Source organism: Terrabacter sp. P2_E3, assembly GCF_056403915.1.
Window position 1 is genome coordinate 113,951 of the sequence record NZ_JBFUEN010000004.1, and the last position, 230,686, is coordinate 344,636.

The window sequence follows — 230,686 nt, forward strand, 5'->3', positions numbered from 1 at the left end:
CGGGTCGGGACCCGGACCCACGACCCGGGTCCGCCGGTGACCTCTCCCGCGCCTGCGGTGAGCGCGCCGACGAGCCCGCGCACGGAGTCCCCCGTGCCGGGCTCGACCGCGACGTCGAGGACGAGCCCGGTTGCGCCCCACGTCGTCGAGGTGACGGCGCAGCCCGGGTGGCCGCGCAAGGCGTTCTCGACGCGGGGCCCGTCGGCGCTGCCCACCGTGACGACGAGCCCCTCGCGCCGCGCGTACGCCACCACCGTCGCAGTGTCGACGGCGGCGGACACGGCGTCCCCGTACGCGCGGATCAGACCCCCCGTGCCGAGCAGGGTGCCACCGAACCACCGGGTCACGACGGCGACGACGTCGGTCAGGCCCTGTCCGCGCAGCACGTCGAGCATCGGCGCGCCGGCCGTGCCCGACGGCTCGCCGTCGTCGTTGCTGCGCTGCGTGCCACCGTCGGGCCCCAGGACGAACGCCGTGCAGTGGTGACGCGCGTCCCGCGTGGCCGACCGCACCGACTCGACGAACGCCCGGGCGTCCTCCTCGGACGGCACCGGCGCGACGTCGCAGACGAAGCGCGACCGCTTCACCTCGAGCTCGGCGGAGGCCGGGGACGCGAGGGTGAGGTAGCGACGTGGCGGTCTCAGCGGCATACCTTCTCGGGCGGTGGGCGGGACGCTCCGAGTATGCCGTCGAACCGGGGAGGGCTCCCCATTGCACGGGGCCGCGCCGGCAGGTGAGGATGGGCCCGGTGTGCAGGGGTGAAGGGGAGATCTGTGTTCTCGAAGGGTGCTGACGTCGACGCGCTGCGCGACTCGGCGGGCCGGATGGCGTCGTTCGGCCGTGAGGTCGACGTCGTCCGCGCGCGTGGGCAGCGAGCCGTGTCGACGATGCAGCGGGCCTGGCAGGGGCCGGACCTGCAACACCTCGTCGAGCGGTGGCGGCGGGTCGAGCACGACCTCACGCGCATCAGCACGGAGTTCGACCGGCTGTCGCGACGCCTGCACGACAACGCCGACCTCCAGCACCGCTCGAGCGGCAGCTCCGTCGCCGGAGGGTCGCACCACGGCGTCGGCGGTGGAGGTGGTGCTGTGGCGCCCGCGGGCGGTCACACAGGTGGCCACGGGGAAGGTCACGGGCGTGGTCACGGGGGTCGACCCATGCTGCACGCCGCGTCCGCCGCCGCGTGGTCGCAGGTCTTCGTCGGGTGGGGCCCGGACGGCGGTCGACCGCTCGTCACGCCGGGCGTTCCGCAGCCGCTGCACGGGATGGGCTGGGGTCACTGGTTCGGCAGCCCGTCCGTCGGTGCCGGGTCGGGGCCGGTCGACGCGACGTACGGCCCGGTCCTTCCTGCCGACGTGGCAGCGGCGGCAGCGCACGGTCTCGGCCTGCCGATCCGCTGAGGACGCCCGAGCCGTCGGGACGGCTCAGCACGGTCGGGTCGCGGCTCGCCCGGACCGTGGCCTCGCGCGGACAGCCGTGCCCGGGCTGAGAGACTGGCGCCATGCACCCGTTCGCAGTGGCCCTCGGCGGCGCCGTGGGCACGCTGCTTCGGCTGCTCCTGACGATGGGCGGCAGCGGCGCGGCCGGCTGGGACCCGCGGATCAGCGTCATCAACGTCGTCGGTGCCTTCCTGCTCGGCGTGCTCGTCCGGCTTCCCGTGCGGCCCCGACTGCGCTCGATGCTCGCCTCGGGCGGCCTCGGCTCGCTGACGTCCTTCTCGGCGCTCAGCATCGCCTTCGTCGACGGCACCCCCGGGTATGCCGTCGCGCTCGGCCTGCTGACGAGCATCGTCCTCGGGGTGGCCGCGGCGGCGCTGGGCATGTGGCTGGGTGGTCTGCTCACCGAGGGTGACAGGGAGACCGCGTGAGCGCGGTCGCGTGGTGGGGCTGGGCGCTTGCCGTGGGAGCCGGCTCGATCGGCGCCCTCCTGCGCACGTGGCTCGTGCGGACGCTGACGAAGCGTCCGCTGCCCTTCGGCGTGCTAGCCGCCAACGTCGTGGCGTCGGTGGTCGGTGGAGCCGTCGTGGCCGACCGGGTCGAGCTGGGGCCGACGTGGTCGCTCGTCCTCATCGGTGGCTTCTGCGGCGGCCTGTCGACCCTGTCGACGCTCGCGGCCGACACGGTGGAGCTGTGGCTCGAGAACCGTCGCCGTGACGCCGTCGGCAACATCGCCGTCAACGTTGCACTCGGGCTGTTCGCGGCCTGGGGCGCCTGGGCCCTCGTCAGCTGAGGTAGCGCTCGACGACGACGTCGACGAGCGCCTCGGGCGCGGGTTCGTGGGGCAGCAGGAGCGGCGGGGTGACGACGTCCGCGCCGGACCGGCCGGCGAGGTCGGCGAAGAACCCGGGTGCGAGAAGGTAGGTGGCGACGATCACGCGACGCCCCGGAACGCGTTGCGCTGCAACGACGTCGGCGAGCTTGGGCTCGGCGGCCGACAGGTAGCCGGCTACGACGGTTCGCCCCAGGCGCCGGCCGAGCGCGGCGGCGACGCGCTCGCAGTCGGCGACCGCCGAGGCCTGCGACGACCCGGCCGCACCGAGCACGACGGCGTCGTCGTCCCGCAGCCCGGCCGCCACGAGCCGGTCGCGCAGCAGGTCGGCAAGGCGGTCGTCGGGGCCGAGGGCCGGTGCGACCGTGGTGCCGGGCACTCGCTCGGCGGCCTCGGCGAGGTCGACGTAGACGTGGTAGCCGGCCGACAGGAGCAGTGGCACCAGACGGGCGGGCGCGTCGTCGTGCATGGACGACAGCACGGCGGCAGGGTCCGGGGGCTGCACGTCGACGAACGCCGCACGGACGGTGAGGTCCGGGCGTCGCGCGGCGACCGCCGCGACGAGGCTGCCGATGGCCGACCGGCCGGCGGCGGACGACGTGCCGTGCGCCACCGCCACGAGCACGGGCGCCGGTGCGGGCACGGGGCTGGTCATGGGCTCATTCTGTCAGGTCGGCCTCAGGTCGGGTCGGAGCGTGGGTGTCGTGGGACGCGCGTCGGGACCCGGTCGGGCGACCGCACGGGACGCGTACGCCCGGGTGAGTCCGCCGTTACCGGGGCATCGCGGGACGGAAACGCAGACGAAACACGCACTTCCTACCGTGGGAGCCGACGTGGACCACGAGCTGTGACGGGAGGACGCCGTGCTGATCGAGACCGACCTGACGGGACTACCCGTGCTCGTCGTGGGGCCTCCGGGCCTCACCGCCCCCGTCGTGCGTCGTCACGAGCGGGCAGGTGCCGTGGTCACGGTCGCCGCCTCGCCGGGGGACGTGACGCACGAGGTGTGCACACGTGCGCGGCTCGCGGTGCTCGTCGGGCCCGGAGCCGGGTGGGCCTCGGTCCGTGACGCGCTCGCGGGACGGTGCCCCGTCGTGACCGAGCCGGTCCCGGACGCGCCCCGGGGCCGGGTCGTCCTCGTGGGGGCGGGTCCCGGGGGTCTCGAGCTGCTGACGCTCGCCGGGATCCGCGCCCTCGCGGAGGCCGACGTCGTGCTCACCGACCGGCTCGCCGAGGTCGGTGACATCGCCCGCCTCGCCCCGGGGGCGGAGGTCGTCGACGTGGGCAAGCGGCCGGGACACCACGCGGTGCCCCAGGACGAGATCGAGCGGATCATGGTCGCGCGGGCCCTCGCCGGCCTCACGGTCGTGCGGCTCAAGGGTGGCGACCCCTACGTCTTCGGCCGGGGCGGCGAGGAGGTCGCGGCGGCCGTCGAGGCGGGGCTGCCCGTGACGGTCGTGCCCGGGGTCTCGTCGGCCGTCGGCGTGCCGGGGAGTGCCGGCATACCGGTGACCCACCGCGGTGTCAGCCACGCCTTCACCGTCGTGTCGGGCCACGTGCCGCTCGAGCCCGAGCAGGCGCGCGCGCTCGCGGGACTCGGGGGAACCGTCGTCTTCCTCATGGGGATGCACAACCTCGTCCCGCTGACGACGGCCCTGGCCCGGGCCGGACTCGCCGCAGACACCCCGGCTGCCGTCGTCGAGCGCGGCTTCACCCCCGACCAGCGCAGCATCGTCGGGACCCTCGCCACGCTGCCCGACCTCGTCGCCCGGGCCCGGGCGTCGTCGCCGTCGGTCATCGTCGTCGGCGAGGTCGTGCGCCAGACCGAGGTCTGGGCGCGTCGCGTGGGGGCCCGGGGCGCCGACGGCCTCGCGATGGACGTCGTCGCGTGAGCGAGCCGAGCGTCTCGTCCACGCGAGCAGCCGGGGTAGCGCGGGGCAGCCACCCGCCCACGGCGTGGTCGGCCCAGCTGACGGGACCCGATCCCGACGCCGTGCGCGTGGACCCCACCGGTCCGGTGCTCGACGGCTTCCGGATCGCCGTGACGTCCGACCGGCGGTCGGGAGACCTCATCGACGCCTTCGTGCGCCGCGGCGCCGAGGTGCTGCACGCGCCGGCCGTGCGCATCGCCCCTGTCGAGGAGGACGAGATCCTCATCGGTGACACGCGCGCCGTCATCGACTGCCGCCCCGACGTCGTCATCGTCACGACGGCCTACGGCTTCCGGCGCTGGATCGAGGCGGCCGATGCGGCCGGTCTCGGTGAGGACCTGGCGCGAACCCTCGACCACGCCCGCATCATCGTCCGCGGACCCAAGGCGCGGGGCGCCGTGCGGGCGGCCGGTCACGACGACGACGGCATCGCCGACGACGAGCGGACCGCGTCGACCGTCGGGCTCGCCCTCGAGGGCGGCGTCGTCGGGAGGCGGGTCGCCGTGCAGCTGCACGGCCACGAGGACGTCGAGCAGCTCGAACGGCTGCGGTCGGCCGGGGCGACGGTGCTGACCGTGGCGCCCTACCGCTGGGTGCGGCCGACCGACGAGAGCCGGCTGGGACGTCTCGTCGCGGCCGTTGCGGCCCGTGAGGTCGACGTCGTCACCTTCACGTCGGCGCCGGCCGTCGACGGACTCGTCTCTGCCGCAGCGCAGCTCGGCATGGACGGCGTGCTCGTCGATGCCCTGCGGTGCGGCGTCACGGCCGCTGCGGTGGGACCGGTGACGGCGGCGCCGCTGCTCGACCTCGGGGTCACACCGATCGTGCCCGACCGCTTCCGGATGGGCGCGCTCATCCGCACCGTCGTCGAGCACCTGACGCTCAACGGTGTCGCCGAGGTCCAGACCGCGCTGGGTCCGCTCGTCGTGCACGGGCGGGTCGTGACCTTCGGCGGCGAGACGGTGACCCTGGCCCGCGGGCCGCGGGCGATGCTCGCCGCCCTGATGTCCGAGCCGGGCGCGGTGCTGAGCCGCGAGCGGCTCCTCGACGAGCTGCCCGAGGCCGAGAACGAGCACGCGCTCGACATGGCCGTGAGCCGGCTCCGGTCGGCGCTGCCCGACCGTCACCTCGTGCAGACCGTGGTGCGACGGGGCTACCGGCTCAACGTGTAGCGGCGGCCGCCTCGGCGTCGCCGACGATCGCGGGCGCGTGGTCGGCGATCCAGTCCATGAGCGGCACCATCCGCTCGGCGAGCTCGCCGCCACGGGCGGTGAGGGTGTACTCGACGTGCGGCGGGACGACCGGCCGGGCGTCCCGGTGGACGAGCCCGTCGGCCTCGAGCATGCGCAGGGTCTGGGCGAGCATCTTCTCGCTGACGCCTTCGGCGCGACGGCGCAGCTCGCTCCACCGCAGCGGATCGCCCTCGGCGAGGGCGAGGATGACGAGCGTGCCCCACTTGCTCGTCACGTGGTCCAGCACCACGCGGCTGGGGCAGTCGGAGGCGAAGACGCCGTCGGGGAAGTGCCGACGCAGGGTGGGACTAACCGTCATGTCAGTACCTTACTTCAAAGTGGGTACTAACTTCTGGGAAGCATGCTGTCGTAGCGGTCGTTCTTGAGGGTGTCAGCCCCACCCGAAAGGAACGTCATGACCCTTCTCGTCACCGGTGCCAGCGGTCACCTCGGCCGTCTCGTCGTCGAGTCCCTCCTCGAGCGCGGCACGCCCGCCGCCGACGTCGTCGCCATCGCCCGCAACCCCGAGTCCGTCGCCGACCTGGCTGACCGCGGTGTCGTGGTGCGCCGCGCCGACTACACCGACCCGGCGTCGCTCGACGCTGCGTTCGAAGGTGTCGACCGGCTCCTCCTCGTCTCCGGAAGCGAGGTCGGCCAGCGGATCGCCCAGCACGCCAACGTCATCGATGCGGCGAAGCGGGCCGGGGTGGGCTTCCTCGCCTACACGAGCATCACGCGCGCCGACACGTCCGACCTCGCGTTGGCCGCCGAGCACCGTGCCACGGAGGAGCTGCTCGCGGCGTCCGGCCTGCCGCACGCCCTGCTGCGCAACTCCTGGTACCTCGAGAACTACACCGGCCAGCTGCCGACCGTCCTCGAGCACGGCGCCGTCCTCGGTGCCGCCGGCGACGGGCGCGTCAGCGCCGCGACCCGGGCCGACTATGCCGACGCCGCCGCCGTCGTGCTCGCGGGTGAGGACGGACGGGGTCACGAGGGCGCCGTCTACGAGCTCGGCGGCGACGACGCGTTCACCCTCGGCGAGCTCGCCGAGACGGTGGGTCGCGTCGCCGGACGCGAGGTCGCCTACCGCGACCTGTCCGTCCCCGACTACACCGCGGCCCTCGTCGCGGCCGGCCTACCCGAAGGGTATGCCGGCGTGCTGGCCGACAGCGACCGCGGGATCGCCGAGGGGGCCCTGTTCACCGACAGCGGCGACCTGTCGCGTCTCATCGGCCGCCCGACGACCAGCCTCGAGGGCGCCCTGAGCGCCGCCTTCGTCGCCACCACCCCCACCGCCTGACCCCGCCTGACCCCGCTCACCCCGTTCCACCCGTCGAAAGGCCACACACCGGGCTCCGGTTTGTGGCCTTTCGACGGTGGGGACCCGCAGATCGTGGCCTTTCGACGGTGGGGGACCCGCAGATCGTGGCCTTTCGACGGTTCAGGGGAGGGGGAGGCCGACCCGCACGGTGCCGTGCTGGACGCGGACGGCATACGTCGGCAAGGCCACCTCGGGATCGTCGAGGGCGGCGCCGGTGCGCAGCGAGAAGACCTGCTTGAGCAGCGGTGAGGCCACGGTCGGCTCGCCGCCGCGGTCGCCGGTCAGGCCCCGCGAGAGGACCGCTGCCCGCGCGTACGGGTCGAGGTTGTCGACGGCGTAGATCATCCCGTTGGGCAGCAGGAAGAGGGCCGCCTGGGCGCCGCCGGGGAGGAGCACAGCGACACCCCGGCCGGGCACGAGCGCCGTGACCGGGCAGGCGGACACCCACTGTCTCGCTCCGGGGGACGGCAGGATGCCGGGCCGCACGACGTTGCGACCGGCCGCGGCCGCGACCTCGGCCGGCATTGCCTGGGGTGGGCTGACGAGTGTGGTCATGACGGGTTCCCTTCGGTATCAGGCGTTCTCACGGACGGTGGGCAGCCCGAGCAGCACCGGCACCTTGCGTGGGCCGGACTCGTCGAAGGCGACGGTGGGGTCGGCCTCCTCGGGCGCGTTGACGAACGACACGAAGCGCGAGAGCTTCTCGGGGTCGTCGAGGACGGCCTTCCACTCGTCCTGGTAGCCCTCGACGTGACGGCCCATCGCTGCCTCGAGGTCGTCGGCGATCCCGAGCGAGTCGTCGCACACGACGGCCCTGAGGTGCTCCAGACCGCCCTCGAGCGCGTCGAGCCACGGGGCGGTGCGCTGGAGGCGGTCTGCCGTGCGGACGTAGAACATGAGGAAGCGGTCGATGTAGCGCACGAGCGTCTCGTCGTCGAGGTCGCTCGCGAGCAGCCGCGCGTGGGCCGGCGTCTGGCCGCCGTTGCCGCAGACGTAGAGGTTCCAGCCCTTGTCGGTGGCGATGACGCCGACGTCCTTGCCGCGGGCCTCGGCGCACTCGCGCGCACAGCCCGAGACGCCGAACTTGATCTTGTGCGGCGAGCGGAGACCGCGGTAGCGGTGCTCGAGGTCGACGGCCATCCCGACCGAGTCCTGCACGCCGTAACGGCACCACGAGGAGCCGACACACGACTTCACGGTGCGCAGCGACTTGCCATAGGCCTGCCCTGACTCCATGCCGACGTCGACGAGGCGCTGCCAGATGGCGGGCAGCTGCTCGACGCGGGCGCCGAAGAGGTCGATGCGCTGGCCGCCGGTCACCTTGACGTAGAGCCCGAAGTCCTGGGCCACCTGGCCGATCGTGATGAGCTGCTCGGCCGTGACCTCACCCCCGGGCATCCGCGGGACGACGGAGTAGGTGCCGTTCTTCTGGATGTTGGCGAGGAAGTGGTCGTTGCTGTCCTGGAGCGCCGCCTGCTCGCCGTCGAGCACGTGGTCGCTGCTCGTCGAGGCGAGGATCGAGGCGACGGTGGGCTTGCAGATCTCGCAGCCGGTGCCCGTGCCGTAGCGCGCCAGGAGCCCCGAGAAGGTGCGGATGCCCGTCGAGGCCACGATCTCGAACAGCTCGGCCCGGCTCTGTTCGAAGTGCTCGCACAGCGCCTTGGAGAGCTCGACGCCCGAGTCGACGAGGAGCTTCTTGACGGTGGGCAGGCAACCGCCACAGGTGGTTCCGGCGTTCGTGCAGCCCTTGATGGTCGCGAGGTCGCAGGCGCCCTCGGCGATGGCACCGCAGATCGACCCCTTGGTGACGTTGTTGCACGAGCAGATGACGGCGTCGTCGGGGAGGACGTCCGCGCCGAGCTCGGCGCCGGCGGGCGAGACGAGTGCACCCGGGTCGCCCGGCACCTCGCGGCCGACGTACGCCTTGAGTGTCGTGTACGCCGAGGCGTCGCCGACGAGGATCCCGCCGAGCAGCGTCCGCGCGTCGTCGCTGACGACGACCTTGGCGTAGGTGCCCTTCGTCGCGTCGGTGTGGACGATCTCGAGGGACCCCGGGGTCGTGGCCATCGCGTCGCCGAAGGAGGCGACGTCCACGCCGAGCAGCTTGAGCTTGGTCGACAGGTCGGCGCCGGGGAACGTCGCCTCGCCCCCGAGCAGCCGGTCGGCGACGACCTCGGCCATCGTGTAGCCGGGGGCGACGAGGCCGTAGCACCGACCCTCGACGGCGGCGACCTCGCCCACGGCCCAGACGTTCTCGTCGCTCGTGCGGCAGGCGGCGTCGGTGAGGACGCCGCCCCGCTCCCCGACGTCGAGGCCGGCGGCGCGCGCCACGGCGTCCGACGGGCGCACGCCCGCCGAGAAGACGACGAGGTCGGTGAGCAGCGCCGTGCCGTCGGAGAGCTCGACGGCGAGGCGCCCGTCGTCCTGCGCGGCGATCGAGCTCGTGCCGGCGCCGGTGTGGACCTGCACGCCGAGGTGGCTGATGAGCCCCTCGAGCACCGCGCCGCCACCGTCGTCGACCTGGAGCGGCATGAGGCGGGGAGCGAACTCGACGACGTGCGGCGTGAGGCCGAGCAGGCGCAGGGCGTTGGCCGCCTCGAGGCCGAGCAGGCCACCGCCGACGACGAGGCCGTTCGCCTCGCGCCCCTCCGCCGCGGCCCGCTCGATCGCGGACTCGGCGGCGACGCGGATGCCGTCGAGGTCGTCGAGCGTGCGGTAGACGAAGCAGCCCGTCGAGTCATGGCCCGGGACCGGGGGCACGAAGGGGTGGGAGCCGGTCGCGAGGACGAGCTCGTCGTAGGCGATGACGTCCCCGGTGCTCGTCGTGACGGTGCGAGCCTCGCGGTCGACGTGCTCGGCCCGGGTGCCGAGCCGCAGGTCGACGAGGTCGTCACCGGCATACGTGTTGCCCGCGAGGGCGAGCGACGTGCGGTCCCAGGCTCCGACGTAGGAGGAGAGGCCGACGCGGTCGTATGCCGCCTCCGCCTCCTGCGAGAGGACGGTGACCGTCCACGTGCTCTCCGTGTCGCGCGAGCGCAGGGCCTCGACGAAGCGGTGGCCGACCATGCCGTGGCCGACGACGACGACGGTGCGGGTGGTGGTGCCCGTCGGGTTCTCGGTGGTGGTGGACATCAGGCGGCTCCTTCGGTCAGGGCGGCGGCTGCCGGCGCCGGTTCGGGGGTCGAGGAGGTGGGGGTGGGGGCGGGCTCCGACGAGCGCAGCCACGAGCAGAGGCCGTCGACGGCGCCCTTGCACGAGCCGCAGCCGGTCGTCGCGCGGGTCGCCTCGGCGACCGCACCGACGGTCTCGGCGCCGGCCCGGAAGGCGCCGACGATCGCGGACTTCGTCACGGTGTTGCACCGGCAGATGACGGCCGCGCCGGGCATCTCGGCGAGGTTGACGGCCTCGGTCGCTCCCGACCGGGTGATCGCGCGACCGAGCATGAGCGAGAGACGGTCCCGCGGGACGACCGAGCCGGTGTCGTAGAGCTGGGTCAGGGCGCCCGCCGCGTCACCGACGCCGAGCAGGATGGCGCCGACGAGACGGTCCTGGCGCAGCACGAGCTTGGCGTAGCGGCCCCGGCTCGGGTCGGTGAAGGCGAGCACCTCGTGACCGGGGTCGTGGACGTCGACGTCGACGGTGCCCATGCTCGCGAGGTCCATGTCGGGAGCCTTGAGCCGGGTCAAGACGCTCGTGCCCTCGTACGTGGCGTCGGGGTCGGCGCCGGTGAGCACGTCGGCGAGGACGCGGGCCTGGTCCCAGCCGGGCTGGACGAGTCCGGGCACCTCACCGCGGTGCTGGGCGCACTCCCCGATGGCGTGGACGTGCGGGAACGAGGTGGCCAGGCGGTCGTCGACGACGATCCCGCGGTCGACGTCGAGACCGGTCGCGACGGCGAGGTCGGTGCGGGGCCGGACGCCGGTCGCGACGACGACGAGGTCGGCGGCGAGGCTCGTGCCGTCGTCGAGGACGACGTGGGCGGACACCCCGTCGACCGGTCCGTGTCGCTCGACGACGAGGCGTCCGAGGACGAGGCGGGCGCCGATCCCGCGGACGACGCGGGACAGGACGGCGCCGCCGTCGGCATCGAGCTGGCGGTCCATCGGGAAGTCCTGCGGGTGCACGACGGTGACGTCGACGCCGCGGGCGAGCAGGCCACGGGCCGCCTCGAGCCCAAGCAGACCGCCGCCGAGGACGACTGCGGTGGAGGCGGACTCGGCTGCCTCGACGATGCGGCCACAGTCGTCGACAGTGCGGAAGGCGACGACCCCGTCGGCCAGCGGAGTCGCGGGACCGGGCGAGCCGGCATACAACCCCTCGGTCGGGGGGACGAAGCTCGTGCTGCCGGTCGCGAGGACCAGCTCGTCCCACGTGACGACGCGCTCGGTGCCGTCGGTGTCGAGCGTCGCCCTGCGTGCGTCGGCGTCGACGGCTGCGACCCGGGAGCCGGCGAGGACGTCGATGTGGCGCGCCGCCCACCAACCGTCGGGCTTGAGGCGGGTGTCGCGCGGGCTGATGCCGCCGGCGACGACGGTCGACAGGAGCACCCGGTTGTAGGCCGCGTGCGGCTCCTCGCCGACGACCGTGACGGCGAAGCGCTCGGCGTCGGGGTCACGGTGGCGGATCTCCTCGGCGAGCCGGGCGCCGGCCATGCCGTTGCCGACGACGAGGACGTGCCTGCGGTGGCGGGTCATGCGATGGCCTCCAGGCGGACGGCGCACGCCTTGAACTCGGGCATGCGGCTGGTCGGGTCGAGGGCGGCGTGGGTCAGCGAGTTGGCTCGCGCGTCGCCGGCCCAGTGGAAGGGCAGGAAGACGACGTCGGCGCGCATGTCGTCGTCGACGCGGACGACGGCGCGGGTGCGGCCGCGACGGCTCACGACGTCGGTGAGGTCGCCGTCGCCGAGCCCGGCCGCGTCGGCCGTGTCGGGGTGCACCTGGACGAACATGTCGCCTGCCGCCGCCGACAGCTCGGTGACGAGCCGCGTCTGGGCGCCGGACTGGTAGTGCTGCAGCACCCGCCCCGTCGTCGCGACCAGGGGGTATGCCGCGTCGTCGGCCTCCACGGGCCCCACGTGGTCGACCGCGACGAAGCGGGCGCGGCCGTCGGGTGTCGCGAAGGCGTCGAGGAAGAGCCGCGGCGTGCCCTGCGGTCGCTCGGTGCTGCACGGCCAGTGCAGGCTCTCGCCGGCATCGAGCCGCTCCCACGTCACCGCGGAGTAGTCGGCCGGTCCGCCGGCCGAGGCCCGGCGCAGCTCGTCGAAGACGACCCGAGGGTCGGTGGGGAAGGCTGTGCTGCAACCGATCCGGCGTGCCAGGTCGCTCCAGAGCTCGAGCTCGCTGCGGCACCCCGCGGGGGCGTCCAGCGCCTTGCGGCGGCGCAGGACCCGGCCCTCGAGGTTGGTCAGGGTGCCCTCCTCCTCGGCCCACTGGAGCACGGGGAGCACGACGTCGGCGACGGCGGCCGTCTCGGAGAGGACGAAGTCGGAGACGACGAGCAGGTCGAGGGCGGCGAGGCGCTCGGCCACGACCCGCGCGTCGGGCGCCGAGACGACGGGGTTGCTGCCGTGGACCATGAGGACGCGCGCGCCCCCGTCGGTGCCGAGTGCCGACAGCAGCTCGAAGGCGCTGCGGCCCGGACCCGGCAGGTCCCCGGGGTCGATCCCCCAGACCGCGGCGACGTGGGCCCGGGCGGCCGGGTCGTCGATCTTGCGGTAGCCGGGGAGCTGGTCGGCCTTCTGGCCGTGCTCACGTCCGCCCTGGCCGTTGCCCTGGCCGGTGATCGTGCCGAAACCGGTGCCGGGGTTGCCGGGCAGCCCGAGCGCGAGGGCGAGGGCGATGAAGGCCGTCACCGTGTCGGTGCCGCTCGCGTGCTGCTCGCTGCCGCGGGCCGACAGGACGTAGGCGCCGCGCTCGGTGTCGCGGGCGCGGGCCAGCGCGGCGACGGCCGCCCGCATCGTCGTCACGGCGACACCCGTGACCCGCTCGACACGCTCAGGCAGCCACTGCGCGGCGATCGGCCAGAGGTCGTCGAAGCCCGAGGTGCGCTCGGCGACGAAGCCGCGGTCGGCATACCCCTCGGTGACGGCGAGGTGGAGCATCCCGAGGGCCAGGGCGGCGTCGGTGCCGGGGCGCAGCTGCAGGTGCAGCCCGCCGCCGTCGACGGCCTTGGCCGCGGTCGGTGTCAGGCGCGGGTCGGCGACCATGAGGCCTCCGGCGTCGGCGGCGCGGACGAGGTGCGTCAGGAAGGGAGGCATCGTCTCGGCGGGGTTGGCGCCGAGGAGCAGAACGGCGTGTGCCGAGCCGATGTCGGTGACGGGGAAGGGGAGACCCCGGTCGAGACCGAAGCAGCGGATGCCGGCGGCGGCGGCCGAGCTCATGCACCAGCGGCCGTTGTAGTCGATCTGGCTCGTGCGGAGCGCCACTCGCGCGAACTTGCCCAGCTGGTAGGCCTTCTCGTTGGTCAGACCCCCACCGCCGAAGACTGCCACGGCGTCCCGCCCGTGTGCCGCCTGCGTCCGCACGATGGCATCGGCGACGACCTCGAGGGCCTCGTCCCACGACGCGGGGGCGAGCTCGCCCCCGCGGCGGACCAGGGGAGTGGTGAGCCGCCGGGGTGTCCGGAGGAGCTCGGCACTCGTCCATCCCTTCTGGCACAGGCCACCCCGGTTCGTCGGGAAGCGACGAGGGCTGACCGTGAGGTCGGCCGCCGACGACCCGGTGAGCGTCATCGCGCACTGGAGCCCGCAGTAGGCGCAGTGCGTCGCGACGCCCGCCCGCTCGGAGGGGACGTCCCCACCGAGCGAGCGGGACGGCATTCTCCATGAGGTGGCAGTCATCGGCGGTAGCGCACCTTCGTCAGGGTGGCGGCGCCGACGTAGAAGAGCGTGAAGACGACGAACGCGGCCGTGGCCGAGTGGCCGGCGCCCTGGTAGGACGCGCGCAGCCCGAGGTTGATGAGGACGCCGCCGAGGGCACCGATGGCGCCGGCGATGCCGATGAGGGCGCCGGCCATCGAGCGCGACCAGGCCGTGCGCTCGACCGCGGGACCGGGGATCGAGGCCGACTTCGCCTCGAAGAGGGCCGGGATCATCTTGTAGACGGAGCCGTTGCCGATGCCCGAGAGGACGAAGAGGAGGACGAAGCCGCCGATGAGGCCGGTGAGCTGGAGCCCGGTCGCCGCGCCCGAGGTCACGTCGTCGGAGCGAGCCGCGAGGGTGACGAGGACGCCGGCGAGGGTGAGGCCGACGAACGTCCACAGGGTCACGGCGGAGCCGCCCCGGCGGTCTGCGAGCTTGCCGCCCCAGACCCGGCTGACCGAGCCGAGGAGCGGTCCGATGAAGGCGATCTGCGCGGCGTGCAGGCTCGCGGCCGCGGTCTGGGCCGGGGTCGGGGTGGCGCCGCCGGTCATGCCGGCGAGGAACGTCTGGTTGAGCACCTGGCCGAACGCGAAGCCGAAGCCGATGAACGAGCCGAAGGTGCCGATGTAGAGCAGCGAGATGACCCAGGCGTCGGCGTGCCGCAGCACCTCGAGCATCGCCTTCGGGTTCGCCGTCTGGTGGTCGAGGTTGTCCATGCAGACCGCGGCGCCGATGCTGGCCACGGCGAGCAGCACGAGGTAGACGGCGCAGACGACCTCGGGTCGGCGGTTGCCGAGCGTCGCGATGACGAGGAGCCCGACGAGCTGGATGACCGGCACGCCGATGTTGCCGCCACCAGCGTTGAGCCCGAGGGCCCAGCCCTTCATCCGCTGCGGGTAGAAGGCGTTGATGTTCGTCATCGACGAGGCGAAGTTGCCGCCGCCGAGGCCCGCGAGACCGGCCACGAGCAGGAAGGTCGTCAGGGAGTGGCCGGGGTTGACCATGAGCCACCACGTCAGGGTGGTCGGCACGAGGAGGGCGATGCCGCTGACGATGGCCCAGTTGCGACCGCCGAAGAAGGCCGTCGCCATCGTGTAGGGCACCCGGAGCACAGCGCCGACGAGCGTCGGGACGGCGACGAGGAAGAACTTGTCGGCCGGCGTGAAGCCGTAGACCGCCTGCGGCATGAAGAGGACCATGACCGACCAGATCGACCAGATCGAGAAGCCGATGTGCTCGGTGGCCACCGACCAGATCAGGTTGCGGCGCGCCACGTCCTTGTTGCCGCCCTCCCACGCCGCCGTGTCCTCGGGGTCCCAGTCGCGGATGACCCGCGTCCTGGGGGCGGTGAGCTCACGGAAGCGACCGCGACGGTCGAGCGCAGGAGCGAGAGCGGGTGACGCGGTGCTGGTCTCGGCGGCACTGCCGGTGGTGCTGTCGGTGCTGCTTCCGGTGGTGGTGCTCACGGGGTTCCTCCTGGGCTGCTCGAGCCGAGCGGGACGGTGACGGGGTGAGGCGGTTCTGGGCCGCTGCGAGAGCGTGACGCTCACGCTAGGAAGCCGGTGTTGCCGGTCGCCGGGTCCGCTGTGACACCGTGGTTACAGCTGTCTCACGGACTCCGGGAGGGTCGGTGAGGTCACGCACGGAGCGCTCCCGCGGGGCCCTCACGGACGACCGGGAGCAGCGTGAGGTGGACCGCCGCGTAGGCTCGCGCTCATGACCACGGCTGCTGACCAGGCCTCCCTCAACACCCTGTCCGTGGGCACGGCCGGGCCGCGCATCGCCTTCCTGCACGGGCTCTTCGGCCAGGGCCGCAACTGGAACCAGATCGCCAAGGCGGTGAGCGGCCCGGAGGGCACGGACGCCCGCTGCCTGCTCGTCGACCTCCCGGACCACGGCCGGTCCCCGTGGTCGCAGCAGTTCTCGCTCGACGCGTATGCCGACGCCGTGGCCGCGACGCTCCGCGCGGTCGGCGAGGGGGAGCGGTGGGCCGTCGTCGGCCACTCGCTCGGCGGCAAGGTCGCCATGGTGCTCGCGCTGCGCCACCCCGAGCTGGTCGAGCGACTCGTCGTCGTCGACATCGCGCCCAAGGGCTACGGCTCGCTCGAGCGCTTCGAGGGCTACATCCGCGAGATGCAGGCCCTGCCGCTCGGCGAGCTGACGAGCCGCGGTGACGCGGAGGCCCGCTTCAGCGAGCCCGACCCCGGCGTCAAGGCCTTCCTCCTGCAGAACCTGCGCCGCGACGGCCAGACGTGGCGCTGGCAGGTCAACCTCGACCTCGTCGCCGGCGACGCCGCGCTGGGGGTCGACTCACGCATCGCCGACTGGCCCCATGACGCCGACGAGCTCGCGCCCTACGAGGGCCCGGTGCTGTGGGTCGCCGGCGGCGACTCTCGGTACGTCAAGCGCGAGGACGGCGAGCGCATGCGACGCCACTTCCCGCGCACGCGGCTCTTCACGATCAAGGGCGCCGGTCACTGGGTGCACACCGACGCGCCCGAGATCATCGTCACCGCCCTGCGCCGCTTCGTCGCCGACCCCGCCTGACCGGCATACGCCCGCTCCCGCCCACGTCGCGAACGCCGCGTTCGGTGACGAACTCTCTGTTCTAACAACGCTTTCGCGACCGAACGCCGCGTTCGGTCCAGGGCGCAGGAGGATGCGGCGGGTCAGAGGAGGCGGCGCCCCATGGCCCAGGCCGTCAGCTCGTGGCGTGAGCTGAGCTGGAGCTTGCGCAGCACCGAGCTGACGTGGGTCTCGACGGTCTTGACGGAGATGAAGAGCTCCTTCGCGACCTCCTTGTACTGGTAGCCGCGCGCGATGAGGCGCATCACCTCGCGCTCGCGCGCCGAGAGGCGGTCGAGCTCCTCGTCGATCTCGGCGACCTCACCGGCCGTCGCGCCGAACGCGTCGAGGACGAAGCCGGCGAGGCGCGGGCTGAAGACGGCGTCGCCGTCGGCCACCCGACCGATGGCGGTGAGCAGCTCCTCGGCGCTGATCGTCTTCGTCACGTAGCCCCGGGCACCGGCGCGGATGACCGCGATGACGTCCTCGGCGGCGTCGGAGACGGAGAGCGCGAGGAAGCGGACCGGCACGTCGGCGCCCGACTGGACCCCGGCGCACGCTCGGATGACGTCGGCGCCACCGTGCCCGTCGCCACCGGGCAGGTGCACGTCGAGGAGCACGACGTCGGGCCGCTGCTCCTTGATGACCTGCACGGCCGACTCGACCGCACCGGCCTCGCCGGCGATCTCGAGCGTGAAGGCTCCGGCCCGCGGCGTGGCGGCGAGGGAGGTCAGCTCGGCGCGCACACCGGTGCGGAACATGTGGTGGTCGTCGACGATGACGATGCGGATGGTCCGCGGGTCGGTCATGAAGCCTGCTCCTGGGGGTCGGGGTCCGGCGTGCTGCGGGGGTCGCTGCCGGCAGTGCTGCTGGGGGTGGTGACGGGTGCGGGGGGATCAGCGGGACCGCCGGCGGCGGACGCCTCGGGCTCGTGCGGCTGCCGGACCGGCAGGCGCAGGACGACCTCGGTGCCGTCGGCGCGGCGCCGGATGCGGGCCGTGCCGCCGTGGCGCTCCATGCGGCCGATGATCGACTCGCGCACGCCGGCTCGGTCGTCGGGCACGGTGTCGAGGTCGAAGCCCGCGCCGTGGTCGCGGACGAACGCCTCGACGGCGTCGGGTCCGACCTCGACGTAGGCGCTGACGGGCGGGCTCGCGTGGCGCACGGCGTTCCACGTGGCCTCGCGCACGGCCTTCACGAGGGCATCGAGGTGCTCGTCCATCGGCCGGTCGCCGGTGACGACGAGCTGGACGGGCACGCCGTGGAGGTCCTCGACCTCGCCCATGGCCGCGGTGAGCGCGGCACCGAGCGTGCCGGCCCGGGCGTCCTCGTCGTAGAGGTAGCTGCGCAGCTGCCGCTCCTGGGCCCGGGCGAGACGCGCGACGGTCGCGGCGTCGCCGGACTGGCGCTGGATGAGGGCCAGGGTCTGGAGCACCGAGTCGTGCAGGTGGGCGGCGATGTCGGCACGTTCGGTGGCCCGGATGCGCGCGGCCTGCTCGAGGCGCAGGTTGCTCCAGAGCCGCAGGATCCACGGTGCCGACAGGACGGCGACCCCGACGAGGGCGGCGAGGACGGCACCCGCCACCTGCCACAGCTCGGTGAGGTTGGTGCCGCGCACGAGCAGGCCGACGAGACCGAGGATGGTCAGGCCGAGGCCGACGACGAGCCAGATCCACCGCACCGGGCGGCGCGCGCCGAGGGTGTCGGTGTCGTCGAGCTGCGACCAGAAGAAGATCGCGCCGATGACGATGGCGACGACCGGGAGGATGAGCTCCGCGTGGACGTCGAGACCGGCACCCCCGAGCCAGAGCGCCCCCGCGACGGCCAGAGCGGCCACGCCGAGGAGCGTGATGATGACGGCCTGGTTGCCGCTGCGCAGCCATGTGCGCAGGCCGGCGAGGTCGACGTGGTGCTGTCGGACGCCGGGGGAGCCGGACGTCGTGCCGGCGCTCGCGGGGCCGGCGGCGATCGAGCCGCCCGGCGACAGGGGCGGGGCGGAGGAGACGGCGGGGTCGACGTCGCCGACCTCGCGCATCGTGGCCCAGAGGAAGACGTAGACGACGAGCCCCGCGCCGAAGGGGATGCTCGTCAGGACGAGCGCCACGCGGACGGCGACGACCGGCAGGCCGAGGTGCTCGGCGAGCCCCATCGCGACTCCCGCGATGACCTTGCCCTGCCGTTGGCGCACGAGCGGGGGCCGTGGCGTCGCCCGCCAGGCCGGGCGCACGGGGCCCGTTCCGTTCTCGTATGCCGTCTGCACCGTTCCATCCTGACCCACCCGGCCGGCGAGAGCGACCATCCCGGCCTCCTTTGGGGGTCGCGTCAGGGTGCGCTCAGGGTCGACCCTCATGGTTGGCGGGCGTCCGGCGCGTCACTGTGGTGGCATGACGAAAAGCAATGACGCCCCTCCGCAGGGGCACGGCCTCGACGGTTTCTACACCGCTCTGCGACGCCCGGGGATCGTGCGTCAGGGAGACGGTCGCTGGTTCGCCGGCGTCGCGACGGGCCTGGCCCGTTGGCTCGGCGTCGACCCGCTCGTCGTCCGGGCGGGCTTCATCCTCTTCTCCATCTTCTTCGGGATGGGCGTCGCCCTCTACCTCGTGCTGTGGCTCCTCATGCCCGACGAGCGCGGCGAGATCCACGTCGAGCGCGCCCTCAAGCACGGCGAGGGCAGCTCGATCTTCCTCCTCGTCGTCACGGCCATCTCGGTCCTCGGTGGTGGGCCCTGGTGGGGCGGCGACTCGAGGGGCTTCCGCTTCTTCGGCTTCGTGCTCCTCGTCGTGGGGGCCTGGTGGTTCGCGACCCGAACCGCCACCGGCCGCGAGCTGATGCAGCAGGCGCCGTGGCGCAACCGCGGCACCGGCGGACCGGGTGCAGCGGGTGCCACCACCGTCGACCCCGTGACCGGTGCAGCCGCCGGCCAGCCCGGCACGGGCGCCGGCACCCCGGCAGCCGCGGCCGCGACGGCATACGGCTCGACGGGCAACGCGGCAGCCAACGCCGGTGCGACCCTCGCGACGCCGCGGCCACCCGCACCGACGCCCGTCCGCGAGCGGACCCGCGCGATCGGCTTCGCCGGTGGGCTGCTCGTCCTCGGACTCGCCATCGTCGTCGGTGTCGTGATGTCGTCCGTCGCCCAGGCCGCCGGCTGGCCGGGCAACCACGCGGCCGTCGGGATCGCCTCCGGGCTGGGCGTGCTCGGCCTCGGTATCCTCGTGGCCGGCCTCGCCGGCCGCCGGGCCGGAGGGCTCGCGTTCTTCGCCGTGACCGGCATGATCGCGGCCGCAGCCACGACGGCTGCGCCGATGGGCCTCTCGCAGCCCTGGCAGGCCGGCGACCGCAGCTACACGGTGACCTCGATGACGCCGGCTCCAGCCTTCGAGCTCGGCCTCGGCCAGATGAAGGTCGACCTGCGCGACGCGAACTGGAAGGGCACCACCGGAACGGACACCGTGACGACGACGATGGGCGTCGGCGAGCTCGACCTCGTCGTCCCCGAGGGCGTCAACGTAGTCGTCAACACGAGGGCACGGGCCGGCGAGATCATCGCCACGGGACCCGGCGTGGCCGGCGAGGGCATGCGACGCGTCGGGCCGGACCAGCTCCAGCACGAGGGCACGGGCTGGACCCAGACGGTGACCTTCGGGGACACCACCAAGACCCCCGAGATCGTCGTCGACGCCGAGCTCGGCGTCGGCCAGATCAAGATCACGACGGCGAGCGCGTCATGAGCGCCCGACCCCAGGACCCGACGAACGACCCGACGAACGACCCGACGACGAACCCAGCGGAGAGCAGCGACATGAGCAGCAACGACACCTCGGACCCGACGGCGGAGTTCCGCGACCCGACGGCCGATCCGGTGCCGGCACCGACGCCCGACTCGACGCCCGACCCGACGCCCGACCCGACGCCAGACCCGGCGGAGACGAGGACGATCCCGGCCACGTCGACCCAGGCGCTGCCGTCGGCGACGCCCTTCCGCGTCGAGCCCGCGACGCCGGTCCCCGACGACGCCGTCGCCGAGGGGGCCCGCCTCCCGCACCTGCCGCCGCCGACGACCTCGGCGCCCGATCCCTCGTGGCCGGCACCGACGGTTCCCGCGCCCGCCCCGCAGCCGGCCCCGCGCCCGGCCCTCGTCACGGTCCGCAAGGGCCCGCGTCCCGGGTCGATCATGCTCGGCCTGCTGACGATGCTCGTCGCGGCCTACATCCTCGTCGCCAACCTCACGAACGCCGACCTCAGCTTCCGGATGGTGGGCCCGTCGATGATCGGTGCCTTCGGCGGGATGCTCCTGCTCGTCGGCCTCGCAGGCGTCGTCGCCGGCCGGCTGCGGCGCTGAGCCACGGCCGCCGACGCCAGCGCACGGCACACCTCCTCCCGGGTGGTTGCCGCACGTGGCGTCGGCGGTCGTGACTAGGCTCGGCAGCACGCTCGCCGGTCACGTCCGGCACTCGCAGTGGGGAGAGAACGTGCTCATGAAGTCCGGCATCGCGCTCGAGGGATTCGACCGGTCCGCCCGGCCCCAGGACGACCTGTTCCGGTTCGTCAACGGCACCTGGCTCGACACGACGGAGATCCCGGGCGACCGGGCCCGCTTCGGCACCTTCGACATCCTGCGCGAGGAGTCCACCGCGCGGGTGCGTGATCTCATCGAGGAGGCGGCCGCCGCCGAGGCGGGCGCCCCCGGGTCGCCGAAGCGCCAGGTCGGCGACCTCTACGCCAGCTTCACCGACACCGACCGCATCGAGGAGCTCGGGCTCGCGCCCCTGCAGGTGGTGCTGTCGGAGGTCGCGGCGGTCGACGACGTCGACTCCCTCGGAGCGGCCCTCGGCCGCGTCGCCCGTGACGGTGTCGCCGGCGCCCTGCAGCACTTCGTGTCGCCCGACGAGCGCTCGCCGGAGGACTACGTCGTCTATCTCGAGCAGGCCGGTCTCGGTCTGCCGGACGAGTCCTACTACCGCGAGGACAAGTACGCCGACATCCGCACGGCCTACGTCGCGCACATCGAGCGGCTGCTCGGTCTCGCCGGCATCCCGGACGCCGGAGCGAAGGCCACGAGCATCATGACGCTCGAGACCCTCCTCGCGGCCTCGCACTGGGACACCGTGAGCACCCGCGATGCGATCAAGACCTACAACGCCCACTCGCTGGACGAGGCCAAGGCACTCGCGCCCCAGTTCCCTTGGGACGCCTGGCTGTCCGGCCTCGGTGCGCCTGCGGGCTCGTTCGACAAGGTCGTCGTGCGCCAGCCGAGCTTCGTCACCGGCCTCGGCGCCGCGCTCGAGTCCACCGACGTCGCCGACTGGCGCTCGTGGCTGACGTGGCACGTCCTGTCGGAGTTCGCGTCGGTGCTCCCGCAGTCGTTCGTCGACGAGGACTTCGACTTCTTCGGCCGCACCCTCTCGGGCCAGCCGGAGAACAAGGAGCGGTGGAAGCGCGGCGTCTCCGTCGTCGAGTCGTGTGTCGGCGAGGCCGTCGGCCAGCTCTATGCCGAGCGCTGGTTCCCGCCGGCGGCCAAGGAGCGCATGCAGCAGCTCGTCGCCAACCTCGTCGAGGCCTTCCGCCGGTCCTTCTCCTCGCTCGAGTGGATGGGTCCCGACACCCGTGCGCAGGCCGTCGACAAGCTCGACGCGTTCACGCCCAAGATCGGCTACCCCGACGTGTGGCGCGACTACGCCGCCATCGAGATCGACCCGACCGACCTCGTGGGCAACGTGCGCCGCAGCTCGGCCTTCGAGGTCGACCGCAACCTCGCCAAGATCGGCGGTCCGATCGACCGCACCGAGTGGTTCATGCTGCCGCAGCACGTCAACGCCTACTACATGCCGTCGATGAACGAGATCGTCTTCCCGGCCGCGATCCTCCAGCCGCCCTTCTTCGACCTCGAGGCCGACGACGCCGTCAACTACGGCGGCATCGGCGCCGTCATCGGCCACGAGCTGGGCCACGGCTTCGACGACCAGGGCTCGCGCTACGACGGCACCGGAGCCCTGCGCGACTGGTGGACCGAGGCCGACCGTGAGCGGTTCGACGCGCTGTCCCAGCGGCTCATCGAGCAGTTCAGCGGCTACACCCCGGCGGGGCTGTCCGACGACCACAAGGTCAACGGCGGTCTGACCGTCGGCGAGAACATCGGCGACCTCGGCGGCCTCCAGATCGGCTACGCCGCCTACCGCATCGCGACCGAGGACACCGGCATGCCCGAGCTCGACGGGTTCACCGGCCCCCAGCGCTTCTTCATCGGCTGGGCACAGGTCTGGAAGGGCAAGGCCCGCGAGGCCGAGGCCATCCGGCTGCTCGCCATCGACCCGCACTCCCCGCAGGACGTCCGCGGCAATGCCGTGCGCAACCTCAGCGAGTTCCACGAGGCCTTCGCGGTCAAGCCCGGCGATGCCCTGTGGCTCGACGACGCCGAGAGGGTCCGCATCTTCTGAGCGAGCGCCCTCGGCGGCCGTCCGAGTGGCGCCGTCGCGTGACGACCGACCCCGTGGGCAGCGCCCGCGGGGTCAGTCGTCGAGGGCGAGCTTGAAGCCGACGTGCGAGGCGACGAAGCCGAGCCGTTCGTAGAAGCGGCGGGCGTCGGTGCGGCTCGCGTCGCTCGTCAGCTGCACGAGGGTGCACCCGAGGCGGCGTGACTCCTCGACGGCCCACGTGACGAGCTCGGTCCCGAGACCCGTGCCGCGCTCGTCGCGGGAGACGCGCACGCCCTCGATGACCGAGCGCGTGGCTCCGCGCCGGGAGAGTCCGGGGATGACGGTGAGCTGGAGCGTGCCCACGACCGAGCCATCACGCTCGGCGACGACGAGGTGCTGGCCGGGGTCGGCCACCACCCGGTCGTAGGCCGCGTCGTACGTCTGCGGGTCGCCGAGGTCCTCACGGGCGGCGCCGAGCGGGTCGTCGGCGAGCATGGCCACGATCGCCGGCACGTCGTCGCGGGTCGCCGGCCGGATCTCCAAGCCCATCAGGCGCTCTCGGCGGTGCGCTTGAGCTGCGCGAGGCCCTTCTCGAAGTCGGGTCCGATGAGCTTCTCCATCGACCACACCTTGCTCATGAGGCGCATGACGAGGTTCTGCGGGCCGGTCATCGCCCATTCGACCCGGGTGCCTTCGTCGGCGGGTGCCAGCGTGAAGTCGACGCGGTTGTGCGCCTTCATCGGGGCGGCGAAGAGCAGGTCCACGGCGAGGTGCTGCGGCTCCGACTCGAGGATCTCCATGCGGCCCTCGCCGGCCTTGCTGTTGCCGCGCCAGGCGTAGACGGCGCCGACACCGGACGTCGGGCCGGCGTACGTGCGCTCCATCGCCGGGTCGAGACCCTCCCAGGGCGACCAGGCCTGCCACTCGTGGAAGTCGTTGACGAGAGCGTGGATCCGCTCCGGGGGAGCGGCGATCGTCGTCTCGCGGCTGATGTGGAAGCTCTTGTCGGCCATGGCGGCATCCTGCCATCGCGAGCCACCGGGCGGGCGCACCCCGGGTCCGGCGACCCCTTTGTCCCATGTGTCACATGCGCCCCGATATCACCGATTCGGAATGAGTTCCGGGGGTTTTCCGGACATGTGACGTGTTCCTCAATACCTTGGGCCGAGGGATGGCGTGGCGGACACGGCTCGGGCAGGGAACGGGCACACGACACGCCCCCACATGGGGAGAATCATGGTGCGCAAGTCGATTCGTCGTGCCCTCGGAGCCGGTCTCACCTCGCTCCTCGTCGTCGTGGGAGCGCTGGCCGGCCAGTCGCCTGCGTATGCCGCCGACCCCGACCCCGGGGTCGACCGCGTCGTCGCGCTCCTGGGCGGCAGCGGAGGCACGCGGAACCTCGCCGCCTGGACCTCCGGGCTCGCCGGCATCGGCGCGCTCGGGAAGCCGATTCCCTTCGTGTCGGCGAGCCCCGGTGGCCTCGCCGGCGCCGACGACCTGATCGACAGGGGCGTGTCCCCGGCGCTCGCCGGCACGACGACGTGGGCCGACCTCGCGACGTCGGGCGAGTCGGTCGCCCTGCCGGGAGGTCGCACCGGGACGCTCGACGTCTCCGTCGACGACCTCGCCGACGGCAAGCGCGTGCACGTCAACCTCGTCGTGACCCGCACGGCGACCCAGCAGGCGCTCACCGTCAGCTCCACGAGCCCCAAGGTCGAGCTGTCCTCACCCAAGGGGGTCACGGCCACCGTCGAGGCCACGCTCTCCCTCTGGGTCGTCTGGACCGGACCGACGACCAACCGCGTCTACCTCGCCGGCGACGCGGCTCACGCGCCGCGGCTCGACGTCGACGTGACGGCGCAGCTGTCCGGCGCAGCCAAGGCCGCCGTCGGCATCCTCGGCGTCACGCTGAAGAGCACCGACTTCACCGTCAAGGCGCACGCGTACGCCCGCGTCAACGACCCGAACAACGACGGGGTCCTCGCCTTCGACGCAGCCGGTGCCGGCGACGGCGAGCTCGCTGCGGACGGCTCCCTGGCCGGCCTCGTGTCGGCTGACCTCGACCCCACCGGCTCGGCCTCCGATCCCGGGACCCCGGGGTCGGTCACGGGCACCCTGTCGATCGCCGCGGACACGAGCGGCATCGCGGGCGTCAGCTTCCCGAGCAACGTCGCCGCCGACGTCACGCTGACGTGGGCGAACATCTCGACCGGCACGCCGACCGTCTCGGCGCCGACCCTCGCCACCCTCGTCGGCAAGTTCCAGAACATGAGCCTGCGCGACCTCGCCGACGGCCTCGCCCAGGTCGCGGTCGCCCTGACCGGGATCCAGCAGGCGAAGTTCGACCCCGACGGCGCCGGACCGCTCCCGACGACCGGCAACCTCGACCTGCCCTTCCTGCGCGGCACCGTGTCCGACGCCGTCAAGGCCAACCAGGTCCTCGTCGACTTCCTCAAGGCCAACGTCGTCCAGCAGCCGGACCCCGACCAGCCGTCGCCCGCGGGCTTCGACGCGACAACGGTCGGCAACCCGACCTTCGACTCCCTTCAGGACCTCATCGCCAAGCTCAAGGCGGCGGGCATCGGCCTCGACGACCTCGCATGGGACCCGACGACGAGCAAGCTCGTCTTCCGCATGCAGATGGTCAAGACCGCGCCGAGCACCGGGGTCGCCATGGACGCCGGCAGCGCCCGCACCTCCCGGCCCTCGGCGACGTATGCCGCCACGGGCCTCACGCTCGACGACGGCTCCCAGCCGTGGCAGGCGAACCAGTGGACCGGCATGCGCGTCATGGCCGGCACGTCCGCCGGTGAGATCGCCTCGAACACGAAGAACGCGCTGACGCTCTCGGGGCCCTGGATCGGTGGGCAGCCTTCTGCCGGAACGCCGTTCGTCATCGTCGGTCCCGAGGCCCAGCTCGGCGCCGTGACCTTCGGCGACCGGCTGACCGACCAGCCCGTCGCCGGTGGACCGCGCCGCGGCATCCTGCGGGCGAACTCCGCCCAGACCTTCGCCACCGTCAAGCCGTCGTTCGCGGCGGACCTGACGCTCGTGCTCGACCTGCAGGACGCCCGCACCGGTGCGGCGTGCATCGGTTTCGAGGGCAACACCGAGGCCTGCCCGTTCCTCCAGACGACGGGGGCGTTCAAGACCAACGTCACCTCGCTCCCGCTGGGCGCCGACCGCGTGCTCATCCGCACCGGCAGCCCGCTGCTCACGGCCGACTTCCCGATCGACACCGCGGTCGACTTCACCGCCAACGCCGGCTTCTTCCAGGTGCGCCTCAAGGGGCACCTCGCGGTGTGCAACAGCGCCGCGCCCGCCGACTGCTCGGCACCCGGCACGGGGCACATGCTCTCGATCGGCCTCAAGCAGGCCGGGGACGCCCAGCACGACATCCGCCTGCGCCAGCTCTTCGACCAGCTCGTCACGGCGAGCCCGACCGGGCCGAGCAAGGCCGGTGACCTGCTCGACGTCGACGTCAACGTCCGTGCCACCGCAGACCTCAAGGCTTCGATCCCCGACGCGGACGGCTTCCTGCCTGCCGGCACTGACGTCGGCGTCTCCGCCTCGTGGAACGACCTGACCCAGCTCACCGGGACCGACGGTCCGCAGCTGGACCTCAGCCGGCTGAGCCGGATCTTCGCGCTCGACATCAAGCCGGGCTCGCAGGCCGAGCTCTTCGCGATCGTGCTCAAGACCTTCCAGACCCTCGCCGCCCAGCTCGCCGACGCCCAGCCCGGCGGCGCGTCGGGCGTCTACAGCCGCGAGATCCCCGGCACCGGCACCTCCCTGCGCGACCTCATGCAGCGCGACTCGTCGGGTGTCGGCAGCGACGTCAACTACGGCACGAACACTCTCCAGCACGTGGGCCGTACGTTCGACGCGTCCTTCGTCGGACGCACCGTCGTCGTCGGCACCCAGGTGGCCGTCGTCGCGTCGGTCTCGGGTGACACGGTCACCCTGACCGAGAACTGGACGACCAAGCCGGCCGACGACACGGCATACACCTTCCGCTCGCCGCTCGACGACGCCATCGACATCATGTCGGTGCACCCGCCGCAGAACATGCAGGACCTCGTCGCGTTCCTCGACGAGCGACTCGGCACCGGCGCGCTGCACTTCCGCTACCTCGACGACGGCGGGACACCGAGCGTCGTGCTCGACCTCGACTGGAAGCGCGACTACCAGACGAACGCGCCCCTGCGCCTCGACCTCGGCGGCGACCAGTCGCTCGTCTCGGCGGCCGCAACGGGCCAGGGCTCCGTGCACGTCAAGGGCGGCGTGGACGTCGGCCTCGTCGTGCCGCTCGCGCCCGGTACGGGGCCGGGCGACGCCTCCTCGCTCAAGGTCCTCGCCGACTCGAAGGTCAGCGTCGCGGCCGCGGCCAGCTTCGAGGGCCGCGTCGCGGGCACCATCGGACCGCTGACCGTCTCGGCCGGCGACCCCGGCGGCGATGCCGCCAAGCAGGTGTCCCTCAAGGCCGACGTCAGCCTCGACCTGGCCGACGCGAGCGCCACGGCCGACACCCCGGTGAGCTTCTCGACGTTCCTCTCGGGCCTCGACGTCAGCTTCAACGCCTCGAACACCCCCGTCGACTGCGGCGAGAGCCTCGCGACCCCGCTCATGGTCTGCGGCACCGTCCCGCTCTACGCGACCGTGCCGGGCAGCCCGGCAGCCTCCCTCGGCTCCATCGCGCTGCGGCTCCCGGACTCGACGAACCCCGCCGACCTCGCCACCCTGACGGGCAACCTCCCGGCCCCCGACGCCGCCAAGCAGCGCTTCGAGGTGCCCGACCTGTCCGCGGCGTTCGCGAGCGCCTTCGCCGACTTCACCCAGATCGGGCCGGGCCTCGACGGCTACCTCGAGAAGATCGAGCAGGCCATGCGCCTGGCCACCTTCGACGGCAAGCTGCCGTTCGTCGGCAAGGACCTCCAGCAGGGCGCCGACTCGATCGGCCGGCTCCGGACGGAGATCAAGTCCAAGCTCGGCAACGTGCCGGCCAGCCCGGCCGAGGCCCGCACCTACGTCAACGACAAGCTCGCCGACGCGATCACCGCAGCCGGTCTGGAGAAGACGACGCTCGAGGTCAACTACGAGTGCAAGCTCAAGCTCGAGCCGACCGGCGCACCGACCCTTGCTGCCACGCCGTCCACGACAGGCTCCACCGCGTGGCGCTACGAGATCGTCGCCAGCCAGGGCAGCGGCTCCGGCACCGGCGGCGACACCGTCCCCTCGGGCGCGAGCGCCGCGGCGACGACGTCGTGGACGACCCTCGGCGGCGGCAACTCGATCACGGTGTCGTGGTCGGCGGCCGCGGGTGCCACGAAGTACAAGGTGCTGCGCAGCAAGGACGGCGGCGCCTACGAGCTCGTCAAGGTCGTCGACGCGGCGTCCGGCAGCGCGCAGACCTTCACCGACGACGGCACCGCCACGGCCACGGCATACGCCCCCGTGAGCACGAAGCCCGACCGCACCGACTGCCCGACGACGAGCATCAACGGGATCAGCCTGGCCTTCACCATCAAGGCGGGCACGGTCACCCCCGAGCAGGGCTGCGTCGCGGGCTCCGGCTGTCTCGGTGACGGCAAGAAGCTGCCCCTCGACATCGGCATCCCGGGCCTCGCCCTCAAGGCGGGCGACACCGACGCCATCAGCTACGGCGTCGGCCTCCAGCTGCACCTCAAGGCCGGTGTCAACACGACCAAGGGCTTCGTCATCTACACGCACGACGCCTGGCAGGACGGGGCGGCCGCGCCCGAGTTCGGCCTCGGCGCGCGCTTCGACATGCCTGCGTCGATGAAGGCCCAGCTCGCGTTCCTCGACATCGACGTCACGAAGAACGGCACCGCGCCGCTCTTCGCCGGCGCCTTCCTCGTCGACCTCAAGTCGCGCGACACGACCGAGTCCGACGGCTCGGTCCTGACGGTCGCCGACATCGGGGACGGGGACGCGTCGTCGCTCTTCGGCATCTCGCTCACGGCGAAGGTCAAGGCCGACTGGATCGTCAAGGCGTCGGTCGACTCGGTGCTTCCCGGTGTCCAGGCGAACTTCGTCATGGGCTGGGAGTTCACGAACCAGGACCTCAAGCACCTCGGCGCACCGTCCATCGAGTTCAAGGACGTCGCCATCGACGCCGGTGGCTTCCTGTCCAACCTGCTCGGGCCGGTGCTCAAGAAGGTCAAGTCCGTGACGGGCCCGCTCCAGCCGGTGCTCGACACGCTCTACGCCCCGATCCCCGTCCTGTCCGACCTCAGCCGGATGGCAGGTGGCGGCGACGTCAGCCTCATGACGCTGGCCAAGACCTTCAACACCCTGGCCGGCGGCCCGAAGCTCGACTTCGTCGACAAGATCGCCGCACTCACCACGCTCATCAACAACCTGCCCGACTGCGGCGGTGGGGGGCCGTCGTGCCTCATCCCGATCGGCAGCTTCACCGTGAGCGGTGACAAGGCCCTCGACACCGACGTGTCCCCGACGAGCAGCCTCGCGCCGGGCACCGCGGGTTCGCTCATCAAGACGGCCAGCGCGGCCGGCCCGGACACCGTGAAGTCCGCCCTCAACACCAAGGGCGGCAAGGGCAACGTCTTCGGTGCCGGCGGCGCCGCCGGCAGCGCCAGCAAGTCGGGCTTCACCTTCCCGATCCTCGACAACCCGTCGTCGGTCTTCAGCCTGCTCATGGGCAGCGACGTCTCGCTCGTCGAGTTCGACAGCGGCCCGCTGACTCTCGGCTTCACGTGGCGCCAGTCGTTCGGACCGGTCTACGCCCCGCCGCCCGTCATGGTGACGCTGTCGGGGTCCGCGTCGGTGACCTTGCGCTTCATGGCCGGCCTCGACACCGCCGGCATCAGGTATGCCGTCGAGGCCGCCCAGCAGGGAGCCGCGGTCAACCCCGTCAAGCTCCTCGACGGCCTCTACTTCAAGACGACGGACTCCGAGGGGCGGCCGGTGCCGGTCGTCCAGCTCGACGGCGAGATCGCTGCGGGCGCCGCGGTCACGGCCGTCATCATCACCGTCGGCATCGAGGGTGGGCTGCACCTGACCATCGGCTTCCACTGGAACGACCCGAACAACGACGGGAAGTTCCGGGTCAGCGAGTTCCTCCACGCCGCGGTCAACAACCCGCTCTGCCTCTTCACGACCACGGGCCGGCTCAGCCTCTTCCTGCGCCTCTACGTGACCCTCGGGTTCTCGCCGTTCAGCGTGTCCTTCTCGATCAACCTCGCGGACATCACGCTGCTCGACTTCACGGCCCAACCCAACTGCACCCCACCACCACCCAGACTCGGCGGCACCTCGGACGGCACGCTCGCCGTCTTCGCGGGACGTTTCGGCACCGACGCCCAGCGCGGTGAGCCCTGGGGCAACACGAGCGAGACCGAGGCGGACGTCGTCAAGGTGACGGCCCTGCACTTCGCCCAGACGGCCGCCGACCCGGACGGCGCCGACGCGGGCTTCGACGGCTTCGCGATCCAGATGCTCGGTGAGCGCCGTGAGTACCTCGACCCGACGCTGAAGCGCGTCGTCGTCGACGGCCGCGGCTCGTCGACGCCCCTCGTCGTCAGCTTCGTGGGTGACGGCAAGAAGGACTCCGACCCGTCGTCGGCGGGCGGCGCGGGAGACCTGAGGTCCTTCGACAAGGACGCCATCGTCTTCGGCACCCCCGGCAACGACCAGATCCAGACCGGCACGGGCAGCTCCTGGGTCGACGGCGGCGACGGGGACGACCGCATCGTCACCGCCGACGCCGTGGGCCAGGTGGCCCGCGTCGCCGGCGGGGTCGGCGCCGACGCCATCACGACCGGACAGGGCGACGACTTCGTCACGGGTGACGGCAGCCTGCCCTCGCCCCCGAAGTCCTTCTCGGCGACGCTCAACGGCGTCGACGACGCCAACTGGCCGGGCAAGACGCCCATCACTCTCGGCGACCTCGTCGACGCGGCCCAGCTGAGCGTCGACCCGACGACCCGCGCCCAGGCCACGGGCGGCGCCGACACCATCAGCGTGGGCCTGGGCCGCAACCGTGTCGACGCCGGTCCCGGCGACGACAAGGTGGGCGTCGCGGCCGACCGGCCGGACGGCTCCGGATCCACCATCCGCTCGAAGGGCAACGTCCTCGTCGGCGGCCTCGGCAGCGACGCGGTCACCGGCGGCACCGGACCCGACACGATCTACGCGTCGTCGGAGCAGACCTTCGGCGTCGACGCGGCCGGCCCGGCCGACACGCTCACGACGCCGTCCGGCCAACCGACGGTGCCGAACATCGTCGAGACCGGATCCGGTGACGACGTCGTCTACGGCAGCCGCGAGCAGGACGTCGTCACGAGCCACTCGGCGCCGTCCGAGCACGCGCGCATCCTCGGCGGCGGGGGCGAGGACGCCCTCGTCGGCGGCTACGGCTCCGACGCGATCTACGGCGGACTCGGCGACGACTACGTCGTCGCCGAGCCCAGCCGCGTCGGTGGACTCGGGGCCACCGAGACGATCGAGGGGGTCACCTTCGGGCACACCCGCCTCGTCGAGCACCAGGCCCTGCCGACCGGCACGGCGCCCTCTCCCAAGACGCTCGTCGGTGGCCGCGGCAGCGACCACGTCCTCGGCGGCGACGGGCCGTCCACGATCTTCGGCGACACCCTGCGTGACGCCGCGACCGTGGCAGCCGCCGCGGACGAGACCTGTCGCGCAGGCTCGCCCGTCGCGTCCGACCCGGTGCCGGAAGGCACGTCGGGTGGCAGCGACCCGAGCACCGACGACGGTCCCGACCTCATCACCGGTGGCGCCGGCGTCGACACCATCTCCGCCGGGGGTGCGGCCGACCGGGTCGACGCCCGCGGTGGCGACGACCTCCTCTGCGGCCAGCAGGGTGACGACGTCCTCTTCGGCGGCGACGGCGCCGACCGTGCCTGGGGCGGCACCGGCCAGGACCGCGGCTACGGCGGACAGGGCCTCGACCTGCTCTTCGGCAACGCCGGGGCCGACGTCCTCTACGGCCAGGAGGCCGCGGACGTCATCGAGGGCAACGACGGCGCCGACTGGGCCAGCGGCGGCGACGGCGACGACCTCGTCTACGGCGGCACGCGGGCCGCGGGCCGCACCGACACGGACCCGACCGACGCCGGCGACGTGCTCTCGGGCGACACCGGTCGCGACATCCTCATCGGTGACAACGGCACCGTGGACGACCCGTCGTCGTCTGCAGACGCGCCCGCCGTCCCGTTCGACCTCGCCGGGACCTCTCCCGACGCCGGTCGCGGCGACCAGCTCTTCGGCGGCGCCGGCGACGACACGGCATACGGCGGGCTCGGCGACGACCGCGTCAACGGCGGCGACGACGCGGACCACCTCGAGGGCAACAACGGCTCCGACCTCGTCCACGGTGACCGGGGCGAGGACGAGGTCGTCGGTGGCTCGTTCCAGCAGGCGACCGCCGGCGTCGGGCGACCGGACTCCGGTGACGTGCTCTTCGGCGACGCCGGCCCCGACATCGTCGCCGGTGACAACGCCGTCGTGACCTCCGGGGTCAGCGCGGCCGACTCGACGCCGATCACGCGCATGCGCGGCTTCGCGACCACGCACCGGATCACGCTGCTCGACCTCGGCGTCGGCCCGGTCCTGGCCAACTCGGGGGCGGACCAGGTCTTCGGCGGTGACGACGCGGACGTCGTGCTCGGTCAGCGTGGCACCGACCGCCTCAAGGGCGACGCGGGCGACGACTACGTCGAGGGTGGGCCCGACGTCGACTGGGTCGAGGGCGACCTCGGCGACGACGACCTCGTCGGCGGCAGCTCGACGCCTGCGGGCGGCTCCGGTGACACGACTTCCGGCCAGCCCGACACCGACGACGCCGTCTTCGGCGGTCCTGGCGACGACGTCGTCCTCGGCGACAACGGTCAGGTGCTGCGCCCGGTCGCGGGCCAAGCACCCACCTCGGTGACGGTCCGTCTCGGGAGCACGCCGGGCGCGGCGATGACGTCCCGTGTCATCGAGCCGTACGACCGGTCGGTGGGTTCGGGCTTCCTCACGACGCCGTCCGCGACGCTCTACGGCTTCGACCGCCTTTCCGGCGGCGACGGCGTCGACGTGCTCGAGGGACAGGACGGCCACGACGTCATCACCGGTGACGCCGGCGCCGACCACGTGCAGGGCAACGGGGGAGCCGACGCGCTCTTCGGTGACCTGCCGTTCGGCACGGCGTCGGCGCACGGCACCGCGGCGACGGCACTGAGCGCCGCCTGGCCCGGGTCGGCCAGCCCGGTGGGGCTTCTCCGGGGCCTGAGCACCGATGCGGGTCAGGACGACATCGTCGGCGGCACCCCGACTCCGGGCTTCCGCGACGGCGCCGACGTCATCGAGGGCAACGGCGGCGACGACGTCGTCCTCGGCGACAACGGCTCGCTCCTGCGCACGCTCGTCGGCGCAGCGGGCACTCGCTCCGAGAAGGCGTATGCCGACCGCTACCCGGACGGTCCGCTCCCGGCCGACGCGACCGCGTCGCGCACGCACGACCCGGCGCTGCCCGGGCCGAGCACCCGTTTCTGCTCCACGGCGCAGGCGACGTGCGAGGTGGTCGGGACCTTCGGTGCCGACGTCATCTGGGGTGACGACGGCAACGACGGCATCTGGGGCCAGGACGGCGACGACACCGTGTCCGGTGGCGCCGGCGACGACGACCTCTACGGTGAGCTCGGCAACGACCGCATCACGGGGGACAGCGGTCGCGACGCCATCGTCGGCGACCGCGGCGGCATCGTGAACCAGTACCTCAGCGCCGGCGACAGCCCGGCGGCGTTCACGAGCTCGCTCAACAGCCCGCCCAAGGAGAGCTTCACCGGCTTCGCGCGGACGGCGTACGACCGGCGCGTCGACCTGCTCCACGACGTCGACGGCGACCAGTGGATCGGCTCGTCGAGCGACGCGTCGATGCCGCACAACGGCATGGACGAGGGCGGGCGCGACCTCATCCGGGGCGGCACCGACGACGACACCATCCACGCCGGCTACGGCGACGACGTCGCCAACGGCGACAGCGGCGGTGACGACGTCTTCGGTGACGACGGCGAGGACGTGCTGTGGGGCGGCCAGGGCTGCGACGCGGGGCTCGACGGCAACACGCCTGACTGCCGCACGAACGGCGCCTTCGACCCGTCGTCACGCGGCACGGGTGACCGGTTCGTCGACCACCTCTTCGGCGGGGCCGGCGAGTCCGACCCGACGAAGCAGGACGTCCTCGGGTCCGACCTGCTCGACCTCAGGCCGCGCGGCAGCTACACGCCGGGCACCGGGTGCACGCTCGGTGACTGGCCGCTGACGTCGGGCACGAAGAAGGTCGTCACGACGGTCGACCCGTGCCTGTGGTTCGAGATGACCGGGACCGACGACGCCGACCCCGCGAACAACAACCACCACCAGGGGACCGACTGGATCTACGGCGGCTGGGACCGCGACGTCATGCAGGGCGACGTGACGGCCAACGGCCCGAACGCCGGTGACCGGCTCATCGACTGGAACGGCGCCTACAACCTGTTCTCGCACTGCAACTCGGCCTACGGCGGCTTCAACGACGTGCGTCAGCACTCGCCGGCGATGCAGGACTTCCTGCAGCAGCTGGCGTGGGCGACGAGCGCCGGACGGTCCGCCACCGACGTCACGACGGCGGGGACGTCGGCCTTCCGCGAGCTCGCGCTCGTCCACCCGGGCGAGACGGAGCACGGGGCGGGGGCGGCCTACCCGGGCACGCCTGGCCACTTCGACGAGGCGGCCTGCCAGAACTGAGCCTCGCTCGACCACTCCGAAAAAGGTTGCGGCGCTGCGGGATCCGAGATCCCACAGCGCCGCAGCCGGGTGCGTCGAGAGCCGTCAGGCCGGCGGAGCGATGTCCTGCTGGGCCGGGAGCTGGTCCTGGCGCACGATCCCGACGGGGCACGTCATGCCGTTGGGGCCGTGGTTGCAGTAGCCGCCGGGGTTCTTGTGGAGGTAGCCCTGGTGGTAGTCCTCGGCGAGGTAGAACGGCCCGGCGTCGTCCGCGGAGCGGATCTCCGTCGTGATCTGCCCGTAGCCGTTGTCATCGAGCACCTTCTGGAACGCCTCGCGCGTCGCCTCCGCGGCGAGCCGCTGGCCCTCGGTCGTCCAGTAGATCGCCGAGCGGTAGGCGGTGCCGATGTCGTTGCCCTGGCGGTTGGACGTCGTCGGGTCGTGGTTCTCCCAGAAGGCCTTGAGCAGCAGCTCGGGCGAGGTCCTCTCGGGGTCATAGACGACGCGGACGGTCTCGGCGTGGCCGGTGCGCCCGGTGCACGTCTCCTCGTAGGTCGGGTTGGGCGTGTAGCCACCCATGTAGCCCGCCGCCGTCGAGACGACGCCGTCCTGCTTCCAGAAGATCCGCTCGACCCCCCAGAAGCAGCCCATCGCGACGTAGAGCACCTCGGAGCCGTCGGGCCACGGGCCCTCGAGCGGGGTGCCCAGCACGACATGGGTGGGGTTCACGGCATACGGGCGGTCCGCGCGACCCGGGAGGGCCTCGTCGCGGCTGGGCATCTGGGACTTCCTACCGAATCCGAACACCATGCCAGTGTCACATCCTTCGTGCTGGGAGCGTCTTACGTCCCTGTAACGTCCGCGACCCCCTGCGTATGCCGGGTGGCGCGGTCCCGGACAAATCGCTCGCCGCGCGCGGGGCGGCCCGACAGACTGCCCACATGAGCGACGACCTCGAGATCCGGCCGATCGACCTGCTCGACCGTGCCCAGGAGGCCGCGGCCCGAGACTGGATCGGCGTCCACGCAGCCGTCCAGCGCGAGCTGTTCGGCCCCTCGGGCAGCGCCTGGACCCTGGAGGAGATCCAGGGCTTCCACCGCTCGCCGTCGGGCACGCGGGTCGCCCGCGCGGCGTGGGTGGGGGACCGTCTCGTCGGTGCCTTCGAGGCCCGGATGCCGACGACCGACAACCTCGACCTGGCCCTGTTCTGGATGTCGGTCCTGCCGGACCACCGGCGGCGGGGCATCGGTGAGGCCCTCCTGCGCGAGGGAGAGGCGATCGCCCGCGAGCACGGCCGCGGCACGTTGATGGGCGAGACCGAGTGGGCCGAGGGCGGTGTCGACCTCGCGGAGACGTTCGCCGCCCGGCACGGCTACGCCGTGGGGCAGACGATGCTCCGCAGCGCCATGCCGCTTCCCGCCGACCGCGACGCGCTCTCGGCGCTGGTGGCCGTCACCGACGACTACGCCGTCGAGACCTTCGTCGACACGATGCCCGAGGCGTGGCTCGACGACCGCGCGGTCCTCCAGCAGCGGATGAGCACCGACGCCCCCACGGACGACCTCGCCCTCGAGGAGGAGGCCTGGGACGCCGACCGCCTGCGGGAGACGCACGCCCGCACGCTGGCCTCCGGGCGGCGGATCGTCGAGTCAGCCGCGCGCCACACGCCCTCGGGCCGTCTCGTCGCCTTCACGACGATCGGGGTGTCCGCAGGAACCCCCGACCTCGGCTACCAGCAGGACACCCTCGTGCTCAAGGAGCACCGCGGGCACGGGCTCGGTCTCCGGCTCAAGGCGGCCAACGCGTTGCGGCTCATGGACGAGCTGCCCGACGTGACGGCGGTCCGCACGTGGAACGCCGACTCCAACGAGCACATGCTCGCGGTCAACCGGCAACTCGGCTACGCCGTCGACGGGTACAGCCGGGAGTGGCAGAAGATCACGGGGAGCGGCGAATGACCTTGCAGATCAAGGAGATCGACCTCGCCGTCGACGACCTCACGAGCGAGGCCTGGCTCGAGGTGCACCACGCAGCCAACCGCCACGTGTGGGGCGGCGCCGCCGAGCGCACGTCGATCGCCGAGATCGTCGACGTCGCGGAGCGCCGGCACGAGGTGCGGCGGTCCTTCGTCGTCACCGAGGAGGGCGCGGACGGCCCAGTCGCCGCGGCGCAGACGATCCGTCGGACGCGCGACAACGTCGGCACCGCGGGGCTGTGGCTCTCGGTGCACCCCGACCACCAGCGGCGCGGGATCGGCTCGTCACTCCTCGTCCACTGCGAGCAGGTGCTCCGCGACGACGGGTGCGACCGCATCCACGAGCACAGCGGCGCGCCCGTCGAGAACGGTGACGCCGCAACGGGATTCGCCCACGTGAATGACTACCGGCAGACGCTCCTCGACCTCCGGCAGGACCTGGCCCTGCCGGTGGACGAGGCCGCGCTGACCGCGCTCGACCCCCGACCCGACCCGGCGGCATACGTCATCGAGACGTCGGTCGACGGGCTTCCCGAGGCATGGCTCGAGGACCGAGCGCTGCTCGCACGACGGATGAGCACCGACGCCCCGTCCGGCGACATCGACCTCGACGAGGAGGACTGGGACGCCGAGCGCGTACGGCTGCTGTGGAACACGCCGAGTCCCATCTGGGGCATCGAGTCCGTCGCGCGGCACGTGCCGACCGGACGCCTCGTGGCCTTCACCGACATCGTCGTGCGGCCCGGGCAGCCCGACCTCGCCGTCCAGTCGGACACGCTCGTCCTCCGGGAGCACCGAGGCCGGGCGCTCGGCCTCGCCGTCAAGATCGCGAACCTCCGCGCCCTCCAACGGGAGCGCCCCGACGTCACGACGGTGCGCACGTGGAACGCCGACACGAACACCCACATGGTCGCCATCAACGAGCGGATGGGCTTCGTCGTCACGGGCTGGACGCGGGAGTGGGCCAAGGACCTCTGAGCCCGGGCTCGGTGAACCCACGGCGGCTGCACGGCGTCGTCGTGAGCAGGTACTAGGACCAAAGCCCGATGGTGCCTGCCCGCCCCGAGGACGCACGGTGGACCCACAGCACCCGCTGACCCGCCGCGGACCACCCGGGACGGGCCCCCACCAGGAGGTCACGCATGAGGACTCGCCGAACTCTCACCGCCACGTCCGCCATCGCCCTCGTCGCAGCAGCCCTCGCGTCAGGCGCCGGCACCCTCGCGCCGGCCGCCTCGGCCAAGGGACTCGAGGTGCGCACGTCGGGCACCTGCTCGGCCGGCGCGAGGTGGACGCTCAAGGCCAAGCAGGACGACCGCCGGATCCAGGTCGAGCTCGAGGTCGACAGCAACCGCGTCGGCCAGCGCTGGAGCGCCGCGCTCAGCGACAACACCGTCCCGGTCTGGTCCGGGTCCGCCGTCACGACGGCGCCGAGCGGCTCGTTCACGGTGCGCAGCCTCGTCACGAACCGCGCCGGCTCGGACACGATCCGCGCCTACGCCCGCTACGCGGCGACGGGCCAGGAGTGCCGAGCCACGGTCGTCTACCCGGGCTGACCGCAGCCCTCCGCCCTCGCACCCACCCACGAAAGGTCCACCCCCATGAGACGCCTCACCCTCGCCGCGGCTGCGGTCGCCGCCCTCGTCCCGGCCACCCTCGGCCTCGTCGGCAACAGCTCCTTCGCCCAGAGCGTCCCCGCCCGCGTCCCCGCGTCGGCGCAGCTCCTGCCGGAGTCCGGCGACGACGACCCGACCCCGACGGGTATGCCGTCCGCCACCCCGAGCGCCACCCGGACCACCGAGGTCGGTGACGACCACGGCGGCGACCGTCCCCGCGACTCCCGCGCGGAGGCCGGCGACGACCACCGTGCCGGCGGCGCGTCGGGCTCGTCTGGCTCGAGCTCCTCGGGCTCCGGCTCCTCGGGCTCCGGCTCGTCCGGGTCCTCCGGTTCCGGGTCGTCGCACTCGGGGGGCGACGACTCGGGGTCGGGGCGGTCCGGCTCCGATGACTCCGGCTCGCACGCGTCCGTCTCGCACTCGTCCGGAGGCCACGGCTCGGACGACTCGGGTGGTGACGACCACTGACCAGTCAGCGCACCGACCGCGCAGGCGCCGGGGACACGATCCCGGTGCCTGTGGCGGCGCCGCACCCGGGGGACCCCCAGCCCCCGGACGCGCCGCGAGCCGTCGGCGGGCGTGACCACCGGGACCTCCCCCCTTGGTGGACGCTCGCCGACGGCGTCGCCCCGGCGCGGGTGCGCCCCCTGCCGAGCCGGCGCCGGATGCTCGTGCAGCTCGGGCTCGCCGCCCTCGTCGTCTTCGTCGTCGTCGTGGTCGGGGCCTCGTTCGCGGCGAGCCGGCTCGCCGAGCGCGAAGCCGTCAACGACGCGGCGCACACGACGAACCTGCTGGCCCTGGCCGTCGTCCAGCCCGTGCTGCAGGATGCCCTCCTCACCGGCGACCCGGCGGCGTACGCCGCTCTCGACCAGGTCGTCCGTGCACGTGTGCTGCCCAACGGGATCGTCAGGGTCAAGCTGTGGGCACCGGACGGACGCATCGTCTACGCCGACGAGACGCGGCTCGTGGGTCAGCGCTTCGCGCTGGGCGCCGAGCAGCGCGAGACGCTCGTCGCGCCGCAGACCCGGGCCGAGGTGTCCGACCTCGACCGGTCCGAGAACGAGTTCGAGCGCTACGGCGGCAAGCTCCTCGAGGTGTACCGCCCGGTGTGGACCCCGTCCGGCTCCGAGCTGCTCTTCGAGGTCTACGGCGACTACGGTCCCGTCAGCACGCGCGCCTTCGACCTGTGGCGCGGTCTGGCCGGAGTGCTCGCGAGCAGCCTCCTGCTGCTCCTCGTCCTCATGGCCCCGATCATCTGGCGTCTGCTCGACCGGCTCGGCACCGCGCAGGAGCAGCGTGAGTCCCTGCTGCGGCGCGCGGTCGACGCCTCGGCCCGGGAACGCCGCCGCATCGCGGCCGACCTCCACGACGGTCCGGTCCAGGACCTCGTCGCGAGCTCGTTCGCCGTCAGCGGCGCTGCGGAGTCCGCACGGGCACAGGGCCGCTCGGCACTCTCCTCGACGATCAGCGACGCGGCCTCGACGGTGCGGGCGAGCATCGCCGGCCTGCGTTCCCTGCTCGTCGACATCTACCCCGAGCGGCTCGCGGACGCCGGCCTCGCGACGGCCGTCACCGACCTCGCACGTCCGCTCGCCGGACGCGGCATCGCGGTGTCCGTCGACGTCGACGGGGAGCAGGCTGCGCGGCTCGGCGAGCTGGCCCAGCAGGTGGCGCACCGCGTCACCCGCGAGTGCCTGCGCAACGTCGTGCGCCACGCCGGGGCCACGCATGTCTGGATCCGGCTCTCCGCCGACGGCTCCGACCCGGCGCGCCCGGTCGTGCTCCGGGTCCGGGACGACGGGATCGGCTTCGATCCCACACTGTTGCCCCGTCTCGAGGGACACTTCGGCGTACGCGTCCTCGCCGACCTGGCGACCGACGTCGGGGCGGTCCTGAGGGTCCGGTCCGCGCCGGGACGCGGCACGCAGTGGCTGCTCGCACTCCCGGTGCAGAAGGAGGACGGATGACGACCGTCGTCGTCGTGGACGACCACCGGCTGGTCCGTGCCGGCCTGCGCACCATCATCGACGCCAGCGACGACCTCCGCGTCGTCGGGGAGGCCGCCGACGGGGCGGAGGCCGTCGTGGTCGTCGGCGACCTCGGTCCCGACGTCGTCCTCATGGACCTCTCGATGCCCGGCGTCGACGGCGTCGAGGCGATCCGCCGCCTCCGCGCCGCCGGCACCACGTCTCCCGTCGTCGTCCTCACCTCGTTCGCGGAGGCCGACCGGGTTCGCGCCGCGGTCGAGGCCGGGGCCATCGGCTACCTGCTCAAGGACAGCGAGCCCGGGGACGTCCTCGACGCGGTCCGTGCCGCGGCCGCCGGGCACGCGCCCCTCGACCCGCGCGTGGCTCGCGCGCTGCTCCCGTCGCCCGACCGGCGCTCGGCCGGGCCGGCCCTGAGCGAGCGCGAGCGCGAGGTGCTGAAACACGTCGCACGAGGCCTCGCCAACAAGCAGATCGCCCGCACCCTCGGCATCAGCGAACGCACCGTCAAGGTGCACCTCGGCAACGTCTTCCGCCGGCTCGGCGTCGGTGACCGGACGTCGGCGGCGCTCTGGGCCCGCGACCACGGCGTCGGATGAGGCCCTCGCGGGGAGTGGCTCGATCCCACCGCGGCCGACGGGAACCGGGGGAGTGCGCGCCGCGTCCCTGACCTGCAGCGCACCGGTGGTCGGTGCCGCAGACAGGAGACCCCACATGGTCCGGAACGTCGTCGCCTCGCTCGCCGTCGGGGTCGTCGCCCTCGCCGGGTGCACCTCGTCCCCGGCCGACGCCCCGTCTCCCGGCGCGTCCGTGTCGGTCGCTGCGGATGACCGCGCGCAGGCGCTCTGGGCCGACCGGACGGCATACGTCGGCGACAACTCCAAGGTCATCGCGCTCGTCGGGGACGCCGGCTTCGGGCCCGCCGGCAGCTACACGCTCTCGCTGTGGACGACCCGCCCTCCGTATGCCGTGACGATCGCCGTCACCGACCCGGCCAAGCCGCTCGACGCGACCGACCTCACCGGACCGGCCACGCTGCTGCTCGGCACCGTGACCAACCTCGACGCCGTCCACGTCACCGGCCCGGGCAGCACCTTCTCCCTGACGGCGCGCGAGGCGACCGCGGTCCTCGGGCACGACGTCAAGACGCTGGGCACCGACCGCGCCGCCCTCGCCGACTACGTCCGTTCGCTCGACGACTGAGCACCTCCGCGGCGGTGGGCGACACGCCGGGCGGGAATGCGAACGGCTCGCGCTCGGTTGGCACGCGGTGGACCATGCCGACACCTGATTATGCCCATCCCAAGATGGGCTTATAGGTTGGCGGCCGTCCCGAACCCATCCAACCGATCCACCAGGAAGTGCCCACCATGCGTTCGAGGTTCACCCTCACCGCCCTGCTCGCCACGCTCGTCGCCGTCGTCCTCACCGCCTGCAGCACCGGCTCCGGTGGCGGCTCCGACCTCGAGTCCGTCAAGCAGGCGGGCGTCCTGCGCGTCGCCACGGAGGGCACCTACTCCCCGTTCTCGTTCCACGACCCGAAGACGAACGCCCTGACCGGCTACGACGTCGAGGTCGCGAAGGCCGTCGCCGACAAGCTCGGCGTCAAGGTCGAGTACGTCGAGACGCCGTGGGACGCGATCTTCGCCGGTCTGGCCGCTGACCGCTACGACGTCGTCGTCAACCAGGTCACGAAGAACCCGGAGCGCGCCGGCCTCTACGGCCTGAGCAGCACCTACACGTGGTCCGAGGGCGTCATCGCCACCCGAGCCGACGACGCGACGATCTCCTCGCTCACGAGCCTCGAGGGCAAGAAGTCGGCGCAGAGCCTGACGAGCAACTGGGCCAAGGTCGCCAAGGATGCCGGCGCCCAGGTCGAGTCGGTCGAGGGGTTCACCCAGGCCATCACGCTGCTCAAGCAGTCGCGTGTCGACGCGACCGTCAACGACAGCCTCGCGGTCCTCGACTACCTGAAGTCGACGGGCGACACGACGGTGAAGATCGCGGCGAAGACCGGTGACGTCTCCGAGCAGGTCGTCGCGACGCGCAAGGACTCCGACCTCGTCGCCGCCATCGACAAGGCGTTCGCCGACCTCGAGGCCGACGGCACCCTGACGAAGATCTCGCAGAAGTACTTCTCGGCCGACGTCTCGAAGCAGCCGGCCGGCGCCTCCGGTTCGTGATCGGGTCGTGAACGAACAGACGACCCAGCTGATCCTCGACTCGCTGGGCCCGCTCCTGCGGGCCACGGTGACCACGACGATCCCGCTGACCCTCATCAGCTTCGTCCTCGGGCTGGTCCTCGCCCTCGGCGTCGCCCTCATGCGGCTGTCGTCGGTGCGGGTGGTCTCGTCCCTGGCGCGGATCTACGTCTCGCTGGTCCGTGGCACGCCGCTGCTGCTCCAGCTCTTCATCATCTACTACGGCCTGCCCGCCCTCGGGGTGCGCTTCGACCCCTTCCCGGCCGCGGTCGTCGCCTTCACGCTCAACGTCGGTGGCTATGCGGCCGAGGTGATCCGTTCGGCCATCCTCTCGGTCCCCAAGGGCCAGTGGGAGGCGGCCTCGACGGTCGGGATGGGCTACGTCACGACCCTGCGCCGGGTGGTCCTGCCACAAGCCGTGCGCACGGCCATCCCACCGCTGTCCAACACGCTCATCTCCCTCGTCAAGGACACCTCGCTCGCCTCGACCATCCAGGTCACCGAGCTGCTCCGCGTGGCGCAGGAGGCGGCGGCACCGACCTACGAGTTCTTCGCGCTCTACGGCGTCGCCGCCGTCTACTACTGGGTCGTGTGCCTCGTCCTCTCCTTCGTCCAAGCCCGTCTCGAGGAACGACAGAACAGGTACGTCTCGACATGACCGAGCCCACCACCCCCTTGATGTCGGCGGAATCCGCTGTGCCGCAGCCCGCCCCGCTCGTCTCGGTGTCCGGCCTCGCGAAGTCGTTCGGCGACCACGAGGTGCTCCGGTCGATCGACTTCGAGGTCGCCCCGGGCAGCGTCACCGTCCTCATCGGCCCTTCCGGTTCGGGCAAGACGACGGTGCTGCGCTCGCTCAACGCGCTCGATGTCGCCGACGCGGGCGTCGTCCGCATCGGTGAGGTCGAGGTCGACTTCGCGCAGCGTCCGGTGACCAGGCAGCAGGTGGCGACCCTCCGCGCCCAGAGCGGCATGGTCTTCCAGTCGCACCATCTCTTCCCGCACCTGACGGTGCTCGAGAACGTCACGGCGGGCCCGGTCCTCGCGCAGCGTCGCGACCGATCCGAGGTGGCTGAGGAGGCCCGCGAGCTGCTGCGGCTCGTCGGGCTCGAGGAGAAGTCCGACGCCTACCCCTACCAGCTCTCCGGCGGGCAGCAGCAGCGCGTCGGCATCGCCCGCGCGCTCGCGATCAAGCCCAAGCTGATGCTCTTCGACGAGCCGACGTCGGCCCTCGACCCCGAGCTCGTCGGCGAGGTGCTCGTGGTCATGAAGAACCTTGCGGCACAGGGCTGGACGATGGTCGTGGTCACGCACGAGATCCGCTTCGCCCAGCAGGTCGCGGACCAGGTGCTCTTCATGGACGGTGGTGTCGTCGTCGAGCGCGGCACGCCGGACGAGGTGCTGACCCGACCGCGCACCGAGCGCGCCCGCCAGTTCCTGCACCGCATCCTCGACCCGCTCGACTGAGCGGCGCTGCGGCGCAGCGCAACCCGAGGACGTATGCCGTCCGGCCGGCTCAGGCGATGAGGCCCGCCCGGTCGACGGCGCGCTCCACGACGGTCGCCATCTCGGCGTAGCCGCGGTCGTTGGGGTGGAACTTGTCCGACGCGAGTCGGCCCCGCCACGACCGGGGCCCGTCACGGCGCATGTCGACGAGGACGAGGTGTCCGGCGTCGGCGCGGGCGCGCAGCATGGCGTCGACGGCGCGGGCCTCGCGGTGCGGGTTGGGCAGGTTCGAGACGAGGGCACCCTCGGGCAGCCGGTCGAGCATCGCCGCGAAGCGCTCGACGAGCCCACGACGGTGGCGGCGCACGACGACGTCGTTCGAACCGATGACGACCGTGACCAGCATGGGCGTCTGGCCGTCCGCGGCGAGGGACTCGAGAGCCGGTAGCTGCCGGTCGAGCACGTCCTCGACCCGCGCGCCGTTGACCCCGAGGTTGACGATGCGGTGGTCCCAGCCGCGCACGGCGAGCCGCTCGCTCAGCTGCCCGACCCACCCGCGGTCCGGGGCGCTCGCGCCGATGCCCTGCGTCATCGAGTCGCCGAGGGCGACCCATAAAGGCCCGCCACCCGCGGCGGCCACGCGGTTGTGGGACTCCCACCACCCGGCATACGGCAGCACCTGCTCCTGGACCGAGCGGATGCCGGGGAAGGCCGTCGAGAGCGCCGACAGCACCGGACCACGCGGCCGGTCGCTGCGGTTGCTGTAGTCGAAGTCGGGCGCCACGAGGGCAGCATCGCAGACGTCGGTGTGACCTCCGCCGCAGCGCCGCCGTCGCGGGTGCGCGGCGGAGCCCGACGGGCTTCGGGGGGCCGCGGCTCAGGGCATAGGCTCGTCCTCATGTCTGACGAGCACGGCTTCTCCACACGCGCCATCCACGCCGGCCAGGAGGCCGACGAGCTCACCGGAGCGGTGGTGCCCCCGATCTACCAGGTCTCGACCTACAAGCAGGACGGCATCGGCGGCTTCCGCAACGGCTACGAGTACAGCCGGTCGGCCAACCCGACCCGCACCGCGCTCGAGGAGTGCATCGCCGCGCTCGAGGGCGGCAGTCGCGGCTTCGCCTTCGCGTCCGGCCTCGCCGGCCAGGACACGGTCGCCCGCGCTCTGCTCGTCCCCGGCGACCACGTCGTCGTCCCGAACGACGCCTACGGCGGCACGTACCGCTACTTCAACAAGGTCGCGAAGCCCCAGGGCATCGAGCACTCCATCGCCAACATGGGCGACCTCGAGGCGGTCCGTGCCGCGATCCGTCCCGGGCAGACGAAGATGGTCTGGGTCGAGACCCCGACCAACCCGCTGCTCGGCATCGCCGACATCGAGGCCATCGCCGCGATCGCCCACGAGGCGGGCGCCGTGCTCGTTGTCGACAACACGTTCGCGACGGCCTACCTCCAGAGCCCGCTCGCGCTCGGCGCCGACGTCGTGACGCACTCGACGACGAAGTACTCCGGCGGCCACAGCGACGTCGTCGGGGGTGCCGTCGTGACGGCCAGGAGCATCACGGTGCCCGGCTACGAGGACGCCGAGGAGCGGATCGCCTTCCACCAGAACAGCATCGGCGGCGTCGCCGGGCCGTTTGACTCGTGGCTGACCCTGCGCGGGCTCAAGACCCTCGCCATCCGCATGGAGCGCCACTGCGACAACGCCGAGAAGGTCGTCGAGTTCCTCGAGGGCCACGACGGCGTCTCCCAGGTGCTCTACCCGGGGCTGCCCGGCCACGCCAACCACGACGTCGCCGCGCGCCAGATGAAGCGCTTCGGCGGCATGGTCAGCTTCCGGATGCGTCGCGGTGAGGACGCCGCCGTCAAGGCGTGCGCGGCCGTGAGCCTCTGGACCCTGGGCGAGTCGCTCGGCGGTGTCGAGTCGCTCATCGAGCACCCGGGTCGCATGACGCACGCGAGCGTCGCCGGCACCGAGCTCGAGGTGCCGTCCGACCTCATCCGCCTCTCGGTCGGCATCGAGGACGTCGACGACCTCATCGCCGACCTGCGCGAGGCGCTCGACATCCACGGCTGACCGCTCCGGGCCACGAGACCACCACCGCGCATGACGATCCTCGCCGTCGACTTCGGGTCGACGTTCACCAAGGGTGCCCTCTTCGCCGACGACGGCGCCGTGCTCGGCACGGCGTCGACCCCGACGACCGGAACGCAGGGGAGCGGTGACATCCTCGACGGCTACCGGACGCTGCGCGACGAGCTGGACGTCCCCGCCGACGCGACGGTGCGGGCCTGCTCGAGCGCGGGAGGTGGGCTGCGGCTCGCCGTCGTCGGCTACGAGCGCACCGTCACGGCCCAGGCCGGGCACCGGGTCGGCCTGTCCGCCGGGGCCAAGGTCGTCCACGTCGCGGCCGGGGAGCTGACGACCGCCGACGTCGCAGGCATCCGCGCGGCCCGGCCCGACATGATCCTGCTCGTCGGCGGCACCGACGGCGGCAACAGCAACGTCCTGCTGCACAACGCCGCCCGGCTCGCCAAGGGCGCCATCGGCGGACACGGGGCGCACGCCGTGCCGGTCGTCGTCGCCGGCAACGTCGACGCGCGCGACGAGGCGGCGGCCGTCCTCGCGACGACGGGCCGGCCGACGGTCCTCGCCGAGAACGTCCTCCCGCAGATCGGGGTCATCGCGCCGGAGTCGGCACGCGCCGCGATCCGCGACGCGTTCCTGCGCCACGTCATCGGTGGCAAGGGGCTGTCGCGGGACCCGGCCTTCGCCGCGATGGTCGAGGCCGCGACCCCCGACGTCGTCCTGCGCGGCGTCGAGGTGCTGGCCTCGGTGACCGACGGCGGCGACGTCCTCGTCGTCGACATCGGCGGTGCGACGACCGACGTCTACTCCTGCCTGACCCCCGAGGGCGAGGACGCCGGCCTGCGCAAGGACGTCGTGGCCCCGCTGTGGCACGCCCGCACCGTCGAGGGCGACCTCGGCATGCGGTGGAACGCCGAGCACGTCGTCGAGGCCGCCGTGGCCGAGCACCTGCTCGACACCGTCGCCGACCGCGACGCCCTGACCGCGTATGCCGCCCGCGTCCACGAGCGCCCCGGCTCGCTCCCCGTCGACGACGCCGAGCGCGCCCTCGACCTCGAGCTCGCGCGGCTGGCGGCGCTCGTCGCGGTGCGCCGGCACGCACGCCCGGCCCAGCCGACGGAGTCGCCGCGACCGCTCGCGAACGTCACGGCGCTCGTCGGGTCTGGGGGAGTGCTGCGCCACACCGACGCGGCCGGGCGCGACCACGTGCTCGGCGCGGTCCTCGCCGACCACGCCGGTGGCTGGAAGGTGCCGCGCGCCGCCCGCGCGACGGTCGACACGGCATACCTCCTCTACGCGGCCGGCCTGCTCGCCGACGACCCCGACGAGGGCCACCTCGCCCGAGCCGTAGCCACCCAAACCCTCTAACCGTCGAAAGGCCAACGTTTGCGGGTGCTGACCCGTCGAGGGGCCAACGTTTGCGGGTGCTGACCCGTCGAAAGGCCAACGTTTGCGGGCACCAACCGTTGTCCACACCTCTTTGGCCGCAGGCGCCGTTACGCACAGGTGACCCGACGGGCGTCGCGCGACGTGCCATGGCGCCGGACCGTCTGGGCATGGAAGCCCAAGCACTGCCACCCGACCTGCTCACTCGTCCCTTCAGGACGTCCGAGGCACTCCGACGGGGAGTGACACCCTCTCGACTGCGTGCCGACGACCTGTGGACCCCGACACCGGGCGTCCGCACCGTCGAGATTCCGATGACGCTGCTCGAGCGTACGTATGCGTTCGCCGCCGCGGCGCCCCAGGAGTTCGCCTTCGCGCACGCCACGGCGGCTCGTCTCCTCGGGATCCCGCTGCCGTACGCGCTCGACGAGGATCCGCACATCCACATCGTCACGCGCACCGATGCCAATCGGATCCGGCGCGGCGAGGTGATGGGCCACCGCGGTCTGGAGTCGCGAGGGGTCGTCGAGGTTCACGGTCTTCCGGTCGTCGGTCCTGCGGACACGTGGGCGGACCTCGGGGAGTACGTCGGTGCCGGACTCCCGGTTGGCCTCGATGACCTCATCGTTGCGGGCGATGCGGCAGCAAACCTCCTCGGGGAGGTCGCCCCGCTCAAGCGGGCCGTCGAGGCGCGGGTGCGGCCCCGTGGCAAGGTGACCCTGACGTTCGCCCTGCCACGGGTGCGGCTCGGAGCGTGGTCGCCCATGGAGACCCGTAGCCGTCTGATGGTCACTCGGGCAGGACTTCCGGAGCCTCGTCACAACCGCCCGGTGGTCAGTCACACCGCCGAGTGGCTCGGGTTCGGCGACCTCGTCTGGGAGGAGCAACGTGTTGTGGGGGAGTACATGGGCGTCGAGTTCCACACTCGCTCACGGGACAAGGTCCATGACGGTCTCCGCCGTGACCGGGTCGAGCGAGGCGACTGGGCCGTCGTCGAGATCGTCTCTGCCGACGTGTTCGAGCACGAAGCCCGTGCCGCGAAGCTGCGCGAGATCGCCGGCTGCCTGGGGGTCAACGCTCACGTGCTGGACGTGATTGCCGCCGCGCCGCAGTTCTTCGCGCCTGCTCAGTTCGCTCGGCCTCGCCGTCGACGGTCTTAGCGGTGGGCAACCGCGATCATTGGCCTTTCGACGGTCAGGGACCCGCGAACTCTGGCCTTTCGACGCTTGGGGACCCGCGAACTTTGGCCTTTCGACGGGTGAGTGGGGATGTGCGAGCGGGCCGGCCCCTCCGTGGAGGGGCCGACCCGCTCGGTCAGGCGTCGGTGCGTGCTCAGCCGGTGTAGGGCTTCGCGGCGATGATCTTGACGCCGATGGTCTTGCCGTTGGGGGCGACGTAGCTCGTGCTGTCGCCGACGCTCTTGCCGTTGATGGCGGCGCCCATGGCGGACTTCTCGGAGAAGACCTGGAGGTCGGAGCCGTCGGCGATCTCGCGGTTGCCGAGCAGGAACGTCTCCTCGTCGCCGAAGATCTCGACGGTCACGAGCATGCCGGGCTCGACGACGCCGTCGTCGGGGGGCGTCTCGCCGATCGTCGCGTTCTGGAGCAGCTCGGTCAGCTGGCGGATGCGGGCCTCCATCTTGCCCTGCTCCTCGCGGGCGGCGTGGTAGCCGCCGTTCTCCTTGAGGTCGCCCTCCTCGCGGGCCTCCTCGATCTTGTGCGCGATCTCGATGCGACCTTCGCCCGTCAGCTGGTCGAGCTCCGCCTTGAGGCGGTCGTGGGCCTCCTGGGTCAGGAAGCCAGAGGCAGTCTCGGTCACGGTGTCACTCCTTGGAAGAACAGCGCCCACGCGGTGCTCGCGTGGGCGCCTGCACAAAAAAATGGGCCCGAACCGTGGTGTCGTCGACTCGTGATGCCGGTCGGCGACGGGTCCGGACCCTGGATGAAGCAACAAGGATAACAAAATGAGCGGCAAACGCGCAGTTCACGCGGCATTTTCGCGCCGGGCGACCACCATGGCGTCCCCGCTCAGGAGCAGGACTTGACCTGGCCGGTCACCGCGCGCGACGTCGTGCGGAGCGTCACCGACTCGTTCGTCGTCTCCTCGGCGCTCGCCGGCACCTGCACGGTGCTCGTCCCGACGGGCGCGAAGTCGCGCGACAGCGCCTCGACCGTGCAGGTCAGGGCCGTGCCGCCCGGGCGGTAGACCTGGAAGTCGACGCGCACCTGCTGGTCGCTGACCACCTTGTAGCCGAAGGTCTGCCACGTCGGCTGCCCCAGCGTGGATGACAGGCCGAACCAGATCGCGAGGCCGACACCGGCGAGGATGCCGACCGTGCCGACGACCCACCACTTCAGCTGGCCGGGGGCGGGGCGGGGCAGGGTCGTGCGGGACGGCATACGGAGTCCTGGCGGTTCGAGCCCGCGCATCGTCAGGTGCGAGGGAGTGAGAGGATGGCGGACGGGTCCAGTGTCTCCCATGGCACGGCGCGAGCTGCACGGACCCGGACGCCGAGGGGCACCGGACACCACCAGCCACCCGCGTCCCACCCACGAAACTGACGACGAACAGGGAGCCACGTGGCCGAGGGCATGCGTTTGATGGCGGTGCACGCGCACCCCGACGACGAGTCGAGCAAGGGCGCCGCGACGACGGCCAGGTACGTCGCCGCCGGCACCTCCGTCATGGTCGTGTCGTGCACGGGCGGCGAGCGCGGCGACATCCTCAACGAGAAGCTGAAGGACGACCCGCACATCCTGCGCGACATCGCCCAGGTGCGCCGCGACGAGATGAAGGCCGCGCAGGAGGTGCTCGGCTGCGAGCACACGTGGCTCGGCTTCGTCGACTCCGGTCTGCCGGAGGGCGACCCGCTGCCGCCGCTGCCCGACGGCTGCTTCGGTCTCGAGGACATCGACGTGACCACCGAGGCGCTTGTCCGGGTCATCCGCGCGTGGCGACCGCACGTCATGACGACGTACGACGAGAAGGGTGGCTACCCCCACCCCGACCACATCATGTGCCACACGGTCTCCATGGCGGCCTTCGAGGCGGCGGGCGACCCGGCCCGCTACCCGCACGCCGGCGAGCCGTGGCAGCCGCTCAAGATCTACTACAACGGCGGCTGGTCCAAGGACCGCCTCGAGGCGATCCACGACGCGATGCTCGCCGAGGGACTCGAGAGCCCGTATGCCGAGTGGCTGGCCAACTGGAAGCCGCGTCGTTCCGGACGCCCCACGACGACGATCGCCTGCGGCGAGTTCTTCGAGACCCGTGACCGTGCGCTCATGGCGCACGCGACGCAGGTCGACCCCGACGGCTTCTGGTTCCAGGTGCCGCTCGAGATCCAGACGCGGGTCTGGGGCGTCGAGGAGTTCGAGGCCGCCCTGTCCTACGTCGAGATCGCCGACGGGGAGGACGACCTCTTCGCCGGGCTGGGAACCCCCGCAGAGGCCGACGCGCTCGCGACCCGCACCGACCTCGAGCTCGTCCACGACGGCCGGGTCACCGACGCGCCCGAGCCCGAGGAGGCCGAGCAGGAGTCCGGTCGCGCCCACGGCGACAGCTCCGACACGCACACCGACGAGGACGACGACGCCGACAGCGACAGCGAGAAGGCGGACGCGCGATGAGCGGCGGCGGCAACCTCCCGATCGGGCCCGGCATCTGGGGCTTCATCGCGTTCCTCGTGCTCGCGATCGCGCTGTGGTTCCTCGTGCGCAACATGAACAGCCGGCTGCGTCGGATGGCCTACCGCGACCGGGACCGGGCCGAGCAGTTCGCCGCGGACGCCGACGTCGTCGGCACGAAGGACGAGCCAGCGACGGCCGGCACGCCGGACCCCGACGTGGACGAGTCGGGCGACGACCCTCGCCCGGACGGCGAGGCCCCCCGCCCCTGAGACGCTGCGGGCGGCATACGCCCTCGGACACGACGAACGCCCCGGCACGGTGCCGGGGCGTTCGGACGTTCTGGGCTCAGGTGCTCGCGAGGCCTACCGGCGTCACGTCGCTGCCTGGTAGCCGATGACGGCGAGCGTCACCGCCACGAAGTGGGTGAGGAAGCCGCCGAGGGTGAAGGCGTGGAAGACCTCGTGGAACCCGAACCACCGCGGCCACGGGTTGGGCCGCTTCGTGCCGTAGACGATGCCGCCGGCGGTGTACATGAGGCCGCCGAGGCCGATGAGCGAGCCGATGAGCGGGCCACCCTCGCGCCAGAACGGCACGACGTAGAAGATGGCGGCCCAGCCGAGCGCGAGGTAGAGCGCCGTGTAGAGCCAGCGCGGGGCGCCGACCCAGAAGACCCGGAAGAGGACGCCGGCGATGGCGCCGCCCCAGATGACGAGGAGCAGCAGCCGGGCCTGATCGGCCGGCAGGAGCGTCACGGCGAACGGCGTGTAGGTGCCCGCGATGATGAGGTAGATGTTCGAGTGGTCGAACCGCTTGAGCAGGCCCGACATCTTCGGGCCCCACGTGCCGCGGTGGTAGACGGCCGAGACCCCGAAGAGCAGGGCGGCGCTGATCGTGAAGACGATCGAGGCCGTGCGCACGGACCCGGGTTCGGAGACGAGCACGAGGACCAGGCCGCCGATGAGGGCGACGGGGAACATGGCGAGGTGCAGCCAGCCGCGCAGGCGGGGCTTGACGATCGCGACGAGGTCGGCGACGGGAGTGCCCGACGGGTCCTCGGTGCTGGGGTCAGGGCTGTGGCCAGCGGTGGGCTCGGGGGTGCTGCTCATCGCCCCACTGTAACCTACGCAACCGTAAGTTACGGCAACGTAGGTTCAAGGATTCCTGAGTGCCCCGGGCCCCCGGCCACCTCCACGAGACCCTCACGAGGCCGTCACCAAAGCCTCGCGACGACTCCCGCCCGACCGCCTCGGCACGCCGATGGGCGAGCGGTACGGTGGGACCGCGGCCCGCTCGGGGCTGCCCAGACCGTGACCGGCGATGACACGAGCGAGTCGACGAGGAGGCCCCGTGGGGTGGCGCGATGTGGTCTACGGCGCGTACGAGCGCCGAGTCCTCAAGGACCTCCCCAAGGAGGCGCTCCCGCGGCACGTCGCCGTCATGCTCGACGGCAACCGGCGGTGGGCCAAGGCCCGCGGCGCCGGCACGGCCAGCGGCCACCAGGCCGGGGCCGACAAGATCGAGGAGCTGCTCGAGTGGTGCCGCGAGGCGGGCGTCGAGTACGTCACCCTCTGGCTGCTCTCGACGGACAACCTGAGCCGCGCCGAGGAGGAGCTCGCCCCGCTCCTCAAGATCATCGAGACGGCCGTCGCCGACCTCGCCGAGTCGGGGCACTGGCACCTCAAGATCGTCGGCGCCCTCGAGCTCCTGCCGCCCGAGACGGCCGCGAGCCTCAGCGCGTCGGCCGAGCGCACCCAGGACGTCGACGGGATGATCGTCAACGTCGCCGTCGGCTACGGCGGACGCCGCGAGATCGCCGACGCCGTGCGCGACCTGCTGCTCGCGCGGGCCGCTGACGGCGAGACCATCGAGCAGATCGCCGCGGAGCTCACGGTCGAGGACATCGCCGGGCACCTCTACACCAAGGGCCAGCCCGACCCCGACCTCGTCATCCGCACGTCGGGCGAGCAGCGGCTCGGTGGTTTCCTGCTGTGGCAGAGCGCGACGTCGGAGTTCTACTTCTGCGAGGCCTACTGGCCCGACTTCCGCCACGTCGACTTCCTCCGCGCGCTCAGGGCGTATGCCGGCCGGCACCGTCGCTTCGGCGGCTGACCGACCGCTCGACCGACCGCTCGACCGTCCGCTCGGCCGACCACCGGCGGTCCTGCTGCGACACGCCGCAGCCGTGGGGAGTCCTCCCCATTGTCCGGGTTGGCGCGGTTGCGTAGGTTGCGGGTGGGCCGAGACGCCGGGGCACGCACAGCGGCTCCGAGCCGGCCGGCACGAGCACGACGAACACGGCGACGACGTCAGGGGAGTACGAGAGATGGCGATCTACAGGAAGGGTGCCGACCCGGTGGCCCTGCGGGCGTCGGCCGAGCGCTTCACCGGGCACGCCCGTGAGTGCGACACCCTCAAGGGAGAGGCGAGCCGTGCGGTCCACGCCCTCAAGGGCCAGTGGGGTGGCGCCGACCTCGACCACCTGATGGACCGCTGGCCGCCGGTCGAGGCGCAGCTGACCCAGTTCGGCACCGACCTCGGCAAGCTCGCCGAGGCGCTGCGCCGCAACGCCGGCGCCCAGGACAGCACGAGCGGCCAGGGTGGCTCCGGCTCGGGCGGGGGACCCGGCGGGTCCGGTGGCAGCGGGGGCAGCGGCGGTGACGGTGGCATCCCGGGCTACGACCTGCTCAAGTCGCTGTGGACCCCGATCAAGGGCCTCGGCACGGCTGTCGGCCTGCTCGGCACGGGCATGAAGATCAAGAACTTCCTCTCCAACCTCGGCAGCTGGGACCGCGCGACGGGCCTGTTCGCCAACCTCAAGAACGCGTGGAGCACCGGCCGGCTCGCCGAGTTCGGCGACGCGCTCAACCCGAAGAACTGGAGCACCCTCTCGCGCTTCATGCCGTCGCTCGCCGAGGGCGGAGCGTTGGCCCGCACGCTCGGCACCGTCGGCAAGGCGCTGGGCCCGATCGGTGTGGCCTTCGGTGGCTTCACCGTGGCCAACGACATCTCCGAGGGCAACTACGGCCGTGCCGGCTACGACTCCGTCATGACGGGCCTCGGTGCCGCGGCGCTCATGACGCCGCCCCCCGTCGACGTCGTCTGCGGCATCGCCGCCGGCGGCATGGCGGTCGGCCAGCTCGTCTACGACAACTGGGACACGATCACCGACTTCACCGGTGACGCCGTCGACGCCGTCGGCGACTTCGCCTCCGACACCGGCGACGCGATCGGCGACCTCGCCGACAAGGCGTGGCCGTTCTGACCGGTCCCGAGGGCCCCGGGAGGCGAAACCCCCGGGCACCCGGCATCGTTGACGTGACGACAGGGCCCACGCGCCGACCGCACGACCATCCCGCGAACGACACACAGACCACGACCGAGGAGAACCATGGCTGACCCGATGAAGGGCACCCCGCTCGAGGGTTTCGAGCTCCCCGAGGACGTCTTCGGGCTGGGAGCCGCCGAGCTCGCCTACCTGATGGCCCGCCACGAGACCCCGGCCGGTGAGCGCTCACGCCGCCTGCTCATGCTCGACCCCCGTGCGGCCGACGACGCCGCCCTGCTCGCGGGCGCCTCGAGCCTCGCGTCGCGCGGCTGGCTCACGGTCAGCGACGACGGCACGCCTCAGTCGCGCTCGAACGCCGCCCTCGTCGAGTACGCCGTGGGCGCGGCCACGCGGTGGACGCGCATCGGGCTCGTGGGTGAGAACGTCAGCCAGGCCGACTTCGCGATCCTCGTCGAGTCCGACACCGTGATCGCCCTGATGCAGCCGCGCCAGCTCGCATCGTGGTTCATCCGCCTCGGCGAGCGCGACGGCAACACCGGTGCCCTCGTGACCGGGCTCGTGCGCGAGCGGTTCGCGGCGAACGCCGAGTCCGGCGTCTTCCTCGAGGTGCAGACCCTCGAGGGCAGCACCAACCTCGCGATCCGCCGCTCCGGCACCGACTTCGAGGCGCTCACCGACGTCGCCGGGCCGGGCACCGGCACGGGCGGGGTCGTCGACGCCGAGGGCCTCCAGGCTGCCGTGTCCGCCCTCTACACCGAGAAGGTCGACGCATGAGCGCCCCGACGCCCCGCCAGACCGATCCGACCGGGCAGACCCCGCCGAAGGAGCCGTTCTCCTACGTCAGCCAGCAGCGCGGGCTGCTCACGCTCAAGATCCGTGAGCCCGCGCTGATGTTCGTCTTCTTCCTCGCCTTCACGGTCGTCGGCGTCATCTTCTTCTCCATGGTCAAGAAGGGCGCCGACCAGGGCGCCGAGGGCGCCATGGGCGTCGCCTACCTCATCCTCGCGATCTTCGGCGGCCTCGGCGTCATCGGCATGGCCATCGCCGCCGTGCGCTGGCGCTGGAAGCGTGAGTACGTCCGCGTCATGGGCCGCTCACCCTGGGCCTGACGCCCGGTCGCGCCCACCACGGCGCGAGCACCCGAGCGCGCTCGCCTCGCCGTCGGTCCCGGTCCACCACCGGGGCCGGCGGCGACCGGTGTGTTACGCCCACGTGAACACTCCGGCGACACGACGACACGACGTCACTCAATCCCCGTCGCCGTCGCCTCCGGGTCGTACCGTCGTCCCAACGGCCGACACCCGTCGGGCGTTGCCAGGAGGCCCACCCATGGAGCGATCGCTCAGGACGGAGGGTCGGGCAGTGCGCCACCCTCTGGTGGTCACCGCCCGGCATCTCGGGAGCGATTAGGCGCGCGACGCGCGCCGCGTAGGGAGTGGCACATGGCTCGTACGACCCGTCAGGTCACGTCGGACCCCGCCAGCACGAACACCAAGCCGGCCGCGGCCTCCACACGCGCCACGACTCGCGCCTCCACGCGCACGACGGCCCGCGAACGCGAGCCCGAGCACAAGACGTACGTCCTCGACACGTCGGTGCTCCTGTCCGATCCCCGGGCCATGCTCCGCTTCGCCGAGCACGAGGTCGTGCTGCCGGTCGTCGTGGTGACCGAGCTCGAGGGCAAGCGACACCACCCCGAGCTCGGCTACTTCGCCCGCCAGGCCCTGCGCCTGCTCGACGACCTGCGCGTCAGCGAGGGCCGCCTCGACAAGCCGGTCGCCGTCGGCACCGACGGCGGCACCCTGCGCGTCGAGCTCAACCACACCGACCCGTCCTCGCTGCCGGCGGGCTTCCGCCTCGGCGACAACGACACCCGGATCCTCGCGGTGGCCCGCAACCTCGCCAACGAGGGCGCCGACGTCACCATCGTGTCCAAGGACCTCCCGATGCGCGTCAAGGCCTCGGCCTGCGGTCTCGAGGCGGAGGAGTACCGCCACGAGCAGGGCATCGACTCGGGCTGGACCGGGCTGCAGGAGCTCGAGGTCAGCAGCGAGGAGCTCGACCAGCTCTACGACCGTGGCCGCGTCGAGCACGCCGGCGCCGCCGAGCTGCCGTGCCACACCGGTCTCGTCCTGCTCTCGCCGCGGGGAAGCGGCCTGGGGCGGGTCGGCGCCGACAAGCAGATCCGGCTCGTGCGCGGTGACCGTGACGCGTTCGGCCTGCACGGCCGCAGCGCCGAGCAGCGGATCGCCCTCGACCTGCTCCTCGACCCCGACGTGGGCATCGTCAGCCTCGGCGGCCGGGCCGGCACCGGCAAGTCGGCCCTGGCGCTCTGTGCGGGCCTCGAGTCGGTCATGGAGCGCCGGGCCCAGCGCAAGGTCCTCGTCTTCCGCCCGCTCTTCGCCGTCGGTGGCCAGGAGCTCGGCTACCTGCCCGGCACCGAGCAGGAGAAGATGAACCCGTGGGGCCAGGCGGTCTTCGACACCCTGGGGGCGCTCGTCTCGACGGAGGTCGTCGAGGAGATCATGGACCGCGGCCTGCTCGAGGTCCTGCCGCTGACGCACATCCGCGGACGCTCGCTCCACGACGCGTTCGTCATCGTCGACGAGGCCCAGTCGCTCGAGCGCAACGTGCTCCTCACCGTCCTGTCGCGCATCGGCCAGAACAGCAAGGTCGTGCTCACCCACGACGTGGCCCAGCGGGACAACCTGCGCGTCGGACGGCACGACGGCGTGGCCGCCGTCATCGAGAAGCTCAAGGGGCACCCGCTCTTCGCCCACGTCACGCTGACGCGAAGCGAGCGCAGCCCGATCGCGGCGCTCGTCACCGACATGCTCGAAGGTCTCGAGATGTGACCTGAGTCACAGACCGCACGGCGCTCCCCGAGCACGCGGCTCGGGGACGCTGTGCGCTGGGCCACTCGCCACGACCCTTGGAACACCCCTCGACGGTGAACGCCGACTTGCCCCGCGGGGCGGTCGAATGGCACCGTGTGAGGTTGAAAGATCTCGGAACGGTAACGCTCGCCTCGGGGTGTGAGCGCAACCGGCCGGGTCACCACCACACGTCGGGCGCAGCCGTCGACGGGCCAGCGCCCGCAGACGCACGCGCCGGGCACACCCCTCGACACAGGAAGGCGTGACGTCTGTTCATGGCACGGTATGAAGGCCGGCACCGCAACGCACCGGCTCCCTCGACCGCTCCGCGCCCGAACCCCGCCACACCCTCGGCGCGGTCCGGCCGCGTCCACCCCGAGACGGCTCCGGACGTCCCCCGCAGCCCCCGTTCGGTGAGCCACGGCTCGACCGGTGCGGCAGTCGCGTCAGGTGCTTCAGGCGCCGAGGGTGCGACCCAGGGGGCCCGGCGGGCCTTCGACCCGACGCGTGCCATCCCCGTCACCCCGGCCGCTGACCGCGCCGCCTCCAAGAGCGCTGCAGGCCCCGACGCCCGCCGCTCGTCGGCTCAGCCGCACGGAACGCGCAGCAGCCGACACCACAAGCCCTCGGCGCGCCAGCGTCACGTCGGCCGACCGATCCTCGCCGGAGCGCTCGCCCTCGGTCTCGGCGCCTCCGGGTTCGCCTACGCCAAGGCCACGAACCTCATCGGCGCCGACGCGGCCGCCTTCGTCGTCGGCAGTGGCGTCGTCGCCCAGACCGACGAGCTGGCCCGCGCCTCGACGGTCGACACGACCTACCGCGCCGCCGCCTCCGTCTCGCGCAACGAGCGCCGCACCGCCATCGCGGCCACCGGCCTGCGCACGGCCAAGGAGCTCGAGGCCAAGAAGAAGAAGGAAGCCGCCAAGCAGGCCGTGCTGGCCCGCGAGGAGGCGGCCAAGGCCGAGCGCGCCAAGGAGCGCCAGCGCGCCATCGACAACGCCAAGGACGACCCGCAGGCCGCGGCCCGCGTCCTCATGGCCGACCACGGCTGGACGAGCGACGCGCAGTACAACTGCCTCGTCAACCTCTGGACCGGCGAGAGCGACTGGCGCTGGTTCGCCGAGAACCCCAGCTCCGGCGCGTACGGCATCCCGCAGTCCCTGCCCGCCCGCAAGATGTCGCAGTTCGGTGCCGACTACCGCACCAACCCGCTGACCCAGATCAAGTGGGGCCTCTGGTACATCGAGATGTCCTACGGCAACCCGTGCAACGCCTGGTCCACGTGGCAGGCGCGCTCGCCGCACTGGTACTGACCTGACCGAGGCGTATGCCGTGTGGCCGGCTCCCAGCGGGAGCCCGCCGCACGGCATACGTGCGTCGTGGGCAGGGCGGCCCGAGGCTGCGGCGCAGGCCGTCGGTCAGATCTTGCGGAGCCGCACCCGGCGGACCTCGTGGTTGTCGCCCTTGGACAGCACGAGGCTCGCCCGTGAGCGCGTCGGGAGGATGTTCTCGACGAGGTTCGGGCCGTTGATCTCGCGCCAGATCCGGTTGGCGGTCGCGACGGCCTCGTCGTCGGACAGCACGGCATACCGGTGGAAGTACGAGTCGGGGTCCGAGAACGCCGTCTCGCGCAGGCGCAGGAAGCGTTCGACGTACCACTTGCGCACGTCGTCGACCCACGCGTCGACGTAGACCGAGAAGTCGAAGAAGTCACTGACCGCGAGACCGGTCCCCCGCACGGGGTGCACCTCCGGTGCCTGGAGCACGTTGAGGCCCTCGACGATGAGCACGTCGGGTTGGCGCACGACGATGCGCTCGCCCGGGACGATGTCGTAGGTCAGGTGCGAGTAGACGGGGGCCGTGACCTCGGCCCGGCCGGACTTGATCTCGGCGACGAAGCGGAGCAGGGCACGACGGTCGTAGGACTCGGGGAAGCCCTTGCGCTGCAGGATGCCCCGGCGCTCGAGCTCGGCATTGGGGAAGAGGAAGCCGTCGGTCGTGACGAGCGCGACGCGCGGCGTGTCGGGCCAGCGAGCCAGCATCTCGCGCAGGATGCGGGCCGTCGTCGACTTGCCGACGGCGACCGAGCCCGCGACGCCGATGACGAACGGCGTCTTGGCCGGGCGCTCGCCGAGGAAGTCGCTCGTCACCTGGTGGAGCTGGCGGGTGGCTCCCACGTAGAAGTTGAGCAGGCGCGAGAGCGGGAGGTAGACCTCCTCGACCTCGTTGAGGTCGACGCGGTCACCGAGGCCGCGCAGTCGCGCGAGGTCGGCGTCGTCGAGGTTGAGCGGGTGGTTCTCGCGCAACCGGGACCACGCGGCCCGGTCGAACTCGACGTACGGCGACGGGATCGCGGTCCCGTTGCCGCCGTTCCCGCCGGTACCGTTGGATGGCTCCGACACGAGCGACATTCTTGCGGACGCCACAGCCGGGGGTGGCGTTGGGCCCCCGGACGGTCCCTTAGGCTGGACCCCATGTGCGGAATCGTGGGATACGTCGGGCGGACCGACGACGGAACGGCGCTCGACGTCGTCATGGAGGGTCTGGCGCGTCTGGAGTACCGCGGCTACGACTCGGCCGGCGTGGCGCTCATCGACGGAGACCACGTCGAGACGCGCAAGAAGTCGGGCAAGCTGGCCAACCTCACGGCCGAGCTCGAGGCCGACCCGATGCCGTCGTCGACGACCGGCATCGGCCACACCCGCTGGGCCACGCACGGCGGCCCCACCGACCAGAACGCCCACCCGCACCGCGGTGGCAAGGACGGCAAGCTCGCCCTCATCCACAACGGCATCATCGAGAACTTCCACAGCCTGAAGAAGGGCCTGCTGGCCGACGGCGTCGAGTTCACGAGCGAGACCGACACCGAGGTCGTCGCCCACCTCGTCGCCGCCGCCTACGAGCGTGAGCACGACCTGACCGACGCCATGCGCGCCGTCGTCGCGGAGCTCGAGGGCGCGTTCACGCTCCTCGCGATCCACGCCGACCAGCCCGGTGTCGTCGTCGGCGCCCGCCGCAACAGCCCGCTCGTCGTCGGCCTCGGTGACGACGCGAACTACCTCGGCTCCGACGTCGCGGCCTTCATCGGCCACACGCGCCACGCGCTCGAGCTCGCCCAGGACCAGATCGTCACGATCACGCCCGAGGGTGCCAGCGTCATCAACTTCGACGGTACGCCCGCCGAGGGCAAGGCGTACGAGGTCACGTGGGACGCCGCGGCTGCCGAGAAGGGCGGCTACGCGACGTTCATGGAGAAGGAGATCCACGACCAGCCGCACGCCGTCGCCGACACGCTCCTCGGGCGCACCGACGCCGAGGGCCGGCTCGTCCTCGACGAGATGAGCATCTCCGAGGAGCAGCTCCGCTCCATCGACCGCATCACGATCGTGGCCTGCGGCACCGCCGCGTACGCCGGCATGGTCGCGAAGTACGCCATCGAGCACTGGACGCGCATCCCCGTCGAGGTCGCCCTCGCCCACGAGTTCCGCTACTGCGACCCCATCGTCAACGAGCGCACCCTCGTCGTGTCGATCAGCCAGTCCGGCGAGACGATGGACACCCTCATGGCCGTCAAGCACGCCCGCGAGCTCGGTGCCATCACGGTCTCGGTGTGCAACACGCACGGCTCGACGATCCCGCGCGAGTCCGACGCCGTGCTCTACACGCACGCAGGCCCCGAGATCGCGGTGGCCTCGACCAAGGCGTTCCTCGCCCAGATCACCGCCTGCTACGTCCTCGGTCTCTACCTCGCGCAGCTGCGCGGCGGCTCGTTCGCCGACGACGCGCAGTCGGTCATGAAGGAGCTGAGCGGCGTCCCCGCCAAGATCGAGACCCTGCTCGGCCAGATGGGCCGCGTCAAGGAGATCGCCAAGTTCATGGCCGACACCCGCTCGGTCCTCTTCCTCGGGCGCCACGTCGGCTACCCGATCGCCATGGAGGGCGCGCTCAAGCTCAAGGAGCTCGCCTACATCCACGCCGAGGGCTTCGCGGCCGGCGAGCTGAAGCACGGCCCGATCGCGCTCATCGAGCCCGGCCAGCCCGTCTTCGTCGTCGTGCCGTCGCCGACGAGCGAGCACGGCCTGCACGGCAAGGTCGTCAGCAACATCCAGGAGGTCCGCGCGCGCGGCGCCCGCACCCTCGTCATCGCCGAGGAGGGCGACGACTCCGTCGAGCCCTTCGCCGACGAGGTCATCCGGGTGCCCGCCACGTCGTCGCTGCTCGCGCCGCTGCTCACCGTCGTGCCGCTCCAGGTCTTCGCGCTGTGGCTCTCGACGGCCAAGGGCCTCGACGTCGACCAGCCGCGCAACCTCGCCAAGTCGGTCACGGTCGAGTGACGTGATCGTCGGGGTCGGGATCGACGTCGTCGACATCGCGCGTTTCGAGTCCACCCTCGAGCGCACCCCGGCGCTGCGCGAGCGGCTCTTCACGCTCGAGGAGCGCCACCTCGGCATCGCCTCGCTCGCGGCGCGGTTCGCCGCGAAGGAGGCGCTCGCCAAGTCGCTCGGTGCGCCCGTGGGTCTGCACTGGACCGACGCCCGGGTCGTGACGAACGACGACGGCCGCCCCACGCTCGAGATCGGCGGCACCGTGCTCGCGCGGGCCAACGACCTCGGCGTCGACTCCTTCCACGTGTCCCTGTCGCACGACGCCGGTGTGGCGTCGGCCGTCGTCATCGCGGAGGGCTGATGATCCGCGCGCACTCCGTCGACGCGGTCCGCACCGCCGAGGCCGCCGCCCAGGCGCAGCTCCCCGAGGGTGAGCTCATGTCCCGGGCCGCCCTCGGGCTCGCCGAGGTCGCGGTGGCCCGCCTCGCCGACGTCGAGGGCACGACCGTCGTCGGGCTGATCGGCGCCGGCGACAACGGCGGCGACACGTTGTATGCCGTCGCCCACCTCGCGGAGTCGGGTTTCGCCTGCGCCGTGGTGCTCGTGCCGGCCTCGGGCCGTGCGGGCGTCCACGCGGGAGGCCTCGGGGCCGCCGAGGCAGCCGGTGTCATGGTCCACGTCGCCGCCGACGACCCGGCCGCGGCCGCTGACGTCGTCGCCGAGGCCGACCTCGTGCTCGACGGCATCGTCGGCATCGGTGGTCGCCCCGGCCTCCGGCCCGAGGCCGCGCACCTCGTGGACGCGGTGGACGACGACGCGTGGGTGCTCGCCGTCGACCTCGCCAGCGGGCTCGACCCCACGGGGGAGTCCGGCGAGGACGACGCCGTCTGGGCCGACGAGACCGTCACCTTCGGCACCCCGAAGCCTGTGCACCTGCTCCCAGCGGGAGAGGCCGCGACCGGCCGGCTCACGGTCGTCGACATCGGGATCGACGTCGACGAGGTGCCTGCGGCTGTCGAGCGCCTGACCTGGGACGACGTCGCCGAGCTGTGGCCCGTGCCCGGACGGGGTGACGACAAGTACTCCCGCGGCGTCCTCGGCGTCGTGGCAGGGAGCGAGGCCTACCCCGGCGCAGCCGTGCTGTGCACGACGTCGGCTGCCGAGGCCGGCGTCGGGATGCTCCGCTACGTCGGTACGCCGACCCCGGTGGGTCTCGTGCACCAGGCCGTGCCCGAGGCGGTCATGGGCGACGGTCGGGTCCAGGCCTGGGTCATCGGCCCGGGCCTCGACGTCGAGAGCACCGATCCGGAGGCGCAGGCCCAGGTGGCGGTGGCCCGGGCCGCCCTTGCCTCCGACCTGCCCGTCGTCATCGACGCGGGCGGGCTCGACCTCATCGAGGGCTGGCGCGACGCGCCGACCGTGGTCACACCGCACGCGGGAGAGCTCGGCCGGCTGCTGGCACGGATGGTCCGGCCCGGCGCCGACCCCGGCGAGCTCGAGATCACCGCCGCCGACGTCCAGGCCGAGCCACTGCGCTCCGCCCGCGACCTCGCCGGGCTCATCGGCGGCACCGTGCTGCTCAAGGGAGCCACGACGCTCGTCGTCAGCCACGGCAACCTGCCCGTGCGGTCCCAGGCCGATGCGCCGCCGTGGCTCGCCACGGCCGGGGCCGGTGACGTGCTCTCCGGCGTCATCGGGGCCCTGCTCGCGGCGGGGCTGTCCCCGCTCGACGCCGCCTCGCTCGGCGCGCTCGTCCACGGCGTCACCGCCGACCGGGTCTCCGGCGGCGGCCCGTTGCGGGCCCTCGCGGTGGCCCACGGCATACGACCGACGGTGCGCGACCTGCTGGCCCGGGGACGGTCCGCGCGCGGCTGAGCCGGCCCACGCGCCCTGCACGCGTGGCCCTGCACCCGGACCTCCCACACGAACTGCGAGACTGAACCGATGAGCCAGATCGACGCCTCCGACGCCGAGCGGACCGCGACGCCCACGGCGGCCGCACGCCCCGCCGCGCCGGAGACCCACGGCCTGACGGTGTGGGCCGAGATCGACCTCGGCGCGCTCGAGGCCAACGTGCGCACGCTGCGCGCCCTCGCTCCCGGCTCCCAGTTCATGGCCGTCGTCAAGGCGGACGCCTACGGGCACGGCCTGCTGCCCGTCGCGCGTGCAGCGGTGCGCGGCGGCGCCACCTGGCTCGGCGCGGCCCAGCTCGCCGAGGCGTTCGCGCTGCGCGACGCGGGCCTCACGACGCCTCTGCTGACGTGGCTCACCGTGCCCGGGTCGGACGTCGGCGGCGCCATCCGGCGCGACATCGACCTCTCGGCCTCGGCGCCCTGGGTCCTCGACGAGATCGCGGCCGCCGCGACCGCGCTCGGGCGCGCCGCCCGTGTGCACCTCAAGGTCGACACCGGCCTCGGGCGCGGGGGAGCCTACGGCGGGGACTGGACCACGCTCGTCCAGCACGCTCGTCACCTCGAGGAGGAGGGTGCCGTCTCGGTCGTCGGGGTGTGGACCCACTTCGCCCACGCCGACTCGCCCGAGCACCCCACGGTCCTCGCGCAGCAGGAGCGCTTCTTCGAGGCCGTCACCGAGGCCGAGCAGGCCGGCCTGCGACCCGAGCTGCGCCACCTCGCGAACTCAGCCGCGACGCTCGTGCACCCGTCGGCGCACGCCGACCTCGTGCGCCCCGGCATCGCGATGTACGGCCTGACGCCGGTGCCGCAGGTCGACGACGACTTCGGGCTGCGTCCGGTCATGACCCTCCGCGCGCGCCTCGCCCTCGTCAAGGCGCTCCCCGCGGGACAGGGGATCAGCTACGGCCACGCGTACGTCCCGGACGTCGACACCGTCGTCGGGCTCGTGCCCGCCGGCTACGCCGACGGCGTCCCCCGCAACGCGACCAACGTCGGGCCCCTCCTCGTCGACGGCCGTCGCACCACCATCGCCGGGCGCGTCTGCATGGACCAGTTCGTCGTCGACCTCGGACCGGGGTCCACGGCGCAGGCCGGTGACGTCGTCACGCTCTTCGGTGGCGCGCCGGGCGAGCCGACGGCCCAGGAGTGGGCCGACGCGACCGACACCATCAGCTACGAGATCGTGACGCGGCTCGGGGCCCGCGTGCCGAGGCTCTACGTCGGCGGCTCGGAGGCCGACGCATGAGCCCGCGCCGCAACCCCGTCATCGGCATCGCCGCCGCGACCCTCGGTGTCGCCGCGGGTGTGGCGGCCGGCATCGCCGCCGACCGTGCGGGCAAGCACCGCGCGGCGATGGCCGCTCTCGAGACCCCCGAGCTGCTCGAGATCACCCCCGACGAGGAGCACGTCGTGCTCACCGACGACGGCGTCCCGCTCCACGTCGAGATCGACCTCCCGGCTGCGGCCGCAGCCGACGCGGCCGCCGACGGCACCACCCGCCACGGCCGTCCCGACGAGCTGCCCACCATCGTGCTCACCCACGGCTACTGCCTCAGCCTGCGCTGCTGGGTCTACCAACGCCGGGCCCTCAAGGAGGCCGGCTACCGCGTCGTCAGCTGGGACCAGCGCGGCCATGGCCGCTCAGGACGCGGCGAGAAGGACAGCTACACGATCGACCGGCTCGGTCAGGACCTCCACACCGTCATCAGAGAGCTCGTGCCCGAGGGCGACATCGTCCTCGTCGGCCACTCGATGGGCGGTATGACGATGCTCGCGCTCGGCGAGCATCACCCGCGTCTGGTCGTCGACCGGGTCGTCGGCGCCGCTTTCGTCGCGACGAGCCCGGGGGGCATCATGCTCGCCAACGGCGGGCGCACCGCGACCCTCGGCCGCCTCATGCTCGAGCGCCTCGGACCGGGCGTGCTCGGCCCGCTGAGTCACCGGCCCGAGCTCTTCACCCGGATCCGACGCGTCGGCCGAGACATCGAGCACTTCATGGTCGAGCAGAACTCGTTCGCCTCGCCGGTGCCGCGCTCCGTCGTGCGCTACACGAGCGACATCCTCCTCAGCACGCCCCTCGACGTCGTCAACGACTACCTCCAGACGTTCGACGGCTTCGACAAGCGGCCCGCCCTGCTCGAGTTCCGGCACGCCGTCGTCCTCGTCTTCAACGGGCGCGACGACATCCTCACGCCGCCCTCGCACAGCGAGCTCATCGTCGAGGGCATCCCGGGCGCCGAGCACATCGTCGTCAACGACGCCGGGCACGTCATCATGCTCGAGCACCCCGACCTGCTCAACGCGCACCTCGTCCAGCTCGTCGACCAGTCGGCACGGGCGCGAGCCGAGCAGATCGAGGTCGCCCAGCAGCCTCGGGTGCGTCGCATCGTCACCGACGTCGCCAAGAACCGCCGCCAGCGCCGCCTCGAGAAGGAGGCCGCCGAGCTCGTCCGGTCCGGCCGCGTCAAGCAGGCGCGCACCAAGGGGGCGTGACCACGTGGAGCGCCAGGTGCGCTGGGCCACCACTGACGACACCCAGGACTTCGGTCGACGGCTCGGCGCCCTGCTGCGCGGTGGCGACGTCCTCGTCCTCACCGGCGACCTCGGTGCCGGCAAGACGACGCTGACCCAGGGCATCGCCGAGGGGCTCGGGGTGCGCGGGCCGATCACGTCGCCGACCTTCGTCATCGCGCGGGTGCACCCGTCGCTCGTCGGCGGCCCGCTGCTCGTCCACGTCGACGCCTACCGCCTCGGCAGCGCCCTCGAGCTCGACGACCTCGACCTCGACGCCGACCTCGACGCGAGCGTCACGGTCGTCGAGTGGGGCGCAGGTCTCGCCGAGCAGCTGAGCGACACGCGGCTCGAGCTGACGGTCACCGGTGACGACGTGCGCACGGCGCGGCTGGTGGGAGTGGGCGACCGGTGGGACGACGTCCTCGAGGCCGTGGCGCCGGCGACCCGACCTGACCTGACCTGACCTGACCTGTCCGCGTGAGCCGGGCGGACGGCATGCGCGCGTGCGGGTTCGGGGACCCGGCGGGTGCTCGGATAGCCTGACCGACGTGCTCCTGCTCGCCATCGACACCTCCACGACCGCCATCACCGTCGGCCTGCACGACGGCACCTCGGTCGTCGCGGAGGCCTCGACGCTCGACGCCCGGGCGCACGCCGAGCACCTCGCCCCCAACATCCGCGACGCGCTCGCCTCGGCCGGCGCGGAGCCCGGCGACGTCACCGACGTCGTCGTCGGCATCGGCCCGGGCCCGTTCACCGGCCTGCGCGTCGGGATCGTCACCGGTCGCACCTTCGCCTTCGCGCTCGGCCTTCCCGTGCGCGGCCTGACGAGTCTCGACGCCATCGCGCACGAGGCGTGGCTGGGGGGCCGGCGCGGTGACCTGCTCGTCGCGACCGACGCCCGCCGCAAGGAGGTGTATGCCGCCGCGTACGTCCTCGGGGACGACCGCGCCGACCGGGTGACCGAGCCCGCCGTGTCCCGCGCGGCCGACCTGCCGCCCGAGACCCGCGCCCTGCCGACGGCGGGTCGTGGTCCCACCCTCTACGCCGAGGCGCTCCCGCACGCCGTGGCGCCGCTCGACGTCAGCGGGGGAGCGCTCGCCGACCTCGCGGTGCGCCGACTGGGCGAGACCGCACCGGCCCCCGCCGAGCTGCAGGGGGTCGATCCCGGCCACGGCTTCGACGGGCTCGAGCCGCTCTACCTGCGCCGACCCGACGCGGCACCCGCGCCGCCCTCGACGAAGTCGACCCTCGGATGACCGTGGCGCAGCCGCACACGCACCCCGGCGATGAGGTCGTGCTGCGCGACCTCGAGTGGACCGACCTCGCCCACCTCGCGACGCTCGAGCAGCAGCTCTTCGCCGACGACGCGTGGTCCGAGGCCACGTGGTGGAGCGAGCTCGCCGGCCGCCCCCGTCGCGACTACGTCGTCGCCACGACGCACGACGGCACGATCGCCGGGTATGCCGGCCTCGACGTCGCGGGGGACGTCGCCGACGTCATGACCATCGCCACCAGCCCAGGCCACCAGGGCCGTGGCACGGGGCGGGTCCTGCTCGACGAGCTCGTCCGCCGGGCGACGCTGCGAGGCGTGGACGCGGTGCTGCTCGAGGTGCGCGCCGACAACGACGCGGCGCGGCGCCTCTACGACCGGGCCGGCTTCGAGGTCATCTCGGTGCGCCGCCGCTACTACCAACCAGGCAACGTGGACGCGCTCGTCATGCGCCTCCTCGTCACGAAGGGAGACGCATGAGCGACGAGCCCCTCGTCCTCGGCATCGAGACGTCCTGCGACGAGACCGGTGTCGGCATCGTGCGCGGCCAGACGCTCCTCGTCGACACCGTCGCGAGCAGCGTCGAGGAGCACGCCCGCTTCGGCGGCGTCGTGCCAGAGGTCGCGAGCCGCGCCCACCTCGAGGCCATGGTGCCGACGATCGAGCGCGCGTGTCGTGAGGCGGGCGTCCAGCTGCGTGACCTCGACGCCATCTCGGTGACCTCGGGTCCCGGTCTCGCGGGTGCGCTGCTCGTCGGCGTCGCCTCGGCCAAGGCCCTGGCGCTCGCCCTCGGCAAGCCGATCTACGGCGTCAACCACCTCGCCTCGCACGTCGCCGTCGACATCGTCGAGCACGGGCCGCTGCCCGAGCCGACGATGGCGATGCTCGTCTCCGGCGGGCACTCCTCGCTGCTCCTCGTGCCCGACGTCACCAACGACGTCCGCTCGCTCGGCTCGACGATGGACGACGCCGCCGGTGAGGCCTTCGACAAGGTCGCGCGCGTGCTCGGACTGCCCTTCCCCGGAGGGCCGCACGTGGATCGCGCTGCGCGAGAAGGCAACCGGATCGCCATCGACTTCCCGCGCGGGCTCACCGCCGGGCGCGACATGGAGCGGCACCGCTTCGACTTCTCCTTCTCGGGGCTCAAGACCGCCGTCGCGCGGTGGGTCGAGACGCGACAGCGCGCCGGCGAGGCCGTGCCGGTCGCCGACGTCGCCGCCAGCTTCCAGGAGGCCGTCGTCGACGTCCTCACCCGCAAGGCCCTGCTCGCCTGCACGGAGCACGACGTCGACCACCTGCTCATCGGCGGCGGCGTCGCGGCGAACTCGCGCCTGCGCGCGCTCGCCGAGGAGCGGTGCGCCAAGGCCGGTGTCACCCTTCGCGTCCCGCGCCCCGGACTCTGCACCGACAACGGGGCCATGGTCGCGGCGCTCGGGGCGCAGATGGTGGCGAAGGGGCGCGAGCCCAGCGACCTCGGACTTCCCACCGACTCGTCGATGCCGGTCACTCTCGTCCAGGCGTAGGTGACGTCCCGGCCCGCTTGGCTGGGCGTCGTCGAGCGCGCCGCGACGCTCGCGGCGTGGGGTCGGCGGGCACCCGCTCGCCCGCGCGGCGTGGAGCGAAGCCGGCGTATGCGGGCACGTGGCCTTGCAGGGACACGGTGCCGCCTTCGATGCCGCGCGGACGAACGGCTGCCCACCTCCCGGCCTGTCGTACTGCGCACCCTGCGCGCGCCTCCTGGGCCCGCCCGAGGCCCTCTCGTCCTGGCTGGGTGTGACCGGGCTGCAGCGGATCTGCACCCACCCTTGGTCGTCGGCTCACGCCTGGGAGGGTGGGGTTCGGTAGGAGTGGGGACTGGGTCGGGGCCGCGGTCTGGGTGTTGCTGTCTGGGCCTACGGGCAGCGGGCCAGACCCATCCTGAGCTTGAGGTCGACGACCCTCGTCGCGGCGGTCTGGACCTGCTTGGCGAAGACGGGGCTCGCGTTCATCTTCTTCGTGATGGCGTCGTGCATGGCGGGCACCGTGGCCGGGCGGGCAGTCAGGGTGATGTCACCACCGGCCTCGATGAAGCGGGTGGCGCGCGCGCCGACGGGCACGTCGGCAACGGCCTTTGCGGCGCCGACGTCGTCGGTGATGACGACCCCGTCGTAGGAGAGCCGGTCGCGGAGCAGGTCGGTGACGATCGGCCTCGAGAAGACGGCATTGGTGCCCGGGTCGATGCGGCTGTAGATGGCCGAGCCGACCATGACGAGCTCGACGCCATCCTGGATGCCGGTGCGGAACGGCTCGAGGAAGGGGTCGTCGACGGTCGTCGTGCGGTCGGTGATGCCGCGTGCCGTGACGTCGGTGTTGCCGGTGATGCGGCCGAGGCCGGGGAAGTGCTTGACGGTCGAGGCGATGCCACCCGCGCGCATGCCGGCGATGAAGGCACCGACCATGCGTGCGTTGCGCTCGGGGTCGCTCGAGAACTGACGGTCGTACTGGCCGATCGGCCCGTTGTCGCGCCCGATCGACGTCGGCACCGTGTCGGCGACCGGCGCGAGGTTGACGTTGATGCCCGCGGTCCGCAGCTGGTCGGCCCATCGGGTGGCGTCGGCGGTGAGGGCGCTGGCCGAGCCCTGGTCCTGGACGCGGGCGGACGGCATGCGGCTGAAGCCGTCGCCACGCAGCTGCTGCACGGCCCCGCCCTCCTGGTCGGCGGCGACGAGCAGACCGAGGCCCGCGGTGTCCTCCTTCGAGGCGAGCGCCGCGAGGTGTCGGGTCGTCGCGCGGACGCGTTCGGTGCCGCCGTCCCAGCCGCCGAGCAGGATGACCCCGCCGAGGTGGCGCCGGGCCACGAGGGCGTCGAGGCTCGTGCGGCTCGCCCCGTTGTCGAGGCCGACCATGAGCAGCTGCCCCGCGCGTTCGTCGTCGTCCATGCCGGCGACGATCGCCGGGGCGCACGAGGCGGGCGTCGACGGTGTGGTGGTCGTGGGGGCGGGAGTGGTCGTCGTCGACGGGGTGGCGCTCGTCGGCGGGACCGTCGTGGGCGCGCTCGATGCCGAGGTCGAGGGGACGGTCGTGGTCCCCGTCGCGGTGGGCCCGGCGGCCGGCGGGGCGGAGGAGCAGGCGGTCACGACGGACGTCACGGCAGCCGCGAGGACCGCCCACCGGGCGATGGACGGGCGGCGTCGGCTGTGGCTCGGGCGCATCGTTCGAGCCTATCCTCGGACGCCGGTCGTCCCCAGCGGGGCAGCGGCGGCCACCGACCGGTACGTTGCCGCTGTGACGACCGAACCCACCCCCATCGTGCTCGACGTCGACACCGGAGTCGACGACGCGTGCGCCCTGCTCCTCACGGCCCTGCACCCGGCCCTCGACCTGCGCGCCGTGTCGTGCGTCGGCGGCAACGCCCCCGTCGACGACGTCGTGCGCAACACGCTGCTCGTCCTCGAGACCGCGGGACGCACTGACGTCCCGGTGGGCCGGGGTGCCGAGCGGCCCCTGCTGGAGGCGCCCGTCGACGCCCGCCACGTGCACGGGGACGACGGCATGGGTGACCTGGGCTGGCCGCCCGCCGCCATGAAGGCCGACCCGCGCCACGCCGTCGAGCTGCTGCGCGACGTCTGCCGTGAGGCCGCGGAGCAGGAGCGCCCGGTCACGCTCGTGCCCCTCGCGCCGCTGACGAACATCGCCCTGCTGCTCCGGACCTACCCGGACGTCGTGTCGGGCATCTCCGAGATCGTCTTCATGGGCGGCGCCGCCAACGTCGGCAACGCGACGGCGTCGGCCGAGTTCAACGTCTTCCACGACCCCGAGGCGGCGGCGATCGCACTCGACGCCGCGGCCGACCTCGGCATCCCGGTGACGATGTACGGCCTCGACGTCTTCTACGAGCCCGTCGTGTCGGCCGAGCTGGCCGACGAGCTCGTCTCTGTGGGTGGCCGGGGCCCCGCCGAGCTCGCGGGCAGCCTGATCCGCTTCCAGAACGCCCGCTTCGACCGGCCCGCGTCGACCATCGGTGACGCCGGCGCCGTCTGCGTCGTCATCGACCGGGCCGGGATCCGGACCGAGCCGCTGCCCCTGCGCGTCGAGCTCGCCGGCACGTGGTCACGGGGACGCACCATCGTCGACAGGCGTGACTGGAGCGGCGACATGGCCCACGACCCGCACGGCGAGGCGCCGGTGCGGGTCGACGTGGCTCTCGAGGTCGACGGTCCCCGCTACGCGCGGCTCTGGGCCGACACCCTGCTCGGCCGGGTGGGCGAGCGCTGATGGGCCGCGTCGCGGTCCTCGGCTCGCTCAACGTCGACGTCGTCATCCTCGTCGAGCGGCACCCGGTGCCCGGCGAGACCCTCCTCGGTGAGGCCGGGGGCACGTATGCCGGTGGTAAGGGTGGCAACCAGGCCGCGGCTGCCGCTCGGGCCGGGGCGGCCGTCTCGATGCTCGCCCGGGTCGGCGACGACGGACCCGGCCGGGCCTACCTCGACCGCCTCACCGGTCTCGGCATCGACACCGCAGCGGTGTCGACGAGCGGAAGCGCCCCGACCGGCACGGCCTTCATCACCGTCGACGAGCAGGGCGAGAACTCGATCATCGTCGTGGCCGGCGCCAACGGTGAGCGTGACCGGGCGCTCGTCGAGCAGGCCGGAGGGCTCGGACCCGGCGACGTGCTGCTCTGCTCGCTCGAGGTCGACCTCGCGACGGTGGCCGACGCCGCCCGCGCGGCCCACGCCGCGGGAGCCCGGGTCGTCCTCAACCTCGCGCCGTATGCCACCCTGCCGCCCGACGTCATCGCGCTCGCCGACCCGGTCGTCGTCAACGAGTCGGAGATGCGCGACCTCGCCGACTCCGACCTCGTGCCGGAGTCGCTGCTCGTGACCTTCGGGGCAGCGGGCGCGCGCTGGGGGATGGACGGCGTGGACGGCATACCCGTGGCGAAGCGCGACCTCGGTGACACGGTCGGTGCCGGGGACGCGTTCTGCGGGGCGCTCGCAGCGGCGCTCGCCGGGGGAGCGGACCGTCAGGGCGCCCTCGAGGCGGCCAACGCGGCCGGCGCGGCCGCCGTGCGCTGGGTCGGGGCCCAGCCGGACGCCGCACTCTGACCCCCACCCCACCCCGCAACACACCGAGCAGGTCACGACCCACCAGGATCCGATCCCGGTGGGTCGTGACCTACTCGATGTGTTGCGAACAGGCGTACCTTGTGCGTTACGTAACGCAAGGGTTACCCTTTGGTCGTGAGTGGGACCTGGGACGCGTTGACCGACCCGACCCGGCGGACCATCGTCGAGCACCTCGCCCGTGAGGAGCTGACGGCCGGCGAGGTCGCGGCGCTCTTCGACGCCGCGCGGCCGGGCATCTCGAGGCACCTGCGCGTGCTGCGGGAGGCCGGTGTCGTCGAGGCCGAGGCCGTCGGGCAACGGCGCGTCTACCGGCTCGCGCCGGGCGCCCTCGACGAGGTCGAGCAGTGGTGCCGCGAGGTCCGCTCGTTCTGGGGGCGGCGCCTCGACGCCCTCGACACCGAGATCGCCCGCGGCGCGCGGGCCCGACGACAGGGACAGGGACACCGATGAGCGAGCTGACGCAGGTGCTGGGCCGGATCGAGCGCGACGGCGAGGAGGTGGCGGTCGTCTTCGACCGGCACTACGCGACGTCGCCCGACGACCTCTGGCGGGCGTGCACCGAGCCCGACCGCCTCGCGCGGTGGTTCGCCCCCGTCCAGGGGGAGCTGCGACCCGGTGGCGACTTCACCATCCACTTCGACGACGCCGACACCCCGGTGTGCCGCGTGGTGGTGTGCGAGGCGCCGAGCCGGCTCGTCTGGGAGTGGCCGCTCGGCGACGTGCGGTCGGTCGTCACCGCCGAGGTCATCGCCGACGGGGAGGGCGCCCGCCTGCACCTGCGGCACGAGCGGCTCACCGGCGCCCAGGCAGCGGGGTATGCCGCGGGCTGGGACACCTACGTGCGTCGCCTGGAGTCGGACGTCGCTGATGCTGCGATGGCGGACTGGGACGCCACGTGGAGCGCCCTGCACGCGCTCTACGCCGCCATCGCCTGAAGCCCGTGGCGGCCGTCGCGCTCGGTCGAGGAGCGCCGAGGCGTCTGTTGCCGGGAGCGGCATCGGCGGCGGGCCGCTGACGCTGGAACGCCACGTCGGAGACGGGCGCCCGCCGACGCTGCACGCCGCGAGCGGCGGCGGTCGCTTTGGCAGCCGGGGGCGCCGGTCAGCCGGGGCTGCCGGTCAGGCGGGGGTGACGACGAGGGCGACCTGGCCGCCGCCGACGCGTGTCAGGACGAGCGTCGCCTCGGAGCCGCCCTTGCCGCGGCCGGTCATCTTCAGCTGCCGGCGCAGCAGGTCGGCGTCGAGAGTCACGCCACGCTTCTTGATGGTCACCCGGTCGTGGCCGTGGTCGCGCAGCCAGCGGGCGAGCCGCTTCGTCGACAGGGGCATCGCCTCGACGACCCGGAAGCGCCGCGCCCACGGCAGCTCGCGCGCGACGCCGCTCGAGACGTAACCGACGCCCGTCGCGAGCTCGGCGCCGTCGACGGCCGCCACGAGCGCCCCCGTGAGCCCGGCCCGGATGACGGCCCGGTCCGGCTCGTAGAGCCACTCGCCGATGTCGGTCACCGACCCGAGGCCGGGTCTCTGGCCGCCGTCGACCGCGTCCTGATCCGTGACGACGGACGTCGAGGTCTCGGTGCACACGGCGGCGGTCCGTCCGGCGGTCGAGACGAGCGGTCCCCACCAGACTGCGCACTCGAGCACCTCGCCGTGCCACGACGTCCACTGCGCCTCCGCCCCCGACGGGACCGAGCCGTGCGGGAACGCGGGGGAGAGCTTGGCCCCCGTCGCCGGCACCTGCTCCGCGAAGTCGAGCACCTGTGACCACGACGGCGAGATCGCGTCGAGCGAGAAGACGCGCTTCGTGCGCCCGCTGATGTCGGCCACGCCGGTGACGCGGCGGGCCGGGTCGAGCCACAGCCCGAGGTGCCGTCGCCCCTCGCCCTGCGGGAGGTGTACGTCCTCGGCGAGCCCGTGCGTCACCCGGGCTGACGGCCAGTGGCGCAGGTTGACCGCGGCGATGCGGGCGGTCGTGTCGTCGGCGTCGACGGCGTTGACGGTGAGGTCGAGACCGGCGAACGCCATGGCGTCGGCGCCCAGCCCGCACCCGAGGTCGTAGACGTCGCGGACCCCGGCAGCGGCATACCGGTGGGCGTGTCGCGCGGCGATGGCGAGGCGCGTCGACTGCTCGAGCCCGTCGGAGGTGAAGAGCATGCCGGCGGCGAAGTCGCCGAACTTCTCGGTGCCGCGCGAGCGCAGCCGCGACTGGGTCATGGCGGCCGCGACGAGGTCGGCCGCGAAGCCCGCCTCGCGCAGTCGGCCCTGCAGGTGCAGCGAGCCGTCCTCGTCGTAGGGAGGCAGCGACTGGAGCAGGGCCCAGCCCTCACCTGCGGAGAGGCGATCGACCATGGCGGCATCCATGGCCTCATCCTGCCAGCGCCGGTGGGTGCGCCCGTCCGGGCCGCGGCGCGCCGACGAATCTGGCACTCGACTTGACCGAGTGCTAATGACAAACCTAGATTTCATCCTGTTGGCACTCTCGACCTGAAAGTGCCAGCACCCTCATCGAGGGAGGTCGACCCCCGCGACGGCGGCCAGCCTCGAAGAGCCCACAGTCCGTAGTCAGTTTTCCGACTGTCCCGAAGGGAAGGTCACCACCGTGTCGGTTTCCATCAAGCCGCTCGAAGACCGCATCGTCGTCAAGTCCCTCGAGGCCGAGCAGACCACTGCGTCCGGCCTCGTCATCCCGGACACGGCCAAGGAGAAGCCCCAGGAGGGCGAGGTCCTCGCTGTCGGCCCCGGCCGCTTCAACGACACCGGCACCGAGCGCGTCCCGCTCGACGTCAAGGTCGGCGACAAGGTCATCTACAGCAAGTACGGCGGCACCGAGGTCAAGTACGGCGGCGAGGAGTTCCTGATCCTCTCGGCCCGCGACGTCCTCGCCATCGTCGGCTGACCCAGCCGTATGCCGTGACCGCACCCCGGTGAGCCCCGCTGGGGTCTCCCCGGGGTGCGTCTCGTTTGACCGGGCATGCTCGCAGATGCCCGGATTCCCAAGAACCACAAAGCAACCCGAGCCAAAGGAACACCATGGCCAAGCAGCTGGAGTTCGACGACTCCGCCCGCAAGTCGCTCGAGCGCGGCGTTGACGCGCTCGCCAACGCCGTCAAGGTGACGCTCGGCCCGAAGGGCCGCAACGTCGTCATCGACAAGAAGTGGGGCGCCCCCACGATCACGAACGACGGCGTGACCATCGCCCGCGAGATCGAGCTCGAGGACCCCTACGAGAACCTCGGCGCCCAGCTCGCCAAGGAGGTCGCGACCAAGACCAACGACGTCGCCGGTGACGGCACGACGACCGCGACCGTCCTCGCCCAGGCCATGGTCAAGGAGGGCCTGCGCAACGTCGCCGCCGGCGCCGCCCCGGCCGCCCTCAAGCGCGGCATGGACAAGGCCGTCACCGCGGTCAACGACCGCCTTCTCGAGAACGCCCGCGAGGTCGACGGCAAGGACGAGATCGCCTCCGTGGCGACGCTCTCCGCCCAGGACGCCACCCTCGGTGGTCTCATCGGCGAGGCGTTCGACAAGGTCGGCAAGGACGGCGTCATCACCGTCGAGGAGTCCTCGACGACGGCGACCGAGCTCGAGTTCACCGAGGGCATGCAGTTCGACAAGGGCTACCTCTCGGCGTACTTCGTCACCGACACCGAGCGCATGGAGACCGTCCTCGAGGACGCCTACGTGCTCATCAACCAGGGCAAGATCTCCTCGGTCGCCGAGGTGCTCCCGGTCCTCGAGAAGGTCGTGCAGTCCGGCAAGCCGCTGCTCATCATCGCCGAGGACGTCGACGGCGAGGCCCTCTCGACGCTCGTCGTCAACAAGATCCGCGGCACGTTCAACGTCGCCGCAGTCAAGGCCCCCGGCTTCGGCGACCGCCGCAAGGCCATGCTCCAGGACATCGCCATCCTGACCGGTGGCCAGGTCATCGCGCCCGAGGTCGGGCTCAGCCTCGACCAGGCCGACCTGACCGTCCTCGGCCAGGCCCGTCGCGTCGTCCTCACCAAGGACAACACGACGATCATCGACGGCAACGGCGAGGAGGGCGAGGTCTCCGGCCGCGTCCACCAGATCAAGGCCGAGATCGAGCGCACCGACTCCGACTGGGACCGCGAGAAGCTCCAGGAGCGCCTCGCCAAGCTCGCCGGTGGCGTCTGCGTCATCAAGGTCGGCGCGCACACCGAGGTCGAGCTCAAGGAGAAGAAGCACCGCATCGAGGACGCCATCTCGGCGACCCGCGCGGCCATCGAGGAGGGCATCGTCGCCGGTGGCGGCACCGCCCTCATCCACGCCGCGTCCGCCATCGACGCCCTCGAGCTGACCGGCGACGAGGCCACCGGCGCGTCCATCGTGCGCAAGGCCGTCGCCGAGCCGCTGCGCTGGATCGCCGAGAACGCCGGCCTCCAGGGCTACGTCGTCACCTCCAAGGTGGCCGAGCTGCCCATCGGCCAGGGCCTCAACGCGGCGACGGGCGAGTACGGCGACCTCATCGCCGCCGGCGTCATCGACCCGGTCAAGGTCACCCGTTCCGCGCTGCGCAACGCCGAGTCCATCGCGTCGATGATCCTCACGACCGACACGCTCGTCGTCGACAAGCCCGAGGACGAGGAGCCGGCGGCCGGCGGTCACGGCCACGGTCACGGTCACTGACCGACCGCGCGACACGGCATACGACCGGGGTCCTTGACGGGCCCTGGTCCCACGCCCCGGCACGACAGCGAGGGCCGCTCCCCGACGGGGAGCGGCCCTCGCTGCGTCTCGACCTCCGCGACCCCGTCGTGTCTCGCGGTCCGGTCGAGCGGCTGTGTCGGTCGTCGGCGGCGTGTGCCGGCGACCGTCAGACGGTCAGGAGGCCTCCTGGATGCCGTCGTAGAGGACCTCGCGCTCGGCCTCGGTCAGCCCGCCCCAGACGCCGTACGGCTCGCGGACCTCGAGGGCGTGCGAGCGGCACTGGGCCACGACGGGACAGGCGGCGCACACGGCCTTGGCCTGGGCGTCCCGGTTGCGACGGCGTGGGCCGCGCTCGCCCTCGGGGTGGAAGAAGACCTCGGGGCTGACGCCTCGGCAGGCCCCGTCCAGCTGCCAGTCCCAGAGGTCGGCTACCGGTCCGGGCAGGCGGGTGATCTCGGCCATGAACTCGTCTCTCGGTCGGGCGGGGGTGCCCGCCGTGTCGTACCGGCCCGCTCGGTGCGTGTGGTGGGGTCGCGGGACCGCGGAATCGACGCTAACCGGGCACGCGATCACGGATAAAGAGCGGAATCTTAAGGACTTGTTCAAGAATTGCCATCTGGATGGCATGCTCGTCCAAGGAGTCGGATCCGACCATCCGAACTCGTCCCGAGGGGTCCGTTCGCACTACCATGGCCCCGCTCTGGGCGAGCACCGACGGCGGCGCAGACGAAGACGGCGGCGCAGACGAAGACGGCGGCGCAGACGAAGGCGTCGCCTGCACAGACAACAGTTCGGGGGGACGAGGACTCACATGGGTCTTGGTTGGTCCACGCACACCGGCGTAACACCCGGCGGCGTTGGTGCGATGGAGCGGATGGACGCTCCATCGCTTCGTGAGCTCGCGGCTCTCGCCGCGCGTGACGACAACGCGCGCGACGTGCTGCTGGCGCGCGTCAGGGACATGGCCCTGCGGTACTCCCGCGTCCGCCTCGGCCGCTTCGGCGCCGAGGACACAGCCCAGGACGTCGCTCAGGAGGTGTGCATGGCCGTCGTGACCGCCCTGCCGACCTACCAGGAGCGCGGGCTGCCGTTCGAGGCGTTCGTCTACACCATCACCTCCCGCAAGCTCGCCGACGCCCAGCGTGCCGCGATGCGCGGACCCTCACCCGTGGCCGACGTCCCCGACGGACCTGACGACGGTCCGTCGCCCGAGTACGTCGCCGTCATGCGCGACGACGCCGCGACGGCGATGGCCCTCATGCAGCAGCTGCCCGGCCAGCAGCGCGAGATCCTCACGCTGCGCGTCGCCGTCGGCATGAGTACCGACGAGACCGCGGCCGCGCTCGGCATGTCTGCCGGCGCGATCCGTGTCGCCCAGCACCGGGCTCTGACGAGGCTCCGCGCGATGATCGCCGAGGCCGGAGCGGGTGACGTCGCGTGAACGACCTGTCTCCCATGAGCGACCTCATCGCCGACGACCTGCTGCTCGACCGCCTCGCCGGCCGCGTGGACGCCGGGTCCGAGCCGGTCGCCGCGTTGCTCGGTGCCCTCGCGGCCCACGCCGACACCCCGCTGCCCTCGCGCACCGGGCGCCGACGGGTCGCCAACAAGCACCGCTACCTCGGGGCCTTCGCGGCCCTCGCGGTCGCAGCGTCCGGTGCCGGGGTCGCGGCCGCCGTCACGCTCCCGACCAACGGTCCGAGCCAGGCCGACCGCGCCCGCATCGTCAAGAAGATGGACGAGAGCGCCCGGAGCGACAGCCCCAGCGCGCTGCTGGCGCGCCTCGGCCTCCCGCAGACCTCGGGCACCACCGAGGCCAGGGGACTCGTCCTCGCGCGCGCCGAGGACGGCACGATCGTGCTGCTGCCCGCCGCGGTGGTCGCCGCCCAGGGCCGCGCGGCTGCTGCGGGGACCAACGGCATGCCCGGCGCCGGCGCCGGTGCGGAGGGCGGGCGTCCGGTCGCGAACGGCCTGAACGGCGGGCAGAAGGGCCAGACCGGCAACGGCCAGACGGGAAGCGGTCAGGTCGGAAGCGGTCAGGTCGGCAACCCGCAGGGCGGCACCGCGGCCGGCGGTGGCCAGACCGGCACGCCGCAGGCGACGAACAACGGCAAGAAGCCAGCCGTCGGCACCAAGGGCGGGAAGAAGGCCACCGTGACGCCGACGGCCACGCCGACTCCCACCCCGACGGGCACGTCCGAGGTCGTCCCGCAGGCCACGCTCGCCACGAGCACCCCCACCGCCCCGGCGTCCAAGACGCGCCCGACCGGCCCCGTCCGTCCGCGCCCGACCGGAACCACCGGCGGCTCGAGCGGATCGGGATCGTCCGGCACGTCCGGCAGCACGAGCGACGGCACCAGCGGCACCAGCGGCACCAGCGGCACCAGCGGCACCAGCGGCACCGGCGGCACCGGCGGCACCAGCGGCACCAGCGGCACCAGCGGCACCAGCGGCACCGACGGTCTCACCGACACCCTGTCGGGCACGCTCGACGGCGCCGCCTCGACGACAGCGGGCGTCGTCAGCGCCCTCACGCTGCCCGTCGTGCCCACCCTCTGAGGCACGTTCGGTCGCGCCCTCGGCAGCCCGTAGAATCGGGCAATGAGCCTCGGATCGTCTGACGTGCCCGCTGCTTTCGCCTCGATGGGGCTGACGTACGACGACGTCCTGCTCCTGCCGGGCTACAGCGACCTCGCCCCCAACGACATCGACACGACGACGCGCCTGACGCGCGAGCTGTCGATCCGGTCGCCCCTCATCTCGGCGGCGATGGACACCGTCACCGAGGCCCGGATGGCCATCGCGATGGCCCGCCAGGGCGGTCTCGGCGTCCTGCACCGCAACCTCTCGATCCAGGACCAGGCCTACCAGGTCGACCTCGTCAAGCGGACCCAGACCGGGATGATCTCCAACCCGATCACCATCGGTCCCGACCGCACCCTCGAGGAGCTCGACACGATCTGCGGCGAGTACCGCGTCTCGGGTCTGCCGGTCATCGGCGACGACAAGAAGCTCATCGGCATGGTGACCAACCGCGACCTGCGCTTCACGCCCGTCGCCGAGTGGGCCACGACGCTCGTGAGCGACGTCATGACCCCGATGCCGCTCATCACCGGCCCGGTGGGCATCGGCCGCGACGAGGCGACGGCCCTGCTGCGCCAGCACAAGCGCGAGCGCCTGCCGATCGTCGACTCCGAGGGCCACCTCGCCGGGCTCATCACGGTCAAGGACTTCGTCAAGGGCGAGCAGTTCCCCGACGCGAGCAACGACGCCGACGGCCGCCTCATGGTCGGTGCGGCCATCGGCTACTTCGGCGACGCGTGGGAGCGCGCCACCACGCTCATCGAGGCCGGCGTGGACGTGCTCGTCGCCGACACCGCCCACGGCCACGTGCGCCTGCTCATCGAGATGGTCGCGCGCCTCAAGAGCGACCCCGCGACCCGCCACGTCCAGGTCATCGGCGGCAACGTCGCCACCCGCGAGGGTGCGCAGGCGTTCGTCGACGCCGGCGCCGACGCCGTCAAGGTCGGCGTGGGTCCGGGCTCGATCTGCACGACGCGCATCGTCACCGGGGTGGGTGCCCCGCAGGTCACCGCGGTCCACGCCGCCGCCCAGGCGTGCAAGCCGGCCGGCGTGCCGGTCATCGCCGACGGCGGCCTCCAGTACTCCGGCGACATCGCCAAGGCCATCGTCGCCGGGGCCGACTCGGTCATGGTCGGCTCGCTCCTCGCCGGCTGCGAGGAGAGCCCCGGAGAGCTGATCTTCGTCAACGGCAAGCAGTTCAAGGCCTACCGTGGCATGGGCTCGCTCGGCGCGATGAGCAGCCGGGGCAAGAAGTCCTACTCCAAGGACCGCTACTTCCAGGCCGAGGTCGACTCCGACGACAAGATCGTGCCCGAGGGCATCGAGGGCCGCGTGGCCTACCGTGGTCCGCTCGCGGCCGTCGCCCACCAGATGCTCGGTGGCCTGCGCCAGTCGATGTTCTACGTCGGCGCGCGCACGATCTCCGAGCTGCAGGACAAGGGCCAGTTCGTGCGCATCACGTCGGCCTCGCTCAAGGAGAGCCACCCGCACGACATCCAGGGCATCGTCGAGGCGCCCAACTACTCGATCGGCTGACACCGCGCTCCGGGCCCCCCGGCGCACCACCCGATGACGTATGCCGTCCCGCGGAGCCCGCCGGACGGCATACGTCCGCTCGTGGCCGGGTCGGTAGGATCGGCCGGTGACCGAGATCGAGATTGGCCGAGGCAAGCGCGGACGGCGCGCCTACTCCTTCGACGACATCGCCGTCGTGCCCTCGCGGCGCACGCGCGACCCCGAGGAGGTCTCGGTGTCGTGGCAGATCGACGCCTACCACTTCGACATCCCGGTCATGGCGGCGCCGATGGACTCCGTCGTCTCGCCCGAGAGCGCGACGGTGCTCGGCAAGCTCGGTGCCCTTCCGGTGCTCGACCTCGAGGGCCTGTGGACCCGCTACGAGGACCCGACCGCGCAGCTGCGTGAGATCGCCGAGATCGAGCCGGAGGCCGCCACGGCCCGCATGCAGCAGATCTACGCCGAGCCGATCAAGCCCGAGCTCATCACCGAGCGGCTGCGCCAGCTGCGCGAGGCGGGGGTCACGGTCGCGGGCGCCCTGTCGCCGCAGCGCACGCAGCAGCACTGGAAGACCGTCGTCGATGCCGGCGTCGACCTCTTCGTCATCCGTGGCACGACGGTGTCGGCCGAGCACGTCTCGGGTCGCGCGGAGCCGCTCAACCTCAAGCGCTTCATCTACGAGCTCGACGTGCCCGTCATCGTCGGCGGCGCCGCGTCCTACACGGCGGCCCTGCACCTCATGCGCACGGGCGCGGCCGGTGTCCTCGTCGGCTTCGGCGGTGGCGCGGCGCACACGACTCGCACGGCCCTCGGCATCCACGCCCCGATGGCCTCGGCCGTCGCCGACGTCGCAGCCGCGCGCCGCGACTACCTCGACGAGTCGGGTGGCCGCTACGTCCACGTCATCGCCGACGGCGGCGTCGGCACGTCCGGCGACATCGTCAAGGCCGTCGCCTGCGGCGCCGACGCGGTCATGCTCGGGGCGGCCCTCGCCCGAGCCACCGACGCCCCCGGCGGCGGCTACCACTGGGGCCCGGAGGCCCACCACCAGCAGCTGCCGCGCGGCGAGCGCATCGCGCTCGGCACCCAGGCCTCCCTCGAGGAGATCCTCTTCGGCCCGGGCCGACAGGCCGACGGCGCCACCAACGTCATCGGAGCCCTGAAGCGGGCCATGGCCACGACCGGCTACTCCGACGTCAAGGAGTTCCAGCGCGTCGAGGTCGTCGTCTCGCCCTATCTCGGCAACTGAGCGCCCAGCCGTCCCCTCGGGGGCGGCCACGGCGTCCCGAACGGCCCGCGTTCGGGACAGATAGTATTTGTGCGGCAATCGCCCCGAGCGGGGTGGCGCGGCCGGGATGGCGTCAGGGGACTCCCACCGCGAGACCAGATCCACCGGAGCACGGGAGCCACGCGGCTGCCCCGTGCGGGAAAGGCACCAGACATGACCGAGGCGACTCCCGAGCACGTGACCCTGCCGAGTCCGGGCAGGCCACTCTTCTCGGTGGTCTCGGCCGTCTACAACGTCTCGCGCTACCTCGAGGAGTACATCGCCTCGATCGAGGCGCAGACCTTCGACCTCGCGCGACTCCAACTCGTCCTCGTCGACGACGGCTCGACCGACGACTCGCGGGCCGTCCTCGAGGAGTGGGCCACCCGCGCCCGCTGCGAGGTCGTCGTGCTGCACCAGGAGAACGCCGGGCAGGCCGCAGCCCGCAATGCCGGCCTCGAGCGGGCCACCGGTGAGTGGATCACCTTCATCGACCCCGACGACACCGTCAACGCGGTGTTCTTCGCCTCGATGGCCGCCTTCGCCGCCGCGAACCCCGAGGTCCAGTTCCTCTCGGCCAACGTCGTGCTGCGCAACGAGGGCACGGGCGAGCTCGGCAAGCACCCGCGCTGGAAGATGTACGCCGAGGACCGCCTCGTCGACCTCGACGTCGCGACCTCCTACATCCCGGGTAGCTCGACCACCTCGCTGATGCGCCGCGAGGTCATCGGCGACCTGCGCTTCAACGCCGGGCTGCGCCCGAACTTCGAGGACGGCGACTTCGCCGTGCGCTACCTGCTCGCGGCGCCCAGCCGCCAGACCGGCTTCGTCGGGTCGGCGTGCTACTACTACCGCAAGCGTGCCGACCAGAGCTCGACGTTGCAGACCGGCATCTCCGCGACGGGCCGCTACTCGACCGTCCCCCGCGACGGCTACCTCGAGCTGCTCCGCGAGGCGCGTCGCCGCCACGGCGCCGTCCCGATGTGGGTCCAGCACGTCATCCTCTACGAGCTGTCCTGGTACTTCTCGTCCGAGGACGCCATGGCCAACTCGGCGTCCGCCATCAGTGGTGACCTCGCGGCGACGTTCCGCGAGACCCTCGGCGAGATCGCCGAGCTGCTCGCGCCGGACGTCGTCGACTCCTTCACGATCCGCAAGTTCCAGCCGCACTGGCGCGACATCCTGCTGCACGGCCTCCGCGGCCGGGACTGGCACACCTCGTATGCCGTGACGGACAAGTACGACCGCACCAAGCGCATGGTGCGCGTGCTCTACCGCTACATCGGCGAACCGCCCGAGGAGGCGGTCTACTCGCGCGGTGAGCTCAAGACCCCGCGCTACGCCAAGACGCGCGCCATCGAGTTCTTCGGTGACACGCTCATGTGGGAGCGCGTCCTCTGGGTCGACGCCCGAGGCACCCTCGAGCTGCGTCTCGACGGCTCGCGGGTCGAGCTGCTCGGGGCCTGGAAGGGCGTCCGCACGCGTGCCCTGGGCGCCCGGGCGATCGCCAACCGCTTCCGTCGTCCGGGTCGGCGGCGCCGCGAGGCTCTCGACCGGCTCAAGGTCGACCCGGTGCGCGTGCTCGCCTCCCGCGCCCAGGTGCGCAAGCAGTTCGAGGGCGCCTGGGTGCTCATGGACCGCATCCACGACGCCAACGACTCGGGTGAGATCCTCTTCCGTTGGCTGCGCGACAACCGTGAGGACGTCAACGCGTGGTTCGTCCTCGAGAAGGACACCCCGGACTGGAAGCGGCTCAAGGCCGAGGGCTACGGCTCGCGCCTCGTCGCCCACGGCACGCTGCGGTGGAAGCTGCTCATGATCAACGCCGGGCACCTCATCTCCTCGCACATCGACGCGCCCGTGCAGAAGCCGCCGGCCATCCTCAAGCACATCGACCCGCGCTGGAAGTTCACCTTCCTCCAGCACGGCGTCATCAAGGACGACCTGTCCCGCTGGCTCAACCCGAAGCAGATGGACATCTTCGTCACGTCGACGCCGGGGGAGTACGAGTCGATCGCGGGTGACGGCTCGCCCTACGTCTTCACGGCCAAGGAGGTGGCCCTCACCGGGTTGCCACGCTTCGACCGCCTGCACGCCAAGGCGCAGCGGATCCAGGGCGACGCGTGCGACCTCATCCTCGTCGCACCGACCTGGCGCAACTGGCTCGTTCCGCCCCTCAAGCCGGGCAGCCAGCGTCGCGTCATCGACTCGCACTTCTTCGAGACCGAGTACGCCAAGGCGTGGACGGCCTTCCTGCGCAGCCCCGAGCTGACCGAGCTCGCCGCCCGCACCGGGCGCACCGTGGCGTTCCTGCCGCACCCGAACATCCAGCCGGTCCTGGCCAAGATGGACCTGCCCGACTCGGTCCTGCGCCTGTCCTTCGACGGCGCCGACGTGCAGGAGTACTTCGCGCGATCCGCCGTGCTCGTCACCGACTACTCGTCGATGGCGTTCAACGCCGCCTACATGGACCGCCCCGTCGTCTACTTCCAGTTCGACGCGCAGCGGGTCATGGCCGGCGGGCACGTCGGCCGGGCCGGCTACTTCCAGTACCCCCGTGACGGTTTCGGGCCGGTCGTCGAGGACGTCGAGGCCGCTGTCGCGGCCGTCGTCGACATCGCCGACAACGGGTATGCCGCCCGCCCGGACTTCCAGAGCCGCATCGACGCGACGTTCCCGATGCGTGACGGCCAGTGCTGTGCCCGCGTCACCGCGGCCATCGAGGAGCTCGACCAGACCCGGCAGGGTGAGCCCGGCCGGTCGAAGAAGGACCAGGCCGCGGCCGTGAGCCGCTGACGGCGGGCGGGCTCAGCCGGCGTCACCGGCCGGGCCCGCACCGTCGCCGGACGGCCGGAGCGACAGGTTGCCGTTGCGCGTGCGGTAGGCCTCGATGCCGTCGAGCGACGGCAGCGCGACGGTCGTGGGCACCTCGACGGGGTGCGGCTTGCGGGTCCGCACCGGGAGCCGGCTGCGCAGCGCCCCCACGACGTCGACCCTGACGTCCCAGGCCTTGGCGGGAGCTGCGGCCGCGCCGCGTGACGGCAGCTCGAGGGCCGCGTCGAAGGCGCCGTCAGGGCGCAGCCGTCCGACGGCCGAGGACAGGCGTGCGCTGGTGTCACGATCGACGATCGAGACTGCGAGACGCGCGCGCGCACCGATGCCGTCGTCGCCGTCGACGACCGTGCCGGAGAGGTGCAGGGCGCCCTGCTCGATCCGCACCTCGCGACAGGTCGCCGTCCAGATGCGGCGTCGCCGGGCGTGCTCTGTCGCGACGAGCGCCGTCAGGTCGTGGTCGGCAGACGCCTCGCCCGCGGGTCGGTACGGCCACCACCACCGGTCCGCACGCAGCGCGAGCGGGCGGTCGACGTGCAAGCGGCGGTAGGCGAAGAGGCAGGCGGCCACGGCGCTCTCGGTGCTGCCGTCGACGAGCTCGCGGATGACGAGGCGGTAGGGCTGGTCGAGACCCTCACGCAGCTCGGCGGGCAGCTCGGTGAGGTAGTCCCGCACCGCGGCGAGGAAGGCCGACCGGTAGTCGGCGTCCCGGGCGTCGAGGTCCTTGCCGTAGAGCGACAGGTCGTGGCGGACGAACTTGTCGAGCTTGGCCGACGCGAGGTCCGGCCGCCCGGCGAGCTGGACGTCGATGGCCCGGTTGGCGGCGAGGCGGTCGTGGAAGTTGGCGATCTCGTGGCGTCGCGCGGTGATCGACTCCTCACCCGCGACGTTGTTGACGTACCAGTGGTAGACGACCTCGTCGAGGGTCGCGATCCGTCGCGCCGTCGACCAGAGCGCCACGGTGAAGGGCTGGTCCTCGTAGAGGATGCCCTCCGGGAAGCGGATCGCGTGCTCGTCGAGCAGGGCCCGCCGCATGACCTTCGCGACGGCGATGGTGTCCTGCCACAGGGGTGAGCCGGGCGACAGCGGGTCGACCGGCCCCGTGGTGTAGCCGGTCGCCGGAAGCGGCGTGACACGGTCGGTCCGCTCGTTGTAGCGGGCCACGGCGCCGGCCGCGACGTCGGCGTCCCGGGCGAGCGCGGCCTCGAGGAGCCGGCGCAGCGAGCCCGCGACGTACGTGTCGTCGCTGTCGACGAAGGCCACCCAGTCCCCGCGGGCCTCGTCGAGGCCGAGGTTGCGCGGCGCCCCCGGGGCGCCGTCGTTGACGCCACGGTGCACGACGCGTACGCGATCGTCGTCGGCGGCCAGCCGGTCGGCGACGTCGCCGGTGTCGTCCGTCGAGCCGTCGTCGACGACGAGGACCTCGACGTCGGGTCCCTCGCACGCGGCGAGCGCCGACCCGACGGCCCGCGGGAGCCGTGCGGCGTCGTTGTGGACGTTGCAGATGACGGTCAGCAGGGGAGCGGCGGAGGGCACGCAGGTTCTCTTCCGGTCGAGGAGGGTCGGCCCATCCTATGGGCCCGTCTCTGAGTGGACCCTGTGCTCGCGGGTGCCCCACGAGCCCGACGAATCGGTCTCCGGCAGGTTCGTGCGTTAGTTTGTCTGGGTCATTTCGCGGTGGGCAGGGGCACAGCCCGCACAGGAGTACCAGCAATCCGGAGTGGATCCATTGGCACTGCCCGACAGACCGAGTGCGGCGATCGTCGGCGACGACAAGGACGTCGTCACCAGCCCCCGAGAGATCCCCGCTCAGGTCGCCCAACCGCGCAGGGACATCCAGGCGCTGCGCGCCGTCGCAGTCGCGCTCGTCGTGGTCTACCACTCCTGGCCGCAGCGGCTCACCGGAGGCTACGTCGGGGTCGACGTCTTCCTCGTGATCTCCGGCTTCCTCATCACGCTCCACCTCCTCGAACGTCCGATCCGTAGCGCCAAAGATCTCTTCTCCTTCTGGTCTCGTCGCATCCGACGGCTCATCCCAGCGGCCACCCTCGTGCTCGTGACGACGCTCGCGGCGAGCATCGTCTGGCTTCCCCAGACGGTCCATGAGCGGGTGGCGAAGGAGGTCCTCGCCTCGGCGTTCTACGTCGAGAACTGGTTGCTCGCACTGACCTCGACCGACTATCTCGCGACCGACCAGCTGCAGTCGCCGACCCAGCACTACTGGTCGCTGTCGGTGGAGGAGCAGTTCTACATCGTCTGGCCAGTGCTCATCGCCCTGGCCCTGCTCGTGTGCCGTCGCCGCGGGCTCTCGCTCCGCTTCCCACCGCTGCTGGTCATCGGCGTCGTCAGCCTGGCGTCCCTTGCCTTCTCCGCCTGGTTCACCCGAGAGGACGCGGGTCAGGCCTACTTCGTCACCACGACCCGGGTGTGGGAGCTCGGGGTCGGGGCGGCGGTCGCTGCGGCGGTCCACGCCGGCCTTCGCGCGCGGGGCGCCGTCGTCCGCTCCGTGCTCGTCTGGGGAGGCCTCGCCGCCATTCTGTGGTCCGCCATGGCGTTCACCGTCGAGACCTCCTTTCCGGGCGTCGCGGCACTGGTGCCCACGTTGGGGGCTGCGGCGGTCATCGCGGCAAGGTCCGACGACCTCCGAACCGGTCCACGGCGGCTCTGGTCCGGGCGTCACGTCCAGTGGCTCGGCGACGTCTCGTACTCGGTCTACCTGTGGCACTGGCCCGCCATCGTGATCGCGCCTTTCGTGCTCGACGAGGACGACATGCGGGCGTGGCAAAAGTGCGTCCTGATCGCCGGTGTGCTCTGCCTGTCGGGCCTGTCGAAACGCTGGGTCGAGGAGCCGTTCCGCTTCGCGCCGAAGCTGACTCAGAGCGTCAGGCGCTCCTTCGTGCTGCTCGGGGCCTGCCTCGCGCTCTCGGCCGGCCTCGCGGGCCTCGCCCTGTGGCACGGCCAGCGGGTCATTGACTCTGCCGCGACCGTCGTCGTGGACCCTTCGGCGCGGTGCGTGGGTGCAGACTTCTTCCGCACCGCTGCCTGCGCCACCCGCGACATGCCATTGCTGACCACGCCGGTCGCAGCTGCCAAGGACAAACCCGAGGTCTACTCCGACGGCTGCTGGAACGAACGCCCGTTCACCCGACGAAAGGTGTGCGGCTACGGCCCACGCTCGACCCCCGTGCGGATCGCCCTGTACGGCAACTCGCACGCGGGTGCCTGGTTTCCCCCGCTGCACACCCTGGCCCGCGAACGCGGATGGCGGATCGACACCTACCTCACCTCCGAGTGCTACTCGGTAGACGTGCCCATCTCCTTCAACCCGCCCGAGATCGGGGCGAACTGCCAAGCTTGGAACGACTGGACTCGCCAGCGCATCAACTCGGGGGGCTACGACCTCGTGGTCATGTCGGACCGTACGCTCCAACCGCTGGTCGGTGTGCCCGCGAACCGCAAGACGGCGGTGGCGCAGCAGGCCTACCGACGTGTGCTCGAGGGCTTCGTTCGCCAAGGCCTGCGGGTGCTCGTCATTCGCGACACCCCCGACGCGGGAGGAAATGTGCCGGACTGCGTGGCCCGCTACGCGGACGACCTCACGCGGTGCGGAATCGACGTGGACAAGGGCCTCGAACCCGACCCTTTGACCTCAGCAGCACTCCAGGGCGGGTTTCCCGCAGGAGCGGTGAGCACCCTGGATGCCACCAACCTGCTGTGCCAGACCGGCAGGTGTCCCGCGGTCGTCGGGGGTTTGATCACGTACTTCGATCACGGGCACATGACGACGCAGTACTCCATGACGCTCTACCCCGAGGTGGCCTCAGCGGTGACCAAGGCATTGCGCCCCTGACCCCAGGAGGAACGCCTGAGCGGCGGCCGGCCCGACGTACACGGTGTGCACGCCGTGGCGACTACTTGACGGTGATCGCCAGGGACGCCGGCAGGTCGTAGAAGAGCTTGTAGCGGGTCTCCCACGGCTCGAAGTCGGGGTCGGGGGCATGGACCCACCGCCCGCCGTACGGTAGGTGCCGGAGCACGACGCTCGACGCGCCATCCGCCACGGCCGTCCGAGCGGTCGCCTGTCGCGCCGCCGAGGCTTCGTCGATGCGGTGGTAGATCTCGTAGCGAACGACGAAGGCCGTGACCCCGATGACTGCCGCAGCGGCAACGAGGATGTAGGCCGAGGTTCGAGCGGGGACGCGGCCCAGGCGTCGCAGGCCGACGCGTGCGAGCACAGCGACCGCCACGAGGAGAAGGACGTACGAGGGAACGAAGCACCTGGGCCCGAGCGGCTTCACCACCAGGAGCGGCGCGATGAGGAGGACGAAGCCAATGGTGACGAACAGCAGGAGCCGCCGGTCCTCGTGGTCCTCCACCGTGACCACGGCACACGCCATCGTCACGAGCACGAGCACCAGGCTGGCGATTCCTCCCGACGTAAGAGCGGAGGCGTCGTGTGGCACCCACCACACGACGAGGACAGCGGCCACGAGGGCGACCACGCCGATGGCGCCGAAGAAGAGTCGGGCGGCGGCCCCGCTCGCGTGAGTCGCCCGGCGTGCCGCCACCAGGCCCAGCAGACCCAACAGGACGACGTTGAGTGCGGTGTTGAGAGCGACGCCGTATGTCCCGATGATCGTGTCGAGCGAGATGAGCATCTGCTCCGTTCGGCTCCCGCCCTGCGACCCGATCCTCTGGTAGCCATCCCCGCCTGAGAAGGCGCGACGATACGCGCCGTTCGAGAACATGGCGGCGGCCCCGAGCACCGCGCCCCCGAAGAGGCACCACAGGGACGCCCCGACGCCTCGACGCGTGACGAGCGACCAGAGGACGCACCCGCCCGTGACGGCGACGACGAGGATCGTCACGTGCTCGATGAAGAGCTGGCCGACGAAGGCAAGCAGGAAAAGAGCGACACCCCGCAGGACGGGGTGACTGGGGCGGTCGGAGGTCCGCGTCAGCGCAGACCGGACGGCCACCATGACGCCCAGCATTGAAAGCGTCGCGAGCATGTAGTTGCTGAAACCCGAGGTCCAGACGATGCCCTGGCGCCAGACGTCGACAGGGGTCGCGAGCAGGAGCGCATAGACGAGCACGTATCCGGTGAGCGTCCGGAAACGAGCGAGGTGCAGGACGAGGAAGGCGGCCGCTGCCACCGCCAGGGCCATCGCGACCGCCACCGCGGCACTCGACCTCGTGAGGACGAGGACGGCGAGGTTGCCGGCGTAGCGGCCGTTGTAGTCGGCGAAGAAGGTCGACAGCCGGTCGACGCCGATCTGCGAGCCCCAGGCCCAGTCGTCCCCGCTGTAGGGGAACAGGTCGGCGAGCACGCCGAAGGTCACGACGATGACGGCCAGGACCACGACCTCGAGCCCCCGCGGCAGCCGCTCCGCCGGCCCGCGCCACACGATCGGGTTCACCTGGTCGTTCCGACCACGGCGCCGTCCGCCGACGCGTCGACGTCACTGAACGGGTCGCGGTCACGCATGAGATGGCTTCCTAGCAGGTACGAGAACGGGATGGCGCAGATCCCTGCGATCAGAGGTGCGAGCCGCACGTTGACGTGAAGCAGCTCGACGAGCCCCACGACCCCCACCGAGGTGAAGAGGATGTTCGGGAGGTTGGAGAGTGGGAAGAGCAGGTATCTCTTCCACGTCGGCCTGACGTGGTAGGTGAATCGACAGTTCATGAGGAAGGAGAAACTGATGGAGACGAACCAGCCCACGACGTGGGCGACGAGGTACGGGGCGACCTGGACGATGAGCAGGTAGATGCCGTAGTAGACCCCCGTGTTGAGCACTCCGACCAGGGCGAACCGCATCAGGGGACGGAAGTGCTCGTCGATCATCGCCCTCATGTCGACGTGTGGCCGGTCTCGGCCAGGTCGACGACCTCGGGCTCCTCATCGAGCGACCCGTCGAACGCGTGTGGCGCGATCTGGGGGCTCGCCATGGACCCTTGGCTGTCGTAGGAGAGCAGGAAGATCGGGCGTCGTTTGGTCTCGTTGAAGATCCGGCCGACGTACTCTCCGATGATCCCGAGCGTCAGCAGCTGGACCCCGCCCATGAGAGAGCTGATCGCGATGGTCGTCACGTAACCTGGGGTGTCGACGCCGTTGATGAGGGCCGCCAGGAGAATCCACATCGAGTATGCGACGGTGATGCAGATGACGATGACGCCCATCCAGATGGCGAGTCGGAGCGGCCGGCTGTTGAACGAGAGCACGCCTTCGATCGCGTAGTTGAACAGCGAGCGCATGGTCCACGTCGACGCGTCCCGTGAGCTCGCGACGTCGTCGTACTTGATCTCCATCTGGGAGAAGCCCACCCACGCGAACATGCCCTTGGAGAAGCGGTGCACCTCGCCGAGCTGGAGCAGGGCGTCCACGCAGCGGCGGCTGATGAGGCGGAAGTCCCCGGCGCCGTCGGTCAGGCGGACCTCCATGAGGCCGTTGACCAGGCGGTAGTAGAGGCGGGACACGCTCTTGCGGACGACCTTCTCCTGGCCTCGCGTGCGTCGGGCGACGACTTGGTCCCAGCCCCGACGTCCGTAGTCGAGCATCGCCGGGATGAGCTCCGGCGGATGCTGGAGGTCGGCGTCCATGATGATGACGAACCGTCCGCGCGCCGCCTGCAACCCGGCGTACATAGCCGCTTCCTTGCCGAAGTTGCGGCTCAGGCCCAACGCTCGCACCCGTGGGTCCGAGGTCGCCATCGATCCCGCGAGCAGGCGCGTGTCGTCGCGGCTGCCGTCGTCGACGAGCAGGATCTCCCAGGAGCCGACCCGGTCGGACAACTCGTTGACGAGGGCCGAGTAGAGGGCTTCGAGGGTCGCCTCCTCGTTGTAGCAGGGGACCACGATGGACAGTTCCACGGCGCGGTCCGACGACTCAGTTCTCCCCTCCACGGGAGGCCACTCTACACGCGGCCGACCACGGGCCCGGACACTCGCCGAGCCGTCGCCCGGAACTTACTGTCGGTAGCCTAGGGGTGTTCGGACCGTTAGCCTGACGTCCATGGAGACCGTCCACGACCACGACGTCGTCGTCATCGGGTCCGGCTTCGGCGGGTCCGTGGCCGCGCTGCGTCTCGCCGAGAAGGGCTACGGCGTCCACGTCTACGAGGCGGGCCGCCGCTTCGAGGACGACGACTTCGCCCGGACGAGCTGGGACGTGCGCCGCTACCTCTGGGCACCGCGCCTCGGCCTCTTCGGGGTCCAGCGCATCCACCGGCTGCCCGACTGCCTCGTCCTCGCGGGCGCCGGCGTCGGTGGTGGGTCGCTCAACTACGCCAACACCCTCTACGTGCCGCCGACGCCGTTCTTCCGCGACCGCCAGTGGGGGCACATCACCGACTGGCAGGCCGAGCTCGCGCCGCACTACGCGACGGCCCAGCGCATGCTCGGGGTGACCGTCAACCCGTGCGACGGCCCGGTCGAGCAGCTGATGCGCGACACGGCGACCGACCTCGGTGTCGGCGAGACGTTCCGCAAGACCCCGGTCGGCGTCTTCTTCGGCGAGCCGGGCAAACGCGTCCCCGACCCCTACTTCGGCGGTGAGGGGCCGGCCCGCACCGGGTGCACGGAGTGCGGCAACTGCATGGTCGGGTGCCGCGTCGGTGCCAAGAACACCCTCGTCAAGAACTACCTCGCGCTCGCCGAGCGACGCGGTGTCAGCATCGAGCCGCTGCGCACGGTGACCCGGGTGCGGCCGCTCGACCCGGCTGCGCCGGAGCAGGGGTATGCCGTCACGACCGTCCGCAGCGGCTCGTGGGGTCGGCGTCGGGCGGGGGAGCGCACCGTCACGGCCGGCCAGGTCGTCGTCGCGGCAGGGGCGTGGGGCACGGCCCAGCTGCTCCAGGCCATGAAGGCCGAGCCCGAGGGGCGGGGGCTGCCACGCCTGTCGGACACGCTCGGGGAGCTGACCCGCACGAACTCGGAGGCCCTCGGTGGGGCGATGACGGCGCGGGTGCCCGACGGCGTCGACCTGACGCGAGGCGTGGCGATCACGTCGAGCTTTCACGTCAACGACACGACGCACGTCGAGAACTGCCGCTACGGCAAGGGGTCCAACCTCATGGGAGCGCTCGCCGTCATGCAGGTCGACGGCGGCGGACGCGTCCCCCGCTGGGTGCGTTTCGCCGGCACCGTCGCGCGCCACCCGTGGGTCTTCGCCCGGTCGCTGTCGAGCCGGCGCTGGAGCGAGCGCACCGTCATCGCCCTCGTCATGCAGAGCAGCGACAACTCGATCAAGGTGCGCCGCCGGCGCGGCCTCCTCGGGTGGCACCTGACCTCGACGCAGGGCCACGGCGAACCCAACCCGACCTTCATCCCCGAGGGCAACGAGGCCGTGCGCGCCATGGCGGCGCGGCTCGAGCGCACGACGGGGGAGCGGGCTTGGCCCGGGTCGTCGGTCGGCGAGGTCCTCGACATCCCGATGACGGCGCACTTCCTCGGTGGGGCGGTCATCTCGGACTCTCCGGAGCACGGGGTCGTCGACCCGTACCAGCGGGTGTGGGGCTACCCCGGCCTGCACGTGCTCGACGGATCGGCCGTCTCGGCAAACCTCGGGGTCAACCCGAGCCTGACCATCACGGCGCAGGCCGAGCGGGCCGTGTCGTTGTGGCCCGTGCGTGGCGACGCCGACCGGCGCCCGGCCCAGGGCGAGGCCTACCGACTCGTCGACGCCTGAGCGCGTCCGGGCTGCCGGGCCGCGACCCTGCCGTGTGCGGTCGACGGTGCCCTGACCCCCGCAGGTGCACACACGACCGGACCACCCCAGCGAGTGCCGCTCCTGCTCTTCTCGGCCGTCACCGGGAGCCTGTGGTACCCCTGACCGGTCGGGTCGGGGCGCACCCGATCTGGAGATGAGGGAGGGTGAGGCCGTCACCCCTCAGAGACGGCCCCACCCGACGGTGCGGGCTAGCAACCGGTCGAGAAACAGCCCGGCACCGCGCTGACAACGACGCAGGCCGAGGGGGGTTACGGCATCTGCCATTTATTTGCCGAAGTTGTCGAAACCGCTTCCCGGACGCAGTGACGACGGGGCCATTCGACGTGGTCGTCGAGTGGCCCCGTCGTCACGGGTGCCGCCTGGTGCGGCCTGGTGCCGGCGCGTCCCAGCGGCCGTCAGCGGGCGGGCTGCGGCTCGTCGCGCCACGAGCGCCACAGCGCGGCATACGCCCCGTCGGCCTCGAGCAGCTCGTCGTGCGAGCCGATCTCGCTGATCCGCCCGTCCTCGACGACGCACACGCGGTCGGCGTCGTGCGCGGTCATGAGCCGGTGCGCGATGGCGACCACGGTGCGGCCGTCGACGACCGCGGCGAGCGATCGTTCGAGGTGGCGGGCTGCGCGCGGGTCGAGCAGCGAGGTCGCCTCGTCGAGGACCAGCGTGTGCGGGTCGGCGAGGACGAGCCGTGCGAGGGCGAGCTGCTGCGCCTGCGGTTCGGTGAGCCGGTGGCCACCGGATCCGACGACGGTGTCGAGCCCGTCGGGCAGCTCGAGTGCCCAGCTGCGTGCGTCGACCGCGGCGAGGGCCTCGAGCAGCTGCTCGCGGGAGGCCTCGGGGCGGGCGAGACGCAGGTTGTCCTCGAGCGAGCCGACGAAGACGTGGTGTTCCTGCGTCACGAGCGCGACCTGGCCGCGCAGCTGGGCGAGCTCGAGGTCGACGAGGCGGACGCCGCCGACGTCGACCCGGCCCTGGCGCGGACCGTCGATGCCGGCCATGAGCCGTCCCAGCGTCGACTTGCCTGCTCCGGAGGGACCGACGATGGCGAGGCGCTCGCCGGGCTGGAGGTCGAGCGAGACGCCGCGGAGCACGTCACGGCCTGCGCGGTAGGAGTAGTGGACGTCCTCGACCTCGAGGTGGTCGTCCTCAGGCTCCTCTCCGGTCGCGGCGCGGTCGGCCGGGACGTCGGCGATGCCGATGACGCGGGCGAGCGAGGTCGCACCGACCTGGATCTCGTCGAGCCACGAGATGAGCTCGTCGAGCGGCCCGGCCATCTGCTGGACGTAGAGGGCCACCGCCGTGACGGTGCCGGCCGTCGCGACGTCGCGCGAGATGAGGTAGCCGCCCCAGAGGAGGGTGACGGCGACGGGCGCGAAGAAGGCGAACTCGACGGAGGGGAACCACCGCATCCGCAGCTTCAGCGTGTAGAGCTCGGCGTCGTAGCAGTCGTGCAGGGCGTCATCCATGCGCTGCCGGCGGCGGCTGCGCAGGCCGAGCGCGTCGACGGTGCGGGCGCCGTCGGCCGACTCGGTGACGACACCGTTGAGCACGGCGTACGTCGCGCGCTCGCGCAGGTAGCCGTCGGGCGCGTACCGCAGATAGCGCCGCGTCGAGAGCACGAGGATCGGCACGCCGACGACGATCGCGAGCGCCACCTGCCAGCCGGTGAGGAAGGCGGCGACGACCGTGATCGCCGTCGTGACGGCGCCGACGAAGATCGACGGGATGCCGAAGCGGATGACGTGCGAGAGGGCTTCGACGTCGTTCGTCGTGCGCGAGACGAGGTCGCCGGTGCCGGCGCGCTCGACGGTCGACAGGGGGAGCTCGACGACGCGCCCCATGAACTGCTCGCGCAGCTCGGCGAAGATCGTCTCGCCCATGACGAACGAGGCGCGCCGCGCGAACCACGTGACGACGGTCTGGACGACGACCGCACCGGCGATCCAGAGGGCGAGCCGGTTGACGACCTCGAGCGACCGGCCGTGGCTGATCTCGTCGACGAGCAGGCCGATGACGCGGGGCGCCACGAGGGCCGCGCACGCGGCGACGGCGTGCAGGCCGATGACCGTGAGCAGGCTGCCGCGGTGGCGGCGGAGCAGGCCGCGGGTGTGGTCCTTGACCGAGTCCATGTCGGCCACGGGAAGGGTGCGCGTGGACGGCGCTGGTGTCAGCGACATCAGTCCTCCTCTCCTCGGACGACGGTGCGTCGGTAGTCGGGTTCGTCGGCCATGAGACGACTGTGGGTGCCGGATGCGGCGACCTTGCCCCCGCGCAGGAAGACGACGTGGTCGGCCTGGTCGAGGATGAGCGGGCTGGCCGACATGACAACCGTCGTGCGTCCGGCGCGGGCCGCGGTGAGGCGACCGGCGATGCGGGCCTCGGTGTGGGCGTCGACGGCGCTCGTCGGCTCGACGAGCACGAGGGTGTCGGCCTGGGTGAGGAGGGCGCGGGTCAGGGCGAGCCGCTGGCGCTGGCCGCCGGAGAAGGCCCGGCCGCGCTCCTCGACCTCGTTGTCGAGGCCGCCGGGCAGCGCCTCGAGCACGTCGTCGCCGCTCGCCACCGACAGGGCGTCGAGGATCGAGGCGTCGTCGTGGTCACCCCACGGGTCGAGCTCGTCGCGCAGCGTGCCGGTGAAGAGGCGCGGGTCGGTCTCGGACACGACGACCCGGCGGCGCACCGCGGCCAGCGAGGCGTCGGCGAGGCGCGTGCCGTCGAGCCGAACGTCCGTCTCTCCGACACCGAAGCGGCCGAGTCGGTCGGCGAGGGCCGCGGACTCCTCCGGGCGCGCGGACACGACGACGGTGAACCGGCCGGGCTCGATGGTGACGCCGCTGCGCGGGTCGTAGAGGCGGGCGGGCCCGGTGGGCAGCGGCTGGGCGTCCGGTGTCTCGACGTGGTCGGGCTGCACGCGCAGGATCTTCGTCAGCTTGCGGGCACCGATGTGGGCGCGGGTCGCCCGATCGACCATCTCGGTCGCCGTGCGCAGCGGGATGACGAGGAAGGCGGTGTAGCCGTAGAACGCGACGAGCTGGCCGGCGGTGATCTCGCCCGCGATGGCGAAACGCGCCCCGAGCCACACGACGACGAGGACGAAGAGCCCGGGCAGGAGCACCTGGGCCGCGTCGAGGGCCGCCTGGTAGCCGGCCACCCGATTGCCCACCTGGCGCACGGACTGCGACTGGACGGCATACCTGCTCAGGAAGGTGTGCTCGCCGCCGATGCCGCGCAGGACGCGCAGCCCGGCGACGGTGTCGGCGCCGAGCCCGATGAGCTTGCCGGACTCCTCGCGCTGGGCGAGCTGGCGCGCCTGGAGCGGGCGGACGATGAAGGTGAGGCAGGCGACGAGCACCGGGACGCCGATGAGGACGACGAGGCCGAGCGGCGTCGAGGCGCCGAGCAGGATGAGCGCGACGACGACGTAGGACACGACGGCGCCGGCGAATCGCGCTGACACGTCGTAGAGCCCACCGATGCGCATCGCGTCGGAGCTGACCGTGGCGACGACGTCTCCGGTCGGGACCGTGCGCGACAGGGCCTCACCGGTGTCGGCCGCCTTGTGGCCGATGAGCTGGGCCGAGCGGAAGGCGCCCTGCATCCAGTTGGCGACGGCGTACTTGTGCCGCATGGCGCCGGACAGGGCGCTGATGGTCACGAGACCGACGAGGATGCCGCACCACAGCAGGAGCGAGCCCGCGTCGCCGCCGATGATGCCCTCGTCGATGGCCTTGCCCATCGCGGCGGGGAAGAGTGCCTGGCTGACGAGCCACACGATGCCGAACGCGATGGCGACGACGAGGGTGCGCCACTGGCCCTTGCCGACCCAGCGGAGGTAGGCCGTCGGGCTGGTCAGGTCGGGAGTGCCGGGGTCGGCGTGGGGCAGCGAGATCACTTGGTTCATCGTACGTTCGGCGCGGGCATGCCTCATGCCATTTTTCGTCGGGGCCACGGGCCGACCGTAGAAGTTCAAGCGTGCTGGAGGTCAACACGAGGGCGTATGCCGTGTGGCCGCCTCGAGGTCAGGGCGTGGGGTCCTGACCCGAGCGGTCGAGGGCCTCGGACAGCTCGTCGACCTCGAGGGTCTCGGGGTCGACGAGGCGGTTGCGGTAGGCCGCCCGGGCGACGAGGTGTGCGGACACCGGGGAGGTGAAGAACTGCGTCGCGGCGAGCAGGACGAGCGTCGTGACCGCCGCCCACGTGCGCAGCGTCAGGGCGAGCCCGGCGAGGATGAGGATGAGGCCGAGGGTCTGCGGCTTCGTCGCTGCGTGCAGGCGGGAGAGGGTGTCGGGGAAGCGGATGAGGCCGACGGCCCCGGCCATGCAGAGGAACGAGCCGAGCAGGAGGCACACGGCTCCGGCGACGTCGAGGGCGGACGACCACGTCATGACTGCTCCCACCCCTCGGGCTGCTGTCGTGGCTCCGGGTGGTCGACCTCGACGGCGTCGTGCTCGTCGGAGTCACGGGACATGAAGCGGGTGACGGCGACGCCGCCGACGAAGCCGACGAGGCCGAGGATCATGAGCAGCGGCAGGTAGGTCGTGGTCCGCTGGCGGGCCGACTCGAGCGCGACACCGGCGATGACGATGACGAGGAGGATCTCGGCGGCGACGATGCGGTCGAGGTTGCTCGGGCCACGGAAGAGGCGCACGAGGACGAGCGCGGCCGCGGCGCCGAGCATGCCGAGCGAGATGCCGAGGACGATGGTCACGGGTGCTCCTCCCCGTCGCGGGGGCGGGTCCCGTCGAGGTCCGGGCCCTCGGTGGCGTCGAGGTGGTCGCCTGCACCCCGAGGGTCGCTCGCCGAGCCGGTTGCCACCGGCCACGGACCGCCCGCCTCGAGCGCCGCGATCTCCTCACGGGACCCGAGGGCTCGGACGACGCGCCGCTCGATCGCGAGGACGTGGGCCCGCTGTGCCTCGATGGCGCTTTCGCCCCTGACGTCGAGCAGGTGCAGGTAGAGCACCGACGTCGAGCGCCGGGCGTCGACGACGACCGAGCCGGGCACGAGGGCCACGAGCTCGGCGGTCAGGGTGAGGTAGAAGTCCGATCGCGAGCGCAGCTGCACCTCGATGACGGCGTTGCGCGGGCTCCGGCGGCCGAAGGCGAGTCGCATGACCTGCCACGAGGCGCCGACGAGGTCGACGAGGAAGTGCGCGACGAGCAGGAGCACCCGGTGCGGTCGCAGCCGCCCCTGGAACTCGATCGAGGGGAGCGGGAACGCATACGTCACGAGCAGGCCGACGAGGACGCCGTTGACGACGTTGCCCCACGTGACGCGGTCCCACAGCAGGACCCACGCGAGGGCGATCGTCGCGACGGCACGCGGCTGCAGGACCCGCCGCCGACGGCGCGGCGACTCGGGCTCGCGCGGGGCCGTGGCCATCCGGACGTCGGTCATCGGCGGACCTCCACGGGAAGGACGCTCGTGATGTAGGGGTCGCGGCTCATGAGGTCGGTGGCGGCGCGCTGGGTGTAGGCGAAGAGCGGTCCGGCGACGACGGGGATGAGCAGCCCGACGACCGTCATGGCGGCGGTGGCGCCGAGCATGGTGCGCGGCAGCGCTCGTGAGCCGGTGTCGACGCGGACGGTGTCGACGCGGACGGTGTCGACGAGAACGGTGCCGGCGGGGTCGGCGCTCGGCTCGACGTCGAGGCTGCCGGCCTCGATCGCGGCTGCCGTCTCGGTCGAGCGCGGAGCGTCGGCGAGGGTGCGCCAGAACGCCTGACTCCAGACCTTGGTCAGGGCGTAGAGGGTGAGCAGGCTCGTGACGATGCCGCCGACGACGAGCAACCAGGCGAGCGGGGTGCCGAGCTCGATCCCGGCGTTGAGCAGCCCGACCTTGGCGAGGAAGCCCGAGAGCGGCGGGATCCCCGAGAGGTTCATCGCCGAGACGAAGAAGAGGGTCGCGAGCACGGGGGAGGCCACGGCGAGGCCGCCGAGACGGTCGAGCGACGTCGTGCCGGCGAGGCGTTCGACGAGGCCGGTGATGAGGAAGAGGGCCGTCTGGATCGTGATGTGGTGCGCGACGTAGAAGATCGCACCGGCGGTGCCCTCGGGCGTCGCCAGCGCGATGCCGAAGATCATGTAGCCGATGTGGCTGACGAGCGTGAACGACAGGATCCTCTTGAGGCCGGACTGGGACACGGCGCCGAGGATGCCGATGACCATGGTGAGCAGCGCGGCCCACATGAGCAGTCCCTGCAACGGCGAGTCCGGGAAGAGCAGCGTCTGGGTGCGGATGATCGCGTAGACGCCGACCTTCGTCAGCAGGCCGGCGAAGACGGCCGTGACCGGCGCGGGCGCGGTCGGGTAGCTGTCGGGCAGCCACGCCGACATGGGGAAGACGGCGGCCTTGACGGCGAACGCCGTGAGCAGCGAGAGCTGGAGCACGAGCGCGACGCCGGGGGCGAGGTCACCGATGCGGATCGCCAGCTGCGCGAGGTTGACGGTGCCGGTCGCGGCGTACGCGGCGGCGATGGCGACGAGGAAGAGCGCGGAGCTGAGCAGGCTGACGACGACGTACGTCGTGCCCGCGTGGATGCGCGCGGCCGAGCCGCCGAGGGTGATGAGGACGTAGGAGCTGAAGAGGAGGATCTCGAAGCCGACGAAGAGGTTGAAGAGGTCGCCGGCGAGGAAGGCGTTGGCGACGCCGGCCGAGAGCACGAGGTAGGTCGGGTGGAAGATCGTGAGCGGGGTCTCGCTCTCGCTCTCGTCGTCGCTGTCGGCCTGGCCCTGCCCGATGGCGAAGACGAGCACGAGCAGCGTGACGATGCCCGAGACGAGGAGCATGAGGGCGCTGAGGCGGTCTGCGACGAGCGAGATGCCGAGCGGCTCCTGCCACGCGCCGAGCCACAGCACCTGCGGGCCGTTGACGTCGGTCTGCCACACGAGGACGCCGGCGACGGCGACGACGGCGGCGAGCACGGCGATGCTGACGCCCCGCTGCAGGCGTGGGGACCGGCGGAAGGCGAGGGTCAGGGCGGCGCCGAGGAGCGGGAGCAGCACGGGCAGCGGCACGAGGTTGGGCACGGCGACGTCGGTGAGGTTCATCGGCGGGGGCTCCGGTCGCCGTCCGCGAGCTCGTCGGACGTCGTCGTCGACTCCTCGGACGGGTCGTAGGTCGACGACGTCTGGTCCTCGAGGGCGAGGCGCTGGATGCGGGCGTCCTCGGCGTCGTCGGGCACGTCGTCGGTGCCGGAGATCTGCCACAGGCGGTAGGACAGGGCGAGCAGGAAGCCGATGGTCGCGAGCGAGATGACGATCGCCGTCAGCACCATGGCCTGTGGCAGCGGGTCGCTGATCGCGGCGGGGTCCTCGCCGACGAACGGTGCGCGCCCGGCGCGCCCGCTGATGACGAGGTAGAGCACGGCGATGCCGTTGCCGATGAGCACCATGCCGAGCAGGACGCGCACGAGGCTGCGGTCGAGCGCGAGTGCCGTGCCGGCGGCGACGAGCCCGACGGTGACGAGGACGAGCGTGATGTTGGGCTGGAGCGTCGACTCAATGAGTGCGGGAGCGAGCGTCGTCATGGGCGGGCCACCTCCGCCTGGCCGCCCGGGGAGGCCTCGGTCTCCGCGGCCTCCGCGGCCTCCTCCTCGGCGATCTGCCGGTCGATGCCGGTGCCGAGGCTGCGGACGATGTCGAGCATCATGCCGACGACGATGAGGTAGACGCCGATGTCGAAGACGAGCGACGTCACGAGGTGCACCTCGCCCCACGGCGGGAGCGTGAAGTCGACGGCCGTCGTCTCGAGGATCGTCCCGCCGAACACGAGCGGGGCGAGGGCGGAGCCGACCGCGACGAGCAGGCCCAGGCCGACGAGCAGTCCGGCGTCGAACGGCGCGGCCTCGTCGAGCTCGTAGCGGCCACCCGCGAGGTAGCGCACGACGAGCGCGAGTCCCGCGACGAGCCCTCCCGCGAAACCGCCACCGGGCTGGTTGTGGCCGGCGAAGAGCAGGAAGAGCGAGGCCGCGAGCATGATGTGGAAGACGAGCCGCGTCACGACCTCGAAGATGACCGAGCGCTTCTCCTTGCGCATCGTCCGGCCGCCGTGCAGCCACGTGCCCCGGCCGGCGTTGCTCGACGGGAGCGACTTCGACGTCGCGCGTGAGATCCGGGTGTTGCGGGTGCGCACGAAGATGAGGCTCGCGATGCCGGTCGCGGCGGCCACGAGGACCGACACCTCGCCGAGGGTGTCCCAGGCGCGGATGTCGACGAGCGTGACGTTGACGATGTTCTTGCCGTGGCCGAACGCGTAGGCCTCCGTGGGGAACCCGGCCGACACGGGCTCGGCGGTGCGGCCCCCGGAGGCGACGAGCGCGATGGCTCCGACGGACGCTCCGACGGCCGCACCGAGCGCGATGCGCCACGTGCGCGAGGGCGAGTGGGGGTGACGGGTGAACTTCGTCGGCAGGCGGCGCAGCGCGAGGACGAAGACGACGAGCGACACCGTCTCGACGAGCATCTGGGTGATCGCGAGGTCGGGAGCCCCGTGGAGGATGAAGAGCAGCGAGACGCCATAGCCCGTGGCGCCGACGAGCATGACCGCCGTGAGCCGGCGGCGGGTCACGAGCACGAGCACCGCGGCCGTCACGACGACGACCCCGACGACGGCCTGCCCCGGGTTGTCCCAGAGCCGGACGTCGGGGACCGTGCCGCGGGTCACCGCCGCGAGACCCGGCAGGGCGACGAAGACGATGAGGATGCCCGCGAGGTAGATCGGGAGCGAGCCGCGCTGGGTCACGGCGGTCGTCTCGACGGCCCCGCGGTCGACCCACCGCAGCGTGCGGGCGAAGCCGCGCTCGCCGTCGACGAGCGACGGAACGCCGGACTGCACCCGGGCGACGAGGTCACGCTGCGCGAAGAGGACGAGCCCGACGGCCACCGACACGAGCGAGAGCATCAGCGGCACCGTGACGCCGTGCCACAGGGCGAGCGACTGCGGCTCGGCCCCGACGGGGAAGTCCACGGCATACGGGAGCAGCCACGGGGACTCGAGTGGCGACAGGAGGCCGACGAGCAGGCACGCCACGCCGAGCAGCACCGGCGCGAGCACGAAGCCGGGGTGGGCGGCCTTGACGGGGGTGGGGGCGACGCCGGGCTTGGTGGCGAAGGTGCCCCAGAGGAAGCGCGCCGTGTAGGCGACGGTCAGGGCCGACCCGGCGACGACGCCGACGATCGCCAGCCAGCTCCACGGGGCCGGGAGCGGGGCGGAGGTCTGGACGTCCTCCCACAGCGACTCGAGCGCGCTCTCCTTGGACACGAACCCCGCCAGCGGCACGATCCCGGCCATCGAGAGGCCGGCGAGCGTCGCCGGCACGGCGACCGGGAGCAGCCGACGCCCGACGCCGGACAGCTCGCGCAGGTCGCGGGTGCCGGCGCACTTGTCGACGACCCCGACGGTGAGGAAGAGCGTCGACTTGAAGAGGGCGTGCGCGATGACGAGGGCCAGCGCCGAGAGGGCGGACGCCTTGGTGCCGAGACCGGCGATGGCGACGATGAAGCCGAGCTGGCTCACGGTGCCGTAGGCGAGGAGCAGCTTGATGTCGTGCTGGCGCAGGGCACGCCACCCGCCGACGAGCATCGTGAAGAGGCCCAGGCCCACGGTCAGGGCGTGCCAGGCCGGGGCCCCCGCGAAGGCCGGGGCGAGCAGGGCCACGAGGTAGATGCCGGCCTTGACCATCGCGGCTGCGTGAAGGTAGGCGCTGACCGGCGTCGGTGCGGCCATGGCGCCGGGCAGCCAGAAGTGGAAGGGCACGAGCGCCGACTTCGACAGGGCGCCGACGAGCAGCAGCACGACGGCGGCCACGGTGAGGGTGTCGAGAGGCGGCGGGTCGGCGATCAGCGCCGAGATCGAGTAGGTGTGGTGGACCCCGAGGATGATGATGCCGACGAGCATCGCGAGGCCGCCGAACGTCGTGACGATGAGCGCCTGCATCGCCGCGCGCCGGTTGGTCGAGCTCGCCGGGTTGTGACCGATGAGCAGGTAGGAGAAGACCGTCGTCAGCTCCCAGAAGACGTAGAGGACGAGAAGGTTGTCGGTGAGGACGAGGCCGAGCATGGCGCCGGCGAAGGCCGTGAACACCGAGGTGAAGCGCCACAGCGTCGGGTCGCGGTCCGTGAAGTACCACGTGCAGTAGAGCAGGACGAGCGCACCGACGCCGGTGACGAGAAGGCCGAGCACCCACGAGAGGGTCGTGACCCGGAAGTCGAGATCGATCCCGAGACCGGGGACCCACGAGATTCGTTGTGTCGGAAGGTTGCCCGCGCGGACGTCGTTCGAGACGGAGACGAGCCAGACGAACGAGACGGCGGGCGCGAGCGCAAGGACGGGGAAGGCCTTCGTGCGCAGAACCTTGGCGAGCCACGGCGCGAGGGCGGCGGCGAGCAGGTGCAGGAGCAACAGTTGCGCCACGGCGGCCCCTCGGTCGTCGGGTGTGTCGAGCTCGGTCCAGTTCTGCGTCGGTCGTGACCCAATCCTAGGTGCAGCGAAGGACCCCGCCGACCACTGGTCGGCGGGGCCCTCCCTGGCAGCTGCGGATCCGGACCGCTCCGGACCGCGTCGCCGGTCCGTCCCGTCGGGACGACCGTTCGTGAGGTCGGTGCGCGTTCGTCGGCGTCTGCGCCCCCCTTGTGCCGTCTGGGCGTCGGCGCCTCAGAAGGTGGTGAACGTGTCGCGTGCCAGGAAGAAGCCGTGCCGGCTCGCCTCGTCGATGCACGTCACGCCGAAGCTCTCGCTGAGACAGGCGGTCGTCCCTGACGGCGGGGTGCGTGCGCCGTAGCCGAGCTCGGGCTCGCCGCCCGTGCGGATCGTGTCGGAGTTGCACACCGGCAGCGCGCCCTTCGGTCCGAGCTCGATGCGGCCGATATCCGACGGTCCACCGGCCGGGCAGACCGAGGGGAGCGGTGGGTCGATCCGGCCCTTCTCCACCTCGCACGCGGCCAGGCCGGAGTCGGTGCTGCGGCGGCAGACGATGTTGCCGCTCGGGCTGCGGAAGCGGTCGCTCACGGAGGCCGCGGGGCGGGCGGCGTCCAGGCGCGCCTTGGCCTCGTCGAACGACCTGGGTGCGCCGCGCAGCCGGCCGACCGCGAGGGCCGTCGGGACGTCCGTCGACGTCGGCGCGCTGGTCGGCACCTGGGTCGTCGTCGCTGTCGGCGTGCCGGCCGGCGCCGTGCTCGGCGCGTCGACGGTGACGGTGACCGTGCGTCGCGGCGTCGGGATGTCGGTGGCGCCGCACGAGGCGAGCAGAGACGCCACGGCGAGGATGGCGGGGACGACGACCGCGACACCCGGCATACCTGCTCGGCGTCGGCGCAACGAGGACATGGCGCAGGAGTCTGGCACGGATGGGCGCCCCGGGTCAGGTCCGAGCCGGGAAGGTGACCTACCCTTGGGGCGTGTTCCGGCGCCTGCTCACCCCTCGCTGGGTCGGCATGCTCGCCGCCCTGGCCGTCGTCGTCGCCGCCTGCGTCCTGCTCGGCCTGTGGCAGCTCGGCGTGGCCCGCGACTCCGGTCGCCAGGACGCCGTGGCCGCAGCGTCGACGCTCGAGCGTGCGCCCCTCGAGCAGGTGACCGCGCCGCACAGCGACTTCAAGAGCGACTACTCCAACCGTGCCGTCACCGTGACGGGGACGTATGCCGCCGGGCGCAGCCTGCTCGTCGTCGACCGTCGGCTCGACGGCCGGGTCGGCTCGTGGGTCGTGACGCCGCTCGAGACCGCGGCTGGCACGGTACCGGTGCTGCGCGGCTTCGTCGACGGCACGCCGGCGTCCGTGCCGGCGCCCCCGACCGGTGTCGTCACGGTGACGGGCACGCTGGGCCCGGGGGAGTCGCCTCGCGACGGCGCCCCGCTCCCCGCGCCGCAGGTGCGCTCTGTCGACCTCGCCTCCCTCGTCAACGAGTGGCCCGGCGACCTCTACAACGTCGTCGTGCTGGCCTCGGCGGAGTCCGCCGGGCCCACGGTGGGCACCCCGCTCGCGGCCGCCGGTCTGAGCCGCGTCCCGCCGCCCCCGCTCGATGCCCCGCTCAACCTGCGCAACGCGGCCTACGCGGTCCAGTGGTGGGTCTTCGGGATCTTCGCGATCTGGATGTGGTGGAAGATGTTCCGAGCAGAGCAGCAGGCGGACGAACCCGTCGCTGCACCGAGAGAAGGCGCGACGACGTGAGCACGTACCCCCAGACCCTGGCCAAGCCGCAGCAGATCCGGTCGGCGCTGTCGATCTACCGGGTCCTCGCGACCGTCGCCGGCATCGCCCTCTTCGTGCTCATCCTCGAGATGGTCATGAAGTACGTCTTCAAGCAGACCAACGTCCTCACGGAGTACTGGAGCCCGATCCACGGGATCATCTACTTCGCGTATGCCGTGTCGGTCGCCAACCTCGGCCTCAAGGCCGCGTGGGGCCCGGTGCGCATCGTCAAGAACCTCCTCGCCGGCTTCGTTCCGGTGGTCCCGTGGATCGCCGAGCGGCGCAACACCGTCCAGACCGAGGCGCTGCTCTCGCGCGCCTACGTCGCGGGCGACGGGACGTCGTCGGAGGAGCCCTCACCGGGCCGATAGTCTTGGCGCGTGACTGACGCCGTGCCGAACGAGCCGACCGACCTCCAGAGCCACCCCGTCCTCGTCGTCGACTTCGGCGCCCAGTACGCCCAGCTGATCGCGCGGCGCGTCCGTGAGGCGCAGGTCTACAGCGAGGTCGTGCCCCACTCGATGGCCGTGGCCGACCTGCTCGCCAAGGAGCCGGCCGCGATCATCCTGTCCGGCGGCCCGAGCTCGGTCTACGAGGACGGCGCCCCGCGCCTCGACCCGGCGCTGCTCGAGGCCGGTGTCCCGGTCTTCGGCATGTGCTACGGCTTCCAGTCGATGGCCCAGGCTCTCGGCGGCACCGTGGCCCGCACCGGAGCCCGTGAGTACGGCAAGACCGACGCGGCGATCAGCGACGTCGGGTCGACGCTCTTCGCCGGCCAGCCGCCGAGCCAGACCGTCTGGATGTCGCACGGTGACTCCGTCAGCGCCGCTCCCGAGGGTTTCGCGGTGACGGCCACGACCGCGGGCACGCCGGTCGCAGCCTTCGAGGACGACGACCGACGCCTCTACGGCGTCCAGTGGCACCCCGAGGTGCTCCACTCCGAGCAGGGGCAGCGCGTCCTCGAGAACTTCCTCTGGAAGGGCGCGGGCATCGCACCTGACTGGACGCCGGGCCACGTCGTCGACGACCTCGTGTCGACGATCCGCGAGCAGGTCGGCGAGGACCGGGTCCTCTGCGCCCTGTCCGGCGGAGTCGACTCCTCGGTCGCGGCAGCCTTGGTGCAGAAGGCCGTCGGCGACCAGCTGACCTGCGTCTTCGTCGACCACGGGCTCCTCCGTGAGGGCGAGGCCGAGCAGGTCGAGCAGGACTTCGTCCAGGCCACCGGTGTCGACCTCGTCGTCGTCGACGCCCGTGAGCGCTTCCTCGAGGCGCTCGCCGGGGTCACCGACCCCGAGACGAAGCGCAAGATCATCGGCGAGCAGTTCATCCGCGTCTTCGAGCAGGCCGCGCGCGACGTCGTGCACGACCGCGGCGACGAGGAGCACCCCGTCAAGTGGCTCGTCCAGGGCACGCTCTACCCCGACGTCGTCGAGTCCGGCGGCGGTGAGGGGGCGGCCAACATCAAGAGCCACCACAACGTCGGCGGCCTGCCCGACGACCTCCAGTTCTCGCTCATCGAGCCGCTCCGCACCCTCTTCAAGGACGAGGTGCGGCAGGTCGGTCTCGAGCTGGGGGTGCCCGAGGTCATCGTGTGGCGCCAGCCGTTCCCCGGCCCCGGCCTCGGCATCCGGATCATCGGCGCCGTCGACGCCGAGCGCCTCGCGATCCTGCGCCGCGCCGACGCCATCGCCCGCGAGGAGCTGACGCGGGCGGGCCTCGACCGCGACATCTGGCAGTGCCCGGTCGTGCTCCTCGCCGACGTCCGTTCGGTCGGCGTCCAGGGTGACGGCCGCACCTACGGCCACCCCGTCGTGCTGCGCCCCGTGGCGTCGGAGGACGCCATGACGGCGGACTGGGCCCGGGTGCCCTACGACGTGCTCGCGACGATCTCGACCCGCATCACCAACGAGGTCGAAGAGGTCAACCGCGTCGTCCTCGACGTCACGAGCAAGCCGCCGGGCACCATCGAGTGGGAGTGACCCGCTGAGACCGGACGACCCGACGAGGGCGGCCCCGACCTGATGGTCGGAGCCGCCCTCGTCGCATCCCGGACCGTGACCTCGCCCGGCGTCGCGCGTAGCACTTCCGGGTGTCGCCCGTCGGGATAACCCCAGACCGACGCCCCCCAATTCTCGGGGAGTGTCACCCCCCACCGTGGCGCATGCCCCTCGGTGTCGACGCTCCCACGATGGACGCAAGTCCTTGAGGGGGGATCGTGATGAGTCGATGTGACGCTCGTCCGGCAACGGGTCGACCGGCGACCGCTCGGCGCTGTGCTGGCCCGACCGGCTTGACCGTCACCGACGTCCACGGACCCCGCCGGCGCGATGCCGCCGCCACGCGCACCCCGGGCCCGGGAGCCGACACCCGGGCACCGTGCCGCCCCGACCCGTGGGATCGGTCGCGGAGCCCTGACCAGGGCCGGTCACCCCATGTCAATGCCAGTCAACGCAGCAGGAGATGGATGGAGGACGGAGATGTCTAGTCAACTGGGGGGTGCGCTCTCGAAGCGCCACGTCGGCGGACCCGACCCGGGAGGCGGTGTCCGACGGCGCCGACTGCTCTCGGCCGCGGCCGCCATCGCACTCGCGGCGGGCCTGGCCCCGGTCGCGAGCAACGCCGCGCACGGCGCGGCCACCCCGCTGGTCGCTCCGGCGATCAACCCCGTGGTGGCCTCGAGCACGCAGTTCGACATCACCGGCTTCCTGCAGTCCGCGACCCTCGACTCGGCGGGCGACCCGCACTCGGGTGGCACGCTGACGCTGAACGGTCACGCCGTCGTCGTCCCCAAGGAGACGATCGTCATCCTCCCGGCCAGCGCTCTGACCTGGCAGGAGCTCTTCACCCACGCACCGGCGCCGTACGGCCCGACACAGACCGGCATGGCCCTGGGCGACAGCCCGAAGCCGCTCACGACGTACGAGGTGCACGTCGTCGGCAACCGCGTCATCAACGGCAGCGGTGACCGCTACATCGCCGGCATGGTCGACATCTCGGAGCAGGACCTCAACAACGGGGCCGGCTACGTGAACTACCTCGACTACTCCACCGGCGAGATGGAGGTCGGTGGCACGCCGGGCGTCGCCGGCACCGGCACACGCGTGCGGATCAACGACCCGGCCATCGCCGGGTCGACGACGTCCGGACGCTATGGACGTGCGATGTCGCCGGACGACCGCTTCCAGGTCGACCAGGACAACCCGACGATCCTCGCCGAGACCGGCTTCCCGATGTGCATCCCGCGCACCGCGCCGACGACGACGAACGACGACGCCGAGTGCCCGCAGACCAACCGGCCCGTCTACACCGGGACCGACACCTCGGGCATCACCCCCCAGCCGGCGCTGCCTGCGGTGGGTGCGGCATACACGATGTTCCGAATGGACGCGCCGTCCGACGTCGACGCCAACACGTGCGCCCGCGGCACGTGCGCCGACCCGCGCAAGCAGGCGCCGTTCGAGATCGGTGACTACGTGACGTTCGCCGGCAACCTCGTGCAGGACGGTGGCGCCAACGGGGGCCAATACATCTCCGCCCACACCATCGTGGCCAGCCTGGGCATCTACACCCAGCCGGGAGTCGACCCCGCCTACGTGTCCGTCGACGTGTCGATCCTCGGCACCGGTGGCCTGACGATCTTCGGTGCCGGTGAGGCAGCCGTGCGCACGAGGTTCGAGGGCATGACCACCGACGAGAGCCGGATGGTCCGTCTCTACGGCATCGACGTCAACCCGGCCACCGGCGCCACGAGCGACCGCGAGTGGGGCACGATCATGCCCGACCCCGGCCCTCCCGGGGGTGCGGTGCGCGGTCGCTGGCGGTTCCGGCCGCCGTGCACCGCGACGGTCCCCACCCAGAAGGCCTGCACGCCTCCTCCGGCCGGGCAGTTCATCCCGCCCACGCGTGAGGTCCGCGCCGTCGTCGACGGGCTGTCCGAGTTCGTCCCGGGCACCCTGGACGCGAACCCCCGCAGCCAGGTCCCCGGCACCGCGAGTGCCAAGACCTCGGCCAACGGAATCTACTACGGCCAGTACCACGCCCCGATCGGTGAGTACATCTTCCCGGAGAACGTCCCAGGCTCCCCGGTGCCGGAGAACAACTTCAACTCGATCCCGTTCCTCGCGTACGGCGGGTACTCGTCGCTCACCGGCGTCCAGGCAGGCGTCCTGAGCCCGTGGCCGAGCAGCGTGGCGGCACCGGCCGTCGTGTGTGCCGTGCCGACGATCAACGGTGCTCCGTACTCCGTCGCCAACGGTGGGGCCATCCCGCTGTCCGGCAGCGTCACCGCCGGTGCCTCCACCCCGGTCACGCTCCGGTGGACGGCCGGGACCTCGGCCGGAGGCACGAACCTGGGCGGTGCCCTCACCGGTGCCGGCACCACGACCCCGACGTTCAACGCGACGGGTCTCGCAGCCGGCACCTACCACCTGACGTTCACCGTCTCGAACGCCTGCGGCGTCGCCTCGGCCGCCACGACGATCGTCGTCCAGGCCGCGCCGAAGCCGACCATCGCCCCCATCCAGAACCAGACGGTGACGGCGGGCAACCTCGTGACCCTGACGGCCTCGAGCAGCTCGCTGCCGGCGCCCACCTGGGTGTGGAGCCAGACGTCAGGCCCGACCAACCCGGCCCTGAGCCAGACGCCGTCGGCGGCCACGGCCACGGGCACGTCGCAGCTGAAGTTCACGCCCACCGTCGCGGGGACCTACACCTTCGGCGTCACGGCGACGAACGCCAACGGCACCTCGCCGGCCACGTCGGTCACGGTGACCGTCACGGCCTCGGTGCCGACGAACGTCACGCTGACCCCGGTCGAGTACCGGACGTCCAAGCAGCGGCTGATCGTGACCGCGACGTCGACGGACACGACGGTCAGCAGCATGGTGCTCCTGCCGTACCTCACGGAGTCGGGCACGATGTTCGACCCCGCCACCCTGGGCGCTGCGAACCTCACGGTCTCGCTCGTCGCGCCCGGCTCGTTCACCGTCACGGCCGTCGGGGCACCCGCCCCGGCCTGCAACCTGGGCGGCGTGTACGCCACTCCGTGCGCACAGGCGCCACTGACGGTGAAGTCGCTCAACACCGCAGGAGCGGTGATCGGCACCAGCGCCCCGTCGAGGCTCGACAAGATCCGGCAGTAGGGCGCCGTCAACGGTGGCTGTCGGGGTCGCACCCCCCGACCCCGACAGCTCACCGCAGGTACCGCCGGGGTGGGACCCGCACCTCTGGCCCCGACGGCGAAACCGGTGGGCCGCCTCCATCTCCCCGGGGAGGCGGCCCACCGGGCACCGTTCACGACGAGGAGGACCCGATGTCACGTCGACCGATGCCCGCTCGGACCCTTCGGCTCGTCGGGGCCGGCGTCGCGGTCCTGCTCGCGGGCGGAGTCCTCTCGGGGTGTGGGGCCAGGCCCGACGCGCACGGCGCCGCCCCCGCGGCGAGCTCCGCGGCGGGGCTGTCCCCCGTGGCAGGTCCCGTGGCAGGTCGCGTGGCAGGTCCCGTGGAGGCCGGGCCCACACCGGCCACGGCCGCCGACTCGCAGGCACCGGCCCGGGACGCAACGTCCTCGACCCGTGGCGGCCACGTCGACCGGATCGAGGTCGGCAAGTGCTGGACCAACGCGACGAAGAGCCAGGGTGGACAGCTGCTCATCAGCGCGAGGAGCTCGGACCCGGCCGCGCACCTGCGCGCCTACCGACCGGACGGCTCGCTCATCGGGGACGTCGGCAACGGCGGTGGGCAGCGCTACGGCGGTACCGTCTTCGCCTACGAGCGCAGCGACCCGGGGTGGGTGACGATCCGTAGCAGCGCCGGCGGAAGCCTCACCGTGCCGACGACGCCGTTCCGCGTCGAGGACTGACGGGCAGCGACGGCCGGCCCGGTGCGCGGTGGCACCCGGTCGGCCGTCGGCCGTCGACCGTGAGGATCGGTGAACGCTGGTGACGGAGGTCAGAGGCCGGTGGCGGCGATGTAGCGCTGAGTGTTGCCGTTGGGGTTGACCAGCACGGCGGGCATGTGGCAGTAGTCGGGCAGCCACACGGTGTCGTCGATGCGGGCGTCGCCGTCGGCGTCGAGCGGAGCGGGCATCGTCGTGGCGACCGTCATGCCGTTGCAGACGACCGTCGCCGTGATCGTCGTGACGGTGCCGGTACCGGCGCCCGGGATGACGAGGCCCTCGACCCTGACGCGGACACGCCCGTCCTCACGGACGCGAGCGAGGCTCTCGTCGACGACCCAGTCGACGCCGCCCGGCTTGACGCCGAAGAGCACCGGCCCGTCGGGCATGCTCCCCGTCAGGGTGTCGCGCAGGATCGTGTGGCCGGACCCGCCCGAGGAGCCGTCGCCGGCGGAGGCAGCGGGGGCCACGAGGGTGGTGACGCCGAGGACGGCGCCGGTGACGAAGGCAGCGGTGCGAAGCGATCTGTGCATGTCATGCTCCTTGTCGGTGAAGGGTGTTCCCCAGTGGACGACGCTCGCTCAAGGTGATCTGGTTCACCTCCGGACCAGGTTTGTCCCACGACGGACGCGTCGGCGCCGGTGGGGGTGGGGCTGGGCCGGTTCGTGCGCGTCTAGGGTTGACCCATGTGCGGAATCGCCGGACACCTGGGTGTCCACGCCGACGAGGCCCAGCTCGACCGACTGCTCGACCGACTGCTCGCGACGCATCCGGGTTCGGGCGATGCGGCGACCGCGCGGGACGGTGACGCCGGCGTCGGGGTGCGGGAGGCGCACCCGGGCGTGACCACCGAGGACGACGGCGGCCAGGGCGTCGCGAGGCTCGCGGTGGCCCGCGGTGGACGGTTCACCCTCGCCCTCGACGGCGAGCTCTACAACCGCGCCGAGCTGCGCGCCGACCTCGAGACCCTGGGTCACGACTTCGGCGTGGGCAGCGACGCGGAGGTCGTCCTCGCAGCCTTCACCGAGTGGGGCACCGATGGCCTCGACCGGCTCGACGGCGCCTTCGCGCTCGCGGTCTGGGACCGTGACACCCGGCGGATGACGCTGGCGCGAGACCACTTCGGCGTGCGTCCGCTCTACCTCGCCCGGGCCGGTGACGGGTGGCTCGTCGCGAGCGAGATCCGCGGCATCCTCGAGAGCGGCCTGCACGAGCGTCGCCCCGACGACCGCACCATCTACCGCTACCTGCGCTTCCGCGTCCACGACGACGGCCGGTCCACGTTCTTCGCCGGGATCGAGCGCGTCGGCGCGGGCGAGGTCGTCACCCTGGGCGCCGACGTGCCGGGAGGGCTGGAGCGTCGTCCCTACACGCGGCTCCGCGAGGAGCTGGCCGCGCTGGGGAAGGCCCCCCGGGCCTACTCCCCGGCGGTCGCCGCCGAGTTCCGCACCCTGCTGACGGCGGCAGTACGGCGCCGCGCGACGTCGTCGGGGCGGGTCGGCACCGCCCTGTCCGGCGGCCTCGACTCGGCCGCCATCGCGGCGCTGCTCGACGTGGTCGAGCACGAGTCCGGCCGCTCGGCCGCCGATGCCGTCCAGGACACGTGGTCCGCCGTCTACCCCGGCTCGCGCAACGACGAGGTCGAGCACGTCGACGCCGTCGTGGCAGCGCTGGACGGGCGGGTGCAGGAGCACCGCATCGAGCCGACGCCGACCGAGTTCAAGCAGGACCTCCGCGACCTCGTGCGCACCCAGGAGGAGCCGCTCGTCTCGACCGGTGCCTACACGCAGTACCGCGTGCTGCGCGCGGCGTCCGAGAGCGACAGCGTCGTCCTCGACGGCCACGGCGGCGACGAGACCCTGGCCGGCTTCGGTCCGCACCACCTGATCCACCTGCGCGAGCTGCGTCACCGCAGCGCGGTGAGCGCCGCCTCGGAGCTGGGGCGCTCGCTCGACGTGCTCTACCGCCGGGGCCGGCCGCTCGTCGGCGACCGGCTGCACGGCCGCAAGGACGTACCGGTGGCCTCGTTGCTCGACGCGGACTTCGCGCGCGCCCACGCCGCCGAGGGCTACGACGTCGAGAAGGCCGACCTGCGGGCCCGTCTCGTCGACGACGTCTTCACCGGTTCGCTGCCGGCCCGACTGCGCTACACCGACAAGAACGCCCGAGCCTTCGGGGTCGCCGTGCGGATGCCGTTCGTCGACCGCGACCTCGTGCGGTTCGTCTTCGGCCTCGCCGACGACGCCCTCGTCAAGGACGGCGTCGGCAAGCGCGTGCTCCGCGACGCGATGCGGGGGCTGCTCCCGGACTCCGTCGTCGACCGTCGCGACAAGGTCGGCGCGACGACGCCGCAGGGCGAGTGGTTCATGCGCCTCAAGAACCACGTCTACGGCGAGTTCCTCTCCGAGTCCTTCGCCAACCGGCCCTACTTCGACCAGACGGCGGTGCTGCACGCCTTCGAGGGCTGGATCAAGGGCACGAACTCGATCGACTCGATGACCGTCTGGCGCATGCTCAACCTCGAGCTCTGGCTCCAGGAGTTCTTCGACGAGCGCGAGCCGGAGGACCCCGGTCAGGCCGAGCACGTCAAGACCGACTACGAGCCGAACGCCCGCAAGCAGCTCGACCTCGTCACGGAGGACGGCACCGCGGTCCGCCGCTACCCGTTGCGCACCGAGCTCTACGCCCGCGAGGACGACCTCGAGGCCAAGACGCTCGGCTACGTCGAGCGCTTCTTCTCCGGCCTGCCCGACGCCGGCCCCGAGCACGCGTCCGCCACGAGCGGCCGGTGGTACTTCTTCATCTCCGAGAAGATCGTCGCCATCACCCAGGGTCGCTCGTACTTCATCTGGGACATCAAGGTCGGCCGCCCGGCGCGGTTGCTCAGCCGCTACGTCACGCGCACCCCGGCCGGCATCGGCCTCGGCTCGCCCTTCACCATGCAGCTCGCCATCGAGGAGGCCGGCCTGCCGCGGGTGCTCTTCGCCTCCGCGGGCGGTGCCGTCGGCAAGGTGCTCGGCAAGCGGGGCCTGTTCTACGACCTCGTCGGCGGTGACATCCGTGCCATCGACGGTCCGACCGAGTACTCCGTCTACCCGGCCAACGTGTCGGCCAAGCTCGGTCCCAAGAACCCTGACGACGTGGCCGCCCACCTGTCGGCGGCCATCCGCGCGCGAGTACCCGAGGCCTACCGCGACACGTTCGGCGGCACGGTCGTCATGGACGCCAACGACATCGGTCGCAACGTCCTCGGCAAGGACGCGCCGGGAGCCAAGGAGCGCTACGAGCTGATGTTCGCCGACAACCCGCTGGGACAGGGATCCGAGCAGACGCCGATGGCCATCGTCTTCGAGGCGCCTTCTCCCTGAAGGCCTTTCGGGCGTATGCCGTCCGGTGGCTTGGGTGCCGAGCGTCAGCCCTCGATGAGCGAGTCGCGCACCTGCTTGCGCAGGACCTTGCCGATCTGCGAGCGGGGCAGCTCGTCGACGACGACGACACGGCGCGGCACCTTGTAGGCGGCGAGGTCCGCCCGGCAGCGGGCGCGCACGTCCTCGACGACGAGCTCGACGCCCGGCTCGGTCGTCACGGCCGCCACGACGTCCTCGCTGCCGTCGTGCTTGGGCAGCCCGACGACCGCGGCATCGGTGATGCCGGGGACCGTTCGGAGCACGGCCTCGACCTCCGACGGCATGACGTTGAAGCCGCCGGTGATGATGATCTCCTTGATGCGGTCGACGACCGAGACGAAGCCGTCGGGGTCGACGACGACGATGTCACCGGTGCGGAACCAGCCGCCGTCGAGCAGGGCCGCTGCTGTCTCCTCCGGACGGCCCCAGTAGCCGCCGAAGACCTGCGGCCCGCGGATGAGCAGCTCGCCGCGCTCTCCGGGCGCGCGGTCCCGGGTCGGGTCCTCAGGGTCGACGACGCGGATGTCGGTGCTCGGGAAGGGCACGCCCACCGCGCCGGGCCGGCGGTCGCTGCCGATGGGGTTGCCGAGCGCCACGGGCGAGGTCTCGGTGAGGCCGTAGCCCTCGACGAGCAGCCCGCCCGTCACGTCCTCCCAGAGCTCGAGCGTCTCGCGGGGCAGCGCCATGGCGCCGGAGATCGCGAACCGCGTTGCCGTCAGGTCGATCCCGCGCTCGCGGGCGGCGGTGGCGAGGCGCTCGTAGATGGGTGGCACGGCAGGCAGGAACGTGGGTGGGTGCTTCTTCGCGGCGGTGAGCACGAGGTCGACGTCGAACCGGGGGAAGAGCACGAGGCGAGCCCCCATGCTCATCGCAAAGGTGAGGCACAGGGTGAGCCCGTAGGCGTGGAACATCGGCAGCACGGCATAGACGACCTCCTGACCCGGCGTGAGGCCGGGCACCCAGGCACGTCCCTGCGCGGCGTTGGCCATGAGGTTGCCGTGGCTGAGCATCGCGCCCTTGGGGACGCCGGTCGTGCCGCTCGTGTACTGGATCGCGGCGAGGTCGTCCACGGTCGGCCCGGGGGTCGACGGGGCGAGCGGGCCGTGCCTCACGACGTCGGACCACGCAGTCGTGCCCGGAGCCGGCCCCGTGAGCTGCGCGCGCAGCGCCCGGGCCCGGGCGACCGGCAGCCGCAGGGCGAGGCGCTTCGTCCAGGGCATCGACGCGGTGATGTCGACGGCGACGACGTGCTCGACACCGGGGAGTGCGGTGATCGTGGTGGCCATCCGGTCCCACGCGATGGCGACGGTCGCACCGTGGTCACCGAACTGGTGGGCCATCTCGGTCGGGGTGTAGAGCGGGTTGTGCTCGACGACGACGGCTCCGAGCCGGAGCACGGCGTAGAACGCGACGATGTGCTCGGGGCAGTTCGGCAGGACGAGCGCCACCCGGTCGCCCGGACGGACGCCGAGCCGGCGCAGGCCCTCGGCCGCCACGTCGACCTGGCGCCCGAGCTCGGAGTAGGACAGCTCGGCGCCGAAGAACTCCAGCGCCGGACGGTCGCCGTAGGTGGTCACGGCTCCGGTCAGCAGGTCGACGAGTGAGGAGTCAGGTGGCTCGATCTCGGCCGGAACACCCTTGGCGTAGTGGGCGACCCACGTGTGCTCCAGTCCCGCCGTCATCCGAGCCTCCGCTCCGGTGGTGCTGCCGCGCAGTGCGGCACGACCAGTATGGCGTGGGCGGCGGGACCGCACGGACGGGCCCGTCCCGGGCACACGGCATACGCCGTCGGCAGGGTCGCGGAGCCCACCCGGTCAGCGGGGTGCACGGTGCCGACCGCCCCGTCGGGCGGGTGCGGTGACGAGAGGGCCTGCTGGGACGAGCGCGAAGGCGCCCTCCTCCTCCTGGCTGTTGTGGAGGCGGCAGACGGCGTAGAGGCCGTAGAGCAGCCGCCTCAGCTCGGTGACGTCCTCGGGGGCGACGGAGCCGGGCTCGATCCCGTCGAGCAGGCGGCGCAGCCGCGACACCTGGTGCTCGATCTCCGCGTGCGTCCGCCGCATGGTCGTCGTGGCCGAGCCGCCGAGAGCCCGGGCCACGAGGGGCATGAGCTCTGCCTCGTCGTCCCGCTCGTGGGGGAGCAGCTCGGCCTCGAGCCGGTCGAGGAGCGCGCGCACGGGAGCGAGGTCGCAGGCGTGGGTGTGCAGGCCGTCGGCGACGGCCCGGACCTGCTCGACGGCGGCGATGGCGACGTCGTGACCCTCGCGCAGGCGACGCGCCGTGGCGACGTCCTCGGCGGACATGGGGACGCTGTGCAGCGGGGTCGGGAGCAGGGCCCGCAGGGCGATGCCGATCGCGAGGACGTCGATGCCCTCCTGGAGCACCGCGCCCGCCGCCGGCGGCAGCAGGCCGGCCGCTGCGGCGACCATGGCCACGAGCGAGAGACCCATCCCGACCACGACGGCCTCCAATGCGACCCGGCGGGACCGGCGCGCGATGAGGATGGCGTCGGCGACGGCGTCGACCCGGTCGACCGTCAGCACGACGTCAGCAGCCTCCGACGACGCCGTCGCGCCACGGGCGGCGAGGGCGACCCCGACCCCGGCGGCCGCGAGGGCGGGCGCGTCGTTGACGCCGTCCCCGACCATGATGGTGCGCGCGCTGGCCGACTCGTCGCGGATGGCCGCGAGCTTGTCGGCGGGGTCGCGGTCGGCGAGGACGGCGTCGACGCCGACGATCCGGCCGACCGTCTCGGCGATGTCGGCACGGTCGCCGGTGAGCAGGACGGTCCGGCGGATCCCCACCTCGCGCAGGGCCGAGACCATCCGGGGCGCATCCGCCCGCACCGGGTCCTCGAGCAGGAACGCGCCGGCCGGGGCGCCGTCGACGGCGACGAAGACCGTGAGGCACCCGTCGAGCGCGGCCCGGCGGCGCACCTGACGCAGCCACGCCGGATCGTCACCCACGATCCACCGGGCCTTGCCGAGACGGACCACCGTCGTGCCGACCCGACCCTCGAGGCCGTAGCCGTGCACCTCGTGGACGGCCGTCGGGAGCACGAGGTCGAGGCCGCGGGTCCGAGCCGCCCCGACGAGGGCGCTCGCGAGCGGGTGGGGCGAGACCTGGTCGAGCGAGGCCGCGAGGCGCAGCACGTCCGCGGCTGGCGGGGCGCCCGGGGCGACGACGACGGCCGTGAGCCCGGGCCGACCGTGGGTGAGGGTCCCGGTCTTGTCGAAGAGCACGACCTCACCGGCCGCGAGGGCCTCCAGGGCCGCGCCGCCCTTGACGACGACGCCGATCCGCGAGGCCCGGGACAGGCCCGACATGATCGCCACCGGAGCGGCGAGCAGCAACGGGCACGGGGTTGCCACGACGAGCACCGCGACGGCCCGCAGCGGGGACCCGGCCAGGGCCCAGGCGGCGCCGGCCAGCGCGAGCGTCAGCGGGACGAAGAGCACCGCGAAACGGTCGGCCGTCCGGACGAAGGGGGCCGAGGTCGCCTGCGCCTGCTCGACGAGTCGCACGACGTTCGCGTAGGTCGACTCGGAGGCCGACGAGGTGGCCACGACGTCGACCGGAGGGCCGGCGTTGACGACCCCGCTGCGCACGTCGTCCCCGTTCGGGCGCTCGACGGGCATCGGCTCACCCGTGAGCGCCGACTCGTCGAACGTGCCGGCCGCGAGCAGCCGGCCGTCGACCGGCACGACCTCGCCCGTCCCGACGACGAGCACGTCACTCGGTGAAACCTCCGCCACCGGAATGCGGTCCACGCGGGTACCCGTACGCCGCCGGGCCGTCCGCGGCGTGCGCTCGACGAGCAGGCGCAGCTCCCGGTCGGCCCGCGCCGCGGCCCGGGCCTCGAGCAGGCGACCGCTCGCGAGCATCAGGGTGACCATGGCGCCCGCGAACTCCTCACCGACCCAGAGCGCACCCGCCAGGGCCAGGACGGCGATGACGTCGACCGTGGCGCGGCGCTCGGCGACCGACCGCACCGTCCAGAGGACCGAGAGCGCGAGTCCGAGCACGGTGGCCGCCACCCAGAGGGCGCGGGACAGCTCGTCCCTCCCCGACAGGGCGGCGAGCGCGCCGCCGGCCAGCAAGGCGGCCGACGCGACGAAGAAGACCGCCGGGGAGCGGCCGCGCCACCAGGTCACACCTCCATGATCCGCCGCCCGCAACCGCACAGACCGCGTACGGGACAGGCGTCACACCGTCGACAGGCCACGTTCTGCGGGTGCGCCCGCGTCGAGAGGCCACGTTCTGCGGGTGCGGCCGCGTCGAGGGGCCACGTTCTGCGGGTGCGGCCGCGTCGAGGGGCCACGTTCTGCGGGTGCGGCCGCGTCGAGGGGCCACGTTCTGCGGGTGCGGCCGCGTCGAGGGGCCACGTTCTGCGGGTGCGCTCGCGTCGAGGGGCCACGTTCTGCGGGTGCGGCCGCGTCGAGGGGCCACGTTCTGCGGGTGCGGCCGCGTCGAGAGGCCACGAACGGGTCAGGCGAGCCCGTCGAAGACGTCACGACGGATCGGATCGTCGGGGCGCGCAGATCGGTCGACGAACCACTCGCGGCCGAAGACGAGGTCGTAGAGGGGGCGGGGGATCCGCAGGAAGGCAGCCAGGGTGCGGTCGGCGCCGCCGTCGGCACTGGCTTGCGAGGCGTGGGCACGCATCGAGGCACGCTTGGCCGCGATGTGCCGGCGCACGCTGATCCGGTGGGTGATCTCGCTGCGCGCCGAGAAGGCGCGGTCGAAGCTCGACCGGTCGAACTCCGGCGGGAAGCGGTAGACCTTCGCCGCGAGGTCGATGGCGCGGCAGATCGTGTCGCGCGGGACCGTCGCCTCGAGCACCTTCGGGGTGCCTGCGAGCTCGGCGGCGCGCGTGCCGACGACGTGGACCTGCTTGTGGTCCGGGTGTCCGTAGCCGCCGTTGGGCTCGTAGTGGAGCAGGACGTCGACGCGCTCCTCGCGGAGGATGGCGGCGAGGCGCTGGGCCGCCTCCTCGACGTCGGCGCGGACGAAGCGCGTCGCGCCCGGCGGGTCGGGCGCCACCTCGGGGCCGAGGCCGCTGTCGGCGTAGCCGAGGTGCTCGACGCGGGCGACGCCGAGGGCCTGGGCGCTCGCGCGCAGCTCGTCCATCCGGGTGGCGGCGAGCGTCCCGTCTCCGGTGAAGTCGGTGGAGGCCAGGCCGAGCTCGCCGTCCGTCGCGACGACGACGACGACCCGGTGGCCCTCCGCGGCGGCGCGCGCCATCGTCCCCGAGGTCAGCAGGGCCTCGTCGTCGGGGTGCGCGTGGAAGGCGAGGAGCGTGTGCGGCACAGTCACCCATCTTGGCCCATGGCACAGTGTCTTCCGTGAAGGTGGCGCTCCTGTCCGACTGTTACCTGCCCCGACTGGGCGGGATCGAGGTCCAGACGCACGACCTCGCGCAGCACCTGCAGGCGGCCGGCCACGAGGTCGAGGTCTTCACGGCCACCCGCGGCGCGGAGGGTGAGATGCACGGCGCCGTCACGGTCGTCGACGGTGTGCCGGTGCACCGGCTCGCGGCCCGGATGCCGTGGGAGCTGCCGATCAACCCGTTCGCCCCGGCCGAGCTGCGCCGACGGCTCGTGGCCGGGGGTTTCGACGTGGCCCACGTGCAGACCGGTGTCGTCTCGCCCTTCGCGTGGGACTGCACCCGGGTCACCGTGGGCCTGGGACTGCCGACCGCGATGACGTGGCACTGCATGCTCGCCGGGATGGCGCCGGTCTTCGACGCGGCCCGCTTCGTGCGGCGATGGGCCGCGCGAGGGGTCGCGATGTCGGCCGTGTCCGACGTGGCCGCCGAGCCGCTGCGTCGGCTCGTCGGACCGGAGGCGACGGTGGGAGTGCTGCCGAACGGCATCGACGTGGCGCGCTGGGCCGTCGGTCCCGTCACGCGCGAGCCGGGCCCACTGCGTCTCGTGACCGCGATGCGCCTCGCAGCCCGCAAGCGTCCCGCGGCGCTCGTCGAGCTCGTCGCGGAGGCCGAGCGGGTGGCCGGTCCGGGCTCGGTGTCGCTGACGGTGCTGGGGGAGGGGCCCGACCGGCGCAAGGTCGAGGCCCTCGTGCGAGACCGTGGGCTCGACTGGGTGTCGCTGCCGGGGCGCGTGTCGCGCGACGAGCTGCGCGAGAGGTATGCCGCCGCGGACGTCTACCTGTCGCCGGCCCGTCTCGAGTCGTTCGGGATCGCAGCCCTCGAGGCGCGGACGGTGGGCCTGCCGGTCATCGGGCGATCCGGTTCCGGGGTGGGCGAGTTCGTCACCGACGGGGTGAACGGCCTCGTCGTGTCGAGTGACTCGGAGATGTCAGGTGCGATCGCCCGACTGGCCGAGGACGTCGGCGAGGTCGACCGCCTGCGACGGTGGAACGTCGCGCACCCGCCCGAGCAGGAGTGGACGCGCGTCGCGGCGCTCGCCGTGTCGGAGTACGAGCGGGCCGTCGGGCTGGTGCGGCGATGAGGACCAACGTGCCGGGCGGCCTTCGCGTCGTCGGGGTCCGGGGCGACGGCACGCGCGTGGCCGAGGCGCGCCTGGGCCACGGCGAGCACCCCGAGGTCGTGCTCGGCGCGGCCGGCTGGCTCGTCGAGGACCCGGTCTTCGCGACGGTGGTGGACGACGGGGCGCTCGAGATCGGCTACCGCGTGCGCGAGCTGGACGGCATACGCCCTCGGGCCGAGGCGGTGCGCCGGGACGCGGGGGTCGGCGACGACGAGGTGGGCGAGCCCTACCAGCGGGTCGCGGCGTACGCCGTCGTGACGAGCGGACGCGGCCTGCTGCTGACGCAGTTCAACGCCCAGACCCACGTGTCGGGGGACTGGGGGCTGCCCGGCGGTGGCCTCGACGACGGGGAGTCGCCCGTCGAGGGGGTCCACCGTGAGGTGTGGGAGGAGACGGGGCAGCGCATCGAGCTCGGCGCGCTGCTCACGGTCCAGTCGCAGCACTGGGTGGGGCGCGCGCCGTCGGGTGTGCTCGAGGACTTCCACGCGGTCCGGATCGTCTACGCCGCAACGTGTCCCGAGCCCACGGACATCGTCATCCACGACCTCGGCGGCACGACGTCCGACGCACGATGGGTGCCGTACGACCGGGTCGGCGACTACCGCCTGACGTCCTCGTGGCAGCGGCTGGCCGCCCTGCACGAGCTGGCGGGTGAGCCGGGGTCCTAGCCGGGGAGGGGCCGGCTCGCGCGACGTACGACGCTCCGTAGGATGTCGGCCATGGACCTCGTCTACAACCTCCTCGTCGCCCTCCACCTGCTCGGCATGGCCGCGGTCGTCGGAGGCTGGATCGCCGTCCGCAGCGGCCGCACCGTCATCGCCCCGATCGTCTGGGGCGCCCGCGCACAGCTCGTCACCGGCCTCGCGCTCGTCGGCATCGCCTCGGCGATCAAGGACGACGACCACACGGTCAACAACACGAAGATCGCCGTCAAGCTCGTCATCGCCCTCGTCGTGCTCGTCGCCGCCGAGATCGGCGCCGCCCGCGGCCGCAAGGGGCAGGACACCGGCAACCTGCTCGACATCGCGGGTGGCGCTGCGGTCGCCAACGTGCTCGTCGCCGCCCTCTGGTGACCAGGGCTCCGCACCCGGAGGGTCGCTGAGATGCGTTGGAGCGCAGGCGTTCTCGCTGGTCTGCTCATCGGCCTGGTCTGGCTGACGGTGGGCCTCGTGCTGGTGGTCGTCGGGCGCCGACGCGCCCGCGCGTCCCGGGTCGAGGGCGCAGGCAACATGGCCGTGATCGGCTGGTTCCTGCTCGCCGTCGGTGGCTTGACGTGGTTCGCCACCCTGCTGCTGGCCGTCGTGCCCGGTGGCGCCTGAGCGCCCGCACGGGCTCGCGGCCTCCTAGCCCACGGTGAAACGTGCGCCGAGCGCGATGACCGGTGGCACGTCGCCGGAGGTGAGGAAGTGCGACACCCGGCGCACGACGCCGGTCTCGACGTTCCACGCCATGATCCACGTCCCGCTGGGAGCGTCCGACACGTAGACGAGGTCGCCGCGCACGGTCCAGCCCAACACGGAGCAGCAGTCCGCCGCTCGCGGCTGCTCCTCGCCGAAGACGAGCATGCGGTCTCGGCCGAGGCTGTTCGTCGCGACGATGACCTGTCGAGGCCTCACGGCCTCCACGTCGCTCGGACCGCCTGCGGCGAGTCTGAACGCAGATGCGAACTGCCTTGCGTCGGAGACGGTCTCGCCCGCCGGTGTGATCCTCGGCCAGCCGACGGCTTGCGGGCGCGTGCCCACGTCGGGGGCGTGCTCGTCGAGGACGGTGCGGCCGCCCTCGACCCGGAACTCACGCGAGCCCGGCCGTCGCGGCGGCTCTGGCCCGGGCCGGCTCGGCGCGACGCCGGGCGACCACAGCCCCACGGCCGAGCCGGCCAGCAGGTGGTTGCCCCGCCAGGCCGCCCACTCGAGGGTGCGGGACGGGACGGCCACGGTGTGCACCTGGCGGGTGCCCACGTCGAAGACGACGACCTTGCCGGGCTGGGCGAAGGCGAGCGCCGTCTTGTCGCCCGAGAAGGCCCAGATGCCGAGCGGCGGGTGGATCTGCCCTGAGGCAGTGCGGACGTCCGTCAGCACGACGGTGTCGAGGGTGAGCAGCTCTCCGTCGCCGTAGAGGAGCACGGGCACCCAGCGCCCGGGTGCGCGCCGCTCGAGGTAGACGGCGTCGCCGAAGGCGCCCAGGCCGGTGGGTCGCGGTCCGCTGGCCAGGTGATGCTGCCGCCCGGGGTCGATGACGGCGGGCATCCCCCCGTCGAGGACCGGCTGGTCGGCCTCAGCGCCGGCCGTCGGGGCGACGACGTATCTCAGACCGCCGGAGGTGGTGTGCCACACGGCCTGCTGGAGCAGTGGCACCCGCGTGAGACTGACGGGCGACGGTGCCGAGGCAGCGGTGATGACGGGGTCGCGGCCGGCCAGGGTGGCGCCCCCGATGACGAGCGCGGCCGCGGCGACGGCTGTGGCGGCACGGCGCCGCGTCGTCGTCCGGTGCAGCAGCGCGTCGTGCCAGGCGCGCTCTGCCAGGTCGACCTCGCGGACACTGGCGACCGCCGCCTCCAGGGCCGCGGTGACCTCGTCGTCCGTCAGCGGACGGTGTGCCCCCGACGCGAGAGCCGCGCGCGCCCGACGCTCGGCCCGGCGCACCCTCTCGGGCGAGCATCCGAGGACCTCCGCGGTGTCGTCCACCGACCGGCCCTCGTACCAGCGCAGCACGAGAACGGCCCGTTCGCGCGGCGTGAGGTGACGCAGGGGCGGCGGCAGCTCGCTCGGGATGCGGTCGGCGTGCACGTCGCCCTCGGCCGCGGCCACGGCTGAGTGCTGCACGCGCGTCCGGACGTACGCGTCGGGGTCGCCCTGACGGACGTGGTGCCAGTGCCGGGCGAGGCTCGTGAGGGCCGAGAGGACGAGGCGCTCGGCCCGCTTCGGGTCGCCGCTGACGAGGAAGGTGGCGCGGAGCAGTCGCAGCTGCCGTGCTCGTGCCCAGGCGGCGAAGTCGGCGTCGGTCTCGCGCATACGTCCTCCTCCTCCAAGGATGGACGCACGGCGACTCCCGCGACAGGGGCCGCCCGCTGAGGCGGTGCCTCGAACCGCGGTCAGCCGCCTGCCGCGGGGTGTCAGCGGCGCTCGTGGACCAGCTCGCCCCCGACCCGGGTCTGCAGCACCACGGTGTCACGGATGTCGGCGGGCGAGGACTCCTCGAGCGCCCACAGGTCGCGGTCGACGGCGACGAGATCGGCGAGCTGGCCCGGCATGAGGCGGCCCACGTCGGTGCGACCGACCGACTCGTGGGCGGCGACCGTGAAGGCGTGCACGGCCTCGGTCAGGGTGACCCGCTCCTCGGGGCGCCAGCCGCCGAGCGGCTGTCCGTCGGCCCGTTGCCTGGTGACGGCGGCGTGCAGGCCGTAGAACGGGTTCGGGTCCTCGACCGGCGCGTCCGATCCGAACGCCACGCGCACCCCGGCGTCGAGGAAGCTGCGCCACGCGTACGACGCGAGCCGCCGCGGGCCGATGATCTCGTCGGCGAGCTCGAGGTCGGCCGTGCAGTGGCTGGGCTGCATCGAGGCCACGACGTCGAGCGCCCGGAAGCGCGGGATGTCGACGGGCAGCACGTGCTGGGCGTGCTCGATGCGCAGGAGCCGCTCCAGCCCTTCGGCCCGCACGGCCTCGAAGGTGCTGAGGACGAGCCGGTTGGCCTCGTCGCCGATGGCGTGCGTGACGACGTCGAGGCCGGCCCGGGCGGCGGTCAACGTGCGCTCCAGCAGCAGCTCGTAGGGCATCGCGGCGATGCCGCAGCCCTCGTGGCCGATGAACGGTTCGGTCATGTGGGCCGTGTGCGATCCGAGTGCGCCGTCGCTGAAGAACTTGACCGGCCCGACGCGGAAGATGTCGTCACCCTGGCCCGAGCGTCGCCCCTCGGCGATCGCGAGCTCGAGGTCGGGGTCGCGCGTGCACTTCGTGACCCGTAGCCGCAGGGCGTCGTCCGCGTGCAGCTCGGCGTAGGCGGCGCGGGCGTCCTCGCCGTCGATGTCGGTGATGCTCGTGAGGCCGACGGAGAGCAGCCAGTCCTGGCACCGCTCGAGCCACGGCCGCAGCGGCGACTCCTCGTGCGGGATGACGGCGAGCAGCTCCTGCGCGGACTCGCGCAGGATCCCGGTGGGCTCGCCCGACGCGTCGCGCACGATCTCGCCGCCGACCGGGTCGGGGGTGTCGCGCGTGATGCCGGCCCGTTGCAGCGCAAGGGAGTTGGCCCAGATCGTGTGGCCGTCGACGCTCGACAGCGCGGCCACGCGGTCGCCCGACACCGTGTCGAGTGCGTGCCGGTCGGGCTGCTCGGGGACGGCCCAGCGGTTGTGGTTCCAGCGACCGCTGTGCAGCACCTCGCCCTCGGGCAGCGTCTCGGCGTGCGCCCGCACGAGCTCGAGCGTCTCCTCGAGCGACCGGGCCTCGCGCAGGTCGACGGACGACAGGTCGCGCGCGAGCCACTCGGTGTGGATGTGGGCGTCGTGCAGACCGGGCATGACGAGTGCCCCCGGGAGGTCGACCGTGTCGGTGCCCGCACCGGCCGCCTCGACGGCGTCGCCGCCGACCGCGACGACACGGCCGTCCTCGACGAGCAGCGCCGTCGTCCAGGGGACACCGGCGTCGCCGGTCCAGATGCGGTCGTGCCGGAAGAGCGTGCGGCTCATGCGGTGGGCACCAGGATGAGCTTGCCCGTCGTGCGTCGACCCTCGAGGGCCTCGTAGGCCGCAGCCGCCTCGGTCATCGGGTAGCGCCCGCCGATGTCGATCTTCAGCGAGCCGTCGGCCACCGCGCCGAGCACCTCACCGGCCCGCCACTCGTACTCCTCGCGCTCGGCGACGTAGTGCGCCAGCGTCGGACGCGTCAGGAAGAGGGACCCGCCGCTGTTGAGGCGCTGGATGTCGAAGGGGGGCACCTGCCCGCTCGCCCCACCGAAGAGGACCATCGTCCCGCGCGGGCGCAGCGAGGCGAGCGACGCGTCGAACGTCGACTTCCCGACACCGTCGTAGGCCACGTCGACCCCGCGTCCGGCAGCGGCGCGGACCGCGGCGGCCAGGTCGTCGACGGTCGAGTAGTTGATGAGGTGCTGGGCGCCGAGCGCCTCGGCGATCTCGAGCTTCTCGTCGGATCCTGCCGTCGCGACCACGGTGCCGCCGCGGGCCGTCACCATCTGCACGAGGAGCTGCCCGACCCCACCGGCTGCGGCGTGCACGAGGGCGACGGTGCCGGGCCCGACGGCATACGTGCTCGTGACGAGGTAGTGGGCCGTGAGTCCCTGGAGCATGGTGGCGGCCGCGACCTCGAGGTCGACGCCGTCGGGGACGGGGACGAGGAGGTGGGCGGGCTTGTTGACGAGCGTGGACTCGCTTCCGGACGACTGGCACCAGGCCACCCGGTCACCGACGGCGAGGTCGGTCACGCCGGCGCCGACCGCGGTCACGGTGCCGGCGCCCTCCTCGCCTAGGACGAAGGGGGTGCGCACGGGGTAGACGCCCTGGCGCTTGTAGACGTCGATGAAGTTGACACCCGCGGCGGCCACGTCGACCTGGACCTCGCCGTCGACGGGGTCGGGGATCTCGTGGTCGCGGACCTGCAGGACGCTGCGGTCGCCGGGCTCGGAGACGAAGACGCTGGTCGCTCGGTTCATGCTCGCCACCCTACGACCGCGGCCGCCTCCTCCTCGGGCCGGTGGGCCCCGCGGACCCGGCCTCGCCGATGCGCACGAGCTGGGCCAGCTCGTCCTCGAGTGCCGCGAGGAGCGACTCGGGGTCGGGGACGACGGACTCGTCGGCCATGATCCCGATGCGGACGGCGTCGGCGTAGGTGACGATGCAGAAGCCGAGCGTGTGCCGCCCCGACCCGGGCACCCAGCCGAGCACGCCCGTCACGGGGACGCCGCCGAGGTAGCGGACCTCCCGCGGGCCGGCGACGTTCGTCGTCACGCCGATCGCCTTGTCCGCGAAGAAGTCCACGACCCGGCGCTCCAGCTCTGCCGGGAAGCGGCCGATGACGGAGATGAGCGCGAAGGTGAGCGCTGCCTCGGGCGACGCCTTGAGCCAGTCCATCCGCGCCTTCGACAGGGCGAGGCGCCCGAGGGGCGTGGCGTCGCGACTCGGGAAGCGCAGGAAGACGAGCGCGAAGCGGTTGCCGAGCTCGCGCGGGAGCGGCTCGTCGAGCGGTCGGACGTTGACCGGCACCATCGTCACGAGGTCGACCGGCTCGCGGCCACGCTCGTCCTGGTAGGTGTGCAGGGCGCCGGCGACGGCGCTCAGCAGCACGTCGTTGAGCGTCGCGCCGACGAGCCGCCCGGCCTGCTTGAGCCCGGGAAGGGGCAGCGGCTCGGTCCACACGAGGCGCTTGCGGTGCCCGGGGACGCCGCCGACGACACTCCTGGGGTTCGTCGTCAGGAGCAGGTCGGAGACGACCTGTCCGGTACGAAGGGTGAGCCCGGCGGCATCCGTCACGGCAGCGCGGGCGCCCTTGGAGCGCAGGCGATCCCAACCCGAGCGCGTGGTCGCCCGGGCGAGCCGGAGACCGGACGCGACGATGCCCCCGCCGGTGCCGCCCTCGCCGCCGGACGGGGCAGCGAGCGGCAGGGTCGCGAGGTCGGTCGTCGCCGGGGGGCCGACGAGGTCGCCGGGCCGTCCGTCGGCGTCCTCCGTGAGGCCGAGCAGCACCCGGGTCAGGGCGATGCCGTCGGCGAGCGCGTGGTGGATGCGGAAGACGAGGGCGGCGCCGGCTCCGTGGCCGTCGACGAGGTGGACCTCCCAGAGCGGGCGCGTGCGGTCGAAGGGCCGCGGGAGGTGCTCCTCGACGTAGGCCTGCAGCTCGGCGTCCGCCTCGGCCGCGGTCCCCTCGCCGGAGAGCGTCACCCGCGTCACGTGCCGGGCCAGGTCGAAGTCCGGGTCGTCCTCCCAGCGGTGCCCGGACAGCCCCTGGGGTCGCCTCGCACGCTGGCTGAAGACGGGGTACGGCTCGATGATCCGCTCGCGGACCACGTCGAGCACGCGGTCCCAGTCGGGCACCGACTCGAGGAGGACGACCGAGACGATGACCATGAGGTTGGTCGGCCGGTCCATGTTGAGCCAGAGGACGTCGGCCGACCCCATCCGACGCGGCGGGCGCGGCACCTACGGGCCCGCCAGTCGCGTCAGCGCGTCGCCGTCGAGGCGGAAGGTCGTCCAGTCGTCGAGCGAGCGGGCGCCGTGGGAGCGGTAGAAGTCGATGGAGGGGGTGTTCCAGTCGAGCACCGACCACTCGAGTCGCGTCCAGCCGCGCTCGACGCAGATGGCGGCGAGCCGGGCGAGCAGGGCCGTGCCGAGGCCGTGGCCGCGCTGCTCGGGGTCGACGAAGAGGTCCTCGAGCCAGATCCCGGCCCGGCCGGTCCACGTCGAGAAGCTCCGGAACCAGATCGCCATGGCGACGACCGTGCCCTCCCGCACCCCCACGAGGGCGTATGCCGTGGGGTCGCCCTGCGCGGGAAAGAGGGCCTCGCGGAACTGCTCGGGTGTCGCCGTCGCGGAGTCGGGCTCCTTCTCGTAGGCCGCGAGCCCCTGGACGAGGCGGATGAGGTCGGGGACGTCGTCGGCCGAGGCCTCACGGATCTGGAAGTCGCTCACGGCGCCATCCTCTCCCGACGCGCGTGGCTGTGCGTCGTGGTCGGGCGCTGTGGGTGGTTCGACGTAGGCTTGGTCGATCATGAGCACGCTCTTCGACGACCTCCCCATCCCCGGTTTCGAGCACGGTCAGGGCGCGCCCTCCGGCGGGTCCGGGCGCCCCGGGCGTGGCGCGGACGTCACCGAGCAGGGCGTCCCCACGTGGGCCGAGGCCGCCGCCCGCGGCGGCGTCGAGACCGCCCCCCAGGGGCGTGCCGACCTCGACCCGACGGTGCTGCTCGCGGGCCTCAACCCGCAGCAGCGCGAGGCCGTCGTCCACGAGGGCACGCCGCTGCTCATCGTCGCGGGCGCCGGCTCGGGCAAGACCCGTGTGCTCACCCACCGCATCGCGTGGCTGCTCGGCGAGCGTGGCGCCCAGCCGGGGCAGATCCTCGCCATCACCTTCACCAACAAGGCCGCGGCCGAGATGCGCGAGCGGGTCGCCGCACTCGTCGGCCCGCGTGCCCGTGCCATGTGGGTCATGACCTTCCACTCGGCCTGCGTGCGCATCCTGCGCCGCGAGGCCGCCAAGGTCGGGATGAAGTCGACCTTCTCGATCTACGACGCCGCCGACAGCCAGCGCCTCATGAGCCTCGTGCTGCGCGACCTCGACCTCGACCCGAAGCGCTACCCGCCGCGCGGCTTCTCGGCGCAGGTCAGCAACCTCAAGAACGACCTCATCGACGAGGAGACCTACGCCTCCCAGGTCACCGAGGGCAACCACTACGAGCGCACCGTCTCCGACGCATACACCCAGTACCAACGCCGGCTGCGCCAGGCCAACGCCCTCGACTTCGACGACATCATCATGATGACCGTCAACGTGCTCCAGGCCTTCCCCGACGTCGCCGAGTACTACCGCCGCCGCTTCCGTCACGTGCTCGTCGACGAGTACCAGGACACCAACCAGGCGCAGTACCAGCTCATCAAGGAGCTCGTCGGCGAGGTCAAGGGACCCGAGGGCGCGTATGCGGTGCCGCCCGCCGAGCTGTGCGTCGTCGGCGACTCCGACCAGTCGATCTACGCCTTCCGCGGCGCGACGATCCGCAACATCCTCGAGTTCGAGAACGACTACCCCGACGCCCGCACCATCCTGCTCGAGCAGAACTACCGCTCGACCCAGCGCATCCTGCGGGCCGCCAACTCCGTCATCGCGCGCAACGAGGGGCGCCGCGCCAAGAACCTCTGGACCGACTCCGGCGACGGCGCGATGATCACCGGCTACGTCGGTGACAACGAGCACGACGAGGCCGCCTTCGTGGCCAAGGAGATCGACGACCTCGCCGACCAGGGCGTCAAGCCCGGCGACGTCGCCGTCTTCTACCGCACCAACGCGCAGAGCCGCGCCATCGAGGAGGTGCTCGTGCGGGTCGGCCTGCCCTACAAGGTGGTCGGCGGCACGCGCTTCTACGAGCGACGCGAGGTCAAGGACGCCCTGGCCTACCTCCGGGTCGTCTCCAACCCCACCGACACCGTCAACCTGCGCCGCATCCTCAACACCCCCAAGCGTGGCATCGGCGACCGTGCCGAGGCGTGCGTCGCCGCCCTCGCCGAGCGCGAGCGCATCCCGTTCGTCGCGGCGCTCGGGCGGGCCGAGGACGCGCCGGGCATCGCGACGCGCTCGGTCGCGGCGATCCAGGGCTTCACGGCGCTGCTCGAGAAGCTCCGCACCTCCTACGAGGCCGACGACAGCATCGCGGCACTGCTCGAGATGACGCTCGAGGAGAGCGGCTACCTCGCCGAGCTGCGCGCGAGCCACGACCCACAGGACGAGACCCGCGTCGAGAACCTCGCCGAGCTCGTCGCCGTCGCGCAGGAGTACGACGACCGCCGTGCCACCGAGCTCGAGGAGTCGGGTGGTGAGCTGCAGCCCGGTGTCGAGCCCGAGGACGTCGGTCCCGCAGGCGCGCTCGAGGAGTTCCTCGAGCAGGTCTCGCTCGTCGCCGACGCCGACGAGATCCCCGACGAGCCGGAGGCCAAGGCGCAGGGCGTCGTCACGCTCATGACGCTGCACACCGCCAAGGGCCTCGAGTTCCCCGTCGTCTTCCTCACCGGGATGGAGGACGGCACGTTCCCGCACATGCGCGCGCTCGGCGACCCCAAGGAGCTCGAGGAGGAGCGCCGACTCGCCTACGTCGGCATCACGCGCGCCCGTGAGCGGCTCTACCTCTCGCGCGCGGCCGTCCGGTCCGCCTGGGGTGCGCCGCAGTACAACCCGCCGTCGCGCTTCCTCGACGAGATCCCGGGTGACCTGCTCGACTGGCAGCGCCTGGGCCCGTCGTTCAGCGGGGCGCGCGGCTCCGACCGTCCGGCCGTGGCGACGCTCGCGGCCCGGCCGGGCGTCCGCAGCGCCGGCAAGCGTCCGGTCATCGCGCTCCAGTCGGGCGACCGCGTCAGCCACGACTCCTTCGGCCTCGGCACCGTCGTGCGCGTCGAGGGCGACGGCGACAAGTCGATGGCGCACGTCGACTTCGGCGCCGACACCGGCACGAAGCGCCTGCTCCTGCGCTACGCCCCGCTCGTCAAGCTCTGAACCGCGGTCCGGGGCAGGCCGGACCTGTCGTCACAGCCGATGGCGTATGCCGTGTGGCGCAGCCCCGGCGTCAGCCGGGCTCCGTTGTGGCACAACGGCATACGGCATACGGCAGGCGACTGGAGGTCGCGGCCCCGACGGGGCGGCGAACGCGACGAGGCCCGTCCCGGAAGGGGACGGGCCTCGTGTCACTGAAGGGCCTCGGTCAGAGGTAGACGCCGTGCTTGGCGAGCCAGGTGCGAGGTGCGACGGCCGAACCGTCGTCGGGGTGGATCTCGAGGTGCACGTGCGGGCCGGTCGAGTTGCCGGTGCTGCCGCTGTAGGCGACGCGCTGGCCGGGGGAGACCTCGTCGCCGACGGAGACCAGCAGGCGGCTGTTGTGGGCCATCCACGAGACGGTGCCGTCCCAGTAGCGGATCTTGACCATGTTGCCGTAGCCCTCGGTGGACCAGCCGGCGAAGACGACGGTGCCGCTCGAGAGGGCCCGGACCGTGCTGCCCGTCGGGCATGCGAGGTCCTGGGCGGGGTGCATCTTGCCCCAGCGGAAGCCGAAGCCGGAGGTGAGGGTGTAGCCGGCGACGGGGGAGACCCAGCGGTGGGCCATCGCGATCGCACGCTCGCGGGCTGCGGCCTTGACCTTGGCGGCGGCGTCGGCCTTCGCCTTCTCCGCGGCGGCCTTGGCGGTCGCGGCCCTGTCTGCAGCGGTCTGGGCGTCCGTGGCGGTCTGCGCGGCAGTGGCCGTGGCACTGACGATGAGCGTCTTGGCGTCGCGGGCCAGGTCACGCGAGGAGCGGGCGCCGGACCGGCTCGCGGCAGCAGCGGCGACGACGTCGGGGTCCGCGGTGAGACCGAGACCTGCGACCGAGTTGGAGACGTTCTTCATGGCAGCCGCTTCGGGGCTCAGCTCGCTCGCACCGGCGTCGCGGATGACGAGGCCACCGGCGACGGTCGAGGAGAGCAGAGCGACGGGGACGACGAACTGTCGACCCCGCGAAGGCTTGGCTGCCGGCCTGTGCCGGCCGGAGTAACTGGTTTTGGGCACGAAAGAGATACCTATCGGTCACAGATTGCGAGCCGCCAGCCTAACGTGACCATTTCGTTATCCAAAATCACGCCACGTTTCTGGACGTCCCGGCGTCGCGGTGGAGGGACGCGACTGCGCATGACACTAGGGCATGCCGGGGCCCCGGTGCGGGATGTACACAGGAGGATCTGCACGAATTCGCAGCCTCTCGTGACAGGGGTCGACCTGGTCAGCGCGCGGGCACCACACGACCCGCGGTGCCACCCCGGCGGGTCGTCGACGTGCTGGTGCGTCGGCTCCCGAGGGAGCTGACCCCGGGGGTGACGGTCGCTCCCGAGGTGTCCAGGTGGGCGAGGGCCGTGGAGATCCCGTGCACGACGCTGCTCGTGATCGGCAGGCTCATGTGGCCGACGCCGTGCAGGGCGATGTTGTGGACCGTGAGGTCGTCGTGGTGCAGGGCGGCGTTGCGCTGGGGCACGACGACCTGGTCGAGGTCGGACCAGTAGACGAGGAACCGGGTCTGGCACTCCTTGACCGGGGCGGCGAGCTCATCCATGAGGGCGCTACCCGGGCGCAGCTGACGGGTCAGCCCGTTGTTCCACGTGTAGGCGAGGTAGCTGCCCTGGTGCGGGGTGCCGAGGGTGACGAGCGTGTGCACGTGCTGGTCGCCGCCGAGCCGGGTCACGTAGTAGCGCGCGATGAGCCCGCCCATCGAGTGGCCGATGACGTGGATCCGCTCGTAGCCGGTCTCCTCGACGATGCGCTCGACCTCGGCGCCCAAGGCAGCGGCCGCAGCACGGACGTCGCCGGTGAAGATGGAGTAGTTGATCGTCTCGATGCGCCCGAAGCCGCGACGCACGAGGCCGCGCCGCAGGACGGTGAAGATCGAGCGGTTGTCGACCATGCCGTGCACGAGGAGGATCGGCGTCTCGGCGGCCTCGACGTTCTGGATCGCGAGTCCCCGCTGGCTCGGTGGCAGGTGACCGAGACGGTAGCCCTGGCGCCGGTCGCTGGCGCGCGAGCCGAGCAGCCCGAGCGGGTAGAGCCCGAGGTGCAGCCCCATCCACGTCGCCTCGAGAGCCGCGCCCGCGATCCCGGTGGGGGTCAGGAGCGCACTGGCGAGCTCCCCGACGGTCGCCACGAAGCCCCGAGGGCCCGCTGCGCCACCCTTCGGGGTGCCGGCCTGTCGCGGCGTCATCGCCGCCCGTGCTGCCACTGCCACGTCCCGAACGTACCCCGACCGGTGGGCGATGCATCACTATTGCGCGTCGCGTCTCGCGGGGCTGGCTAGAGTGCCCGGCATGAGCGAGTCCCTGGGCGCCGACGCCGTGACCGACGACGAGACCGCGAGCGCGACCGGAGCGGGTGCGGCGTCGACCGACGTCATCCGCGTGGTCGTGGCCAAGCCGGGTCTGGACGGGCACGACCGGGGCGCCAAGGTCGTGGCCCGGGCGCTGCGCGACGCCGGCATGGAGGTCATCTACACCGGCCTGCATCAGACCCCCGAGCAGATCGTCGAGGCGGCCATCCAGGAGGACGCCGACGTCGTCGGGCTCTCCGTCCTCTCGGGCGCGCACATGACCCTCTTCGCGCGCGTCGTCGAGCTCCTCGCCGAGCGCGACGCGAGCGACATCGTCGTCTTCGGCGGCGGCATCATCCCCGCGGACGACATCTCCGAGCTCGAGAAGCTCGGGGTGGCCAAGGTGTTCACGCCGGGCGCGACGACGATGGAGATCGTCGGCTGGGTCCGCGACCACGTCCACGCCGCCTGACCAGCCCTGACGAGCCCCGACCAGCCCCCGCCAGGTCACCCTCGCCCGCCCACGTTTCGCGCGCTCCACGCCTGAGCGCGCGAAGCCAGCGCGGAGCGCGGGAGGTTCTGGGCGCGCGGTGCGTACTTCGCGCGCCCAGGCCGCGCCGGACCCGGCTGTCCACACCCTTCGCGCACCGAGCCGCACCGTCCACAGCTGCCCGGCCGGACCGGCGCGCCACCATCCATGGCCGAGATCCTGCTCGGGTGAACCTCGAGCTCATTGCCAGACACGGAGTCTTCAGCGCGCGAGACGCCCTGCGCGCCGGTGTCGACGGGCGGGCGCTGGCCCTGCTGTGCCATCGCTACGTCTGCACGAGGCTGACCCACGGGTGGTATGCCGTGGGCGTCCCCGCGGACGAGCGTGACCGTCACCGGCTCTGTACCATCGCGCTCTCCCGAGCCTATGAAGGAGCGGCCGTGGTCAGTCACTCCTCGGCACTCGTCCTGCTCGGGCTGCCACTGCACGGCGTGGACCTCGGCGTCGTGCACCTGACCCGCGTCCGGCCGCTCGACGCCGAGGCGCCCCAGCCCTGGAGCGGGCAGTCCCGCCGTCGCCCCGGGCTCCTGCTCCACCGCGAGCAGGAGGGAGTCGCTTGGGTCGGCGCGCCATCCGCGGGTGGCCACACTCACCCGGCCCCGCTCGCTCCGGTCGGGCACGCCGCCGTCGGCGCCGGACTCGTCGGCGAGCCGACGGCAGCCCTCGTGGCCGCCGACGCCGCTCTTGCTCGAGGGCTGTTGACAGCCGAGTCGTTGCCCGTGGCCATCGCCGACTTCGAGGGCCACCGCGGCGTGGGTCCGGTGCGTGCCGCGCTCCGGTGTGCGGACGGCCGGCACGAGTCCCCGGGCGAGTCGCTGACGGCATACGTCCTGCGCGGGCTCGGCCACGACGTCGAGCCGCAGTTCGAGGTCGTGGCGGAGGGCAGGACCTACCGCGCCGACTTCCGCATCACGGGCACCCGCGTCCTCGTCGAGTTCGACGGCAGGGTGAAGTACGCCTCGGGTGACGGCGCGGTCCTCTTCGACGAGAAGCGTCGTGAGGACGCGCTGCGCCGCTGCGGTTGGGTGGTCGTCCGGCTCACGTGGTCCGAACTCGCCAGACCGGAGATGGTCCACGGCCGCGTGCTCGAGGCCCTCCGCCTGGCCGCTCTCGCCGCCTGAGACCGCACACCGCCGGCGCCGCCACCAGCACGCAGAGCTCGGCCCCGGGCATACGCCCGGATCGCGCGCTCCTGGCGTGAGCGCGCGATCCGGTGAAGGGGCGCGCGAAAGGACCCGCGCACCTGCGTGTCTCGCGCGTTCGTGCGCTGAGCGCGCGAAACGGAGGGCCGGGGCGGGGTGAGACGTCGGTGTGATCTTCGTCCGGTCGGGCGCACCCGATGGGGTCGCCACACGTCACAGCCACTAGAGTCCGAGGGACAGCCTGATTCGGTTGCGCCTCGGCGCAGGGCCCGTCCGAGCGCGAGAGCGTGAGCACGTGGGCCCCGGGACGCCGCAGCGACGCGATCGACGACGATTCGAATCGACGACGAGGACGGACCCCACCCGTGGATCTCTTCGAGTACCAAGCCCGCGACATGTTCGAGAAGCACGGGGTGCCCGTGCTGGCCGGCGCCATCGCCACCACCCCTGAGCAGGCCCGAGCGGCCGCTGAGCAGATCGGACCGAAGTCGGGCGGTGTCACCGTCGTCAAGGCGCAGGTGAAGACCGGCGGCCGCGGCAAGGCCGGTGGCGTCAAGGTCACGAAGAGCCCCGACGAGGCGCAGGCCGCTGCCGAGGCCATCCTCGGGATGGACATCAAGGGCCACACCGTGGGCACCGTGATGATCGCCCAGGGCGCCCGCATCGCGGAGGAGTACTACTTCTCGGTGCTGCTCGACCGTGCCAACCGCACCTACCTCGCCATGTGCTCCAAGGAGGGCGGCATGGAGATCGAGCAGCTCGCCGTCGAGCGCCCCGAGGCCCTGGCTCGCGTCGCCGTCGACCCCAACACGGGCATCGACGCCGCGAAGGCGCAGGAGATCGTCGACGCCGCCGGCTTCGACGAGGGCGACAAGGCCGCCATCGCCGACGTCATCCAGAAGCTGTGGACCGTCTACCGCGAGGAGGACGCCACGCTCGTCGAGGTCAACCCCCTCGTCAAGACCGAGGACGGCCAGATCGTCGCCCTCGACGGCAAGGTGACGCTCGACGAGAACGCCGGCTTCCGCCACGCCGACCACGAGGCGCTCGAGGACACCGCCCACGCGGACCCGCTCGAGGCAGCGGCCAAGGAGAAGGACCTCAACTACGTCAAGCTCGACGGCTCCGTCGGCATCATCGGCAACGGCGCGGGGCTCGTCATGAGCACCCTCGACGTCGTCGCCTACGCCGGTGAGGAGTTCGGCGGCCAGAAGCCGGCCAACTTCCTCGACATCGGTGGTGGCGCCAGCGCCGAGGTCATGGCCAACGGCCTGCACATCATCCTCTCGGACCCCCAGGTCAAGAGCGTGTTCGTCAACGTCTTCGGCGGCATCACCTCCTGCGACGCCGTGGCCAACGGCATCGTCGGAGCGCTCGACGCGCTCGGTGACGAGGAGGACCGCCCGCTCGTCGTGCGCCTCGACGGCAACAACGTCGAGGAGGGTCGCCGCATCCTCCAGGAGCGCAACCACCCGCTCGTGACGATCGAGCCGACGATGGACGGCGCCGCGCGCCGCGCCGCAGAGCTCGCCTCCCGGCCCGCCGCCAACTGACCCCCTCGCCACAGAAGAGAGAACGAGCGAACATGGCTATCTTCCTCAACGCCGACTCGAAGGTCATCGTCCAGGGCATGACCGGGTCCGAGGGCATGAAGCACACCCAGCGCATGCTCAAGTCCGGCACCGACATCGTCGGCGGCGTCAACCCCCGCAAGGCCGGCACGACGGTCGACTTCGAGGGCGGCGTCTCCGTCCCCGTCTACGGCACGGTCAAGGAGGCCATCGAGGCCACCGGCGCCAACGTGTCCGTGATCTTCGTGCCCGCGCAGTTCACCAAGGCCGCGGCCGTCGAGGCGATCGAGGCCGAGATCCCCCTCGCCGTCGTCATCACCGAGGGCGTCGCGGTCAAGGACACGGCGGAGTTCTACAACTACGCCAAGGACAAGGGCACGACGCGCATCGTCGGCCCGAACTGCCCCGGCCTCATCACCCCGGGCGTCAGCAACGCCGGCATCATCCCGGCCGACATCTCCGGCACCGGCCGCATCGGCCTCGTCTCGAAGTCGGGCACGCTGACCTACCAGATGATGTACGAGCTGCGTGACTTCGGCTTCAGCTCGGCCGTCGGCATCGGTGGCGACCCGATCATCGGCACGACGCACATCGACTGCCTCGAGGCGTTCCAGAACGACCCCGACACCGACGCGATCGTCATGATCGGCGAGATCGGTGGCGACGCCGAGGAGCGTGCGGCCGCCTACATCAAGGAGCACGTCACGAAGCCGGTCGTCGGCTACGTCGCCGGCTTCACCGCCCCGGAGGGCAAGACGATGGGCCACGCCGGCGCCATCGTCTCCGGCTCCTCGGGCACCGCGCAGGCCAAGAAGGAGGCCCTCGAGGCCGCGGGCGTCAAGGTCGGCAAGACGCCGTCCGAGACGGCCGACCTCATGCGCGAGATCATGAAGGACCTCGCGAAGTAGCCTGCGCCAGCAGCGTTTCCGAGCGGGCGGTCACCTCTGGGTGGCCGCCCGCTCTGCTGTCTCCCGAGGGCGTATGCCGTGTGGCCGGCCCTTCGCCCACGGCGCCCGGGCGCGTGGCCCGGGGGGACGGCATACGCGATCGGTGGTCAGCAGGCCATCAGGCCGATGACGAAGCCGCGGGCCCGCAGCCTCGGGATGAGCAGGTCGAGGGCGGCCACCGTCTGCGACCGGTCACCGCCTCCGTCGTGCAGGAGGATCCGCGAGCCGCCCCGGACGCTCGCGAGCACGCGGCTCACGATCGTCGTGGTGCCGGGGCGGGACCAGTCGCGCGGGTCGACGGTCCAGAGGATCTGGCGCTGGCCGCGGTTGGCGATGATCGTCGCGATGCGCGAGCTCGTCGCCCCGTAGGGCGGTCGCACGCAGCGTGGCCGGTGGCCGAGGGCCGACTCCATCCGGTTCAGCTGCGACGTGACGGCGGACGTCGACAACGTCGTGAGGTCGGGGTGGCTCCACGTGTGGTTGCCGATGAGGTTGCCGTTGCTGCGCAGGCTGCGGGTGATCGACGGGTACCACGAGACGTTCTGGCCGAGCTCGAAGAAGACGGCGTGCACGCCGTACTTCCGCAGGACGGCGAGGACCTTCGGGGTGTAGGTGGAGCTGGGACCGTCGTCGAAGGTGAGGTAGACGGTGCCCGCGTAGGCGACAGGCACGGAGGCGACCTCGAGCGGCGCGGTGGCGACGACGGAGGCGCGCGGGGTCGGGGCCCGGGCGGTCGGGCCGACGGCGGCCACGATGAGGGCGAGCACTGCCAGCAGGGGTGCCAGCAGGTGGAGGGTTCTGCTGTTCATGATGGGTCATCCCCTTCACCTCCATCGTCCGCCCGCCGGGCCGGCCGCGCGGGGCTTCGGGGCTGATCCGTGCCTCACATCCGGCCGCTCTCGGGCCCCATCGGCGTGGGCGCTCGCTCCGTGGCGGGGATCTTGTGACCATGGGAGCGACCACGCACGAGCCCGCAGGACCCGCAGCGCAGGAGTGAGACCACTGGCCCCGCCGAGCACGACCACGACGTCGACGACCACGTCGGCGACCTCGTCGACCAGCCCCTCGACGGCGATGCCGGCTGGCCTGCGCGCCGGCGCCCTCGCCGCCGTCGGCACGTGGTCGGTCGTCGTCCTGCCCGCGCTCATCGGCTGGGTGGCTGCGCCCGAGAGCTCGGTCGGGTGGTTCTCGGCGGTCTCGGTCGCCAGCGCTCTCTGGTTCCTCGGCCACGGACAGTCCGTCGGTGCCGGCTCCGTGGCGATCTCCATGACGCCGCTGCTGCTCCTGCTCGTCTTCGTCCTCATCGCCTACCGCTTCGCCCGTCGTCTCGCGGCGACGGAACGGCTACGCGTCGGTGCGACTGACTGGAGCCGCGTCGCGCAGTGGGGCGTCGTGCCCGGCTTCGTCATCGGCTACGGCCTCGTGTCGGCGGTCTTCGCGCTCTTCACCCTCGGGGGCCCGGCGACGCCCGGCGTCGCCGCGGTCGTGGGGTCGCTGCTCGTGCCGCTCGCAGCGCTCGGCTTCGTCATGCTCCGGCCCGACGACGAGAGCGCGCCGGCGTTCGTGCGCACGTGGTTCCGGCGCGGCCCGACGTGGCTGCCGACGGTGTGGCGCACCGGCTGGCGCGGGGCGGGCGTGCTGCTCGCCCTCGGGTTCGTCGTCGTCGTCGTGAGACTCGTCGTGTCGTGGTCGACCGTCGCCGACATCCAGGACCAGTACGGCGCCAACCTCGGGGCGATCGCCATCATCGCGCTCGCCCAGGTCGCCCTCCTCGGCAACGCGGCCACGTGGGCCCTCTCGTTCCTCGCGGGCCCAGGCTTCCAGGTCGCCCTCGGCTCGACGATCTCCGCCGGAGCCGCCCAGCCCGGGCTGCTGCCGCTCGTGCCCGTGCTCGGTGCGCTGCCGCAGGCCAGCGACTACCCGGCGACGATGTATGCCGTCGTGCTGGCTCCGGTGCTCGTCGGCCTGTGGCTCGGTCGTCGGGTCGACGCCGAGCTCGAGTTCTTCGGCAACGTGCGGGCCCGGTTGTCGGCCACGGCCGTGGCGGCGCTCGTCGCGGTCGTGGTCGTCGTCGCCCTGACCGCTCTCGGCAACGGTGCGGTCGGCGTCGACCGGCTCTCGGCCGTCGGGGCCCACCTCTGGTCGTTCGCTGCGGCCCTGACGGCCGAGGTCGTCGGGGGTGCGCTGCTCTTCACGGGCGTGCTCGTGCTCCGTGACCGTCGCGCCGAGCAGCGCGAGCGCGAGCACCAGTCGGGGGTCGCGACGCAGGCCGGTGCGGACGCGGAGACCTCAGCCCCCGAGGCGGACTGACGGGGAGTGTCGACGGGGGCTGACGGACTGACGCGGGACGGTCGGGGTGGCCTCAGCGGGCGACGAGGCCGATCATCCCGGCGTCCTTCAGCGGCGCGCAGTCGCCCTCGGCGATGCTCGTCTGCGCCCCGGCGACGCACTCCTCGTAGGCGTGGACCGAGTCGTAGAAGACGACCTGGAGCGCCAGGGACGACAGCAGCATGCCGGAGATGACAAGGGTCACGACGGGCCAGATCTTCTCCTTGCCGCCGCGCGTCGACAGGAAGCGGAGCAGGCGCACGGTCAGCACGATCGCGAGCACGAGCGGCAGCGCGGCGACGAAGCGCTTCGGCAGCGGGAGGTACATCGCCACGAGGCCGAGCAGCACGAGGAGCGCGATGGGCAGGGTGCGCTTCGCCTTCTCACGGGCGAACGCGATCTCCTGCTCCTGCTGCGGCTCGGTCATGTGGTCCATCCTCGCCCATCGCGAGCTGGCGCAGGAGGCCGGGAGCCGTCCAGAGTGGCACTGCCCCGGCGACCGAGCGCGCACACCCCCTCTCCCATCCGCTGGCATTGCCCCATCTGACGATTCGTCGATGGAACGGTGCGCGGCCTGCCATGCTGAGTCGGCGGGGGTGCACTCGGCAGAGGAGCCCAACCGTGATGAGCCGATTCTCGCGAATGGTGGCCGTACTCGGCCTCGTGACCGCCTCAGCCCTCACGGTCGCCACGGTGACGCCCTCACATTCTGCCGCGGCCGCCGAACCACCGGCCCCACCACCGATCATCAAGCTCTTCGACCTGGTGCAGGATCCGGTCTTGCACATTCCGCTGCCCCAGCCGTATTCGGCTGAGACCCAGGCGGCACTCACGGCCTTCGAGACGAAGGCGGTCGCCGAGGTGCTCCAGAACAAGTCGCTCCCACCGAGCGACGAGCTGAGCGTCCGGGCGCTCGCCCGCGACGACATCCGCACCCAGCTCTGGGCCGACCTCGGGGTGATCATGCTCAAGCCGGCGGCGAGCAGAACGGCGACGGAGGGACTCGTCCACGCGTGGTTCTCCGCCAAGGTGCGACGCACGCAGATCGGCGCTGCGAAGGCTGCCGTGAGTGAGTACGTCAAGTGGTCAGGACTCACCGAGAGCACGTACACGAAGACCGACACCTATGCCCCCCAGCCGCGGAACGGGTCCGACGGCTACTGCAACTACCACCCGCCGGGCCGGTACGACACCACGGCCGAGTACAACGGTCGAGGGACGACGATCTGCACCGAGTCAGGGCTCACGATCTTCAGCTTCCTCGTCTTCTCCCCACCCCGGCCGACCTATGACCAGTTCGTGAAGTACGGGCAGTACCTCCAGCTGGAGGCGCTGTCACAGGGAGTCACGAACGCGTGGAACCCACTGACGTACAACGACTTCACCGTTCATGCGGGGCAGGTGTCCGCACTTGTGGGGATGGGTGTCTCCTTGGCCGCCAGCGGAGCCGCGATCCCCATCGCGCGGGCATTGGCCGTCCCGTTGGGACCGGACAACCTCTTCGTGACCAAGCTGTTCCCGTTCGCGGCCCGGGCGAAGTTCGTCGCCAGCCCCGCCCTGCAGGGGGCCGAGGCCACGATCAAGATCGCAGAGGCTGCCGCCGCCGACGCGCAGGCATTGCGCTCGTTCGCGGCGCTCAGGGCTGCCAACTCCCTCAAGGCTGGGGCCGTGACCGCCATCGCCGATGCGGAGACAGCGGCTCGCGCTACTGAGGCGGCTGCGATGGCTGAGGCCCGGCTGACGGCCGGGATCAAGGTCTTCGGTGCCATCACGTCGGTGGTGGGCGCCATCGTCGACATCGTGGTCACCACCACCGTCGCATCGATCCAGATCAACAGCGACCTCGAGGCGCCGAAGAAGCTGGCCGAGCTGCTCACGAAGGCGGAGGGGACCCCTGATCTGGCTGCACTGATGAAGCAGGCTGATGCCTACCCGGGAATGATGGCCACCTTCCTCAACGAGACCTTCCCCGAGCCCGAGTGGGGCTGCAGCGGTTTCATCCAGGTCGGCGTCGAGCTGCATGAGTGCGCGAACGCGCCTGCCACGGGAAGCGAGGGCAACGCGCCTGCGTGGACCGAGGCGGAGCCGCAGTTCCTCAACGGTGTCGCGTCCGGTGGGTCCGTGACGAGCTGGGGCCAGACGCCGAGAATCTCCGTGGACCTGCCCGATGACGAGGGATCTCTCTGGGTCCGACCGCATGGAGAGGGCTGGTGGATCCTGCAGCAGGTTCTTCCCGACGGCACGGTGACACCGGAATGGCAGTCCACGTGGTTCCCGTTCCGCGGGCCTGGTGGTGAGACCTACATCGCCGAGCGCACCCAGAACGCGACGGGCAAGTACCTGTTCAACATCGCCCCGGTCGGCGACACGGCGCTGGACACCTCGTGCTATCCCGGAGGCGGCGCCATCGCGCCGAGCGGGATGTCATGGATGTCGTGCCTCCGGGACGACATCACGTACGTCGACGGTCAGGGGCGCACCGCCAACGTGCTCGAGATGGTCCACGGCACACCGCCGGACCCCGCAGCCCCGGTGGCTCCGCCGCAGGTCCGGCTCGATGGGCCGTGGGAGGCGCCGCAAGGAGTGCCGGTCACCTTCACCGCGTCTGTGCTCGACGACTCCGGCCCGCTGACCTACGAGTGGCTCTACACGTGCCCGGGCGCCCCCGGCGGGTTCTGCATCGTTCCCGGCTCGCCCACGCTCGTCCTGGCGTTCGAGCAGAGCGGGCCCAGCCACGTGGGTGTCAAGGTCACCAACGCCGCAGGGCAGATCGCCTCGGACACACGCTCGTTCACGGTGTCCGAGCCGACGAACGCGATCGAGTTCGCACCCCCGGCCGACATGCAGTTCAGCAAGAGCAACATCTACGGACGGCCTTACGAGACGCAGGGCATCCGTGCCTCGGCGACGTCTCAGCTTCCCGTCACGTTCGCCGTGGACCCCGGCTCCCAGAGCGTGTGCCAGCTCGACTCCGGCACCGTCACCGCGACCGGGGTGGGCACGTGCAGCATCACGGCCTCGCAGGCAGGGGACGGTGTCTTCCCGGCGGCGACCCCGGTCAGCAGGGCGTTCCAGGTCAGGCCGAGCGCGTTCCTCATCACCGTGAGCGACGGACCACTGCAGTACTCGGACCCGGCGCCTTCGCTGTCACCCTTCATCCCTGAACCCCTCGCCCTCGACGGGATCACCGGCACGCTCTCCGGATGCGAGCGGCTCATCGGTCTCGTCTCTGCGACCGGGGAGGTCACGGCGGAGCCGGGCAGCTACCCGCTGAACGGCTGCGGCGGCTACTCGAGCGACCACTACGTCCTGGGCTACAGCGGGGCCACCACCGTCACCCCGGAGGACGCCACGCTGACCAGCACCACCCGAGCGGTGACCGCGCCCGGGCTCGCCGTCATGACGGCCACGTTGGGTCAGGTGGACGACGGCCACCCGGGCGACATCACCCGGGCCCGGGTGGACTTCCAGCTCTTCCGCTCTGCCAACCAGACGGATAGGCCGGACATCCAGGTGGTCAACCAGGCAGTGAACGCGGACGGGCTGGTGGCACGGACGCTCGAGGGTCTCCCGGCCGACACGTACCGTCTCGTCATCCGCACCACGCCGAACGCGGTGTTCGCGGCGACCGCCTCCGAGCAGAGCCTGGTCGTCGAGGCGGCCGTGGCGCCCTCCCTGGGCCTCGTCCCGGCGAACACCACGGTGACCGCCGGCGAGTCGGTGACCTTCGCCTCGAGCGCAACGGGCAACCCGGCCCCGACCGCGCAGTGGTACCGCGTCACGGCGGGACCGACCTTCACGGCAATCCCCGATGCCACCAGCCCGAGCCTCACGCTGCCGGCAGTGACGTACGCCCAGAACGGTGAGCAGTACGTCGTCAGGTACACCAACGCGACCGGGACGGCGAACTCGGGCATCGTCACGCTGACGGTCCTTCCGGCTGCGCCCCGTGTCGTGACCTCACCCAGCAGCACCAACGGTCTCGCTGGAGGCACGGCGACCTTCATGGCTGCGGCTTCCGGTGACCCCCAACCGAACGTGCAGTGGTCGAGCTCGGGCGACGGGGGCGTGACGTGGACGCAGATCGCCGGCGCCACGACCGCCCGGCTGACTCTCACCGACCTCCGGTCGTCCCAGTCCGGGACGCGGTACCGCGCCGAGTTCACCAACGTCGGCGGCTCCGCCGTGACCGGTGTGGCCGTGCTCACCGTGCTGACCCAGGCGCCGCGCGTCACGTCGGACCCACAGGACGTCACCGTGAGGTCCGGCGCGACCGCGACGTTCACGGCCGCGGCGAGCGGGGCACCCGCACCCACTGTGACGTGGCAGAGGTCGAGGGACCGCGGCCGCACCTGGGTGACGATCGCGGGCGCCGACTCCAGGCGGCTCGTCGTCGCCGGCGTCACGTCAGCTGTCACGGGAACCCGGTACCGCGCCGTGTTCACCAACGAGGCAGGTGTCGCCGCCAGCCGGGCGGCCACGCTCACGGTGCGACCCCGGTGAGGGGGGATCGGCCTCCGTAGGGCCCCCTAGACTCGCGCCATGACGAACGCCGCTGCCCGCCGATCGACGTGGACTGACGGTGGTGCCGCCGGTGACCCGGTGCCCGTCGTCGTCCTCGTCTCCGGCTCCGGCACCCTGCTCCAGGCGCTCGTCGACGCCTCGGCCGACCCGGACTACGGCGTGCGGATCGCCGCGGTGGGGGCCGACCGCCCGTGCACGGGGCTCGAGCGGGCCGAGCGGGCCGGCATACCGACGTTCCTCGTGCGGCCCGCCGACTTCGAGGACCGAGCCGCCTGGGACGGCGCCCTCGCCGAGCAGGTCGCCGCGGCCGGACCGCGTTTCGTCGTGACGGCAGGCTTCATGCGGATCCTCGGACGGGCGACCCTCGGGGCGCAGCCCGTCGTCAACACCCACCCCGCCCTGCTGCCGAGCTTCCCCGGCGCCCACGGCGTGCGCGACGCCCTCGCCTACGGCGTCAAGGTGACCGGCACGACGTGCCACGTCGTCGACGCGGGCGTCGACACCGGTCCGATCATCGAGCAGCGGGTCGTGGCGGTCGAGGACGACGACACGGAGGAGAGCCTGCACGAGCGGATCAAGGTCCAGGAGCGAGACCTGCTCGTCGACGTCGTGAGCCGACTGGCGCGTGAGGGCTTCGCCGTCGAAGGACGACGAGTTCGGATCGGGCGGCCCTGACCGCTACGCTGGTCGCACACGACTGGCGCGGGTGGGACACCACCGGGGAGTGACGTCGGGAGCATCGACCGCCTGGGTGCCTCGCGAGAACGGATGCCGTCTGGTCAGACCGACCGGATGCGCCGCGACCGATGTCACCGAACCAGGAGTGCACCCCATGACTGCTGCCCCGTCCGCCGCGCCGTCCACCGACACCGACGGCCGCCGCCCGATCAAGCGGGCCCTCGTCTCCGTCTACGACAAGTCCGGTCTCGACGAGCTGGCCCGGGCCCTCGACGCCGCCGGGGTCGCCATCGTCTCGACCGGCTCGACGGCGAAGACCATCGCCGCCGCGGGGGTGCCCGTGACGCAGGTCGAGGAGCTGACCGGCTTCCCCGAGTGCCTCGACGGCCGGGTCAAGACGCTGCACCCCAAGGTGCACGCCGGCATCCTGGCCGACACCCGCAACCCCGACCACGTCCAGCAGCTCGCCGACCTCGGCGTCGAGGCCTTCGACCTCGTCGTCGTCAACCTCTACCCGTTCCGCGAGACCGTCGCGTCGGGTGCGAGCGAGGACGAGTGCGTCGAGCAGATCGACATCGGCGGTCCGTCGATGGTGCGCGCCTCGGCCAAGAACCACGCGAGCGTCGCGATCGTGACGAGCCCAGCGGCATACGCCCACGTGACGCAGGCCCTCGGGGCCGGCGGCTTCACGCTGACCGAGCGTCGCCGCCTCGCGGCCGAGGCGTTCGTCCACACGGCGAGCTACGACAACGCCGTCGCGAACTGGATGGGGAACGTCGTCGCCGACACGAGCGACGGCACCGGCTTCCCGGCCTGGACGGGCGCGACCTTCGACCGTGCGGCCGCCCTGCGCTACGGCGAGAACCCGCACCAGAGCGCGGCGCTCTACCGCCACTGGCGTCCCGGCGTGGCGAGCGCCGAGCAGCTGCACGGCAAGGAGATGTCCTACAACAACTACGTCGACACGGACGCCGCCGTGCGTGCCTCGCACGACCACGGCGACCAGCCGACCGTCGCGATCATCAAGCACGCCAACCCGTGCGGCATCGCCGTGGGGGGCACGATCGAGGAGGCCTACGAGCGGGCCCACGCGACCGACCCCGTGAGCGCCTACGGGGGCATCATCGCGGCCAACCGCACCGTCACGGCGGCGATGGCGGCGGCCGCCAAGCCGGTCTTCACCGAGGTCATCATCGCGCCCGACTACGAGCCCGAGGCCCTCGAGATCCTCACGGCCAAGAAGAACCTCCGTGTCCTGCGCCTGCCCGCCGGGATGGCGCAGGCAGCCGACCCGATCGAGACGCGCGCCATCAGCGGTGGCCTGCTCGTGCAGACCGTCGACAAGGTCGACGCCGTCGTGCGCGGCGAGGGCGAGGCCGTGACCGGTGGCGACGACGCCGCGAACTGGCGGCTCGTCGCGGGTGAGGTCGCGGACGAGGCGACGATCGCCGACCTGCAGTTCGCCTGGCGCGCGATCCGCGCCGTGAAGTCCAACGCGATCCTGCTCGCCAAGGACGGCGCTGCGGTCGGCGTCGGGATGGGCCAGGTCAACCGGGTCGACTCGTGCTACCTCGCCGTGCGCCGCGCGGGGGAGGAGCGGGCCCGTGGCTCCGTCGCCGCGTCCGACGCGTTCTTCCCGTTCGCCGACGGACTGCAGATCCTGCTCGACGCCGGCGTCCGCGCGGTCGTGGCCCCCGGCGGCTCGATCCGCGACGAGGAGATCATCGAGGCCGCGAAGGCGGCCGGCGTGACGATGTACTTCACGGGGACGCGCCACTTCGCCCACTGACACCGTCGAGAGGCCACGTCCGGCCCCTCTCGGAACGTCGAAAGGCCAGTTCTCCTCACGGGGAACTGGCCTTTCGACTGCGCCCACCGGGCCATCCGTGGCCTCTCGACGGTGGTGGCGGCGCGTCGGCGGTTCAGCGGTTCAGCGGTTCAGCGGTTCAGCGGGTCCAGCGGTAGCCGGTGGGCTCGCCCTCGCCGAGGTCGACGATCGCGGCGACCGGGCCGCCGCCGTCAGGGCCCTGGTGGGCAGCGGACACGGACACGAAGACGGCCGGGTCACCGGTCACCGAGGCGGTGACACCGCCGACGGCCGACTTGATCTGGCGGTGCCAGTGCACGTCGGAGTCATCGAGCATCGCGTTGCGTCGACCGTGCACGGTGCCGTCCTGGCTCACCTCGCACTTGAGGAAGACGTTGACGAGCCGGCCCTGGATGTCGCTGCTGTGCGGGCGCTCGGGCAGGTCGAGCCCGGCGTCCTTGATCGCGCCCCACACGCCGTCGGCGTCGAGCGCGTCCTGCATCACCGAGTGGCCGATGCGGTAGCGGCCACCGATGCCCTTGGTGTTGCCGACGACGACGACCTGCGCCTGGTCGAGCTCCACGCCCGAGCTGCACGAGGCGACGGACGAGAAGAGCGACCGGTCGTGCATGATGTCGGCGTCGGTCGGCATCTCGATCTCACCGAGGGCGACGGCGATGCCGAGGCCGGTCGTGCCGTTGGAGAGGTCCATCGACTCGTGCGTGTGCTCGGTCCAGACCTGGTGCCCGCGCGACTTCGCGTCGCGGATCGTGTGGATCGTCAGCAGCGGTGTCTTGGTCTGGACGTAGTGGACGTCGGCAGGGTCGGTGATGCCGGCGCGCTCCATGGCGACCTTCACGGCGTCGGCGACCTTCTCGACCATCGCGACGTAGCCGATCTCCTCGGGCTTGATCGGCTCGCTCATCGCGAAGCCGACGGTCAGCCGGGGCTCGTCGGACTGCTCGGCCCGGTCGGCCGGGACGGTGGCGAAGATCGTCGCGTGCGGGCTGATGATGCCGTCCGTGCCACCGGACCAGACGATCGGGACCTGCTTGACCTGGTCGGCCGGGGCACCCTTCTCGACGAGGACCTCGCGGAAGGCGCGATCGGCGATGATCCGCGTGTAGTCGTTGACGCCGCCGTTGCCCTCGGTCTTGCCGATGATGGCGATGACGCGGCTCGCCTCCATGACACCGTCGTCGATGAGCGTGGCGAGCTCCGACGCGTCGGCGACCGAGTGGATGGGGACCTTGCGCACCTCAATGGCTTCGGGCACGTGAATCACCTTTCTCTTTCAGGGTTTTCGATGACGGTGCCGACGTGGCCGTCGACGGCGGTGGCGAGCTGGTCGAGTGCTGTGATGATCGAGCGCGAACCGCCGGAGCGGACGAAGCGCAGGGCGGCCTCGACCTTCGGGCCCATCGAGCCCGACGCGAAGTGGCCGGCGGCGGCATACGCCTCCATCTCGGCGAGCGTGACCCGGCCGATGTCGTGGGCCTCCGGCGTGCCCCAGCCGGCGACGGCGTGGGCGACGTCGGTCGCGATGACGAGCGCGTCGGCGTGGACGGCCCGGGCGAGCAGGGCGGCCGTGAGGTCCTTGTCGATGACGGCCTCGACGCCGTGCATGGCGCCGTCACTGCCGCGGACGACGGGGATACCGCCGCCTCCGGCCGTGACGACGACGTAACCAGCGGCGAGGAGCGTGTGGAGCGTGTGCGTCTCGAGGACCTCGACCGGCTCGGGGGAGGCGACGACGCGACGCCATCCCTTCTCGCCGCGGTCCTCCCAGCGCTCGCCGTGGTCGATGAGCGTCTGGGCCTGCTCGCGGGGCAGGAAGCGCCCGATCGGCTTCGTCGGGTGGGTGAAGCCGGGGTCGTCGGCGTCGACGAGGGTGCGCGTGATGATCGCGGCGACCGGTCGCTCGACGTGACGGGCGGCGAGGGCGGCCTCGAGGGTGTCGAGCAGCGTGAAGCCGATCGTCCCCTGCGTCTGGGCGCCGCACCAGTCGAGCGGGACCGGCGGCACGACGTGCGCGGCGAGCTCGTTCTTGACGAGGAGGTTGCCGACCTGGGGCCCGTTGCCGTGCGTGATGACGACCTCGTGGCCGGCGGCGACGAGCTCGGCGAGGTGGTGGCTCGCCGTGGCGATGGCCTCGCGCTGGGCCTGGGGAGCCGCGCTGCCGTCGGGCCCGGTCATGGCGTTGCCGCCCAGCGCCACGAGCACCCTCACGGCGCGTCCTCGGTCGTCATGGCGTGAGCCTAGGGAGCGCGGCCGAGCGGGCGCGTTGTCACCTCCTGCCCAACGCGACCCCCGACATTGGCAGATGTATGCCGTCGGGTGCAGCGCGCGACCGTGCCGAGCCGGCGGGTGGGCGCCGTCACGAACCACGCCCGGCATACCGGTCGGGCGGGTACGAGGAACATAATGTCCGAGGGGGCGCCGTCCGGGGCGCCGCCGACCGAACCGAGAGGTGGGGGACCGTGGGAGTCGGAGTCCTGCTCGCCGTCGTGGGGGCCATCCTGACCTTCGCGGTGCGGGCCAACACGTCCGTCATCAGCCTGCCCATCGTCGGCGTCATCCTCATGATCGCGGGCGCGGCGCTCATCTGGCACGGGAGCAAGGGCACCCGCCGCAAGCGCATCATCACCCGCGAGGAGCGCCCGAGCGGCGCGACGACCCCGACCAACACCGTGCGACAGACGATCGAGGAACGCGACATCGACTGAGCCGCGGACGGTCCGGCGGCCGCTCAGGTGTGGGTGAGGACGTCGGCCCACGAGCGTGGCTCGCGGCCGAGCAGCCGACGTAGGGGGGCAGCCTCGCCCACGAGACCGCCGCGGTCGTACGAGGCGAACATCGCCCGCAGGTCGTCGCGCGCCTGGGGCGTGAGCGAGGCGCCGGGTCCGGCGACCCACTCCGCGACCTCCACGCGGACGGCCTCGACGGGGTGCCCGAGCACGTCGGCGGCGACGTGCGCCTGCTCGCGCACCGAGAGCACCTCGGGCCCGGCGAGGTCGTAGGTGACGCCCTCGTGGCCGGGGCGGGTCAGCACCGTCGCAGCGACCTCGGCCACGTCGTCGAGGTCGACGTTCGTGAACGGGGTGTCGAGCGAGTAGGGGACCGCGAGCCGGCCGGCGTGGGCCGCGTCGAGGAGGTTCTGGTGGTATGCCGCCGGGCGGAGCACCGTGGCCCCCCGCAGGTGGGTGCGCACGACCTTCTCGGCCTCCGCCTTGCGCAGATGGTGCGGCATCGACGGGTCGTGCGGGTGCAGCACCGAGTGGAACACGAATCGGGCCACGCCGGCCCGCGCTGCAGCACCGGCGACGCGGTCGGCGATGGCGACCTCGTCGGGGTGGACGTTGGGCGCCAGGTGATAGACGCCGTCGACCCCGTCGACGGCGTCGTCGAGACCGAGCCCGGAGTCGAGGTCAACGACCGAGATCGACCGGGCCCCAGCGGCATACGCTGTCTCGGCCCGTTCCGGCGATCGCACGGCAGCGCGCACGGTGACGCCGTGTGACGTGAGGGAGCGCGTGACGGCGCGGCCGGTCTTGCCGGCCGCGCCGATCACGAGGACCGTCGTCACGGTCAGACCCAGTCGACATCCGCCGCAGTCTGTCCCGCGGCGAGCGTCGCGTAGCCGGGGCCGCGGTCGAAGAAGGGCTGCTCGGCCACACGGTCGCCGCGCAGCTGCTCGCGCAAGGCATCCGAGGCGGCGGCGTCGATGACGGGCTCGTCGAGGTCGCCGGTGGCGACGACGCCGTAGTCGCGGCCCGCGCCCTCGAAGGAGACCTTGCCCCAGCGCAGGTCGCGCTCGACCTCGGCGTAGGGCCGGTCGAGCGGGTCGCCCCAGCCGCCGCCACCCGTGGTGCGGATGCGGATGACCTGGCCGGCCTTGACGACCTCGGCGTCGGCGAGGGCGTCGACGGTGCGCTCCTCCGGACCGCCCACGTCGACGGTGACCTCGAAGGGACGACCGGCCTTGCCGCCCTTGACGCCCCAGCAGGCGAGGATCGACCGGTCGGCGATCGACATGAAGTGGGCGTCCTTGAGCATCCGGATGTGCTTCTCGTAGCCGAGGCCACCGCGGTGCCGCCCGGCGCCGCCGGAGTCGACGGCGAGGCCGAGCCGCTCGACGATGAACGGGAACCGGCTCTCGGTGAACTCGGTCGGCAGGTTGCGGCTGTCGGGCACGACGTGGATCGTGTCCTCGCCGTCGGCGTAGTAGCGCCCACCGGAGCCGCCGCCGAGCACCTCACGCATGAGGTAGTCGTTGCCGTCGCGGTCCTTGCCGTAGACGCCGGTGTAGCGGATCGTCTCCTGGTCGGCCGGCATCTTGCCGTCGACGGCCTTGGCGACGACGCCGGCGAGGACGCCGAGCAGGCGCAGGATGACGAAGGTGCGGGCGTTCGTCGGCGCGGGGTAGATCGGCGTGAGGAGCGTGCCCTTCTCGGGGAACTTCATCTCGATGAGCGGCACGATGCCCTCGTTGACGTCGAGCTCGGCCATCCGCTCGGGGGTGTCGGCGAGGTTGCGCAGGATGGGCGCGAGCCACTTCTTGAGGAAGTTGCCGCCGACGTAGTCGCCGCAGTGGTTGATCGGGCCCTTGGCCTGCGGTGCCGTGCCGGTGAAGTCGATGATCAGCTTGGGGCCGCCGTCACCGGGACCGGGGCCGCCGGTCGACTGCTTGGTCAGGGTGATCCGCTGCGTGTGCAGCTTCGGCTCGTCGACCCCGTCGTGCTCGGCGTAGTCCTCCCAGACGTACGTGCCGTCGGGGATCTTGCTGAGGATCTCGCGGCGGTAGGTCTCGGTCGTCTTGTCGAGGATCGCGTCGAAGGCGGCCTCGATCGTGTCCCGGCCGTAGCGCTCGAAGAGCTCGCCGAGGCGACGGGCTCCCATGAGGCAGGCCGAGCACTCGGCGTCGAGGTCCGCAGCGAGGCTGTCGGGCATACGGCTGTTGCGCGTCATGATGCGCAGCGCCGCCTGGTTCGGAACTCCCTTGTCCCACAGCTTGATCGGCGGGACCGAGAGGCCCTCCTCGAAGACCGTCTGTGCGTTGCTCGGCATCGAGCCGGGGACGGCGCCACCGATGTCGTCGTGGTGGCCGAACGCCTGGACGAACGCGACGACCTCTCCGCCGGAGAAGACCGGCACGGTGACGCAGAGGTCCGGGAGGTGGCCGATGCCGCCCTCCGACTCGTAGACGTCGTTGTGGAAGAAGACATCGCCCTCGCTCATCTCGTCGAGCGGGAAGTCGCGCGCGATGGGGTGCACGAGCGCGCTGTACGAGCGACCCGTCAGCTTGCGCAGCTGGCGGTCGTGGATGCCGGCGCGGAAGTCGTGGGCGTCGCGGATCATGGGGGAGCGTGACGTGCGGGCGATGGCCGTCTCGACCTCCATCTCGACGCTCGCGAGCGTGCCCTCGACGATCTCGACGAGGATCGGGTCGACCGTCGTGCCCTCGGGCGTCAGGCGGTTGCCGTGCTCGTATGCGGTGGGGAGCCCCGCAGGGTTCACCGCCGCGCCGTCGTGGGCGGCCGAGGCGTCAGGGTGCTGCGACCCCGTGGCGGCGTCGACGGGGGCGAGCCGGGTGGCCGCGGTCTGGCAGGAGAAGCACATGTCAGGCCTCCGGGGTGGTCGTCGAGGAGGTTGTCGGCGCGGCGGTGGACCGGGTGATGACGAGGTTGCCGAGCGGGTCGACACGGACGACGAAGCCGGGGTGCACCGGGACCGTCGATCCGAACTCCTCGATGACCGCGGGGCCCTCGACCGTGTCGCCGGCGAGCAGGTCGGGTCGCCACCAGACGTCCGTGTCGACGTAGCCGGCGTCGGCGTCGAAGCAGACCGGGCGCACGCTGCGGTGGGCCCGCTCGCGGACGTCGGCCGCGCCCTCCGACGGCGCGAGGTCACGCAGCTCCGGGCGCGTGATGGGGCCGACACCCGTGACGCGGAGGTTGACCCACTCGACCTGCTGCGTCGGGTCGCCCCGGAAGTCGTAGCCGTAGAGCGCGCGGTGCTCGTCGTGGAAGCGCGAGGCGACGCCCGCGGCATACGCCTCGTCGACGTCTCCCTCGGGCGCGGCGACACGGACCTCGTAGGCCTGGCCGAAGTAGCGCAGGTCGACGGTGCGCGTGTAGCGGTGGCTCTCGCGCGCGAAGCCCTCGCCGTCGAGGGCGCTCGCGGCCTTCGCGGTGAGGTCGTCGAACGTCTTCTGCACGGCGGCGTGGTCGAGCGCGTGGTGACGTGCGACGGACGTCTGGACGTAGTCGTTCTTGACGTCGACGGTGAGCAGGCCGAAGGCGGAGACGTTGCCGGGGTTCTGCGGGACGACGACGCCGGCGAGGCCGAGGATGTCGACGAGGCGGCACGCGAGCAGCGACCCCGAGCCACCGAACGTCGCGAGCATGAAGTCGCGCACGTCGAGACCGCGCTTGACCGACACCTGGCGCAGCGCGTTGGCCTGGTTCCACGCGGAGATCTCGAGGATGCCGGTCGCGCAGCGCTCGAAGTCGAGGCCCAGGCGGTCCGCGAGTGCGGCGACGCCGGTGCGGGCCGCCTCGACGTCGAGGGGGATCTCGCCGCCGAGCAGGTGCGGGGGGATGCGTCCGAGCGTCACGTGGGCGTCGGTGATCGTCGGCTCGGTGCCGCCCTTGGCGTAGCAGAGGGGGCCGGGGTCGGCGCCCGCGGACTGCGGGCCGACCTTGAGCGAGCCCTCGGGGGAGATCCACGCGATGGAGCCGCCGCCCGCCCCGACGGTGACGACGTCGATCATCGGGATCTTGCTCGGGTAGGCGCCGACCGTGCCCTCGGTCGTCAGGGTCGGCTCGCCCGCGAGGACGACGGACACGTCGGTCGAGGTGCCACCGCCGTCGCACGTGAGGACCTTGTCGAAGCCGGCTCGACCGGCGATGAGGCCGGCGCCGAGCGCCCCGGCGGCCGGACCCGAGAGGACCGTCGTGATCGGCTGGTGCACGACCTCGTCGGCGGAGAGCACGCCGCCGTTGGACTTCATGATGTAGAAGGGCAGCTTCTCGGTGCTGCCGACGAACTCGTCGAGCCGGTGGTGGATGTTCGCGACGTAGCGGGACACGTTGGGCTTGACCGCGGCGTCGACGAGGGTCGTCATCGACCGCTCGTACTCGCGGTACTCGCGCAGCACCTCCGAGCTGATCGACACGACGGCGTCCGGGTGCTCGCGACGGAGCACCTCACGCATCGCCAGCTCGTGGCTGTCGTCGGCGTAGGAGTGCAGGAAGCACACGCCGATCGTCGTGATGCCGCGCTCCTTGAACCAGCGGGCGACCGTGACGGCGCGCTCCTCGTCGAACGGGCGGATCTCGTTGCCCTCGAAGTCGAAGCGGCCCCCGACCGTCTTGACGTAGTCGGCCGGCACGATGCGGGCGGGCTTGACCCAGAAGTAGGAGTTGCCGTAGCCGTCGGGGACCGCCTGGCGGGCGATCTCGAGGATGAACTCGTAACCCTCCGTCGTGATGAAGCCGAGCGCCTCGACCTTGCCCTCGAGGAGCTTGTTCGTCGCGACGGTCGTGCCGTGCGAGACGGCGCTGATGTCGTCACCGCTCGCCTCCATGAGGTCGAGGACCTTGCGGACGCCGGCGAGGAAGCCGTCGGCAGGGTTGCTCGGCGTCGAGGGCGTCTTCGTCGTGACGAGCTCGCCCGAGTCCTCGTCGAGCGCGACGACGTCGGTGAACGTGCCACCGGTGTCGATGCCGATGCGGATCCGGCGGCGTGCGGAGGTGCCTGCTGTCATGGTGAGGATTCAACCGGCGGGACGCCTCCCGGGGCGTTGGCACATGCTGCCAACACCTGCCCGGTTCCGCGCCAACCCTCGCCAGAACCGACCTGACGGCCGCGTCGATGTCGAGAGCGAGCCCTCCGCTCCGTCCCCCGGGTGAGCGTGCCACGCTGGCACGACACGACGAAGGAGCGAGTGAGACATGGCGAAGTACCTCATCGGCGTGGACTTCCAGGCCGGCGACGACCCGGCCCCGATGTCCGACTGGACCCCGGCGGAGGTCCAGGCCCACCTCGACTACTACGAGCGGCTCGTCGGCGAGCTCGAGGCCAACGGCGAGCTCGTCTCGTCGACGATCCTCACGGGCCCCGACCTCGCCAAGATCGTCCGGTCCGACGGCGCGGCGCCGGTCGTCACCGACGGACCGTTCCAGGAGTTCAAGGAGTGGCTCGCCGGCTTCCAGGTCGTCGAGGTCGACTCGGAGGAGCGCGCCCTCGAGATCGCGTCGCTCATGTCGGCGGTGCCGGGGCGCGGTGGCGTGCCCACCCGGCAGCCGATCCACGTGCGCCAGGTCATGGAGGAGGCGCCCGCGAACACCGACGAGATGGACGCCTTCCTGCGCACCGCGGGCGGCACCCGCTGACCTCTGCACCCGCCGTCGACGACCTGCTGCGCACGCTCGCGCCGCAGGTCGTCGGCATCGTCAGCCGCCGGTTCGGCGACTTCGACTCCGCCGAGGACGCCGTCCAGGAGGCACTGCTCGTCGCAGCCCGGCGCTGGCCCGTCGACGGGCTTCCGGACGAGCCGCGTGCCTGGCTCGTCACGACCGCCTCGCGGCGGCTCGTGGACCTGTGGCGCAGTGACGCGGCCCGGCGCGAGCGCGAGGCGCGCGTCATCGCCTGGGAGGTCCCGGCACACGACGCCGTCGACCACGACGACAGCCTCACGGTCCTCTTCCTCTGCTGCCACCCGTCGCTGACCCCGGCCTCGGCGATCGCGCTGACGCTGCGCGCCGTCGGCGGCCTCACGACCGCCGAGATCGCCCAGGCCTTCCTCGTGCCGGAGGCGACGATGGCACAGCGGATCAGCCGCGCCAAGGCCACGATCCGCGCCTCCGGCGCAGGCTTTCGTATGCCGTCCGGTGCTGACCGCGAGGAGCGTGCCCGCTCCGTGCTCCACGTCCTCTACCTCGTCTTCAACGAGGGCTACGCGAGCACCCACGGCGACACGGTGCAGCGGACCTCACTGTCCCGCGAGGCGATCCGCCTGACGCGGATGCTCGTCGACGGGTCTCCCGACCACCCCGAGGCCCTGGGCCTGCTGTCGCTCATGCTGCTGCTCGAGGCGCGCACCCCGGCGCGCAGCGACGCCTCGGGAGCGCTCGTGCCGTTGCCCGACCAGGACCGCTCGAGGTGGGACGTCTCGCTCGTGGCCGAGGGGCTCGACCGGCTCGGCCGGGCCATGGCGCTCGGGGCCGTCGGGGAGTACCAGCTGCAGGCCGCCATCGCCGCGGTCCACGACCGGGCGCCGACCGCCGCGGACACCGACTGGGACGAGATCCTCTCGCTCTACGGGCTGCTCGAGCAGGTCACCGGCAACCCGGTGGTCACGCTCAATCGGGCCGTGGCGGTGGCCATGGCGCAGGGCCCGGAGGCTGCCCTCGCCGTCGTCGACGAGGTCGAGGACCGGCTGGGCACGACGCACCGCTGGCTCGCGGTGCGCGGGCAGCTGCTCGAGATGGCGGGCGACGCGGGCCCGGCTGCCGACCTGCTCGACCGCGCGGCGGCGACCGCGACGAACGAGGCGGAGCGTCGGCACCTCGCCGCCCGAGCCGCTCGACTGCGCTCGCCCCAGCCGTGAGCCACCGCGGCTGGGGACCGGGGCGGCGGCCCTTCACTCGTCGGGGGTGATGCCGGTGGCGGGCAGTCGGACGCATGCTGGACACGGAACGAGTCAACGGCGCCGGCCGCGCGGGTCACGGCGCACCGAGGCGTGAGGACGAGGCATGGACGAGACCACGGCAGGCGGGACGGACGAGACCGTCGTGCGCTACGAGCCGCTGACGGCCTCGGACCTCGCCGAGCTGGTGCTCGGTCTGGCCGCGGTCGGGGTCGAGACCGCCGGCCGCGTCGTCGAGGCGATCCGGCCACCGACGCTGGTCACGGCCGTCGTCAAGGCTCCGCTGACCGCGGCCCTGACCGACCTGGGCTCCAAGCTTCGGCGTGCGGACTGGTCGCAGGAGCTGCTCCGTCGTGGGCACTCGCGACGGGGCGAGCTGGGTCGACGCGTCGAGGTGACGGCCCAGCGGGTGGCCGCGGCCGTCGTCGAGGCCGTGCTCGACGTCGTGGACCTCACCGACATCGTCGTCGACCACGTCGACCTCGACGCGGTCGTGAGCACCGTGGACCTCGACCGTGCCGTCTCCCGGGTCGACATCGACGCGATCGTCTCTCGGGTCGACATCGACGCGATCGTCTCCCGGGTCGACGTCGACGCCATCGTCGAGCGGCTCGACATCGACGGGATCGTCGCCCGGGTGGACCTCGACCGGGCGGTGTCCAGGGTCGACATCGGGGCGGTCATCGAGCGGCTCGACATCGACGGGATCGTCGCCCGGGTGGACCTCGACCGTGCCGTCTCGGGTGTGGACATCGACGCGATCGTCGGCCGGGTCGACATCGACGCCATCGCCGCCCGCATCGACCTCGACGCGATCCTGGACCGGGTCGACGTCAACGCCGTCGCGCAGCGGCTGGACCTCGACGCCGTCGTGGGCAGACTCGATCTCATCGGCCTCGCCGAGTACGTCGTCGAGGAGATCGACCTCCCCGGCATCATCCAGAGCTCGTCCGGGGCCATGGCCTCAGAGGGCATGCGCGAGGTGCGCTGGCAGGGCGTCGGGGCCGACGAGCGCGTCGCGCACGTCGTCGACCGGATGCTCCGGCGCAGGCCGAGGGCGCCGGGTCCGGGCGTCCCTGCCACCGAGATCGCCACCCGACCCGTGATCCCCGGGTCAGCCGGATGAACGGCGCGGCGCCATGACGTCACCGTCGCGCCCCGGCCGGGACCCGGTGTCCCGGATCGTCCTGCCCGGCCCGGCCCGTTCGGTCCAGGGGCACCGCGCCGGCATCGTCACGCGGGTGGCCGCCGGAGCCGTCGACCTCGTCGTCGCCCTCCTCGGCGTCGCCCTCATGTATGCCGCGTGGGCGGGCACGATCTTCCTGCTCGGTCCGCAGTCCTTCCACTTCCCCGACCCCGGCGGCCTGCGACTGCTCCTGCTCGTGCTCGGGCTGCTCACGGCATACCTCACCGTCGCGTGGGCCACGACGGGCCGCACCTTCGGCAACCGCCTGCTCGGCCTTCGGGTCGTCGACGACGGCGGGCGCACGATCGGTCTCGCACGGGCCTTCTTGCGTGCCGCGGCGTGCGTCATGTTCCCGATCGTCCTCTTCTGGGTCGTCGTCAGCCGCGAGAACCGGTCGCTACCGGACATCCTGCTGCGCACGTCCGTCGTCTACGACTGGACGTCCAACGCAGGCCGGGGTCATGAGCCCACGTCGACCCCACGGGCGATCGTGCTGCCCCCGGAGGACTGAGCCCCGACGGCGCGTACCAACGGTCGTCGGTTCGTCGCCGCCGGGTCGGGGCCGGATCGGCGGCGGGTCGCCGCCGGGTCGCCGCCGAAGGTCAGCCGGCGTCGCCGCGGTGGATCGGGGCGTGCGGGAACGACGTCTCGGCGACGCCCTCGAGCTCGGCCCGGTGGTTGCGGATGAGGTCGAGGTTGCGGTCGCGCAGGTGGTCGAACGCCTGCCCGACGTTGGACCCGGGGGTCAGCGACGAGAGTGCGTCGGCCGGGTCGAGCCGGGCCGAGACCCAGCCCGGGTGCGTCGCGGCCTTGGCCACGATGTGCCCGATCGGCGTCACGATGTGCGAGTTGCCGAAGTAGAGCGCACCCGCGGGGTCGGCCCCGACGGCGTTGGCCCCGATGACGTAGACGTGGTTGTCGTAGGCGCGCGCGCGCGACGTGAGGTCCCAGATGTCGGCGGAGCGCAGCAGTGCCGACGGCCGACAGATGACCTCGGCCCCCTGGACCGCCTGGATGCGCGAGAGCTCGGGGTAGTCGCCGTCGAAGCAGATGATCATGCCGATGCGGCCGAGCTCGGTGTCGCACACCGTCACGGTGTCGCCCGGCGTGACCCAGCCGCCGCCGCTGACGATCTCGGAGCAGAACGGGTGCGTCTTGCGATAGATCCCCAGGACCTCACCCGAGGGGCCGACGAGCACCGAGGAGTTGTAGACGACGCCACGCTCGGGCCCGCGCTCGTAGGTGCCGACGCAGACGTGCACGCCGAGCTCACGGGCCACGGCCTGGATCGGCTCGACCATCGGTCCGGGCAGCTCGGTGACGAGGTCCCAGAGCTCCTCCTTGGAGCAGCCCGGGGTGAAGCCCGTCGTCGCGGTCTCCGGGAGCACGACGAGCTCGGCCCCGGTGGCTGCGACACACTGCCGCGTCATGTCGACGCACGCGTCGAGGTTGGCCCGGATGGTCTCGGCGCTGAGGGGGGCCGGGACGGGGGCGACCTGGACGGCCGCGGCGGTGAAGGCACGCATCGTCAGTTCCTCCGACCGATCGCCCAGCCGAGGAGGACACCGACGAGAGCGACGGCCCCGCCGGTGACGACGCCGAGGGCGTACTCGCGCCCGGCGAACGACCCCGTGGGAGCCGGCCGACCGGCATACGACACCGGGGTGCCGGGCGCCGCAGCGCCAGCAGGTATGCCGGGTGCCGCGGTCGGCGTGAGGGCCGCGGGGGCGCTCGGGGTGGCGGGGCGGACGCCCGAGATGTCGGCGTCGACGGCCGAGAAGAACTGGCCCGCCATCTTCTTCGTCACGCCGGCGAGCATGCGCTGGCCGACGCCGCCGATGACGCCTCCCACGGACGCGTCCGCGTCGTAGGTCAGGTCGGTGCCACCGGCGCTCGACGGTGCGAGCCGCACCACGACGTCGGCGTCGACGGTGCCGGGCGCGCCCGCACCCGAGGCCTTCATGGTGAAGGAGCCGGGGTGCTGCGGGTCGCGCAGGGACACCTCGCCGTCGTAGGTGCCCTTGATGGCGGCGACACCCGCCGTCACGGTCATGGCGTAGTGGTCGGGGGCGAGCTCGGTGAGGCGCTCGCAGCCCGGCAGGCAGCGCGCGAGCACGGCCGGGTCGTGGAAGGCGTCCCACACCTGCTGCGGGTCGGCCGCGAGGGTGGCGGATCCGGTGATCTTCATGCGGTCGGCTCCTTCGATGACGGGTGCGTCGTGCGGGTCGTGCGGTGCAGGGACGGGATCTCGCCGTCCGCGTGGCGGCGGCGCAGCTCCCAGAGGTCGTAGGGCGAGATCGGCATCCGGGTGATCGGGAAGCCCTCGGCGTCCTCGATGGCCGACGCGATGACGGCGGACACGGGGATGCAGCCCGCCTCGCCGGCGCCCTTGATGCCCAAGGGGTTCAGCGGCGACGGGGTCTCGAGGTGGTCGGCCTCTATGGTCGGCACCTCGGACGCGTAGGGCATGAGGAAGTCCATGAAGCTCGCGTTGAGCAGCTGCCCCGACTCGTCGTAGGCCATCCGCTCGTAGAGCGCGCCGCCGACACCCTGGGCGACGCCACCGTGGACCTGGCCCTCGACGATCATCGGGTTGATCATCGTGCCGCAGTCGTGGATGACGCAGTAGCGCAGGATCTTGATCTCGGCCGTGACCGGGTCGGTCTCGACGATGGCCGCGTGCATGCCGTTGGCGAAGGTCGCCTGGGTGGGGGAGTAGAAGTCCTTGCCCTCGAGGCCCGGCTCCTCGTCGTCGGCCACGGGGGGCTTGTCGGGGTCGAAGGTGCCGGCGAACTGCGTCGCGGCCTTGGCCGCCTCGTCGAACGCGTAGCGGAGCGGGTTGGAGAGCACCGACACCGTGCCGAGGCTCATCGACGTCGCCGGAGCACCCTTGACCCGCACCGTGCCCTCGACGATCTCGAGGTCCTCGGGCGACACCTCGAGGGCGTCGGCGGCGATGCGCAGCGCCTTGGCCCGCACGTTGCGGGCGGCGAGGGCGATGGCGCTGCCGCTCATGACCGCGGCGCGCGACGCGAAGGTGCCCACGGCATACGCCATCTTGCGGGTGTCGCCGGTGGTGACGTAGACGTCCTCCATGCGCACGCCGAGCTCCTGGGCGACGATCTGGGCGAAGACGGTCTCGTGCCCCTGGCCCTGCGACGTCAGGCCCGTCGAGACGTTGACCCGGCCGCTCGTCTCGATCTGGATGTGGCCCCCCTCGTAGGGACCGACGCCGGTGCCCTCGACGTAGCAGCCGATGCCGAGCCCGACCTTGCGGCCCTCGGCCTCGGCCTCGCGGCGATAGTCGGCGAAGTCGTCCCAGCCGACGAGGTCCTTGAGCTTGGCGAGGCTGGCCGGGAAGTCACCCGAGTCGTACTTGAGCGGGCGACCATCCTGGAAGAGCAGGCCGTGGTCCCACGGCATCTCGGTCGGGAGGATGAAGTTGCGCGAGCGCACCTCGGCGCGGTCGAGGCCGAGCTCGTCGGCGATGGCGTCCATCGTGCGCTCCATCGCGAAGCATCCCTGCGGCCGGCCGGCGCCCCGGTAGGGCGTCACGAGAACGGTGTTCGTGTAGAGCGACCAGAACTCGCAGCGGTAGGTCCCCGGCTTGTAGGGACCGAGCAGCTGGGTCGACGTGATGATCGGGACGATGATCCCGTAGGGGGTGTAGGCGCCGTTGTCGTGCCAGAGCTTGACGTCGAGGGCGAGCAGGTGGCCCTCGTCGTCGAAGCCGACGGTGACCCGCTGGAGCTGGCCGCGCTCGTGCGCCGCGCTGATGAAGTGCTCGCGCCGGTCCTCGGCCCACTTGACCGGGCGGCCGAGGAGGATCGCGGCCCACGGGACGAGGACCTCCTCGGGCCACGGGTGGACGATCTTGACGCCGAAGCCGCCGCCGACGTCGGGGGCGATGCACTCGACCTTCGCGAGCGGCAGGTCGAGCTTGGCGGCAACAGCGGCGCGCACGCCGGTCGAGGTCTGGGTCGAGGAGTACATCCGCAGCTCGCCGCGGTCGCGGTCCCAGCGGGCGTAGACGCCCTTGCCCTCCATGGGCATGCACGCGCTGCGCTCGATGTCGAGGTCGAGCGTCAGGGTGTGCGGGGCGGCGGCCATCGCGGCGTCGACGTCGCCGACCTCCTGGAGCATGTGGGCCGCGACGTTGTCGGGCACGTCGTCGTGCACGAGCAGCTCGCCGGAGCGGGCGGCCTCGATGCCGACGACGACGGGCAGCTGGTCGTAGGTGACGCGGATGCGCTGGCAGGCGTCCTCGGCGACGTAGCGGTCGGTGGCGACCACCATGACGATCGGCTCGCCGACGTGGTTGACCTCGTCCTTGGCCAGGGCGTAGCCGGTGCGGCCGTGGGTCAGCGTCGGGTGCGGGATGAGCAGGGGCAGCGGCTCGCCGACCCGGCCCGGGAGGTCCTCGTGGACGTAGATGCCGACGACGCCCTCGACCTCGATCGCCTCGGAGGCGTCGATGTCGACGATGCGGGCGTGGGCGTGCGGGCTGCGGACGAAGGCGGCGGCGAGGGCGTCGTGGCCGAGGTCGTCGAGGTAGCGGCCGCCGCCGGTGACGAGGCGAGGGTCCTCCTTGCGCCTGATCGGCGCGCCGAACATCTGCGTCGTCACGCCTGCTCCTCCGCCCGCTCGACCTTGATCTCGGCGGCGCGCAGGACGCTCTTGACGATGTTCTGGTAGCCGGTGCAGCGGCAGAGGTTGCCCGAGATCGCCTCTCGTGCTTGCTCGCTCGTCGGTGAGGGGTTCTCCTCGAGGTAGGCCGTGACGGTCGTGAGGAAGCCCGGGGTGCAGAAGCCGCACTGGAGCCCGTGACACTCGGCGAAGGCCTGCTGGACCGGGTTCATCGACTCGCCGGTCGGGGCGACGCGCGCGTCGGGGGCCGAGCAGAGGCCCTCGACGGTCGTGATCGCGTGGTCCTGCGCCGTGACGGCGAACATGAGGCACGAGCGCATCGGCTGGCCGTCGACGAGGACGGTGCAGGCGCCGCAGACGCCGTGCTCGCAGCCGACGTGGGTGCCGGTCAGCTCGAGGTCGTGGCGCAGGAAGTCCGAGAGCAGCCGGCGGGCGGGCACGGCGGCGGAGCGACGTACGCCGTTCACGGAGACCGTGACGTCGTGGAGCCGCTCCGTGATGCCGGCACCATCGGGTCCGAGGTCGGTCATCGTCCTCCCCTTTCCTCACCGAACGCAGCGTTCGGTCGCGAACTCAGTGGTCTAACAGCGCTTTCGCGACCGAACGCAGCGTTCGGTGCGGGGCGTCGGGCGCGGTCGGCGGCCTGGGGGAGGACCCGGCGGGTCAGCTCGGTGACGAGCATGCGGCGGTAGTCGGCGCTCGCGTGGATGTCGCCCTCCGGGTCGACGTGCCCGCGCACCGCCTCGGCGGCGGTGTCGAGCGCCGCGTCCCATGCGCCCGAGCCCGGCTCGACCCCGTCGAGGGCCGGTCCGAGGTCGAGGACCGAGGGCACGTCGGTGACGGAGACGAACGAGGCGCGGGCGCCGGAGACGACGCCGTCGGCGACCGTCAGGGCCACCCCGACGCCGGCCATGGCGTAGTCGCCGTGACGTCGGGCCGCCTCGGTGAAGGCCGTGCCCGTGCCGGCCGGGAAGCGGCCGAAGCGCACCGCGACGGCGAGCTCCTCGGCCGCGAGCGACGTCTCGAGGGCGCCGAGGAAGAAGTCCGACCACGCGATCTCGCGCGACCCGGACGGGCCCGCCACCTCGACGACCCCGTCGGTCAGGGCGAGGATCGCGGGCATCTCACCGGCCGCGTCGGCGTGGGCGATGGAGCCGACCGTCGTGCCGCGGTTGCGGATGGCCGGGTGGGCGACGTTGACGAGCGCCTGGCGCAGGAGGGGGAGGGCGGCATACGCCTCCGCGGAGCGCTCGAGCCCGGCGTGGCGCACGAGGGCGCCGACGCGTACGGCCTCGGGTGCCACCTCGACGGTGTCGAGGCCGGCGACGCGGTTGATGTCGACGAGGTGCGCCGGAGAGGCCAGGCGCATGTTGAGGATGGGGATGAGACTCTGGCCGCCCGCGAGGACCTTGCCGTCGTGCCCGACCTCGGTGAGGACGGAGACGGCCTGCTCGACGGTGAGCGGTGCGTGGTGCTCGAAGGGGGCGGGCTTCACCGAACTGATCCTGCCTTCCGACCCCCGGTGGGGACTAGTGATGGTTGTGCATCGCTGCTCGTGGGCTTTTGGCAACTTCTGCCCTGAACGGGCCGTGGGCCCCCGATCCGAGATCGGGAGCCCACGGGCCGGTGGTGCGTGATGCGTCAGTGGCGCCGCAGGTCGGGTCCGCCCGGGCGGTCCTGGTAGAGGTCGTCGATGCCGTCGGCGTCGCCGTAGTCCCCTTCCCGTTCGCCGAGCGAGATCATCGTGCCGCTCGCGGCGTCGGCCCGCTCACGCAGGTCTGTCGGGGCGAGGGCGCGGGCCGCGTGGTAGGCCACGATGGTGACGATCGTGCCGAGCGCGATGCCACCGAGCGTGAAGTCCGACGTGAAGACGAGCGAGACGCCGCCGATGCCGATGATGATGCCGGCCGCGATGGGCACGAGGTTGATCGGGTTGCCGAAGTCGACCCCGTTCTCCTTCCAGATCTTCGCGCCGAGCAGGCCGATCATGCCGTAGAGCACGACGGTGATACCGCCGAGCACGCCGCCCGGCACAGAGGCCACGAGCGCGCCGAACTTCGGCGAGAGGCCGAAGATGATCGCGACGACCGCGGCGACGTAGTACGCCGCCGTCGAGTAGACGCGGGTGGCCGCCATGACGCCGATGTTCTCGGCATACGTCGTCGTCGGCGAGCCACCGACCGAGCTGGCGATGACCGTGCCGATGCCGTCCGCGGCGATGGCGCGACCCATGTAGGGGTCGAGGTTCGACTTCGTCATCTCGGCGACGGCCTTGACGTGGCCGGTGTTCTCCGCGATGAGTGCGATGACGGCCGGGAGGACGAGCAGGATCGCGGCGACCGAGAACGACGGTGCGTGGATGCCGACGATCTCCTTGCCGTCGGCTCCGGTCGTCGACGTCGGCGGGAGGCCGAACCAGGGCTGGCTCGCGAGGTTGTCGAAGTTCGTGCGGAAGTGCGTCGTGACCTTGCCGGCGCCGGCGTCGAAGGACGTGATCTGGCCGAACACCTTGTCGAAGATCCACGAGATGATGTAGCCGAAGATCAGGGCGAGGAAGACCGCGATGCGCGACGCGAAGCCCTTGAAGGCGACCGCGCAGATGATCGTGAACGCCATGACGAGCAGCGCGACCCACTGGTCCTGGGGCCAGTAGATGCTGGCGACGACCGGCGCGAGGTTGAAGCCGATGAGCATGACGACGGCGCCCGTCACGACCGGCGGCAGCACCTTGTGCAGCACCGCGGACCCGGCGAAGTGGATCGCCACACCGACGAGTGCGAGCACGACGCCGGCGACGAGGATCGCGCCCGTCACGTCGGCGGAGGTGCCGCCCTGGGCGCGGATGGCCGCCACCGCACCGACGAAGCTCGCCGACGTGCCGAGGTAGCTCGGGACCTTCCCCTTGACGATGAGCAGGAAGCAGATCGTCGCGATGCCGCTCATCATGATCGCGAGCTGGGCGTTGAGACCCATGACCAGCGGGAAGACGAAGGTCGCCCCGAACATCGCTACGACGTGCTGCGCACCCAGACCGACCGTCCTGCCCCACGCCAGTCGTTCGTCAGGGGCCACGACGTCGTCGGGGCCCATTGTCTTGCCGTCCCCGTGCAGTTTCCAGCCCAAGCCCAAAGCCATTCCGACTCCTATGGTTGCCCCATGAGGTGATGGGGGTCACGTCCCACTCCGGGATGGCCGAAAACTACTCCCACGACAGGGGACTGCGTTCGTCAAACGTTGATACACGCCGACGGAGCCCCTCTGGCAGGAGATGACGTATGCCGTCACCCCCGTTCCCGGCGGTCCGCCGGCTCCCGCCGTGGAAGCTCACACCCCGCGGGGTGCCGTGTTCCACGAACCGCGCGACACGGCATACGCAAGGGGGTGTGACGGTCAGATGCCGCGCATCTGGTGGATCTTGAGCGCAAGGGCGAGGGTGAGGCGCAGGTCGGCGTCGGTCGTGAACGGGCCGAGGATCTTCTCGAGCTTGCCGATGCGGTAACGCAGCGTGTTGTAGTGGAAGAAGAGCAGGCGCGCGGTCTCGGCGACGTTCATGTTCGTGTCGATGAGGATGCTCAGGGTCTGGCGGAGGCCGGCGTACTCCGGTGAGTCGTCGGTGGCCAGCTCGCGCAGCGACTCGGTGACGAAGCGGCGCAGGTCGGCGCCGTCGGGGATGAGCGCGAGCAGGCGGTAGATGCCGAGGCCGTCGACGTGGGTCGTGGCGCCGTCGCCGTGCATCTGGCGTCCGACGGTGACGGCCGAGAGCGCCTCGTCGTATGCCTGGGGCAGGCCGGCGACCGAGGTGATGGGCCGCGAGACCCCGGCCGAGAAGCTGCGTCGACCGCCACCGCCGTCGCCCCGCACGACCCGGACGTACTCGCCGACGATCCGCATGACCTGCTCGGTCTCGGCGCCGGATGGAACGCCGATGAGGGCGACCACCTCGCGGCTGAATCCCATGACGGGAGAACGGGAGTCGCGCACCGCCACGGCGTGCGTCCAGGCACGGGCGAAGCGCTGCTGGAGGAAGCGCACCTCGTCGGCGTCGCGGGTCGAACGGTCGTCGTCCTCGTCGGTCTCGGCCACGACGACGACCATGGGCCGGTCGATGTCCCAGCCGAGCGAGCTGGCGTGGGCGACGGCGTCGACGGGGGAGCCGGCACGTCCGGCGAGAGCGTCGCGGAGGAACTCGGCGCGGTACTTGCTCTCGACCGCCGAGACGGCCTGGTCCTTGGTGATGGCGAGGGCGGCGACCGTCGCGGCTCGCTCGAGCAGCCGCACGTCGTCGACCGTCAGGTGCCGGTGGCTGCAGAACGCCATGAGGACGCCGTGGTCGAGGTGGCCGGCGACGATGCGTACGGCGGAGCGGTTGGCGGTCGGGCCGTCAGGGCGCGGGCCCATCGGCTCGGCCTCGGTGAGCAGACGCCCAGTGCGGTCGAAGCACTCGAGGGACAGCGCGTGGTCGAGCTCGCGCTGCGAACCGGCGCGGGCGATGACGCGGCCGTCGGTCGTCGTGACCATCACGGCGCCGTCGAGGAAGCCGACCACCTGCTCGCAGAGGTCGTCGAGCGAGCCGCCAGCGAGGACGATCTGCACGAGGGCCCGGTCGGCATCCTCGAGCCGGCGCAGGATCGCGGTCTGGTGCTCGAGCATGGCGCTCAGCACGTCGGTCGTGAAGGTCGCGATGTGGTCGAGCGGGACGTCGATGAGCGGCAGGCCCGTCGACTCGGCGGCCTTGACGAGGGCGGCGAGTCGCCGGCCCGACAGCCCGGAGACGACGAGCCCTGCGGCTCCGGCGGTGTCGAGGGCGGCGACCGTGGCGGCGAGCGACGCTGCGTCACCGTCCTGCTCCGCGAGGGCCGCCGCGTCGGCGAGCACGAGCCGGTGGGTCAGCCGGGCCGGGGCGTCGTCGCCCAGGGCGGACCGGAGCGGCGTCGTGCTGTCGACGCTGACGTCGAGGCGTGCGGCCTCGGCCCGGACGACGCCGTGCGCCGCCGCTGCGAGACCGGCGATGAGCCGGAGCGAGATGCCGGACACCTCGGGCTCGGGCTCGCCGGAGCGCCCCGCGGCTGGCAAGTCACCCTCGGGCAGGGGCGGATCGTTGGCAACTTTCACCATGAGCGCACCCTACCCACCGTCGATAGCGTCACGTCAGCGGTCCGCGGCAGGCGGAGCGCCACGGAGCCGGTCCGGGCCTGGACGGCACGGACGGCAGCGGTCTCACGACGGAGGTGCGCGCGGGGATGGACGACCTCGACCTGACGCTGCTGCCGGCTGCGGTGTCGCCTCTCGTGGCGGGCGAGGTGGCCGGAACCCCGCGGCGCTGCCGCGTGCTCGGCGCCTTCCCGACGTGCCTCTACCTCGATCTCGGCGCCCACGAGCGGGTCCTCGCCGTGCTCGCCTCCGACGCCGTCGCACTGCCCATCGGCGTCCGCCTCGCGATGCCGTCGTCCGAGATCCGCTGGGGTGTCGAGCCCGGCGCCCACGTCGTCGTCGGGGAGGGGCGGGTGCGCCTGCCCCGCGCCGACGTCGTCGCGGCCCGGCTGCTCCGGCCGGCGCGAGTGCGTCCCGCACCGCGCGGATCCGCTGGTGACGGCTGGCTCCCCGAGCCCGGAGTCCTCGGCGACCTCGCCCACGACCTCGCCGCGGCGGCCCTCGCCGGCCGCTCGGCCGATCCGGGCGTGCGCGGACTCGTCGGCGTCGGGCGTGGCCTGACCCCGAGCGGCGACGACGCGCTCTGCGGCGTCCTGCTCACCCTGGCCGCGGTCGATGCTCCGCCGGCCCGGCGCGCCCTGTCGGCGGTGCGCACCGCCGTCCGCTCGGTGCTGCCGTGGACGACGAGCCTGTCGGCCGCGCTCCTCGTCGCCGCGGGGGCGGGGTATGCCGTCCCGGACGTCGCGCGCCTCGTGACCCGTCTGGTCTCCGGACCCGGGTCAACCAACAGGTCGGCCGGCGCCACACCGGGCCTGAGCCGGGCAGATGCACCGTCGAGCCTGTTGGTTGACCCGCGGGAGGCAAGCGACCTGAGCAAGCTCGTCGACCGGGTGCTCGCCATCGGGCACACCTCCGGCCGCGACCTCCTGTCGGGAGTCAGCGGTGCGCTGCGCGCCGTCGACGCACTCGATTCCGTCCCCCGCCCCGAACCCCGACCTGCCCCAAGACCCGAATCCCAGGAAGGACTCCACCGTGGCTGACCACGTCGAGCTGAGAACCGGCGCCTACTTCGACTCCGTGACCCTCATGCAGGTCTCGCGCACCGTCGCCGCCGCTCCCGGCGTCGAGGCCGCGCAGGTCGCGATGGCGACCGAGCTCAACCTCGAGGTCATCCGCGGCATGGGCTTCGACGTGCCCGACTCGGCGCCCAACGACCTCGTCGTCGCCATCCGCGGTGACGAGGCCGGCATCGCTGCCGGGCAGGCTGCGCTGGAGTCCGCACTCACCCAGAGCCGTTCTGCCGCAGGCGCGTCCGCCGGCTTCGGCGAGGCGCCGACGGCTCGCACGCTCGGCGGTGCGATCCGCCTCTCGGGTGCCGACCTCGCGCTCGTCTCGGTGCCGGGGGAGCATGCCGTCACCGAGGCGCTCGACGCCGTCCGTGCCGGGGTGTCGGTCATGGTCTTCTCCGACAACGTCCCGGTCGAGGACGAGGTGCGGCTCAAGGACGCCGCCGCCGCTGCCGACGTGCTCGTCATGGGGCCTGACTGCGGCACGGCCGTCGTCGGTGGCGTCGCCCTCGGCTTCGCCAACGTCGTGCGACCCGGCTCCGTCGGCCTCGTCGCGGCATCCGGCACGGGCGCCCAGCAGGTCATGTGCCTCCTGGACGCCGCAGGTGTCGGCATCAGCCACTGCCTCGGCGTCGGTGGCCGCGACCTGTCGTCCGCCGTCGCCGCCCGCTCGACGAAGCAGGCGCTCGCAGCGCTCGCCGCCGACCCGGAGACGACGTCGCTCGTCGTCGTCTCCAAGCCTCCCGCTCCCGAGGTGCTCGCCGACCTGGAGGCGTATGCCGCCGGGCTGGGCAAGCCGGTCCACTGGGCCACGCTCGGGGCCGGGCGGCCGGACCTCACGGCGGCCGTCGAGTCGGTGCTGACCGCCGTCGGCGCGGACGTGCCGGTCTGGCCGACGTGGGAAGCCGCGGGCGCCCGATCGGCCACGACGTCCTCCGGGTCGCTGCGCGGTCTCTTCTGCGGCGGCACCCTCGCCGACGAGGCGATGCTCGTGGCGGGTCCGGTGCTCGGCGACATCCGCTCCAACATCCCGCTGCGGCCCGAGCTCGCCCTGGGCGCCTACCTGCGCGACCCGGGCCACGTCGTCATCGACTTCGGCGACGACACGATGACCCGCGGGCGCGCCCACCCCATGATCGACCCGTCACTGCGCCTCGAGCGCATCGCCGTCGAGGCCGCCGACCCGACGTGCGGCGTGCTCCTCCTCGATCTCGTGCTCGGCCACGGCGCGCACGCGGACCCCGCTCCGGAGCTCGCTGCCGCCGTCCGTGCTGCCCGCGAGACCGCCGCCGCGAGCGGTCGTGCGCTGCCCGTCGTCGTCTCGGTCACCGGCACCACCTCCGACCCGCAGGGGCTCGACCGGTCGGCGCAGGCTCTCGCGGACGCCGGCGCCGACGTCCTCCTCTCCAACGCCGCAGCCACGCGCCGCGCCCTGCAGCTGCTCGGCCACGACGTGACGGCACCGGAGAGCGCGACGGGCGACACGGCATACGCCCCCGTTGCCGGGACGGCCACGGACGTCGGCGCCGAGCCGCTCCACGGACTGCTCGGTGCGGACGTCACGGTCGCGGCCGCCGGGGTCTCGCTCTTCTCGGATGCCCTTCGGGCGCAGGCGGTCTCGGTGACCGAGGCCTCGTGGCAGCCGCCGATGGCGGGAACGGCGGCCGAGCTCGGTCGGGTCCTGGCCGACCCCCGCCGCGACGCCGCCAACGCCGAGGCACTGCGCCGGATGACCGCGGCAGGTGCCGACCTCGTCGACGTCCGTCCGGCCCACGAGGTGCTCGGGCTCGAGCGGGGCACCTTCCTGCACGCGGGGCCACCCATCGAGTTCGCCCGCGCCTCAGGGCCGCTCAAGGGTGCGCTCATCGGCGCGATGCTCTTCGAGGGGCTCGCCGACACGGCCGAGGAGGCCGAGGCGAAGCTCGAGAAGGGCGACGGCATCACGCTCGAGCCGTGCCACCACCGCGACGCGGTCGGCCCGATGGCCGGCGTCATCAGCCCGTCGATGTGGGTCTACGAGCTGCGCGACGAGGTGCACGACAACACGTCGTGGTGCTCGCTCAACGAGGGGCTCGGCAAGGTCCTGCGCTACGGCGCCTACGGCCCCGAGGTCATCGACCGGCTGCGGTGGATGAACTCCGTGCTCGGCCCGATCCTCCAGCAGGCCGTGCGCACCCGCGTCGAGCAGCAGGGCCCGATCGACGTCAAGGCGATCATCGCCCAGATGCTCCAGATGGGCGACGAGGGCCACAACCGCAACCGCGCCGGATCGCTCATGCTCCTGCGCGAGCTGCTCCCGACGATGATCACGGCCGACGCGTCGTCGACCGACATCGCGGAGGCCGTGCGTTTCTCCGGTGCCAACGAGCACTTCTTCCTCAACCTCGGTATGCCGGCCTGCAAGCTGAGCACCCTTGCCGCCCATGGCATCCCGGGATCCTCGGTGGTGACGACGATGGCGCGCAACGGCACCGACTTCGGCATCCGCGTGTCGGGCACCGGCGACGCGTGGTTCACGGGTCCGGCCAACACGCCCGAGGGCCTCTTCCTCGGGTCCTACGGCCCGGACGACGCGAACCCCGACATCGGCGACTCGGCGATCACCGAGACGGCCGGCATCGGCGGCTTCGCGATGGCCGCCGCGCCGGCGATCGTGAAGTTCGTCGGGGGCGACGTGCCGTTCGCGCTGCGGGCCACGCAGACGATGTACGAGATCACCGTCGGCGAGCACACGGCCTACCAGGTGCCGATCCTCGAGTTCCGTGGCACGCCGACCGGCATCGACGTGGCCGCCGTCGCGCGGACCGGCATCCTGCCGCAGATCAACACCGGCATGGCCGGTCGCGTCGCGGGCACGGGCCAGGTCGGCGCCGGTCTCGTGACCCCGCCCGAGCAGTGCTTCACCCAGGCTCTGACTGCTCTCGCGGCGGCCGCGGGCGAGGGCTGACGGAGCGGCCCCCTCAGCTCGGGTCGCGCGGTCGTCGTCGGCCGCGCGGCCCGACCCTCCCTCCGGACCCGACACGCATCCGCCGTGGGAGAAAAGAAGTGGGGCGCTGTCGGCGGCGCGACCTAGGGTGGACAGGCCATGCGAGACTTTCCGCCCCCGATCCGGGCCTACACCGACCGAGGCGCCGAGGCGCCCGACACCCGCTCGCCGCGGGCCTTCCTCTGGTGGATGGTGCGGCAGAACGGCGGCCTGTTCTGGGCCGGGCTGCTCGTCGCCCTCATCTGGATGGTGCCGCAGACGGTCGGGCCGTGGATCGTGGGCCGCGCCATCGACACCGGCATCGTCGCGGGCGACCCGTCGGCGACGATGCAGTGGGTCCTGGTGCTGGGTGCCGTCACCCTCGTCGGCGCGTGCAGCGGCATCCTCTTCCACACGGTCATCGTCCGCGAGTGGCTCATCGCCCTCTACGGCACGACGAAGCTCGTCACGCGCAAGGCGCTCCAGCTCGGCCACGTGCTGACCCGGCGCACGCCGACCGGCGAGGTGCTGTCGGTCTCGGGCAGCGACGGTGACCAGTTCGGTGCCCTCATGGAGATCAGCACGCGGGCCATCTCGCAGCTCGCCGCCTATCTCGTCGTGGCCGCCATCGTGCTCAGCACGTCGGTGCGCATGGGCGTCCTCGTGCTCGTCTCGGCGCCGCTGCTCGTCGTCCTCGGCACGCCGCTGCTGCGGCCGATGCAGCGCTGGCAGGGCGTCGAGCGCTCCCGCAACTCCGAGCTGACGTCGATGGCGACCGACATCGTCGGCGGCCTGCGGATCCTGCGCGGCATCGGCGGTGAGGAGACCTTCGGCGGCAACTACGCCGGGCAGTCCCAGCGCGTGCGCCAGTCCGGCGTCTCGGCCGGTCGCTGGCTCGCCGCCGTCGAGTCCGTCGGCGTCCTGCTCTCCGGTGGCTTCGTCGTCGCCCTGATGTGGCTCGGCACGCGCGAGGTCGCGCAGGGCCGGCTCACGGTGGGCCAGCTCGTCAGCTTCCTCGGCTACGGCCTCTTCCTCGTCCAGCCGATGCGCACCTTCGTCGAGTTCGCCCAGAAGTGGACCCGCTCGGTGGTCTCCGCGCGCAAGGCCGTCGCCGTCCTGTCGCAGCGTCCGCCGTGGGTGCACCCCGACGAGCCGGCGGGCCTCGACACGGGCGCCGAGATCGTCGACGGGACGTCCGGGGCGACCATCCGACCGGGCATCCTCACGATGGTCGTCTCGGCTGTGCCCGACGACTCCGCGGCCCTCGCCGACCGCCTCGGCCGCTACCTGCCCAGCGACGAGGGCGCTCTCGTCAGCGACGAGATCCCCGAGGAGCTCAAGGGCCGCGCCGCCAAGAGGGAGCGCTCGGCGCGCGCCAGGGCCCGGGAGGAGCAGGCCCGCCGCGACGAGGAGCGGGCTCGTCAGCCGTGGGGCGTCACCGTCGGCGGCGTCGACCTCTCCCGCGTGGAGCTCGACGAGGTACGCCGTCGCGTCCTCGTCAGCGACACCTCGCCCCAGGTGTTCGCGGGCACCCTGCGCTCGGCCGTCGACCCGCTCGGCCGGCTGACGCGGGAGCAGGCCGAGCGGGCGCTGCACACCGCCGCCGCCGACGACGTCTTCGACGCCCTCCCGGGTGGGTGGCAGGGCGAGCTCGAGGAGCGCGGACGGGGGCTGTCCGGTGGCCAGCGCCAGCGGCTCGTCCTGATGCGCGCCCTCGCCGCCGATCCCGACGTCCTCGTGCTCGTCGAGCCCACCTCGGCCGTCGACGCCCACACCGAGGCCCGCATCGCGTCCCGCCTCGGGGAGCACCGGGCCGGGCGCACCACGGTCGTCATGACCGCCTCGCCGCTGCTGCTCCACCACGCCGACGAGGTCATCCTCCTCGAGGGCGGGGTCGCCACCGCCCACGGACGGCACGCCGACCTGCTCGCCGACTCGCCGGCCTACCGCTCGGTCGTCGTCCGCGGCGGCGACGCCGACCCGTCCGTCCTCTCCCACCTCGCCGAGGAGTCCCGATGAGCCGCGCCGACAGCACGGTCGCGACGACCGGCGCCCCGGACGCCGCCGGCATCGCTGACACCACGGACGTCGCGGACGCCACGTGGGTCTCGCTGCTGCCCGAGGTGCTCGCAGCCGAGTCCGCCCGCACCTGGGACTACGCCATCCACGCGCCCGCGGTGCCCGACGAGCTGCGGCCGCCGCAGTCCGCCTCGGTCGGGGAGCGGCTCAGCGCGCTGCACCGGCGCCACCTGCTGCGCGAGCGGCGGGCCCAGGAGTTCGTCGCCGACACGATGAACGCCCGCACCGGCCTGCCCATCGCCGACAACGCACGCGTCGTGCGCTTCATCGGCGGGCTGCTCTCGCAGGAGCGGCTGCTCGTCGTCGCCGTCGTCCTCGCCAACGCGCTCGCCGCCACGGCGGGCCTGCTCGTGCCGCGTCTGCTCGGTGAGCTCGTCGACTCGACGGTCGCCGACGTCGAGGCGGGCCGGGTCGATGCCGCCATGGCTGGGGCCAACTCCGCGGCGCTCGTCGTCGCCGGGCTCGTCGTCGTGCAGAGCGCGTTCACCTTCGCGGCCAAGATCTCCTCGACGGTGCTCGGCCAGAGCGTCCTCGCGACGGCCCGCGAGTACATCGTGCACGCGATCCTGCGGCTGCCGCTCTCGCGCGTCGAGAGTGCGAGCTCCGGCGACCTCGTCACGCGAGTCACCCGCGACGTCGGCACGATGAGCGAGAGCGTGCGCTGGGCGCTGCCCGAGGCCATCATCGCGAGCATCACCGTCGTGCTGACCCTCGTCGCCATGGTGAGCAACGCGCCGCTGCTGTCGTTGCCGTCGATCGTCCTCATGTCGCTCGCGCTCTTCCAGGTGCGCCGCTATCTCGGGCGCGCGCCGAAGGGCTACCTCACCGAGGGCGGCACCTACTCGCGCATCAACACCACGCTCACCGAGACCGTGGAGGGCGCCCGCACCGTCGAGGCCCTGGGCCTGACGCGTCACCGCCTGCGTCGCGGCGACGAGGACATCGAGGTGTCCGGCCAGGCCGAGCGCTACACGATGACGCTGCGCAACCTGCTCTTCGCCGTCATGGACATCGCCTTCAGCCTGCCGCGGGTGCTCGTGCTGCTCCTCGGCGCCATCGGCTACGCCCAGGGCTGGGCCACCCTCGGTCAGATCACCACGGCGATCCTCTACACCGAGGCGCTGTGGGGGCCGTTCGACATGCTCGTGCACACCGTCGACCGGGTCCAGGTCGGCATCGCGTCGACGACCCGACTGCTCGGCATCGCGACCGTCCCGCCCGACCGTGAGGCAGGCGCCGACCGACCCACCGGGCCCGAGCTCGTCGGCACCGACCTGCGCTACGCCTACCGCGCCGGTCACGACGTGCTGCACGGCATCGACCTCGACCTCGGCACGGGGGAGCGCCTCGCGATCGTCGGTCCGAGCGGCTCCGGCAAGTCGACGCTGGGTCGCCTGCTGTCGGGCATCCACGGCCCCCGCACCGGGTCGGTGACGGTCGGCGGCGTCGAGCTGACGTCGCTCCCGCTCGACCAGCTGCGCGCCGAGGTCGCCCTCGTCACCCAGGAGCACCACGTCTTCATCGGGTCGGTGCGCGACAACGTCGTGCTGGCGCGCGAGGGCTCGACCGACGAGGAGGTCCGCGAGGCCCTGCGCGCCGTCGACGCCCTCGAGTGGGTCGAGCGGCTCCCGGAGGGCCTGGACACCAAGCTCGGCTCGGGCCACCAGGTGCTGACCCCGGGCCGCGCCCAGCAGATCGCCCTGGCCCGACTCATCCTCGCCGACCCGCACACCATCGTCCTCGACGAGGCGACATCCCTCATCGACCCGCGCACCGCCCGACACCTCGAGGGCTCGATGAACGCGCTGCTCACCGGGCGCACCGTCGTCGCGATCGCGCACCGCCTCCACACGGCGCACGACGCCGACCGCATCGCGGTCGTCATCGACGGGCGGGTCGCCGAGCTCGGCAGCCACGACGAGCTCGTCGAGCAGGACGGGGAGTACGCCGCCCTCTGGCGGGCCTGGACCTCCTGACCGCGGGGGTCAGGCGTCCACGCGGGCGAGGCGGCGGCGTACGACCGGAGCCGTGAGGTCGAGCATGGCCCGGGTCAGGGCCACCCGCTCACGCACCGTCCGACGCAGCGAGTCCGCGTCCGGGCCGCGAAGCTCGACGGTCGGCAGCGCCGTGAAGAGCGAGCGCGCGAAGAGGGACCCGAGGTAGCCGAAGCGCACGTCCTCCGGGTCGGCGGCGTAGCCCTCGTCAGCGAGGCCACCCAGGTAGGCGTCGAAGATCGCGGCGTCGATGCGCGCGATGTCGGACGCCGGGGTCAGCCCCGCATGCATGGGTCCGACGAGCAGCTGGCCGAGGTCGAAGCCGACGGCGAGCGGCGAGCCGAAGCCCCAGTCGATGACCACGAGGTCGTCCTCGCCGTTGCAGATGAGGATGTTCTGGATGCTCGCGTCACCGTGGGCATAGGTCTGGGGGAGGGCCTCGAGCTCGGCGAGGACGTCCAGGACCAGCGGAAGGAGCTCCCGCAGCTCGTCACGCAGACCGGGGTCCCCCGGGTCACGGAGGGCCTCGGCGAGAGCGGGCCGCGACCAGAGGTCGTCGTCGGCGAGGTCGGTGCCGGCCCCGATCAGCACCCGGCCCTCGACGAGGTAGCGCAGCGCCGCACCGTCGGGGAGCAGGCACGTCTCCGGGAGACGGTCGTTGACGGGTGCGCCCGACCGGCGACGCGCGGCTAGCCGCCCGAGCAGCCTTGCCGCACGGGCGAGCTCGTCGATCGTCCACGGGCCGCGGCGCTCGTCGACGAACTCCCACCAGAGCCCGATGTGGTCATCGTCGAAGACCTCGTGATGGTGCAGTGCGGGCATCCGCATACCGGGTGGCAGCACCTCGTCGATCCCCGACAGCGTCATGTCGAGCTCGAAGCGCCACGGGAAGAAGTCGACGAACGAGTCGCGGAGGGGTCCTTCGGGCACGTGGACGAGACCGGGCCAGAGGCGCGGGTGGCGCAGCAGCTTGACGAACCACACGGCCTCGCCGCCGTCCGGGCCCGCGGCCGAGGCGTGCCACAGCCCCGCCGTCGCGGGCGAGCCCCAGTCGTAGTCGATCGGCGACAGCGTGACGGCGTCGACGGGGACACGGGCCAGCCGTGCCGTGACACCGGTGATGTCGACTGACATGAGTCCCCCTCAGAAAGTAAAGCGTCTTGACCATTTCGAGGATAGGGTCGGAGCATGGCGCGAGGCAAGAGCGTAGGTATGCCGTCCGCACCCGCGGGTGCGGACGACGACCTCCCCGACCACCTCTTCCGCTGGTCGGATGCCTTGGGGCGCAGGCTGTCCCGAGAGATGCGGGCCATCGCGCCGCCGGACCTCGAGGCGATCGGTGGTCGCCGGGCGCGGCTGCTCCAGATCATCCCGGCCGACGGCCTGCGGGTCACCGACCTCGCGTCCCGCGCCGGCGTCACGAAGCAGGCCATCGGTCAGCTCGTCGACACCCTCGAGGAGCTGGGCCTCGTGCAGAGCAGCCCGAGCGCGTCGGACCGCCGCGTGCGCTGGGTGGCACGGACCCCCGCCGGCGATGCCGTCGTCGACCAGACCCTCGCGCTCATCGCGGAGGCCGAGGACCGGCTCCGCGCAGAGGTCGGTCGGGCCCGCTACGACGCGATGCTCGTGACGATGCGGGAGCTCGGCCGCGACGTCACCTGGTGAACCGAGCGAACCGAGGGCGTGGGTCTCGACGGGCACGGGCGCGCGTGTGAAGGTGTGGACATGACCACTGACACGACCGGACAGCAGGGGCGCACGGCATACGTGATCGTCGGCGGAGGGCTCGCCGCGGCGAAGGCCATCGAGGGGATCCGCGAGAGCGACACGGACGGTGCCATCGTCCTCGTGACGGAGGAGGACCGGCTGCCCTACGAGCGGCCGCCGCTGTCCAAGGCCGTGCTCAAGGGCGAGGACGAGATGGAGACGGCCTTCACCCACGACCGCGACTGGTACGCCGAGCACGGGGTCGAGCTGCGACTCGGCAGACCCGCCACGTCTCTCGACGCCGAGCAGCACGTGCTGACGCTCGCCGACGGCGACGCGCTTTCCTACGAGCGGCTGCTCATCGCGACGGGATCGTCGGCACGCGCGCTCGACGTGCCCGGCGCGGACCTCGACGGCGTGCTCTACCTCCGTGAGATGCAGGAGTCCGAGGCGCTCAAGGCGCGCTTGACCGACGGGGCCCGCATCATCATCGTGGGCGCCGGGTGGATCGGCCTCGAGGTCGCCGCGGCGGCCCGCGACGCCGGCTGCAACGTCACCGTCATCGAGCCCCAGGCCGCACCCCTCCTCGGCGTCATGGGCGAGCAGGTCGGGGGCTGGTTCGCGCAGCTGCACCGGGGGCACGGGGTCGAGTTCCGGTTCGGCGACGGCGTCGAGCGCATCGAGGGTGAGACCTCGGTGACGGGCGTCGTCACGACGTCCGGCGACACCCTCCCGGCCGATGCCGTCGTCGTCGGGGTCGGCATCACGCCCAACACCGGGCTCGCCGAGGGCGCCGGCATCGACACCGCCAACGGCATCACGACCGACGAGGCGCTGCGCACGTCGGCCGAGGGCGTGTGGGCGGCCGGTGACGTCGCGAGCTGGCGTTCCACGGCGCTCGACACGAACGTCCGCGTCGAGCACTGGGCCAACGCCCACGACGGCGGGCTCGCGGCGGGTCGCTCGATGGCGGGCCAGGACGTCACCTACGACCCGATCCCGTTCTTCTTCTCCGACCAGTACGACATCGGCCTCGAGTACGCCGGCTACGTCCCGCGCGGGTCCGACGCCGAGGTGCTGCTGCGCGGCGAGCCGTCGAGCAACGAGTTCATGGCGTTCTGGGTCGTGCCCGAGGGCGACGGGGTGCGCGTGCTCGCGGGCATGCACGTCAACGTCTGGGACACTATCGACGACGTCCAGCGGCTCGTGCGCGACCGCACCGTCGTCGACCGGGACCGGCTCACCGATGCCGACGTCCCCCTCGCCGACCTGACCTGACCTGACCTGACCTGACCTGACCTGACCTGGTCTCACCCAGCTGAGCCGCCGTCCCGGCCCCGACGTCGCCGACGTCGGGGCCGGTCCTGTTATGTCCGTTGTGCTCACGTGCGGCTCGTGCGTCTCGTACGCTCTGACCGTGGCGGCGTGCCACGCGTTCTCGGGGCCCGCGCGATGCAGGAGTGAGGACGATGGACCCCTCGAGGCAGCACGAGCACGCGTCCTCAGCGACGGTGCCGCTCGTCAGCCCGGTGGCCCAGCTCGCCTACGTCTTCTCGGAGTACTCGACAGCGACGGGCAACGCCATGTCGACGAAGATCAACGCGCAGGCGCGCGCCCACGAGTCTCTCGGTGGCCGCACCTACGTCGTCGTCAGCGACCGTCGCCGGCACGACTACGACGACGGCACGCTCGTGCGCTACGCGTCGGCGCGCTCGACCCGGCGAGAGTGGTTCACCGACCTCGAGCGACGCGTCGATGCCGTATGCGGTGTCACCGTCGGGCGCCGACCGCTCGTCGCGCGGTTCCACCGGGAGGCGCTCGACGCCGTCCCCGCCGACGCGGAGGCTCTCGTCGTCTACAACTACGCCGGCGCCGTGACCGACCGGCTCATTCGCCGGTTCGGCGGCAAGGTGGTGCTCCACCTCGGCAACGACGTCTTCCGCTCGTGGCGAGCCTCGGAGATCCGACGGGTCATCGCACGCACCCACGTCACCGTGGCCGTCAGCGACCACCTCGTCGCGACCATCGTCGACCGGATCGGCCACCGACCCGAGAACCTGCACGTCCTGCGCAACGGCGTCGACTCCGAGACCTTCCGGCCCGTCCCGCGCGTCCCCGGTGCGCCGGTGACGATCCTGTCCGTCGGCAACGTCATGCCGCACAAGGGGGTCCACCACCTCGTCGCCGCCGCGGAGGTGCTGGCCAGGCGCACCCGAGACTTCCGGGTCCACGTCGTCGGCTCGGCCGGGCTCCGTCCTGCCGACGGCCTCTCGGCCTACGAGCTCGCGCTGCGGCGCGCTGCCGCGCCGCTCGGCGATCTCGTGCGGTTCACCCCGTTCGTCGACCGCCGCGCGCTGCCCGCCGTCTACGGTGCGGCCGACGTCTTCGCGATGCCCGTCGAGTGGCAGGAGCCGGCCGGTCAGGTGGTCACCGAGGCGATGGCCTCGGGGCTGCCGGTGGTCTCGGCCCGCAGCGGCGGCATACCGGAGTACCTCGGCCCCGACGGCGTCTACGTCGACCCGCGCGACACCGTGCACTTCGCCGACGCGCTCCACGCGCTCGTCACGTGCCCGACCGAGCGGGTCAGCCGCGGCCAGGCCCTGCGCACACGGGCCGAGTCCATGACGTGGGAGCGCAACGTCGCCGAGCTGATGCGCCTGCTGGCCGACTGAGCCGCGAGCACGCCGCGCGGGCAGGGGTGGCAGGATGTCCACCGTGACGGCACAGATCCTCGACGGCAAGGCCACCCTCAAGGCGATCAAGGTCGAGCTGACCCAGCGGGTCGCTCGCCTCCGCGAGCAGGGGGTCGTGCCCGGCCTCGGCACGGTGCTCGTCGGCGACGACCCGGGCAGCCACTGGTACGTCAACGCCAAGCACAAGGACTGCGCCGAGATCGGCATCACGAGCCTGCGCCGTGACCTTCCGGCCACCGCCAGCCAGGCCGAGGTCGAGGCCGTCATCGACGAGCTCAATGCCGACCCCACGTGCACCGGCTTCCTCGTCCAGCAGCCGACCGGCCTCGACGAGATGGCGCTGCTCTCGCGCGTCGACCCGAGCAAGGACGTCGACGGCCTGCACCCGATGAACCTCGGCTGGCTCGCGCTCGGCAAGCCGGCCCCGCTGCCGTGCACGCCGATGGGCTGCATCGAGCTGCTTCGCCGTCACGACGTGCCGATCGCGGGCGCCAAGGTCGTCGTCATCGGGCGCGGCCTCACCGTGGGCCGCCCGCTCGGCCTCATCCTCACCCGCAAGAGCGAGAACGCCACCGTGACGCTCTGCCACACGGGCACCAAGGACCTCGCCGCCGAGGTGCGGCAGGCTGACATCGTCATCGCCGCGGCCGGCGTGCCCGGCATCGTCACCAAGGCCATGGTCAAGCCCGGAGCCGCGGTGCTCGACGTCGGCGTGAGTCGCGTCGACGGCAAGATCGCCGGCGATGTCGCCCTCGACGTCGCCGAGGTCGCCGGGTGGGTCAGCCCCAACCCGGGCGGCGTCGGTCCGATGACCCGGGCACTGCTGCTCACCAACATCGTCGAGGCGGCCGAGTCCTCGGTCGCGTCCGGCGCCTGAGCGGCCCCGATGCAGTGGCGGGGTAGTGGCTTCGTCGTCCTCGGCTGGTGGTACCTCGTCGCCGGTCTGGCCGCCGTCGGGGTCCTCGTCATCGCCTTCCTCGACGTCCGGTGGGGCGGACGCATCATGGCCGGGGCCTTCTTCCTCGGCGCGCTGATCCGGCTCGTGGCCCGCCCCTCGCGCAAGGCGGGTGGGCTCAACGTCCGCTCCCGCACCCTCGACGTCGTCATCCTGCTGACGCTGGGCATCGGGGTGCTCATCGCGTCGGCCACCGTCAACGTCCGTGCCGACGTGCCCGACCGCACCTCCGTCGGCCGCACCGCGCGCTGACCGAGCGACCGTGCCGAGCCCTGCGCCCCCGGCGTTCGAGCACTACCTCCTGACCCGCTTCAGCGCGGTCTTCTCGGCCGACGTCCCGGCGCAGGAGGAGTGGCTGCGCTACCGCCTCGGCTTCTTCGTCGACGCCTGCTGGTCCTCGGTGCGCAGCCAGCAGGGCGCGGACTTCACCTGGCTCGTCCTCTTCGACGACCGCTGCAGCGACGACTTCCGCGCCGACGTCGAGGCTCTCGCCGAGGGCACGTTCACCCCGGTCTGGAGCCACGAGCGGTGGACGCCGTCGATCTTCGGCCGCGCGATCGCCGAGCGCAGCCCGGCGGACAGCGCGCCGCCCTGGCTGCTGACGACCCGCCTCGACAGCGACGACGCCATCGCGCGCGACTTCATGGCGGGCGCGCAGGGCGAGTTCGCGCCGACGGACGGCCTCTTCGTCGACTTCCCGCGCGGCATCCAGATCGACCGGAGCGGCGCCACCTACCTCTACGACCAGCTCTCGAGCCCGTTCCTCACGCTCGTCGAGCGCCGCCGCGCCGAGACGACGCCGCGCACCGTGTATGCCGCCCGGCACGCCCGCGCACGCGAGTGGGGTCCTCTCCGGGAGGTGAGTGCGCCGCCGATGTGGGTGCAGGTCATCCACGGCACCAACCTGCTCAACATGACGGTCGGCGCCCGGATCTCACCCCGCGTCGTCAACGAGCGATTCGACCTCGAGCTCGTCTACGAACGGGACGTGCCGACGTGGGACCTGTTGCGCCAGAAGGCAGTCCAGCGGGTCCGGCTCGTTCGCCTGTGGGTGCGCCACCCCGGCGAGCTGACGAAGCTCGTCGAGGCGAAGTACTGGCGGCTGCGCGGCACGCACGTGCGGCCGCAGGGCATGTCGCCCTCGCTGACCGAGGCCGTCAAGGCGAGGGCCGCCCGGCTGGGCTGGCGTCGCTGACCCGGACACACGGCATACGCGAAGGGCGCCGCCCACCTCGTGGTGGACGGCGCCCTTCGGCGTGAGCGGTCGGCTCAGATGAGGCCGAGACCCTTGACGGCGTCGCGCTCCTCGGCGAGCTCGGCGACCGAGGCGTCGATCTTGCCGCGCGAGAAGTCGTCGATGTCCAGGCCCTGGACGATGCTCCACGCGCCGTCCTTGACGGTGACGGGGAAGGAGGAGATGAGCCCCTCCTGCACGCCGTAGGAGCCGTCGGAGCGCACGGCCATCGAGACCCAGTCACCGTCGGGCGTGCCCTGCACCCACGTGCGGGCGTGGTCGATGGTCGCGGAGGCAGCCGATGCGGCCGAGCTGGCGCCGCGCGCCTCGATGATCGCCGCGCCGCGCTTGGCGACGGTCGGGATGAACGTGCCGGCCAGCCAGTCCTGGTCACCGACGGCCTCGGCGGCGTTGCGGCCACCGACCTCGGCGTGGAACAGGTCCGGGTACTGGGTCGCGGAGTGGTTGCCCCAGATCGTCATCTTCTTGATCTCGGTGACCGGCACGCCGAGCTTGGCGGCGAGCTGGCTGATCGCGCGGTTGTGGTCGAGGCGCGTCAGGGCCGAGAAGCGCTCGGTCGGGATGTCGGGGGCGTTGCTCATGGCGATGAGCGCGTTGGTGTTGGCCGGGTTGCCGGTCACGGTGATGCGGATGTCGTCGGCCGCGACCTCGTTCAGGGCCTTGCCCTGCGGGGCGAAGATGCCGCCGTTGGCCTCGAGGAGGTCACCGCGCTCCATGCCCGGGCCGCGGGGGCGCGCGCCGACGAGGAGGGCGTGGTTGACGCCGTCGAAGACCTTCGTCGCGTCGTCGCCGATCTGGACGCCGGCGAGGGTCGGGAAGGCGCAGTCGTCGAGCTCCATGACGACGCCCTCGAGCGCCTTGAGCGCGGGGGTGATCTCGAGCAGGCGCAGCTCCACCGGGGTGTCGGGCCCGAGCAGGGCACCGCTCGCGATGCGGAACAGGAGGCTGTAGCCGATCTGGCCGGCGGCGCCGGTGACGGCGACCTTGACGGGGGTAGTGCTCACAGGTAGGCCCTTCACATCGGTGTGGCGCTGGACGTTCCGACGCTATCAGTGGCCACCTGCTCGTCCGGACGGGCGCCGGTGCTCAGCGCGGGCCCGCCGCATGCGTACGCAACGGGCGTGACGACGATCACTCGCGCCCGGTGAGCGCTGCCGACGGCTCACCCGAGGGCGTATGCCGTCACGCCGGGTCGGTGCCCGGGGCGCGGTCGCGGTTGCGGTTGCGGCGGGCCTTCGCTGCCTTGTCGGCCTCCTCAGCCTTGGCCGCCAGAGTCGCGTCGCGGTATCACTGGGGCAGCGGGTCGGCGCGGACCGCTCGGGGCGCAATCACGGTGCCGTCGGAGTCGTACTGTCGGCGACCCAGCAGCTCGGGCAGCACGGTCATCGCGCGCTCGAGGGCGTGGGCGAGCGTGCCGTCCTTCGGGGTCGGCTCGCGGACGAAGCCGAGGGCGTCCTGGCGCAGCAGCGGACGGATCGCGTCGAGGCGGGTCCAGAACATCGTCCCGGCGAAGAAGCCGAGCTCCCTCGGTTCCTCGAGCCGGGACAACGCCTCGGGCGTCACAGCCGGCTCGACGAGGCGGCGGACGGTGTCGGCGTTGCCGGCCCAGTAGGTGGAGAGGGCGAAGTAGCTGCCTCGGGGGCCGATGACCCCGGTGTCGGGGCGGTGCAGCACCTCGACGAGCTCGGCCAGGATCGCCGGGTCGGTGGGGACGAGCTCCTCGACCATCTGGTCGCGCCAGACGTCGCCGGCGCCGAAGTGGAGCGACTTCTTGGCGTGGATCTTGAGGGCTGCGACGTAGCCGCGGTCGGCGAGGTGCTCGGCCACCACGAGGAAGGGCAGGACGTCGCGGCCCCGGTTGGGCACGGTGACGCACCGTGTGCCCGGCAGGGCTGCCTCGATCTCTGGCGCGTGGTGGGCGTGCTGTCGGGGGAGCGTGACGTAGAGGTCGACTCCCGCGGCGGCGAGGCGCTCGAGTGACGGCACGAGGGCGGGCCACACATCGGCGTAGTAGAGGTGCAGGACGGCGGCCGTGTCGCCGGTCCGCGGGCTGCCGCGACGATCGAGGCGGTCGAGGTGACGACGGGCGGCGCGCACCGCCAGCACGTCCCGCAGGTCGGTGCGCTGCTCGCGAAGGCGAGCGCGCACCGGGCGGAGGCGTCGACGGATCCGACGGCCGAGAGTGGGGCGGGCCATGTCTCTCCTGCGCAGGCGTGGTGGGAGGGCGGCGGGACGGCTCAGACGGTGAGGGCGAGCGACCCGAGGGCGATGAGCCAGCTGACGAAGCTGCCGACGAGGAAGTACTCGGTGACGTCGTCGATGCCGGCCGGGCCGCCCGGGTAGGAGCCCGTCCCGGTGGGGTCGCCGCTCGCCGAGCGGGCGGCCGCCTGGATCTCGGGGAAACGGAGCAGTCCCTTGGCGGCGATGACGAGACCGGCAGCGCCGAACTCGCCGGCCACGCCGAGGCCGAGGATGACGAGGCGCTCCATGGGCCCGAGCAGGCGCCCGCCCTTGAGGCGGTCGGCGGGCTGGCCGCTGGTCGGGGGAGCAGCACGCCCCGTGAGGGAGGCGGCGGCCGCGGCGGCTGCGTTGGCGTTGGTGACGTCGGACGGGCGCAGGGCCCCGATGGTGAGCAGGACGAGGCGCACGATGACGTTGGCCGTCGCGACGTTGAAGAGGACGAGCCCGGTGAGGAGCAGGACCCGCCCGACAGGGAGCGGACCGGTGCCCGGGAGGTCGGCCCAGCCGAGCCACGTCACGAGCGCGCCGCCCGCCGGCGACGCTGCCCCGGAGAAGGCGAGGAGACCGACGACGAGGGCCGCGAAGACGGCCAGCGGCGCGAGGGCGCCGCGACCCGTCATCTGGGTGCGACGCGACAGCTCGGCCCATCCGGCCCCGGCGACGGCGGCGAGGGCGAGGGCGAGCAGGTCGGCCCAACCGTGCATCCCGGCCACGAGGGCGAGGCCGAGGATGACGACCGGGGCGGCCACGTGCCCGACGGCCCGGCCGGGTCGCCATGACGTCGACCGGACGATGTCGCCGACGCCGATGCCGGCGAGGACGATCGACAGCCACGTCACGGCAGGTCGCCGAGCGTCGTCATCGCCTCGAGCGCGACCCCGATGCCGTCACGGCGCACGCGCTGCGAGACCGCGGACGGGCTGATGCCGACCCGGTCGGCGACGTCGTGCTGCGCGTGGCCGTGCATGAGTCCTCCGAGGATCTCGCGTGAGGTGGTCGACATGGAGCCAACCATGAAGTCCAGACAGTCGAGCGCAGCCCGCACCGCTGCGACGGTGGCCGGAGCCTCGTCGGGGGCGACGTAGGCCGTCCGGGACGTGCGCGTCTGCGCGCGCTGCGCCCGGTCCTCCGCCACGGTGATGGCCTCGCGGGCGGCCCAGTAGGCAGGCCCGTCGTGGATGCCGCGCACGGGGTCGAGCGTCGTGACGGCACCGCGGCCGAGGCCGAAGCGGACGTCCGCCCGGGGGAAGAGCTCGGTGCGGACGACGAAGCTGGCCCGCAGCGCCGCTCCCAGGGTGGGGTAGACGCCCTGGAACTCGTCCCCGACGGTGATGACGGCCGGGTCGTCGATCGGCACCTCGGCGTTGGCCCGGGCCACGGCCGCCTCGAAGGCGTCGTGCAGGGCCTGGCGCTCGCGGTGGGTGCGGGACTCGACGATGTCGCCGATGAGCGCCACCGGTGAAGGTTCGGCCTTCAGATCTGACATGTGAAGATCATATCTTCATATTCAGGAAATAGAGCGCTGGCCTTCATTCGAGTCGACGTCGAGGACGGGTCGGCCCTCGTCGTCGACCGCGGCGTTCTCGACCATGTCGGTCGAGCCACTGATGTCCATGTCGTCGCGGCGCTCGCCGGTGATCCAGGCGAAGGTGCTGCCGGCGATGAGGCCACCGACGATCGGCGCCACCCAGAACGCCCACAGCTGCCCCGGGGCGCCGTTGCCGTTGAAGAAGGCGACGGCGGTCGAGCGGGCCGGGTTGATCGAGGCGTTGCTGATCGGGATGGCGACGAGGTGCGCGAGGAGCAGACCGAAGCCGATGGCGAGCGGGGCGAAGCCCCTGGGGGCGTCGTCCTTCGTCGCGCCGAGGACGATGTAGACGAAGAAGGCGGTGACGAGGGCCTCGACGATGAGCACCCCACCCAGCGCGAACCCGCCGGGGGAGTGGATGCCGAAGCCGTTGGCCGCGAGGTTGCCGGTGACGGGACGTCCCGTCGAGGAGAGCAGCCCGGCAAGGGCTCCGCCGGCGAGCAGGCCGCCGACGAGCTGGGCGCCGACGTAGGCCGGCACCTCGCGCCACTCGAAACGCTTCGCGACGGCGATGCCGATCGTGACCGCGGGGTTGAAGTGCGCCCCGGAGACGTGCCCCACGGCATACGCCATCGTCGTCACGGCGAGCCCGAAGGCGATGGCGACGCCGAGGTGGCCGATGCCGTAGTCGATGACCTGCCCGTCGAGGGTCCGGGCGACGAACTTCGCGTCGAAGATGGCCGAGCCGCAGCCGATGAAGACGAGCCAGAAGGTCCCGAGCGCCTCGACGGCGAGGCGTGAACTCATCTTGGGGGTGTACATCGGGCTCCTCCAGCACTGACGTCGGGGCCGAACCGCCCGGGAGGCTCCCGGTGCTCGCAGCGTAGTGGACCGTCAGCGTCCGAACGGGGGATGACGTATGCCGTCCGCGGGCCGTGGGCCGACGTGTCCACGATGCTGACATGTCAGGTGATACACCGATTGACGGCTATCATTCGGCTAACGCGTGGTTTGACCGAATTGGTGCAAAAAAGTCGCCATTCACACGTCGGGTTCTGGGACGAGGTCGTCACTGCCACAGCACCCGGGACGCGTACGTGAATCAGGGCACGTCAGGGATTGTGGTGAGTACAGGGTGACAGCGCAGGTACGCAGGGCTCGATGGGTCCGCCTCGGCTGGGCCGCTGTCGACGCGTTGATCTGGGTCGTGATGCTCTTCGCGGCCCTCTGGATCCGCCTCGACTTCGAGTTCGACGACAGCTTCCTGCGAGGCACGGCCTACTTCGCGCTCGCGGCCATGACCGGGCAGCTCATCGTCGGCTACCTCGTCGGGCCTTACTCGATCAGCCACGTGCTCGGATCGTTCGAGGAGATCGTCGAGCTGACCACGACCACTGCGGTCGTCACCGTGTTCCTCTTCCTCGGGTCGCTCACGGTGGCCCAACCGGTCATCCCCCGGGGTGTGCCCCTGACCGCTGGCGCCCTGGCCATCGCCACGATGTTCGCGCTGCGCTTCGTCGTCCGGACCGTGCGGTCGCACCGGGCCATGCAGGCTCCCGCCGAGCGCAGGGCGATCATCCTCGGAGCCGGTGAGGCGGGTCGTCGCCTCCTGCGCAGCATGAAGTACGACGGTGCCGGTTCCTTCGTGCCCGTGGCGCTCCTCGATGACGACCCGTCCAAGCACCGCCTGCGCCTCGAGGGCCTGCGTGTTCGGGGCACGCGTGAGGCGCTGGCTGCCGTGGCCGAGAAGTACGAAGCCGACACCCTGGTCCTCGCGCTCCCGAACGCCGAGGCGGCCACCCTGCGTGACCTCGCGTCCCGCGCCGCGGACGCCGGCCTCGACGTCGTCAGCCTGCCGCCGCTCAAGGACATCATCGGCGGCCGGCCGACGCCGAACGACCTGCGTGACCTCGACGTCGCCGACCTCCTCGGGCGGCGGCCGGTGCAGCTCGACACCACCGCGATCGCTGACCAGATCTCGGGGCGGCGCGTGCTCGTCACCGGCGCCGGCGGTTCCATCGGCTCGGAGCTCTGCCGCCAGATCGCGCGCTTCGGCCCCTCGCGCCTCTTCATGCTCGACCGCGACGAGTCGGGCTTGCAGGCCACCGAGATGACACTCTCCGGGCACGGCCTGCTCGACTCGGACGACCTCATCCTCGCCGACATCCGCGACCCGAAGGCGCTCGCGGACGCCTTCGAGCGTGCCCGCCCCGAGGTCGTCTTCCACGCCGCCGCCCTCAAGCACCTGCCCCTGCTCGAGTCGCACCCTCTCGAGGCCTGGAAGAGCAACGTCATCGGGACCCTCAACGTCCTGACGGCCGCTGAGGCTGCCGGCGTCTCGACGTTCGTCAACATTTCGACGGACAAGGCCGCCAACCCGACGTGCGTTCTCGGCTACAGCAAGCGGCTCGCCGAGCGTCTGACCGCCGACTTCGCCAAGCGTGCCGACGGTCGCTACGTGTCGGTGCGCTTCGGCAACGTGCTCGGCTCGCGCGGCTCGGTCGTGCACGCCTTCACGGCCCAGATCGAGATGGGTGGCCCGATCACGGTCACCCACCCCGACGTCTGCCGCTACTTCATGCTCATCCCCGAGGCCTGTCAGCTCGTCCTCGAGGCGGCGTCCATCGGTGTCGACGGTGAGGTCATGGTGCTCGAGATGGGAGAGCAGGTGAAGATCCTCGAGGTCGCCAACACGCTCATCCGGATGAGTGGTCGCCGTGACATCGACGTCGTCTTCACCGGCCTGCGCCCAGGCGAAAAGCTCGGCGAGGAGCTCTTCTCGCCCGATGAGGACCGGCGCAGCACAGGCCACCCGCTCGTCGACAGTGTCGGCGTGCCGTCCATGCCCCGGGAGGTCGTTCTCGGCACGAGCTTCGCGGGAGCCGAGGCCGGCCGTGAGTGGATGCGACACGAGGCCCTAGCCCACCTGAACACCCCCACGGAGGCGATCCAGCGGTGAGCCGTATCCATCTGTCCAAGGCCGAGGTCACCGAGATCGAAGAGGCCTACGTTCTCGACGCCCTGCGATCGGGGTGGATCGCGCCCCTGGGTCCCCACGTCGATGCCTTCGAGGCGTCGGTCGCGGAGCGGGTCGGAGTCGCCGGCGCGCTGGCGATGTCCTCCGGCACGGCCGCTCTGCACCTGGCCCTGCTCGACGCCGGGGCCGGCCCCGACACCTACATCCCGGTCTCGAGCCTGACCTTCGCTGCGACGGTCAACGCGATCCTCTACACCGGCGCCCAGCCAGTGCTCGTCGACTCCTCGCCGCAGGACGGCAACGTCGACGTCGACCTCATGGTCCACGCCGTCGACACCCTGCGCGCCGAGGGCAAGGTCGTCCCGGCGGTGGTGCCGGTCGACCTGCTGGGTCGCTGCGCCGACTACTCGCGGCTGCTGCCATTGCTGAACGAGCGGGACGTCGTCGTGGTCGAGGACGCTGCCGAGGCCCTCGGGGCGTCTCACGCCGGGCGCTCTGCCGGTTCGTTCGGCCGCTCCGCCGCGCTCTCCTTCAACGGCAACAAGATCATGACCACCTCGGGTGGCGGGATGCTCCTCAGCGACGACATGGACCTCCTGGGTCGCGCCCGCTACCTCTCGACACAGGCCCGCCAGCCGGTGCCGTGGTACGAGCACACGGACATCGGTTACAACTACCGGATGTCGAACGTGCTCGCTGCCCTCGGCCGCGGTCAGCTCGAACGGCTCGACGGCATGATCGCGCGACGCCGCGAAATCCGGGACCTGTATGCCAAAGCGCTCGCTCCGTACGGCGACGTACGCCTCCTGGGGCGTTCGGGAGCCGACACCGACGATGGGGACAACTGCTGGCTCACGACCATCATCATCGACCGTGACGGACGAGGGATCGCTGACGCGGCTGTGTCAGCGCTCAACCGGGCAGACATCGAGGCTCGTCACGTTTGGAAGCCCATGCACCTCCAGCCGGTCTACTCGGCCCACCGCGCTTTCGTCACTGGGGTCTCCACCGAGCTCTTCCGCACCGGTGTGACCCTTCCGAGCGGAGCGAGTCTTACCGACGACGACATCGACCGGGTCATCGACGCACTCACCGGCCACCTTGACTCATGAGCGCACGCTTGCCAGACGCAAAGCGGGTGTTCGATCTCGCCATAGCGGTGCCTGCCTTCGTGGTGTCCCTTCCGGTCCAGGGCCTCGTAGGCCTCTTGGTCATTCGGAAGCTGGGTCGCCCGATGCTCTTCAAGCAGGCCCGACCGGGGCACCACGGCGAGCCGTTCACGTTGCGCAAGTTCCGGAGCATGCTGCCGGTCAACGAGGCACTTGGACAGGTCGACGATGCCTCCCGGATGACGAACTTCGGACGGGTGCTGAGATCTACAAGCCTCGACGAGCTCCCAACCCTATGGAACGTGATCCGAGGCGACATGTCGCTCGTAGGGCCGCGACCATTGCTCATGCAGTATCTGCCGCTGTACTCCCCGGAGCAGGCACAACGGCATGACGTGCGCCCGGGACTCACGGGCCTAGCCCAAGTTTCTGGTCGGAACGCGCTGTCTTGGGAGGATAAGTTCCGCCTCGACGTCCAGTACGTCAACACCGCTAGCTTGCGGACGGACTTGCGAATCCTCGCCGTGACCGCGGCCTCCGTCCTACGCCGTCAAGGCATCGCGGCCAAAGGGTCTGCCACCATGCCTGCTTTTCAGGGGCCTGTAACAGAAGATCGTGGGACCGCATGAGAATTGCCTATGTCACGCAGTGGTTTCCTCCGGAACCAGCACACATTGCGTTCCAGATTGCCGAAGGCCTGCACGATCGCGGTCACGATGTTTCGGTGATCACCGGCTACCCCAACTATCCGCATGGGCGCATTTACCCAGGCTATAGGCAGCGGTTCGGTGCCATGGAAACCTTCAGGGACATCCGGGTGCATCGGACGCCCATCCTCGCCAATCACGGGACGTCAGTCTTCGGCCGCATGGCAAACTATGGAAGCTTTGCGCTCTCTGCGTCCTGGGCGGCGCGGAAAGTTCCCGGGCCAGACGTCTGGCTCACCTACTCCTCGCCGGCGCTAGCGGCCATACCGGCAATGCTCAGCGGCGCGCGTCGGGCCCCTCGTGCCATGATTCTTCAGGACCTCTGGCCCGACTCGGTCACCGAGAGCAGCTTGCTGCCAAGGTCGCTCCAGCAAGTTGTACGTGGGGCCATCGGTCCCGTTTCGGCGGCCACCTATTCGGACGCAGCGGCTATCGGGATCATCTCTCCTGGAATGAGACAGGTTCTCATTGATCGCGGGGTTGACGCCGGGCGGATTCACTACACGCCCAACTGGGAGGCAGAGCCCTTCTGTCCACCCACCGATGTAGACGTTGCGGCGCTTCGTCAAGAGTTGGGTCTTCCTCAGGATCGACGGATCTTCCTTTACGCGGGGAACTTTGGCGACTTCCAGGCCTTGGATCTCTTGATTAAGGAATTCGCCGACCTGGCAAGGGCACAACTCCTTCTGGTGGGTAGTGGCTCGAGCGAAGCTGCGCTTCGCGGACTGGCAGAAGATCTTCCCTCGGCGAATGTACAGTTCGTCGGACGGCAATCCAAAGCCTCTCTCGAGCGCTATGTGGCTGCCTGTGACGTGCAAGTGGTCTCTCTGGCCGACCGCCCGCTCATGAGGGTCACGATGCCCAGCAAGATTCAGGCATGCCTTGCAGCAGGAAAGCCCATCTTGGCGCATGCAGTAGGTGACGTAGCGGCCGTGATTCGGGACGCAGAGGCTGGCACTGCCGTAGCCCCAGGGTCAGCCGAGGTGAAAGACGTACTTCGAAAGTTCGTCGAAATGGGGGAAGTCGAGCTAGCCGCGCTGGGTCGGAACGCGCGCAGCACGTTTGAAAGCCAGTTCTCGCGAGAGATCGGTCTGTCTCGCGTGGAGAAGATGCTGAGTTCGGCCACCGAATCTGCATTACCAATACTGTGAGCTACGCAAAGCAGAAGAACGTGAAAGAGACGAGCGAGATGGGGCAAGCATGACAGTGGCGGCCAGCACCTTCTGCGGAGTCTGCACGTGGCGCTCGGTGTCGGACATCGTGTCATCAATTCGGTGGGTCGCATCGGAACATCTAGCAAGACGAGTGGTGGGCTACGCGAATGGGTGCGGCCTGGGTGAGACCAGGCGAGAGGGCGGACTGGGCGCTAGCCTTTGCATCATGTTCCCAACCGACGGCCATACTAACCGAACCGCGTCTCCGAATGAGATCCGCACGTCGAGGTGTCATATCCCAGGAAGAGCGGCGGTCCCGATGAACGCGGTGGGTGTGCTGGTCACTGGTGTTCCGTGCACGCCCGCGATTGTTGCCTGCACGCCCGCGATGCTGTCCATCGACTCGTCATGAGGAATGCACCATCCTCATCCGCACCAAGCGGGCGCATTGAAGGTTGGGGTGGGAACGGCTGGACGCCAGACGCCTCCACCGCTGCTGCCGGATCTGGCCTCAAACTGCCCATCCGCGCGGCAATGGTGTGGCTGCTGGGCACCTACGGCGCGTTCCTTCTGATCGGCCAGCCCTCCTTGGTAGCTGACCTATGGGCGCTGTCGGTTTACGTGCTCTGCGCAGCTGGGGCGCTTTGGCTCGGGTACTGGCTGTCGGCGCGCCGCTATGTAAACGAGTCTGTGGCGCCACCGGAGACGACGGAGAAGCTCCGGTCGCTCATCCGACTCACCCGAGCATCGGCGATCTATCTCGGTCTCTACGGATTAAGTATGCTGGCAGCCTACGGGGCGACTGGGCCCAGTGACATTGTCACCGCAGTGCTCAACCCGGGCAGTGCGTACTTGTCGAAGTTCAACGTCTACCAGCAGCAGCAGGCGGAGACATCAAACACCGTCGTGCAAATTATCACCCTGGCCTCTGTGCTGTACGTGCCAGTAGTCCCGTTGGCCGTGATCTACTGGAAGCGCCTTTACGTTGCTGTCAAGGTAATGGTGTTGGTAGGCGTGGGTGCCTACGTGGCCTATTACCTGTTTATCGGCACCACAAAAGGGCTAGGTGACTTGGTCGTATTCGCGCTCGTGGGTTTCATGGTCAGGGCGGTGCGCCGCCCGAGCGAAGGCGGAGTTCGCATTACGCGCAGAATGCTCCTGCCTGTACTCGCCGTTGGGCTCGCGTTCGGTGGCTATATGACCTACACGCAGGCAGACCGACTCACCAGCGTCGGCGGCCTGAGTGGAAAGTTTGCGCCCAACCCTGCCGTCGAGGCCGTCCTTGGCACCAACCTTGCCCGTGGATTGACAGTCGTCGGCTTTTACCCGACTCACGGCTACCTTGGGCTGTCCTACAACCTTGACACCCCGTTCGAGTGGTCCGAGATGCGGGGAGGGTCTCGAGCTATCGACTCGTACCTTGCGCAGTACGGGTTTGGTGACAGTATGGCCGACACCACCTATCCAGCTCGGACCGAGATCCGGACGGGCTGGCCCCAAGGGATGTATTGGGCGACGGCATACCCTTGGCTCGCATCCGACTTGACCTTCCCCGGGGTGGTCGCCCTCATGTTCATTCTCGGGTGGTGGTGGTGCCGACTGTGGGTCGAGGCGGTCTATAAGCGGTCGGTTGTTGCGTTGCTGCTGTTCGCACAACTGATGCTATTCATCGCCTATATCCCGGCGAATAATCAGATCGGCATCTCTCGGCCGGCCACGATCGGTTTTGTGACCACAACCCTGATCTATATCGTGGCCAAGTGGACCTCCCGCGGCCATCGGCGCCCGGGTGGGCGCGCCAACCAGGTGATAGCGCGGACTAAGTTGGCCAACAGATGGCCCTTTGAATGATCGCCGTGGAAATCATCTCGGCAGCGTTCGGAATTCTTCATCCAACGCACCACCGGCGGTCCCGCGTTACCGGACGGGGTTCGGCCGTGCGCCGAGTACGCCGTCGTGTCCCATCTTGGCATTCCGGGAGACCAGCTGCTCGACGAAGGCACCCAGCCGGGGCGCCCACGCGGTGACGGACAAAGTGTCTTCCGCGCTTTGCCGAGCGGCGTGACGTATGCTATCGAGTTCACTCCTCGACATTTTCAGCGCCAAAATTAAGGCAGCGTTGACATCTTCATACCTTGCTGATGCTGCCAAGAGAGCATCTTGGCCGTCATGGGCAAAGTCTGCTAAGTCCCCGTGAGCCGTGCCGAACAGGGCACACCCGGCTGCCATCGCCTCTGGCACTTTTGAAGGAAATCCGGCGACGGCGTAACCGGTCTGTGGGCGGACGAGTACGCAAAGGTCACTCGCGCTCCAGAGGCGGCGCACCTCTGTACGGGAAAGCCGTCCGACGACCTCGACCGAGCCTCCGCACGAGTGCAGAGATGACTCTTTTACCTCTCCTAACGCGAGTAGGCCTTCGCGCGTAGGCCCGGCTATGGTGAGCTTGACGCGGGCACGCAACCGAGGCTCAAGTGCCGCGATGGCGTCCACGACAGGCCCCAATAGATCCTTGTTATTGGGGGTTCCGGCATACGCCAAGTAGATGTGGTCCACTCTGTCCACGAATAGATTCCTGTGAGGTAAAACCTCTCGAGTGTCGACGAACGGCGGCATGACTAGCGCCGGTACTCGAGGTCGCAACATGGACTTCAGTGGATTGGAGATCAACAACAGACCAGCGGGCCGCCTTGCGCAGAGTCTCGAGAGCCGGCGGTGCCTGAGGTAACGCGGGTCCCACTTTCCGCGCGCGAACTGCGCTGGCTCGTGGCGTTCCATGAGGTCGGCGACGAGGGGGATCTGTTTGCGGTCTGCCCACCGTTGCAGCAGCCGCCCGTACAGGGTTGCGTGGACGATGAGGAGACCCACATCTGAACTTGGCTTACCCAAGCTGGTGAGCGCGTCAGCTACCCGCTTCTGACGACGGAATCGCTCCGCCAGCCGCATGACCCTGCTCCCCTGGGCCGGGCCTACGTTCGCGTATGGGATGCCGTCGACGATCCCACGTGCGTCATGCGATCGATCCGAGGCGTACTCCGACAGAAGGACGGGACTCCAGCCGTCCTCCCGGAGCGCCTTGGCTAGAGATACGGCGCGGTTGGCGGTTGCATCCCCGTGCGGCAACTCGCCACCTATGAACAGGACTGCTGTCCCACTCGGCGTAGCTGGATCCACGCTCACGCTCCTGAATAGGTGGCAGATCAGTCGCCCGATACGATGATCCTTCGCCGGAAATGTCGAGGTTACAGGGGAAATTCGAGTGGCCAAACCAGTCGTCGTCCAGCACAGCTTTGGGGCTCCTGGTACGGGTGGACCACAGACAGCGTTACAACGTGTTCTCGACTCCAGCCTGGCTGACAGATTCGATTTTGTCCCGTTGACACAGACGAGCTCGACTGGGTCTATCGACCTGCGCAGGATCCGCGAGTGGGCCACGACCCTCGGCGCCATCGCTCCTGATTTGGTCCACGTTCGGGGTCTGGGCAGTGAGGGCTTCCACGCCGCCGCGGCAGCCCGTTTGGCCGGATGTCGCAACGTCTTGGTGACCGTGCATGGGACCCACCGCGACCTGACCCGCGGTCGTCTGGCCGCGAGACGATTGGTCATGACGGGAGGTATCGAGCCGGCAACCCTAAGCCTGGCTTCGCACATCGCAACCGTCTCGCAGGCGGCAGCGCGGCGACCCTTCATCGCACGGCATGGAAAGAAGGTGCTGGCGCCCATCGAAAATGGGGTTCCCCTGCCACTGCTAGACGCCCAGCGTGCCCAGCAGAAGCGGCGCGACCTGGGCCTCTCGGCCGATCGCATAGTCTTGGTCTCGGTGGGAAGGCTGTCTCTGGAAAAGGGGCATCTAGAGCTGGCAAGTGCCTTAAGCCGACTGCCAGTTGAAATCGTGCACCAAGTCCAGCTCTTGATAGTCGGTTCAGGACCGGACGAAGACCAAATCCTTGCCACTTACCGGAGAATCGCGGGGCTGGCGATGAGGAGCGTCGGCAACCGGTCGGACGTATTGGACATTCTCCAGGCGTCGGACGTGTTCATCTTCCCGTCACTCCACGAAAACCTCTCGATCGCGCTGCTTGAGGCGATGGCTTCCCAGCTGCCAGTCATCGCCACGGCGGTGGGTGGCAATGTCGAGGTGCTTCGCCGCGGCGGTGGGCTCCTCGTGCCTTCCGGCGACACTGGTGCCCTCGCTGAGGCCGTCGCGGAACTGGTGCAATCACCCGAGGATCGACGTTCACTTGCTTCCGCCGCTCGCTCGACGATAGAAAAGCACTACACGCTTGAGCACATGCTTGAACGTCTATCGGTCGCCTACGAACACATCCTCCGGTCGGAGCGCTCGAGGTGAGGGCCGCTCTGCTGGGCTTCACATTGGATGACGAGCGAATAGGAAAGATTCTCTCGGAGGATCGTGCCATGCCGTCCCAGACTCACCGCTTTGCGTGGGCGTTGGTCCGGGCCCTTGAGGAGGCCGGGGTGCCTCCCTTCCTGCTGAGCTCTGCGCCAGTGTCCACTTACCCTGGCCATCCACAAGTTGTATTCCCCGGTGGGTCGTTCTCGGCCAACGGGCGAGCCGGCCGCGAGTTGCCGTTCGTGAACCTCATCTTGGCCAAGCATGTGACTAGATTCTTGAGCGCGATGACCGTCGGTCGTCATGTCCTGAAATCTGAGTCCATCGACACGCTCTTTGTGCATGGCGTGCACAGCCCGTGGTTGTGGTTTGCCGCAATCATGCGCGCCAAAGGATTGACGACGGTGATAGTCCTCACCGATCCCCCTGGTGTGATCGGGTCTGATGATTCTCGGTTGGTCGCTACCCTCAAGCGGCTGGATCGTCGTGTGGTCGCGGCGTCACTTCGACTGCAGACTGGCGTGGTGGTGCTCGCGCAGGCATTGGCTGACGAATGGGCGCCAAGCCTCCCCAGCCTGTTGATGGAGGGCGTTGCCCCTGAAGTTTGGCCCGAGTCGACGCCTGGCGCGGGACCGCAGACCGGGCCGTTTCGGATTGTGTACGCGGGCGGCCTCAGCAATGAGTATGGAGCCAAGGCCCTGGTAGAGGCGGTGGAGATGTTGCCCGACCATGACGTGGAGCTGCAGATGCTGGGCAGGGGGCCTTTGGAGAGATGGATTGCGGAGCGGTCGCAAACCGACTCGAGAATACTTCAGCCGCGTTTGGTTCTCCCCGAAAGGGTTCCCGCCGAGCTAGACCAAGCCAACGTGCTCGTGCAGCCCCGGCCTCTGAATATGCGAGAGGCACGATTCTCCTTCCCATCGAAGTTGCTCGAGTATCTGGTGGCGGGACGACCTGTGGTCTCGACACCGTTGCCCAGCCTCCCGGCTGAGTACGCGGACGTCGTTCGCCTGACAGATGACGATGGACCACGAGCTCTCGCAACGGAGATCGAGGCTATCAAGCGCATGGATGCCGAGTCGCGGACGCGGATGGGTGTCGCAGCCCGGTCATTCGCGGTCAGGGAGAAGTCCGCTTACGCGCAGGCCTCCAGGATGGCACTCTTCCTGGAGGAGCTGCGGACTCAGTCGTGACCTAAGGTGTCAGATGTCTGCAGTTCCGGGGCCGATTCGCGGAGAAGTGGTCCGAGAGCGTGCGCCATAGCATTCGTGATGTGGGTCGGATCCACTCGTGCCAGGTACCTTCCGATCACTGCCGGGCAATGGCCATCGGCGTCGCAGAACCACTGTGCAACAGGGACGTAAGACACCCGACCGGGAAACGCCTGTGATGCAGTCTCTTCCGCTTGCGTCTTTGACACTTGGGCTGGTGTCAGCGAAGTGGTGCAAGTGGGCGGTGCGGCGATCCGGTTCACGCAATGCCTGACATCGCCTCCGATCGGCGGATTCTCCAGAACCACGACGTGGTTGGTCGCCTGCAGATACGAGTGGAGCGTCGAACGCATCCCGGCGGCCCAGGCCGCGGACCTGTCATCGGCAAGCACCTTGTCGTAGCTGCCAACTGAGCTCGAAACGACGACGACATCGGGCCGCTGCGCTTGCATGCGCTTGAGGATCCCGTTGCGTGCCAAATCGCACGCCCGCTGGTAGTCGACCACACCGAGACTCGACCCGTGCTGGACGTCCCACGGAGCACAGCTAGGCACGCCCACCGCGAGGATTCGGCTGCCCGACGAGGCCGAAAGAACTGTCGGAACCCAGGCCATGGCAACGGAGTCGCCTACAACCATGATGGTTCGGGAGCCCGTGCCGTAGCTGCACATATCGAGGTTGCTTCGGCCAAGGGCATTGCTACAACCGCCAGGAACGTCGAAGGTAGAGGAGAGCTGCTGAGGTCCGAGAGCCTGTGGGCTTGGGATCGTATCGCTGTAATCCTGACGCCCGAGGCCAGTCCGGACTGCCTCCCGAACCTGGTCTTGTGAAACAAACACGTCGGTGCCAAGCTCGCGAGATTGACTGAACGTTGATGATTCGAGGACTCCCACTTTCGCTGGTGCGAACTGCATGGCAGCAATCAGCACCAGGACCAGACATACTGCCGAGATGGACAGAGTCTGGTGTCGAGGCCTAGATTCACGCTCCCACGAGCGAAGCCAGCCGGATCGGCGAATGGGATCTTCGATCCATCGGTAGGTGGCCGCCGAAAGGCCCACCGCTACGGCTATCAGGGTGGCAAGAGCCAGATTGTCGAGTGGACCAAAAAGGGAAAGTGGAATTACTAGGATCGGCATGTGCCATAGATAGAGGCTGTAGGAGATATCGCCGAGCCCCCGAATGGGCCTGGATTTCGAGACTGTCTCCAGTCGACGTCCAGGACGACCGATTAGGACGCAGACGGTGCCGGCGACAGGCACGATCGCCCAAGGGCCTGGAAAGGCCTGCGATGGAGAGAGCACAAACGCCCCGACCAGGATCATCGCGAATCCAAAGGCCGACCATAATGACCGACCAGGCCGTTGGACAGATGTTGATCGACTCTCGAGGTGTGCTGCCACCAAGCCGCCTGCCCCTAGCTCCCACACTCGGCTGAGTGTGTCGAAGTAAGCGAACTGCGGTCTCGCATGCGTTATCACCGCAGACAGCAGGAAGCCTCCGGCAACCAGAATCAGCAAGCTGATCGTAAGAAAGGGCCCCGACTGGATCCGTCGCGTACGCGCGATGCCGATCGCTGCAATCAAGATCGTTGGCCACGCGAGGTAAAACTGCTCCTCCACGGAGAGTGACCAGTAGTGCTGCAGGGCGGGCGGGAGATCGGAGCCGGCTAAGTAGTCCGCTCCCGAGGCAGCAAAGTGGTAGTTCGCGACCCAAAAGGCAGCGGACACGGCGTCCAATGCGTTCTGTCTAGCCGCGTGCGGGAACCAGACGATGAATCCCGCAAGGGTGGTGATAGTCAGCACAAGGAGGGCAGCGGGGACGATGCGCCGCAGGCGCCGTGCGTAGAACGCTGTGAGCGAGATACTGCCTGCGCGGCGTGCTTCAGCGAGAAGAAGCGTCGTGATGAGAAAACCTGAAACGACGAAGAAGACGTCTACCCCGATAAAGCCGGCGCGCGGCGCGCCAAAGAAGTGTTGACCAACAACAAGAGCGACAGCCAGGGCCCTTAGTGCCTGGATGTCATATCGACGTTTGGCGTTTCGGTTCTCGCGCGCTCCAGGCTGTGCATTCATGCTAGTGGTCGTCTCTCTGATCGATATAGAAGCTCAACGGCAACCTGTGTGGAGGAACCTGTGTTTCCACAGGCGCTACGTGTGAGCCACCGCAAGATTCCCCATTCGGGTCTTCGCAAGTGCGACGATCATGGCCTGCGTGCTTCGAGAGTTAGCTGCGAAGCGTACTCCTCCCGCGCGGGACCCGTGCACAAATATCTATAACTCATCCGGTGAGCCCCGCTCGAGCCGTATGCGTAGTCTTGCGGTAGCCGGCTACGGCGAAAGGCAGTATCACTAATACGTAGAGACCAGCGCTGACGAAAGGGAGGGTTGCGATGCCAAAATGGAGCGCAGCACCGATCTTCAACGGAATGCTGCAGGCTAGGAAGCACGCCCACCCGAGCGTTTGGGGTCTCAGGACGGAGCCAGCGTTTTGCACACTGAAGAGCGGTCCAGCGAAAGCTACTAGAGCCCACCACAAGACCAAGCCCGCTAGCAGGCCAACTGTTGGGACGTAGCCGGGACTTAGCCAACCGAAGACGGTCTCGCGCATCATCACGATCGTGCAACCGAGCAGGGTTACCACGCTGGCTGACCCGACCGACATCAGTCGTGTCGTCCGCCGTACCCACGGCATGTCACCGCGGGCCAATGCGTCGCCGGCGGAAGACCAGAACGGAAGGCTCGCGAAGGTGATGACGAGACCTAGTGCACTTAGGGCGCGAAAGGCGACCGAGTAGTCAGCAACCGCCCGTAGGCCGAGCGTGTGGCTGATGATCAGGTTATCGGCGTTGAGCGCCAAGGAGCTGAGAAGTGAGATGCCGAAGAACTGCGCTCCCAGTCTGAGGAGATTCCGGGCGGTCGCGGGGTGGAAGGCTCGCCAAGTCGGCGATAGATCTCTTGCTCGGAGGAAGAAGACAATCGAGTTGACGATGGCGATTGCCGGTCCTGCGAACGCCACAGCGCCGATGACGACAACCGCGGGCTGCTCGGATGCCACGGCCACACCAGCCGCGAGCAACGACGCGAGACTCCCGATCGCCTGCCAGACGTTGCTGACTGTCGCCTGCTGATTGGCGTATTGCACTTTCTGTACGAGGGATGCAGGGATGTTGAGCGCGAAGGCGCTCAGGCAGACGAGCGCAACTCCGCGTGCCGCATCGCGGGCTCCGAGATCCTGAGCATTGAGGAGTGCGGGCCAGTCGAGGACCGCCTGACTTCCCAACAGAACGGCGAGCAGGATCCCCGCTAGGCCGATGAGAGTGACGTACGCACTCGTGACCTGTTCGCGCGCCCGCTGACGTTCGCCCAAAGACAGCGATCGGGTAAGTTGCGTCAGCAGCCCACTCCCCAGTCCGAGGTCCGACCACAGAGCCATGCTCGTTACGGACAAGACGGTCATCCAGAGTCCGAAGATCGGTTGTCCGAGGTACGTGAGTGTCAGGGGGATCAGCACGAGCGGCGTAATGCCGGCGACACCACGCGTGATCAACGCCGTGATCAGGCTCTTGACGAGCAGGCGGGATCGGCTGGGAATCTGTGGTGTCGTTGGGTTTCTCACCCGGTGCTCGCCGATGGACATCAGATCCGGATGCCGGCCCAGTCGTGGTGGCGGCGTGCGGTCGAGAGGATGAACTTGACGGTCCGCTCGCTCGTGTTGTCGATGAGGTAGTCGTCGGGGGTGATGTCGCTGACCCCGTCGCGCTGGTAACCAGAGTTCATGGCGACCCTGACGGCCGAGACACAGTCGTCCACCGACAGTCCGGTCATCATGATCGCCCCGGTGTCGAGAGCCTCAGGTCGTTCGATGGAGTCACGGAGGGTCACGGCCGGGAATCCGAGGATCGAGGACTCCTCGGCGATGGTCCCCGAATCGCTGAGGCAGCAGGCGGCTCCGACCTGGAGACGGTTGTAGTCGTTGAAGCCGAGCGGGTCGCTGAAGATCACACCGTCGGGGGCGCTCCAGTCGGGCAGCGCCTCGAGTCGCTTGCGCGTACGCGGATGCGTGGAGACGAAGACCGGGAGCCCGAACGCGTCGTGGACGCCTGTCAGGCAAGCCAGAAGGGCCGTCAGCCGCTCGGGAGAGTCGACGTTTTCCTCCCGGTGCGCGCTCACGAGGAAGTACTTGCCTTCTTCGAGCCCCTTGTCCGCCAGGATCGTCGACGCGTCGATGCCGTCGCGATAGGCGTTCAGCACCTCCCGCATCGGAGAGCCCGTCTTGATGATGCGGCGCGGATGAAGGCCCTCGGCCAGCAGATTGCGTCGTGCATGTTCGGTGTAGACGAGATTGAAGTCGCTGACGTGGTCGACGAGCCGACGGTTGGTCTCCTCCGGCACGTTGAGGTCGAAACAGCGGTTGCCGGCCTCCATGTGGTAGACCGGCACCTTCATGCGGCGAGCCATGAGTGCTGCGATGCAGGAGTTTGTGTCACCGAGCACCAGAAGGGCGTCAGGTCGCTCGGTGAGGATGACGTCCTCCACCGCCGCCAAGGTGCCGCCGAGCACGCGTCCGAGACTGGAGGTGTCGACGCCGAGCATGTGGTCAGGCTTGCGGATGCCGAGATCGTGGAAGAAGACCTCGTTCAGGGTGTAGTCGTAGTTCTGACCCGTGTGAACGAGAACGTGTTCGACCGTCTCGTCGAGTCGAGCGATCACGCGCGAGAGCCTGATCAATTCCGGACGCGTGCCCACGACGGTCATGACCTTGAGCATCAGGGGTTCTCCTGGTTGTCGTTCAGCGGACGCACGGGCTCGGGAAACGTGTCCGGGGCCTCGGGGCGGAACAGCTCATGAGACCAGAACTGCGTGAGCAGGACCGTGTCACCGGTGTTCGTGATGTTGTGGACCCAGCCCACGGGCATGTCGACGGCGCACGGCCGGGCGCCGTCCACGTCGAAGTCGATGACGTCGTCCGTGAACATCTTGCGCAACGAGATGCGTGCGCGCCCGTCGATGACCGCGAAGCGCTCGATCTTGGTGAGGTGATAGTGCTCGCCACGGGTGACGCCGGGAACGGTCGTCGAGAACGAGGTCTGCCCCTCGCCACCTCGGCATCGAACCGTCTCGACGAACGAGCCGCGGGCGTCCGTGTGAGGAGTCAGGAGAACCGGCGAGCGCTCAGGAAAAAGGGCGGCGCGGTACGTGTTGAACAGATCGACGCGGAACTTGGTGCTGAGGTCTGGGAACTCCCCGGAGACGTACGAGCGGTCGAACTCGCGCAGCAGGTCGAGGACCTCTTGGACGCCCACCTCCGTGACCTCCGGGACGACGACGCGCGTCGGCCCCTCGAGCGAGCGGATGAGCTCCTCCGCGGCGTCCTGAGCGTGGAGGAGCCCGACCTGACGGTCCTGGATCTGCGGTGAGGCGCCGTCCTTGACGGCGTGCACGAAGGTCGCGACGAACGAGTTGTACTGCGGACGGCCGTGCTCGCCGAAGAGATTCGGGAGACGAACGTCGACGAACGCAGAGCCCGAGGCGGCGCAGGCCGACGAGAGGACCTCCCGCGCACGCGCCTTGCCGGTGCCGTAGGGGCTCCCGTTGGAGTCCTGGATCGAGTTGGCGAAGACGATCCGGGTCAGCCGCTCGCGGTGAGCAGTCGCTGCAGCGACGTCCTCGGCCAGACGGACGTTATCGGCCTCGATCTCGTCAGGCTCCCCGCGGTTCACACCCGCGATGTGGATGACGGCGTCGACGTCACGCAACAGGTGAGCCAGGTTCTGCCAGTCGTCGCGGCCCACCGCGACGACGTCATGGGCGCCCACCGCATGAAGGCGCAGACGGGTGTGCCATCCCAGAAAGCCCCCGGCGCCGGTCAGGGCAACCTTCATCGGCCGGCCATCGCCAGGAGCTGCTGCATCTCCGGAAGCGCTCGGACGAGCTCGACGGTCTCGGCGACGTCGAGGCGACGCGTGTTGTGCGAGTCGTAGTCCTCCATCTCGACGGCGTCCTCGTCCCCGTCCTCGACGTAGACCGAGTAGTCGAGGGAGCGGGCATCCAGCGGCACCCGGAAGTAGTCACCCTGGTCCTCGGCCTTGACCCGCTCCTCCCTCGACAGGAGCACCTCGTGCATCTTCTCCCCGTGCCGCATCCCGATGCGGCGGACTTCGGCGTCGACTCCGAGCACCGACGCCACGGCCCGGGCCAAGGTCTCCACCGTCGACGCCGGGGCCTTCTTGACGAAGAGGTCGCCCGGCTCCGCATGCAGGAAGGCGTGGTCGACGAGGTCGACCGACTCCTGAAGGGACATCAGGAAGCGGGTCATCCGTGGCTCGGTGACGGTGAGCGGGAGGCCGCTCTGGATCTGCTTGACGAACAGCGGAATGACCGAGCCGCGGGAGTACATGACATTGCCATAGCGCGTGATCGAGACGACGGTCCGTGACTCGGGGTGATTGCGGGCGAACGCCTGCGCCGTCTTCTCCATGAGCGACTTGGTCATGCCCATGGCGTTGACCGGGTAGACCGCCTTGTCCGTGCTCAGGCAGACGACTGAGCCCACGCCTTGCCGATGGGCCGCTTCGATGACGTTCCGGCTGCCGACGATGTTGGTCTTCACAGCTTGGTCCGGGAAGAACTCGCAGGACGGAACCTGCTTCAGCGCGGCCGCGTGGAAGACGAAGTCCGTGTTGACGAGCGCCTTCTCGACACTGTCGTAGTCCCGGACGTCGCCCACGAAGAAGCGCAGGCGACCGTCGGAGAACGCCTGCCGCATCTCGTCCTGCTTGGCCTCGTCGCGGCTGAGGATGTTGATGCGCGAGACGTCGCGGTCGAGCAGGTGCCGCACCATCGTCTTGCCGAAGGATCCTGTCCCTCCGGTGATGGTCACAGTTGCGCCGTTGATGTTGCTCACTCGGTTGTCCTTTGTCATCGCAAGGTCGGGCATCAGAGCCGGGTCACGGTCGGGGCTGTCGTCGTCGCCCCACGGGTGTCGAGAAGCTGAGCCCCGCTCGAGCCGATGGCGTCGAGGTCGTACTGAGCGTGCGGCTGCAGCAGCACCACGACGTCCGCGGCAGCCAGCGCCGCGTCGAGGTCCGGGGCGCACGTCAGCACCGCATCGCTTCCACGCGGGCTCCACTGCGGGACGAAGGGGTCGTGGTACGAGACCTTCGCGCCCCACGACGCGAGCCGGGCGGCGAGCGGGTCGGCCGGGCTCTCGCGACAGTCAGCGATGTTCGGCTTGTACGTGACGCCGAGGAGCAGAACGTTCGAGCCGTTGACGGCGCGGCCCTGGTCGTTGAGCAGCGACCAGACGCGCGAGGCGACGTAGTCGGGGGCCGCGTGGTTGATCTCCTCGGCGAGCTCGACCATCCGGAAGGCGTAGCCGAGCTTGGCCTTGACGCGGTGCGAGAGGTACGACGGGTCGACAGGGATGCAGTGGCCGCCGACGCCGGGACCGGGGCGGAAGGCCATGAAGCCGAAGGGCTTGGTCTCGGCGCAGTCGATGGCGTCCCAGAGGTCGATGTCGAGCTCCTGGGAGAAGCGGAGCATCTCGTTGACAAGGGCGATGTTGACGTGCCGGAAGGTGTTCTCGAGGAGCTTGGCCATCTCGGCCTCCTTGGCGCCCCGGGCCTCCACGACGGTGTCGACGAAGAGCGCGTAGAACTCCCGGGCGCGGTGGGTGCACGCGGGGGTCATGCCGCCGACGACCTTGGGCGTGTTCTGCACGCCGTAGGTCACGTTGCCGGGGTCGATGCGCTCGGGGGAGAAGGCGATGAAGACATCGCTGCCGACGTCGAAGCGCCCACGCGTCACGAGCGGAGCGAAGATCTCCTCGGTCGTGCCGGGGTAGGTCGTCGACTCGAGGATGACGAGCGTGTCGGGGGAGAGGTGCTCACCGATGACGCGGGCAGCACCCTCGACGGGTCGCAGGTCGGGCCCGCCCTCGGCCGCGAGCGGCGTGGGCACGCAGACGACGACGACGTCGGCGTTGGCGATGCACCCGGGGTCGTCGGTCGCCTCGTAGCCGTTGGCGATGCCGGCGGCGAGGTCGTCGTCGCTGACGTCGTCGATGTGGGAGACGCCGGCGTTGAGCGCCGCGACGGTCGCGGAGTTCGTGTCGAGGCCGTGGACCTTGAGCCCGACCTCGGCGGCACGCAGGGCCATCGGGAGGCCGACGTAGCCCTGTCCGACGACGACGAGGGTCTTGCTCATGAGATCTCCTTGAACCAGGTGACGGTCTCGGCCAGGCCCTCGTCGAGGGACACGGGTGACACGTCGGGGAAGAGGGTGCGCAGGCTCGTGTTGTCGGCCTGCGAGTGCTTGACGTCGCCGGCTCGCGGCTCGCGGTGGACGACCTCCGCCGTCGTGCCGGCGGCGTGCTCGATACGCGAGACGAGCTCGAGCAGCGTCGTGTTGGTGCCGAAGGCGAGGTTGACCGGCTCGGGGTGGGTCACCCGACGCTCAGCGGCGTCGAGGAGCACCCTGCAGACCGTGCCGACGTAGGTGAAGTCGCGCGAGTTGCTGCCGTCACCGTTGATCGGCAGCGCCTCGCCGCGCATCAGCGCGTCGAGGAAGACCGGGATGACGGCGGCGTAGACGTGCCCCGCCCGCTGACGCGGCCCGTAGACGTTGAAGAAGCGGAACGCGAGGGTGTCCATGCCGTACGCCTGCTGGTAGCAGAGCGTGTACTGCTCGGTCGCGAGCTTGGTGACGGCATACGGGCTCATCGGGCGGACCCACTCGCGCTCGTGCTTCGGAAGCGCGGGGTTCATCCCGTAGACCGAGCTCGACGAAGCGCAGGAGACGTGGGAGACGCCGGCCGCGCGGGCCGACTCGAGGAGGGTCAGCGTGCCGGTGGCGTTGGCCAGGTGGCTGGCGACGGGGTCGACGATGCTGCGTGGGACGCTCCCGAGCGCGCCGAGGTGTACGACGGCGTCGGCACCCGTGACGGCGTCGTCCGTCGCGTCGCGGTCGGCGACGGAGCCCTCGACGAGACGGACGTCGATGTCGTCGACGTTCTCGCGGTAGCCGGTCGAGAAGTCGTCGAGCACCGTCACCGCGTGACCGGACTGGAGGGCAAGTCGTGCGAGGTTCGAGCCGATGAAACCGGCGCCCCCCGTGATGAGCAGTCGCATATGCGCTTTCCGTAGCAGTCTGACCGACTTGCCCGATTCTAGGGCAGGTCGACTACTGCTCCCGTCAGGCGTCCAGGTGCGTCCGCAGGCCCTCGCGCCAGTTTGGGATCTGGGCGGCGCCGGCACGCTCGAGGCTCTCGTGCGACAGGACGCTCCAGGCGGGACGCGGAGCGGGCCGCGGGAAGGCTTCCGTCGTCGTCGGGAGCACCCGCTCGGGGTCGAGCCCGCTCAGTTCGAAGACGGCCCGCGCCAGCCCGAACCACGTCGTCTGCCCGCTCGCCGTGCCGTGGTGGATGCCGTATGCCGTGTCGCCGGCGACCAGACGCACGACGAGGTCGGCGAGGTCAACAGTCCACGTCGGCTGGCCCACCTGGTCGTCGACGACCGACACGGTGTCCCGCTCGCTGGCGAGCCGCAGCATCGTCGAGACGAAGTTCGGGCCGCCCGCGCCATAGAGCCACGCCGTGCGCACGACCCACGACTCGGGGCACAGCGCCCGCACGGCCCACTCGCCCGCGGCCTTGGTGCGGCCGTAGGCCGAGCGCGGGGCGAGGGGGTGGTCGACGGCATACGGCTCGGTGGCCGTGCCGTCGAAGACGTAGTCCGTGGAGACGTGGACGAGGCGTGCGCCTGCGCGCGAGCACGCGCGGGCCACGTTGGCGGCGCCGACGGCGTTGACCGCGAAGGCGGCCGCCTCGTCGGTCTCCGCCGCGTCGACGGCGGTGTAGGCGGCCGCGTTGACGACAAAGTCGTGCCCGTCCACCGCCGCCACGCACTGAGCCGGGTCCGTGACGTCGAGGTCACCGCGACCGAGGCCCGTGACGACCCAACCGGCCGCCCGCAGCGCCGGGACGAGGTCGTGCCCGAGCATCCCGCCCGCCCCGGTGACGAGGGCGCGCCCGGCGCCCTCGGGACCACCCGCGGTGGCGGTCATCGCCCCAGCCGGGCGTAGGTGCGTTCGGACTCGACCTTGGCGGCTTCCCACCAGTCGCGGTGGGCGGCGTACCACTCGATCGTAGCCTCGAGGCCGGCGCGGACGTCGCCGTAGCGCGGTCTCCAGTCGGTCTCGAGGCGCAGCTTCGTCGCGTCGATGGCGTAGCGCAGGTCGTGGCCGGGGCGGTCGTCGACGTGCTCGAACCAGTCGTCCGGCTTGCCGAGCAGCTCGAGGACCATCCCGACGATCTCGAGGTTGTTGCGCTCGCCATCCGCGCCGATGAGGTAGGTCTCGCCGAGCCGGCCCTGCTCGAGGATCGCGATGACGGCGTCGTTGTGGTCGTCGACGTGGATCCAGTCGCGCACGTTGAGCCCGGAGCCGTAGACCTTGGGGCGCATGCCGTCCAGGACGTTCGTGACCTGGCGCGGGATGAACTTCTCGACGTGCTGGCGCGGGCCGTAGTTGTTCGAGCAGTTCGACACGGTCGCCCTGATCCCGAACGACCGGATCCACGCCCGCACGAGCAGGTCGGCCCCGGCCTTGGTGGCCGAGTAGGGAGAGGAGGGGTTGACGGGCGTCTGCTCGGTGAACCGCTCGTGGGCGTCGAGCTTGAGGTCGCCGTAGACCTCGTCGGTGGAGATGTGGTGCAGGCGCTTCTCGTGCCGGCGGATCGCCTCGAGGAGGGTGAAGGTGCCGACGACGTTGGACTCGACGAAGGGCCACGGCGAGTCGAGGCTGTTGTCGTTGTGCGACTCGGCGGCGAAGTGCACGACGACGTCGTGGTCGGCGACGAGCCGGTCGACGAGCGGTGCGTCGGCGACCGAGCCCTCGACGAGCTCGACCGAGCCGTCTCCACCCAGGTGGGCGAGGACCGGCGCGAGCGAACGGCGGTTGGCGGCATACGTCATCGAGTCGATGACGGTCAGGCCCCAGTCGGGCCGCACCTCGCGGGCGCGCAGGACGAAGTTCGATCCGATGAAGCCGGCTCCGCCGGTCACGAGGACGCGCATGGAGCCGAGGGTAACGAAGCGCCGGTAGCTTCACGGCCACCAGCCGTTCTCCGGCGCTCGATATGCTGCCCGGCGTGAAGATCTCGGTCATCGGATGCGGTTATCTCGGAGCGGTGCACGCCGCGTGCATGGCCGACTTCGGCCACGACGTCGTCGGCCTCGACATCGACGAGCGCAAGGTGGCCAAGCTCGCCGCCGGCGTGCCGTCGTTCCACGAGCCCGGCCTCGAGCCGCTCCTGCGGAAAGGCGTGGCGGACGGCACCGTGCGCTTCACGACCGACAAGACCGCCCTCGCCGACGCCCGCGTCCACTTCATCGCCGTGGGCACTCCGCAGCGCGGCGGCAGCTACGCCGCGGACATGAGCTACGTGTGGACCGCCGTCGAGGACATCATCGCCAACGCGAGCCCGTCGCCCGACGGCCCGATCGTCGTCGTCGGCAAGTCGACCGTCCCCGTCGGCACGGCGCAGGCCGTCGCCGACCGGCTCGCCGAGGCCGGCGTGGACGCCGTCGTCGTCTGGAACCCGGAGTTCCTCCGCGAGGGGTATGCCGTCCAGGACACCCAGCGCCCCGACCGCGTCGTCTACGGACTGCCCGACGACCGCGACCGGGGCGAGATCGGTCGCGCCGTCGTCGACGAGGTCTACGCCCCGATCATCGAGGCCGGCATCCCGCGGCTGCTCGTCAACTACCCGACGGCCGAGCTCGTCAAGGTCGCCGCCAACTCCTTCCTCGCCACGAAGATCTCCTTCATCAACTCGATGGCCGAGCTGTGCGACGCGTCCGGCGCGGACGTCTCGCGTCTCGCCGAGGCCATCGGCCACGACGACCGCATCGGCTCGAAGTTCCTCCAGGCCGGCATCGGCTTCGGCGGTGGCTGTCTGCCCAAGGACATCCGCGCCTTCATGGCCCGCGCCGGCGAGCTCGGCGTCGACCAGTCGCTGACGTTCCTCCGCGAGGTCGACTCGATCAATATGCGCCGCCGCGACCACGCCGTCGACCTGGCCTCCGAGATGGCCGGCGGCCGCCTCGTCGGCGTCAAGGTGGCCGTGCTCGGCCTGACCTTCAAGCCCGACAGCGACGACGTGCGCGACTCGCCCGCCCTCGACATCGCCGGCCGCCTCTGGGGTCGCGGTGCCAACGTCGTGGCGACCGACCCGGCGGGGGCCGACGCCGTGCGCCTGGCGCGGCCCGACCTCCAGATCGTCGACTCGGCAGAGGAGGCCCTCACCGGCGCCGACCTCGTCATGCTGCTCACGGCGTGGAAGGACTACGTCGAGCTCGACCCCGCCCAGGCCAAGTCGCTCGTCGCGACCCCGCGGATCATCGACGGGCGCAACGTGCTCGACCCGCGCGCCTGGACCGACGCCGGATGGGACTACCGGGGCATGGGACGCCGGTCGAGCTCGATCTGGTGAGGCGTGCCCCTGGTTGGGGGATTCGTGAGACAACCGCCTCAATACCGCCAATTTAACGATGGCGCCACCCGAGAGCCGCCTAGGATCGAACCTCCACGAACACCAGAACCACAGGGGGCAAGATGCTCGGGGATTCTCCTCGCGCCCGCGGCATCCTTTTCGTCTGCACCGGCAACATCTGCCGGTCAGCCTACGCCGAGAGGCGGCTGCGGCAGCTGTTGCCTGAGGCAGGGGTGCCGATCGAGAGTGCCGGGACCGGTGCCGTGGTCGGCTCCGGTATCGAGACCGAAACGAGCGAGGCGCTGCGTCGACTCGGCGCCGACGTCACGGGCTACGCAGCGCGAGCGGTCACGCCACGGCTCGTCGAGGGGGCTGAGCTGGTCCTGACGATGACGCGGGCCCATCGCGGTGACGTCGCGCGCGTGCGCCCGTCCGCCATGCGCCGGGTCTTCGCCCTGGGCGACTTCGCCGACCTGTGCCGGTCCTCCCAGATGTGGCGGCCGATCGTGCCGACCCACCCCTGGCTGCCACAGGTCGTCGCCGAAGCTGCCGCCGCGCGCGGCACGATCGCCCCGCGGGAGGTGGGGGAGATCGATGTCGTGGACCCCTACGGACGGTCCGCTCGCGTCCACACGGAGGCCTTCGACCGCATCGAGGAGTTCCTCGAGGTCATCGTCGCCGCGCTGGGTAGCGTGGCCGGGTCGTCGAGGGCGCAGTCGGTCCGCTGAACGCAGACGAAGGACCCCGTCACCACGGTGACGGGGTCCTTCGTGCGTGCGCCCGGTGCCGCGAGGGTCCGGTGTCTCCTCAGCGGAAGATCGAGTCGTCCGTGGGGAAGGTGGGCTTGGTCCCGTTCTGCGGCTGGGACACAGGTGCGCCTCCGGGCGTGTCGCCCGGTGCCGCACTCGACTCGTGCGCGTGGGGCCCGGGCTCGGGCGGCCTACGGTCACCGACGGCCGACGACCTGGGGTTCACCGGCCCGACCTCGTCGGACCCTGCGGCGGGGCGCCTGCGCCCCCGGCCCAGACCCTTGGCGCGCTGGCGCTCGCTCTCGGGGCGGTAGTCGTACGCGTAGGTGCCGTAGCCCGCCCCCAGCTCCTTGGTCTTGACCCGGTTGAGGATGAGGCCGAGCAGCGAGCCGTTGACCGCCTCGAGGGACTCGAGGGCGCGACGCACGTGCTCGCGCTGGGCCACCCCGGCGCCGACGACGACGAGGGCGCCGTCGACGATCGTGCTGAGCACGGCCGCATCGGTGACGGGCAGCAGCGGCGGGGCGTCGATGAGGACGTAGTCGAAGCGCTCGGCGAGGTCGGCGACGAGCTGCTCCATGTTCGCGGAGCCGAGCAGCTCGCTCGGGTTGGGTGGGATCGGACCGGCGCCGAGCAGGCGCAGGCCGGTGCGGCCGAAGGGCTGGAGCACGTCGTCGACCTCGACCCGGCCGACGAGCACGTCGGTGAGACCGACGGAGCCCTCGAAGCCGAGGTAGTCGAGCAGCCGCGGTCGGCGCAGGTCGCCCTCGATGACGACGACCTTGAGGCCGGTCTCGGCGAGGCTGAGGGCGAGGTTGGCCGTCGTCGTCGACTTGCCCTCACCGGGCAGCGACGAGGTGACGACGATCGACTTGGGCGGGTTGGCGACGTCGATGAACTGAAGGTTGGTGCGCAACGAGCGGAACGCCTCGGCGCGCTGTGAGTGGGGGTCGACCTGGACGATGAGGGGGTGCGTCGACGCGTCGGGGTCGAAGGCGATGGCGCCGAGGATCGTACGGTCGGTGACCGCCTCGAGGTCGCGCTGGGACTTCACCGACTTGTCGAGCACGTCGCGCAGCAGGGCGACGCCGAAGCCGAGGAGCAGTCCGAGCACGAGGCCGAGGGCGAGGTTGCGCGCCGGCTTCGGGCTGACCGGGTTCGGGTCAGCCACAGCCTCCTTGACCACCGTGACCCCGACGGGGCTCTGCTGGCTCCTCTTGCGCTCGATCTCCTCGATGGTCCGGGGGAACACCTCGGCGACAGCAGCAGCGATGCGCTGCGCGCTCTCGGGCGAACCGCTCGTGACGGTCACGTCGATGATGATGGTGTCGAGCGGGATCGTCGACGTGATCTGCGTGGCGAGCTTGTCCGCCGTCGTCTTGAGTCCCACCTGCTGGATCACCGGGTTGAGCACCTTCGGCGTCTCGAGGAGCTGCGAGTAGGACTTGACGCGCGCCTGGGTGAAGGTGTTGCCCTGGGCCAGCGCCGAGGTCGAGTCCTCCCCGGAGGTCGACACGAAGAACTGCGTCGACGCGGCATACGTCCTCGGGGTCAACGCGGTGTACGCGGCCGCCAGGCCGAGGGTCACGAGAGCCACGGCGGCGATGATCATCCATCGCTTCCTGATGACGTTCAGGTAGTCCTGCAGCTCCACAGTGGTGTCTTTCCTCGTCGGCCGCGCTTGGTCACACGACTCCAGTCGGGCAATTCCGACAGTTCACTCCCGCGCATCCTAGTGCGCCTGCCCGAGATGCGCTGATTCCGTCCAGATGGTCCGTAGAGTGTCGCCCGTGATGCGATGGATGTCGGACAGATCGATGGGGCGGGTGGCGCTCGCGGGCCTGCTGGCCCTGCTCGTCGTCGACGTGCTCCTCGTCGCGCTCGCCTTCCGTCCCGACGCCGCGGGAGCCTCCACTCCGGCGTCGGCTGTCATTGCCCCCGTCCCCGCCGCGTCGCCCACGACGACCGCCGCACCTGACCTCAAGGCGACCCCCGTGACGGAGGTTGTCGCGGCTCTCGACGGCAAGCGGGCCTGGCGTGCAGTGCTCGGCACCTGCCCGGACGGCGGGGCGAGCCTTCGCGTCACCGACGACGGTGGGCGCACGTGGACCAAGCGCGCCGTTCCCGCCCGCGCTCTCGGGCGCGTGCAGCCGGTCGCCGGCGACCGCGGCTTCGTCATCGGCGCCAAGGGGAGCGGGTGCACGGTGGGGGAGTACGCCACCGACGACGACGCCACGACGTGGCGCGGACCACGCGACGTCGAGGGCGGCTGGTCACGCGTCCCCGGTGGAGCGTCGACCACGCTGATCACCCCGAAGCGTCCCGACGCCCGCCCGTGCGGCACCACCACCGTGGTGGACCTCGCCCGCGTCAGCGCCAAGCGCGCCGTCGTCGTCTGCGCGGACGGGCGACTCGTCCGGTCCACCGACGGCGGCTCGACGTGGACCACCCTCGCGACCGTGGACGGCGCGCTCGCCGTCGGCGCCCGCGAGGTGGACGGCACCCCGGAGGTCCACGTCGCCCGCGTGGCCGACGGCTGCGCCGGCGTCGAGGTCGCGAAGGTCTCAGACGGCAAGGCTGCCGGCGGCGCCTGTGTCGAGACCTCCCTCGACGGTGCCGAGGGCAAGGTCTCCATCAGCGTCGTCGACGAGGGCGGCTGGCTGGCCGTCGCGGACGCGACCTGGCGCTCCGACGCGAGCCTGGAGACGTGGCGAGCAGTCCCGTGACGTAGGGCTCCGGCCTCCGGCCGCTCCGGGCGCGGACTGCTAGGTGTGCCAGCCGTAGCCAACGCGAGGGTCCGAGGGTGCATCAACCGCGCGCCTCAGGCCCGTTCGCATCCAGAACTTGGGCGGACGCCAGAGCAGGAGGTGGCCACAGGACTCAGCCGCGAGGCGAAGCCGAGGCGTTTCGAGCCGGGAGCGCGGCGAGCTCAGAGCCAGGTGCCACTTGGCCTGGGCGAGGTCGCGCTGGCGGGCGCGCCACACCTTGGAGAGGCTTCTCCTTTCAGCTCGGGTGATGTCAGGGGCGTGGTACGTCATGGACCAGTTCCGACGGGCGGCCCGGACGTACCGGACAGGATCGGAGGTGGCGTTCGACGAGTGACGACGGTAGGAGACCTGCGGCGCATCCATCACCGCTATCGGACCGAGTCGCGCCAAACGCATGAAGAAGTACCAGTCCTCGGCGCCGGCAAGGTGAGAGGCGAAGCCGCCGACAGTCCTGACGGCTTCGGTACGGATGAGGGCGCAGGCGGGTGGGTAGAGGCGGCTCTGGTCGAACAGCTCGAGGAACGTGATGTCGCGGGAGGGTTCGAGGGGGACGAAACGCCGGCCGTCCAGCACTCGGCGGGTGTTCATGTGCGTCGCGAAATCTGCGGCCTCGATGCGGTGCCCCTCCGCATCGACCAAGACGGCGGTGGTGCGAACAGCAGTCGAATCCGGCCGCGACGCGAGTTGCTCGATCGCTCTGACGAGGAACTCGGGTGGTAGCACGTCGTCACCATCGAGGAAGACAACGAAGGTGGACGCGCCGGACGCACGGGCGAAGCCGGCATTGCGCGCGGCGCCGGCGCCTGCATTCGGCTGCCTCACCAGGCTGACTCGACCGTCGGACAGGAACGGCAGCGCGGCCTCGGCGCTGTCGTCGGTCGACCCGTCGTCCACGAGGATCAGCTCCCAGTCCTGATGCGACTGCGCCAGCACACTCGAGATCGCGTGACCCAGGAAGTCTCGACAATTGTGAAAAGGCACAATGACGGTGACGAGGTCGCGTGTCTGGGTCATCGGACGGCTCACGTCGCGAAGGCGCTGACCGTGGAGGTGAGCTTCGCCGACGCGGTCGTCCAGCTGAGCAGCTCGGCCCGTTGCCTGCCGCGCACTCCCCACTGCTGACGTAGCGTCTGGTCATCCAGGAGGGCCTCGATGACCTCAGCCAGGCGCGAGCTGTCGTTCTTGGGTACGACGAGAGCGCCGTCCCCGGCGCACTCGGGCATCCCCCCTGAGTCGGCGACGATGGTCGCTGCTCCACACGCCATTGCCTCGAGCGTGGTCAGGGGACAAGGGTCATCCCAACGTGAGGGCAGCGCGACGATGTCAGCCCACCGGTAGTGGGCGGCGACCTCGGAGCGCTCGGTGAAGGGCACGAAGGAAACGGCCCCGGCTAGGTCCGCTGCTGTGCGGCGCAGGATCTGCTCGTAGCTGCTCAAAGCGCCTCCCGGCGAGAAGCCGGCGCTCCCGACGATCCTGACCTCCAGGTCGTGACGGGCCAGAAGCCGGCAGGCCGACAGAACGAGATCAGGACCCTTTTCCCTCACGACACGCCCGAGGAACAACACCCGCACGCGATCCCTGTCACCTCTGCGCTCGCTGGGAGAGAAGGCGATGGTGTCGACGCCGTTCAGCACGACCTGGACGTTCTGACGCAGACGTGCAGGCATTCGAGGTGCGAGGCGTTCTGCCAACCACGAACTCACCGCCACCACTCCCTCGAAACCGTGACAAGCCCGACTGGCGACCCAGGGGAGCGCACCAGGCAGAACTTCGTTGTGCGCGTAGAGAATCGTCGGAATCTGCTTTGGCGCGTGTCTGGCCAGAAAAGGGCCGTTGTGGATCATGAGCGCGGCCGCATCATCAGGCACGTGGTCCATGGCATCGCCCATGCTGTGTTCGAGGAAGGGTTTGCCCCACCCGGCCCTTGCCGCGACGGCATCGGCGCGTGCAGCGGGCGCTGACACGTACGGTCCCGGCTCGTACTCGAGCGCCCGAGCCGACTCGTAGCGCTCACGGTAGGTGGTGCGGGCGACCAGCACCGCGTGAGACTGCGCTGCTGGTGCGGCAGCGGCCAGACCGTCAATCACGGTCATGACGGCAGAGCCGGTTCTCGGCGAGAAGTGGTCGTGTGGGGTGGGTAGATGCACGATGGGGCGCGACACATGACTCCCTGCGGGAACTCGTCGAGGTCCGCTCATGCTAGACGTCGCCTGACGGGCTGAAGTGGCGATCGGCCGATCCGCAGCCTCTTGAGATCGCGACACGAGGAGCCGTGCGGTGTCAGGACGTCTGCCGGGCTCCAACCCGCCCAGAGAGGCATCGCTGGACGACGTCTCATGCCCGAGCACCTAGGCTGACCGACCATGAAGGGGATCATCCTCGCGGGGGGCACGGGCAGCCGGCTGCACCCGATCACGCGCGGCATCAGCAAGCAGCTGATGCCCGTCTACGACAAGCCGATGGTCTACTACCCGCTGTCGACGCTCATGATGGCCGGCATCCGCGAGGTCCTCGTCATCACGACCCCGGTCGACGTCGAGCAGTTCCAGCGCCTCCTCGGTGACGGCTCCCAGTGGGGCATGACGATCACGTATGCCGTCCAGCCGCGTCCCGAGGGCCTGGCGCAGGCGTTCGTGCTCGGTGCCGACTTCATCGGCGACGACCGGGTGGCGCTCGTCCTCGGCGACAACATCTTCTTCGGCCCGGGGCTCGGCACCCGCCTCGCCGACCACACCGACGTCGAGGGCGGCCACGTCTTCGCCTACCGCGTCGCCGACCCCACGGCCTACGGCGTCGTCGAGTTCGACCCCGACGGCCACGTCATCTCCATCGAGGAGAAGCCCGAGCACCCGAAGTCGAGCTATGCCGTGCCCGGCCTCTACTTCTACGACAACGACGTCGTCGCCATCGCCCGCGACCTGACCCCGAGCGCGCGCGGCGAGCTCGAGATCACCGCCGTCAACGACGAGTATCTCCGCCGCGGCACCCTGTCGGTCAGCGTCCTGCCGCGCGGGACCGCGTGGTTCGACACCGGCACGTTCGAGGGCCTCATCGAGGCCAGCCAGTACGTCCATGTCGTCGAGGCACGGCAGGGCCAGAAGATCGGCTGCGTCGAGGAGATCGCCTGGCGCAACGGGTGGCTCGACGACGACGGCATGCGACGGCACGCCGACGACCAGGCCAAGAGCGGTTACGGTCTCTACCTGCACGCCCTCCTCGCCGAGGGCAAGGACACCCCGTGAAGGCAAGGACCTGATGGACATCCGCCCGCTCCGCATCGACGGAGCCTTCGAGATCACGCCGCGCCAGTTCCCCGACGACCGAGGGGTCTTCGCCGAGGGCTTCCGCGCCGACCGCCTCGCCGAGGCCATCGGCCACGAGATGCAGGTCCGGCAGACCAACATCTCCGTCTCGTCGGCCGGAGCCCTCCGCGGCATCCACTTCGCCGACGTGCCGCCCTCGCAGGCCAAGTACGTCACGGCCACGAGCGGGGTCTTCGTCGACTTCGTCGTCGACGTCCGGGTCGGGTCGCCGACCTTCGGGCAGTGGGACTCCGTCGTGCTCGACACCGTCGACCGCCGCGCGGTCTACCTCGCGGAAGGGCTCGGACACGCCCTCGCCTGCGTCGAGGACGGCACCGCCGTCTACCTCTGCTCCGAGGTGTTCACCCCCTCGATCGAGCGCGGCATCAACCCGCTCGACCCGACCGTGGGGCTCGAGCTGCCCGACGGCTTCGTCCCGGTGCTCTCGCCCAAGGACGCCGCTGCCCCGACCCTGACGGCTGCCGCGGACGCCGGGCTGCTGCCGACGCTCGAGGCCTGCCTCGCCCACACCTCCTCGCTCGCCGGGGCGCGCCGATGAGGCCGGTGGGTCGGGTCCTCGTCATCTGCACGGGCAACGTGTGTCGCTCGCCCTACCTCGAGCGTCGTCTGCGTCAGCTCCTCGCCGGGCAGGACGTCCACGTCGAGAGCGCCGGCACGCGCGCCCTCGTCGGCGCCGACATCGAGCCCGGGTCGGTCGCCGCCCTCGAGGCCGTGGGCTCCGACACGGCAGGCTTCGCCTCGCGCCAGCTGACCCCCGCGATGCTCGACGCCGCCGACATCGTCGTCACCGCGACGCAGAAGCACCGGGCCGACGCCGTCGCCCTGCACCCGCGGGCCCTGCGCAAGACCTTCACCCTGGGCGAGCTCGCCGACCTCGTCCGCGATGCCGAACTCGCCGGGGCCGCGGCCGCGCCCGAGTTGTCGGCGGCCGACCACGACACGCCGTGGGCCGCGATCGTGGCCGAGGTCGCTCGTGGTCGTCGAGGACTCCACCCGGCGCGCACCGCGGCCGAATCGGACATACCCGACCCATACGGGCGCGGTTCTGCGGCATATGACCTGATGTCGACCGAGATCGAGGCGCAGCTGCCCGTCGTCGTCGCAGCCCTGACGCCGCCCGCCGGCTGACCCGAGAGCCGATCCGAACGCGGACTGCAGCGTACGACAGGCGGATTCGCCCCTAGCATGTCCCCCGGGGAAGGGCCATCAGCCGTGTCGAGGGGGATCTGGAGCAATGAACAACCGAGTGGCGACGGCAGGTCTCGTCGCCTTCCTGGCGGTCGACGTGGCGCTCGTCGCGTTCGCGCTGCGGTCGGGCCACAACGCCTCGCAGGCGCTGCCCGCGGTCTCGACGACGCGGACCGCGGCGCTGACCACGAGTCCGCCCGCGACGGCCGCGCCGGGCACGACGGGCACGACCGCCCCCACCACCGGCACGACGCCGCCGGCGGCCAAGGCCGTCCCCGTCACCCGGCTCGTCTCGGCGCTCGACGCAGCGCGGGCCTGGCGAGCCACGACCGGCGCCTGCGTCGCCGGGGGTGCGACCGTCGAGGTCACCGCCGACGGCGGCCGGTCGTGGACGAAGCTGCGGTCGCCGGCCCGCGCCGTCGCGCGTGTGCAGCCGCTCGACGAGGCGCGCGTCTTCGTCATCGGGGCTGGCCCAGACTGCACCCTCGAGCAGTACGCCTCGCGTGACGCGGGTCTGACGTGGCAGACCCCGACCGCCGTCAGCGGCGGCTGGGCCCGCCGTCTCGACGAGCCGACCCAGGTGCTCGCGCCCAAGGAGGCCGCGTCGACCCCCTGCGGCGACGCCGTCGTCGTCGACCTCTCGCGCACGTCCGCGGCCCAGGCGCAGGCGTTGTGCGCCGACGGGTCGGTCGTCGTCACGGACGACGGTGGGACGACGTGGTCCGACTCCGGTGACGCGCCGGGCGGGGTCGCCCTGAGCAACCTGCTCGTCGACAACACCCTGACGACGTATGCCGTCCGCATCGTCGGTGCGTGCAAGGGGGTCCAGCTCGTCGAGGTCGTCAAGGGCCGCACCGCCGCCGTCGTCGCGTGCGTGCCGGTCGCGACCCCTGAGCGGGGGAGCATCGGCCTGTCGGTGACCGACCGTGCCGGCTGGATCATCTCCGGCAACCAGACGTGGCTCTCGCAGGGCGACCTGAACTCGTGGAAGCGGGTCTGACCGCGGCCGACGGGGTCGCCGGGCCGGCTCCTACTTGTAGGCGTTGAGCTCGTCGTTGCGGATGGCGTCGCCGAGGTCGGCCATCTTCACCTCGTCGACGATGTCGATCGACGCACCGGCCGGGCTCGTGCCGAAGCCCGTGAAAGGCGCCGTGATGAAGCGGATGTCGCCGCCCCGCAGGTCGCGCAGCGCCAGGGCCTCCGATCGCATGGTGCCGACGTCGAGCTTCTGGTCGACCGTGAGGTTGGTCGTGGCCGCCTCGGTGAAGTCCTTGAGCTTGATCGGGTTGGTCAGCACGTCCTTGCTCAGGGTCTTGAGCATGAGGGCCTTGATGAAGGCGAGCTGGCGCCGGCCACGGGAGATGTCGCCCTCGCTCAGCTGCTTGCGCTCGCGCACGAAGGCCAGGGCCATCGCGCCGTCCATGTGCTGGACGCCCTGGGTGAAGACGTAGGGCGGCTGGTTGCTCGACTCCTCGACGTTGACGTCGACGCCGCCGACGGCATCGGTCATCGACTTGAACCCCTCGAAACCGACGAGCGCGACGTGGTCGATACGGACGCCGAGCATGTCCTGCATCGTCTTGACGAGCAGCGGCGGCCCGCCGAACGCATACGCCGCGTTGAGCTTGTTCTTGCCCTTGCCCGGGATCGAGACGTAGAGGTCGCGGGGGAAGTGGATCAGGGTGACGGCCGAGTGGTCGGCCGGCACGTGCACGAGCACCATGACGTCGGACCGGCCGCCGACGCGACCCGGACCGGCGTCGCTACCGACGACGAGGTAGTTCGTGCCGTTGCCCGCCGGCTGCACGACGACGTTGCCGTTCTTGTCGGTCGGCTGGCTGCCCGCCGAGCCGTCGTCGGGCAGGAGCAGCTCCTGCTTCACGTTGTTGGTGACGATGTGGTTGAGCCACGCGAGGTAGCCTCCCACCGCGAGCACGGGCACGAGCAGCAGCACGAGCGCGGCCACGAGCACCTTGCGGTTGCGCTTCTTCTCCCGGCGGCCCGAACCGCCGTCGGCGGGCGAGCCGCCGTCCCAGTCGTCGCCGGAGCCGCCCGAGCCCCCGGAGGAGCCGTCGCCGGCAGCGACCTGCTCGGATTCGAACAGATCGGTGTCGCGCTGTCGGGTGCTGTCCACGGCGCAAGTGTAGGTGTCGGGAGTCGATCGCACTGCTGCTTACACTGTGCGCCATGCCCGAAGCCCGAGGAGTGAGCCGACGTGTGAGCGCCGACCTCCCCGTGGCCGTCGGGGCAGCTCTGGCCTTCGTCGCCTACGTCTGGGTGCTCGTGCACGCGACGGTGCCGCTCGTCACCGTCTTCGGCTTCGCCTCCGACGGGCACCCCAAGCTGTATGCGGCCTTCCTGGCCGGTCTCGCCGGCCTGCCCGGTCTGCTGCTGACGCTGCCTCGCGCGTTCACGCCTCCCGCGTCGGCCGTGCAGCCCTCGGTCCGCAGCCGCCGTCAGGCCTCGGCGCTGAGGCGCTCGTACCTGCGCACCGACGTGCTCGGCCTCGCGGCCCTGCTCCTCGCCCAGGTGCCGCTGCCGGCGCCGTGGGGTCCCGCGGGCAAGGCGGCGACGATCGCCAACATCACGAAGTCCCCCGAGATCGTCGAGCTGAGCGCGACGTTCGCGAACTACTCGATCGCCGTCTTCGCCATCGGCATCCTCGGCGCGGTCGTCGCCAAGGTCTACGGCCACGCGGCGGCGTTGCGGGTCCTCGCGATCATCCTCGTCGTCGGTGCGCCCGTCGTGGCCTGGCTCCTCGTGGTGCGCGCCGTCAGCTGACCGACAGGAGGTTGTCGACCTCCGCCCGGATGCGCTCGTGGAATCTCGCCTCCGAGAAGTGCTCGGCATGGGCGCGGATCGCGGCCTCGTCCCAGACCCGCTCTCGGGCGGCGACGACGGCGGCGCGGACGGCTGGCACGGTCGGCTCCTCGAAGAACGTCCCGTTGACGCTCTCGTAGATGGTGTCGAGATAGCCGCCGGCGTGCAGGGCCAGGGTGGGCACCCCGAACGCCGCCGCCTCGAGGGGGGTGAGCCCGAAGTCCTCGAGGCTCGGCGCGAGCAGGGTGCGGGCGTGCGCGTAGGTCCAGCGCAGCTCGGCGTCCGTCAGGCCCGAGACGATCCGGACGTTGTCCGGTGCCTCGGCGCGCAGCCGCGCCTCGAGCGGTCCCGCACCGACGACGACGAGCCGCTCGGGGAGGTCGCGCACGGCGTCGACCGCGACGTCGACGTTCTTGTAGGGCAGCAGCCGCGACACGAGGAGCAGGTAGCCCTCGTCGGCCCAGTCCGCCAGGGAGGCCACCGCCTCCTGCGGGTCGGCGGGGTCGATGCCGTAGGGCGGGGCGAGCACCTGGGCGTCGATGCCGTATGCCGCCGCGATGCGCCCCCGGACCACCGTCGAGTTCGCGAGGTAGCGGTCCGCGGACGCCGCTGCGCGACGGTCCCAGCGGCGCAGCCACCCGCTGAGCAGACCCAGCGCGCGCGCCTTCGCGGACCGGCCGGCCTCGTCCCCGAGGTAGGCATCGGCCTGGTAGAGCCAGCGCGCCGGGGCGTGGCAGTAGACGAGCTTGAGCCCGGTCGTCGGCACGCCGTGCGCCCAGCCCGAGCTCGACACCACGACGACGTCGGCGTCCACGGGAAGGTGGGACACGGCATACGGGAGCAGGGGGAGCGCGGCCCGGTGGTCGCGGCGCAGCGCCCCGATGCGGTTGATGGGGGAGACGACGACCCGCGCATCGCGGAACTCCGGGTAGGTGCCGGCCGGGTCGTAGAGCGTCGTGTGGATCGTCGCGTCGGGAAAGGCCCGGTGCAGCGCCAGGACGACCCGCTCCGCACCGCCGCGCTGGGTCAGGTAGTCGTGCGCGATGGCGACGCGCGGTCGCCCGACAGGGAGGTCCCGGGTGCTCACGAGGCGGCCTCCTCCCAGACCCGGGTCACGGTCTCGGCGGACCGCTCGATCCCGAAACGGTCGGCGACGTCGGCGAGGGCGCGAGAGGCGCGGGCCAGCGCCTCCGCCGGACGGTCGATGACGTCGAGGACCGCCAGTGCCAGGGCCTGCTCGTCTCCGGCGTCGACGAGGAGCCCCGTCTCGGAGCCCCTCGGCGACGTGCGCACGATCTCGTCGACCCCACCGCCGCGGGTCGCGACGACCGGCACGCCCCATCCCATCGCCTCCGTGACCACCTGGCCGAAGGGCTCGGGCACCGTTGACGCGTGCACGCAGACGGACATGGCCTCGAGCTCGCCTCGCGGGTCGTCGACGAAGCCGACGAGGTCGATGTCGGCCTCGAGCCCGAGACGACCGATCTCCGAGCGCAGCTCGCGTTCGTAGTCCGCGGCGCCGAAGGCGGCGGAACCGACCAGCCTGAAGCGGGTCGTCGGGCGTACGTCCACGACGTGTCGCGCGGCCCGAACGAGGACGAGCTGGCCCTTGGTGGGGCTGAGCCGTCCCACCATGCCAACGACGGGGCCACCCTCCGGCTGGAGACGTCGGCCGGAGTGCGCGACCTGCTCCGAGGACAGCCCCGGGTAGGCAACCGTCGGACGGCGCGCGCCGGGCAGGGTGGCGGCCGTCGCCTCGGAGTTGACGACGACGGCGTGCGGCACGCGGCGGGCGAGGAACCGCAGCAGGCGCACCGTCCGAAACGGCAGGTAGTCCTCGGCGATGCGGTCGTGGACGTGCCACACGAGGGGCTTGCGCAGCAGGAGAGCCACGGGGATCGCGAGGAGGTCCGCCTTGAGCGAGGTCGTGTGGACGACGTCGACGTCGAGAGCACGGAGGGAGGCGGCGAGGCGGTGCAGGAAGGCCGCGCCGCTCGCAGCGCGACGCAGTGCGCTGAGCGGGCCGACGGCACGGCCCATGTCCCGGACCCTCGGGTCCAGGGGAACGACGACGACCCGGTGGCCGACCCCTTGGAGCCGTTCCTCGAGAGGGCCCGAGGAGAAGAGGACGACGACGGGCTCGACGCGCTCCCGGTCGACGACCTCCAACAGCCTCAGCAGTGCGAGCTCGGCGCCACCCAGCTCGGCCGTGTGGTCGAGGATCCCCACACGCACGGGAGGGCGCGGAGGCGGCGCGGCTGGAGGCACGCCCCGAGGCTACCTACGGGCGCAACAGACTGCCCCGATGATGCGCGTGCCCGCGCGTCGTCTCGTCCGGGCAAGACCACCGCGGATCACGAACGGGCGAGCCCTTGATAGATGCGGGAGTACTGCAGCGCAATCGCGGACCACGTGTATCGGCGTGCGGAGCCCTGCCCGGCCGCCCCGAGGGCCGCCCGCCTCTCGGGGTCGTGCAACAGCGACTCGACGGCATGGGCCAGCGCCCCGGTGTTGACCGGGTCGACGAGGACGCCGTCGACCCCGTCGGTGACGAACGACGCGGGCCCGCCGAGGCTCGTGGCGACGAGGGGTGTGCCGGCGCGCCACGCCTCGAGCGCGACGATGCCGAAGGCCTCGCGGCGGCTGGGCATGACGACGACGTCGGCCCGACGCATCCAGGTGTCGACGCCGGCTTCATCGAGCGGTCCGACCAGTCGGAGCCGGTCGCCGAGGCCGACCTGCTCACCGAGCGCCCGCAGGGCTTCGCGCTGGGACCCGTCGCCGCCGATGACCAGCGTCGGGGAGAGCTCGCGGTCAATGCCCGCGACGGCGTCGACGAGCAGGTCGAAGCCCTTCGTCGTCTCGAGCCTGCCGACCCCCAGGACGACGGGGCCGTCCGGCAGGCCGAGCGCGTCGGGCATCGTGCCGGTCGGAGGCGTCGTCGGCACGGGACCGACGCCGTTGGGCACGACGGTCCCGCCCTCGAGGCCGAACCGGTCCCGCAGGTCGTCGAGCACCTGCGCGGAGCACCCCGTCGTCACCGCGGCGGCCGTGATGGTCCGGCGCAGTCCCTCGCGCATCAGCGCCGAGGTGCCGAAGGCGTCGTGGTCGTCCATGAACGTCTCGCCGTGGCTCGACAGCACGAGCGGGGTGCCGGTGCGACGAGCCAGCGCGGCGGCATACACCCCGTTGGGTCCGAAGCACTGGACGTGGAGCAGGTCGGGGCGGAAGGCGCGGAAGGCCGACCGCCACGCGTGCCACGCGCGCGGCGCGGCGAGCCCGAAGCTGACGAGGGCGCGCCCCGAGCGGGCCGGCAGGGGAGTCGGCAGGTGGCGCACGACGGTGCCGTCGAGCTCGGTGACGCCGAGGTGCTCGCCGCGGTCGACGGTCCACACCTCGACCTCCGTGCCCCTGCCGCGGAGCTCGCGCGCGACGTGGCGGACATGCCCCTCCACCCCACCGAGGTGCGGGTGGTACGACGAGGTCACGAGCGCGACGCGCGGCCGACCGGCACCATCCACAGCGGCTCCTCTCGGTCGGGCTCGCGAGGTCACCGGCTCGCGGGCGGTCTCACCCTACGATGCGAGGGCGGACCCGTCCCGCAGTTGACCACCGCCCCGACAGCGAGGATCCCGCGTGCACCGGCTCACGATCGCCACGACCGCGACGGCGGTGCCGATGGGTGCGCAGGCCTACGAGCGACACATCGTCTCGCGCGCACCCGCGGCCCTCAGCGCGCTGGCCGCGCCGGGCGAGGTGTGGCGGGTCCGGCACGCCGTGGCGCGCTCGTTGAGGTCACCGCTTCCGGGGACGCTCCGCCTGCCGATGGGCTGGCTCGGTGACGCGTCACCGAGCGCGCGTGCGGCGGCGGGCCGTCTCGCGTACGCCCGTGGTGGGCTCGTGCACCGGATGAACCTCGAGCTGCCGCCGGCGCCCCGTGAGGTCGTGACGCTGCACGACGTCGTGGCCTGGCGCTACGCCGACGAGTCGGCACCCGTGGCCGCCGCGGCGGAGGAGCTGCGCCGGGCAGCTGCCGTCGTCTGCGTCTCGGCCTTCACGGCATCCGAGGCGGTCGACCTGCTCGGGCTCGTCGACCCCGTCGTCGTCCCGAACGGGGTCGAGGAGCGCTACTTCGGGGCCGAGCCGCTCGGCGCCGACGGGCTGTCCGCGCTCGGCGTCGACGGACCCTACCTCCTCACCGCCGGTGGCGCGTCCGAGCGCAAGAACCTCGCGGCGCTCGCCGACGCCTGGCCGCGGATCCGGGCAGCCCGGCCCGACGTGACGCTGGTGCTCGCCGGCCCGCCCCACCCCCGTCGCACCGAGCTCTTCGCCTCGCTGCCCGGCGTCCGACTCGTCGGGCGCGTCGCCGACGAGGTGCTGCCGAGGCTGTATGCCGCCGCCTCCGTCGTCGTCGTGCCCTCCCTCGTCGAGGGCTTCGGCCTTCCGGCGCTCGAGGGAATGGCCGCGGGCGTGCCCGTCGTCGCCGCCGACCGGTCGTCCCTGCCCGAGGTCGTCGGCGACGGCGGCCTCCTCGTCGACCCCACCGGCACGAGTATCGCCGCCGGCGTCCTCGACGTCCTCGCCGGCGGTGCCGAGGTCGAGGCGATGGCCCGCCGCGGCTTCGAGCGGTCGCGCCGGTTCACCTGGGAGGCGAGCGCCGAGGGGCACGCGCGGGTCTGGCGCTCCGTCACCGACTGACTCAGCCGACGGGCCCTGCACCCTCCCGCGCCGTGCGGCGCGAGGCCCGGACCTCGGTGGCGAGGTTGGGGGAGTCACCGCCGACGACGGCGAAGGTCGCCGCGGCAACCGCGACCACGAGCAGCGCGCTGCCGACGACGTCACGGGGCTGGTGCGCGTACCACGACACGTTGCCGAGGCCGATGCACAACGCCGCCACGCCCAGACCGACGAGCCCTCGTCGCGTCACGGGTCGCGGCCACACGACCGCGACCCCGACGAGCAGGCCGAGGCCGGCGGCCGCGTGGTTGGACGGGAAGGCGTCCCCGCCGATGCCGAAGACGTCGCGCGTGCGCAGCTCGAGAGCCACGAACGTCGCCGCTGCCGGGATGACGACGCCCGCGAGGGCGCGCCGCCAGCCGCGTCGGACGAGTGCGAGGAGCGCGAGAACGATGACCATCGGAGCGAGCACGACGATGACCAACGGCCGGGCCAGGCGGTCGAGACCCTGGCGCAGGGCTCCCGGCAGCCCGTTGAGGATCCAGCCGCGGACGGCGGCGTCGACCGTCACACCGATCCCGGTTCGGGTCGAGAGGAGCGCGGTGAGCGCGAAGGCCGTGGCGGCGGCGACGGCCACGGTGGCCCAGCGGAGGCGATCGCGATGCGACACGTGCACCTCCTGGCGGGCTGTTATGGTGCGATCGACCAGTCCGCTTGCAGTCTATGGGGGTTCGCTCGATGGCAACCCAGGAGGCGACGGGAGCCCCCTCTGCGGGTGCCACTGTGCCCCTCGAGGTACGCATCGGTTTCGCCCACGCATCAGTTCAGTGGATCGCCGACCGGTGCGGAGCGGACCTGCTGCACGTCAAGGGTGCGGCACTCGATCCGACCCTGGTGCCGGGGCGTGGCTACTCCGATGCCGACGTGCTGGCCCGTCCGGCGCACGTGCGTCGTTTGCTCGACGAGCTGCCTCGCCACGGCTGGGAGCTCATCAACACCTTCGTCTACGGATCGTCCTTCGAGCATTCGGCGACCTTGCGACACCAGGACTTCGGACTGCTCGACCTGCACCGGATCTATCCTGGGACCGGTCCCACGCCCGAGCGGGCCTTCGACACCCTGTGGTCCCAGCGCATCACGAAGGTTCTGGGCGGCATCGACTGCCCGGTCCCGTCGCGCGATGCGCAAGCCGTCGTCCTGCTCCTGCACGCCGCCCGCGGCGGCAGCGACGCCAAGGCCGCCAACGACGTCGAGTGGCTCTGGACATCGGCCGACGACGCTGCTCGCGACCGTGTTCTCGACTGGGTGGGGCGGCTCGATGCCGGTCTGGCCTTCTCGGTCATCACCGGCACCCTCGACGAGCATCGGGACGACCCGGCATACGACCTCTGGCGCGTCGCGGCGCGCGGGGGCACCCGGATGGAGGAGTGGCGCGCCAGGGTGCGGGCGGCCCGGGGCCTGCGCGCCAAGCTGACCGTCGCGTCGCGCTCGGTGCGCGTGAACGTCGAGCACCTGACGATCGTGCGTGGACGCCCCGTGTCGCGCGCAGAGATCGTGGCCGAGTTCTTCGGCCGACCGGCGCGAGGCCTGAGGGAGCAGGTCTCTCGCCTCGCCCGTCGGAGCCGGCGGTGAGCGCCGCCTACCGTCCCGGACCCGACGCCGGGGTCACCGTGAGCGACGACGGGATGTCCGTCTACGTCGCACGCCTGCCCGGCGGCCCGCTCCTCGTCCTCGATGGTGCCGCGGCCCTGATCTGGGCCGAGGCCACGACGGCTCCCGCGACCGGATGGGTGGCCCGTGTCGCCGAGCTCGTCGGACAGCCCGAGGACGCGATCACGGCTGACGTCCGGGCCTTCGTCGCCGACCTGAGCGCGCGGGAGCTGCTCGTGCCGCTGGGTGGCGACGCCGACCCGCCGGCCAGGGCCTGAGCCCACCTGACCTGAGCGGTCGGCGCGGTGGATCAGGAGTGGTGCTTGGCCTGCGAGCGCTTGGCCCGACGGCTCGGCTTGACGTCGGCGTCGCGGTTGTAGCCGTAGTAGCCGTAGCGATGAGCGGTCGAGGACCCCGCCGACACCATGTTGAGGGCGAAACCGGCGACGGGGGCGTCCACGGTCTCGAGCGACTGGACCGCGCTGGCGAGGTCGCGCTTCTTCGTCCGCTCGGCGCCGACGACCATGATCAGGCCGTGCGTCAGCTTGTTGATGAGCACGGCGTCGATGACCGGGACGACGGGCGGGCTGTCCACGAGGATGAAGTCGTAGTCGTGGGACAGCTTGCCGAAGAGGACCTCCATCGGCTCGGAGCCGAGCAGCTCGCTCGGGTTGGGCGGCACAGGGCCGGCTGGCAGCACGTGGAGGGTGGTCTCGCGCCAGCGCTGGATGACGTCGTCGGTGTCCGCCTGACCGAGCAGGAGGGTGGTCAGGCCGAACGAGCCGTCGAGACCCATCGTGCTCGCGACCGAGGGGTTGCGCAGGTCTCCGTCGATGAGCAGCACCTTGGATCCGGCGTCCGCCATCGCGAGGGCGAGGTTGATCGTCGTCGTCGTCTTGCCCTCACCGGGCACCGACGAGGTGACGACGAACGAGTGCCCACCGGTCGTGACATCGACGAAGAGGATGTTGGTGCGGAGGCGGCGGATCGACTCCGCGTGCCGTCCGTGCGGGTCGCTCTCGAGCGAGAGCAGGCCGTTCTTGACCGACTTCACCATCGGGATGTCGCCGAGGATGGGCCGCTTCGACAAGGCCTTGATGTCCTCCTCCGTGCGCACCTTGGTGTCCAGGGTGTGCCGGAGCAGCGCGAGGCCGACGCCGAGCGCGAGGCCGAGGAGCGCCCCGAGCATGAGGTTTCGCTTGGCGTTGGGTGACGTGGGGTCAGCCGGAACCGAGGCCGGCACGATGGTGTCGGCCTCGACGGCCTGACCATTCGAGGCGAGAAGCGGGGAGAACTTCTTGGCGACGTCGGCCAGCACGGGGCCCGCCTCGGTGGCGACTCGCGCGACGAGCTGGGGGTCCCCACCGGTCGCGGTGATCGTCATCATGTTGGACGTCTGAGAGACGTCGCCCGAGACCGACAGCGGGAATCCCGCAGGCAGGCCGAGCCGGGTCCGCAGGGGATCCATGACCGACGGTGAGGTCAGGACCTCGAGGTAGGTGCCGAGGTCGCCTGCCGAGACGGCGTAGGTCGCGACCTGGTTGTTGTTGGTGGCGCTCGCCGGGGTGGTCGCCCGCAGGTAGATCTTCGAGCTGGACGTGTAGACGGCAGGGGTCAGCATCGTCTGGACAGCGGTCGCCGCGACCACCGCGAGCAGACTCACCGCGATGATGCGCCACCGTGCCCCCAGAACGCCCAGGAACTCCCGGAACGTCACTTTGCCCCCCTGGCCCAACTCGACAGTACGTGCGGCGATCCTCCCATATCATCCAAGGGGTTGTGCCGAGTCGGAGACATCCGGGGACGGCACGGGGAGAGGGGTGAGTGGTCATGTGGGCACTGCGCGTGTCCCACAGCGCCGTCGTCGACGCGTGGCGTGGGCGGGAGCGCGCCCTGCGACGCCTCGGCCACCGGGTCGACATCGTGTCGGCTGCGGCGTGGTCCGAGGGCGGCCGCCGCGTCGCCCTGTCGGTGCGCCCCGACGAGCCGGTCGTGCCGGCGCGCACTGTCGGCTCTCACCCGGCCCTCTTCCTCTACGACCCGCGCCCGCTGTGGCGGGCCCTCGGTCGTCCGGTCGACGTCATCGACATCCACGAAGAGCCCTTCGCCCTCGCGACCGCCGAGGTGCTGCTGCTCCGGTGGCTGCGTCGCCAGCGCGCGCCCTACCTGCTCTACTCGGCCCAGAACATCGACAAGCGCTACCCGGTCCCGTTCCGGTGGCTCGAGCGAGCCGCGCTGCGCCACGCGAGCGGCGTCAACGTCTGCAACGACGCCGCCGGCCGCATCGCCGAGCGCAAGGGCTTCCCGGGTCGCGCCCGCACCGTCGACCTCGGCACCGACCTGACCGCCTTCACCCCGGCGGCGTATGCCGACACGCCCCGTGAGGTGCCCGTCGTGGGGTTCGCCGGTCGACTCGACGCCGCCAAGGGGGCGGACGTGCTGCTCCGCGGCGTCGCTCTCGAGCCCGCCGTGCGCGTACGCCTCGCCGGCGACGGACCCGAGAAGCAGGCCCTCGTCGACCTCGCGGGACGACTCGGCATCGCCGACCGCGTCGAGCTCCTCGGCGCGCTGGCGCCTGAGGCGCTGCCCGACTTCTACCGCTCGCTCGACGTCCTGGTCGTCCCGTCGCTCACGACCCCCTCGTGGGTCGAGCAGTTCGGCCGGGTCGCGCTCGAGGCGATGGCCTGCGGCATCCCCGTCGTCGTCAGCGACAGCGGCGCGCTGCCGGAGGTCGTCGGCGACGCCGCTCTCGTCGTCGCCGAGGGCGACGTCGCC

General features: G+C 71.5%; 191 protein-coding genes and 1 riboswitch (2 of these 192 cut by a window edge). Of the genes, 107 read left to right on the top strand and 84 right to left on the bottom strand.

The features are described from left to right. Nucleotides 1–650 carry the 5' portion of an IMPACT family protein gene (locus tag AC1DW8_RS06615; RefSeq protein WP_478092736.1) on the bottom strand. Its footprint begins 4 nt before the window's first position, so 650 of the gene's 654 nt are visible here — the first part of the coding sequence; the start codon lies at nt 648–650; the stop codon falls past the left edge of the window. Nucleotides 651–773: 123 nt separating this feature from the next. Here AC1DW8_RS06615 and AC1DW8_RS06620 point away from each other — a divergent pair, with 123 nt between their 5' ends. The 3 genes from AC1DW8_RS06620 to AC1DW8_RS06630 all read left to right on the top strand — a co-directional run bounded on the left by AC1DW8_RS06620 (nt 774) and on the right by AC1DW8_RS06630 (nt 2,229). Continuing rightward, complete coding sequence (locus AC1DW8_RS06620) at nt 774–1,400, top strand: WXG100 family type VII secretion target (protein WP_056826738.1); 627 nt, start codon at nt 774–776, stop codon at nt 1,398–1,400. 101 nt (nt 1,401–1,501) lie between these two features. Next, nucleotides 1,502–1,867 carry a fluoride efflux transporter FluC gene (locus AC1DW8_RS06625; RefSeq protein ID WP_056778059.1) on the top strand — a complete coding sequence of 122 codons (366 nt, stop codon included), beginning with the start codon at nt 1,502–1,504 and terminating at the stop codon, nt 1,865–1,867. Continuing rightward, entirely contained in the window at nt 1,864–2,229 is a 366-nt protein-coding gene (locus AC1DW8_RS06630) for a fluoride efflux transporter FluC (protein WP_056778062.1), read from the top strand. Before AC1DW8_RS06625 ends, AC1DW8_RS06630 begins: the two co-directional genes overlap by 4 nt. On the opposite strand, the gene AC1DW8_RS06635 is transcribed toward AC1DW8_RS06630, so the two are convergent. Next, nucleotides 2,222–2,923, bottom strand: a complete 702-nt coding sequence (locus AC1DW8_RS06635; RefSeq protein ID WP_478092738.1) for a sirohydrochlorin chelatase — start codon at nt 2,921–2,923, stop codon at nt 2,222–2,224. The genes AC1DW8_RS06630 and AC1DW8_RS06635 overlap by 8 nt on opposite strands. Before the next feature lie 208 nt (nt 2,924–3,131). Here AC1DW8_RS06635 and cobA point away from each other — a divergent pair, with 208 nt between their 5' ends. Both cobA and AC1DW8_RS06645 read left to right on the top strand, forming a co-directional pair. Then, a complete protein-coding gene (gene cobA / locus AC1DW8_RS06640; protein ID WP_478092740.1) occupies nt 3,132–4,160 on the top strand; it encodes a uroporphyrinogen-III C-methyltransferase in 1,029 nt (342 codons plus the stop codon). A 77-nt stretch (nt 4,161–4,237) separates the two neighbouring features. Continuing rightward, nucleotides 4,238–5,371, top strand: a complete 1,134-nt coding sequence (locus AC1DW8_RS06645) for a uroporphyrinogen-III synthase (RefSeq protein WP_443081175.1) — start codon at nt 4,238–4,240, stop codon at nt 5,369–5,371. On the opposite strand, the gene AC1DW8_RS06650 is transcribed toward AC1DW8_RS06645, so the two are convergent. Then, entirely contained in the window at nt 5,361–5,750 is a 390-nt protein-coding gene (locus AC1DW8_RS06650) for a winged helix-turn-helix transcriptional regulator (protein WP_056826742.1), read from the bottom strand. The two genes, AC1DW8_RS06645 and AC1DW8_RS06650, sit on opposite strands and share 11 nt — an antisense overlap. 96 nt (nt 5,751–5,846) lie before the next feature. Here AC1DW8_RS06650 and AC1DW8_RS06655 point away from each other — a divergent pair, with 96 nt between their 5' ends. After that, nucleotides 5,847–6,731 (top strand): SDR family oxidoreductase, encoded by an 885-nt coding sequence (locus tag AC1DW8_RS06655; protein ID WP_056778078.1) that lies wholly within the window; start codon nt 5,847–5,849, stop codon nt 6,729–6,731. Between the two features lie 141 nt (nt 6,732–6,872). Here the strand turns inward: AC1DW8_RS06655 and nirD are convergent, their stop codons facing one another. The 5 genes from nirD to AC1DW8_RS06680 are packed head-to-tail and all read right to left on the bottom strand — an operon-like array spanning nt 6,873 to nt 15,077. Then, nucleotides 6,873–7,307, bottom strand: coding sequence for a nitrite reductase small subunit NirD (gene nirD, locus AC1DW8_RS06660; protein ID WP_478092743.1), 435 nt, complete (start codon nt 7,305–7,307; stop codon nt 6,873–6,875). 18 nt (nt 7,308–7,325) lie between these two features. After that, entirely contained in the window at nt 7,326–9,884 is a 2,559-nt protein-coding gene (nirB, locus tag AC1DW8_RS06665; RefSeq protein WP_478092745.1) for a nitrite reductase large subunit NirB, read from the bottom strand. After that, on the bottom strand, nt 9,884–11,446 hold the full coding sequence (locus tag AC1DW8_RS06670; RefSeq protein WP_478092747.1) for an FAD-dependent oxidoreductase: 1,563 nt from the start codon (nt 11,444–11,446) through the stop codon (nt 9,884–9,886). The genes nirB and AC1DW8_RS06670 overlap by 1 nt, the downstream gene beginning before the upstream one ends. Continuing rightward, on the bottom strand, nt 11,443–13,569 hold the full coding sequence (locus AC1DW8_RS06675) for a molybdopterin oxidoreductase family protein (protein WP_478093048.1): 2,127 nt from the start codon (nt 13,567–13,569) through the stop codon (nt 11,443–11,445). The genes AC1DW8_RS06670 and AC1DW8_RS06675 overlap by 4 nt, the downstream gene beginning before the upstream one ends. A gap of 17 nt (nt 13,570–13,586) precedes the next feature. Beyond that, nucleotides 13,587–15,077 carry a nitrate/nitrite transporter gene (locus AC1DW8_RS06680; RefSeq protein ID WP_478092749.1) on the bottom strand — a complete coding sequence of 497 codons (1,491 nt, stop codon included), beginning with the start codon at nt 15,075–15,077 and terminating at the stop codon, nt 13,587–13,589. A 250-nt stretch (nt 15,078–15,327) separates the two neighbouring features. On the opposite strand from AC1DW8_RS06680, the gene AC1DW8_RS06685 reads away from it, so the two are divergent. Then, nucleotides 15,328–16,158 carry an alpha/beta fold hydrolase gene (locus AC1DW8_RS06685; RefSeq protein WP_056778090.1) on the top strand — a complete coding sequence of 277 codons (831 nt, stop codon included), beginning with the start codon at nt 15,328–15,330 and terminating at the stop codon, nt 16,156–16,158. A 122-nt stretch (nt 16,159–16,280) separates the two neighbouring features. Here the strand turns inward: AC1DW8_RS06685 and AC1DW8_RS06690 are convergent, their stop codons facing one another. Together AC1DW8_RS06690 and AC1DW8_RS06695 are read right to left on the bottom strand one after the other, a co-directional pair. Further along, nucleotides 16,281–16,985, bottom strand: a complete 705-nt coding sequence (locus AC1DW8_RS06690) for a LuxR C-terminal-related transcriptional regulator (RefSeq protein WP_056778093.1) — start codon at nt 16,983–16,985, stop codon at nt 16,281–16,283. Beyond that, nucleotides 16,982–18,475 (bottom strand): ATP-binding protein, encoded by a 1,494-nt coding sequence (locus AC1DW8_RS06695; RefSeq protein ID WP_056778096.1) that lies wholly within the window; start codon nt 18,473–18,475, stop codon nt 16,982–16,984. The genes AC1DW8_RS06690 and AC1DW8_RS06695 overlap by 4 nt, the downstream gene beginning before the upstream one ends. A gap of 85 nt (nt 18,476–18,560) precedes the next feature. On the opposite strand from AC1DW8_RS06695, the gene AC1DW8_RS06700 reads away from it, so the two are divergent. From AC1DW8_RS06700 to AC1DW8_RS06710, 3 genes are all read left to right on the top strand, one after another. Then, nucleotides 18,561–19,907: a PspC domain-containing protein gene (locus AC1DW8_RS06700; RefSeq protein WP_478092752.1), complete on the top strand. Its 1,347-nt coding sequence runs from the start codon at nt 18,561–18,563 to the stop codon at nt 19,905–19,907. Further along, complete coding sequence (locus AC1DW8_RS06705) at nt 19,904–20,518, top strand: hypothetical protein (protein WP_478092754.1); 615 nt, start codon at nt 19,904–19,906, stop codon at nt 20,516–20,518. Before AC1DW8_RS06700 ends, AC1DW8_RS06705 begins: the two co-directional genes overlap by 4 nt. Nucleotides 20,519–20,654: 136 nt before the next feature. After that, entirely contained in the window at nt 20,655–22,613 is a 1,959-nt protein-coding gene (locus tag AC1DW8_RS06710) for a M13 family metallopeptidase (RefSeq protein ID WP_478093049.1), read from the top strand. A 72-nt stretch (nt 22,614–22,685) separates the two neighbouring features. Here AC1DW8_RS06710 and AC1DW8_RS06715 read toward each other — a convergent pair whose 3' ends face one another. Together AC1DW8_RS06715 and AC1DW8_RS06720 are read right to left on the bottom strand one after the other, a co-directional pair. Beyond that, on the bottom strand, nt 22,686–23,141 hold the full coding sequence (locus AC1DW8_RS06715; RefSeq protein ID WP_056778107.1) for a GNAT family N-acetyltransferase: 456 nt from the start codon (nt 23,139–23,141) through the stop codon (nt 22,686–22,688). Further along, entirely contained in the window at nt 23,141–23,605 is a 465-nt protein-coding gene (locus AC1DW8_RS06720) for an SRPBCC family protein (protein ID WP_056778109.1), read from the bottom strand. The genes AC1DW8_RS06715 and AC1DW8_RS06720 overlap by 1 nt, the downstream gene beginning before the upstream one ends. A gap of 223 nt (nt 23,606–23,828) precedes the next feature. On the opposite strand from AC1DW8_RS06720, the gene AC1DW8_RS06725 reads away from it, so the two are divergent. After that, nucleotides 23,829–34,364, top strand: a complete 10,536-nt coding sequence (locus AC1DW8_RS06725) for a calcium-binding protein (protein WP_478092757.1) — start codon at nt 23,829–23,831, stop codon at nt 34,362–34,364. Between the two features lie 84 nt (nt 34,365–34,448). Here AC1DW8_RS06725 and msrA read toward each other — a convergent pair whose 3' ends face one another. Next, a complete protein-coding gene (gene msrA / locus AC1DW8_RS06730) occupies nt 34,449–35,123 on the bottom strand; it encodes a peptide-methionine (S)-S-oxide reductase MsrA (protein WP_478092759.1) in 675 nt (224 codons plus the stop codon). 161 nt (nt 35,124–35,284) lie between these two features. On the opposite strand from msrA, the gene AC1DW8_RS06735 reads away from it, so the two are divergent. From AC1DW8_RS06735 to AC1DW8_RS06780, 10 genes are all read left to right on the top strand, one after another. Continuing rightward, nucleotides 35,285–36,301 (top strand): GNAT family N-acetyltransferase, encoded by a 1,017-nt coding sequence (locus AC1DW8_RS06735; protein WP_478092761.1) that lies wholly within the window; start codon nt 35,285–35,287, stop codon nt 36,299–36,301. Beyond that, entirely contained in the window at nt 36,298–37,296 is a 999-nt protein-coding gene (locus AC1DW8_RS06740) for a GNAT family N-acetyltransferase (protein WP_478092763.1), read from the top strand. The genes AC1DW8_RS06735 and AC1DW8_RS06740 overlap by 4 nt, the downstream gene beginning before the upstream one ends. Nucleotides 37,297–37,460: 164 nt before the next feature. Beyond that, nucleotides 37,461–37,874 carry a hypothetical protein gene (locus AC1DW8_RS06745; RefSeq protein ID WP_478092765.1) on the top strand — a complete coding sequence of 138 codons (414 nt, stop codon included), beginning with the start codon at nt 37,461–37,463 and terminating at the stop codon, nt 37,872–37,874. A gap of 45 nt (nt 37,875–37,919) precedes the next feature. Then, the gene (locus AC1DW8_RS06750) at nt 37,920–38,402 is read left to right on the top strand and encodes a hypothetical protein (protein ID WP_056826754.1); all 483 of its coding nucleotides are present in this window, start codon (nt 37,920–37,922) and stop codon (nt 38,400–38,402) included. 50 nt (nt 38,403–38,452) lie between these two features. Continuing rightward, on the top strand, nt 38,453–39,901 hold the full coding sequence (locus AC1DW8_RS06755; RefSeq protein ID WP_478092767.1) for a sensor histidine kinase: 1,449 nt from the start codon (nt 38,453–38,455) through the stop codon (nt 39,899–39,901). After that, the gene (locus tag AC1DW8_RS06760) at nt 39,898–40,518 is read left to right on the top strand and encodes a response regulator (RefSeq protein WP_478092769.1); all 621 of its coding nucleotides are present in this window, start codon (nt 39,898–39,900) and stop codon (nt 40,516–40,518) included. Before AC1DW8_RS06755 ends, AC1DW8_RS06760 begins: the two co-directional genes overlap by 4 nt. A gap of 115 nt (nt 40,519–40,633) precedes the next feature. Beyond that, nucleotides 40,634–41,122: a DUF4825 domain-containing protein gene (locus tag AC1DW8_RS06765; RefSeq protein WP_478092771.1), complete on the top strand. Its 489-nt coding sequence runs from the start codon at nt 40,634–40,636 to the stop codon at nt 41,120–41,122. 167 nt (nt 41,123–41,289) lie between these two features. Then, nucleotides 41,290–42,102 carry a transporter substrate-binding domain-containing protein gene (locus tag AC1DW8_RS06770; RefSeq protein ID WP_478092774.1) on the top strand — a complete coding sequence of 271 codons (813 nt, stop codon included), beginning with the start codon at nt 41,290–41,292 and terminating at the stop codon, nt 42,100–42,102. A 7-nt stretch (nt 42,103–42,109) separates the two neighbouring features. After that, on the top strand, nt 42,110–42,778 hold the full coding sequence (locus tag AC1DW8_RS06775; protein WP_056778147.1) for an amino acid ABC transporter permease: 669 nt from the start codon (nt 42,110–42,112) through the stop codon (nt 42,776–42,778). Continuing rightward, nucleotides 42,775–43,584, top strand: a complete 810-nt coding sequence (locus AC1DW8_RS06780; protein WP_304437922.1) for an amino acid ABC transporter ATP-binding protein — start codon at nt 42,775–42,777, stop codon at nt 43,582–43,584. The genes AC1DW8_RS06775 and AC1DW8_RS06780 overlap by 4 nt, the downstream gene beginning before the upstream one ends. Before the next feature lie 49 nt (nt 43,585–43,633). Here AC1DW8_RS06780 and AC1DW8_RS06785 read toward each other — a convergent pair whose 3' ends face one another. Further along, nucleotides 43,634–44,347: an SGNH/GDSL hydrolase family protein gene (locus tag AC1DW8_RS06785; protein WP_478092777.1), complete on the bottom strand. Its 714-nt coding sequence runs from the start codon at nt 44,345–44,347 to the stop codon at nt 43,634–43,636. Between the two features lie 114 nt (nt 44,348–44,461). Between AC1DW8_RS06785 and AC1DW8_RS06790 the strand changes: the two genes are divergently transcribed. The 3 genes from AC1DW8_RS06790 (at nt 44,462) to AC1DW8_RS06800 (ending at nt 48,198) form a co-directional block, all read left to right on the top strand. Next, complete coding sequence (locus tag AC1DW8_RS06790) at nt 44,462–45,640, top strand: cystathionine gamma-synthase (protein ID WP_056778153.1); 1,179 nt, start codon at nt 44,462–44,464, stop codon at nt 45,638–45,640. Nucleotides 45,641–45,670: 30 nt separating this feature from the next. Then, nucleotides 45,671–47,020: a glutamate mutase L gene (locus tag AC1DW8_RS06795; protein WP_478092780.1), complete on the top strand. Its 1,350-nt coding sequence runs from the start codon at nt 45,671–45,673 to the stop codon at nt 47,018–47,020. Between the two features lie 188 nt (nt 47,021–47,208). Continuing rightward, entirely contained in the window at nt 47,209–48,198 is a 990-nt protein-coding gene (locus AC1DW8_RS06800; RefSeq protein ID WP_478092781.1) for a hypothetical protein, read from the top strand. 172 nt (nt 48,199–48,370) lie between these two features. On the opposite strand, the gene greA is transcribed toward AC1DW8_RS06800, so the two are convergent. Together greA and AC1DW8_RS06810 are read right to left on the bottom strand one after the other, a co-directional pair. Beyond that, entirely contained in the window at nt 48,371–48,856 is a 486-nt protein-coding gene (greA, locus tag AC1DW8_RS06805; RefSeq protein WP_056778162.1) for a transcription elongation factor GreA, read from the bottom strand. A gap of 209 nt (nt 48,857–49,065) precedes the next feature. Further along, entirely contained in the window at nt 49,066–49,437 is a 372-nt protein-coding gene (locus AC1DW8_RS06810; RefSeq protein WP_056778165.1) for a DUF4307 domain-containing protein, read from the bottom strand. 180 nt (nt 49,438–49,617) lie between these two features. Here AC1DW8_RS06810 and mca point away from each other — a divergent pair, with 180 nt between their 5' ends. Both mca and AC1DW8_RS06820 read left to right on the top strand, forming a co-directional pair. Next, nucleotides 49,618–50,667: a mycothiol conjugate amidase Mca gene (gene mca / locus AC1DW8_RS06815; RefSeq protein ID WP_235508720.1), complete on the top strand. Its 1,050-nt coding sequence runs from the start codon at nt 49,618–49,620 to the stop codon at nt 50,665–50,667. After that, nucleotides 50,664–50,936, top strand: coding sequence for a hypothetical protein (locus tag AC1DW8_RS06820; RefSeq protein WP_478092788.1), 273 nt, complete (start codon nt 50,664–50,666; stop codon nt 50,934–50,936). The genes mca and AC1DW8_RS06820 overlap by 4 nt, the downstream gene beginning before the upstream one ends. A gap of 102 nt (nt 50,937–51,038) precedes the next feature. Here the strand turns inward: AC1DW8_RS06820 and trhA are convergent, their stop codons facing one another. Beyond that, on the bottom strand, nt 51,039–51,773 hold the full coding sequence (trhA, locus tag AC1DW8_RS06825; RefSeq protein ID WP_056778170.1) for a PAQR family membrane homeostasis protein TrhA: 735 nt from the start codon (nt 51,771–51,773) through the stop codon (nt 51,039–51,041). A gap of 211 nt (nt 51,774–51,984) precedes the next feature. On the opposite strand from trhA, the gene AC1DW8_RS06830 reads away from it, so the two are divergent. The 6 genes from AC1DW8_RS06830 to AC1DW8_RS06855 all read left to right on the top strand — a co-directional run bounded on the left by AC1DW8_RS06830 (nt 51,985) and on the right by AC1DW8_RS06855 (nt 58,142). Continuing rightward, a complete protein-coding gene (locus tag AC1DW8_RS06830; protein WP_056778173.1) occupies nt 51,985–52,776 on the top strand; it encodes an isoprenyl transferase in 792 nt (263 codons plus the stop codon). A 214-nt stretch (nt 52,777–52,990) separates the two neighbouring features. Then, nucleotides 52,991–53,929 (top strand): WXG100 family type VII secretion target, encoded by a 939-nt coding sequence (locus AC1DW8_RS06835; protein ID WP_478092791.1) that lies wholly within the window; start codon nt 52,991–52,993, stop codon nt 53,927–53,929. A 126-nt stretch (nt 53,930–54,055) separates the two neighbouring features. Next, nucleotides 54,056–54,727, top strand: coding sequence for a hypothetical protein (locus AC1DW8_RS06840; RefSeq protein WP_157623478.1), 672 nt, complete (start codon nt 54,056–54,058; stop codon nt 54,725–54,727). Then, nucleotides 54,724–55,062 (top strand): hypothetical protein, encoded by a 339-nt coding sequence (locus tag AC1DW8_RS06845; protein ID WP_478092796.1) that lies wholly within the window; start codon nt 54,724–54,726, stop codon nt 55,060–55,062. The genes AC1DW8_RS06840 and AC1DW8_RS06845 overlap by 4 nt, the downstream gene beginning before the upstream one ends. A gap of 510 nt (nt 55,063–55,572) precedes the next feature. After that, the gene (locus AC1DW8_RS06850) at nt 55,573–56,808 is read left to right on the top strand and encodes a PhoH family protein (protein WP_369793504.1); all 1,236 of its coding nucleotides are present in this window, start codon (nt 55,573–55,575) and stop codon (nt 56,806–56,808) included. Between the two features lie 296 nt (nt 56,809–57,104). Continuing rightward, the gene (locus AC1DW8_RS06855; RefSeq protein ID WP_056778186.1) at nt 57,105–58,142 is read left to right on the top strand and encodes an aggregation-promoting factor C-terminal-like domain-containing protein; all 1,038 of its coding nucleotides are present in this window, start codon (nt 57,105–57,107) and stop codon (nt 58,140–58,142) included. A 105-nt stretch (nt 58,143–58,247) separates the two neighbouring features. Here AC1DW8_RS06855 and coaA read toward each other — a convergent pair whose 3' ends face one another. Then, on the bottom strand, nt 58,248–59,240 hold the full coding sequence (gene coaA / locus AC1DW8_RS06860) for a type I pantothenate kinase (RefSeq protein WP_056778191.1): 993 nt from the start codon (nt 59,238–59,240) through the stop codon (nt 58,248–58,250). 63 nt (nt 59,241–59,303) lie between these two features. Here coaA and glmS point away from each other — a divergent pair, with 63 nt between their 5' ends. The 9 genes from glmS (at nt 59,304) to tsaD (ending at nt 68,377) form a co-directional block, all read left to right on the top strand. Further along, nucleotides 59,304–61,163, top strand: coding sequence for a glutamine--fructose-6-phosphate transaminase (isomerizing) (gene glmS / locus AC1DW8_RS06865; RefSeq protein ID WP_056778196.1), 1,860 nt, complete (start codon nt 59,304–59,306; stop codon nt 61,161–61,163). 1 nt (nt 61,164) lies between these two features. Continuing rightward, nucleotides 61,165–61,515 (top strand): holo-ACP synthase, encoded by a 351-nt coding sequence (locus tag AC1DW8_RS06870; protein WP_056778198.1) that lies wholly within the window; start codon nt 61,165–61,167, stop codon nt 61,513–61,515. Next, the gene (locus tag AC1DW8_RS06875) at nt 61,515–63,029 is read left to right on the top strand and encodes a bifunctional ADP-dependent NAD(P)H-hydrate dehydratase/NAD(P)H-hydrate epimerase (RefSeq protein WP_478092799.1); all 1,515 of its coding nucleotides are present in this window, start codon (nt 61,515–61,517) and stop codon (nt 63,027–63,029) included. The genes AC1DW8_RS06870 and AC1DW8_RS06875 overlap by 1 nt, the downstream gene beginning before the upstream one ends. A gap of 69 nt (nt 63,030–63,098) precedes the next feature. Further along, nucleotides 63,099–64,313: an alanine racemase gene (alr, locus tag AC1DW8_RS06880; protein WP_082622944.1), complete on the top strand. Its 1,215-nt coding sequence runs from the start codon at nt 63,099–63,101 to the stop codon at nt 64,311–64,313. Further along, nucleotides 64,310–65,560: an alpha/beta fold hydrolase gene (locus AC1DW8_RS06885; RefSeq protein WP_056778203.1), complete on the top strand. Its 1,251-nt coding sequence runs from the start codon at nt 64,310–64,312 to the stop codon at nt 65,558–65,560. The genes alr and AC1DW8_RS06885 overlap by 4 nt, the downstream gene beginning before the upstream one ends. Nucleotides 65,561–65,564: 4 nt before the next feature. Beyond that, nucleotides 65,565–66,044, top strand: a complete 480-nt coding sequence (gene tsaE, locus AC1DW8_RS06890; protein WP_056778206.1) for a tRNA (adenosine(37)-N6)-threonylcarbamoyltransferase complex ATPase subunit type 1 TsaE — start codon at nt 65,565–65,567, stop codon at nt 66,042–66,044. Nucleotides 66,045–66,129: 85 nt separating this feature from the next. Then, entirely contained in the window at nt 66,130–66,840 is a 711-nt protein-coding gene (gene tsaB / locus AC1DW8_RS06895; RefSeq protein ID WP_478092803.1) for a tRNA (adenosine(37)-N6)-threonylcarbamoyltransferase complex dimerization subunit type 1 TsaB, read from the top strand. Next, entirely contained in the window at nt 66,837–67,334 is a 498-nt protein-coding gene (gene rimI, locus AC1DW8_RS06900; RefSeq protein WP_478092805.1) for a ribosomal protein S18-alanine N-acetyltransferase, read from the top strand. The genes tsaB and rimI overlap by 4 nt, the downstream gene beginning before the upstream one ends. After that, a complete protein-coding gene (gene tsaD / locus AC1DW8_RS06905; RefSeq protein WP_478092807.1) occupies nt 67,331–68,377 on the top strand; it encodes a tRNA (adenosine(37)-N6)-threonylcarbamoyltransferase complex transferase subunit TsaD in 1,047 nt (348 codons plus the stop codon). Before rimI ends, tsaD begins: the two co-directional genes overlap by 4 nt. Nucleotides 68,378–68,746: 369 nt before the next feature. Here tsaD and AC1DW8_RS06910 read toward each other — a convergent pair whose 3' ends face one another. Continuing rightward, complete coding sequence (locus tag AC1DW8_RS06910) at nt 68,747–69,772, bottom strand: glycoside hydrolase family 3 N-terminal domain-containing protein (protein WP_478092809.1); 1,026 nt, start codon at nt 69,770–69,772, stop codon at nt 68,747–68,749. Here AC1DW8_RS06910 and AC1DW8_RS06915 point away from each other — a divergent pair. The 4 genes from AC1DW8_RS06915 to AC1DW8_RS06930 all read left to right on the top strand — a co-directional run bounded on the left by AC1DW8_RS06915 (nt 69,771) and on the right by AC1DW8_RS06930 (nt 72,894). Further along, complete coding sequence (locus AC1DW8_RS06915; protein ID WP_478092811.1) at nt 69,771–71,108, top strand: nucleoside hydrolase; 1,338 nt, start codon at nt 69,771–69,773, stop codon at nt 71,106–71,108. The two genes, AC1DW8_RS06910 and AC1DW8_RS06915, sit on opposite strands and share 2 nt — an antisense overlap. Further along, nucleotides 71,108–71,938, top strand: coding sequence for a PfkB family carbohydrate kinase (locus AC1DW8_RS06920; protein ID WP_478092813.1), 831 nt, complete (start codon nt 71,108–71,110; stop codon nt 71,936–71,938). The genes AC1DW8_RS06915 and AC1DW8_RS06920 overlap by 1 nt, the downstream gene beginning before the upstream one ends. A gap of 135 nt (nt 71,939–72,073) precedes the next feature. After that, complete coding sequence (locus tag AC1DW8_RS06925) at nt 72,074–72,409, top strand: metalloregulator ArsR/SmtB family transcription factor (protein WP_235508724.1); 336 nt, start codon at nt 72,074–72,076, stop codon at nt 72,407–72,409. Then, a complete protein-coding gene (locus AC1DW8_RS06930) occupies nt 72,406–72,894 on the top strand; it encodes an SRPBCC domain-containing protein (RefSeq protein WP_056826773.1) in 489 nt (162 codons plus the stop codon). The genes AC1DW8_RS06925 and AC1DW8_RS06930 overlap by 4 nt, the downstream gene beginning before the upstream one ends. A gap of 183 nt (nt 72,895–73,077) precedes the next feature. Here AC1DW8_RS06930 and AC1DW8_RS06935 read toward each other — a convergent pair whose 3' ends face one another. Continuing rightward, entirely contained in the window at nt 73,078–74,319 is a 1,242-nt protein-coding gene (locus tag AC1DW8_RS06935; RefSeq protein ID WP_478092818.1) for a class I SAM-dependent methyltransferase, read from the bottom strand. A 238-nt stretch (nt 74,320–74,557) separates the two neighbouring features. Between AC1DW8_RS06935 and groES the strand changes: the two genes are divergently transcribed. Both groES and groL read left to right on the top strand, forming a co-directional pair. Next, nucleotides 74,558–74,854, top strand: a complete 297-nt coding sequence (gene groES / locus AC1DW8_RS06940; RefSeq protein WP_020144866.1) for a co-chaperone GroES — start codon at nt 74,558–74,560, stop codon at nt 74,852–74,854. Between the two features lie 134 nt (nt 74,855–74,988). Further along, nucleotides 74,989–76,605, top strand: coding sequence for a chaperonin GroEL (groL, locus tag AC1DW8_RS06945; RefSeq protein WP_056778228.1), 1,617 nt, complete (start codon nt 74,989–74,991; stop codon nt 76,603–76,605). Nucleotides 76,606–76,800: 195 nt separating this feature from the next. Here groL and AC1DW8_RS06950 read toward each other — a convergent pair whose 3' ends face one another. Continuing rightward, nucleotides 76,801–77,088 (bottom strand): WhiB family transcriptional regulator, encoded by a 288-nt coding sequence (locus tag AC1DW8_RS06950; protein WP_020144864.1) that lies wholly within the window; start codon nt 77,086–77,088, stop codon nt 76,801–76,803. A 412-nt stretch (nt 77,089–77,500) separates the two neighbouring features. On the opposite strand from AC1DW8_RS06950, the gene AC1DW8_RS06955 reads away from it, so the two are divergent. The 5 genes from AC1DW8_RS06955 (at nt 77,501) to AC1DW8_RS06975 (ending at nt 84,787) form a co-directional block, all read left to right on the top strand. Further along, nucleotides 77,501–78,067, top strand: coding sequence for a sigma-70 family RNA polymerase sigma factor (locus AC1DW8_RS06955; RefSeq protein WP_056778230.1), 567 nt, complete (start codon nt 77,501–77,503; stop codon nt 78,065–78,067). Nucleotides 78,068–78,081: 14 nt separating this feature from the next. Beyond that, nucleotides 78,082–79,185, top strand: coding sequence for a hypothetical protein (locus AC1DW8_RS06960; RefSeq protein WP_478092821.1), 1,104 nt, complete (start codon nt 78,082–78,084; stop codon nt 79,183–79,185). Nucleotides 79,186–79,227: 42 nt separating this feature from the next. Beyond that, nucleotides 79,228–80,745, top strand: a complete 1,518-nt coding sequence (gene guaB, locus AC1DW8_RS06965; protein WP_478092822.1) for an IMP dehydrogenase — start codon at nt 79,228–79,230, stop codon at nt 80,743–80,745. Nucleotides 80,746–80,851: 106 nt separating this feature from the next. Next, a complete protein-coding gene (locus AC1DW8_RS06970) occupies nt 80,852–81,973 on the top strand; it encodes a GuaB3 family IMP dehydrogenase-related protein (RefSeq protein WP_020144860.1) in 1,122 nt (373 codons plus the stop codon). 192 nt (nt 81,974–82,165) lie between these two features. Continuing rightward, nucleotides 82,166–84,787, top strand: a complete 2,622-nt coding sequence (locus tag AC1DW8_RS06975; RefSeq protein ID WP_478092824.1) for a bifunctional glycosyltransferase/CDP-glycerol:glycerophosphate glycerophosphotransferase — start codon at nt 82,166–82,168, stop codon at nt 84,785–84,787. A 12-nt stretch (nt 84,788–84,799) separates the two neighbouring features. Here AC1DW8_RS06975 and AC1DW8_RS06980 read toward each other — a convergent pair whose 3' ends face one another. Next, a complete protein-coding gene (locus tag AC1DW8_RS06980; RefSeq protein WP_478092826.1) occupies nt 84,800–86,359 on the bottom strand; it encodes a glycosyltransferase family 2 protein in 1,560 nt (519 codons plus the stop codon). A gap of 193 nt (nt 86,360–86,552) precedes the next feature. On the opposite strand from AC1DW8_RS06980, the gene AC1DW8_RS06985 reads away from it, so the two are divergent. Continuing rightward, the gene (locus AC1DW8_RS06985; protein ID WP_478092830.1) at nt 86,553–88,673 is read left to right on the top strand and encodes an acyltransferase family protein; all 2,121 of its coding nucleotides are present in this window, start codon (nt 86,553–86,555) and stop codon (nt 88,671–88,673) included. A gap of 61 nt (nt 88,674–88,734) precedes the next feature. Here the strand turns inward: AC1DW8_RS06985 and AC1DW8_RS06990 are convergent, their stop codons facing one another. Genes AC1DW8_RS06990 through AC1DW8_RS07000 form a run of 3 tightly spaced genes read right to left on the bottom strand, consistent with a single transcriptional unit; the run spans nt 88,735 to nt 91,696 of the window. Next, entirely contained in the window at nt 88,735–90,243 is a 1,509-nt protein-coding gene (locus tag AC1DW8_RS06990) for a DUF6056 family protein (RefSeq protein WP_478092832.1), read from the bottom strand. Next, complete coding sequence (locus AC1DW8_RS06995; RefSeq protein ID WP_156415626.1) at nt 90,240–90,671, bottom strand: GtrA family protein; 432 nt, start codon at nt 90,669–90,671, stop codon at nt 90,240–90,242. The genes AC1DW8_RS06990 and AC1DW8_RS06995 overlap by 4 nt, the downstream gene beginning before the upstream one ends. A gap of 5 nt (nt 90,672–90,676) precedes the next feature. Further along, entirely contained in the window at nt 90,677–91,696 is a 1,020-nt protein-coding gene (locus tag AC1DW8_RS07000; RefSeq protein ID WP_082619920.1) for a glycosyltransferase family 2 protein, read from the bottom strand. A gap of 142 nt (nt 91,697–91,838) precedes the next feature. Here AC1DW8_RS07000 and AC1DW8_RS07005 point away from each other — a divergent pair, with 142 nt between their 5' ends. Next, nucleotides 91,839–93,512 (top strand): GMC oxidoreductase, encoded by a 1,674-nt coding sequence (locus tag AC1DW8_RS07005; protein WP_478092837.1) that lies wholly within the window; start codon nt 91,839–91,841, stop codon nt 93,510–93,512. A gap of 437 nt (nt 93,513–93,949) precedes the next feature. On the opposite strand, the gene AC1DW8_RS07010 is transcribed toward AC1DW8_RS07005, so the two are convergent. The 9 genes from AC1DW8_RS07010 to AC1DW8_RS07050 all read right to left on the bottom strand — a co-directional run bounded on the left by AC1DW8_RS07010 (nt 93,950) and on the right by AC1DW8_RS07050 (nt 104,870). Beyond that, a complete protein-coding gene (locus AC1DW8_RS07010; RefSeq protein ID WP_478092839.1) occupies nt 93,950–95,725 on the bottom strand; it encodes an ABC transporter ATP-binding protein in 1,776 nt (591 codons plus the stop codon). Beyond that, nucleotides 95,725–97,437 carry an ABC transporter ATP-binding protein gene (locus tag AC1DW8_RS07015; RefSeq protein ID WP_082622946.1) on the bottom strand — a complete coding sequence of 571 codons (1,713 nt, stop codon included), beginning with the start codon at nt 97,435–97,437 and terminating at the stop codon, nt 95,725–95,727. Before AC1DW8_RS07015 ends, AC1DW8_RS07010 begins: the two co-directional genes overlap by 1 nt. 127 nt (nt 97,438–97,564) lie before the next feature. Then, nucleotides 97,565–97,930, bottom strand: a complete 366-nt coding sequence (gene mnhG, locus AC1DW8_RS07020) for a monovalent cation/H(+) antiporter subunit G (RefSeq protein WP_056778258.1) — start codon at nt 97,928–97,930, stop codon at nt 97,565–97,567. Then, nucleotides 97,927–98,253: an MrpF/PhaF family protein gene (locus AC1DW8_RS07025; RefSeq protein WP_056778260.1), complete on the bottom strand. Its 327-nt coding sequence runs from the start codon at nt 98,251–98,253 to the stop codon at nt 97,927–97,929. Before AC1DW8_RS07025 ends, mnhG begins: the two co-directional genes overlap by 4 nt. After that, a complete protein-coding gene (locus tag AC1DW8_RS07030; protein WP_478092845.1) occupies nt 98,250–98,942 on the bottom strand; it encodes a Na+/H+ antiporter subunit E in 693 nt (230 codons plus the stop codon). Before AC1DW8_RS07030 ends, AC1DW8_RS07025 begins: the two co-directional genes overlap by 4 nt. Beyond that, nucleotides 98,939–100,594, bottom strand: a complete 1,656-nt coding sequence (locus AC1DW8_RS07035; RefSeq protein ID WP_478092847.1) for a Na+/H+ antiporter subunit D — start codon at nt 100,592–100,594, stop codon at nt 98,939–98,941. The genes AC1DW8_RS07030 and AC1DW8_RS07035 overlap by 4 nt, the downstream gene beginning before the upstream one ends. Then, nucleotides 100,591–101,073: a Na(+)/H(+) antiporter subunit C gene (locus AC1DW8_RS07040; RefSeq protein WP_056778270.1), complete on the bottom strand. Its 483-nt coding sequence runs from the start codon at nt 101,071–101,073 to the stop codon at nt 100,591–100,593. The genes AC1DW8_RS07035 and AC1DW8_RS07040 overlap by 4 nt, the downstream gene beginning before the upstream one ends. After that, on the bottom strand, nt 101,070–103,958 hold the full coding sequence (locus AC1DW8_RS07045) for a Na+/H+ antiporter subunit A (protein ID WP_478092849.1): 2,889 nt from the start codon (nt 103,956–103,958) through the stop codon (nt 101,070–101,072). Before AC1DW8_RS07045 ends, AC1DW8_RS07040 begins: the two co-directional genes overlap by 4 nt. 240 nt (nt 103,959–104,198) lie before the next feature. After that, the gene (locus tag AC1DW8_RS07050; RefSeq protein ID WP_478092850.1) at nt 104,199–104,870 is read right to left on the bottom strand and encodes a hypothetical protein; all 672 of its coding nucleotides are present in this window, start codon (nt 104,868–104,870) and stop codon (nt 104,199–104,201) included. Nucleotides 104,871–104,941: 71 nt separating this feature from the next. Between AC1DW8_RS07050 and AC1DW8_RS07055 the strand changes: the two genes are divergently transcribed. The 5 genes from AC1DW8_RS07055 to AC1DW8_RS07075 all read left to right on the top strand — a co-directional run bounded on the left by AC1DW8_RS07055 (nt 104,942) and on the right by AC1DW8_RS07075 (nt 111,590). Then, nucleotides 104,942–105,709 carry an SURF1 family protein gene (locus tag AC1DW8_RS07055; protein WP_235508725.1) on the top strand — a complete coding sequence of 256 codons (768 nt, stop codon included), beginning with the start codon at nt 104,942–104,944 and terminating at the stop codon, nt 105,707–105,709. After that, on the top strand, nt 105,706–106,101 hold the full coding sequence (locus tag AC1DW8_RS07060; protein ID WP_056778283.1) for a DUF3817 domain-containing protein: 396 nt from the start codon (nt 105,706–105,708) through the stop codon (nt 106,099–106,101). The genes AC1DW8_RS07055 and AC1DW8_RS07060 overlap by 4 nt, the downstream gene beginning before the upstream one ends. Nucleotides 106,102–106,110: 9 nt before the next feature. Beyond that, nucleotides 106,111–107,709 (top strand): glutamine-hydrolyzing GMP synthase, encoded by a 1,599-nt coding sequence (gene guaA / locus AC1DW8_RS07065; protein ID WP_478092853.1) that lies wholly within the window; start codon nt 106,111–106,113, stop codon nt 107,707–107,709. 498 nt (nt 107,710–108,207) lie between these two features. Beyond that, nucleotides 108,208–110,871, top strand: coding sequence for a PKD domain-containing protein (locus tag AC1DW8_RS07070; protein ID WP_478092855.1), 2,664 nt, complete (start codon nt 108,208–108,210; stop codon nt 110,869–110,871). Between the two features lie 170 nt (nt 110,872–111,041). Next, complete coding sequence (locus AC1DW8_RS07075) at nt 111,042–111,590, top strand: hypothetical protein (protein WP_478092856.1); 549 nt, start codon at nt 111,042–111,044, stop codon at nt 111,588–111,590. Between the two features lie 89 nt (nt 111,591–111,679). On the opposite strand, the gene AC1DW8_RS07080 is transcribed toward AC1DW8_RS07075, so the two are convergent. After that, on the bottom strand, nt 111,680–112,159 hold the full coding sequence (locus AC1DW8_RS07080; RefSeq protein ID WP_478092858.1) for a hypothetical protein: 480 nt from the start codon (nt 112,157–112,159) through the stop codon (nt 111,680–111,682). Nucleotides 112,160–112,312: 153 nt separating this feature from the next. Here AC1DW8_RS07080 and AC1DW8_RS07085 point away from each other — a divergent pair, with 153 nt between their 5' ends. After that, nucleotides 112,313–114,994, top strand: a complete 2,682-nt coding sequence (locus AC1DW8_RS07085) for an asparagine synthase-related protein (RefSeq protein ID WP_478092860.1) — start codon at nt 112,313–112,315, stop codon at nt 114,992–114,994. A 44-nt stretch (nt 114,995–115,038) separates the two neighbouring features. On the opposite strand, the gene AC1DW8_RS07090 is transcribed toward AC1DW8_RS07085, so the two are convergent. The 3 genes from AC1DW8_RS07090 to AC1DW8_RS07100 form a co-directional block, all read right to left on the bottom strand. Further along, nucleotides 115,039–116,715, bottom strand: a complete 1,677-nt coding sequence (locus AC1DW8_RS07090; RefSeq protein WP_478092862.1) for a long-chain-fatty-acid--CoA ligase — start codon at nt 116,713–116,715, stop codon at nt 115,039–115,041. A 132-nt stretch (nt 116,716–116,847) separates the two neighbouring features. After that, nucleotides 116,848–119,184, bottom strand: a complete 2,337-nt coding sequence (locus tag AC1DW8_RS07095; protein ID WP_478092864.1) for a heavy metal translocating P-type ATPase — start codon at nt 119,182–119,184, stop codon at nt 116,848–116,850. 334 nt (nt 119,185–119,518) lie between these two features. Beyond that, on the bottom strand, nt 119,519–120,340 hold the full coding sequence (locus tag AC1DW8_RS07100; RefSeq protein WP_056778303.1) for a PIG-L deacetylase family protein: 822 nt from the start codon (nt 120,338–120,340) through the stop codon (nt 119,519–119,521). A gap of 35 nt (nt 120,341–120,375) precedes the next feature. Here AC1DW8_RS07100 and AC1DW8_RS07105 point away from each other — a divergent pair, with 35 nt between their 5' ends. From AC1DW8_RS07105 to AC1DW8_RS07120, 4 genes are read left to right on the top strand one after another with little or no spacing between them, the layout of a single operon-like run. Further along, nucleotides 120,376–121,500 (top strand): glycosyltransferase, encoded by a 1,125-nt coding sequence (locus tag AC1DW8_RS07105; protein WP_478092865.1) that lies wholly within the window; start codon nt 120,376–120,378, stop codon nt 121,498–121,500. After that, complete coding sequence (locus AC1DW8_RS07110) at nt 121,497–122,207, top strand: NUDIX hydrolase (protein WP_478092869.1); 711 nt, start codon at nt 121,497–121,499, stop codon at nt 122,205–122,207. Before AC1DW8_RS07105 ends, AC1DW8_RS07110 begins: the two co-directional genes overlap by 4 nt. Before the next feature lie 51 nt (nt 122,208–122,258). Then, a complete protein-coding gene (locus AC1DW8_RS07115; protein ID WP_056778312.1) occupies nt 122,259–122,612 on the top strand; it encodes a hypothetical protein in 354 nt (117 codons plus the stop codon). A 30-nt stretch (nt 122,613–122,642) separates the two neighbouring features. After that, a complete protein-coding gene (locus AC1DW8_RS07120; RefSeq protein ID WP_478092871.1) occupies nt 122,643–122,858 on the top strand; it encodes a hypothetical protein in 216 nt (71 codons plus the stop codon). 24 nt (nt 122,859–122,882) lie between these two features. Here the strand turns inward: AC1DW8_RS07120 and AC1DW8_RS07125 are convergent, their stop codons facing one another. From AC1DW8_RS07125 to AC1DW8_RS07145, 5 genes are all read right to left on the bottom strand, one after another. Further along, nucleotides 122,883–124,550, bottom strand: a complete 1,668-nt coding sequence (locus AC1DW8_RS07125; protein ID WP_478092874.1) for a sigma factor-like helix-turn-helix DNA-binding protein — start codon at nt 124,548–124,550, stop codon at nt 122,883–122,885. 101 nt (nt 124,551–124,651) lie between these two features. Continuing rightward, complete coding sequence (locus AC1DW8_RS07130) at nt 124,652–126,223, bottom strand: amidohydrolase (protein ID WP_478092876.1); 1,572 nt, start codon at nt 126,221–126,223, stop codon at nt 124,652–124,654. Next, nucleotides 126,220–127,203 (bottom strand): quinone oxidoreductase family protein, encoded by a 984-nt coding sequence (locus AC1DW8_RS07135; RefSeq protein WP_478092878.1) that lies wholly within the window; start codon nt 127,201–127,203, stop codon nt 126,220–126,222. Before AC1DW8_RS07135 ends, AC1DW8_RS07130 begins: the two co-directional genes overlap by 4 nt. Nucleotides 127,204–127,213: 10 nt before the next feature. Beyond that, entirely contained in the window at nt 127,214–128,686 is a 1,473-nt protein-coding gene (locus AC1DW8_RS07140) for a wax ester/triacylglycerol synthase family O-acyltransferase (protein ID WP_478092880.1), read from the bottom strand. Beyond that, the gene (locus tag AC1DW8_RS07145; protein WP_056778695.1) at nt 128,687–129,175 is read right to left on the bottom strand and encodes a GNAT family N-acetyltransferase; all 489 of its coding nucleotides are present in this window, start codon (nt 129,173–129,175) and stop codon (nt 128,687–128,689) included. Nucleotides 129,176–129,254: 79 nt separating this feature from the next. Here AC1DW8_RS07145 and pcrA point away from each other — a divergent pair, with 79 nt between their 5' ends. Next, nucleotides 129,255–131,744 (top strand): DNA helicase PcrA, encoded by a 2,490-nt coding sequence (pcrA, locus tag AC1DW8_RS07150; RefSeq protein WP_056778326.1) that lies wholly within the window; start codon nt 129,255–129,257, stop codon nt 131,742–131,744. Between the two features lie 205 nt (nt 131,745–131,949). On the opposite strand, the gene AC1DW8_RS07155 is transcribed toward pcrA, so the two are convergent. Beyond that, nucleotides 131,950–132,786: a M23 family metallopeptidase gene (locus AC1DW8_RS07155; protein WP_056778328.1), complete on the bottom strand. Its 837-nt coding sequence runs from the start codon at nt 132,784–132,786 to the stop codon at nt 131,950–131,952. A gap of 211 nt (nt 132,787–132,997) precedes the next feature. After that, entirely contained in the window at nt 132,998–133,990 is a 993-nt protein-coding gene (locus AC1DW8_RS07160; RefSeq protein WP_478092885.1) for an esterase/lipase family protein, read from the bottom strand. Between the two features lie 79 nt (nt 133,991–134,069). On the opposite strand from AC1DW8_RS07160, the gene AC1DW8_RS07165 reads away from it, so the two are divergent. From AC1DW8_RS07165 to sucD, 4 genes are all read left to right on the top strand, one after another. After that, entirely contained in the window at nt 134,070–134,540 is a 471-nt protein-coding gene (locus AC1DW8_RS07165; protein WP_235509639.1) for a cobalamin B12-binding domain-containing protein, read from the top strand. Between the two features lie 458 nt (nt 134,541–134,998). Then, nucleotides 134,999–135,739, top strand: coding sequence for a DUF559 domain-containing protein (locus tag AC1DW8_RS07170; protein ID WP_156415630.1), 741 nt, complete (start codon nt 134,999–135,001; stop codon nt 135,737–135,739). A 386-nt stretch (nt 135,740–136,125) separates the two neighbouring features. After that, nucleotides 136,126–137,313 (top strand): ADP-forming succinate--CoA ligase subunit beta, encoded by a 1,188-nt coding sequence (sucC, locus tag AC1DW8_RS07175; protein ID WP_056826801.1) that lies wholly within the window; start codon nt 136,126–136,128, stop codon nt 137,311–137,313. A gap of 32 nt (nt 137,314–137,345) precedes the next feature. Next, nucleotides 137,346–138,239, top strand: coding sequence for a succinate--CoA ligase subunit alpha (gene sucD, locus AC1DW8_RS07180; protein ID WP_056778339.1), 894 nt, complete (start codon nt 137,346–137,348; stop codon nt 138,237–138,239). A gap of 146 nt (nt 138,240–138,385) precedes the next feature. On the opposite strand, the gene AC1DW8_RS07185 is transcribed toward sucD, so the two are convergent. Next, a complete protein-coding gene (locus AC1DW8_RS07185) occupies nt 138,386–139,087 on the bottom strand; it encodes a polysaccharide deacetylase family protein (protein WP_478092888.1) in 702 nt (233 codons plus the stop codon). A gap of 265 nt (nt 139,088–139,352) precedes the next feature. Here AC1DW8_RS07185 and AC1DW8_RS07190 point away from each other — a divergent pair, with 265 nt between their 5' ends. Next, nucleotides 139,353–140,588 (top strand): cell division protein PerM, encoded by a 1,236-nt coding sequence (locus AC1DW8_RS07190; protein ID WP_478092890.1) that lies wholly within the window; start codon nt 139,353–139,355, stop codon nt 140,586–140,588. Nucleotides 140,589–140,640: 52 nt separating this feature from the next. Here AC1DW8_RS07190 and AC1DW8_RS07195 read toward each other — a convergent pair whose 3' ends face one another. After that, complete coding sequence (locus AC1DW8_RS07195) at nt 140,641–141,033, bottom strand: hypothetical protein (protein WP_478092892.1); 393 nt, start codon at nt 141,031–141,033, stop codon at nt 140,641–140,643. 236 nt (nt 141,034–141,269) lie between these two features. Here AC1DW8_RS07195 and AC1DW8_RS07200 point away from each other — a divergent pair, with 236 nt between their 5' ends. From AC1DW8_RS07200 to purH, 3 genes are all read left to right on the top strand, one after another. Next, entirely contained in the window at nt 141,270–145,109 is a 3,840-nt protein-coding gene (locus AC1DW8_RS07200; RefSeq protein ID WP_478092894.1) for a hypothetical protein, read from the top strand. A 39-nt stretch (nt 145,110–145,148) separates the two neighbouring features. Then, nucleotides 145,149–145,805, top strand: coding sequence for a phosphoribosylglycinamide formyltransferase (gene purN, locus AC1DW8_RS07205; RefSeq protein ID WP_442297275.1), 657 nt, complete (start codon nt 145,149–145,151; stop codon nt 145,803–145,805). 8 nt (nt 145,806–145,813) lie between these two features. After that, nucleotides 145,814–145,890: riboswitch (ZMP/ZTP riboswitch) on the top strand. A 72-nt stretch (nt 145,891–145,962) separates the two neighbouring features. Then, entirely contained in the window at nt 145,963–147,597 is a 1,635-nt protein-coding gene (purH, locus tag AC1DW8_RS07210; protein WP_478092896.1) for a bifunctional phosphoribosylaminoimidazolecarboxamide formyltransferase/IMP cyclohydrolase, read from the top strand. A gap of 157 nt (nt 147,598–147,754) precedes the next feature. Here purH and bar read toward each other — a convergent pair whose 3' ends face one another. Continuing rightward, a complete protein-coding gene (bar, locus tag AC1DW8_RS07215) occupies nt 147,755–148,891 on the bottom strand; it encodes a barbiturase (RefSeq protein ID WP_056778358.1) in 1,137 nt (378 codons plus the stop codon). Nucleotides 148,892–148,896: 5 nt separating this feature from the next. After that, a complete protein-coding gene (locus tag AC1DW8_RS07220) occupies nt 148,897–149,844 on the bottom strand; it encodes a carbamate kinase (RefSeq protein WP_478092898.1) in 948 nt (315 codons plus the stop codon). Nucleotides 149,845–150,095: 251 nt separating this feature from the next. On the opposite strand from AC1DW8_RS07220, the gene AC1DW8_RS07225 reads away from it, so the two are divergent. After that, nucleotides 150,096–150,341: a hypothetical protein gene (locus AC1DW8_RS07225; protein ID WP_056778362.1), complete on the top strand. Its 246-nt coding sequence runs from the start codon at nt 150,096–150,098 to the stop codon at nt 150,339–150,341. Nucleotides 150,342–150,364: 23 nt separating this feature from the next. Here the strand turns inward: AC1DW8_RS07225 and AC1DW8_RS07230 are convergent, their stop codons facing one another. From AC1DW8_RS07230 to AC1DW8_RS07240, 3 genes are read right to left on the bottom strand one after another with little or no spacing between them, the layout of a single operon-like run. Further along, on the bottom strand, nt 150,365–151,201 hold the full coding sequence (locus AC1DW8_RS07230; RefSeq protein WP_478092900.1) for an SDR family oxidoreductase: 837 nt from the start codon (nt 151,199–151,201) through the stop codon (nt 150,365–150,367). Between the two features lie 2 nt (nt 151,202–151,203). Further along, a complete protein-coding gene (locus tag AC1DW8_RS07235; protein WP_478092902.1) occupies nt 151,204–153,234 on the bottom strand; it encodes a hydantoinase B/oxoprolinase family protein in 2,031 nt (676 codons plus the stop codon). Between the two features lies 1 nt (nt 153,235). Then, nucleotides 153,236–155,383, bottom strand: coding sequence for a hydantoinase/oxoprolinase family protein (locus tag AC1DW8_RS07240; RefSeq protein ID WP_478092903.1), 2,148 nt, complete (start codon nt 155,381–155,383; stop codon nt 153,236–153,238). A 187-nt stretch (nt 155,384–155,570) separates the two neighbouring features. On the opposite strand from AC1DW8_RS07240, the gene AC1DW8_RS07245 reads away from it, so the two are divergent. The 4 genes from AC1DW8_RS07245 to AC1DW8_RS07260 all read left to right on the top strand — a co-directional run bounded on the left by AC1DW8_RS07245 (nt 155,571) and on the right by AC1DW8_RS07260 (nt 158,964). Next, entirely contained in the window at nt 155,571–156,011 is a 441-nt protein-coding gene (locus AC1DW8_RS07245; protein WP_056778367.1) for a YciI family protein, read from the top strand. 56 nt (nt 156,012–156,067) lie between these two features. Continuing rightward, nucleotides 156,068–157,228, top strand: a complete 1,161-nt coding sequence (locus tag AC1DW8_RS07250; RefSeq protein WP_478093051.1) for an RNA polymerase sigma factor — start codon at nt 156,068–156,070, stop codon at nt 157,226–157,228. Between the two features lie 145 nt (nt 157,229–157,373). Next, nucleotides 157,374–158,393 (top strand): hypothetical protein, encoded by a 1,020-nt coding sequence (locus AC1DW8_RS07255; protein WP_056778369.1) that lies wholly within the window; start codon nt 157,374–157,376, stop codon nt 158,391–158,393. A gap of 13 nt (nt 158,394–158,406) precedes the next feature. After that, complete coding sequence (locus tag AC1DW8_RS07260) at nt 158,407–158,964, top strand: RDD family protein (protein ID WP_082619924.1); 558 nt, start codon at nt 158,407–158,409, stop codon at nt 158,962–158,964. A gap of 91 nt (nt 158,965–159,055) precedes the next feature. Here AC1DW8_RS07260 and AC1DW8_RS07265 read toward each other — a convergent pair whose 3' ends face one another. The 7 genes from AC1DW8_RS07265 to AC1DW8_RS07295 all read right to left on the bottom strand — a co-directional run bounded on the left by AC1DW8_RS07265 (nt 159,056) and on the right by AC1DW8_RS07295 (nt 168,215). Next, the gene (locus tag AC1DW8_RS07265; protein WP_478092906.1) at nt 159,056–159,979 is read right to left on the bottom strand and encodes a carbon-nitrogen hydrolase family protein; all 924 of its coding nucleotides are present in this window, start codon (nt 159,977–159,979) and stop codon (nt 159,056–159,058) included. A 2-nt stretch (nt 159,980–159,981) separates the two neighbouring features. Beyond that, nucleotides 159,982–160,641, bottom strand: a complete 660-nt coding sequence (locus AC1DW8_RS07270) for an SRPBCC family protein (protein WP_056778374.1) — start codon at nt 160,639–160,641, stop codon at nt 159,982–159,984. Continuing rightward, complete coding sequence (gene cutA, locus AC1DW8_RS07275; RefSeq protein WP_056826812.1) at nt 160,638–163,079, bottom strand: aerobic carbon-monoxide dehydrogenase large subunit; 2,442 nt, start codon at nt 163,077–163,079, stop codon at nt 160,638–160,640. The genes AC1DW8_RS07270 and cutA overlap by 4 nt, the downstream gene beginning before the upstream one ends. Next, entirely contained in the window at nt 163,076–163,630 is a 555-nt protein-coding gene (locus AC1DW8_RS07280; RefSeq protein ID WP_478092909.1) for a (2Fe-2S)-binding protein, read from the bottom strand. The genes cutA and AC1DW8_RS07280 overlap by 4 nt, the downstream gene beginning before the upstream one ends. Further along, nucleotides 163,627–164,595 carry an FAD binding domain-containing protein gene (locus tag AC1DW8_RS07285; RefSeq protein WP_478092911.1) on the bottom strand — a complete coding sequence of 323 codons (969 nt, stop codon included), beginning with the start codon at nt 164,593–164,595 and terminating at the stop codon, nt 163,627–163,629. The genes AC1DW8_RS07280 and AC1DW8_RS07285 overlap by 4 nt, the downstream gene beginning before the upstream one ends. A gap of 146 nt (nt 164,596–164,741) precedes the next feature. Further along, on the bottom strand, nt 164,742–166,235 hold the full coding sequence (locus tag AC1DW8_RS07290) for a uracil-xanthine permease family protein (RefSeq protein WP_082619925.1): 1,494 nt from the start codon (nt 166,233–166,235) through the stop codon (nt 164,742–164,744). A gap of 255 nt (nt 166,236–166,490) precedes the next feature. Next, nucleotides 166,491–168,215 (bottom strand): helix-turn-helix domain-containing protein, encoded by a 1,725-nt coding sequence (locus AC1DW8_RS07295; RefSeq protein ID WP_478092913.1) that lies wholly within the window; start codon nt 168,213–168,215, stop codon nt 166,491–166,493. Nucleotides 168,216–168,340: 125 nt separating this feature from the next. On the opposite strand from AC1DW8_RS07295, the gene AC1DW8_RS07300 reads away from it, so the two are divergent. The 4 genes from AC1DW8_RS07300 to AC1DW8_RS07315 all read left to right on the top strand — a co-directional run bounded on the left by AC1DW8_RS07300 (nt 168,341) and on the right by AC1DW8_RS07315 (nt 176,338). Beyond that, nucleotides 168,341–169,291: an oxamate carbamoyltransferase subunit AllH family protein gene (locus AC1DW8_RS07300; RefSeq protein WP_478092915.1), complete on the top strand. Its 951-nt coding sequence runs from the start codon at nt 168,341–168,343 to the stop codon at nt 169,289–169,291. Continuing rightward, on the top strand, nt 169,284–172,265 hold the full coding sequence (locus AC1DW8_RS07305; RefSeq protein WP_478092917.1) for a bifunctional FdrA/YlbE family protein: 2,982 nt from the start codon (nt 169,284–169,286) through the stop codon (nt 172,263–172,265). The genes AC1DW8_RS07300 and AC1DW8_RS07305 overlap by 8 nt, the downstream gene beginning before the upstream one ends. A 138-nt stretch (nt 172,266–172,403) precedes the next feature. After that, the gene (locus AC1DW8_RS07310) at nt 172,404–174,302 is read left to right on the top strand and encodes an ABC transporter ATP-binding protein (protein WP_056778398.1); all 1,899 of its coding nucleotides are present in this window, start codon (nt 172,404–172,406) and stop codon (nt 174,300–174,302) included. After that, the gene (locus AC1DW8_RS07315) at nt 174,299–176,338 is read left to right on the top strand and encodes an ABC transporter ATP-binding protein (RefSeq protein WP_478092919.1); all 2,040 of its coding nucleotides are present in this window, start codon (nt 174,299–174,301) and stop codon (nt 176,336–176,338) included. Before AC1DW8_RS07310 ends, AC1DW8_RS07315 begins: the two co-directional genes overlap by 4 nt. A gap of 9 nt (nt 176,339–176,347) precedes the next feature. On the opposite strand, the gene AC1DW8_RS07320 is transcribed toward AC1DW8_RS07315, so the two are convergent. Continuing rightward, the gene (locus AC1DW8_RS07320; protein ID WP_478092920.1) at nt 176,348–177,490 is read right to left on the bottom strand and encodes a phosphotransferase; all 1,143 of its coding nucleotides are present in this window, start codon (nt 177,488–177,490) and stop codon (nt 176,348–176,350) included. A 54-nt stretch (nt 177,491–177,544) separates the two neighbouring features. On the opposite strand from AC1DW8_RS07320, the gene AC1DW8_RS07325 reads away from it, so the two are divergent. The 6 genes from AC1DW8_RS07325 (at nt 177,545) to AC1DW8_RS07350 (ending at nt 182,906) form a co-directional block, all read left to right on the top strand. Then, entirely contained in the window at nt 177,545–178,021 is a 477-nt protein-coding gene (locus AC1DW8_RS07325; protein ID WP_478092922.1) for a MarR family winged helix-turn-helix transcriptional regulator, read from the top strand. 60 nt (nt 178,022–178,081) lie between these two features. Further along, complete coding sequence (locus AC1DW8_RS07330) at nt 178,082–179,341, top strand: NAD(P)/FAD-dependent oxidoreductase (protein ID WP_478092924.1); 1,260 nt, start codon at nt 178,082–178,084, stop codon at nt 179,339–179,341. Between the two features lie 191 nt (nt 179,342–179,532). Then, nucleotides 179,533–180,735, top strand: a complete 1,203-nt coding sequence (locus AC1DW8_RS07335) for a glycosyltransferase family 4 protein (RefSeq protein ID WP_478092926.1) — start codon at nt 179,533–179,535, stop codon at nt 180,733–180,735. Nucleotides 180,736–180,778: 43 nt separating this feature from the next. Next, complete coding sequence (locus tag AC1DW8_RS07340) at nt 180,779–181,633, top strand: bifunctional methylenetetrahydrofolate dehydrogenase/methenyltetrahydrofolate cyclohydrolase (RefSeq protein WP_056778412.1); 855 nt, start codon at nt 180,779–180,781, stop codon at nt 181,631–181,633. A gap of 9 nt (nt 181,634–181,642) precedes the next feature. Further along, nucleotides 181,643–181,963: a DUF3017 domain-containing protein gene (locus tag AC1DW8_RS07345; RefSeq protein WP_056778415.1), complete on the top strand. Its 321-nt coding sequence runs from the start codon at nt 181,643–181,645 to the stop codon at nt 181,961–181,963. 10 nt (nt 181,964–181,973) lie between these two features. Next, nucleotides 181,974–182,906 (top strand): glycosyltransferase, encoded by a 933-nt coding sequence (locus tag AC1DW8_RS07350; RefSeq protein WP_478092928.1) that lies wholly within the window; start codon nt 181,974–181,976, stop codon nt 182,904–182,906. Between the two features lie 74 nt (nt 182,907–182,980). Here the strand turns inward: AC1DW8_RS07350 and AC1DW8_RS07355 are convergent, their stop codons facing one another. From AC1DW8_RS07355 to aqpZ, 5 genes are all read right to left on the bottom strand, one after another. After that, nucleotides 182,981–183,970, bottom strand: a complete 990-nt coding sequence (locus tag AC1DW8_RS07355; protein WP_442273947.1) for a malate dehydrogenase — start codon at nt 183,968–183,970, stop codon at nt 182,981–182,983. Nucleotides 183,971–184,253: 283 nt separating this feature from the next. Further along, entirely contained in the window at nt 184,254–185,162 is a 909-nt protein-coding gene (locus tag AC1DW8_RS07360; protein ID WP_478092930.1) for a rhamnan synthesis F family protein, read from the bottom strand. Nucleotides 185,163–185,203: 41 nt separating this feature from the next. After that, nucleotides 185,204–186,046, bottom strand: coding sequence for a hypothetical protein (locus tag AC1DW8_RS07365; protein WP_478092931.1), 843 nt, complete (start codon nt 186,044–186,046; stop codon nt 185,204–185,206). Then, nucleotides 186,043–186,693 (bottom strand): SatD family protein, encoded by a 651-nt coding sequence (locus AC1DW8_RS07370; RefSeq protein ID WP_478092933.1) that lies wholly within the window; start codon nt 186,691–186,693, stop codon nt 186,043–186,045. Before AC1DW8_RS07370 ends, AC1DW8_RS07365 begins: the two co-directional genes overlap by 4 nt. Nucleotides 186,694–186,714: 21 nt before the next feature. Then, on the bottom strand, nt 186,715–187,557 hold the full coding sequence (gene aqpZ, locus AC1DW8_RS07375; RefSeq protein ID WP_478092935.1) for an aquaporin Z: 843 nt from the start codon (nt 187,555–187,557) through the stop codon (nt 186,715–186,717). A gap of 313 nt (nt 187,558–187,870) precedes the next feature. On the opposite strand from aqpZ, the gene AC1DW8_RS07380 reads away from it, so the two are divergent. The 5 genes from AC1DW8_RS07380 (at nt 187,871) to AC1DW8_RS07400 (ending at nt 194,533) form a co-directional block, all read left to right on the top strand. Then, nucleotides 187,871–189,694 (top strand): polysaccharide biosynthesis protein, encoded by a 1,824-nt coding sequence (locus tag AC1DW8_RS07380; protein ID WP_478092937.1) that lies wholly within the window; start codon nt 187,871–187,873, stop codon nt 189,692–189,694. Beyond that, nucleotides 189,691–190,824: a DegT/DnrJ/EryC1/StrS family aminotransferase gene (locus AC1DW8_RS07385; protein WP_478092938.1), complete on the top strand. Its 1,134-nt coding sequence runs from the start codon at nt 189,691–189,693 to the stop codon at nt 190,822–190,824. Before AC1DW8_RS07380 ends, AC1DW8_RS07385 begins: the two co-directional genes overlap by 4 nt. Continuing rightward, a complete protein-coding gene (locus tag AC1DW8_RS07390) occupies nt 190,821–191,450 on the top strand; it encodes a sugar transferase (RefSeq protein ID WP_478092940.1) in 630 nt (209 codons plus the stop codon). The genes AC1DW8_RS07385 and AC1DW8_RS07390 overlap by 4 nt, the downstream gene beginning before the upstream one ends. Continuing rightward, nucleotides 191,447–192,679: a glycosyltransferase family 4 protein gene (locus AC1DW8_RS07395; protein ID WP_478092941.1), complete on the top strand. Its 1,233-nt coding sequence runs from the start codon at nt 191,447–191,449 to the stop codon at nt 192,677–192,679. Before AC1DW8_RS07390 ends, AC1DW8_RS07395 begins: the two co-directional genes overlap by 4 nt. Nucleotides 192,680–193,090: 411 nt before the next feature. Beyond that, nucleotides 193,091–194,533, top strand: a complete 1,443-nt coding sequence (locus tag AC1DW8_RS07400; protein WP_478092943.1) for a hypothetical protein — start codon at nt 193,091–193,093, stop codon at nt 194,531–194,533. A 66-nt stretch (nt 194,534–194,599) separates the two neighbouring features. Here AC1DW8_RS07400 and AC1DW8_RS07405 read toward each other — a convergent pair whose 3' ends face one another. Then, complete coding sequence (locus AC1DW8_RS07405; protein WP_478093052.1) at nt 194,600–195,625, bottom strand: glycosyltransferase family 4 protein; 1,026 nt, start codon at nt 195,623–195,625, stop codon at nt 194,600–194,602. Nucleotides 195,626–195,938: 313 nt separating this feature from the next. Between AC1DW8_RS07405 and AC1DW8_RS07410 the strand changes: the two genes are divergently transcribed. Together AC1DW8_RS07410 and AC1DW8_RS07415 are read left to right on the top strand one after the other, a co-directional pair. Continuing rightward, the gene (locus tag AC1DW8_RS07410) at nt 195,939–197,030 is read left to right on the top strand and encodes a glycosyltransferase family 4 protein (RefSeq protein WP_478092945.1); all 1,092 of its coding nucleotides are present in this window, start codon (nt 195,939–195,941) and stop codon (nt 197,028–197,030) included. A gap of 245 nt (nt 197,031–197,275) precedes the next feature. Beyond that, nucleotides 197,276–198,226, top strand: a complete 951-nt coding sequence (locus AC1DW8_RS07415; protein ID WP_478092946.1) for a glycosyltransferase — start codon at nt 197,276–197,278, stop codon at nt 198,224–198,226. Here AC1DW8_RS07415 and AC1DW8_RS07420 read toward each other — a convergent pair. From AC1DW8_RS07420 to rfbB, 9 genes are all read right to left on the bottom strand, one after another. Continuing rightward, nucleotides 198,217–200,319 (bottom strand): acyltransferase family protein, encoded by a 2,103-nt coding sequence (locus AC1DW8_RS07420; protein WP_478092947.1) that lies wholly within the window; start codon nt 200,317–200,319, stop codon nt 198,217–198,219. The two genes, AC1DW8_RS07415 and AC1DW8_RS07420, sit on opposite strands and share 10 nt — an antisense overlap. Before the next feature lie 205 nt (nt 200,320–200,524). Continuing rightward, nucleotides 200,525–201,883 (bottom strand): oligosaccharide flippase family protein, encoded by a 1,359-nt coding sequence (locus AC1DW8_RS07425; RefSeq protein WP_478092949.1) that lies wholly within the window; start codon nt 201,881–201,883, stop codon nt 200,525–200,527. Beyond that, a complete protein-coding gene (gene wecB, locus AC1DW8_RS07430; RefSeq protein WP_478092951.1) occupies nt 201,883–203,013 on the bottom strand; it encodes a non-hydrolyzing UDP-N-acetylglucosamine 2-epimerase in 1,131 nt (376 codons plus the stop codon). The genes AC1DW8_RS07425 and wecB overlap by 1 nt, the downstream gene beginning before the upstream one ends. Beyond that, complete coding sequence (locus AC1DW8_RS07435; protein ID WP_478092953.1) at nt 203,013–204,128, bottom strand: polysaccharide biosynthesis C-terminal domain-containing protein; 1,116 nt, start codon at nt 204,126–204,128, stop codon at nt 203,013–203,015. Before AC1DW8_RS07435 ends, wecB begins: the two co-directional genes overlap by 1 nt. Further along, nucleotides 204,125–205,150 carry a polysaccharide biosynthesis protein gene (locus tag AC1DW8_RS07440; RefSeq protein ID WP_478092955.1) on the bottom strand — a complete coding sequence of 342 codons (1,026 nt, stop codon included), beginning with the start codon at nt 205,148–205,150 and terminating at the stop codon, nt 204,125–204,127. The genes AC1DW8_RS07435 and AC1DW8_RS07440 overlap by 4 nt, the downstream gene beginning before the upstream one ends. A gap of 32 nt (nt 205,151–205,182) precedes the next feature. After that, nucleotides 205,183–206,451, bottom strand: a complete 1,269-nt coding sequence (locus tag AC1DW8_RS07445; RefSeq protein ID WP_478092957.1) for a nucleotide sugar dehydrogenase — start codon at nt 206,449–206,451, stop codon at nt 205,183–205,185. Further along, nucleotides 206,448–207,374 (bottom strand): NAD-dependent epimerase/dehydratase family protein, encoded by a 927-nt coding sequence (locus tag AC1DW8_RS07450; protein WP_478092959.1) that lies wholly within the window; start codon nt 207,372–207,374, stop codon nt 206,448–206,450. Before AC1DW8_RS07450 ends, AC1DW8_RS07445 begins: the two co-directional genes overlap by 4 nt. A gap of 64 nt (nt 207,375–207,438) precedes the next feature. After that, entirely contained in the window at nt 207,439–208,308 is an 870-nt protein-coding gene (gene rfbD / locus AC1DW8_RS07455; protein ID WP_478092961.1) for a dTDP-4-dehydrorhamnose reductase, read from the bottom strand. Continuing rightward, entirely contained in the window at nt 208,305–209,318 is a 1,014-nt protein-coding gene (rfbB, locus tag AC1DW8_RS07460) for a dTDP-glucose 4,6-dehydratase (protein WP_478092963.1), read from the bottom strand. The genes rfbD and rfbB overlap by 4 nt, the downstream gene beginning before the upstream one ends. Nucleotides 209,319–209,392: 74 nt before the next feature. Here rfbB and AC1DW8_RS07465 point away from each other — a divergent pair, with 74 nt between their 5' ends. Together AC1DW8_RS07465 and AC1DW8_RS07470 are read left to right on the top strand one after the other, a co-directional pair. Next, on the top strand, nt 209,393–210,736 hold the full coding sequence (locus AC1DW8_RS07465) for a UDP-glucose dehydrogenase family protein (protein WP_478092965.1): 1,344 nt from the start codon (nt 209,393–209,395) through the stop codon (nt 210,734–210,736). A 122-nt stretch (nt 210,737–210,858) separates the two neighbouring features. Beyond that, nucleotides 210,859–211,464 carry an arsenate reductase/protein-tyrosine-phosphatase family protein gene (locus tag AC1DW8_RS07470; RefSeq protein WP_478092966.1) on the top strand — a complete coding sequence of 202 codons (606 nt, stop codon included), beginning with the start codon at nt 210,859–210,861 and terminating at the stop codon, nt 211,462–211,464. A gap of 79 nt (nt 211,465–211,543) precedes the next feature. Here AC1DW8_RS07470 and AC1DW8_RS07475 read toward each other — a convergent pair whose 3' ends face one another. Continuing rightward, nucleotides 211,544–213,139, bottom strand: a complete 1,596-nt coding sequence (locus AC1DW8_RS07475) for a tyrosine-protein kinase domain-containing protein (RefSeq protein WP_478092968.1) — start codon at nt 213,137–213,139, stop codon at nt 211,544–211,546. A gap of 148 nt (nt 213,140–213,287) precedes the next feature. Here AC1DW8_RS07475 and AC1DW8_RS07480 point away from each other — a divergent pair, with 148 nt between their 5' ends. After that, nucleotides 213,288–214,211, top strand: coding sequence for a beta propeller repeat protein (locus tag AC1DW8_RS07480; RefSeq protein ID WP_478092969.1), 924 nt, complete (start codon nt 213,288–213,290; stop codon nt 214,209–214,211). A gap of 39 nt (nt 214,212–214,250) precedes the next feature. Here the strand turns inward: AC1DW8_RS07480 and AC1DW8_RS07485 are convergent, their stop codons facing one another. Both AC1DW8_RS07485 and AC1DW8_RS07490 read right to left on the bottom strand, forming a co-directional pair. Beyond that, the gene (locus AC1DW8_RS07485) at nt 214,251–215,267 is read right to left on the bottom strand and encodes a glycosyltransferase family 2 protein (RefSeq protein WP_478092971.1); all 1,017 of its coding nucleotides are present in this window, start codon (nt 215,265–215,267) and stop codon (nt 214,251–214,253) included. 8 nt (nt 215,268–215,275) lie between these two features. Further along, nucleotides 215,276–216,346 (bottom strand): glycosyltransferase family 4 protein, encoded by a 1,071-nt coding sequence (locus AC1DW8_RS07490; RefSeq protein WP_478092974.1) that lies wholly within the window; start codon nt 216,344–216,346, stop codon nt 215,276–215,278. 270 nt (nt 216,347–216,616) lie between these two features. On the opposite strand from AC1DW8_RS07490, the gene rfbA reads away from it, so the two are divergent. The 4 genes from rfbA to AC1DW8_RS07510 all read left to right on the top strand — a co-directional run bounded on the left by rfbA (nt 216,617) and on the right by AC1DW8_RS07510 (nt 219,764). Further along, nucleotides 216,617–217,495 (top strand): glucose-1-phosphate thymidylyltransferase RfbA, encoded by an 879-nt coding sequence (gene rfbA / locus AC1DW8_RS07495; RefSeq protein ID WP_478092975.1) that lies wholly within the window; start codon nt 216,617–216,619, stop codon nt 217,493–217,495. A gap of 13 nt (nt 217,496–217,508) precedes the next feature. Beyond that, the gene (locus AC1DW8_RS07500) at nt 217,509–218,114 is read left to right on the top strand and encodes a dTDP-4-dehydrorhamnose 3,5-epimerase family protein (RefSeq protein WP_478092977.1); all 606 of its coding nucleotides are present in this window, start codon (nt 217,509–217,511) and stop codon (nt 218,112–218,114) included. Beyond that, a complete protein-coding gene (locus tag AC1DW8_RS07505; protein WP_478092979.1) occupies nt 218,111–218,704 on the top strand; it encodes an arsenate reductase/protein-tyrosine-phosphatase family protein in 594 nt (197 codons plus the stop codon). Before AC1DW8_RS07500 ends, AC1DW8_RS07505 begins: the two co-directional genes overlap by 4 nt. A 106-nt stretch (nt 218,705–218,810) precedes the next feature. Then, complete coding sequence (locus tag AC1DW8_RS07510) at nt 218,811–219,764, top strand: beta propeller repeat protein (RefSeq protein WP_056778488.1); 954 nt, start codon at nt 218,811–218,813, stop codon at nt 219,762–219,764. Nucleotides 219,765–219,794: 30 nt separating this feature from the next. On the opposite strand, the gene AC1DW8_RS07515 is transcribed toward AC1DW8_RS07510, so the two are convergent. Beyond that, nucleotides 219,795–220,898 carry an LCP family protein gene (locus AC1DW8_RS07515; protein ID WP_056778491.1) on the bottom strand — a complete coding sequence of 368 codons (1,104 nt, stop codon included), beginning with the start codon at nt 220,896–220,898 and terminating at the stop codon, nt 219,795–219,797. Nucleotides 220,899–220,951: 53 nt separating this feature from the next. Between AC1DW8_RS07515 and AC1DW8_RS07520 the strand changes: the two genes are divergently transcribed. Beyond that, a complete protein-coding gene (locus tag AC1DW8_RS07520) occupies nt 220,952–221,545 on the top strand; it encodes a hypothetical protein (RefSeq protein WP_235508736.1) in 594 nt (197 codons plus the stop codon). Here the strand turns inward: AC1DW8_RS07520 and AC1DW8_RS07525 are convergent. From AC1DW8_RS07525 to AC1DW8_RS07535, 3 genes are all read right to left on the bottom strand, one after another. Next, nucleotides 221,538–222,671 (bottom strand): glycosyltransferase, encoded by a 1,134-nt coding sequence (locus AC1DW8_RS07525; protein ID WP_478092981.1) that lies wholly within the window; start codon nt 222,669–222,671, stop codon nt 221,538–221,540. The genes AC1DW8_RS07520 and AC1DW8_RS07525 overlap by 8 nt on opposite strands. Continuing rightward, the gene (locus tag AC1DW8_RS07530) at nt 222,668–223,852 is read right to left on the bottom strand and encodes a glycosyltransferase family 4 protein (RefSeq protein ID WP_478092983.1); all 1,185 of its coding nucleotides are present in this window, start codon (nt 223,850–223,852) and stop codon (nt 222,668–222,670) included. The genes AC1DW8_RS07525 and AC1DW8_RS07530 overlap by 4 nt, the downstream gene beginning before the upstream one ends. An 86-nt stretch (nt 223,853–223,938) precedes the next feature. Then, nucleotides 223,939–225,105, bottom strand: coding sequence for a glycosyltransferase family 4 protein (locus tag AC1DW8_RS07535; protein WP_478092985.1), 1,167 nt, complete (start codon nt 225,103–225,105; stop codon nt 223,939–223,941). A gap of 115 nt (nt 225,106–225,220) precedes the next feature. Between AC1DW8_RS07535 and AC1DW8_RS07540 the strand changes: the two genes are divergently transcribed. After that, the gene (locus AC1DW8_RS07540) at nt 225,221–226,282 is read left to right on the top strand and encodes a glycosyltransferase family 4 protein (protein ID WP_478092987.1); all 1,062 of its coding nucleotides are present in this window, start codon (nt 225,221–225,223) and stop codon (nt 226,280–226,282) included. A gap of 1 nt (nt 226,283) precedes the next feature. Here the strand turns inward: AC1DW8_RS07540 and AC1DW8_RS07545 are convergent, their stop codons facing one another. Then, on the bottom strand, nt 226,284–226,931 hold the full coding sequence (locus tag AC1DW8_RS07545) for a phosphatase PAP2 family protein (protein WP_056826854.1): 648 nt from the start codon (nt 226,929–226,931) through the stop codon (nt 226,284–226,286). Nucleotides 226,932–226,999: 68 nt separating this feature from the next. On the opposite strand from AC1DW8_RS07545, the gene AC1DW8_RS07550 reads away from it, so the two are divergent. Further along, the gene (locus AC1DW8_RS07550; RefSeq protein ID WP_478092988.1) at nt 227,000–227,893 is read left to right on the top strand and encodes a nucleotidyltransferase family protein; all 894 of its coding nucleotides are present in this window, start codon (nt 227,000–227,002) and stop codon (nt 227,891–227,893) included. After that, a complete protein-coding gene (locus AC1DW8_RS07555; RefSeq protein ID WP_478092990.1) occupies nt 227,890–228,189 on the top strand; it encodes a PqqD family peptide modification chaperone in 300 nt (99 codons plus the stop codon). Before AC1DW8_RS07550 ends, AC1DW8_RS07555 begins: the two co-directional genes overlap by 4 nt. Nucleotides 228,190–228,221: 32 nt before the next feature. Here the strand turns inward: AC1DW8_RS07555 and AC1DW8_RS07560 are convergent, their stop codons facing one another. After that, entirely contained in the window at nt 228,222–229,628 is a 1,407-nt protein-coding gene (locus AC1DW8_RS07560; protein WP_056826857.1) for a tyrosine-protein kinase domain-containing protein, read from the bottom strand. Between the two features lie 128 nt (nt 229,629–229,756). On the opposite strand from AC1DW8_RS07560, the gene AC1DW8_RS07565 reads away from it, so the two are divergent. Then, nucleotides 229,757–230,686, top strand: the start of a protein-coding gene (locus AC1DW8_RS07565) for a glycosyltransferase (RefSeq protein WP_478092992.1). It continues 1,101 nt past the right edge of the window; 930 of the gene's 2,031 nt are visible here — the first part of the coding sequence; the start codon lies at nt 229,757–229,759; its stop codon lies off the right edge, out of view.

What these genes read in the sequence shown, in the direction of transcription:
- AC1DW8_RS06625 (WP_056778059.1), top strand. Translation starts at nt 1,502, where the DNA reads ATGCACCCGTTCGCAGTGGCCCTCGGCGGCGCCGTGGGCACGCTGCTT.
- AC1DW8_RS06635 (WP_478092738.1), bottom strand. Translation starts at nt 2,923, where the DNA reads ATGACCAGCCCCGTGCCCGCACCGGCGCCCGTGCTCGTGGCGGTGGCG.
- AC1DW8_RS06650 (WP_056826742.1), bottom strand. Translation starts at nt 5,750, where the DNA reads ATGACGGTTAGTCCCACCCTGCGTCGGCACTTCCCCGACGGCGTCTTC.
- AC1DW8_RS06655 (WP_056778078.1), top strand. Translation starts at nt 5,847, where the DNA reads ATGACCCTTCTCGTCACCGGTGCCAGCGGTCACCTCGGCCGTCTCGTC.
- nirD (WP_478092743.1), bottom strand. Translation starts at nt 7,307, where the DNA reads ATGACCACACTCGTCAGCCCACCCCAGGCAATGCCGGCCGAGGTCGCG.
- nirB (WP_478092745.1), bottom strand. Translation starts at nt 9,884, where the DNA reads ATGTCCACCACCACCGAGAACCCGACGGGCACCACCACCCGCACCGTC.
- AC1DW8_RS06670 (WP_478092747.1), bottom strand. Translation starts at nt 11,446, where the DNA reads ATGACCCGCCACCGCAGGCACGTCCTCGTCGTCGGCAACGGCATGGCC.
- AC1DW8_RS06675 (WP_478093048.1), bottom strand. Translation starts at nt 13,569, where the DNA reads ATGCCGTCCCGCTCGCTCGGTGGGGACGTCCCCTCCGAGCGGGCGGGC.
- AC1DW8_RS06685 (WP_056778090.1), top strand. Translation starts at nt 15,328, where the DNA reads ATGACCACGGCTGCTGACCAGGCCTCCCTCAACACCCTGTCCGTGGGC.
- AC1DW8_RS06690 (WP_056778093.1), bottom strand. Translation starts at nt 16,985, where the DNA reads ATGACCGACCCGCGGACCATCCGCATCGTCATCGTCGACGACCACCAC.
- AC1DW8_RS06695 (WP_056778096.1), bottom strand. Translation starts at nt 18,475, where the DNA reads ATGGTCGCTCTCGCCGGCCGGGTGGGTCAGGATGGAACGGTGCAGACG.
- AC1DW8_RS06700 (WP_478092752.1), top strand. Translation starts at nt 18,561, where the DNA reads ATGACGAAAAGCAATGACGCCCCTCCGCAGGGGCACGGCCTCGACGGT.
- AC1DW8_RS06705 (WP_478092754.1), top strand. Translation starts at nt 19,904, where the DNA reads ATGAGCGCCCGACCCCAGGACCCGACGAACGACCCGACGAACGACCCG.
- AC1DW8_RS06710 (WP_478093049.1), top strand. Translation starts at nt 20,655, where the DNA reads ATGAAGTCCGGCATCGCGCTCGAGGGATTCGACCGGTCCGCCCGGCCC.
- AC1DW8_RS06715 (WP_056778107.1), bottom strand. Translation starts at nt 23,141, where the DNA reads ATGGGCTTGGAGATCCGGCCGGCGACCCGCGACGACGTGCCGGCGATC.
- AC1DW8_RS06720 (WP_056778109.1), bottom strand. Translation starts at nt 23,605, where the DNA reads ATGGCCGACAAGAGCTTCCACATCAGCCGCGAGACGACGATCGCCGCT.
- AC1DW8_RS06725 (WP_478092757.1), top strand. Translation starts at nt 23,829, where the DNA reads ATGGTGCGCAAGTCGATTCGTCGTGCCCTCGGAGCCGGTCTCACCTCG.
- msrA (WP_478092759.1), bottom strand. Translation starts at nt 35,123, where the DNA reads ATGCCCAGCCGCGACGAGGCCCTCCCGGGTCGCGCGGACCGCCCGTAT.
- AC1DW8_RS06735 (WP_478092761.1), top strand. Translation starts at nt 35,285, where the DNA reads ATGAGCGACGACCTCGAGATCCGGCCGATCGACCTGCTCGACCGTGCC.
- AC1DW8_RS06740 (WP_478092763.1), top strand. Translation starts at nt 36,298, where the DNA reads ATGACCTTGCAGATCAAGGAGATCGACCTCGCCGTCGACGACCTCACG.
- AC1DW8_RS06745 (WP_478092765.1), top strand. Translation starts at nt 37,461, where the DNA reads ATGAGGACTCGCCGAACTCTCACCGCCACGTCCGCCATCGCCCTCGTC.
- AC1DW8_RS06750 (WP_056826754.1), top strand. Translation starts at nt 37,920, where the DNA reads ATGAGACGCCTCACCCTCGCCGCGGCTGCGGTCGCCGCCCTCGTCCCG.
- AC1DW8_RS06760 (WP_478092769.1), top strand. Translation starts at nt 39,898, where the DNA reads ATGACGACCGTCGTCGTCGTGGACGACCACCGGCTGGTCCGTGCCGGC.
- AC1DW8_RS06765 (WP_478092771.1), top strand. Translation starts at nt 40,634, where the DNA reads ATGGTCCGGAACGTCGTCGCCTCGCTCGCCGTCGGGGTCGTCGCCCTC.
- AC1DW8_RS06770 (WP_478092774.1), top strand. Translation starts at nt 41,290, where the DNA reads ATGCGTTCGAGGTTCACCCTCACCGCCCTGCTCGCCACGCTCGTCGCC.
- AC1DW8_RS06780 (WP_304437922.1), top strand. Translation starts at nt 42,775, where the DNA reads ATGACCGAGCCCACCACCCCCTTGATGTCGGCGGAATCCGCTGTGCCG.
- AC1DW8_RS06790 (WP_056778153.1), top strand. Translation starts at nt 44,462, where the DNA reads ATGTCTGACGAGCACGGCTTCTCCACACGCGCCATCCACGCCGGCCAG.
- AC1DW8_RS06795 (WP_478092780.1), top strand. Translation starts at nt 45,671, where the DNA reads ATGACGATCCTCGCCGTCGACTTCGGGTCGACGTTCACCAAGGGTGCC.
- AC1DW8_RS06800 (WP_478092781.1), top strand. Translation starts at nt 47,209, where the DNA reads ATGGAAGCCCAAGCACTGCCACCCGACCTGCTCACTCGTCCCTTCAGG.
- AC1DW8_RS06810 (WP_056778165.1), bottom strand. Translation starts at nt 49,437, where the DNA reads ATGCCGTCCCGCACGACCCTGCCCCGCCCCGCCCCCGGCCAGCTGAAG.
- AC1DW8_RS06820 (WP_478092788.1), top strand. Translation starts at nt 50,664, where the DNA reads ATGAGCGGCGGCGGCAACCTCCCGATCGGGCCCGGCATCTGGGGCTTC.
- trhA (WP_056778170.1), bottom strand. Translation starts at nt 51,773, where the DNA reads ATGAGCAGCACCCCCGAGCCCACCGCTGGCCACAGCCCTGACCCCAGC.
- AC1DW8_RS06830 (WP_056778173.1), top strand. Translation starts at nt 51,985, where the DNA reads ATGACACGAGCGAGTCGACGAGGAGGCCCCGTGGGGTGGCGCGATGTG.
- AC1DW8_RS06835 (WP_478092791.1), top strand. Translation starts at nt 52,991, where the DNA reads ATGGCGATCTACAGGAAGGGTGCCGACCCGGTGGCCCTGCGGGCGTCG.
- AC1DW8_RS06840 (WP_157623478.1), top strand. Translation starts at nt 54,056, where the DNA reads ATGGCTGACCCGATGAAGGGCACCCCGCTCGAGGGTTTCGAGCTCCCC.
- AC1DW8_RS06845 (WP_478092796.1), top strand. Translation starts at nt 54,724, where the DNA reads ATGAGCGCCCCGACGCCCCGCCAGACCGATCCGACCGGGCAGACCCCG.
- AC1DW8_RS06850 (WP_369793504.1), top strand. Translation starts at nt 55,573, where the DNA reads ATGCTCCGCTTCGCCGAGCACGAGGTCGTGCTGCCGGTCGTCGTGGTG.
- AC1DW8_RS06855 (WP_056778186.1), top strand. Translation starts at nt 57,105, where the DNA reads ATGGCACGGTATGAAGGCCGGCACCGCAACGCACCGGCTCCCTCGACC.
- coaA (WP_056778191.1), bottom strand. Translation starts at nt 59,240, where the DNA reads ATGTCGCTCGTGTCGGAGCCATCCAACGGTACCGGCGGGAACGGCGGC.
- glmS (WP_056778196.1), top strand. Translation starts at nt 59,304, where the DNA reads ATGTGCGGAATCGTGGGATACGTCGGGCGGACCGACGACGGAACGGCG.
- AC1DW8_RS06875 (WP_478092799.1), top strand. Translation starts at nt 61,515, where the DNA reads ATGATCCGCGCGCACTCCGTCGACGCGGTCCGCACCGCCGAGGCCGCC.
- alr (WP_082622944.1), top strand. Translation starts at nt 63,099, where the DNA reads ATGAGCCAGATCGACGCCTCCGACGCCGAGCGGACCGCGACGCCCACG.
- AC1DW8_RS06885 (WP_056778203.1), top strand. Translation starts at nt 64,310, where the DNA reads ATGAGCCCGCGCCGCAACCCCGTCATCGGCATCGCCGCCGCGACCCTC.
- rimI (WP_478092805.1), top strand. Translation starts at nt 66,837, where the DNA reads ATGACCGTGGCGCAGCCGCACACGCACCCCGGCGATGAGGTCGTGCTG.
- tsaD (WP_478092807.1), top strand. Translation starts at nt 67,331, where the DNA reads ATGAGCGACGAGCCCCTCGTCCTCGGCATCGAGACGTCCTGCGACGAG.
- AC1DW8_RS06915 (WP_478092811.1), top strand. Translation starts at nt 69,771, where the DNA reads ATGCCGGCGACGATCGCCGGGGCGCACGAGGCGGGCGTCGACGGTGTG.
- AC1DW8_RS06910 (WP_478092809.1), bottom strand. Translation starts at nt 69,772, where the DNA reads ATGGACGACGACGAACGCGCGGGGCAGCTGCTCATGGTCGGCCTCGAC.
- AC1DW8_RS06920 (WP_478092813.1), top strand. Translation starts at nt 71,108, where the DNA reads ATGGGCCGCGTCGCGGTCCTCGGCTCGCTCAACGTCGACGTCGTCATC.
- AC1DW8_RS06930 (WP_056826773.1), top strand. Translation starts at nt 72,406, where the DNA reads ATGAGCGAGCTGACGCAGGTGCTGGGCCGGATCGAGCGCGACGGCGAG.
- AC1DW8_RS06935 (WP_478092818.1), bottom strand. Translation starts at nt 74,319, where the DNA reads ATGGATGCCGCCATGGTCGATCGCCTCTCCGCAGGTGAGGGCTGGGCC.
- groL (WP_056778228.1), top strand. Translation starts at nt 74,989, where the DNA reads ATGGCCAAGCAGCTGGAGTTCGACGACTCCGCCCGCAAGTCGCTCGAG.
- AC1DW8_RS06950 (WP_020144864.1), bottom strand. Translation starts at nt 77,088, where the DNA reads ATGGCCGAGATCACCCGCCTGCCCGGACCGGTAGCCGACCTCTGGGAC.
- AC1DW8_RS06955 (WP_056778230.1), top strand. Translation starts at nt 77,501, where the DNA reads ATGGACGCTCCATCGCTTCGTGAGCTCGCGGCTCTCGCCGCGCGTGAC.
- AC1DW8_RS06960 (WP_478092821.1), top strand. Translation starts at nt 78,082, where the DNA reads ATGAGCGACCTCATCGCCGACGACCTGCTGCTCGACCGCCTCGCCGGC.
- guaB (WP_478092822.1), top strand. Translation starts at nt 79,228, where the DNA reads ATGAGCCTCGGATCGTCTGACGTGCCCGCTGCTTTCGCCTCGATGGGG.
- AC1DW8_RS06975 (WP_478092824.1), top strand. Translation starts at nt 82,166, where the DNA reads ATGACCGAGGCGACTCCCGAGCACGTGACCCTGCCGAGTCCGGGCAGG.
- AC1DW8_RS06995 (WP_156415626.1), bottom strand. Translation starts at nt 90,671, where the DNA reads ATGATCGACGAGCACTTCCGTCCCCTGATGCGGTTCGCCCTGGTCGGA.
- AC1DW8_RS07005 (WP_478092837.1), top strand. Translation starts at nt 91,839, where the DNA reads ATGGAGACCGTCCACGACCACGACGTCGTCGTCATCGGGTCCGGCTTC.
- AC1DW8_RS07010 (WP_478092839.1), bottom strand. Translation starts at nt 95,725, where the DNA reads ATGTCGCTGACACCAGCGCCGTCCACGCGCACCCTTCCCGTGGCCGAC.
- mnhG (WP_056778258.1), bottom strand. Translation starts at nt 97,930, where the DNA reads ATGACGTGGTCGTCCGCCCTCGACGTCGCCGGAGCCGTGTGCCTCCTG.
- AC1DW8_RS07030 (WP_478092845.1), bottom strand. Translation starts at nt 98,942, where the DNA reads ATGACCGACGTCCGGATGGCCACGGCCCCGCGCGAGCCCGAGTCGCCG.
- AC1DW8_RS07035 (WP_478092847.1), bottom strand. Translation starts at nt 100,594, where the DNA reads ATGAACCTCACCGACGTCGCCGTGCCCAACCTCGTGCCGCTGCCCGTG.
- AC1DW8_RS07040 (WP_056778270.1), bottom strand. Translation starts at nt 101,073, where the DNA reads ATGACGACGCTCGCTCCCGCACTCATTGAGTCGACGCTCCAGCCCAAC.
- AC1DW8_RS07050 (WP_478092850.1), bottom strand. Translation starts at nt 104,870, where the DNA reads ATGTCCTCGTTGCGCCGACGCCGAGCAGGTATGCCGGGTGTCGCGGTC.
- AC1DW8_RS07070 (WP_478092855.1), top strand. Translation starts at nt 108,208, where the DNA reads ATGTCTAGTCAACTGGGGGGTGCGCTCTCGAAGCGCCACGTCGGCGGA.
- AC1DW8_RS07075 (WP_478092856.1), top strand. Translation starts at nt 111,042, where the DNA reads ATGTCACGTCGACCGATGCCCGCTCGGACCCTTCGGCTCGTCGGGGCC.
- AC1DW8_RS07080 (WP_478092858.1), bottom strand. Translation starts at nt 112,159, where the DNA reads ATGCACAGATCGCTTCGCACCGCTGCCTTCGTCACCGGCGCCGTCCTC.
- AC1DW8_RS07085 (WP_478092860.1), top strand. Translation starts at nt 112,313, where the DNA reads ATGTGCGGAATCGCCGGACACCTGGGTGTCCACGCCGACGAGGCCCAG.
- AC1DW8_RS07090 (WP_478092862.1), bottom strand. Translation starts at nt 116,715, where the DNA reads ATGACGGCGGGACTGGAGCACACGTGGGTCGCCCACTACGCCAAGGGT.
- AC1DW8_RS07110 (WP_478092869.1), top strand. Translation starts at nt 121,497, where the DNA reads ATGAGGACCAACGTGCCGGGCGGCCTTCGCGTCGTCGGGGTCCGGGGC.
- AC1DW8_RS07115 (WP_056778312.1), top strand. Translation starts at nt 122,259, where the DNA reads ATGGACCTCGTCTACAACCTCCTCGTCGCCCTCCACCTGCTCGGCATG.
- AC1DW8_RS07120 (WP_478092871.1), top strand. Translation starts at nt 122,643, where the DNA reads ATGCGTTGGAGCGCAGGCGTTCTCGCTGGTCTGCTCATCGGCCTGGTC.
- AC1DW8_RS07125 (WP_478092874.1), bottom strand. Translation starts at nt 124,550, where the DNA reads ATGCGCGAGACCGACGCCGACTTCGCCGCCTGGGCACGAGCACGGCAG.
- AC1DW8_RS07130 (WP_478092876.1), bottom strand. Translation starts at nt 126,223, where the DNA reads ATGAGCCGCACGCTCTTCCGGCACGACCGCATCTGGACCGGCGACGCC.
- AC1DW8_RS07135 (WP_478092878.1), bottom strand. Translation starts at nt 127,203, where the DNA reads ATGAACCGAGCGACCAGCGTCTTCGTCTCCGAGCCCGGCGACCGCAGC.
- pcrA (WP_056778326.1), top strand. Translation starts at nt 129,255, where the DNA reads ATGAGCACGCTCTTCGACGACCTCCCCATCCCCGGTTTCGAGCACGGT.
- AC1DW8_RS07165 (WP_235509639.1), top strand. Translation starts at nt 134,070, where the DNA reads ATGAGCGAGTCCCTGGGCGCCGACGCCGTGACCGACGACGAGACCGCG.
- sucD (WP_056778339.1), top strand. Translation starts at nt 137,346, where the DNA reads ATGGCTATCTTCCTCAACGCCGACTCGAAGGTCATCGTCCAGGGCATG.
- AC1DW8_RS07185 (WP_478092888.1), bottom strand. Translation starts at nt 139,087, where the DNA reads ATGAACAGCAGAACCCTCCACCTGCTGGCACCCCTGCTGGCAGTGCTC.
- AC1DW8_RS07190 (WP_478092890.1), top strand. Translation starts at nt 139,353, where the DNA reads ATGCCGGCTGGCCTGCGCGCCGGCGCCCTCGCCGCCGTCGGCACGTGG.
- AC1DW8_RS07195 (WP_478092892.1), bottom strand. Translation starts at nt 141,033, where the DNA reads ATGACCGAGCCGCAGCAGGAGCAGGAGATCGCGTTCGCCCGTGAGAAG.
- purN (WP_442297275.1), top strand. Translation starts at nt 145,149, where the DNA reads ATGACGAACGCCGCTGCCCGCCGATCGACGTGGACTGACGGTGGTGCC.
- purH (WP_478092896.1), top strand. Translation starts at nt 145,963, where the DNA reads ATGACTGCTGCCCCGTCCGCCGCGCCGTCCACCGACACCGACGGCCGC.
- AC1DW8_RS07235 (WP_478092902.1), bottom strand. Translation starts at nt 153,234, where the DNA reads ATGTGCTTCTCCTGCCAGACCGCGGCCACCCGGCTCGCCCCCGTCGAC.
- AC1DW8_RS07240 (WP_478092903.1), bottom strand. Translation starts at nt 155,383, where the DNA reads ATGACAGCAGGCACCTCCGCACGCCGCCGGATCCGCATCGGCATCGAC.
- AC1DW8_RS07245 (WP_056778367.1), top strand. Translation starts at nt 155,571, where the DNA reads ATGGCGAAGTACCTCATCGGCGTGGACTTCCAGGCCGGCGACGACCCG.
- AC1DW8_RS07255 (WP_056778369.1), top strand. Translation starts at nt 157,374, where the DNA reads ATGGACGAGACCACGGCAGGCGGGACGGACGAGACCGTCGTGCGCTAC.
- AC1DW8_RS07260 (WP_082619924.1), top strand. Translation starts at nt 158,407, where the DNA reads ATGACGTCACCGTCGCGCCCCGGCCGGGACCCGGTGTCCCGGATCGTC.
- AC1DW8_RS07265 (WP_478092906.1), bottom strand. Translation starts at nt 159,979, where the DNA reads ATGCGTGCCTTCACCGCCGCGGCCGTCCAGGTCGCCCCCGTCCCGGCC.
- AC1DW8_RS07270 (WP_056778374.1), bottom strand. Translation starts at nt 160,641, where the DNA reads ATGAAGATCACCGGATCCGCCACCCTCGCGGCCGACCCGCAGCAGGTG.
- AC1DW8_RS07280 (WP_478092909.1), bottom strand. Translation starts at nt 163,630, where the DNA reads ATGACCGACCTCGGACCCGATGGTGCCGGCATCACGGAGCGGCTCCAC.
- AC1DW8_RS07290 (WP_082619925.1), bottom strand. Translation starts at nt 166,235, where the DNA reads ATGGCTTTGGGCTTGGGCTGGAAACTGCACGGGGACGGCAAGACAATG.
- AC1DW8_RS07295 (WP_478092913.1), bottom strand. Translation starts at nt 168,215, where the DNA reads ATGGTGAAAGTTGCCAACGATCCGCCCCTGCCCGAGGGTGACTTGCCA.
- AC1DW8_RS07300 (WP_478092915.1), top strand. Translation starts at nt 168,341, where the DNA reads ATGGACGACCTCGACCTGACGCTGCTGCCGGCTGCGGTGTCGCCTCTC.
- AC1DW8_RS07310 (WP_056778398.1), top strand. Translation starts at nt 172,404, where the DNA reads ATGCGAGACTTTCCGCCCCCGATCCGGGCCTACACCGACCGAGGCGCC.
- AC1DW8_RS07315 (WP_478092919.1), top strand. Translation starts at nt 174,299, where the DNA reads ATGAGCCGCGCCGACAGCACGGTCGCGACGACCGGCGCCCCGGACGCC.
- AC1DW8_RS07320 (WP_478092920.1), bottom strand. Translation starts at nt 177,490, where the DNA reads ATGTCAGTCGACATCACCGGTGTCACGGCACGGCTGGCCCGTGTCCCC.
- AC1DW8_RS07325 (WP_478092922.1), top strand. Translation starts at nt 177,545, where the DNA reads ATGGCGCGAGGCAAGAGCGTAGGTATGCCGTCCGCACCCGCGGGTGCG.
- AC1DW8_RS07330 (WP_478092924.1), top strand. Translation starts at nt 178,082, where the DNA reads ATGACCACTGACACGACCGGACAGCAGGGGCGCACGGCATACGTGATC.
- AC1DW8_RS07335 (WP_478092926.1), top strand. Translation starts at nt 179,533, where the DNA reads ATGGACCCCTCGAGGCAGCACGAGCACGCGTCCTCAGCGACGGTGCCG.
- AC1DW8_RS07345 (WP_056778415.1), top strand. Translation starts at nt 181,643, where the DNA reads ATGCAGTGGCGGGGTAGTGGCTTCGTCGTCCTCGGCTGGTGGTACCTC.
- AC1DW8_RS07360 (WP_478092930.1), bottom strand. Translation starts at nt 185,162, where the DNA reads ATGGCCCGCCCCACTCTCGGCCGTCGGATCCGTCGACGCCTCCGCCCG.
- AC1DW8_RS07370 (WP_478092933.1), bottom strand. Translation starts at nt 186,693, where the DNA reads ATGTCAGATCTGAAGGCCGAACCTTCACCGGTGGCGCTCATCGGCGAC.
- aqpZ (WP_478092935.1), bottom strand. Translation starts at nt 187,557, where the DNA reads ATGTACACCCCCAAGATGAGTTCACGCCTCGCCGTCGAGGCGCTCGGG.
- AC1DW8_RS07390 (WP_478092940.1), top strand. Translation starts at nt 190,821, where the DNA reads ATGAGCGCACGCTTGCCAGACGCAAAGCGGGTGTTCGATCTCGCCATA.
- AC1DW8_RS07395 (WP_478092941.1), top strand. Translation starts at nt 191,447, where the DNA reads ATGAGAATTGCCTATGTCACGCAGTGGTTTCCTCCGGAACCAGCACAC.
- AC1DW8_RS07400 (WP_478092943.1), top strand. Translation starts at nt 193,091, where the DNA reads ATGAGGAATGCACCATCCTCATCCGCACCAAGCGGGCGCATTGAAGGT.
- AC1DW8_RS07405 (WP_478093052.1), bottom strand. Translation starts at nt 195,625, where the DNA reads ATGCGGCTGGCGGAGCGATTCCGTCGTCAGAAGCGGGTAGCTGACGCG.
- AC1DW8_RS07420 (WP_478092947.1), bottom strand. Translation starts at nt 200,319, where the DNA reads ATGAATGCACAGCCTGGAGCGCGCGAGAACCGAAACGCCAAACGTCGA.
- AC1DW8_RS07425 (WP_478092949.1), bottom strand. Translation starts at nt 201,883, where the DNA reads ATGTCCATCGGCGAGCACCGGGTGAGAAACCCAACGACACCACAGATT.
- wecB (WP_478092951.1), bottom strand. Translation starts at nt 203,013, where the DNA reads ATGCTCAAGGTCATGACCGTCGTGGGCACGCGTCCGGAATTGATCAGG.
- AC1DW8_RS07435 (WP_478092953.1), bottom strand. Translation starts at nt 204,128, where the DNA reads ATGAAGGTTGCCCTGACCGGCGCCGGGGGCTTTCTGGGATGGCACACC.
- AC1DW8_RS07445 (WP_478092957.1), bottom strand. Translation starts at nt 206,451, where the DNA reads ATGAGCAAGACCCTCGTCGTCGTCGGACAGGGCTACGTCGGCCTCCCG.
- AC1DW8_RS07450 (WP_478092959.1), bottom strand. Translation starts at nt 207,374, where the DNA reads ATGCGACTGCTCATCACGGGGGGCGCCGGTTTCATCGGCTCGAACCTC.
- rfbD (WP_478092961.1), bottom strand. Translation starts at nt 208,308, where the DNA reads ATGACCGCCACCGCGGGTGGTCCCGAGGGCGCCGGGCGCGCCCTCGTC.
- rfbB (WP_478092963.1), bottom strand. Translation starts at nt 209,318, where the DNA reads ATGCGCGTCCTCGTGACCGGCGGAGCCGGCTTCATCGGATCGAACTTC.
- AC1DW8_RS07470 (WP_478092966.1), top strand. Translation starts at nt 210,859, where the DNA reads ATGCTCGGGGATTCTCCTCGCGCCCGCGGCATCCTTTTCGTCTGCACC.
- AC1DW8_RS07480 (WP_478092969.1), top strand. Translation starts at nt 213,288, where the DNA reads ATGTCGGACAGATCGATGGGGCGGGTGGCGCTCGCGGGCCTGCTGGCC.
- AC1DW8_RS07485 (WP_478092971.1), bottom strand. Translation starts at nt 215,267, where the DNA reads ATGACCCAGACACGCGACCTCGTCACCGTCATTGTGCCTTTTCACAAT.
- AC1DW8_RS07490 (WP_478092974.1), bottom strand. Translation starts at nt 216,346, where the DNA reads ATGACCGTGATTGACGGTCTGGCCGCTGCCGCACCAGCAGCGCAGTCT.
- rfbA (WP_478092975.1), top strand. Translation starts at nt 216,617, where the DNA reads ATGAAGGGGATCATCCTCGCGGGGGGCACGGGCAGCCGGCTGCACCCG.
- AC1DW8_RS07500 (WP_478092977.1), top strand. Translation starts at nt 217,509, where the DNA reads ATGGACATCCGCCCGCTCCGCATCGACGGAGCCTTCGAGATCACGCCG.
- AC1DW8_RS07505 (WP_478092979.1), top strand. Translation starts at nt 218,111, where the DNA reads ATGAGGCCGGTGGGTCGGGTCCTCGTCATCTGCACGGGCAACGTGTGT.
- AC1DW8_RS07510 (WP_056778488.1), top strand. Translation starts at nt 218,811, where the DNA reads ATGAACAACCGAGTGGCGACGGCAGGTCTCGTCGCCTTCCTGGCGGTC.
- AC1DW8_RS07520 (WP_235508736.1), top strand. Translation starts at nt 220,952, where the DNA reads ATGCCCGAAGCCCGAGGAGTGAGCCGACGTGTGAGCGCCGACCTCCCC.
- AC1DW8_RS07550 (WP_478092988.1), top strand. Translation starts at nt 227,000, where the DNA reads ATGGCAACCCAGGAGGCGACGGGAGCCCCCTCTGCGGGTGCCACTGTG.